Annotated in this window: 175 protein-coding genes, 4 pseudogenes and 1 riboswitch (1 of these 180 running past the window's edge); of the genes and pseudogenes, 78 read left to right on the forward strand and 101 right to left on the reverse strand. The window is 63.3% G+C overall.

Annotation, left to right across the window (positions count from 1 at the left end):
- Positions 1-502: 502 nt before the first annotated feature.
- Together ACU688_RS19755 and ACU688_RS19760 are read right to left on the reverse strand one after the other, a co-directional pair.
- The gene (locus ACU688_RS19755) at positions 503-14,056 is read right to left on the reverse strand and encodes a non-ribosomal peptide synthase/polyketide synthase (protein ID WP_448186051.1); all 13,554 of its coding nucleotides are present in this window, start codon (positions 14,054-14,056) and stop codon (positions 503-505) included.
- A 3-nt stretch (positions 14,057-14,059) separates the two neighbouring features.
- Complete coding sequence (locus ACU688_RS19760) at positions 14,060-24,985, reverse strand: non-ribosomal peptide synthase/polyketide synthase (protein ID WP_448186052.1); 10,926 nt, start codon at positions 24,983-24,985, stop codon at positions 14,060-14,062.
- Between the two features lie 272 nt (positions 24,986-25,257).
- Between ACU688_RS19760 and ACU688_RS19765 the strand changes: the two genes are divergently transcribed.
- Complete coding sequence (locus ACU688_RS19765) at positions 25,258-25,623, forward strand: type II toxin-antitoxin system HicB family antitoxin (RefSeq protein WP_448186053.1); 366 nt, start codon at positions 25,258-25,260, stop codon at positions 25,621-25,623.
- A gap of 4 nt (positions 25,624-25,627) precedes the next feature.
- On the opposite strand, the gene ispC is transcribed toward ACU688_RS19765, so the two are convergent.
- Entirely contained in the window at positions 25,628-26,803 is a 1,176-nt protein-coding gene (gene ispC, locus ACU688_RS19770) for a 1-deoxy-D-xylulose-5-phosphate reductoisomerase (protein ID WP_448186054.1), read from the reverse strand.
- Between the two features lie 446 nt (positions 26,804-27,249).
- Between ispC and dxs the strand changes: the two genes are divergently transcribed.
- Genes dxs through ispG form a run of 3 tightly spaced genes read left to right on the forward strand, consistent with a single transcriptional unit; the run spans position 27,250 to position 31,301 of the window.
- Positions 27,250-29,073, forward strand: a complete 1,824-nt coding sequence (dxs, locus tag ACU688_RS19775; protein ID WP_448186055.1) for a 1-deoxy-D-xylulose-5-phosphate synthase — start codon at positions 27,250-27,252, stop codon at positions 29,071-29,073.
- 2 nt (positions 29,074-29,075) lie between these two features.
- Positions 29,076-30,005, forward strand: coding sequence for a 4-hydroxy-3-methylbut-2-enyl diphosphate reductase (ispH, locus tag ACU688_RS19780; RefSeq protein ID WP_448186056.1), 930 nt, complete (start codon positions 29,076-29,078; stop codon positions 30,003-30,005).
- Positions 30,006-30,023: 18 nt separating this feature from the next.
- On the forward strand, positions 30,024-31,301 hold the full coding sequence (ispG, locus tag ACU688_RS19785; RefSeq protein ID WP_448186057.1) for a flavodoxin-dependent (E)-4-hydroxy-3-methylbut-2-enyl-diphosphate synthase: 1,278 nt from the start codon (positions 30,024-30,026) through the stop codon (positions 31,299-31,301).
- Here ispG and ACU688_RS19790 read toward each other — a convergent pair.
- Entirely contained in the window at positions 31,269-32,441 is a 1,173-nt protein-coding gene (locus ACU688_RS19790) for an MFS transporter (protein WP_448186058.1), read from the reverse strand. The genes ispG and ACU688_RS19790 overlap by 33 nt on opposite strands.
- Before the next feature lie 141 nt (positions 32,442-32,582).
- On the opposite strand from ACU688_RS19790, the gene ACU688_RS19795 reads away from it, so the two are divergent.
- Positions 32,583-33,170 (forward strand): TetR/AcrR family transcriptional regulator, encoded by a 588-nt coding sequence (locus ACU688_RS19795; protein WP_448186059.1) that lies wholly within the window; start codon positions 32,583-32,585, stop codon positions 33,168-33,170.
- On the opposite strand, the gene ACU688_RS19800 is transcribed toward ACU688_RS19795, so the two are convergent.
- The 5 genes from ACU688_RS19800 to ACU688_RS19820 all read right to left on the reverse strand — a co-directional run bounded on the left by ACU688_RS19800 (position 33,154) and on the right by ACU688_RS19820 (position 37,928).
- A complete protein-coding gene (locus ACU688_RS19800) occupies positions 33,154-34,509 on the reverse strand; it encodes an MATE family efflux transporter (protein WP_017735597.1) in 1,356 nt (451 codons plus the stop codon). The two genes, ACU688_RS19795 and ACU688_RS19800, sit on opposite strands and share 17 nt — an antisense overlap.
- A 19-nt stretch (positions 34,510-34,528) precedes the next feature.
- A complete protein-coding gene (locus tag ACU688_RS19805) occupies positions 34,529-35,107 on the reverse strand; it encodes a DUF2239 family protein (protein WP_448186060.1) in 579 nt (192 codons plus the stop codon).
- A gap of 124 nt (positions 35,108-35,231) precedes the next feature.
- On the reverse strand, positions 35,232-36,050 hold the full coding sequence (nadE, locus tag ACU688_RS19810; protein WP_448186061.1) for an NAD(+) synthase: 819 nt from the start codon (positions 36,048-36,050) through the stop codon (positions 35,232-35,234).
- A 1-nt stretch (position 36,051) separates the two neighbouring features.
- Positions 36,052-37,269, reverse strand: a complete 1,218-nt coding sequence (gene pncB, locus ACU688_RS19815; RefSeq protein ID WP_448186062.1) for a nicotinate phosphoribosyltransferase — start codon at positions 37,267-37,269, stop codon at positions 36,052-36,054.
- A gap of 11 nt (positions 37,270-37,280) precedes the next feature.
- Positions 37,281-37,928, reverse strand: coding sequence for a nicotinamidase (locus tag ACU688_RS19820; protein ID WP_017735602.1), 648 nt, complete (start codon positions 37,926-37,928; stop codon positions 37,281-37,283).
- A gap of 146 nt (positions 37,929-38,074) precedes the next feature.
- Here ACU688_RS19820 and ACU688_RS19825 point away from each other — a divergent pair, with 146 nt between their 5' ends.
- Positions 38,075-38,767 carry an NUDIX hydrolase gene (locus tag ACU688_RS19825; RefSeq protein ID WP_448186063.1) on the forward strand — a complete coding sequence of 231 codons (693 nt, stop codon included), beginning with the start codon at positions 38,075-38,077 and terminating at the stop codon, positions 38,765-38,767.
- A gap of 808 nt (positions 38,768-39,575) precedes the next feature.
- On the opposite strand, the gene ACU688_RS19830 is transcribed toward ACU688_RS19825, so the two are convergent.
- Complete coding sequence (locus ACU688_RS19830; protein ID WP_448186064.1) at positions 39,576-40,349, reverse strand: L-iditol 2-dehydrogenase; 774 nt, start codon at positions 40,347-40,349, stop codon at positions 39,576-39,578.
- A gap of 19 nt (positions 40,350-40,368) precedes the next feature.
- The gene (locus tag ACU688_RS19835) at positions 40,369-41,628 is read right to left on the reverse strand and encodes an ABC transporter substrate-binding protein (protein ID WP_448186295.1); all 1,260 of its coding nucleotides are present in this window, start codon (positions 41,626-41,628) and stop codon (positions 40,369-40,371) included.
- Positions 41,629-41,889: 261 nt separating this feature from the next.
- Between ACU688_RS19835 and ACU688_RS19840 the strand changes: the two genes are divergently transcribed.
- The 3 genes from ACU688_RS19840 (at position 41,890) to ACU688_RS19850 (ending at position 44,968) form a co-directional block, all read left to right on the forward strand.
- On the forward strand, positions 41,890-42,810 hold the full coding sequence (locus ACU688_RS19840) for an AraC family transcriptional regulator (protein ID WP_448186065.1): 921 nt from the start codon (positions 41,890-41,892) through the stop codon (positions 42,808-42,810).
- A 172-nt stretch (positions 42,811-42,982) separates the two neighbouring features.
- On the forward strand, positions 42,983-43,930 hold the full coding sequence (locus tag ACU688_RS19845) for a nucleoside-specific channel-forming protein Tsx (RefSeq protein ID WP_448186066.1): 948 nt from the start codon (positions 42,983-42,985) through the stop codon (positions 43,928-43,930).
- Positions 43,931-43,945: 15 nt separating this feature from the next.
- Positions 43,946-44,968, forward strand: a complete 1,023-nt coding sequence (locus ACU688_RS19850) for a purine-nucleoside phosphorylase (RefSeq protein WP_448186067.1) — start codon at positions 43,946-43,948, stop codon at positions 44,966-44,968.
- 161 nt (positions 44,969-45,129) lie between these two features.
- On the opposite strand, the gene ACU688_RS19855 is transcribed toward ACU688_RS19850, so the two are convergent.
- The 5 genes from ACU688_RS19855 to ACU688_RS19875 form a co-directional block, all read right to left on the reverse strand.
- Positions 45,130-46,089: a quinone oxidoreductase family protein gene (locus tag ACU688_RS19855; protein ID WP_448186068.1), complete on the reverse strand. Its 960-nt coding sequence runs from the start codon at positions 46,087-46,089 to the stop codon at positions 45,130-45,132.
- 30 nt (positions 46,090-46,119) lie between these two features.
- Positions 46,120-46,293: a DUF1427 family protein gene (locus ACU688_RS19860; protein ID WP_124528348.1), complete on the reverse strand. Its 174-nt coding sequence runs from the start codon at positions 46,291-46,293 to the stop codon at positions 46,120-46,122.
- An 88-nt stretch (positions 46,294-46,381) separates the two neighbouring features.
- Entirely contained in the window at positions 46,382-47,146 is a 765-nt protein-coding gene (locus ACU688_RS19865) for an AraC family transcriptional regulator (RefSeq protein WP_448186069.1), read from the reverse strand.
- Between the two features lie 122 nt (positions 47,147-47,268).
- Positions 47,269-47,724, reverse strand: a complete 456-nt coding sequence (locus ACU688_RS19870) for a DMT family transporter (protein WP_448186070.1) — start codon at positions 47,722-47,724, stop codon at positions 47,269-47,271.
- Positions 47,725-47,728: 4 nt separating this feature from the next.
- Positions 47,729-48,217: a DMT family transporter gene (locus ACU688_RS19875; protein WP_448186071.1), complete on the reverse strand. Its 489-nt coding sequence runs from the start codon at positions 48,215-48,217 to the stop codon at positions 47,729-47,731.
- A 116-nt stretch (positions 48,218-48,333) separates the two neighbouring features.
- Between ACU688_RS19875 and ACU688_RS19880 the strand changes: the two genes are divergently transcribed.
- The 3 genes from ACU688_RS19880 to ACU688_RS19890 all read left to right on the forward strand — a co-directional run bounded on the left by ACU688_RS19880 (position 48,334) and on the right by ACU688_RS19890 (position 50,124).
- Positions 48,334-49,266, forward strand: a complete 933-nt coding sequence (locus ACU688_RS19880; protein ID WP_448186072.1) for a LysR family transcriptional regulator — start codon at positions 48,334-48,336, stop codon at positions 49,264-49,266.
- Between the two features lie 124 nt (positions 49,267-49,390).
- Positions 49,391-49,750, forward strand: coding sequence for a type II toxin-antitoxin system Phd/YefM family antitoxin (locus ACU688_RS19885; protein ID WP_242551781.1), 360 nt, complete (start codon positions 49,391-49,393; stop codon positions 49,748-49,750).
- Positions 49,747-50,124 carry a type II toxin-antitoxin system VapC family toxin gene (locus ACU688_RS19890; protein ID WP_448186073.1) on the forward strand — a complete coding sequence of 126 codons (378 nt, stop codon included), beginning with the start codon at positions 49,747-49,749 and terminating at the stop codon, positions 50,122-50,124. Before ACU688_RS19885 ends, ACU688_RS19890 begins: the two co-directional genes overlap by 4 nt.
- Positions 50,125-50,141: 17 nt before the next feature.
- Here the strand turns inward: ACU688_RS19890 and ACU688_RS19895 are convergent, their stop codons facing one another.
- From ACU688_RS19895 to ACU688_RS19905, 3 genes are all read right to left on the reverse strand, one after another.
- A complete protein-coding gene (locus ACU688_RS19895) occupies positions 50,142-51,461 on the reverse strand; it encodes an Nramp family divalent metal transporter (protein WP_017738378.1) in 1,320 nt (439 codons plus the stop codon).
- Positions 51,462-51,495: 34 nt separating this feature from the next.
- Positions 51,496-53,052: a DUF726 domain-containing protein gene (locus ACU688_RS19900; protein WP_448186074.1), complete on the reverse strand. Its 1,557-nt coding sequence runs from the start codon at positions 53,050-53,052 to the stop codon at positions 51,496-51,498.
- Between the two features lie 82 nt (positions 53,053-53,134).
- Entirely contained in the window at positions 53,135-53,917 is a 783-nt protein-coding gene (locus tag ACU688_RS19905) for an AraC family transcriptional regulator (protein WP_448186075.1), read from the reverse strand.
- Positions 53,918-54,020: 103 nt separating this feature from the next.
- Here ACU688_RS19905 and ACU688_RS19910 point away from each other — a divergent pair, with 103 nt between their 5' ends.
- Positions 54,021-54,920 (forward strand): EamA family transporter, encoded by a 900-nt coding sequence (locus ACU688_RS19910; protein WP_448186076.1) that lies wholly within the window; start codon positions 54,021-54,023, stop codon positions 54,918-54,920.
- Here ACU688_RS19910 and ACU688_RS19915 read toward each other — a convergent pair.
- Complete coding sequence (locus ACU688_RS19915; RefSeq protein ID WP_448186077.1) at positions 54,914-55,219, reverse strand: XRE family transcriptional regulator; 306 nt, start codon at positions 55,217-55,219, stop codon at positions 54,914-54,916. The two genes, ACU688_RS19910 and ACU688_RS19915, sit on opposite strands and share 7 nt — an antisense overlap.
- Positions 55,212-55,577: a type II toxin-antitoxin system RelE/ParE family toxin gene (locus ACU688_RS19920; protein ID WP_448186078.1), complete on the reverse strand. Its 366-nt coding sequence runs from the start codon at positions 55,575-55,577 to the stop codon at positions 55,212-55,214. The genes ACU688_RS19915 and ACU688_RS19920 overlap by 8 nt, the downstream gene beginning before the upstream one ends.
- A gap of 231 nt (positions 55,578-55,808) precedes the next feature.
- Between ACU688_RS19920 and ACU688_RS19925 the strand changes: the two genes are divergently transcribed.
- On the forward strand, positions 55,809-57,617 hold the full coding sequence (locus ACU688_RS19925; RefSeq protein ID WP_207047007.1) for a monovalent cation:proton antiporter-2 (CPA2) family protein: 1,809 nt from the start codon (positions 55,809-55,811) through the stop codon (positions 57,615-57,617).
- A gap of 72 nt (positions 57,618-57,689) precedes the next feature.
- Positions 57,690-58,241, forward strand: coding sequence for a DcrB/PsbP domain-containing protein (locus ACU688_RS19930; RefSeq protein WP_448186079.1), 552 nt, complete (start codon positions 57,690-57,692; stop codon positions 58,239-58,241).
- 157 nt (positions 58,242-58,398) lie between these two features.
- Here ACU688_RS19930 and ACU688_RS19935 read toward each other — a convergent pair whose 3' ends face one another.
- The 22 genes and pseudogenes from ACU688_RS19935 to gspG form a co-directional block, all read right to left on the reverse strand.
- Entirely contained in the window at positions 58,399-59,118 is a 720-nt protein-coding gene (locus ACU688_RS19935; RefSeq protein ID WP_448186080.1) for an alpha/beta hydrolase, read from the reverse strand.
- Between the two features lie 11 nt (positions 59,119-59,129).
- Complete coding sequence (gene cobF / locus ACU688_RS19940) at positions 59,130-59,885, reverse strand: precorrin-6A synthase (deacetylating) (RefSeq protein ID WP_257784054.1); 756 nt, start codon at positions 59,883-59,885, stop codon at positions 59,130-59,132.
- A 45-nt stretch (positions 59,886-59,930) separates the two neighbouring features.
- On the reverse strand, positions 59,931-60,485 hold the full coding sequence (locus ACU688_RS19945) for a histidine phosphatase family protein (RefSeq protein WP_448186081.1): 555 nt from the start codon (positions 60,483-60,485) through the stop codon (positions 59,931-59,933).
- 1,316 nt (positions 60,486-61,801) lie between these two features.
- Entirely contained in the window at positions 61,802-62,779 is a 978-nt protein-coding gene (locus ACU688_RS19950) for a LysR family transcriptional regulator (protein ID WP_448186082.1), read from the reverse strand.
- Between the two features lie 51 nt (positions 62,780-62,830).
- Positions 62,831-63,772 (reverse strand): peptidylprolyl isomerase, encoded by a 942-nt coding sequence (locus ACU688_RS19955; protein ID WP_448186083.1) that lies wholly within the window; start codon positions 63,770-63,772, stop codon positions 62,831-62,833.
- Positions 63,769-64,236, reverse strand: coding sequence for a YbjN domain-containing protein (locus tag ACU688_RS19960; protein WP_017738389.1), 468 nt, complete (start codon positions 64,234-64,236; stop codon positions 63,769-63,771). Before ACU688_RS19960 ends, ACU688_RS19955 begins: the two co-directional genes overlap by 4 nt.
- Before the next feature lie 20 nt (positions 64,237-64,256).
- The gene (locus tag ACU688_RS19965) at positions 64,257-64,883 is read right to left on the reverse strand and encodes a hypothetical protein (RefSeq protein WP_017738390.1); all 627 of its coding nucleotides are present in this window, start codon (positions 64,881-64,883) and stop codon (positions 64,257-64,259) included.
- Between the two features lie 19 nt (positions 64,884-64,902).
- A complete protein-coding gene (locus ACU688_RS19970; protein WP_448186084.1) occupies positions 64,903-66,603 on the reverse strand; it encodes a putative porin in 1,701 nt (566 codons plus the stop codon).
- 41 nt (positions 66,604-66,644) lie between these two features.
- Positions 66,645-67,349, reverse strand: a complete 705-nt coding sequence (locus ACU688_RS19975) for an energy transducer TonB family protein (RefSeq protein ID WP_017738392.1) — start codon at positions 67,347-67,349, stop codon at positions 66,645-66,647.
- A 3-nt stretch (positions 67,350-67,352) separates the two neighbouring features.
- Positions 67,353-67,778, reverse strand: a complete 426-nt coding sequence (locus ACU688_RS19980; RefSeq protein WP_017738393.1) for an ExbD/TolR family protein — start codon at positions 67,776-67,778, stop codon at positions 67,353-67,355.
- An 11-nt stretch (positions 67,779-67,789) separates the two neighbouring features.
- Entirely contained in the window at positions 67,790-69,589 is a 1,800-nt protein-coding gene (locus ACU688_RS19985) for a DUF2341 domain-containing protein (protein ID WP_448186085.1), read from the reverse strand.
- A gap of 24 nt (positions 69,590-69,613) precedes the next feature.
- Positions 69,614-71,197, reverse strand: coding sequence for a ShlB/FhaC/HecB family hemolysin secretion/activation protein (locus tag ACU688_RS19990; protein WP_448186086.1), 1,584 nt, complete (start codon positions 71,195-71,197; stop codon positions 69,614-69,616).
- A gap of 265 nt (positions 71,198-71,462) precedes the next feature.
- A pseudogene (locus ACU688_RS28095) lies at positions 71,463-71,859 on the reverse strand (transposase); the annotation flags it as partial.
- Between the two features lie 361 nt (positions 71,860-72,220).
- A complete protein-coding gene (locus tag ACU688_RS20000) occupies positions 72,221-84,730 on the reverse strand; it encodes a filamentous hemagglutinin family protein (RefSeq protein ID WP_448186087.1) in 12,510 nt (4,169 codons plus the stop codon).
- Between the two features lie 185 nt (positions 84,731-84,915).
- On the reverse strand, positions 84,916-86,106 hold the full coding sequence (locus tag ACU688_RS20005) for a substrate-binding domain-containing protein (protein WP_448186088.1): 1,191 nt from the start codon (positions 86,104-86,106) through the stop codon (positions 84,916-84,918).
- A gap of 460 nt (positions 86,107-86,566) precedes the next feature.
- Positions 86,567-87,775, reverse strand: coding sequence for a type II secretion system inner membrane protein GspF (gene gspF, locus ACU688_RS20010; RefSeq protein WP_448186089.1), 1,209 nt, complete (start codon positions 87,773-87,775; stop codon positions 86,567-86,569).
- Positions 87,775-89,193 carry a type II secretion system ATPase GspE gene (gspE, locus tag ACU688_RS20015; protein WP_448186090.1) on the reverse strand — a complete coding sequence of 473 codons (1,419 nt, stop codon included), beginning with the start codon at positions 89,191-89,193 and terminating at the stop codon, positions 87,775-87,777. Before gspE ends, gspF begins: the two co-directional genes overlap by 1 nt.
- Positions 89,194-89,851: 658 nt before the next feature.
- A complete protein-coding gene (gspD, locus tag ACU688_RS20020) occupies positions 89,852-92,131 on the reverse strand; it encodes a type II secretion system secretin GspD (protein WP_448186091.1) in 2,280 nt (759 codons plus the stop codon).
- Positions 92,128-92,631 carry a type II secretion system protein M gene (locus ACU688_RS20025; protein ID WP_448186092.1) on the reverse strand — a complete coding sequence of 168 codons (504 nt, stop codon included), beginning with the start codon at positions 92,629-92,631 and terminating at the stop codon, positions 92,128-92,130. The genes gspD and ACU688_RS20025 overlap by 4 nt, the downstream gene beginning before the upstream one ends.
- Positions 92,624-93,670, reverse strand: a complete 1,047-nt coding sequence (gspL, locus tag ACU688_RS20030) for a type II secretion system protein GspL (protein ID WP_448186093.1) — start codon at positions 93,668-93,670, stop codon at positions 92,624-92,626. The genes ACU688_RS20025 and gspL overlap by 8 nt, the downstream gene beginning before the upstream one ends.
- Positions 93,667-94,536, reverse strand: coding sequence for a type II secretion system minor pseudopilin GspK (gene gspK, locus ACU688_RS20035; protein WP_448186094.1), 870 nt, complete (start codon positions 94,534-94,536; stop codon positions 93,667-93,669). The genes gspL and gspK overlap by 4 nt, the downstream gene beginning before the upstream one ends.
- An 8-nt stretch (positions 94,537-94,544) precedes the next feature.
- Complete coding sequence (gene gspG, locus ACU688_RS20040) at positions 94,545-94,994, reverse strand: type II secretion system major pseudopilin GspG (protein ID WP_448186095.1); 450 nt, start codon at positions 94,992-94,994, stop codon at positions 94,545-94,547.
- A gap of 148 nt (positions 94,995-95,142) precedes the next feature.
- Here gspG and gspI point away from each other — a divergent pair, with 148 nt between their 5' ends.
- On the forward strand, positions 95,143-95,508 hold the full coding sequence (gene gspI / locus ACU688_RS20045) for a type II secretion system minor pseudopilin GspI (RefSeq protein WP_305433631.1): 366 nt from the start codon (positions 95,143-95,145) through the stop codon (positions 95,506-95,508).
- Here gspI and ACU688_RS20050 read toward each other — a convergent pair.
- The gene (locus ACU688_RS20050) at positions 95,495-95,926 is read right to left on the reverse strand and encodes a type II secretion system protein N (RefSeq protein ID WP_448186096.1); all 432 of its coding nucleotides are present in this window, start codon (positions 95,924-95,926) and stop codon (positions 95,495-95,497) included. The genes gspI and ACU688_RS20050 overlap by 14 nt on opposite strands.
- Before the next feature lie 93 nt (positions 95,927-96,019).
- On the opposite strand from ACU688_RS20050, the gene gspH reads away from it, so the two are divergent.
- Together gspH and gspJ are read left to right on the forward strand one after the other, a co-directional pair.
- Entirely contained in the window at positions 96,020-96,472 is a 453-nt protein-coding gene (gspH, locus tag ACU688_RS20055) for a type II secretion system minor pseudopilin GspH (RefSeq protein WP_448186097.1), read from the forward strand.
- Complete coding sequence (gene gspJ, locus ACU688_RS20060; protein WP_448186098.1) at positions 96,469-97,065, forward strand: type II secretion system minor pseudopilin GspJ; 597 nt, start codon at positions 96,469-96,471, stop codon at positions 97,063-97,065. The genes gspH and gspJ overlap by 4 nt, the downstream gene beginning before the upstream one ends.
- On the opposite strand, the gene ACU688_RS20065 is transcribed toward gspJ, so the two are convergent.
- Genes ACU688_RS20065 through ACU688_RS20080 form a run of 4 tightly spaced genes read right to left on the reverse strand, consistent with a single transcriptional unit; the run spans position 97,062 to position 99,665 of the window.
- Positions 97,062-97,454 carry a hypothetical protein gene (locus tag ACU688_RS20065; protein ID WP_448186099.1) on the reverse strand — a complete coding sequence of 131 codons (393 nt, stop codon included), beginning with the start codon at positions 97,452-97,454 and terminating at the stop codon, positions 97,062-97,064. The two genes, gspJ and ACU688_RS20065, sit on opposite strands and share 4 nt — an antisense overlap.
- A gap of 60 nt (positions 97,455-97,514) precedes the next feature.
- The gene (locus ACU688_RS20070; protein ID WP_448186100.1) at positions 97,515-98,441 is read right to left on the reverse strand and encodes a FecR family protein; all 927 of its coding nucleotides are present in this window, start codon (positions 98,439-98,441) and stop codon (positions 97,515-97,517) included.
- Between the two features lie 37 nt (positions 98,442-98,478).
- Complete coding sequence (locus ACU688_RS20075; protein WP_017734599.1) at positions 98,479-99,024, reverse strand: RNA polymerase sigma factor; 546 nt, start codon at positions 99,022-99,024, stop codon at positions 98,479-98,481.
- Positions 99,021-99,665 (reverse strand): secretin and TonB N-terminal domain-containing protein, encoded by a 645-nt coding sequence (locus tag ACU688_RS20080; RefSeq protein ID WP_448186296.1) that lies wholly within the window; start codon positions 99,663-99,665, stop codon positions 99,021-99,023. Before ACU688_RS20080 ends, ACU688_RS20075 begins: the two co-directional genes overlap by 4 nt.
- 216 nt (positions 99,666-99,881) lie before the next feature.
- On the opposite strand from ACU688_RS20080, the gene ACU688_RS20085 reads away from it, so the two are divergent.
- Entirely contained in the window at positions 99,882-100,193 is a 312-nt protein-coding gene (locus ACU688_RS20085) for a hypothetical protein (RefSeq protein ID WP_448186101.1), read from the forward strand.
- 39 nt (positions 100,194-100,232) lie between these two features.
- Positions 100,233-100,401: riboswitch (yybP-ykoY riboswitch) on the forward strand.
- A gap of 13 nt (positions 100,402-100,414) precedes the next feature.
- Positions 100,415-100,978 (forward strand): manganese efflux pump MntP, encoded by a 564-nt coding sequence (gene mntP / locus ACU688_RS20090; RefSeq protein WP_017734596.1) that lies wholly within the window; start codon positions 100,415-100,417, stop codon positions 100,976-100,978.
- 100 nt (positions 100,979-101,078) lie between these two features.
- On the opposite strand, the gene ACU688_RS20095 is transcribed toward mntP, so the two are convergent.
- Positions 101,079-102,146 carry an NAD(P)-dependent alcohol dehydrogenase gene (locus tag ACU688_RS20095; protein ID WP_448186102.1) on the reverse strand — a complete coding sequence of 356 codons (1,068 nt, stop codon included), beginning with the start codon at positions 102,144-102,146 and terminating at the stop codon, positions 101,079-101,081.
- A 147-nt stretch (positions 102,147-102,293) separates the two neighbouring features.
- On the opposite strand from ACU688_RS20095, the gene ACU688_RS20100 reads away from it, so the two are divergent.
- The gene (locus tag ACU688_RS20100; protein ID WP_448186103.1) at positions 102,294-103,112 is read left to right on the forward strand and encodes an alpha/beta fold hydrolase; all 819 of its coding nucleotides are present in this window, start codon (positions 102,294-102,296) and stop codon (positions 103,110-103,112) included.
- A 117-nt stretch (positions 103,113-103,229) separates the two neighbouring features.
- Here ACU688_RS20100 and ACU688_RS20105 read toward each other — a convergent pair whose 3' ends face one another.
- A complete protein-coding gene (locus ACU688_RS20105) occupies positions 103,230-103,613 on the reverse strand; it encodes a DoxX family protein (RefSeq protein ID WP_448186104.1) in 384 nt (127 codons plus the stop codon).
- Positions 103,614-103,751: 138 nt separating this feature from the next.
- Between ACU688_RS20105 and ACU688_RS20110 the strand changes: the two genes are divergently transcribed.
- On the forward strand, positions 103,752-104,738 hold the full coding sequence (locus tag ACU688_RS20110; protein WP_448186105.1) for an NAD(P)H-quinone oxidoreductase: 987 nt from the start codon (positions 103,752-103,754) through the stop codon (positions 104,736-104,738).
- Positions 104,739-104,742: 4 nt separating this feature from the next.
- Here ACU688_RS20110 and ACU688_RS20115 read toward each other — a convergent pair whose 3' ends face one another.
- The 4 genes from ACU688_RS20115 to ACU688_RS20130 all read right to left on the reverse strand — a co-directional run bounded on the left by ACU688_RS20115 (position 104,743) and on the right by ACU688_RS20130 (position 107,316).
- A complete protein-coding gene (locus ACU688_RS20115) occupies positions 104,743-105,036 on the reverse strand; it encodes a type II toxin-antitoxin system RelE/ParE family toxin (RefSeq protein ID WP_448186106.1) in 294 nt (97 codons plus the stop codon).
- A complete protein-coding gene (locus ACU688_RS20120) occupies positions 105,024-105,296 on the reverse strand; it encodes a CopG family ribbon-helix-helix protein (RefSeq protein ID WP_448186107.1) in 273 nt (90 codons plus the stop codon). Before ACU688_RS20120 ends, ACU688_RS20115 begins: the two co-directional genes overlap by 13 nt.
- A gap of 138 nt (positions 105,297-105,434) precedes the next feature.
- Positions 105,435-106,559: an alkene reductase gene (locus tag ACU688_RS20125; protein WP_448186108.1), complete on the reverse strand. Its 1,125-nt coding sequence runs from the start codon at positions 106,557-106,559 to the stop codon at positions 105,435-105,437.
- 79 nt (positions 106,560-106,638) lie between these two features.
- Positions 106,639-107,316, reverse strand: a complete 678-nt coding sequence (locus ACU688_RS20130) for a type 1 glutamine amidotransferase domain-containing protein (RefSeq protein WP_448186109.1) — start codon at positions 107,314-107,316, stop codon at positions 106,639-106,641.
- A 158-nt stretch (positions 107,317-107,474) separates the two neighbouring features.
- On the opposite strand from ACU688_RS20130, the gene ACU688_RS20135 reads away from it, so the two are divergent.
- Positions 107,475-108,419, forward strand: coding sequence for a GlxA family transcriptional regulator (locus ACU688_RS20135; RefSeq protein WP_448186110.1), 945 nt, complete (start codon positions 107,475-107,477; stop codon positions 108,417-108,419).
- On the opposite strand, the gene ACU688_RS20140 is transcribed toward ACU688_RS20135, so the two are convergent.
- On the reverse strand, positions 108,397-108,903 hold the full coding sequence (locus ACU688_RS20140; protein WP_207044479.1) for a GNAT family N-acetyltransferase: 507 nt from the start codon (positions 108,901-108,903) through the stop codon (positions 108,397-108,399). The genes ACU688_RS20135 and ACU688_RS20140 overlap by 23 nt on opposite strands.
- Positions 108,904-109,083: 180 nt before the next feature.
- On the opposite strand from ACU688_RS20140, the gene ACU688_RS20145 reads away from it, so the two are divergent.
- The gene (locus tag ACU688_RS20145) at positions 109,084-109,956 is read left to right on the forward strand and encodes an undecaprenyl-diphosphate phosphatase (protein WP_448186111.1); all 873 of its coding nucleotides are present in this window, start codon (positions 109,084-109,086) and stop codon (positions 109,954-109,956) included.
- A gap of 125 nt (positions 109,957-110,081) precedes the next feature.
- Here ACU688_RS20145 and ACU688_RS20150 read toward each other — a convergent pair whose 3' ends face one another.
- The 4 genes from ACU688_RS20150 to ACU688_RS20165 all read right to left on the reverse strand — a co-directional run bounded on the left by ACU688_RS20150 (position 110,082) and on the right by ACU688_RS20165 (position 113,641).
- Complete coding sequence (locus ACU688_RS20150) at positions 110,082-110,900, reverse strand: sugar phosphate isomerase/epimerase family protein (protein WP_448186112.1); 819 nt, start codon at positions 110,898-110,900, stop codon at positions 110,082-110,084.
- A gap of 1 nt (position 110,901) precedes the next feature.
- Positions 110,902-112,101, reverse strand: coding sequence for an NAD(P)/FAD-dependent oxidoreductase (locus ACU688_RS20155; RefSeq protein WP_448186113.1), 1,200 nt, complete (start codon positions 112,099-112,101; stop codon positions 110,902-110,904).
- Positions 112,102-112,103: 2 nt separating this feature from the next.
- Entirely contained in the window at positions 112,104-112,424 is a 321-nt protein-coding gene (locus tag ACU688_RS20160) for a MocE family 2Fe-2S type ferredoxin (RefSeq protein WP_017735293.1), read from the reverse strand.
- A gap of 77 nt (positions 112,425-112,501) precedes the next feature.
- Positions 112,502-113,641: a fatty acid desaturase family protein gene (locus ACU688_RS20165; RefSeq protein ID WP_448186114.1), complete on the reverse strand. Its 1,140-nt coding sequence runs from the start codon at positions 113,639-113,641 to the stop codon at positions 112,502-112,504.
- Between the two features lie 161 nt (positions 113,642-113,802).
- Here ACU688_RS20165 and ACU688_RS20170 point away from each other — a divergent pair, with 161 nt between their 5' ends.
- Positions 113,803-114,852 carry a LacI family DNA-binding transcriptional regulator gene (locus ACU688_RS20170; protein ID WP_448186115.1) on the forward strand — a complete coding sequence of 350 codons (1,050 nt, stop codon included), beginning with the start codon at positions 113,803-113,805 and terminating at the stop codon, positions 114,850-114,852.
- A 155-nt stretch (positions 114,853-115,007) separates the two neighbouring features.
- Here ACU688_RS20170 and ACU688_RS20175 read toward each other — a convergent pair whose 3' ends face one another.
- Positions 115,008-116,969, reverse strand: a complete 1,962-nt coding sequence (locus tag ACU688_RS20175; protein ID WP_448186116.1) for a sigma-54 interaction domain-containing protein — start codon at positions 116,967-116,969, stop codon at positions 115,008-115,010.
- Between the two features lie 186 nt (positions 116,970-117,155).
- Between ACU688_RS20175 and ACU688_RS20180 the strand changes: the two genes are divergently transcribed.
- From ACU688_RS20180 to ACU688_RS20190, 3 genes are read left to right on the forward strand one after another with little or no spacing between them, the layout of a single operon-like run.
- Complete coding sequence (locus ACU688_RS20180) at positions 117,156-118,160, forward strand: Gfo/Idh/MocA family oxidoreductase (protein WP_257782884.1); 1,005 nt, start codon at positions 117,156-117,158, stop codon at positions 118,158-118,160.
- The gene (locus ACU688_RS20185) at positions 118,157-118,936 is read left to right on the forward strand and encodes a TIM barrel protein (protein ID WP_448186117.1); all 780 of its coding nucleotides are present in this window, start codon (positions 118,157-118,159) and stop codon (positions 118,934-118,936) included. Before ACU688_RS20180 ends, ACU688_RS20185 begins: the two co-directional genes overlap by 4 nt.
- Positions 118,937-118,955: 19 nt before the next feature.
- Positions 118,956-119,882, forward strand: a complete 927-nt coding sequence (locus ACU688_RS20190) for a sugar ABC transporter substrate-binding protein (protein WP_448186118.1) — start codon at positions 118,956-118,958, stop codon at positions 119,880-119,882.
- A 136-nt stretch (positions 119,883-120,018) separates the two neighbouring features.
- On the opposite strand, the gene yghU is transcribed toward ACU688_RS20190, so the two are convergent.
- The 5 genes from yghU to ACU688_RS20215 form a co-directional block, all read right to left on the reverse strand.
- Entirely contained in the window at positions 120,019-120,852 is an 834-nt protein-coding gene (gene yghU, locus ACU688_RS20195; RefSeq protein WP_448186119.1) for a glutathione-dependent disulfide-bond oxidoreductase, read from the reverse strand.
- 44 nt (positions 120,853-120,896) lie between these two features.
- Positions 120,897-121,997 carry an agmatine deiminase family protein gene (locus tag ACU688_RS20200; RefSeq protein ID WP_448186120.1) on the reverse strand — a complete coding sequence of 367 codons (1,101 nt, stop codon included), beginning with the start codon at positions 121,995-121,997 and terminating at the stop codon, positions 120,897-120,899.
- A gap of 164 nt (positions 121,998-122,161) precedes the next feature.
- Complete coding sequence (locus tag ACU688_RS20205; RefSeq protein ID WP_448186121.1) at positions 122,162-123,241, reverse strand: extracellular solute-binding protein; 1,080 nt, start codon at positions 123,239-123,241, stop codon at positions 122,162-122,164.
- Positions 123,238-124,119 carry an N-carbamoylputrescine amidase gene (gene aguB, locus ACU688_RS20210; protein ID WP_448186122.1) on the reverse strand — a complete coding sequence of 294 codons (882 nt, stop codon included), beginning with the start codon at positions 124,117-124,119 and terminating at the stop codon, positions 123,238-123,240. Before aguB ends, ACU688_RS20205 begins: the two co-directional genes overlap by 4 nt.
- A complete protein-coding gene (locus tag ACU688_RS20215) occupies positions 124,116-125,162 on the reverse strand; it encodes an agmatine deiminase family protein (protein ID WP_448186123.1) in 1,047 nt (348 codons plus the stop codon). Before ACU688_RS20215 ends, aguB begins: the two co-directional genes overlap by 4 nt.
- A 134-nt stretch (positions 125,163-125,296) precedes the next feature.
- Here ACU688_RS20215 and ACU688_RS20220 point away from each other — a divergent pair, with 134 nt between their 5' ends.
- Positions 125,297-126,163 (forward strand): LysR substrate-binding domain-containing protein, encoded by an 867-nt coding sequence (locus ACU688_RS20220; protein ID WP_448186124.1) that lies wholly within the window; start codon positions 125,297-125,299, stop codon positions 126,161-126,163.
- 57 nt (positions 126,164-126,220) lie between these two features.
- Entirely contained in the window at positions 126,221-126,817 is a 597-nt protein-coding gene (locus ACU688_RS20225; RefSeq protein WP_448186125.1) for a glutathione S-transferase family protein, read from the forward strand.
- A 164-nt stretch (positions 126,818-126,981) separates the two neighbouring features.
- Here the strand turns inward: ACU688_RS20225 and ACU688_RS20230 are convergent, their stop codons facing one another.
- Positions 126,982-127,749 carry an SDR family NAD(P)-dependent oxidoreductase gene (locus ACU688_RS20230; protein WP_448186126.1) on the reverse strand — a complete coding sequence of 256 codons (768 nt, stop codon included), beginning with the start codon at positions 127,747-127,749 and terminating at the stop codon, positions 126,982-126,984.
- A 137-nt stretch (positions 127,750-127,886) separates the two neighbouring features.
- Here ACU688_RS20230 and ACU688_RS20235 point away from each other — a divergent pair, with 137 nt between their 5' ends.
- A complete protein-coding gene (locus ACU688_RS20235) occupies positions 127,887-129,035 on the forward strand; it encodes an aldose epimerase family protein (RefSeq protein WP_448186127.1) in 1,149 nt (382 codons plus the stop codon).
- A gap of 123 nt (positions 129,036-129,158) precedes the next feature.
- Here ACU688_RS20235 and araH read toward each other — a convergent pair whose 3' ends face one another.
- The 7 genes from araH to ACU688_RS20270 form a co-directional block, all read right to left on the reverse strand.
- On the reverse strand, positions 129,159-130,127 hold the full coding sequence (gene araH, locus ACU688_RS20240) for an L-arabinose ABC transporter permease AraH (protein WP_124528674.1): 969 nt from the start codon (positions 130,125-130,127) through the stop codon (positions 129,159-129,161).
- 9 nt (positions 130,128-130,136) lie between these two features.
- Positions 130,137-131,639, reverse strand: a complete 1,503-nt coding sequence (araG, locus tag ACU688_RS20245) for an L-arabinose ABC transporter ATP-binding protein AraG (protein ID WP_448186128.1) — start codon at positions 131,637-131,639, stop codon at positions 130,137-130,139.
- Complete coding sequence (locus ACU688_RS20250) at positions 131,636-132,640, reverse strand: substrate-binding domain-containing protein (RefSeq protein WP_448186129.1); 1,005 nt, start codon at positions 132,638-132,640, stop codon at positions 131,636-131,638. Before ACU688_RS20250 ends, araG begins: the two co-directional genes overlap by 4 nt.
- Positions 132,641-132,787: 147 nt before the next feature.
- Positions 132,788-133,651, reverse strand: coding sequence for an SMP-30/gluconolactonase/LRE family protein (locus ACU688_RS20255; protein WP_448186130.1), 864 nt, complete (start codon positions 133,649-133,651; stop codon positions 132,788-132,790).
- A gap of 39 nt (positions 133,652-133,690) precedes the next feature.
- On the reverse strand, positions 133,691-135,271 hold the full coding sequence (locus tag ACU688_RS20260; RefSeq protein ID WP_448186131.1) for an aldehyde dehydrogenase (NADP(+)): 1,581 nt from the start codon (positions 135,269-135,271) through the stop codon (positions 133,691-133,693).
- Positions 135,272-135,282: 11 nt separating this feature from the next.
- A complete protein-coding gene (gene araD1 / locus ACU688_RS20265) occupies positions 135,283-136,272 on the reverse strand; it encodes an AraD1 family protein (RefSeq protein ID WP_448186132.1) in 990 nt (329 codons plus the stop codon).
- Positions 136,273-136,288: 16 nt separating this feature from the next.
- On the reverse strand, positions 136,289-137,611 hold the full coding sequence (locus tag ACU688_RS20270; RefSeq protein WP_448186133.1) for an MFS transporter: 1,323 nt from the start codon (positions 137,609-137,611) through the stop codon (positions 136,289-136,291).
- Positions 137,612-137,806: 195 nt separating this feature from the next.
- Here ACU688_RS20270 and ACU688_RS20275 point away from each other — a divergent pair, with 195 nt between their 5' ends.
- A complete protein-coding gene (locus ACU688_RS20275; RefSeq protein WP_448186134.1) occupies positions 137,807-139,543 on the forward strand; it encodes an IlvD/Edd family dehydratase in 1,737 nt (578 codons plus the stop codon).
- Positions 139,544-139,591: 48 nt separating this feature from the next.
- Positions 139,592-140,314 (forward strand): FadR/GntR family transcriptional regulator, encoded by a 723-nt coding sequence (locus tag ACU688_RS20280; RefSeq protein WP_017739605.1) that lies wholly within the window; start codon positions 139,592-139,594, stop codon positions 140,312-140,314.
- A gap of 161 nt (positions 140,315-140,475) precedes the next feature.
- Here the strand turns inward: ACU688_RS20280 and ACU688_RS20285 are convergent, their stop codons facing one another.
- Both ACU688_RS20285 and ACU688_RS20290 read right to left on the reverse strand, forming a co-directional pair.
- Positions 140,476-142,593 carry a TonB-dependent siderophore receptor gene (locus ACU688_RS20285; RefSeq protein WP_448186135.1) on the reverse strand — a complete coding sequence of 706 codons (2,118 nt, stop codon included), beginning with the start codon at positions 142,591-142,593 and terminating at the stop codon, positions 140,476-140,478.
- A gap of 287 nt (positions 142,594-142,880) precedes the next feature.
- Entirely contained in the window at positions 142,881-143,972 is a 1,092-nt protein-coding gene (locus ACU688_RS20290) for an NADH:flavin oxidoreductase/NADH oxidase (RefSeq protein ID WP_207044535.1), read from the reverse strand.
- Between the two features lie 92 nt (positions 143,973-144,064).
- Here ACU688_RS20290 and ACU688_RS20295 point away from each other — a divergent pair, with 92 nt between their 5' ends.
- From ACU688_RS20295 to ACU688_RS20310, 4 genes and pseudogenes are all read left to right on the forward strand, one after another.
- On the forward strand, positions 144,065-144,364 hold the full coding sequence (locus tag ACU688_RS20295) for an ArsR/SmtB family transcription factor (protein WP_050558310.1): 300 nt from the start codon (positions 144,065-144,067) through the stop codon (positions 144,362-144,364).
- A gap of 85 nt (positions 144,365-144,449) precedes the next feature.
- Positions 144,450-145,340 (forward strand): bestrophin family protein, encoded by an 891-nt coding sequence (locus ACU688_RS20300; RefSeq protein WP_448186136.1) that lies wholly within the window; start codon positions 144,450-144,452, stop codon positions 145,338-145,340.
- Positions 145,341-145,487: 147 nt separating this feature from the next.
- Positions 145,488-146,570: pseudogene (locus tag ACU688_RS20305) on the forward strand (HAMP domain-containing protein); the annotation flags it as partial.
- Between the two features lie 345 nt (positions 146,571-146,915).
- Positions 146,916-147,431: pseudogene (locus tag ACU688_RS20310) on the forward strand (methyl-accepting chemotaxis protein); the annotation flags it as partial.
- 22 nt (positions 147,432-147,453) lie between these two features.
- Here the strand turns inward: ACU688_RS20310 and ACU688_RS20315 are convergent.
- Together ACU688_RS20315 and ACU688_RS20320 are read right to left on the reverse strand one after the other, a co-directional pair.
- On the reverse strand, positions 147,454-148,671 hold the full coding sequence (locus ACU688_RS20315; RefSeq protein WP_448186137.1) for an MFS transporter: 1,218 nt from the start codon (positions 148,669-148,671) through the stop codon (positions 147,454-147,456).
- Positions 148,668-149,342, reverse strand: a complete 675-nt coding sequence (locus tag ACU688_RS20320) for an RraA family protein (RefSeq protein WP_448186138.1) — start codon at positions 149,340-149,342, stop codon at positions 148,668-148,670. Before ACU688_RS20320 ends, ACU688_RS20315 begins: the two co-directional genes overlap by 4 nt.
- 301 nt (positions 149,343-149,643) lie before the next feature.
- On the opposite strand from ACU688_RS20320, the gene ACU688_RS20325 reads away from it, so the two are divergent.
- From ACU688_RS20325 to ACU688_RS20345, 5 genes are all read left to right on the forward strand, one after another.
- A complete protein-coding gene (locus ACU688_RS20325; RefSeq protein WP_448186139.1) occupies positions 149,644-150,612 on the forward strand; it encodes a hydroxyacid dehydrogenase in 969 nt (322 codons plus the stop codon).
- Positions 150,613-150,677: 65 nt separating this feature from the next.
- Entirely contained in the window at positions 150,678-152,012 is a 1,335-nt protein-coding gene (locus ACU688_RS20330) for an MFS transporter (RefSeq protein WP_448186140.1), read from the forward strand.
- Positions 152,013-152,632: 620 nt separating this feature from the next.
- Positions 152,633-153,361, forward strand: a complete 729-nt coding sequence (locus ACU688_RS20335; protein WP_124528717.1) for an IclR family transcriptional regulator — start codon at positions 152,633-152,635, stop codon at positions 153,359-153,361.
- Between the two features lie 180 nt (positions 153,362-153,541).
- Positions 153,542-155,950, forward strand: coding sequence for a glucose/quinate/shikimate family membrane-bound PQQ-dependent dehydrogenase (locus tag ACU688_RS20340; protein ID WP_448186141.1), 2,409 nt, complete (start codon positions 153,542-153,544; stop codon positions 155,948-155,950).
- Between the two features lie 56 nt (positions 155,951-156,006).
- Entirely contained in the window at positions 156,007-157,272 is a 1,266-nt protein-coding gene (locus ACU688_RS20345) for a carbohydrate porin (protein ID WP_448186142.1), read from the forward strand.
- On the opposite strand, the gene ACU688_RS20350 is transcribed toward ACU688_RS20345, so the two are convergent.
- Together ACU688_RS20350 and ACU688_RS20355 are read right to left on the reverse strand one after the other, a co-directional pair.
- Entirely contained in the window at positions 157,269-157,967 is a 699-nt protein-coding gene (locus tag ACU688_RS20350; protein ID WP_448186143.1) for a lysophospholipid acyltransferase family protein, read from the reverse strand. The two genes, ACU688_RS20345 and ACU688_RS20350, sit on opposite strands and share 4 nt — an antisense overlap.
- Before the next feature lie 12 nt (positions 157,968-157,979).
- Positions 157,980-158,564: an acyl-homoserine-lactone synthase gene (locus ACU688_RS20355; RefSeq protein ID WP_124528725.1), complete on the reverse strand. Its 585-nt coding sequence runs from the start codon at positions 158,562-158,564 to the stop codon at positions 157,980-157,982.
- A gap of 175 nt (positions 158,565-158,739) precedes the next feature.
- Between ACU688_RS20355 and ACU688_RS20360 the strand changes: the two genes are divergently transcribed.
- The gene (locus ACU688_RS20360) at positions 158,740-159,453 is read left to right on the forward strand and encodes an autoinducer binding domain-containing protein (RefSeq protein ID WP_448186144.1); all 714 of its coding nucleotides are present in this window, start codon (positions 158,740-158,742) and stop codon (positions 159,451-159,453) included.
- On the opposite strand, the gene ACU688_RS20365 is transcribed toward ACU688_RS20360, so the two are convergent.
- Positions 159,450-160,619, reverse strand: a complete 1,170-nt coding sequence (locus ACU688_RS20365) for a XylR family transcriptional regulator (RefSeq protein WP_448186145.1) — start codon at positions 160,617-160,619, stop codon at positions 159,450-159,452. The two genes, ACU688_RS20360 and ACU688_RS20365, sit on opposite strands and share 4 nt — an antisense overlap.
- A 139-nt stretch (positions 160,620-160,758) precedes the next feature.
- Between ACU688_RS20365 and xylA the strand changes: the two genes are divergently transcribed.
- From xylA to ACU688_RS20385, 4 genes are read left to right on the forward strand one after another with little or no spacing between them, the layout of a single operon-like run.
- Complete coding sequence (gene xylA, locus ACU688_RS20370; protein ID WP_207044563.1) at positions 160,759-162,075, forward strand: xylose isomerase; 1,317 nt, start codon at positions 160,759-160,761, stop codon at positions 162,073-162,075.
- A gap of 50 nt (positions 162,076-162,125) precedes the next feature.
- On the forward strand, positions 162,126-163,118 hold the full coding sequence (gene xylF / locus ACU688_RS20375; protein WP_017739483.1) for a D-xylose ABC transporter substrate-binding protein: 993 nt from the start codon (positions 162,126-162,128) through the stop codon (positions 163,116-163,118).
- Entirely contained in the window at positions 163,115-164,671 is a 1,557-nt protein-coding gene (xylG, locus tag ACU688_RS20380) for a D-xylose ABC transporter ATP-binding protein (RefSeq protein WP_448186146.1), read from the forward strand. The genes xylF and xylG overlap by 4 nt, the downstream gene beginning before the upstream one ends.
- Entirely contained in the window at positions 164,672-165,808 is a 1,137-nt protein-coding gene (locus ACU688_RS20385) for a sugar ABC transporter permease (protein WP_124528737.1), read from the forward strand.
- Positions 165,809-165,974: 166 nt separating this feature from the next.
- On the opposite strand, the gene ACU688_RS20390 is transcribed toward ACU688_RS20385, so the two are convergent.
- The 3 genes from ACU688_RS20390 to ACU688_RS20400 form a co-directional block, all read right to left on the reverse strand.
- Positions 165,975-166,226: a hypothetical protein gene (locus ACU688_RS20390; RefSeq protein ID WP_448186147.1), complete on the reverse strand. Its 252-nt coding sequence runs from the start codon at positions 166,224-166,226 to the stop codon at positions 165,975-165,977.
- Positions 166,227-166,336: 110 nt separating this feature from the next.
- The gene (locus ACU688_RS20395) at positions 166,337-167,074 is read right to left on the reverse strand and encodes a hypothetical protein (protein ID WP_448186148.1); all 738 of its coding nucleotides are present in this window, start codon (positions 167,072-167,074) and stop codon (positions 166,337-166,339) included.
- Positions 167,075-167,312: 238 nt separating this feature from the next.
- The gene (locus tag ACU688_RS20400) at positions 167,313-168,812 is read right to left on the reverse strand and encodes a CoA-acylating methylmalonate-semialdehyde dehydrogenase (protein ID WP_448186149.1); all 1,500 of its coding nucleotides are present in this window, start codon (positions 168,810-168,812) and stop codon (positions 167,313-167,315) included.
- 109 nt (positions 168,813-168,921) lie between these two features.
- Here ACU688_RS20400 and ACU688_RS20405 point away from each other — a divergent pair, with 109 nt between their 5' ends.
- The 4 genes from ACU688_RS20405 (at position 168,922) to ACU688_RS20420 (ending at position 172,632) form a co-directional block, all read left to right on the forward strand.
- Positions 168,922-169,860, forward strand: a complete 939-nt coding sequence (locus ACU688_RS20405) for a LysR family transcriptional regulator (protein WP_448186150.1) — start codon at positions 168,922-168,924, stop codon at positions 169,858-169,860.
- A gap of 68 nt (positions 169,861-169,928) precedes the next feature.
- A complete protein-coding gene (locus ACU688_RS20410; RefSeq protein ID WP_448186151.1) occupies positions 169,929-170,873 on the forward strand; it encodes an ornithine cyclodeaminase family protein in 945 nt (314 codons plus the stop codon).
- On the forward strand, positions 170,870-172,003 hold the full coding sequence (locus ACU688_RS20415; RefSeq protein ID WP_448186152.1) for an NAD(P)/FAD-dependent oxidoreductase: 1,134 nt from the start codon (positions 170,870-170,872) through the stop codon (positions 172,001-172,003). Before ACU688_RS20410 ends, ACU688_RS20415 begins: the two co-directional genes overlap by 4 nt.
- A complete protein-coding gene (locus tag ACU688_RS20420) occupies positions 172,003-172,632 on the forward strand; it encodes a helix-turn-helix transcriptional regulator (protein ID WP_448186153.1) in 630 nt (209 codons plus the stop codon). Before ACU688_RS20415 ends, ACU688_RS20420 begins: the two co-directional genes overlap by 1 nt.
- Before the next feature lie 884 nt (positions 172,633-173,516).
- On the opposite strand, the gene ACU688_RS20425 is transcribed toward ACU688_RS20420, so the two are convergent.
- The gene (locus ACU688_RS20425; protein ID WP_448186154.1) at positions 173,517-174,293 is read right to left on the reverse strand and encodes an ABC transporter substrate-binding protein; all 777 of its coding nucleotides are present in this window, start codon (positions 174,291-174,293) and stop codon (positions 173,517-173,519) included.
- Positions 174,294-174,397: 104 nt separating this feature from the next.
- The gene (locus ACU688_RS20430) at positions 174,398-175,420 is read right to left on the reverse strand and encodes a LacI family DNA-binding transcriptional regulator (protein ID WP_448186155.1); all 1,023 of its coding nucleotides are present in this window, start codon (positions 175,418-175,420) and stop codon (positions 174,398-174,400) included.
- A gap of 188 nt (positions 175,421-175,608) precedes the next feature.
- On the opposite strand from ACU688_RS20430, the gene ACU688_RS20435 reads away from it, so the two are divergent.
- Positions 175,609-176,568, forward strand: coding sequence for a sugar phosphate isomerase/epimerase family protein (locus ACU688_RS20435; protein WP_448186156.1), 960 nt, complete (start codon positions 175,609-175,611; stop codon positions 176,566-176,568).
- Between the two features lie 2 nt (positions 176,569-176,570).
- Here the strand turns inward: ACU688_RS20435 and gbdR are convergent, their stop codons facing one another.
- The 3 genes from gbdR to ACU688_RS20450 all read right to left on the reverse strand — a co-directional run bounded on the left by gbdR (position 176,571) and on the right by ACU688_RS20450 (position 181,371).
- Positions 176,571-177,647 carry a choline metabolism transcriptional regulator GbdR gene (gene gbdR / locus ACU688_RS20440; RefSeq protein WP_448186157.1) on the reverse strand — a complete coding sequence of 359 codons (1,077 nt, stop codon included), beginning with the start codon at positions 177,645-177,647 and terminating at the stop codon, positions 176,571-176,573.
- On the reverse strand, positions 177,644-179,053 hold the full coding sequence (gene gabP / locus ACU688_RS20445) for a GABA permease (RefSeq protein ID WP_448186158.1): 1,410 nt from the start codon (positions 179,051-179,053) through the stop codon (positions 177,644-177,646). The genes gbdR and gabP overlap by 4 nt, the downstream gene beginning before the upstream one ends.
- A gap of 152 nt (positions 179,054-179,205) precedes the next feature.
- Positions 179,206-181,371, reverse strand: coding sequence for a TonB-dependent receptor (locus ACU688_RS20450; protein WP_448186159.1), 2,166 nt, complete (start codon positions 181,369-181,371; stop codon positions 179,206-179,208).
- 103 nt (positions 181,372-181,474) lie between these two features.
- On the opposite strand from ACU688_RS20450, the gene ACU688_RS20455 reads away from it, so the two are divergent.
- The 12 genes from ACU688_RS20455 (at position 181,475) to ACU688_RS20510 (ending at position 195,456) form a co-directional block, all read left to right on the forward strand.
- Positions 181,475-182,647 (forward strand): MFS transporter, encoded by a 1,173-nt coding sequence (locus ACU688_RS20455; RefSeq protein WP_448186160.1) that lies wholly within the window; start codon positions 181,475-181,477, stop codon positions 182,645-182,647.
- A 36-nt stretch (positions 182,648-182,683) separates the two neighbouring features.
- Positions 182,684-183,199 carry a sigma-70 family RNA polymerase sigma factor gene (locus ACU688_RS20460; RefSeq protein WP_448186161.1) on the forward strand — a complete coding sequence of 172 codons (516 nt, stop codon included), beginning with the start codon at positions 182,684-182,686 and terminating at the stop codon, positions 183,197-183,199.
- Positions 183,200-184,168: a FecR domain-containing protein gene (locus ACU688_RS20465; protein WP_448186162.1), complete on the forward strand. Its 969-nt coding sequence runs from the start codon at positions 183,200-183,202 to the stop codon at positions 184,166-184,168.
- Between the two features lie 771 nt (positions 184,169-184,939).
- A complete protein-coding gene (locus ACU688_RS20470; protein ID WP_448186163.1) occupies positions 184,940-187,294 on the forward strand; it encodes a TonB-dependent siderophore receptor in 2,355 nt (784 codons plus the stop codon).
- Positions 187,295-187,314: 20 nt separating this feature from the next.
- Entirely contained in the window at positions 187,315-188,448 is a 1,134-nt protein-coding gene (locus tag ACU688_RS20475; protein ID WP_448186297.1) for an ABC transporter substrate-binding protein, read from the forward strand.
- Positions 188,445-189,476, forward strand: coding sequence for a FecCD family ABC transporter permease (locus tag ACU688_RS20480; protein ID WP_448186164.1), 1,032 nt, complete (start codon positions 188,445-188,447; stop codon positions 189,474-189,476). The genes ACU688_RS20475 and ACU688_RS20480 overlap by 4 nt, the downstream gene beginning before the upstream one ends.
- Entirely contained in the window at positions 189,470-190,225 is a 756-nt protein-coding gene (locus ACU688_RS20485) for an ABC transporter ATP-binding protein (protein WP_448186165.1), read from the forward strand. Before ACU688_RS20480 ends, ACU688_RS20485 begins: the two co-directional genes overlap by 7 nt.
- Positions 190,226-190,379: 154 nt before the next feature.
- Complete coding sequence (locus tag ACU688_RS20490) at positions 190,380-190,835, forward strand: (2Fe-2S)-binding protein (protein WP_448186166.1); 456 nt, start codon at positions 190,380-190,382, stop codon at positions 190,833-190,835.
- Positions 190,835-193,051: a xanthine dehydrogenase family protein molybdopterin-binding subunit gene (locus ACU688_RS20495; protein WP_448186167.1), complete on the forward strand. Its 2,217-nt coding sequence runs from the start codon at positions 190,835-190,837 to the stop codon at positions 193,049-193,051. The genes ACU688_RS20490 and ACU688_RS20495 overlap by 1 nt, the downstream gene beginning before the upstream one ends.
- 16 nt (positions 193,052-193,067) lie before the next feature.
- Positions 193,068-194,399, forward strand: a complete 1,332-nt coding sequence (locus ACU688_RS20500; RefSeq protein WP_448186168.1) for a c-type cytochrome — start codon at positions 193,068-193,070, stop codon at positions 194,397-194,399.
- A gap of 427 nt (positions 194,400-194,826) precedes the next feature.
- The gene (locus ACU688_RS20505; protein ID WP_448186169.1) at positions 194,827-195,108 is read left to right on the forward strand and encodes a BrnT family toxin; all 282 of its coding nucleotides are present in this window, start codon (positions 194,827-194,829) and stop codon (positions 195,106-195,108) included.
- A 3-nt stretch (positions 195,109-195,111) separates the two neighbouring features.
- Positions 195,112-195,456: a BrnA antitoxin family protein gene (locus ACU688_RS20510; RefSeq protein ID WP_448186170.1), complete on the forward strand. Its 345-nt coding sequence runs from the start codon at positions 195,112-195,114 to the stop codon at positions 195,454-195,456.
- A gap of 31 nt (positions 195,457-195,487) precedes the next feature.
- Here the strand turns inward: ACU688_RS20510 and ACU688_RS20515 are convergent.
- The 5 genes and pseudogenes from ACU688_RS20515 to ACU688_RS20535 all read right to left on the reverse strand — a co-directional run.
- Positions 195,488-195,691 (reverse strand): annotated as a pseudogene (locus ACU688_RS20515) (two-component sensor histidine kinase); the annotation flags it as partial.
- Positions 195,692-195,717: 26 nt separating this feature from the next.
- Positions 195,718-198,795 carry an efflux RND transporter permease subunit gene (locus ACU688_RS20520; protein ID WP_448186171.1) on the reverse strand — a complete coding sequence of 1,026 codons (3,078 nt, stop codon included), beginning with the start codon at positions 198,793-198,795 and terminating at the stop codon, positions 195,718-195,720.
- A complete protein-coding gene (locus ACU688_RS20525) occupies positions 198,792-199,946 on the reverse strand; it encodes an efflux RND transporter periplasmic adaptor subunit (protein ID WP_448186172.1) in 1,155 nt (384 codons plus the stop codon). The genes ACU688_RS20520 and ACU688_RS20525 overlap by 4 nt, the downstream gene beginning before the upstream one ends.
- On the reverse strand, positions 199,943-201,319 hold the full coding sequence (locus tag ACU688_RS20530; RefSeq protein ID WP_448186173.1) for an efflux transporter outer membrane subunit: 1,377 nt from the start codon (positions 201,317-201,319) through the stop codon (positions 199,943-199,945). The genes ACU688_RS20525 and ACU688_RS20530 overlap by 4 nt, the downstream gene beginning before the upstream one ends.
- Before the next feature lie 84 nt (positions 201,320-201,403).
- A complete protein-coding gene (locus ACU688_RS20535; RefSeq protein WP_448186174.1) occupies positions 201,404-202,072 on the reverse strand; it encodes a response regulator transcription factor in 669 nt (222 codons plus the stop codon).
- Positions 202,073-202,187: 115 nt separating this feature from the next.
- Here ACU688_RS20535 and ACU688_RS20540 point away from each other — a divergent pair, with 115 nt between their 5' ends.
- The 9 genes from ACU688_RS20540 (at position 202,188) to ACU688_RS20580 (ending at position 211,973) form a co-directional block, all read left to right on the forward strand.
- Positions 202,188-202,880 (forward strand): response regulator transcription factor, encoded by a 693-nt coding sequence (locus ACU688_RS20540; protein ID WP_448186175.1) that lies wholly within the window; start codon positions 202,188-202,190, stop codon positions 202,878-202,880.
- Positions 202,858-204,216, forward strand: coding sequence for a sensor histidine kinase (locus tag ACU688_RS20545; RefSeq protein WP_448186176.1), 1,359 nt, complete (start codon positions 202,858-202,860; stop codon positions 204,214-204,216). The genes ACU688_RS20540 and ACU688_RS20545 overlap by 23 nt, the downstream gene beginning before the upstream one ends.
- A 632-nt stretch (positions 204,217-204,848) precedes the next feature.
- On the forward strand, positions 204,849-205,862 hold the full coding sequence (locus ACU688_RS20550; protein ID WP_448186177.1) for an iron ABC transporter substrate-binding protein: 1,014 nt from the start codon (positions 204,849-204,851) through the stop codon (positions 205,860-205,862).
- On the forward strand, positions 205,863-207,455 hold the full coding sequence (locus ACU688_RS20555) for an ABC transporter permease (RefSeq protein ID WP_448186178.1): 1,593 nt from the start codon (positions 205,863-205,865) through the stop codon (positions 207,453-207,455).
- Positions 207,452-208,495, forward strand: a complete 1,044-nt coding sequence (locus tag ACU688_RS20560; protein ID WP_448186179.1) for an ABC transporter ATP-binding protein — start codon at positions 207,452-207,454, stop codon at positions 208,493-208,495. The genes ACU688_RS20555 and ACU688_RS20560 overlap by 4 nt, the downstream gene beginning before the upstream one ends.
- A gap of 204 nt (positions 208,496-208,699) precedes the next feature.
- Positions 208,700-209,464 carry a COG4705 family protein gene (locus ACU688_RS20565; protein WP_448186180.1) on the forward strand — a complete coding sequence of 255 codons (765 nt, stop codon included), beginning with the start codon at positions 208,700-208,702 and terminating at the stop codon, positions 209,462-209,464.
- 23 nt (positions 209,465-209,487) lie between these two features.
- Complete coding sequence (locus ACU688_RS20570; RefSeq protein ID WP_448186181.1) at positions 209,488-209,910, forward strand: hypothetical protein; 423 nt, start codon at positions 209,488-209,490, stop codon at positions 209,908-209,910.
- Between the two features lie 75 nt (positions 209,911-209,985).
- Complete coding sequence (locus tag ACU688_RS20575) at positions 209,986-210,651, forward strand: response regulator transcription factor (protein WP_448186182.1); 666 nt, start codon at positions 209,986-209,988, stop codon at positions 210,649-210,651.
- A complete protein-coding gene (locus ACU688_RS20580; RefSeq protein ID WP_448186183.1) occupies positions 210,627-211,973 on the forward strand; it encodes an ATP-binding protein in 1,347 nt (448 codons plus the stop codon). Before ACU688_RS20575 ends, ACU688_RS20580 begins: the two co-directional genes overlap by 25 nt.
- A 300-nt stretch (positions 211,974-212,273) precedes the next feature.
- Here ACU688_RS20580 and ACU688_RS20585 read toward each other — a convergent pair whose 3' ends face one another.
- Positions 212,274-214,331: a TonB-dependent receptor gene (locus ACU688_RS20585; protein ID WP_448186184.1), complete on the reverse strand. Its 2,058-nt coding sequence runs from the start codon at positions 214,329-214,331 to the stop codon at positions 212,274-212,276.
- A 482-nt stretch (positions 214,332-214,813) separates the two neighbouring features.
- Between ACU688_RS20585 and ACU688_RS20590 the strand changes: the two genes are divergently transcribed.
- From ACU688_RS20590 to ACU688_RS20610, 5 genes are all read left to right on the forward strand, one after another.
- Positions 214,814-217,234, forward strand: coding sequence for a TonB-dependent receptor plug domain-containing protein (locus ACU688_RS20590; protein ID WP_448186185.1), 2,421 nt, complete (start codon positions 214,814-214,816; stop codon positions 217,232-217,234).
- Between the two features lie 62 nt (positions 217,235-217,296).
- On the forward strand, positions 217,297-218,910 hold the full coding sequence (locus ACU688_RS20595; RefSeq protein ID WP_448186298.1) for an ABC transporter substrate-binding protein: 1,614 nt from the start codon (positions 217,297-217,299) through the stop codon (positions 218,908-218,910).
- A complete protein-coding gene (locus tag ACU688_RS20600; protein ID WP_448186186.1) occupies positions 218,907-219,857 on the forward strand; it encodes an ABC transporter permease in 951 nt (316 codons plus the stop codon). Before ACU688_RS20595 ends, ACU688_RS20600 begins: the two co-directional genes overlap by 4 nt.
- Positions 219,858-219,860: 3 nt before the next feature.
- Positions 219,861-220,760 carry an ABC transporter permease gene (locus tag ACU688_RS20605; RefSeq protein ID WP_448186187.1) on the forward strand — a complete coding sequence of 300 codons (900 nt, stop codon included), beginning with the start codon at positions 219,861-219,863 and terminating at the stop codon, positions 220,758-220,760.
- Complete coding sequence (locus tag ACU688_RS20610; protein ID WP_448186188.1) at positions 220,757-222,370, forward strand: dipeptide ABC transporter ATP-binding protein; 1,614 nt, start codon at positions 220,757-220,759, stop codon at positions 222,368-222,370. The genes ACU688_RS20605 and ACU688_RS20610 overlap by 4 nt, the downstream gene beginning before the upstream one ends.
- A gap of 148 nt (positions 222,371-222,518) precedes the next feature.
- Here the strand turns inward: ACU688_RS20610 and ACU688_RS20615 are convergent, their stop codons facing one another.
- The 7 genes from ACU688_RS20615 to ACU688_RS20645 all read right to left on the reverse strand — a co-directional run.
- Positions 222,519-223,394 (reverse strand): DMT family transporter, encoded by an 876-nt coding sequence (locus ACU688_RS20615; protein ID WP_448186189.1) that lies wholly within the window; start codon positions 223,392-223,394, stop codon positions 222,519-222,521.
- Positions 223,395-223,510: 116 nt separating this feature from the next.
- Complete coding sequence (locus tag ACU688_RS20620; RefSeq protein ID WP_448186190.1) at positions 223,511-225,007, reverse strand: aldehyde dehydrogenase; 1,497 nt, start codon at positions 225,005-225,007, stop codon at positions 223,511-223,513.
- A complete protein-coding gene (locus tag ACU688_RS20625) occupies positions 225,007-225,909 on the reverse strand; it encodes a dihydrodipicolinate synthase family protein (protein ID WP_448186191.1) in 903 nt (300 codons plus the stop codon). The genes ACU688_RS20620 and ACU688_RS20625 overlap by 1 nt, the downstream gene beginning before the upstream one ends.
- A gap of 38 nt (positions 225,910-225,947) precedes the next feature.
- Entirely contained in the window at positions 225,948-227,279 is a 1,332-nt protein-coding gene (locus tag ACU688_RS20630) for an MFS transporter (RefSeq protein WP_448186192.1), read from the reverse strand.
- Positions 227,280-227,440: 161 nt separating this feature from the next.
- Complete coding sequence (locus ACU688_RS20635) at positions 227,441-228,760, reverse strand: NAD(P)/FAD-dependent oxidoreductase (RefSeq protein WP_448186193.1); 1,320 nt, start codon at positions 228,758-228,760, stop codon at positions 227,441-227,443.
- A gap of 83 nt (positions 228,761-228,843) precedes the next feature.
- The gene (locus tag ACU688_RS20640; protein WP_124525136.1) at positions 228,844-229,566 is read right to left on the reverse strand and encodes a GntR family transcriptional regulator; all 723 of its coding nucleotides are present in this window, start codon (positions 229,564-229,566) and stop codon (positions 228,844-228,846) included.
- A gap of 139 nt (positions 229,567-229,705) precedes the next feature.
- Positions 229,706-230,686: the 3' portion of a GlxA family transcriptional regulator gene (locus ACU688_RS20645; RefSeq protein ID WP_448186194.1), read on the reverse strand. The gene runs 33 nt beyond the window's last position; the window shows 981 of its 1,014 coding nt (coding positions 34-1,014); the start codon falls outside the window, past its right edge; it ends in the stop codon at positions 229,706-229,708.

The raw sequence follows: 230,686 nt of genomic DNA on the forward strand, positions 1-230,686 counted from the left end.
CTTCGCAGGCAAGCCAGCTCCCACATTTGACGGTGTTCATAGATCAAAAATGTGGGAGTTGTCGAGCTTTAGCGAGGCTACGAAGGCGGTGGGTCAGGCAAAAAGGATATCGCCTGTGCCGCCGCCTTCGCAGGCAAGCCAGCTCCCACATTTGACGGTGTTCACAGATCAAAAATGTGGGAGTTGTCGAGCTTTAGCGAGGCTACGAAGGCGGTGGGTCAGGCAAAAAGGATATCGCCTGTACCGCCGCCTTCGCAGGCAAGCCAGCTCCCACATTTGACGGTGTTCATAGATCAAAAATGTGGGAGTTGTCGAGCTTTAGCGAGGCTACGAAGGCGGTGGGTCAGGCAAAAAGGATATCGCCTGTGCCGCCGCCTTCGTAGGCAAGCCAGCTCCCACATTTGACGGTGTTCACAGATCAAAATGTGGGAGTTGTCGAGCTTTAGCGAGGCTACGAAGGCGGCGGGTCAGGCGACAAAGGATGTCACCTGTGCCGCCATATTCAAGCCAGCGCCGCCACCAGGCTCTTGATGAACTCGGCATTATCGACAATCCGGTGGTGAGTCGTGTCAATCACCACCGAACGCTCAATCCCCGCCTGCCCAATCACCTCACGCAAACCACTTTCGATCAATGCCTGGTGCATCCCCGCCTCACTGCGCGCCGCCCACCAGCAACTGACCGGAGCCTTGATCGCCCGGAAGTCGGTAGCCTGCAAACGCTCATCAAGGATCTGTTTGATCGCCCACGACCGCTCGGTTTCCCCGCCGCGTTGCAGCTCGGCCTTGAGCGCCTGGAAGCTTGCGCCCAATGCCCCCTCCGCCCAGTCGCACAGGTGCTGCCATTGCTGCTCTTCATCGTGATCAACCTGCTGAGCTTGCTGCCACTGCGCCTGGATCTGCTCGGCATACGCCGGGAACATCACTTCCAGCATCTGCGCCCGGCGTTCAACCGCACTCAGCTCCGCCTGCGACTGCCCAGCGCCCTGCTCCCAGAACGCGGTAAACCGTGCCGGCGGTGGCGCGTCGATCCAGCCGACAAACTCCACCGTACGCCCGGCCTGCTCCAGCAGGTAAGCCACTTCCATCGCCAGGTTGCCACCCAGCGACCAGCCCGCCAGGCGGAATGCACCCTGCGGCTGCGCGTCCAGCAGTTGCTGCGCATAGTCCGCGACCATCTGCGCCCAGCCCGGCACCGCGCCGTCCTCTTCCACCAAGGCCCGGCAAATAATGCCAAACACCGGCCGTTGTTCACGCAACGCCAAGGCAATCGGCTTGTAGCAATGCACCGAGCCGAAACTTGGGTGGAACAGGTACAGCGGCGTGCCTTGGGTTTGGCTGTTGAGCGGTACGATCAATGAACTGGGCGCATCCCCCTCGATGCAACGGGCTTGCCCGGCCACCGTGGGGTTGAGCATCAACTGGTTGACCGCCAGCGCGGCGCCGCAGAGACGGTTGATCCGCTCCTTGAGCAGCAACACCAACAACGAATGGCCACCCAACTCAAAGAAGTTGTCGTGCACACCGACGCGCTCAACCTCCAGCACCTCAGCCCAAATCCGCGCAATCTGCTGCTGCAACGCCGTTTGCGGCGCCGCGAATTCACGGCCTTGGCCAGCGGCATCCGGCTTGGGCAGCGCCTTGCGGTCCAGCTTGCCGTTGGGACCCAACGGCATCTGCTCCAGCACCACCCATTGCGCCGGCACCATGTAATCCGGCAAGTACTTGGCCAGATGAGCGCTGACGTGCGTGCGCCACTCGGTATCGGCCGCGTGCAGCACCACATAGCCCACCAACTGTTTGTTATCGACCACCAGCACCGTGGCTTCGCGCACCGTCGGATGCTCCAGCAGACGCGCTTCGATTTCACCCAGTTCAATCCGCAAACCACGCAACTTGACCTGATGATCGAGGCGCCCGAGGTATTCGATCACCCCGTCGGCACGCTGGCGCACACGGTCGCCGGTACGGTACAAACGCGCGCCGCTGTGGAACGGGCACGGCACAAAACGCTCTGCCGTCAACGCCGGACGCCGATGATAACTGCGCGCCAGGCCTTCGCCGCCCAGGTACAACTCGCCGGCAACCCCGACGGGCACCGGCAGCAGCTGCGCATCCAGCACATGGGTGCGCAGGTTGGCGATGGGCTCGCCGATCGGCACGGTGTCGCTGCCCTCCTCGACGCAGGTCCAATGGGTCACGTCGATCGCCGCTTCAGTCGGGCCGTACAGGTTGTACAGGCCGGCAGCGGGCAGTTTCGCGAAGACCTGCTGCTGGGCATCCACCGGCAACGCTTCGCCACTGCACACAATGCGTTGCAGGCTGTGGCAGGTGGACACGGCCGGGTCTTGCAGGAAGGCCTGCAACATCGACGGCACAAAGTGCAACGTGGTGACGTGCTCGGCATTGATCAGGCTGACCAGTTTGGCCGGATCGCGATGATCGCCCGGCGCTGCCACCACCAGGCGGGCGCCGGTCATCAGCGGCCAGAAGAACTCCCACACCGACACGTCAAAGCTGAACGGGGTCTTTTGCAGCACCGTGTCCCGCGCGTCCAATTCATAGGCTTGCTGCATCCAGCACAGGCGGTTGGTCAATGCCGAGTGGCGGTTGCCCGCGCCCTTGGGTTGGCCGGTGGAGCCGGAGGTGTAGATCACATAGGCGAGGTTTTCCGGGTCGATCACGATGCCCGGATTGTGCTCGCCATAACCGTCAAACCACGACTCACCCAGCACTAAACTGTGCAGCCCTGCCGGAATCGGCAGTTGCTCCAGCAGATGCGCCTGGGTCAGCAGCAGCTTTACGCCGCTGTCTTCGAGCATGTAGGCCAGGCGTTCACGCGGGTATTCCGGGTCCAGCGGCACATAGGCACCGCCCGCCTTGAGGATCGCCAACAGGCCGACGACCATTTCGATGGACCGCTCCACCGCCACGCCGACCAACACATCCGGCCCCACGCCCGCTTCGATCAAGCGATGGGCCAGGCGGTTGGCGCGGCGGTTCAGTTCGGCGTAGCTCAGGCGGGTTTCGCCAAACGCCAGCGCCGGCGCATCCGGGGTGCGGGCGACTTGTTCTTCCATCAACTGGTGCACACCGCGTTGCAGCGGATAAGCCTGCGCGGTAGCGTTCCAGTCGTGGACCAACACCTGCTGCTCGGTCGCGTCCAGCAACGGCAACTGGCCGATGTGCTGCTGTGCATCGCCGGTCATGCCTTCCAGTAGGTTCAGCCAGTGACGCGCCATCCGCGCCGGGGTCGCCGCGTCAAACAGGTCAGTGGCGTAGATCAGCGAAGCAAACAGCGCGTCGCTGGATTCCTGGGTGCTGAGGCTCAGGTCGAACTGCGCGGTGCGGGTCTCCCATTCCAAGCCGCTGATGTGCAGGCCCGGCAGTTGTTGCAGCTGGTCAGCGCTGTCGGTCTGGTGATTGAACATCACCTGGAACAACGGGTTGAAACTCAGGTTGCGCTCGGGGTGCAACGCTTCCACCAACTGTTCGAACGGCAAATCCTGGTGCGCCTGGGCTTCCAGCGCCCGTTGCTTGACCTGTTGCAGCAGTTGGCTGACGGTCAATTGTCCGTCGATGTCGGCCTTGAGCACCTGGGTGTTGACGAAGAAGCCGATCAACCGCTCGGTTTCCTCACGATTGCGGTTGGCAACCGGCACGCCGACGCGGATGTCCTGCTGGCCGCTGTAGCGGTGCAGCAGGGTCTGGAACGACGCCAGCAGCAGCATGAACAGCGTGACTTCCTCACGCTGCGCCACGTGCCGCAGCTTCGCCAGCAAGGCCGGCGGCACGCTGATGTCGAGGCTCGCGCCGCGATGGCTTTGCAGGGTCGGGCGCGCATGGTCCAACGGCAATTCCAGCACCGGTTGTTCACCGCCCAGGTGCTCGCGCCAGTAGTCGAGCTGGCGGTGTTTTTCGCCGGCCTCCATCCAGCCGCGCTGCCAGCTTGCGTAGTCGGCGTATTGCAGCGCCATGTCCGGCAGTTGCAGGACCTGGCCCTGGCTGAAGGCCGCATACAGTTGCACCAGCTCATCGACCATCACCTGCATCGACGCACCATCGGAGACGATATGGTGCTGCACCAGCACCAGCACATGCTCATCCTCGGCCAGACGCAACAGGCTCACGCGCATCAACGGGCCGTGTTGCAGGTCAAACGGCTGGGCGATCTGTGCTTCCACCAGCGCCTGCAAGCCCGCCTCATCGGCATCAAGTCGCAGGATCTCGACGTCGGCGTGCGCCGCAATCACCTGCACCGCGCGCTCGCCGTCCTGTTGCACGTGGGTGCGCAGGCTTTCATGGCGGGCCACCAGGGTGTCGAAACTGCGCTGCAACGCAGCCGTGTCGAGGTCCCCCTTCAGGCGCAAGGTGCCAGGGATATGGTAAGCAGCGCTGTGCGGGTCCAGCTGCCAAAGGAACCACTGGCGCTCCTGGGCATAAGACAGCGGCAACGGCTGCCCGCGCCCCACCGCCAGCATCGGCGGCGCCAGCGGCTGCGCGTTCAGCGCATCAGCCAGCACACTGGCGACAAACCCGTGCAGGCGCGGCTGTTCGAACAGGCTGCGCAGCGGCACTTCGCGACCGAGCAGGTTGCGCAGGCGCGAGATCACTTGCATGGCCAGCAACGAGTGCCCGCCCATTTCAAAGAAGTGATCGCTCAGGCCGACGCGTTCAGCGCCGAGGATGTCGGCCCAGATCGCGGCGACTTGTTGTTCCAGCTCCGTAACCGGCGCGACCCAATCCTGTTGCGCGTGGCTGGCGTCCGGTTTCGGCAGCGCCTGGCGGTCCAGCTTGCCGTTCGGGTTGAGCGGCATGCGGTCGAGGAAGATCAGGTGCGCGGGCACCATATAGTCCGGCAGTTGTTCGCGCAGCACGGTTTTCAGGGCTTCGGCATCTGTTGAGTCGGCGACAAGATAGGCGACCAATTGATTGTCAGCCGCCAACACCAAGGTTTCACGCACGCCGTCCTGGGCCAGCAACAGCGCCTCGATTTCCCCCAGTTCGATACGGAAACCACGGATTTTCACCTGATGGTCCACACGGCCGACGTATTCGATCACACCATCGGCGCGGTAGCGGGCCAAGTCACCGGTGCGATACAGACGGTCGCCGCCGAAGGGATCGGGGACGAAGCGTTCTGCGGTCAGCAACGGACGATTCAGGTAAGCGCGAGCGAGGCCGCACTCGCTGCCGATGTACAGCTCGCCCACGGCGCCCAACGGCGCCAGATTCAAATCGCGATCCAACACGTACAACGCCCGCCCCGGCAACGACCGACCAATCGGGCTGGCGGTGGCGCCGATGGTTTCTGCGCTGTTGGTGCAATCCAGCACGCTCGACACCACCGTAGCTTCGGTCGGACCGTAGGTGTTCAGCAAACGCACGTGACCCAGACCCGCCTTGAGCCATTGCGCCGGGCCGTCCAGTGGCATCGCTTCGCCGCCGATATGGATCTGGCGCAACGCCCCGTAGGAACGCGGCCCCGCTGCCAGGCAATCGAGCAGGAACAGGTTCCAATAGGCGGTCGGCAAGTCGGCCAGGGTGATGCCTTGGCGGATGATTTCCGCGTACAACCGGCCGCTGTCCCACAATTCCGCACCGCGCAATACCACGGTCGCGCCATGGGTCAGCGCCGGGTACAGCTGCTCAACGAATCCATCGAAGTTCAGCGTGGCGAATTGCAGGACACGATCATCCTCGGTCAATCGCGAATAACCCGCCGCAATGCTGGAAAACTCCGTCAACGCCGCGTGGTTGATCGCCACGCCTTTCGGTTTGCCAGTGGAGCCCGAGGTGTAGATCACATAAGCCAGGTTCTGCGGCTCAACCACCACCTGCGGATTGCCCTCCGCAAACAACGCCACCCGATCAATCGCCACGCTGCGCAGCCCGGCGGGCAACGGCATCGGCACGTGGGATTGGGTCAGCACCAGGCTGACGCCGCTGTCTTCGAGCATGTGCAACAGGCGTTCGCGCGGGTATTGCGGGTCCAGCGGCACATAGGCGCCGCCAGCCTTGAGGATCGCCAACAGGCTGATCACCATGGCAAACGAACGCTCCACCGCGACACCCACCAACACCTCGGGGCCGACGCCTTGGGCAATCAAATAATGCGCCAACCGGTTAGCCTGGCGATTCAGCTCGGCGTAAGTCAGCGTCTGTTCGTCGAGGCACAGCGCAATCGCGTCGGGACGCCGTTGTGCTTGCTGCTCAAACAGACCGTGCACACCCATCGGGCTTTGGAACGCGGCGGCGCCGTTGTTCCACTGCACTTGCTCGGCACCGGCCAGCAGCGGCAGCTCGGCGACCCGTTGGCGGGCATCAGCGGCCACGGCGTGCAGCAGGTGCTGCCAATGCTGCGCCATGCGCGCGATGGTTGCGTCGGTGAACAGGTCGGTGGCGTAAGTCAGCGTCGCAAACAGGCCATCGGCCGAGGCCTGGGTGTCCAGGCTCAAGTCGAAATGCGCCGGATGGTTGTTGGACTCCAGCCCTTCCAGGCGCAGGCCCGGCAGTTGTTCGCCACGCTGCACACGCAGCTCGGACTGGTGATTGAACATCACCTGGAACAGCGGGTTGTGGCTCAGGCTGCGTTCCGGTTGCAGCGCTTCCACCAGTTGTTCGAACGGCAAGTCCTGGTGCGCCTGGGCTTCCAGCGCGCGGCGCTTGGCCTGTTGCAGCACCTGGGCAAAGCTCATCTGCCCGTCGATATCGGCCTTGAGCACCTGGGTGTTGACGAAGAAGCCAATCAGGCGCTCGGTTTCCACGCGGTTGCGGTTGGCAATCGGCACGCCGACGCGGATGTCCGACTGGCCGCTGTAGCGGTGCAGCAGGGTCTGGAACGAGGCCAGCAGCAGCATGAACAGCGTCACGCCTTCGCGCTGCGCCAAGGCCTTGAGGCCGGCGACCACATTCGCCTCCAGCGCCACGTCCAGGCGCGCACCGCGATAGCTCTGCACGGCAGGGCGCGGATGGTCGAGTGGCAGCTCCAACACCGGTTGCTCGGCACCCAACAGCTCGCGCCAATAGTGCAGTTGGCGTTGCTTCTCACCGCCGTCCATCCAAGCGCGCTGCCACAGCGCGTAGTCGGCGTATTGCAGGGGCATGGCCGGCAACTGCGCGTCATGGCCCTGGCTGTAGGCGGCGTAAAGCTGCACCAGCTCATCGACCATCACCTGCATCGACCAGCCGTCCGAGACGATATGGTGCTGCACCAGCACCAGCACATGTTCCTGCGCGCTCAATTGCAGCAACTTGACCCGCAGCAACGGGCCCTGGCGCAGATCGAACGGGCGGGCGATTTCCGCTTCAACTAGCGCTTGCACCTGCGCCGCACTCGGGTTGTCGAGGGCCACGCTATCGATGTGCAGCGTGGCCACCGGCAGCACCTGTTGCAGGGTGTGCTCGCCGGCGCTGACAAATACGGTGCGCAGGGTTTCATGGCGCGCCAGCAGGCTGTCGAAGCTGCGTTGCAGCGCCGCGCGGTCCAGTTCACCGCTCAGGCGCAAAGCGTTGGGCACGTGATAGGCGGCGCTTTCCGGCTCCAGCTGCCAGAGGAACCACTGGCGTTCCTGGGCGTAGGACAGGCTCGACGGTTGATCGCGCTCCACCGCCAACATCGGCGGCGCCAGCGGCGCTTCATCGGTTTGCAGGGCCTGCAAGGCCAGGACGAAACCTTCCAGTTGCGGCTGTTCGAACAGCGTGCGCAAAGCGATTTCCCGCGCCAGCAATTGGCGCACCCGCGAGATCACCTGCATGGCCAGCAGGGAATGCCCGCCCAGCTCGAAGAAGTGATCGGTCAGGCCAATGCGTTCGGCGCCGAGCACATCGGCCCAGATCGCGGCGACTTGCTGCTGCAATGCGGTGACCGGCGCGACCCACGTGCCTTGGGACTGTGCCGCGTCAGGTTGCGGCAAGCCCTTGCGGTCGAGCTTGCCGTTGGGCGTCAGCGGCATTTTGGCGAGGAACATGAAGTGCGCCGGGACCATGTAGTCCGGCAAATGGGTCTTCAGGGCGCGCCGCAGGGTTTCGCGGAACTCGGTTTCGTTGGCCAGCGGCGCATCGGCGGGCACGACGTACGCCACCAGTTGTTTGCCGGTCGGGCTGTCTTGAGCGACGACGACGGTTTCGCCCACGCTGTCCTGTTCCCGCAGGCGCGCTTCGATTTCCCCCAGTTCGATGCGGAAGCCACGGATTTTCACTTGGTGATCGACGCGACCTAGGTAATCCACCACGCCGTCCGGGCGACCACGGGTCAGGTCGCCGCTGCGGTACACACGGCTGCCGGGTTTGCCGAACGGATCGGGGACGAAGCGCTCGGCGGTGAGCGCCGGACGTTCCAGGTAACCCCGCGCAACGCCCTCGCCGCCCAGGTACAACTCACCGGCCACGCCGATGGGTTGCAGGTTGAGTTGGGCATCCAATACGTAGCCGCTGCGATTGCCCAGTAGTGTGCCAATCGGTGCATAGACGGCGCCGCATGGATCGCCGCGACGGGCTTTCCACAGCAGCGGCGTGACCACGGTTTCCGTCGGGCCGTAGCCGTTGAACAGATAGGTCGGTTTCAGCGCACGCCAGGCCAAATCGTAACTGGCCTGCGCCACCGCATCCCCGCCGAAGCAGTAAACCCGCACGGCCGGTGGATTGCCGTCGCGTTCGGCATGTTCGGCCAGCTGTTGCAGATACACCGGCGGGAACACGGCCATGGTCACGTTGTGGCGATGCATTTGTGCGTAGGTGTATTCCGGCAGCCACAGGCTGTCATCGCGGATCAGCACGCTGGCGCCGTTGATCAATGGATGCATCCAGCCTTCGTGGGAGCCGTCGAAGGCGAAGGACATGAAGTGCAGTTCGCAGTCGCTTGGGCTGGTTTCATAGCGTTCGCCGGTGGCGATGATGTGCGCCACCAAAGGCCCGTGGGAAACCGCCACGCCTTTGGGCATGCCGGTGGAACCGGAGGTGTAGATCACGTAGGCAAGGTTATCGCCGTCCAACGCCACTTCCGGCGCGGTCTCGGCGTAGTCCTCGGTGTGATCAATCGCCAGCACCTCAAGGCCCTCGGGAATCGGCAGTTGCTGCAAGGCACTGGAATGCGTCAACAGGAGTTGAGCGCGGCTGTCTTCCATCATGTACAGCAGGCGATCACGCGGGTATTCGATGTCCAGCGGCACATACACGCCGCCGGATTTCATCACGCCGAGGAACGCCACCAGGCTCTCGGCACAACGCGGCATGGCAATCGCCACACGCACTTCGGGGCCGACGCCACGGGCGATCAGCGCATGGGCCAGGCGATTGGCCTGACGGTCCAGCTCGCCGTAGCTGAGGGTTTGCGTGTCGAACTTGACCGCTACGGCCAGGGGATTTTCATGGGCGCGGTCGGCGAACAGTTCGTGTACCAAGCGCGCATTAGAGAAGCCGGACTCGTTGCGATCCCACAGTTGCAGGATGTGCTGCTGCTCATCGCTATCGAGCAGGTGCAACTGCGCCACGTTCTGCTGCTGATCGGCAACCATCGCCTGCAACAGGTTCTGCCAATGCCGCGCCATGCGCGCGATGGTCGGCGCGTCGAACAGATCGGTGCTGTAACCCAGGGACGCCCACAGGCCGTCGCGGCTGTCGTGGGTGTCCAGGTCGAGGTCGAAGTGCGCGGTGCGCCGCTCCCAGGCCAGGTTTTCGATGTTCAGGTGTGCCAGTGCCAGCGGTTCACGCGGCCCGTCGGTCTGGTAGTTGAACATCACCTGGAACAGCGGGTTGAGGCTCAAGCTGCGTTCCGGTTGCAGCGCTTCCACCAGTTGTTCGAACGGCAAGTCCTGGTGGGCCTGGGCGTCCAGTGCCCGTTGCTTGACCTGTTGCAGCAGCTGGGCGACGGTGGTTTGGCCGTCGATATCGGCCTTGAGCACCTGGGTGTTGACGAAGAAGCCGATCAGGCGCTCGGTCTCGACCCGGTTGCGGTTGGCGATGGGCACGCCGACGCGGATGTCCTGCTGGCCGCTGTAGCGGTGCAGCAAGGTCTGGAACGAGGCCAGCAGCAGCATGAACATCGTCACGCCTTCGCGCTGGGCCAACGCTTTGAGACTGGCCGCCAGCGCCGCCGGCAACGGCACGTCGAGGCGCGCGCCGCGATGGCTTTGCTGGGCCGGGCGCTGGTGATCGAACGGCAATTCCAGCACCGGCTGTTCACCGCCCAACAGGTCGCGCCAGTAGCGCAACTGGCGTTGCTTTTCGCCAGCCTCCATCCAGTCGCGTTGCCACAGCGCATAGTCGGCGTACTGGATCGGCATCGCCGGCAACTGCGCCACCTCGCCCTGGCTGTAGGCGCTGTAGAGCTGCACCAGCTCGTCCACCATCACCGCCATCGAGCCGCCATCGGAGATGATGTGGTGCTGTACCAGCACCAGCACATGCTCATCCGCCGCCAGGCGCAGCAAGGTCACGCGCAGCAGCGGGCCCTGTTGCAGGTTGAACGGCCGGGCGATTTCGGCGGCGACCCGCGCGTGCAAGTCGGCCTCGTCGATGTCGGCGAGTTCGATGGGCAGCGTGACCTGCGCACCAATCACCTGCACCGCGCCCTCGCCTTCCTGCTGCACATAGGTGCGCAGGCTTTCGTGGCGCGCGATCAGGGTGTTGAAGCTGCGCTGCAAGGCCTCGCTGTCCAACTGGCCGCTAAGGCGCAAGGCGCTGGGGATATGGTAAGCGGCGCTGTCAGGGTCCAGTTGCCAGAGGAACCACTGGCGCTCCTGGGCGTAAGACAGCAGCAGCGGTTGCAGGCGATTGCGTGCCACCAGCGGTGGTGCTTGTTCGACGCTTTCCAGCGCCTGCACCGCCGCCACAAAACCGGCCAGCCGGGGTTGTTCGAACACCAGTTTCAACGGCACTTCCTGCGCCAGGGCGTGGCGCAGGCGCGAGACCACTTGCATGGCCAGCAACGAGTGCCCGCCCATTTCAAAGAAGTGGTCGCTCAGGCCGACGCGTTCAGCGCCGAGGATATCGGCCCAGATCGCGGCGACTTGGTGTTCCAGCTCCGTAACCGGCGCGACCCAATCCTGTTGCGCTTGGCTGGCGTCCGGTTTTGGCAGCGCCTGGCGGTCCAGCTTGCCGTTCGGGTTGAGCGGCATGCGGTCGAGGAAGATCAGGTGCGCGGGCACCATATAGTCCGGCAGTTGCTCGCGCAGCACGCTTTTCAGGGCTTCGGCATCTGTTGAGTCGGCGACAAGATAGGCGACCAATTGATTGTCAGCCGCCAACACCAAGGTTTCACGCACGCCGTCCTGAGCCAGCAACAGCGCCTCGATTTCCCCCAGCTCGATGCGGAAACCACGGATTTTCACCTGATGGTCCACACGGCCGACGTATTCGATCACGCCATCGGCGCGGTAGCGGGCCAAGTCACCGGTGCGATACAGACGGTCGCCGCCGAAGGGATCGGGGACGAAGCGTTCTGCGGTCAGCAACGGACGATTCAGGTAAGCGCGAGCGAGGCCGCACTCGCTGCCGATGTACAGCTCGCCCACGGCGCCCAACGGCGCCAGATTCAAGTCGCGATCCAACACGTACAGCGCACGCCCCGGCAGCGACCGACCAATCGGGCTGGCAGTGGCGCCGATGGTTTCCGCGCCGCTGGTGCAATCCAATACGCTCGACACCACGGTGGCTTCGGTCGGGCCGTAGGTGTTCAGCAAACGTACATGGCCAAGCCCCGCCTTGAGCCACTGCGCCGGGCCGTCCAGCGGCATCGCTTCGCCGCCGATATGGATCTGGCGCAAGGCCCCATAAGAACGCGGCCCCGCTGCCAGGCAATCGAGCAGGAACAGGTTCCAGTAAGCCGTTGGCAAGTCGGCCAGGGTGATGCCTTGGCGGATGATTTCCGCGTAAAGACGGCCGCTGTCCCACAGCTCCGCACCGCGCAACACCACGGTGGCGCCATGGGTCAGCGCCGGGTACAGCTGCTCAACGAAACCATCGAAGTTCAGGGTGGCAAATTGCAGGACGCGATCATCTTCAGTCAACCGCGAATAGCCCGCCGCAATGCTGGAAAATTCGGTGAGCGCCGCGTGGTTGATCGCCACGCCTTTCGGTTTGCCGGTGGAGCCCGAGGTGTAGATCACATAGGCCAGGTTCTGCGGGTCAACCGACCGTTGCGGATTGCCCTCGGCACAACGCTGCAAGGCGTGTTCGGCGTTGTCGATATCCAGCCGCGCCACGTCGGCGGGCAACGGCAATTGCTGGGCGGACTGGCACAACACCAGGCGCACCTGGCTGTCTTCGAGCATATGCAGCAGGCGTTCGCGCGGGTATTGCGGGTCCAGCGGCACATAGGCGCCACCGGCCTTGAGGATCGCCAACAGGCTGACCACCATGGCCAACGAACGCTCCACCGCGACGCCCACCATGACTTCCGCGCCAACGCCCTGGCCGATCAGGTAATGGGCCAGTCTGTTGGCCTGGCGATTCAGTTCGGCGTAGGTCAGCGTCTGTTCATCGAGGCACAGGGCAATGGCGTCGGGACGTCGTTGCGCTTGCAACTCAAACAGCCCATGCACACCGAGCGGGCTTTCGAAGGCCGCGCCGCCGCTGTTCCAGCCGTTCAGCATGTCGCGCTGTTCAGCGTCGGCCAACAACGTCAGTTGTGCGAGACGGTTGCCAGCGCTGGCGACCATCCCGTGCAGCACGGTTTGCCAATGCGCTGCCATGCGCGCCACGGTGGCGGCTTCGAACAGGTCGGTGGCAAAGGTCCAGGAAGCCCACAGGCCGCGGTCGGTTTCTTCGGTGTCCAGGCTCAAGTCGAACTGCGCGCTCTCGCTGGCCCACTCCAGTGACGTCACGCCCAGCCCTGGCAATTGCTGCGCGCCAGCATTTTTGCGGGTTTGCGCCTGGTGGTTGAACATCACCTGAAACAGCGGGTTATGGCTCAGGCTGCGTTCCGGTTGCAGCGCTTCCACCAGTTGCTCGAACGGCAGGTCCTGGTGACTTTGGGCCTGCAACGTGCGCTCCTTGACCTGGGCCAGCAACTGGCGAAAGGTCATCTGGCCGTCAAGGTCGGCCTTGAGCACCTGGGTATTGACGAAAAAGCCGATCAGGCGCTCGGTCTCGGCGCGGTTGCGGTTGGCGGTCGGCACGCCGACACGGATGTCCGACTGCCCGCTGTAGCGGTACAGCAAGGTCTGGAACGACGCCAGCAACAACATGAACAGGGTCACGCCTTCGCGCTGCGCGAGGGCCTTGAGGCCGGCGACCAGCGCCGGTTCCAGCGCCACATCCTGACGCGCGCCGCGATAGCTCTGGCGCGCCGGCCGTGGGTGATCGAACGGCAATTCCAGCACCGGCTGGCTGCCGCCGAGTTGCTCGCGCCAGTAACCAAGTTGGCGCTCCTTCTCCCCCGCTTCCATCCAGCGCCGCTGCCACAGGGCGTAGTCGGCGTATTGGATCGGCAGTGTGGCGAGCTGGCAGTCCTGGCCCTGGCTGTAGGCGGCGTAGAGCTGCATCAATTCCTGCACCATCACGCCCATGGACCAGCCGTCGGAGACGATGTGGTGCTGCACCAGCACCAACACCTGCTCGTCTTCGCCCAGGTTGAGCAAGTTCACCCGCAGCAACGCACCCTGCTGCAAATCGAAGGGTTCGCCGATAAGGGCCTGCACCCGCGCTTGCAGCTCGTCTTCGCTGACCGCGCTTTCAACGATCTCGACGACGGCGTGGGCCAGCACCACCTGGGATCGGTTGTCGCCGTCCAGATGCAGGCGCGTGCGCAGGCTCTCATGGCGTTCCAGCAGGCTGTCGAAGCTGCGCTGCAAGGCGCTTTTATCCAGGCGCCCGCTCAGGCGCAGCACACCGGGGATATGGTAGGCGGCGCTGTGCGGGTCCAGTTGCCAGAGGAACCATTGGCGTTCCTGGGCGTAGGACAGCGGCAGCGCTTCACCGGCCTCGCGAGCCGGGGCAATCGGCAGTTGCCCGAAGCTCATGCCACGGGTTTGCAAACGTTGGTAGAACTGCTGGCGTTGTTCCAGAGGCAGGCGAAGAAAGCGCGACACCAGGTCGATATTAGGGTTGGAAAGCATGGTTCAAATCGCCTCTAGTTCGCTCAAAAAGTCACGAAGATCATCAAAGTCTTCCGCGCTGCCGGCACGGAAAGTCGCGGCGGCCTGCACATAGGCGCGCAGCGTTTCGGTCTGGAACACTTCCACCAGCGGCACTTCCAGACCCAGTTCGGCCTGCACCCGCGAGGTGATCTGGATCGCCAGCAGCGAATGGCCGCCGACTTCGAAGAAGTTGTCGTTCAGGCCCACTTGCTCAAGGCGCAGCACGTCGGTCCAGATCGCGGCGATCTGCTGCTCCAGCTCGGTCTCCGGGGCCACGTAGTGTTGCTGCAACTGGCTGGCGTCCGGCTCGGGCAGGCCCTTGCGGTCCAGCTTGCCGTTGGGGGTCAGGGGCATTTGCGCGAGGAACATGAAGTGCGCGGGCACCATGTAGTCCGGCAGGCGGGTTTTCAGGGCGCGGCGCAGGGTGTCGCGGAAGGCGGCGGTGTCGGCCAGGTTGGCGTCGGCCGGGACCACGTAGGCCACCAGTTGCTTGCCGGTCGGGCCGTCCTGGGCCACCACCACGGTTTCGCCGACGCTGTCTTGTTCGCGCAGGCGTGCTTCGATTTCCCCCAGCTCGATGCGGAAGCCACGGATTTTCACTTGGTGATCGACGCGACCGAGGTAGTCGACCACGCCGTCGGGACGGCCACGGGTCAGGTCGCCGCTGCGGTACACACGGCTGCCAGGTTTGCCGAACGGGTCCGGCACGAAGCGTTCGGCGGTGAGCGCTGGACGTTCCAGGTAGCCCCGCGCAACGCCCTCGCCGCCCAGGTACAACTCACCAGCCACGCCGATGGGTTGCAGGTTGAGTTGGGAGTCCAATACGTAGCCGCTGCGATTGCCCAACAGTGTGCCGATGGGTGCGTAAACGGCGCCGCAGGGATCGTCTTTACGGGCTTTCCACAGCAGCGGCGTGACAACGGTTTCCGTCGGGCCGTAGCCGTTGAACAGATAAGTCGGTTTCAGCGCACGCCAGGCCAAATCGTAACTGGCCTGCGCCACCGCATCCCCGCCGAAGCAGTAAACCCGCACGGCCGGTGGATTGCCGTCGCGTTCAGCGTGTTCGGCCAACTGTTGCAAGTACACCGGTGGGAACACCGCCATGGTCACGTTGTGACGATGCATTTGTGCGTAGGTGTATTCCGGCAGCCACAGGCTGTCATCGCGGATCAGCACGCTGGCGCCGTTGATCAATGGATGCATCCAGCCTTCGTGGGAACCGTCGAAGGCGAAGGACATGAAGTGCAGTTCGCAGTCGGCGGGGCTGGTTTCGTAGCGTTCGCCGGTGGCGATGATGTGCGCCACCAACGGGCCGTGGGAAACCGCGACGCCTTTGGGCATGCCGGTGGAGCCGGAGGTGTAGATCACGTAGGCGAGGTTGTCGCCGTGCAACGCCACTTGCGGCGCGGTCTCGGCGTAGTCCTCGGTGCGATCAATTGCCAGCACTTCAAGGCCTTCAGGAATCGGCAATTGCGGCAACGCACTGCTGTGGCTCAGCAGCAATTTCGCGCGGCTGTCTTCCATCATGTACAGCAGGCGATCTCGCGGGTATTCGATGTCCAGCGGTACATACACGCCGCCGGATTTCATCACGCCGAGGAACGCCACCAGGCTCTCGGCACAACGCGGCATGGCAATCGCCACACGCACTTCGGGGCCGACGCCACGGGCGATCAGCGCATGGGCCAGGCGGTTGGCCTGACGGTCCAGCTCGCCGTAGCTGAGGGTTTGCGAGTCGAACTTGACCGCCACCGCCTGCGGGTTCTCGCTGGCGCGGTCGGCGAACAGTTCATGCACCAAACGGGCATTGGAGAAGCCGGACTCGCTGCGATCCCACAGTTGCAGGATGTGCTGCTGCTCATCCGCATCCAGCAGGTTCAGTTGGCCAATGTTCTGCTGCTGATCGGCAACCATCGCCTGCAACAGGTTCTGCCAATGCCGCGCCATGCGTTCGATGGTCGTGGCGTCAAACAGGTCGGTGGCGTAGCTCAACGAGGCGCGCAGTTGCGCCGCCGACTCTTCGATATCCAGCGTCAGGTCGAACTGGGCGACTGCTTCATCCCAAGCGACCGGGCTGATATTCAACTCGCCCAGGCGCTGCAAATGCCCGCTCGCCAGGCTGATGTGGTGGTTGAACGCCACCTGGAACAGCGGGCTCAGGCTGAGGCTACGCTCCGGTTGCAGCGCTTCCACCAGTTGCTCGAACGGCAGGTCCTGATGGGCCTGGGCTTCAAGGGCGCGCTGTTTGACCTGGGCCAACAGTTCACGCACGGTGGTGTGCCCGTCGATATCCGCCTTGAGCACCTGGGTGTTGACGAAGAAGCCGATCAACCGCTCGGTCTCGACCCGGTTGCGGTTGGCGATGGGCACGCCGACGCGGATGTCCTGCTGACCGCTGTAACGGTGCAACAGCACCTGGTAGGACGCCAGCAACAGCATGAACAGCGTCACGCCTTCGCGCTGGGCCAGGGCTTTAAGGCCGTCCAGCAAGTGCGCAGGCAGCGGCACATTAAGGCGCGCGCCACGATGGGTTGGCACCGCCGGGCGTTGGTGATCGAACGGCAGTTCCAGCACCGGCTGTTCGCCGCCGAGCAGTTCGCGCCAGTAATCGAGCTGACGGGCCTTCTCCCCCGCTTCCATCCACTGGCGTTGCCACACGGCGTAGTCGGCGTACTGAATCGCCAGCGCCGGCAGTTGCAGGGTTTGCCCCTGGCTGTAGGCGGCGTAGAGCTGCACCAGCTCATCCACCATCACTTGCATCGACCAGCCATCGGAGATGATGTGGTGCTGCACCAACACCAGCACATGCTCGTCCGCCGCCAGACGCAACAGGCTGACGCGCATCAGCGGGCCTTGGCGCAGGTCGAACGGCGCGGTGATGCGCGCTTCGACCAGGGCCTTCAAGCGCGCCTCATCGGCCTCCACCACCGTGAGTTCGATCGCCACGTGCGGGCGGATCACTTGTACGGTGCGGTCGGCGTCCTGCTGCAAATGGGTGCGCAGGCTGTCGTGGCGCGCGGCCAGGGTGTCGAAGGCGCGCTGCAAGGCGGCCTGATCCAGCGGGCCCTTGAGGCGCAAGGCGCTGGGCACGTGATAGGCGGCACTGTGTGGGTCCAGTTGCCAGAGGAACCACTGGCGTTCCTGGGCGTAGGACAGGGCCAGGGGTTGGTCGCGTTCGATGGGTTGGATCTGACTGATCTGCACCTGTGTTTCACCCAGTGCGCGGACAAAATCGCCAAGCACGGGTTGATCGAACAGGGCTTTCAAGCCCACATCGAGGCCGAGAGCGTGGCGGATACGCGACACGGCCTGGGTCGCCAGCAGGGAATGCCCGCCCAGTTCGAAGAACTGATCGTTGAGGCCAACCTGCGCCACGCCGAGCACCTCGGCCCAGATCGCGGCGACCTGTTGTTCCCGCTCGGTGTGAGGCGCGAGGTATTCACGTGCCTGCACCTCAACTTTCGGCAGGGCCTTGCGGTCGAGCTTGCCGTTGGGGCTTAGCGGCATGCGCTCAAGCGCCAGCCATTGCGCCGGGACCATATAGTCCGGCAGGTGCGCGGCCAGATGGGTGCCCAGCACTTCGCGCCAATCCTCGGCAGTGTCATGCAGCACCACGTACGCCACCAGGTACTGACCATCGACCGCCAGCACGGCGCTCTCGCGCACCGCGTCGTGCTCCAGCAGGCGCGCTTCGATTTCCCCCAGTTCGATGCGTTGGCCACGCAGTTTGACTTGATGGTCGATGCGTCCGGCGTATTCGATTACGCCGTCTTCGCGGTAACGCGCCAGGTCACCCGTGCGGTACAGGCGCTCACCGGCAACAAACGGATGGGCGATAAAACGCTCGGCCGTCAGCGCCGGGCGACGGTGATACCCGCGCGCCAGGCCGACGCCACCGAGGTACAACTCGCCCAGCACGCCGACGGGCGCGGGCTCGAAGTTGCTGTCGAGGATGTAGCAACCGAGGTTGGCAATCGGCCGGCCAATCGGCACGGCATCGCGACCTTCATCGACGCAGGTCCAGTGGGTCACGTCGATAGCCGCTTCGGTCGGGCCGTAGAGGTTGTAGAGCCCGGCCTGGGGCAGCTTGGCGAAGACGTGCTGCTGGGCGTCCACCGGCAGGGCTTCACCGCTGCACACAATGCGGTGCAAGGTGTGGCAGGTGGCGACGGTCGGCTCTTGCAGGAACGCCTGCAACATCGATGGCACAAAGTGCAGCGTGGTGATTTGTTCGGCGCTGATCAGGCTGACCAGCTTGGCCGGATCACGGTGATCGCCAGGCGCTGCAACCACCAGGCGTGCGCCGGTCAGCAGCGGCCAGAAGAACTCCCACACGGAGACGTCGAAGCTGAACGGGGTCTTTTGCAGCACGCTGTCGCTGACGCCCAGCGCGTAGGCTTCCTGCATCCAGTGCAGGCGGTTGGCCAGGGCGGCATGGCGGTTGCCGGCGCCTTTGGGCTGGCCGGTGGAGCCGGAGGTGTAGATCACGTAGGCGAGGTTTTCGCCGTGCAGTTCAATATTCGGATTGATGTCGCTGTAGCCTTCGAAGGTTGATTCACCCAGCACCAGGGTTTCGAGGGCAGAGGGAATCGGTAGCTGTGCCTGCAGATGCGCCTGGGTCAGCAGCAGTTTTACCCCGCTGTCCTCCAGCATGTAGGCCAGGCGTTCACGCGGGTATTCCGGGTCCAGCGGCACGTAAGCGCCACCGGCCTTGAGCACGGCGAGCAGGCCCACGACCATTTCGATGGAACGCTCCACTGCCAAACCGACCAGCACATCCGGGCCCACGCCGGCTTCGATCAAGCGGTGGGCCAGGCGGTTGGCGCGGCGGTTCAGTTCGGCGTAGGTCAAGCGCTGTTGCGCGAACACCAGCGCCGGCGCATCCGGCGCGAGGGCGGCTTGCTCTTCGATCAGTTGGTGCACGCAGCGCTGCAACGTGTAGTCGCGGGCGGTGGCGTTCCAGGCGTAGAGCACCTGTTGGCGTACGGCGTCGGTCAGCGTGGGCACATCCCCCAGGCGCTGGGGTGCTGGCTGGCTCAAGCCGTGCAGCAGGTGCTGGAAGGACTCGGTCAGTTGGCGGATCTCAGCTTCGCCAAACAGCTGCGTATCGAAGCTGAACTCAAACTCCAACGTCGTACCCGCGCCGAGCAGGACGGTGAGCGGATAGTGCGTCTGCTCCAGGTTCTGCACATTGCTGAACGCAAGCCCAGCGGGCGCGCCATGGGCCAACGCCTCGGAGACCGGATAGTTTTCCACCACCAGCAGCGTGTCGAACAACGCCACACCGCCTGCCCCCGCCCAGCGCTGGATGTCGAACAGTGGCGTGTGCTCGTGCTCACGCAGGCTGAGGTTGAGGGCCTGCACCTGTTGCAACCACTCGCCGACCCACAGTTGCGGGCTCGGCGTGGCAATGACCGGCAAGGTGTTGATGAACAGGCCGACCTGTTGCTCCACCCCCGGCAAACCGGCCGGGCGCCCGGAAACGGTCGCGCCAAAGGCCACGGTGGCCTGGCCGGTGTAGCGTTGCAGCAACAGCAGCCAGGCCGCTTGCACCAGGGTGTTGAGGGTGACTTTGTGCGACTGCGCGAAGGCTTTGAGTTCCGCGCTGTGCGCCGGGCTCAGGTGCAGATGCTGGCTGCCCTTGGGCGCTGCGGGCGCCGTCGAAACGCCGCGCGCCAGTTGCGTCGGGGTGTGCAGGGTTGCCAACTGGCCTTTCCAGAACGCTTCGCTGAGGGACGCATCCTGCGCCTGCAACCAGCCGATGTAGTCGCGGTAGTGCCCGTGGATCGCCGGCAACGGCTGGCCGGCATAGTGCTGCAAGACTTCGCCGAACAACTGCGCCCGGCTCCAGCCATCCAGCAGGATGTGGTGGTTGGTGTAGATCAGATGGAAGCGGTCGTGGCCGGTGCGCACCAGTTGCAGGCTGAGCAGCGGCGCCTGTTCCAGCACAAAACCCTGGGCGCGGGTGGATTCGCTCAGTTCGTCCAGCGCTGCTTGCTGATCGGGGCGCGCCTGCCAGTCGTATTCGGCGAACGGCAACGCGACATCCCGATGGACCGCTTGCAACGCTTGTGCTTGCGCGTCCTGCCAGATGAACCCGGTACGCAACATGTCGTGCCGCGCCAGCACCTGCTCCCAGGCGCGCTGGAAGCGCGGCACGTCGAGGCCGTGGATGTCGGCGCGCAACTGGCTGACGTAGATGTCGTCCTGGCCGTGCTGGTACAGGCTGTGGAACAGCATGCCCTGCTGCATCGGCGACAGCGGGTACAGGTCCTGCACGCCACGGGGGGCCAATGCCAACTCATCCAGTTGCGCCTGGCTCAGGCGGGCCAGGGGCACGTCGGCCGGGGTCAGGCCGCCGTGTTGCGGGTTGAGGCAGTGGGCGATCAGCGCCAGCAATTCCTGCTGGTAATCGTCGGCCAGGCGTTGAATGGTCGAGGCCTGGAACATCTCGCGGCTGAAGCCCCAGCTCAGGCTCAGTTCACCGCCGTACACCTGCCCTTCCAGCGTCAGCCAGTTGGCCAGCGGCGCCTCGGCATCCTGGGCCTGGCCGCTGCTTTGCGCGGCGGGGACGAACAGCGCGGACGCGTCGAACTGCCGGTCGAACTGCCCCAGGTAATTGAAGGTGATACGCGGCGGCGCCAAGCCGGCCAGGGCGTCGCGGGATTCGGCCGTGCCCAGGTAGCGCAGCAGGCCGTAGCCCAGGCCCTTGTCGGGCACGGCGCGCAGTTGCTCCTTGACCGATTTGATCGCGCTCGACAGTTCGCCGTCGGCCTGCAAACGCACGGGGAACAGGCTGGTGAACCAGCCGACGGTGCGGCTCAGGTCGACGCCTTCGAACAGGTCTTCGCGACCATGCCCTTCCAGCTGGATCAGCGCCGCGTGCTGGCCGCTCCAACGGCTGAGCACCCGCGCCAGGGCGGTCAGCAACAAGTCGTTGACCTGGGTGCGGTAGGCCGCCGGGGCGTCTTGCAGCAGTTGGCGGGTGTGCTCGGCGTCGAGGCGAATTTCGATTTTGCTGCCCAGACGGTTTTGCAGGCCGCCCTGGGGGTTGTCGCACGGCAGGTCGGCATCGACCGACTGCGCCTGCCAGTACGGCAGTTGCGCGTCCAGGCTGTGCGCGTGGTTCTGCAACTGCTGCGCCCAGGCTTGATAGGCGCTGGTTTTTGCCGGCAAGCCGGCTTGGCCGTAAGCCTGTTGCAGGTCTTCCAGCAGGATGCGCCACGACACACCATCGACCACCAGGTGATGGACCACCAGCAGCAGGCGCTGGGCGCCATCGGCCAACGTGATCAAGGCGGCACGCAGCAGCGGACCGTGTTCCAGGTCAAGGCTGCGCTGGGCTTCATCGCACAGGGCGGCCAGTTCGGCATCGCTACCGGCTTGGGATTGCCACAGCGCCGAGTCCGTGACAGTTACTGCATGGGTTTGCTGCCAGCCATCGGTCTGCTGGGCGAAGCGCAGGCGCAAGGCGTCGTGATGGTTGATCACCTGGGTCAACGCCGCCGCAAGACGCGCAGGTTCCAGGGCCTCGCGCGGGGTCAACAGCAGCGATTGGTTCCAGTGCTGGCGCGCCGGGATGGCCTGGGCGAAGAAGGCGTGCTGCACCGGGGTCAGGATCACGTCGCCGCTGACCGGGCCTTGGTCGATCAGCGCGGCCTGCTCGAAGCGCGCCACCAGCGCCAGGCTGCGCACGCTCTGGTACTGGAACAGGTCGCGCGGGCTGAGGCGAATCCCCGCCTGGCGGGCACGGCTGACCACCTGGATGGAGATGATGGAGTCGCCGCCGAGTTCGAAGAAGTTGTCGTCCAGGCCGACTTGCGCGAGGCCCAGCACATCGCTCCAGATCGCCGCCAAAGCGGATTGCAAAGGGTTTTCCGGCGCGCTGTAGGCTTGTTGCGGCGCGGCGTCCGGCAGGGGCAGCGCCTTGCGGTCGAGCTTGCCGTTGGCGGTCACCGGCAGCTTGGCCAGGGCGATGAAGTGGGTTGGGACCATGTATTCGGGAAGGCTGCCAAGGAGCCAGGCCTTGAGGTCGCCGGGCTCGTCCTGTTCGTGGACGAGGTACGCGACCAACTGTTTGCCGCCGTGCACCAGCACCACGGCTTCACGCACCAAGGGGTGTTGCATCAGGCGCGTCTCGATTTCACCCAGTTCGATGCGCAGACCGCGCAGCTTGACCTGATGGTCGAGACGGCCGAGGTACTCGATGACGCCGTCGGCGCGTTGGCGCACGCGGTCGCCGGTGCGGTACAGGCGCTCGCCCGCCACGAACGGGCTCGGTACAAAGCGCTCGGCGGTCAACGCCGGGCGTCGGTGATAACTGCGGGCCAGGCCCGTGCCGCCCAGGTAGAGCTCGCCGGATACGCCGGCCGGTACCGGGTTGAGCTGGGCGTCGAGCACGTAGGTGGCGAGGTTGGCGATGGGCCGGCCAATGGGCACGCTGTCGGCGCCTTCATCGATACAGGTCCAGTGGGTCACGTCGATGGCGGCTTCGGTGGGGCCGTAGAGGTTGAACAAGCCGGCCTGGGGCAGCTTGGCGAAGACCTGGGTTTGCGCATCCAGCGGCAAGGCCTCACCGCTGCACACGATGCGCTTGAGGCTGGCGCAGGTGTGCACGCCCGGCTCATGGATAAACGCCTGCAGCATCGACGGCACAAAGTGCAAGGTGGTGATGCCGTGGTGGCCGATGGTCTCGATCAGCCGCGCCGGCTCGCGGTGTTCGCCAGGAGCGGCGACCACCAGGCGAGCGCCGGTCATCAGCGGCCAGAAGAACTCCCACACCGACACGTCAAAGCTGAACGGGGTTTTCTGCAGAACCGCGTCGCTGTCGTCCAGCCCATAGGCCTGCTGCATCCAGCACAGGCGGTTGACCAGCGCGCGATGGCTGTTGCCGGCGCCCTTGGGTTTGCCGGTGGAGCCGGAGGTGTAGATCACATAGGCGAGGTTCAGCGCCTGGATGGCCACGGCGGGCGATTCGGTGCTGTAACCGTCAAGCCACGGCGCGGGCTGGTCCAGGGCGATCACCTGGATGCCTGCGGTCGGCAGCTGCGCCAACAGGCTGTGCTGGCTGAGCAGCAGCGTGATGCCGCTGTCTTCGATCATGTAGGCCAGGCGTTCCTCGGGATACTCCGGGTCCAGCGGCACATAGGCGCCGCCCGCCTTGAGAATCGCGAGCAGGCCCACCACCATGTCGATGGAACGCTCGATGCAGATGCCCACCAACACGTCCGGGCCGACGCCGCTTTCGCGCAGCAGGTTGGCCAGTTGATTGGCGCGGGCGTCGAGTTGGGCGTAGGTCAGCGTGGTGCTGGCGAACGTCAGCGCCGGGGCATCCGGCGTGCGCTGCACCTGGTCTTCGATCAGGTGATGGATGCCGCGCTCGGTCGGATAGGCCTCGGCGGTGTGGTTCCAGGCGACGACCTGCGCATGGCGGTCCTCGGCGCTGACCATCGGCAACTCGCCAATGCGTTGCTCGCCATCGGCAACCATGGCCTGTAACAGGCTGATCCAGTGCGCGGCCATGCGCGCGATGGACGGCGCGTCGAACAGGTCGTTGGCGTAGGTCAGCGCGGCATGCAGGGTGCCGGACTTTTCGTAGGTGTCGAGGGTCAGGTCGAACTGGGTGGTGCGGCCTTGCCACTCCACCAAGGCCAGCTCCAGGCCGGACGCGGTGCGGATGCTGGCGATGTCCGCCACCAGCGGCTGGTGGTTGTACATGACCTGGAACAGCGGTGTATGACTGAGGCTACGCTCGACTTTCAGCGCTTCCACCAGGCGTTCGAACGGCAACTCCTGATGATCCTGGGCGCCCAGCGCGTGTTCCTTGATGCCTTGCAGCAACTCGCCAACGCGGGTTTGCCCGGTGAGTTCGGTGCGCAGCACCTGGGTGTTGACGAAGAAACCGATCAGGCCTTCGACTTCACTGCGGTTGCGGTTGGCGATGGGCACGCCGATACGGATATCGTCCTGGCCGGTGTAGCGATGCAACAGCACGTTGAAGGCGCCGAGCAGCAACATGAACAGGGTGATGTTGTGCTGTTGCGCACAGCTGCGCAGTTGCGCGGCCAGCGCCGGGTCGATGGCGAAATTGTGCCGCGTGCCCTGGTAGCTGGGCATGGCCGGGCGCGAGCGGTCGGTGGGCAATTCCAGCACCGGGTGTTCGTCGCCCAGGCGCGCCTGCCAATAGTCGAGCTGGCGCGCCTGCTCTCCCGCTTCCAGCCAGCGGCGCTGCCACAGGGCGTAGTCGCTGTACTGGATCGGCAACGGCGGCAGTTGCGGTGCTTCGTTGCGCTCATGGGCGTCGTAGAGGCGGATGAATTCGTCGATCAGCACGTTCATCGACCAGCCATCGGAGACGATGTGGTGCAGGGTCAGCAGCAGTACGTGCTCTTGCGTGTCGAGCTTGAGCAGTTGCACGCGCAGCAGCGGGCCGTGTTCCAGGTCGAACGGTTGCAGCGATTGTGCGGTCGCAGCGGCGTTGACGGCGGGCTCGCGCTCGGCGGCAGGCAAGGTACTGAAATCCAGGTGTTCGATGACCAGCGAGGTCGGCATGGCGACTTGCAGCAGGCGTTCATCGGCCTGGCGCTGGAACACAGTGCGCAAGGTTTCGTGCCGTGCCACCAGGTTGGCGAACGCCTGCTCCATGGCCTCCAGGTTCAGCGCGCCCCTGAGGCGCACCGCGCCCGGCAAGTTATAGGCGCCGCTGGCCGGGTCCAATTGCCACAGGAACCACATGCGCTGCTGCGCGTAGGACAGCGCCTGGCGATCCTCCGTCTCCACCCCTGCCGGAATCGGAAACCGGGAAAAATCCACGCCTTCTTTCTGCAAGGCTTGCAGGAACAGTTGGCGTTTTTCCAGGGGCAACCCGATAAACCGGCGAGCAAGTTTCAAGGAGTCTTCAGCATTCATTTCTTGGAGTCCGGGGCAATAGGCGGGAAGCACAAAGGCACGTCGTCCCTATAAAACGAACCGGAGGGGGAAAAATTAGCGCGAGGTAGAAGGCGTGCAGCCGGGTGTCATCAAGGGTTACATCAATCCAGGGAAGGCCCAGCAAGCTGAGCTAGCATTGACGAACACCATTTTTTGCAACTACGCCTAGTCGCACGCAGGGAACGCCGTGTCCAAAAATGAAAAGCTGCTCGCCAGATCATCGAACAATTGAAATCAGGAGACCTGATTCAGTGAACAACCAACTGAAACACAAAGGCTACATCGGCTCTATCGAAGCCAGCCTCGAAGACAACTGCCTGTTCGGCAAGATGCTGTTTATCAAGGCACTGGTCAGCTACGAAGGGAAAACCGTCGCCGAGTTGGACGCGGCCTTTCGAGAGGCGGTGGACGACTATCTCGCTACGTGCCAGACCCTTGGGCAAACACCCGAAAAACCGTGCAAGGGTTCGTTCAATGTTCGGGTCGGCCATGACCTGCATTTGGCCGCAGCCCTGGCCGCGACCCGCAAAAAAATCACCCTCAATGACCTGACGCGCCAGGCGCTGCATGAATTCCTGCAACACCACGGCGCAGACGCCTGCCCTGCGCTCGGCTAAGCCCTCAGAAATCGCACAGCCGCACCTGCTCCCGGGCCAGTCGCCGGGACTGGTGATCCACATCCAATACAGCATCAAGACAAACGTCGGTTGGCAGGACGATCCGTTGCAGCGTGCCTTCGATTACCCGTGCAATCTGGGTAAACCGAATGCGCCGCCCCAGGAACGCGTCGACGGCCACCTCATTGGCTGCATTCAGCGCTGCGCTGGCCTGGGTGCCCTCCGCCAGCGCCTGTAACGCCAGGCCCAGGCACGGAAAGCGTGCGACATCGGGATGTTCGAAGGTCAGCCCTGCGATGCGGGTCAGGTCCAGCGGCTCTACGCCCGATTCGATACGCTCTGGATACGCCAATGCATGGGCCACAGGCAAACGCATATCGGGGTTGCCCAGGTGGGCGAGCACCGATTGATCGCGCAAGACCACCATGGAGTGCACCACGCTTTGCGGGTGGATCAACGCCTCGATGCGCGCGGCGGGCAAGTTGAACAGCCAATGCGCCTCGATGAGTTCCAGGCCTTTGTTCATCATGGTCGCGCAATCCACGGAGATCTTGCGGCCCATGGACCAGTTAGGGTGAGCGCAGGCTTGTTCGGGTGTGACGTCGGCCAGGCTGTCGACGGGGCGCGTCCTGAACGGCCCGCCGGACGCGGTGAGGATCAGGCGATCAACATCGTCCATCGCCCCCTGGCAACCTTGGAGACACTGGAAGATCGCGTTGTGCTCGCTGTCGAGCGGTATGACCGTGGCCCCTGCCCTGGCGGCCGCGTCCATGAACAACGCGCCAGACATCACCAGCGCCTCCTTGTTAGCCAGCAGGATTTTCTTGCCCGCCCGAGCGGCGCTCAAGGTGGGCAGCAATCCTGCCGCGCCGACAATGCCCGCCACCACGGTGTCGCAGTCAGTCGAAGCCGCCGCCGCACACAGGGACTCGGCGCCGCAAAGCACCTCGGTGGGCAGACCGGCTGCCAGCAGATGAGCCTGTAATTCAATGGCGTGCTGCGCCTCACTGACCACCGCTATTGCAGGTCGAAACTGCCTGCATTGATCAAAAAGTTTTTCCATACGTCGGTGGGCGGTGAGGCCATGCACCACAAATGTATCAGGGTAACGCGCGACTACATCCAGAACACTGTCGCCGACCGACCCGGTTGAACCGAGAACGAGCAGGCGTTGCAACATGGCAGCGTTGTCCTTTTCCAAGTTAATGAACTTATCCAACAAGCCTAGCGACAGGCCGCTGTTTAACAAGCCAGCGCAAAGACCAACTGGCAATAAAATACAGACCCCTCAATTATAAAAACCGAACATATGATTTTTTCACAACTCTGTCATTCCAAATTAAACTAGCGGCGCACTTGTCTTTCCAACTCAATCCTTCTAAATAATTAACTCCCTCGCCCCTATTCCAACCCGCCCACGTGTTTGGTCCGCAGTATCGTCCAATGGCGAAAACCTTATGGGACCTTACTGTGAACACCTGCGCCTCCATCTTCCGCACAACTAACGTTTGCCTGAAGCGTGCAGCGCCTGAATTCAAACGCCACTCAACACAATGAATTCACTGACCTCAAGGTGACGCCGCTGGCTATGTAACGGCACTGGTTGACCACCCGTGGGAGCCCGCCATGTTTGAACTTCTGAATACCGTCGATAACCCCGCACAGTTGCGTAAGTTGCACCCTGCGGCACTGCCGGCACTGGCCGACGAGTTGCGCGCGTTCATCCTGCACAGCGTAAGCGCCACGGGTGGCCATCTCTCTGCCAATCTGGGCACCGTCGAACTGACGATTGCGTTGCACTACGTGTTCAACACCCCGCAGGACCGGATTGTGTGGGACGTCGGGCACCAAGCCTACGCCCACAAGATTCTCACCGGGCGCCGTGAAGAAATGGCGGGTATTCGGCAGTTTGGTGGGATCTCGGGCTTTCCCAGGCGTTGTGAGTCGCGCTATGACCACTTCGGCACCGCGCATTCGAGCACCTCGATATCGGCGGCACTGGGCATGGCGTTGGCCGCCCGGCATCAAGGGTGTTCGCGCCATTGCGTCGCGGTGATCGGCGATGGCGCACTCAGCGGCGGCATGGCCTTTGAGGCATTGAACAACCTCGGTTTGTTCCGCGACCTACCGTTCCTGGTGGTTCTCAACGACAACGACATGTCGATTTCTCCGTCGGTGGGTTGCCTGCGCGAGCACTTGAGCGCATTGGTCGCCGACCGCCAGGATGCCAGCCTGTTCAGCCTGATGGGGTTGAACTACAGCGGCCCCATCGACGGGCATGACCTGGATGCGCTGCTGCACGCCCTGCGCCAGGTGCAAGCCTGCGAAGGCCCACAACTGCTGCATGTGGTCACCGAAAAAGGCCACGGCTACTCGCCTGCAGCAGCAGACCCGGTGCTTTACCACGGCCCGGGGAAATTCGACCCCGTCGAAGGCATCCGCTGTGCGCCCCCAGGTGCGCCCACCTACACCCAAGTGTTCGCCCAGTGGCTGGCAGACGAGGCCGAGCGTGACCCAAGAGTGATGGTCATCACCCCCGCCATGCGTGAAGGCTCCGGCCTCGTGGCCTTCGAACGCAGGTTTGCCGATCGTTACTTCGACGTCGGCATTGCCGAACAACACGCCCTGACCTTCGCCGCCGGCCTCGCCGCCGAAGGCATGAAACCCGTAATCGCCATCTATTCGACCTTCTTGCAGCGCGGCTACGACCAGTTGATCCATGACATCGCGATCCAGCAACTGCCCGTCGTGTTAGCCATTGACCGCGCAGGCGTTGTCGGTGCCGATGGGGCTACCCATATGGGCGCCTTCGATATTGCGTATCTGCGCTGCATACCGAATCTCACCGTGATGGCGCCCGCGGACGAACAGGAATGCCGGCAGATGCTGCACACCGCCCTCCAGCAACAAGGGCCCTGTGCGGTGCGCTACCCCCGGGGTGCGGGGAGCGGCGTAACGCCCTCGCCCCGACTCGAACCGTTGCCCATTGGCAAAGGCGAGATTCGCCGGACCAGCGCCCAGGCCAAGGGGCAACGCATTGCCATCCTGGCGTTTGGCTCAATGACCCAACAGGCCCTGAAGGCCGCGCAAACCCTGGACGTCACCGTCGCCAATATGCGCTTTGTCAAACCGCTGGACTGCGACCTGGTTCGCACACTGGCGAGCACCCATGATTGGTTGGTGACCGTTGAAGAAGGCTGTGTCATGGGCGGTGCCGGCTCGGCCTGCCTGGAGTGTCTGGCGCGCCAGAACGAGCGGCCACCGGCGCTGCAAATAGGTTTCCCCGACCACTTCATCGAGCATGGTGCGCCGGATCAACTGTTGCACCATTACGGCCTGGACGCCTCGGGCATGGTCCACGCCATGCAGCAGTTCGCCCACGAACACCAACTGGGCCTGCCTGAACTGGCGGTGCCCAACCCTTCGGCGTTTTTTCAAGCGAGCGCCTGACCATGAACGTGATCCTCGCCCAACCACGGGGCTTTTGCGCAGGTGTCGTGCGCGCAATCGATACCGTCGAGCGCGCCCTGGAGCAGTTCGGTGCCCCCGTTTATGTGCGTCATGAAATCGTGCACAACCGGCAGGTGGTGCAGTCGCTGCAGGAGCAAGGCGCCCTGTTTGTCGACGAACTCAACGCCGTGCCGCTCGGCGCCGTGACCATCTTCAGCGCCCACGGCGTCGCACGCGAGGTGGAGAACCAGGCCCATGACCGACACTTGCAGGTATTCGACGCCACCTGCCCGCTGGTGAGCAAAGTGCATAACCACGGGCGCCAGTATGCCGCCAAGGGTTACCAGTTGATCCTGATTGGCGAGCCCGGGCACCCCGAAGTCATCGGTATCCAGGGGCAGATCGACGCGCCCATCACCCTCGTCCAGACCGTCGAGCAGGTCGAGGCCCTGACCTTCCCCGCCGAGACCCAACTGGCCTACCTCACCCAGACCACGCTCAGCGTCGACGACACACGCGCCGTGGTCCAGGCACTTACGCGGCGCTATCCGTCCATCGTCGGGCCGGCCAGTCGCGATATCTGCTACGCAGTACAAAACCGCCAACAAGCCGTGCGCGAACTGTGTACCCAGGTGGATGTGCTGCTGGTGGTAGGCAGCGCCAACAGTGCCAACTCCGTGACGCTGTGCAAGCTGGCCAATGACAATGGCACGCCCAGCTTTCTGGTGGCCGATGGTCACGCCATACAGGCTCAATGGTTTGACCCAGAGATGACAGTGGGCATCACGGCGGGCGCCTCGACACCGGAAACCTCCGTGCAAGATGTCCTCGCGGCGCTGGCGCGTATCGCACCGTTACATGTTCAAAACCTGCCGGGGCGTGAAGAACATGTGCAGTTCCGTCCGCCCGCTGGGTTGATTGCCCGGCAGTAAGCCAGAGGAGGCGCAACCATGAACAACCCCGTGCTTCGGCGCAGCACCCGTACGGTACAGATCGGCTCGGTCACCGTGGGCGGCAGCGCACCGATCCGGGTACAGGCGATGACCAACACCGACACCGCCGATGCCAAGGCCACGGCGGCGCAGGTCGAACAGTTGGCCCGCGCCGGTGCGGAGCTGGTGCGCATCACCGTCAACAGCCACGAGGCAGCCGCGCAGGTGGCGACCATCCGCGACCTGCTCAATGGCCGTGACATCAGTGTCCCGCTGGTCGGCGACTTTCACTTCAATGGCCATCGCCTGTTGGCAACCTACCCGAAATGCGCCCAGGCCCTGGACAAATACCGGATCAACCCCGGCAACGTCGGCAAGGGCGAACGGCGCGATGAACAATTCTGTCAGATGATCGAAATCGCCTGCCGCTACGACAAGCCGGTGCGTATCGGCGTTAACTGGGGCAGCCTGGACCCCGACCTGCTCGCCCGGATGATGGATGCCAATGCCGCCCGCGCCGAACCGCAGGCGGCTGGCGCAGTGATGCGTGAAGCATTAGTGGTGTCGGCGCTGGAAAATGCCCAACGGGCTATAGAGGTCGGCCTGCCGGCGGATCGCATTGTGTTGTCGGCAAAGGTCAGTGATGTGCAGGAGCTGATCGCGGTGTATCGCACCCTCGCGGCGCGCTGTGATTTCCCCCTGCACCTTGGCTTGACTGAAGCCGGCATGGGCTCCAAGGGCATCGTCGCCTCGACGGCCGCGCTGGCGGTGCTGTTGCAGGAGGGCATTGGCGACACCTTGCGTATTTCCCTCACGCCACAACCCGGCGGCGAGCGCAGCCATGAGGTACAGGTTGCCCAACAAATCCTGCAAACCATGGGCCTGCGGGCCTTTACCCCGCAAGTGGTGGCGTGCCCAGGCTGCGGCCGTACCACCAGCGAATTCTTCCAGGTCCTGGCCCAACGGATTGAGGCGCACCTGCGTGAGCAAACGCCGCTGTGGCGCACGCGCTATCCGGGGGTGGAACGGATGCAGGTCGCGGTCATGGGATGTGTGGTCAACGGCCCCGGCGAAAGCCGACTGGCGGATATCGGCATCTCATTGCCCGGCGCCGGTGAGCATCCATCGGCGCCGGTCTATATGGACGGCGAACGGGTGATGACGCTCAAGGGTACGACCATCGCCGAGGATTTCATCCGGCTGCTCGACGCTTACGTCAGCGCGCGTTACGGCCATCAGGCGCAGGCCCTGCATGCGTTGCTTTCATCCCAAGCGCCGATAGCCCAGCAACGCTGACCCCAACACCACCGCCCCCGCCACCAACGCCACCCAGAACCCGCTGGTGGCGCCAAAGTGGTCGATCATCCAGCCAGAGCTGGCGGCGCCGATGGCCACGCCGATGCTCAGGCCGGTGATCAGCCAGGTCATGCCTTCGGTCAGGCGGCTGGGCGGGACGATGCGCTCCACCAGGGCCATGGACACGATCAGGGTCGGCGCGAAGAACAGGCCGGAAATGAAGATCGCCACTGCCAGCCCCGGGATATTGGTCACCAGCAACAACGGCAAGGTGGTCAACGCCGTGGCCACGCCGCAGCACAGAAACTGCTTGGGCAGCGGCGCCTTGAGCTTGAGCGTGCCAAAGGCCAACCCCGCCAGGCACGAGCCGATGGCGTACACCGACAGGACGATGCTCGCCGCCGCCGGCTGGCCCTGGTGCTGGGCGAAGGCCACGCTGACCACATCTACCACACCGACGATCACGCCCATGGCCAGCAACAGGATCATCAGGATCAGCACCGACGGCGAAGCGATCAACCAGCCGCTGTGATGGTCGTGGTGGGCATGCACGGGCGGCTCCGTTTCGCGTTGCAGCACAAAGGTGGTGACGCCCACCGCCAGCAACAACGCGGCGACCAGCGGCCCGGCTTCCGGGAACAGCACCACGCTCAGGCCCACCGAGATCGGCGGGCCGATGATGAAGCACACTTCATCCAGCACCGATTCCAGGGCAAACGCGGTTTGCAGCTGGGGTTGCCCACGGTACAACTCGGTCCAGCGCGCCCGCACCATGGCGGACATATTCGGCATGCAACCGGCCAGCGCGGCGAACAGGAACAACGTCCAGCTCGGCGCCTGCAAACGGGTACACAGCAGCACCATCAACAAACCGCCGCCGCCGAACAGCGCGGCGATGGGCAGCACCCTGCCCTGGCCGTAACGGTCCACCAAGCGGGAAACCTGCGGCGCACAAAACGCCGTGGCCAACGCAAACACCGCCGCCACCGAGCCCGCCAGACCATAACCGCCATGCACTTGGGCGAGCATGGTGATCAGGCCGATGCCGGTCATCGACACCGGCATGCGCGCAAGCATGCCGGCCAGCACAAAAGCCCGCGCGCCTGGGACCTGGAATAACGCGGCGTAGGGGTTTGCCATCTCTCTTGACCTCTTCCTGTGCGCCTTGGGACTTGCTATCTAAAGTCATCAAGGCAAAATACATACGGTGCGTATGTGACGAATCATGCGTAACATACGCGACGTATGTCAATCACTCACTTGCCCATAACGAGCCACCCCATGAGCCGAGCCCGCGCTGAAATGATCGAAGACACCCGTGCCCGGCTGATCGCCAGCGCGCGCCAGGCGTTCGCCACACAAGGGTACGCCAACACCTCGATGGACGACTTTACCGCCCGCGCCGGGCTGACCCGGGGTGCTTTGTACCATCACTTCGGTGACAAGAAAGGCCTGCTGGCCGCCGTGGTCGCGCAACTCGACAGCGAGATGGATGCGCGCTTGCAGCACATCACCGACCAGGCCTTGGATCCATGGACAGGCTTTTGCGAGCGCTGCCGGACGTATCTGGGCATGGCCCAGGACAGCGAGATCCAGCGCATCGTGTTGCAGGATGCCCCGGCCGTACTGGGCGACACCGGTTCCCAACAACACTGCGTGGCCTCGCTGTGCCAACTGCTGGAAGGCTTGATGCAGGCCGGGGTGATCCACCCGGTGCCGAGCCAGGCGCTGGCCCAGTTGATCAATGGCAGCCTGGTCAACACCGCGCTGTGGATCGCCCGGGATGAAGACCCGGACGCGCGCCTGCAAGAAGGTTTGCACGGTTTGGAGCTACTGCTGCGCGGCCTGAAACTCACACCAACCGCGTAATCTGCTTGTGCCGCCACACCAGCCGGTAATACGCGACCTGCAACCCGAGCATCGCCAGGTACGTCACCGGGAACGCCATCCACACGCCTTCCAGGCCGAAGTGCGCGTTGAACAGGTACGCCATCGGCAGTTCCACGCACAGCACGCAGAAGATCGAAATCGCCACCGGCATCAACACCACGCCGCTGGCGCGCATGATGCCGCCGACCACCGCCTGGAAACCAAACACCAGGATGCTCCACAGCATGATGTGCAGCAGGTGCTCGGCGTTGACCCGCGCGGCGTCGTCGGTGATGAACAAGCCGAGCAGCCAGTGGGACAGCACATAGCCCAGCACGATCAGGCCGCCGGTGAGGCAGGTGTTGATCAGCAGCCCGGTGCGCAGGATCGGCCCGATGCGCTCCAGGCGCCCCGCACCAATGGCCTGGGCGCCGAGGATCGACGCGGTGATGGCAATCGACAACGCCGGGAACTGCACGTAATTGACGATTTGCGTCACCGCACCGTAGGCCGCCGTGGCCTGGGAGCCATGGCCGTTGACCAGGGCGAGGATGACCAACTCCGACAGCGACAGCACCACCATCTGTAGGCCGGTAGGCAGGCCGATACGCAGGACTTTGCCGAGAATCACGCGGTCCAGGCGCAAGGCGGCGAGCAATTCGCGGTCGGGCGCCATGACGTGTTTTTTATGGCGCAGGCGCAGGACCAGAAACAGCATGGCCAAGGCGTTGCCCACCAGCCCGGCGAACACCGCGCTCTGGATGCCCATGGGCGGCAAGCCGATCCAGCCGCGAATCAGCGCCGGGGTCAGCAATAGGCCCACTAGGGTGGAAACCACCAGCGCCAGCAACGGCGAAACCGTATCGCTGACACCACGCAGCAATTGGGTATAGAGGATAAAAACCAGCAGCAGCGGCATGATCAACATCATCATCTGCGCGTAACCCACCGCATCGTCCAACACGTCAATTGGCGTGCCCAACGCTTGCAACGCCGGGCGCGCAAACAGGCTGCCGAGCACCGCTGCGATCACCCCCACCAACGCGCCCAGGGTCAGGGTCGCGCCGGTGATCACCTTGACCAACCCGGTCTCCTGCGCGCCCCAGGCCTGGCCGATGAGCACCGAAGCACCGGCCCCCAGGCCAATCACCAGGGCGATAAAGAAAAACACGATGGGAAACATCCCCGACACCGCCGCCAGCGCCTGGGTGCCGAGCATTTGCCCGACGTAGATGCCGTTGAGGGTGCCGGAAAAGCTTTGCAGGAAGTTGGACAGCACCATCGGTGCCAGAAAGATCAGGTAGATCTGCCACAACGGCCGTTGCTGGGTGACTTCCATGGGGGTTCGAATCCGTGAATTATTGTTGGGCGGCAAAGGCATTACGTGACAACCAGGCCAGGTACGTCTGCACGTCCAGCGGCCAGTGCGCGATCGTGTGGGCAAAGTCTGCGCCGTCCTGGGCAAACAGTGCGCGCGAAGCGTCTTCAAACCCGGGCAGATTGCCAGCGATGGCACTCATGAAACGATAGCTGGCCTCCTTGGCCTGGCGTATCTGATCACGGGAGGCGTGCAGGTTGCGAGCGTCATCCACCAACCGGCGCAAAGCAGCCGAGGCGCCACCCCGTTGCTGGCCCAGCCATTCCCAGTGGCGTGGCAACAACGTGACTTCACGCGCGACCACGCCCAGCTTTGGCCGCCCCACCGAAGGCGCGGTGGGCGGCTCGTCAGCAGCCTCGACCTGCGCTGGCTGATCCGGCGCATAACCCGCCGGCCAGGGGTAATCGACCTGGGTGCCGGTGGTGTCATCGAATACCAGGAAACTGCCGGTGGCCAGGTCAAGGCCTGACAGCGTGTGGGCGACATCGGCGTAGGAACCTGCTGCCACGCGCTGGTGGCTGACGAAGGCGGTGCACAGGGGAATGTTTGGCGTAGACATGGATTATCACCCGGGTGTTATTTGTTTTACCCGGGTCATATTAGTCGGAATTTTGCAGCTTGCAAGCGCATTTACACAGACGCGGAGCGTCTGGGCTGCATTCCCACGCGGAGCATGGGAACGATCATTGGTCTGGGGTCATCGGTAGTGCGCGTTTGTGGGTGGTATTGGCGTACGCGGTTTCCACGATTCCCCTCACCCGCTCGCTCACCGGCTCCCCCATCAGGTACGCGTCGATCTCTGCGTAAGAGCAGCCATAGGCGTGTTCATCCAACTTGCCCGGCAGCAACTCTTCCAGGTCGGCGGTCGGGTGTTTGTGCACCAGATTGTCCGGCGCGCCCAGGGCCGTGGCCAGCAGGCGCACTTGGGTCTTGGTCAGGCCGGACAGCGGCGCGAGGTCGCAGGCGCCGTCGCCGAACTTGGTGAAAAACCCCATCAACGCTTCGGCGCCGTGGTCGGTGCCGACGACCAGGCCGTTGTGCAGGTTGGCCACGGCGTATTGCGCGATCATCCGCGCGCGCGCCTTGACGTTGCCCTTGATGAAATCGACGTGGGCGGCGCTGGCTTCGCTGGCGGTCAGGCTGGCCATCAAGCCGTCGACGCTGGCGGCGATGTTCAGGGTGTCGATCTGGTCCGGGGTGATAAAGCCCAGGGCAGCCTGGGCGTCGTCCTCATCGGCCTGGGTGTTGTAGGGCAAGCGCATGGCGATAAACCGCGCGGCGTAGCCGGCACTGCGCAATTGCTCACACGCCAGCTGGCACAGGCGGCCCGCCGTGAGGGAGTCAACACCGCCACTGATGCCCAGCACCAGGGCCTTGCAGCCCGACTGGCGCAACGTGGTCTTGATGAAGTCGATGCGCCGTTGAATCTCCAAGGGCTCGCCGCCCCTGACCAACGCGCGGTCGATATTCAGTTCCCGGGCGATACGTGCTTGGGTTTGCATGTCACACCTCCACGTTGGCGACATTGAACACCTTGGCCGCGTACTGCAAAAACGAGGCGTCTTCGCAGACGTTCTTGATCGGGTCATCGGAGAACTTCACCACCGGCTCGCCGTGCACCCGCACCAGTTTCATCACGATGCTCAACGGTTCCACACCGTCGACGTCGCACGCCAGGCTGGTGCCCATGCCAAAGCCGAACCGGGCCTTGCCGCGCACGTGGCGCAGGATCGGCAGGCATTTTTCGAAGTTCAGGCCGTCGGAGAACATCAGGTCCTTGGTCATGGGGTCGATGCCCAGTTGCTTGTAGCGGGCCAGCACCTTGTCGGCCCAGGCAATGGGATCGCCGGAGTCCTGGCGCAGGCCGTCGTAGAGCTTGGCGAAGTACAGGTCGAAGTCCTTGAGGAAAAACTCGGTGCTGATGCAGTCGGTCAGCGCGATGCCGAGGCGCCCACGGTATTCGCGCACCCAGTTTTCCAGGGCGGCGTTCTGGCTCTCGCGCAGGCGGCCCAATTGCTGGTGCACCATCAGCCATTGGTGCGCCATGGTGCCGATCAGCGGCAGGTCGAACTCATAGGCCAGGTGCGCGTTGCTGGTGCCGACGAACTGGCCGGGAAAGTCGCGGCGCATGATATCGATCACTTCGCGCTGGGCCTTGAACGACAGGCGCCGGCGCGTGGAAAAGTCGGACACGCGCAGGTCGGCCAACTCTTCGCGGCTGAGGTGTTTCTCCAGCCAGTCGAACTTCTGATAGAGCTTGCGGGTGACGTCTTCCAGGGTCACATCGGGGTATTTGTCACGGTTGCGCAGCTCGCTGACCAAGGCCAGCACCGGTTGTTCAAACATGATGCAGTGCAGCATCGGGCCGATGACGCGGATGTTCAGTTGGCCGTCAATTTCACTGACGTGGATATAGCGCAGGTTGAACCGGAACAGGCCGAGAAAGCGCTCGTAATCCGGGGTGAGGTATTCGCGAAAGCGCGGGTTGAACAGAAAGCGCAACTCGCCTTCACGCATGTGCAGGCCGGCGAGTTTTTCCAATTCGTCGCGCAGTGCCGGGATCAAGTGCCCGAGCTTTTCCCGCGAACGCACGATGAAGTTGTATTCCACATCGACGTTGGGGTGCTGGTGCAGCACGGCCTGCATCATGGTGAAGGTGTAGTAGTCGGTGTCGAGCAAGCCCTGGATCACCGGGGCGTTGTAGTCGTAGGCACTTTCCATGGTGGGTCTCCTTAACGCGTGGCCATCGCGGCCAGTTCTTCGCGGGTGCTGCTGATTGCAGCACCGGCCTTACGCAGCTCATTGAGCGCTTGAATACCACCCTCCTCGCTGATCCCCCGGCACGCCGGCACGTGCAGGACCACCTCCAGGCCGGCCTTGAGCAGCTGCAACGCGGTGGTCTTGACGCAGTAGTCCAGGGCCAGGCCGCCGACGATCACGCGCACCACGCCGTGGGCTTTGAGGTACTCGATGACGCCGGTAGAGAGTTTGTCGTGCAGGTCGTGGTAACAGGCGCCGTAGGGGTGCAGGTCGGGTTCGACGCCTTTCCAGATGAAGTAGTCGTAGTCGTACGGGGTGGGCAACTCGTCCAGCAACGTGAAGCCCTCGGTACCCGGGACGCAGTGGCTGACCCAGGTCACGTCGGCGTGGGCCAGGCCGGTGGGTTGCAGCATCTCGCTGTGCTGCGCGACGACCCAGGGCGCGTGCGGGGTGTGGGCGTCCTTGCTGCCGACGCGGTGGCCGGCGAGGCTGGCCATGTAGTTGAGCTCGGCGCCGATGCGGTCACCGCCGACCACCGGCAGTTCGTTGGGGCACAGGGGCGTGAAGCTCTTCTGGGCATCGACGTCGAATGAAGCAATGGCGGTTTTTGCGAGGGTCATGGCGGTTCTCCTGTGGCCTGAAAACAAAAGTACACGTCATGTACTTTCATAGCAAGAAACATTTGTTTATCTGGGTCGGTGTCAGTCCATGACATATCTGTTCGATCCGTTAGACTGTGCCCTGCCACTGTTTATAAGGATGTCCCATGCCACTTAGCGCCTACCTGCATACCGTCGACCTTTGCGTCCTGTTCTACTGCCGCGCGTCCGGCGAATTGAAATTGCTGCTGAACCAGCGCGACGCCGAGCCCTTCGCCGGGCATTGGGCGCTGCCGGGGGTGGTGGTGAATGGTGGCGTGCAGGACCTGAGCCTCAAGGATGCCGTGGAGCGGTTGCGCGCCAGTGACAAGGTGGGGTTTGAACTGGCCTGGAGCGAACAGGTGGGCACCGTGGGGGATGCGTTTCGTGATCCGCGGTGTTGGTCCTCGTCCACTTATTACTTGGCGATTGTGGCGGATGACGTGGCGCTGGCTGAGCATCAGGCCTGGTTTGCGCTGGATGCGGTGGCGGATGGCAGTATCAAGCTGCCGTTCGATCACAACCTGATCGTGGCGGCGGTGCAGGAGCGGTTGTTGTCCAAGTCGCTGTACAGCAGCTTGCCGTTGATGTTTTTGGGGGGGGAGTTTAGTGCGCCGCAGGCTACTACGATTTTTTCGGTGGTGCTGGCGCGGCCGGTGTTGAAGACCAGTGTTCGGCAGCGGTTGTTGAAGTTGGCTGAGGCGGGGTATTTGCGGGAGACGGGGCGCAAGAAGCCCGGGGACGGTGGGCGGCCGCAGGCGACGGTGGAGGTTTTGAAGGCTGGGGAGGTTTATTTTTTTGATCGGAGTTTTGCGGAGTAGCGTTTGGTGGGGGGCATATCCGTTGTTTAGGTAACGGCGACTATTGGTTCCGCCCTTACGGCGGGTCACTTTTGGAAAAGAGCCCCAAAAGTAACCAAAAGGGCTCTTGCCCCAACACTCGGTGCCTCGCCTAGGCTCGGCATGCCCGTAATCCGACATGGATTTGGGGGGCCGCCGCCACGCGCCATCCATGGCGCGGGGCGGCTAAACCGGCATCCCTGCCGGTTTACCCCCCAAATCCATGTCGAATTCCGGCCAGCGTGTTTAACGGGGCGCCTAAGATCAAAATCAAAAACAAAGCGAGGCGGCCTGACAGCCGGCCTGATCGAGGAAGCGTGCGCGGTACCCTGTGGGAGCTGGCTTGCCTGCGATGGCATCAACTGGGTTTGCCTGATGTACCGAGGTGTCTGCATCGCAGGCAAACCAGCTCCCACATTTTGAACCGAGCTCGACAGGACAAATACCGGTCGGCTACTAGGCCGCCGCGCTCTGGCTTTTGATCTGGGGTCGCCCCGTCAAACACGCTGGCCGAACGCAGGCTTGAATCCGTGGGCAACCCGGCAGGACGCCGGGTTAGCCGTCCTGGGCCAAGGATGGCCCATGACGGCGGCCCACGGATTCAAGCCGGAGTGAGGGCACACCGAGCCTAGGCGAGGTGCCGAGTGTTGGGGCGAGGACCTTTTGGTTACTTTTGGGTCCCTCCAAAAGTGACCCGCTGTAAGAGCGGAACCAATAGTGGCCGTTACCTAAATAACGGATATACACACCAACACACCAACACACCAACACACCAACACACCGCCACCCCCTAGCTCATCCAATTCCCCCCATCAACGTTATACGTCTGCGCCACCACATAATCCGCCTCCGCCGAAGCCAAAAACACCGCCATCCCCGTCAAGTCCTCAGCCGTCCCCATCCGCCCAAACGGCACCTCCTCCCCCACCCGCCGCTTCTTCTCCCCCGGCGCCAACCCTTCATGCCGGGCAAACAACGCATCCACCCCGTCCCAATGCTCCCCATCCACCACACCGGGCGCGATGGCATTGACGTTGATCCCCTGCTTGATCAAATTCAACCCCGCCGACTGCGTCAGGCTGATCACCGCCGCCTTGGTCGCGCAATACACCGCCACCAACGGCTCCCCACGGCGACCAGCCTGGCTGGCCATGTTGATGATCTTGCCGCCATGCCCCTGGTGGATCATCTGCCGCGCCGCCGCTTGCAAGGTGAACAACGTCCCCGCGACGTTGATCGCAAACAGCCGCTCATAACTGTCACGGGTGATATCGACAATCGGCGCCAAGTCAAACAGCGCCGCATTGTTGATCAAGATATCCAGCTTGCCGACCTCGGCCACCACGGCGGCAATCGCGGCGTCGATGGAAGCCTGGTCGGTGACATCCATTTCCACCGCATACGCCTGTGGCCCCAGTTCGGCGGCCGTGGCCTGGGCCCGCTGCAGGTTGATATCGGCAATGGCGACGCTCGCACCCTCAGCAATATAGGCCTGGGCGAACGCGCGGCCGATCCCGCGCGCCGATCCGGTGATCAGCGCGCTTTTACCTTCAAGTCGTTTCATGGGGCATGTCTCTAGAGAATTATTTTGGATAACCCGCGCGTTTCATTTCGCGCTCGGTGGTGGACTGGGCCTGGAGCAACGCCTGGTCAACCGACATGCCTCCGGTCAGCGCCGCCGAGAACATCTTGCCCACCGAGGTGCCGATGGCCTGGAACTCGGGAATGGTCACGTACTGGATGCCCACGTACGGCACCGGCTTGGCCGACGGGTGCGCCGGGTCGGCGTGTTTCATCATCTCCAGGGTCACCTGGGCAAACGGCGCCGCCTTCAAGTAGGCGTCGTTGTAGGTGGACTGGCGAGTGCCGGGCGGTACGTTGGTGATGCCTTCTTTATCGGCGACCAGTTGGATGTAGTCCTTGGACGTGGCCCAGGTGATAAAGGCCTTGGCCGCGTCCTTGTGCTTGGACGTGGCCGGAATCGCCAGGGACCAGGCGTACAGCCACGAGGAACCTTTGTCGGTGACTTCGGTGGGCGCGGCGGCAAAGCCGACGCTGTCGGCCACCTTGCTTTGGCTCTTGTCGGTGGTGAAGGAGCCGGCGACGCTGGCGTCTACCCAGATCGCGCATTTGCCGCTGTTGAACAGCGCCAGGGTTTCGTTGAAGCCGTTGCTGGACACGCCTGGAGGGCCGTATTGCTTGAGGCTGTTGACGTAGAAATTAGCGGCGGCGGTCCATTCCGCGCTGGTCAGCTCAGGCTTCCACTGCTCATCGAACCAGCGCGCGCCAAAGGCGTTGGCCATGGTGCTCAGCAAGGCGATGTTCTCGCCCCAGCCGGCCTTGCCGCGCAGGCACAGGCCGTATTGGTCCTTGTCCTTGGCGGTGAGCTTGGCGGCGAAGGCGCCGAGTTGGGTCCAGGTCGGATGCGCGGGCATGCTCAGGCCGGCCTGCTGGAACAGGTCGGTGCGGTAGTAGGTGACGGTGCTTTCGCCGTAGAACGGCAACGCGTAGAGGGTGTTGTTGACCGACAGGCCCTGGCGGACCGAGGGGAAGATATCGTCGACGTCGTAGTCGGCCGGCAGTTGGGTCAGCGGCTCCAACCAGTGCTTGGCGCCCCACAGCGGGGTTTCGTAGGTGCCGATGGTCAGCACGTCGAATTGCCCGCCCTGGGTGGCGATATCCGTGGTGAGGCGTTGGCGCAGTACGTTTTCTTCGAGCACCACCCAGTTGAGCCTGATGTCCGGGTGCTGCGCTTCGAACACCTTGGACAGGCGCTGCATACGGATCATGTCGCTGTTGTTGACCGTGGCGATGGTCACGGTGTCGGCGGCGTGGCTGGGCATGGCCAAGGCCAGGCCGGACAGCAGGAACAACGCTTGCGGGAGCTTGAGCATGGCGGTATCCACCTGTTGTTTTTGTTGTTGAGGGCCGATTACAGCAGGTTGCCCCAGCCCTCACAAACCCGTGGCGGATGCGCGACTGGTACTTTTTTAACCTTGGGCGTTGGGTTAAAAAAGTATCAGTGCCGGGGGAAACAGGGGGTAGCGCGGCCACGGCCGAGGCGCGTATTTTGGAGCGATTCCAAGAATCATAAGAAGCCCGCCATGCCTGTCAGCCGCGCCCAACTGTTCGAGCACCGCCCTGCTGAACTGGAAGTGATCCTGCCCGAGCCGGACCACTGCTTTCGCTGGTTCGAACACGACTACCCCTATGACCTGGCGCGCTGGAACCACCACCCCGAGTTTGAGATCCACCTGATCCGCCAAGGCAGCGGCAAGCTGGTCGCGGGCGACTATATCGGCGCCTTCAGTGCCGGCCACGTCGCCCTGATCGGCCCCGACCTGCCCCACGATTGGATCGGCGAGCTGGCCCCCGGCGAGTACCTCAAGGGCCGCGACGTGGTGCTGCAATTCGACGGCGCCGCCCTGCTAGGCCTGCGCAAGACGCTGCCGGAACTGGGCGACTTGCAGCCGCTGTTCGAGCAAGCCCGACGCGGCCTGCAATTTCACGGCGACACGGCGTTGCGTGCCGCTGTGTTGATGGAAGACATCGGCAAAGCCCAGGGCCTACAGCGGCTGGTGCTGTTCCTGCAACTGCTCGATACCCTCAAGAGCGCCCCGCCACAGCAAGTACTCGCGCTGGCCAGCCCGTGCTACGCGCCCACCCTGGATGCGCGTAGCGCCGAGCGCATCAACAAGGCCTTTGACTACCTCATGCGCGAACTCACCGGGGACGTGCGCCTGTCGGTGATCGCGCAGCAACTGGAGATGAGCGAGCCGGGCTTTTCACGCTTTTTCAAGCGCAACACCGGCCACGGTTTTATCGACCTGATGCGCAAGTTCCGCGTGCAACGCGCCTGCCGCCTGTTGTTGCAAAGCGAGATGTCCGTGGCGGCAATCTGCTTTGAGGTGGGCTACGCCAACCTGTCCAATTTCAACCGGCACTTTCGCATCGAAATGAATCAGACGCCGAGCGACTATCGCCGGGAAACCGCGCTGCACCGGTTCAATCCCTCGACAAAATGACACCGGGTCAATTCTGACCAAAAGGTCGACTAATCGCGCTTTTTTCCAGTCTATTCAAGCCAATAGTCAAAGTTGGTACAGCCTATGCAAACGTTTGCGGAACGAACTTGCCAGCCAAGTTCACCACGACCCGAAGATTCGGGTCCAAACCGCGTACGAATAGGGATTTTCAATGCATTCCACCGCAAGGCACCCTGCCGCTCTTGGTGTTTCCCTGCTACTGGCCGCCGTTACGGGACTACTCAGCGCGCCCATTTTCGCGCAGGAAAAACCCGTCGATGACTCAGCACAGGGCGAAACCCTCAGCCCGGAAGCCAGCCCGACGAAAAAAGGCGTGTACCTGTCGGAATGGTTCAACCAAGACCTGACATTGATCGGCAGCAAAGACATCAGCTTCGGCCCCAAGCCGTCAGACGACATCTACCTGGAATACGAGTACTTCGGCCGCAAGGGCCCCTTCGAACTCTATGGCTATATCGACGTGCCAAAGATCCTCGGCATCGGTAACAGTAATGACAAAGGCGTGTGGGACCATGGCTCGCCGGTGTTCATGGAGCACGAGCCGCGCATCTCCATCGACTACCTGGCGGGCCGCAGCCTGGCCATCGGGCCGTTCAAGGAATGGTATGTGGCGTTCGACTGGATCTACGACCACGGCAGCAACAAGGCCAACCGTGCCAACACCCTGTACAGCGGTTTGGGCACCGACATCGACACCCACTCGCGGGTCAATCTGTCGGCCAACTTCTACGGGCGCTACCAGTGGGAAAACTACGGCGCCAGCAATGAGTATTCGTGGGATGGCTACCGCGCACAAATGAAGTACATCGTGCCCATCGGCAAGTTCGACAACGGTGCCTCGCTGACCTATATCGGCTTCACCAACTACGACTTTGGCTCCGACCTGCACAAGGACAACCCAGCACGCACCGCCAACTCGTTGGTAGCGACCAATGTGCTGCTGTATTCGTTTACCCACCTGCGGTTCACCCTGGTCGGTCGTTACTTTCATAACGGCGGCAACTGGGAGGATGGCAGTGAGTTGAATTTTGGCGAAGGCAACTTCCGCGCGCGATCGGACGGCTGGGGCTACTACGCCGGCGTCGGGTATCAATTCTGATAGAGGAGCTTTTGGATGAACGTACTTTCCCGCCTGTCACTGGCTGTCGGCCTGACCCTGTTGCCCCATGTGGTGTTGGCGGATGCGCCGATCAAACCCAAGGTGATGCTGATCACCATGTTCGCCCCCGAGGCACAAACCTGGATTGACCGCCTGCAACTCAAGCAGGAGGTCCGCGTGCCGGGCCTGTCCGCCGAATATCCAGTGATCCGCTGCAACACCCAGGACGTCTGCCTGCTCGTCACCGGCATGGGCCAGACCAACGCCGCCGCGTCCACCCTGGCCCTGGCCTTGTCGCCCAAGTTCGACCTGCGCCAGAGCTACTTCCTGATCGCCGGGATCGCCGGCATCAGCCCCAAGCACGGCACCATCGGTACTGCGGCCTGGGCCCATTACCTGGTGGAATTCGGCACGCAGTGGGAACTGGACTCGCGGGATGCACCCAAGGATTGGCCGACCGGTTACATCGGCATCAACACCAAAGGTCCTAACGAAAAACCGCCGCTGGACTACAAGACCGAAGTGTTTGAGCTGAACCCCAAGTTGCAGGCCAAGGCGTTTGCCCTGTCGCACCAGGTTGAACTGACGGAAAGCAAGGAATCGGCGGCATGGCGCAAACACTACCCCGCCGCCCCGGCCAACCAGCCGCCACAGGTCACCCGCTGCGACACCCTGGCGGGCAACACCTGGTTTTCCGGCACGCGCTTGAGCGAGCGGGCCGAGGTCTGGACCAAGTTGTTGACGGATAACAAGGGCGAGTACTGCACCACCCAGCAAGAGGACAACTCCACCTATGAAGCGCTGCTGCGGGCCAGCCGTGAGGGGTTGGTAGATATCCAGCGCTTGGCCGTGGTGCGCGCGGGTTCGGACTTCGACCGGCCGTATCCGGGTTACAGCGAAGTGGACAACCTGCTGAAGTACGCGGATCAGGGTGGGTTTGTACCGGCACTGGAGAACCTGTACCGCACGGGTAACCCGCTGGTGCAGGCGATCCTCAAGAACTGGTCGGCGTGGGAAAACGGTGTGCCCGAGGCCTAGTAACAACCACCTGCTGGCAAAAAACTCATGTGGGAGCGGGCTTGCCCGCGATAGCGGTAGATCAGCCACTGATGTGCTGGCTGGACCATCGCCATCGCGGGCAAGTCGAATCGTCGCACCGCCGCTCCCACATTGCTTTTTCCTACATTGTTTAGAGCGGGTCAGGGCAGGAAGATGATCTTGTCCGCACTACCATTATTCACTTCCTCATAGCTCTGCAACACCTGCGCCAACGCCACTTCCCGCAACCCCGTCGGCAACGGCAACGAACCCTCATCAAAAAACCGCCCGAACTGCTCCAGCATCACCGCGCACTGCTCGCAGTTGTAGAGCAACGAGTTGATCCCAACCACCGACCCGCCCTTGCGGTACAACGCCAGGGCCGGCAATTGCACCTGCCCGTCCACCGGCGCGGCGATGATCGCGATACGACCAAAGGGCGCCAACCCGGCGACCGCTGCGGGCAACCAGAAACCGGTGGTGTCGAAGATCACATCGGCGCCGCCCTTGAACACGCTGTTGACCTGCACGCCCAAGTCCTCCGGCGCACCCAAGGCAATCGCTTCAACCCCCTGCCCCTGCAACACCTCGACCTGCTCCGCCCGCCGCACCGCGGCCAGTACCTGGGCGCCTCGAATTTTCGCCAGGGCCAGGGCCGCACTGCCTACCGCACCATTGGCGCCAATCACCAGCAACCGCGTGCCTTTGCCAACGCCGCTGCGCTCCAGGGCATCCCAGGCGGTGGTGTACGGCACGCCAAGGCTGGCGGCCTGGGCGAAACTCAGGTGGCTGGGTTTGTGCGCCACACCTTTGGCTGAAACCTTCACAAATTCAGCGTGGGAACCGTCGGCAAAAAAGCCGAGATCGCGCCCCGTCCCCCAGACCTCCTGGCCAAGCAACGCCTGCGGACCTTCAACGACAACGCCGGCAAAGTCACGCCCGGGAATGCGTGGCAAGGTGGTGTAGGGGAAACGGCCAAGCACGTTTTTCACGTCGCTGGGGTTCAATCCCGCCGCCTTGATCTGCACCAGCACTTCACCGGCGGCGGGCACCGGGGTGGCGACGTCGACGAAACGCAGGGAGGCGAGATCGCCCGTAGCGGAAAATTGCAGTGCTTTCATGGCCAATATCCATCGAAGGGAAAAAGGGAATCAGGACAACCAACCGCTGACCAGCTGCCGCCCCATGGGCCAGAGCTTTTCGCCCAGCAGCATGCCCATCAGGCCTACCAAAGCGATAGCCGGTGGCGCGGGTGAGCGGAAGTCCAGGGCGCCGTAGAGCACGCCGACAAACAGGCCAATGGCGAGGGAAATCAGGTAGCTCATGGAACGGCGCCTTGTGGGTGGATGAGCTCAGTGTAGAGAGCCCAATCCTGAAGCGTCGGCCAAGTACTTCAGATTATCGGCCAACCCCTCAACCGACGTATTGCGACGGCGCCACACCCAGTTCGCGTCGGAACATATCGCTGAAACTGCTCGGCGAGTAACCCAATGAACGCGCGATGCTGCTGACCGGCTGGCCCTGGATCAACTCCGCCACCGCCGTGGCCAGTTGCACCTGGCGCCGCCATTCGGCGAACCCCATGCCCAGATGGTGCAGGAACAACCGCGACAAGGTCCGCACGCTGGCCCCGGCCGTCTCGGCGTGTTGTTCGAAGGGGACTTCCAACGAGGGCGCGGCCATCACAGCCTGGCAAGCGTTGATCAAGCGACGGTCGGCCTCCACCGGCATGGCGATGCGGATCGGCGAGCGGCGTGCCCGTTGCAACTCCAGCAGCGCCAGGCGCACCACCGCGTCGTAATAGCCCGCATCGCCGCCGTCGCCCTCTTCCACCAGCGTGACAATCAGTTCGCGCAGTAGGCCGCCGACCTCGATCACCTGCACCTGGCTGTCCAGCGTCGCCGCCAACGCCGGGCGCAGGTAGATATTGCGCATCTGCAAATCCGACACCACGCGAATGCCATGCTCCACCCCCGGTGGCAACCACACGGCACGCTGGGGCGGGACCACCAGGGCTTCGCGCGGCGTTTCGACCCACATCACGCCGCTCATGGCGTAGAGCAATTGGCCCCAGTCGTGGCTATGGGGTTCCACGTACAAGCCACGCGGGTAGGTGCGCGCCAGGGGTTGCACGGGGACGGCGTGATCACTGAGGTCGGGGGGCGCGGCCAGGGCCATGGGGAGTGCGTCGATTCACGGGAAAGTGGCCATGATAATGACGCATGGTCCACATTCCAAATGTCGGTAGAGGCTTGCCCGGTTGCCAGTCAGCCACAGGTACAGCGTTCCTGCCGTTAGGGTCAGTCGGCCTGGCGGGTGTTACTGCGATACATAAACACCAGCGCCAACGCCAGGCAGAGCATCGCCACAATCCGGCTCCCTGACAGCTCGATCGCCGGGTTGCCCAGCCAGCCAAAGTTGTCGATCAGCATGCCCATGCCCAATTGCCCGACGATCACCGCCACCGTGGCCACGGCCGTGCCCACAATCGGCACCGCGCCGACCATCACCATCATGTACACCACGCCAAACAAGGCACCGGTCAGTTGCCATTTCGGCACTTCCAGCAAGCTCACGGCCTGGGCGGGTTCAAAGAAGAAAATCAACAACGCCGTGGTCAGCGCGCCCACGGCAAAGGTCAGCAAGCTGCTGCGCAACACGCCCACCGTCTGGCCCAGGCGCCCGTTGATCGCGGCCTGCACACTCAACACTGCACCGGCGGCAATCACCAGTACCAACAACAGAATCAAATTCATCGCCTTACCCTCGTGCAATCAAGACCAGTGCCGCCACAATCAACGCCAACGCAATCCAGCGTTCACCATTGACCCGCTTGCGCGCGGTGCCGAACCAGCCGAAATGGTCGATCAACACGCTCTTGCCCACCTGCCCGGACAGAATCGCGATCATGGTCATGGCGATGCCGATATGCGGCGTGGCCAGGGTCAGCACCACCACGTACATCGGCCCCAGGAAGCCGCCGATCAATTGCCAACGCGGCAGGTCGGTCAACGCCGGGCCCTTTTGCGGGCCGCTGAACAGCAGCAACACATACAGAATCGCCGAGCCCACGCCGAAGATGCTCAACGTCGCCCACAAATGCCCGACCTGCACACCCAAAGGCCCCAGCAGCCCGGCCTCCACTGACAAGCCCATGCCCGCCAGGATCACCAGCGGCAGCAACAACAGCCGCAAAAGGTTTTTCTTCGGGCGGGCTAACGCCGCGCCCTCGATAGAACTTGCCTGCATACATCACCTGCGCTTCAAGAAAGAGACATGGCGCGCATTATCCGGTGGTGGTGCTGTGCGATAAATGGCAGCATGCCGACAACACCTTTGCGCAATACGCACAGCCTGGAGCCACGATGCAGGGTTTGAATGAATTGAGTTTCAAGGCGCTGCGCCTGTTTGTGGCCGTGCTCGACCATGGCAGCTTTTCCGAAGTGGCCCGCCGCGAAAGCCTGGCGCCCTCCTCTATCTCCCGGCAGATCCAGCTGATGGAACAGGCCCTAGGCCAGCAATTGCTCTACCGCCACACCCGTGCGGTCAGCCCCACCGAGGCCGGGCGCCTGCTCGGACATCACGCTCGTTTGCTGCTGGAACAACTGGAAACCGCCGGCCAGGCCTTGCAGGAACAGGAACGCGAACCCAGCGGCCTGGTGCGCATCAACGCGCCGATGGTGTTCGGCCAGCGCCACCTGTCACCGTGGCTGGGCGAGCTGTGCCGGCGCTATCCCAAGCTGCAACTGGACATCCAGCAGACCGACACCTACGTCGATCCCCTGCAAGACGGCACCGACCTGCTGTTTCGCATCGGCGTGCTCAACGACTCGGGCATGCAGGCGCGCATCTTCGCGCCGCAGCGCTTTCGCATCGCCGCCAGCCCCGCCTACCTGGCCAAGCACGGCACGCCCAAGCACCCCGACGAACTGGTCAACCACCAGTGCCTGGCCTACAAAGGCATCACCGGCCAGCAACGCTGGTTCTTCCGCCGCGACGGCGGCGACTGGACGCCCTACAGTGTCAAGGGCCCGATCACCGGTAACCACGCCGACACCCTGACCCACGCCGCCGAGCAAGGCCTGGGGCTGGTGGTGTTTCCGTCCTGGCTGATTGGCGAGGGCCTGCGCGCAGGCACCTTGCAGGCGGTACTCACGGAGTACGAAGTGGCGACCACGCTGGAGCCGCAACAGATCGCCGCGCTCTGGCCGGGCAGCCGGCGGTTGTCGCTGAAGGTGCGCACGGTGATTGATTATTTTGTAGAGTGTTTTGGGGTGGTGCCGTATTGGGATCGGTGAGGTGTGCGGCGCTTGAGGAAATTTCCGAGTGGGCCGCGTAGGTGCGGTCTGATTTAGCGGGCCACTATTTTGTGGCATTTCTCCTTGGGGCAGACTTTGACGAATTCATTTTCGGAGAGATGCCATGGACTTCCAATACGACAAAAAACCCCATGCCAAGCGAGCGGCTACAGCCAGTTGTCAGGCCGTCTTTGATAGCTCACGGAGCTTTGACTATATTTGGCCCAAACAGGGGGAAGTCCGCATGATTACCGTGCCCTTGGGTGAAGCTAAAAACAATCTGTCAAAACTGGTTGATGAAGCTGCCGCCGGAAAAACCATCACCATCTCCAAACATGGCCGCGCGATGGCGCAACTTGTCCCCATAACGAAGCCCAAGGGGCCGCGAATTGGTGCGATGAAAGGCATGTTTGTTGTTCCTGACGACTTTGATGCGCCTTTACCGGACGATCTACTGGACGCCTTCGAGGGCAACCCTCTATGAGGGTCTTGTTGGATACCCACATTTTGCTTTGGTCGCTGACTGATGACCCCAAGCTCTCCAGCAAAGCTCAAAAACACATTGAAAATGCGGCAGAAATTTACGTCAGCGCTGCAACATTCTGGGAAATGGCAATCAAGGTCGGCTTGGGGAAACTCAATGTAGACATGAACAAGCTCCGTGAACTTTGCCTGGACAGCGGCTTCGTCGAGCTACCCATCACGACTGAACACGCCACTGCCGTAAAGGATCTTGAGCATCATCACAAAGATCCCTTCGATCGGCTCATCGTCGCAGTCGCCATGAACGAGCCGATGAGGTTGATTACGACCGATCCGCACGTCGCCCAGTACACATCCCTAGCGATTCTGGTGTGACGCCCAACCGTTACGACTCAAAACACCCACTGCCCAATCAACCACCCATTCGCCCCACTGATCACCGCAAACAACAACCACGCCAACACCCGAGTCGGCAGCCGGTTCACAAACGGCCCCATCAGTTGTTTATCGCCAGTCATGCGGATCAACGGGTACAACGCAAACGGCAACTGCAGGCTCAGCACCACCTGGCTGAGAATCAGCAACTTGCCAATGGCACCATCGCCCAGCAGCCACACCCCGAGAAACGCCGGGATCAGCGCCAGCCCTCGGGTAATCAGGCGGCGTTGCCAGCACGGAATACGCAGGTTGAGATAACCCTCCATGATCACTTGCCCGGCGATGGTGCCGGTGAACGTCGAGCTTTGCCCGGACGCCAGCAATGCAACGCCAAACAGGATGCTGGCAAACGCGCCGCCCACCAGCGGGTCGAGCAAGTGGTAGGCGTCCTGGATCTCGACCACATCGGTGTGGCCCGTCTTGTAGAACGCCGCAGCGGCCAGCACCAGGATGGCGGCGTTGACCAGCAACGCCAGGGCCAGGGAGCCGATGGTGTCGATGCGCGCCAGCTTGACCGCGTCCTGTTTGCTGGCCAGGTCCTTGCCGATCAGGCGGGTCTGCACAATCGAGGTGTGCAGGTAGAGGTTATGTGGCATGACCGTGGCACCCAGGATACCGATGGCCAGGTACAGCGGTGCAGCATCGCTGATGGCCGAGAGTGACGGCGTGAAGCCGCTCAACACATCCGGCCAGTACGGCTTGATCAGCAGCAGCTCGATGAAGAAACACACGCCGATAGTCGCCACCAGCGCCAGCATGATTGCTTCCAGGCGGCGGAAACCACGGTTTTGCAGGGCCAGGATCAGCAGCGTATCGAACGCGGTGATGACAATGCCGGTGGTCAGCGACACGCCCAGCAGCAGGTGAAACGCCAGGGCGCAACCGAGCACTTCGGCCAGGTCGGTGGCGATGATGGAGATTTCCGCCAGCAGCCACTGGGTACGTGCCGAACGCTGGCTATAGCGCTCGCGGCACAGCTGCGCGAGGTCCTTGCCGGTGGCAATGCCCAGCCGCGAACACAGGCACTGCACCGCCATCCCCGCCAGGCTGGCCAGCAGCACCACAAACAGCAGGCTGTAACCGTAGCGCGAGCCCGCCTCGATGGCCGTGGCCCAGTTACCGGGGTCCATGTAGCCGATGGAAATCAACAGGCCAGGGCCGGCGAACATCAACATCCGCTTGAAGAACGACGCCTTGGGGTCAACGGCAACGGAGCCGGCCACCTCGGGCGGGCAGAACGGAGCGGTAGCGATTTTCGGCAGGCTGAATTTCACGCGGTATTCCAGGCAAATGCATAGTGCCGGCAGCTTAGCAGTCGGACGCAACCGTGCGCATCACCGTATCCCGGGGCAGGTCGAATGCTTCCACCACTTGCACCACCAGGTCCATTTCCTGGTTCAGCGCCTCGCGTTCCATGCGCTGGCGGATCACGCCCACCACCAACACCGCCAGGGTGGTGATCGAATAGGCCGGGCCGGAAAACGCGCGCACCCCGCTGACCAACAGCATCGCCGCGGCCAACGCCTGGCCCACCACCGGAATCGCCGTGGCCGCCCCGCGCCGCAGGATAAACCCGGTGAGCCCCGCCAATGCCGTGCCACTCAACGCGGTAGTGGCCGAGCGCCCTACGCTGAAGCGCGCGAACACCCCCTGCTCCTTTTGCGCCGCCGCTTGCAGTTCGGCGTCGAAGGCCTGGCGGTCGGCGCTATTGAGCTTGTCCTTGTATTGCTCGATCAGGTGTTCCGCGACCTGCGCTTCGATGTCCGCCAACTCGACGGTATCAACCGACTGTTCAAACTTGATCCCCAGCCGCTGCGCAACATCTTCGGTGATCTGGCGGTAACTCACGCCATGCCCCCGGGCGAGGTTCATAAAGCTGTCGCCGCCCATGCGCTGCAATTCGATGGCCAGTTTCAACGGCTCGCGCACACTGGCATCAATTGATGCACTGCGCTTTTGTGCCATCAGTTCGGCGAGGAACTTCAACTCGTCCGGCCGTGCCTGCACCAACGCCGGGAACAGTTCCCCGTCCTCTTCGGCAAACCGTACTTCGCTGCTGCGCTGGTCAGCGCGGATCATGCCGCGCCGTTCCTGCAACAGGTCGGTGTACTGCACCACGGTCTTTAGCTGCGGCCAATACGCGGCATGATCGAAGGTGGCCAGGTGCACATTGCTCACCTTGGCCTTGAGGGCAGGCGTCAGCGGGATGGCGTAACGACCGATGCACCGCTCGTTATCCGGCTTGATCGCCAGCGCCCAGTCCTTGCTGGAATGACAGTTGATCAGCCGCCCCTGGAGCGGCGCCGACACTTCATCCCACGGGCTCGACTTACAAATCGCCCCGCCCATCAGCAACACGTTGTGCAACGGCAGCTCGCGGGCCACCTCTGGGCTGGCCAACAGGCTCTTGACCAGGATGCGCGCGCCCAGGGAATGGCCGACCAGATTGATACGCCGCGCCGGCAGCGCTTCGGCGTGCAGGTAGTTGGCCAGTTCGGGCAGCAAGGTCTGGGCGACCTCATCGACACGCGCTTCGACACTTTTGTAATGGTCAAGAAAGTAGGCAATCGCCTTGCCCACGCCCACGGTCGCCGCGCCCAGGCCACCACCGCCAAGCATCGCGCCGAGCACTTCCTTAAACGGCGCGAAGAGGTTTTCCAGGAAGTGCCCGGCCGGCCAGAACAGCATCACATTGGTCGAACCTTCGATGCTCGCCAGTTGCGCCGTGAAATTGCCCAGTTGCTGGCGGTTGAAGAAGGCCGAGTAACCATGAACGTAGAGATTGAGCACATCGCCCTGGGGCTCGCCGCACAACACAAAAGTGGGCTTGCGGGTGCGGTGCATTTCATCCCACTGGTGCTGCATGGGGCGGTGACTCCTGGTGACGATGGACGGCGATAGTAACAAAGCGTGGCCGGCACAGAGGTGAATCCTGACCGACGCCGCCTCAGAACAACGACGCGGCCTTGGATTTGGCCAGGTAACGCGCCGGAGAATCCCCCAGGTTGCGCCGGAACACCGAGGTGAACGCGCTGGAGCTGCTAAAGCCCAGCCCTAGCGCCACATCGGTGATGGACGCACCGTGGCTGAGCCGCGCCGTGGCTTCCAGCAGGCACACCTGCTGGCGCCAGGCCACAAAGGTCATGCCGGTGTGCTCCAGGAACTGGCGGGTAAAGGTGCGCCGACTCATGCTCGACCACGCGGCCATGGTGTCGAGGGCGATGGTCTGCGTGGGCGCGTCCAGAAAACGCTGGCAGGCGCGGGCCAGGCGCGGCTCTGCGGGCAACGGCGCGCTGAGGGGCAGCTCGGGCATGGCGCCGATTTCATCCACCAGCAACGTCAGCACACAGCGCTGCCGTACACTGAGCCGCGCCGCCGGGTCGATCGTCAGCGCCGCTTCGAGCAGATGCCGCAGCAACGGTGAGACTTCGAACACCTGGCAATGGCCCTGCAAACCCGCACGCCCGGCGGCTTCGTCGTCGAGGTAGGTGTTGAGCATGAGCACATCCCCGCGCATATGCATTTCGTGGGGCACTCCGCCAGGCACCCAGATCGCGCGCTGCGGCGGCACCACCCAGTTACCGAGGTCGGTGAACATTTTCAAGGCGCCCGTGGACGCATAGGCGAACTGCCCACGGGCATGGGTATGCCGCGCAAACACGGTGCCGGACGCGTATTCGTGCAGCGTCACCAGCGCTTCGGGGTCATTGTCAGTAAAGGTCGGGATCATGGCCCGATATTGTCAAAGGATGACCTGACATAGCAAGCGGGCCACTCACCTGCGGCTTAACATCAACGCCTTTGAACATGCCTGCCCGCTTAAGGAAAAGCCCATGCAGAAAAAACACCTAGCCCTCGCCGTACTCGTCACCCTGGTCTGGGGCCTGAACTTTCCGATCACCAAGCTCGGCCTGCGCGGCATCGATCCCTTTGTGCTCACCGGCATCCGCTTTGCCCTCGCCGCGTTGCCGCTGGTGTTTTTCATCCGCCGCCCGGCCGTGCACTTCGGCTACGTGGCGGCGTATGGGGTGATTTTCGGCTTGGGCATGTGGGGCGTGATCAACTACGGCATCCAGGTCGGCGTAAGCCCCGGGATCGCCTCGCTGATCATCCAGCTCAGCGTGTTTTTCACCCTCGGCTGGGGCGTGGTGCTGTTCAACGAAAACCTGCGCGACGCACAGCTGGTCGGCGCCGGCCTGACCCTGCTCGGCCTCGCGGGTATCGTCGTCACCCAGGACGGCAGCCACGCGGTGCTGGGCGTCATGCTGATCGTCCTCAGTGCGTTTGCCTGGAGCGTGGGCAACGTCATCATCAAGCAGTCAGGCGTGAAGGAAATCTTTGCGTTCATGGTGTGGGCCAGCCTGTTTCCGCCGATCCCGCTGTTCCTGATGGCCTGGTGGATGCACGGCAGCGCCGCGTTCGAAAGCCTGCCCGCCAGCCTCGACGTGATGGCCATCGGTTCGATCCTGTTCCAGGTCTACCTGGCCACGCACTTTGCCTACTGGGGCTGGAACTCACTGCTAAAAGCGTACCCCGTCTCGACGGTGGCGCCCCTGTCATTGCTCATCCCCGTGTTTGGGATCGCCAGTTCGATGCTGATCATTGGTGAACGCATCTCCACGCTGGAGCTGATCTCGATAGCGATCATTCTGGTGGGGTTGGCGGTGGGGTTGTATCGCCGGCCGGTGACATTGACCGCGAAAGACCAAGCACAGCCGGGCAACGCTCAGTAGGCAAAGTTGTCGATCTTGACCTGACCATCTGGGAACGTCGCAATAATCTCCAGTTCGCCGCCCATCGCACGGATGTAGTCGCGCAATGTGCTGATGTACATATCCGTGCGCCGCTCCATCTTGGAGACAGCAGCCTGGTTGATATTCAATGCCTTGGCCAGGTTTTCCTGGCTCAACTGCTGAGCTTTGCGCAGCTCGTGCAGAGGCATTTCCTTTAGATGTTGCTGGAACAACTGCTTGGCTTCGGCCTGAGATTGCGGCGTCATGCGGGCTTGAAGTTCAGCGATTTTTTTAGCCATGGTTGTGGCCCTCTTTAGCCAATGCATCCAAATGTACGTCGTATAGCCTTTCGGCTAGCGGGACGTGTTTTTCATACCATCGGTTGTTACCGGTCTTATCCCCACCGACCAGCAATAATGCGCATCGCCGTGGATCAAATGCGTACAACACTCGATAGGGCCGCCCTGTGTGCTGTATCCGCAGTTCACGCAGGTTCCCGTGCCGGGAGCCCTTGATATCGCTGCTGTGGGGATAGCCTAAACCGGGCCCCAAAAAACCCAGCAGATCCACGCTGGCGGATACCGAAACCTGTTCCTTTTCACCCAGGCCATCCCACCAGCCTGCGAATTCATCCGTGTATTCAATGTCCCAGCCCATGCGAATATGCCACCCAAGGAATATAAACTCAAGGGCATAAAACTAGGTGATGAATGGGCCCGCCTCCACCCGCTGCGCCTGGACAATTGTTTGTACATCCTTCAGAAACACCCGCAGGACGGTAAAAAGAGCGCGACAGGCGCGGCACTCACCGCAAAAACACAATTTTCGACACGTAAAAAGCGCTCTAATACGCTCCTGTTGATTCGTTTCAAGATCCTGGAGTCCCCAATGCCCCATGAAGGCAACCTGTTACAAGCAGCCGTGGTGTTCCTGCTCGCCGCCGTGTTGACCGTGCCGCTGGCCAAGCGCCTGCAACTGGGCGCGGTGCTCGGGTATCTGTTCGCCGGTGTGATCATCGGCCCGTCCGTCCTGGGTTTGGTGGGCAATCCGCAAAGCGTGGCGCAATTCTCCGAGTTGGGCGTGGTGTTGCTGCTGTTTATCATCGGCCTGGAATTGTCGCCCAAGCGCCTGTGGGTGATGCGCAAGGCTGTGTTTGGCGTCGGCCTGGCCCAGGTGTTGCTCACCGGCTTGGTGATGGGCGTGGTGGCGTTGTGGCTGTTTGGCCAGTCGTGGAACAGCGCGATTGTGCTGGGCCTGGGCCTGGCGTTGTCGTCCACCGCGTTTGGCCTGCAAAGCCTGGCCGAGCGCAAGGAGCTGAACCAGCCCCACGGCCGCCTGGCCTTTGCCATCTTGCTGTTCCAGGACATCGCGGCGATCCCGCTGATTGCCATGGTGCCGTTGCTGGCCGGCAGCGATCACCCGACCACCGAAGCCCAGGGCCTGCAACATGTGTTGCAGATTCTCGGCAGCATCGCCGTGGTAATCATCGGCGGGCGCTACCTGTTGCGGCCGGTGTTTCGCATCGTCGCCAAGACCGGCCTGCGCGAGGTGTCCACCGCCACGGCGCTGCTGGTGGTGATTGGCACTGCGTGGTTGATGGAACTGGTGGGCGTGTCCATGGCTCTCGGCGCCTTCCTCGCCGGCCTGCTGCTGGCGGATTCGGAATATCGCCACGAACTCGAATCCCAGATCGAACCCTTCAAGGGCTTGTTGCTGGGCCTGTTCTTTATCAGCGTGGGCATGGGCGCCAACCTCAGCCTGCTGCTCAGCTCGCCGCTGCTGGTGCTCGGCCTGACCCTGCTGTTGATCGGCCTGAAGTTGCCGCTGCTGTATGCCGTTGGGCGCCTGGTGGGCGACCTCAACCGCGAAAGCGCCCTGCGCCTGGGCGTGGTGCTGGCGGCCGGCGGTGAATTTGCCTTTGTGGTGTTCAAGATCGGCCGCGACCAGGGCCTGTTCGAACCCCACCTCTATGACGTGCTGGTGCTGACCATCACCCTGTCCATGGCCGTGACGCCGCTGCTGCTGTTGATCTGCCCGAAGCTGTTCAAGCCCAAGGTCAAGCCGGTGGAAGTGCCCGAGGAGTACCGCACCATCGAAAGCGATGCGCCCCGCGTGGTCATTGCCGGCATGGGCCGCATGGGCCAGATCGTCGCGCGGATCCTGCGTGCGCAAAACATCTCGTTCATCGCCCTCGACACTTCGGTGGAAACCATCGAGCTGACCCGCAGCTTCGGCGGCATGCCGGTGTTCTACGGTGACCCGCAACGGCCGGAGATCCTGCACGCGGCCAAGGTCGATCAGGCGGAGTTCTTCGTGATCGCCATGGACGACCCGGAGATCAACATCAAGACCGCCGAACTGGTGCGCAACCTCTACCCGCACATGAAGATCATCGCCCGAGCCCGTAACCGCCAGCACGTTCACCGCCTGGTGGACCTGGATGCGTCGCCGGTGCGTGAAACCTTCTACTCCAGCCTGGAAATGAGCCGCCGCACCCTGGTCGGCCTCGGTTTGACGCAGGCCCAGGCCGATGCGCGCATCACCCGCTTCAAGAACCACGACCTGCAAGTGCTGGCCGCGCAACACGCGGTGTATGACGACGCGGCCAAGGTGATGCAGACCGCCCAGGAGGCCCGGGCAGAATTGGCGCGGCTGTTTGAGATGGACCGCCTCGAAGAGGAGTCCGACAAGGTGTAAGGCCCAGGATGAACGACATTGCGAATTTTCTGACAGAATACGCCGCAATTTCGTTCATCCTTGGAGCGCTTCATGGCCACTTTCACCCAGACCGCCCTGCTGGCACTCGTGTTTGCCGCTGGCAGCGCGTTCGCCGCCACCCCGCCGGCCACACAGAGCATCTCCACCCTGGGCGGCAAATTCACCTTCAGCCTGCCCAAGGCCTACGTCGCTGACACCCTGCCCGTCAGCAAGGCCGAAGACAGCAGCGCAGCCACCCAGGGCACGTTGTACGCCAACCAGACCACAAAAAGTGTGGTGATCGTCGCCGAAACCGTGCGTACCGATGGGGTCAACATCGGGGATAACGACGCGCCGTTCCTCGACGGTGCCGTGGCCGGTTTCGTCAAGGACCAGAGCGCCGCGCTGCCGGATTTCAAGAAGCAGAATGAGAAGAAACTGACCTTCAAGGGCCTGGGTTTGCGCCAAGTGGACAGCACTGCGACGCAGGGTGGTGGCAAGACGTTGAACAGCACGTTCCTGGGTGGTTCGGGCAACCACATGCTGGTGATCCAGGCGATTTCCCGGGGGGATGATGCCAAGGGGCATGCCGAGCTGGTGAAGCAGATTACCGGCGGCAAATAAGCCAATCCGCCAAGCAACACAAAACCAATTGTGGGAGCGGGCTTGTGTGGGAGCTGGCTTGCCTGCGATGCAGGCACCTCGGTCTTTCAGTGACACCTCGGTGATGCTATCGCAGGCAAGCCAGCTCCCACACAAGCCAGCCCCACATTTCCCGTGTTTACTTGAGACTTTTCTCTAGCCAGACCCTTAGATCCTGCACCTCAGCCTCATTGATGGTATGCGGCATCCCCACATACCCATGAAACTCCGGCTTCAACCCCACCGCCCGCAACACCTCATTCGCCCGGGTCGCCGAGGCATACGGCAGCGCCTGGTCCAACGTCCCATGGCCAATAAAGATCGCCAGCTTGTCCAGTGCCGCATCCGCTTTCAGCTCAGCCTTCAACACCGGCAACACACTGCCACTCAACGCCGCAATCCCACGCACCAGCGCAGGCTTACGCAACCCCACCTCGTAGGACATGATCGCGCCCTGGCTGAATCCCACCAGGAATACCCGGTCCGGTTGGGTGTGGTACTTGGCGGTGGCCTGCTGCACAAAGTCTTCGATCAGTTGAGCGCTGCGCTGCAAGTCGGCGGTCTCGCCGTCGTAATCGCCGTCGCCGGGTTTCTTCGCAAACCAGCGATAACCACTCGCGTCCACTGGCATCGGCGCCCGCGCGGAGAGGTAGGTCCAGGTGGACGGCAAGGCGTCCTTGAGGCCAAACAAATCCTCCTCGTTGCTGCCAAACCCGTGCAGGAAAATCACCAGCGGCTCGTTGCGCGCATCGCCCTGGGTCTGTTCCAGGTACGCCAGCGGCAAATCACCGTGCAGGGTGTCGTCGGCTTGGGCGGCACCGGCCAACAGCGCCAGCGTCAGGGCAAACAGCTTGAGCATGGGGCGTTACCTCAGGGTTTGCGCAGCAGATAGGTGTCCATGATCCAGCCATTGGCCAGGCGCGCGGCCTTGCGCACCCGTTCGATGTCGTCGGCCACTTCAGCGACTTTGCCGCTGATGAGGATTTCGTCCGGCGTGCCCAGGTAGGCACCCCAGTAAATATCCAGGTCCTGGTCGGCCACGGTACGGTAGGAATCTTCCGCGTCGAGCATCACCACCAGCGTATCCGCATCACTCGCCTGCCCCGCCGCCAACCGGCGCCCGGTGGTGATCTCGATGGAACGGCCAATGCGGTTCAGCGGCACTTTGTGCTGGGCGGCCAGGGCCTGCACGCTGGTGATGCCGGGAATCACCTCGAATTCAAACGCACAGCGCCCACTGGCCAGGATCGCCTGCAGGATGCGGATGGTGCTGTCGTACAGCGCCGGGTCACCCCAGGCCAGGAATGCGCCCACTTCGCCGTCGGCCATTTCCTCGTTGATCATGCGTTCAAAGGTGTGCTGCTTGTCGCGGTTGAGGTCCTGCACGGCCGTGGTGTAGTCAATTTCACCACGCACGCGCTCGGGGCAGTCGGCCTCGACGAAGCGGTAGCCGGGCTCGGTGATGTAGGTCTCGCAGATCTCGCGGCGCAGGTCGATCAACTTGTCTTTGCTCTGGCCCTTGTCCATCAGGAAAAACACGTCGGTGCGATTGAGCGCCTTCACGGCCTGCATCGTGATGTAGTCAGGGTTGCCGGCGCCAATGCCGATGATCAGGATGCGTTTCATGGGTTGCTCTCATTGCGGGGCGTGGATTTTGCCATGTTCGGCGGCTCAGGCGTGAGTTTCCAGGCGCAGGCGCCAAACGCCATTGAAGCGCAGCTCGATGGCCGCCAGTGGCTCGACGTCGATCAGGTAGAACATCGACTGCGGAAACTGCATGACGTACAGCATGGCGGCGCGGATCACGAAGGGATGGGTGATGGCGACGATATGCCCGGGCTGGGTTTCGAGGGACTGCATCCACTGCGCTACCCGCGCGCAGACCTGATCCACCGATTCGCCACCGTGGGGGGCGGTGGCGCTGTCGGTCAGCCACGCCTGCAACTCATCACTAGGCAAGCGGCCGACGTCCAGGCCTTTCCACCGCCCGAAATCAGCATCGCGCAATGCGTCTTCAACCACCGCGTCGTGGCCAAACAAGCCCGCCGTCTGCCGGGTGCGAGCCTGCGGCCCACACAACAGGCGACGTGGTTTCTTGTAGCGACCGGCCAGGGACAGCGCCGCGCGTTGCCAATCCATCGCCACCGACTCGTCATCGGGGAAATAGCCGCGCTTTTGCAGGGGCGTGACGGCATGGCAGATGAGGGTCAAACGGGTGGACTGCATAAAATTCGCTCCGCCGAATGAAGGCCTGCAAGACTGGCGCAGTTATGCCTGGCGTGCAACGCCCTGTGCCGGGTGGATCAGCTGCATCTGTGTTGGCTGACAGGCCGCCTTCGCGGGCAAGCCCGCTCCCACAGGGGATTGGGTTTGCAGGCCAGATCAGGTTTATACCGATCAAAAATGTGGGAGCTGGCTTGCCTGCGATGGCGGTGGGTCAGTTGCATCTGTGCTGGCTGACAGGCCGCCATCGCGGGCAAGCCCGCTCCCACAGGGGATTGGGTTTACACGCCAGACCAGGTTGGCACCGCTCAAAAATGTGGGAGCTGGCTTGCCTGCGATAGCGGTGGGTCAGTTGCATCTGTGCTGGCTGACAGGCCGCCTTCGCGGGCAAGCCCGCTCCCACAGGGGATTGGGTTTGCAGGCCAGATCAGGTTTACACCGATCAAAAATGTGGGAGCTGGGCTGCCTGCGATGGCGGTGGGTCAGCTGCATCTGTGTTGGCTGACAGGCCGCCTTCGCGGGCAAGCCCGCTCCCACAGGGGATTGGGTTTACACGCCAGACCAGGTTGGCACCGCTCAAAAATGTGGGAGCTGGCTTGCCTGCGATGGCGGTGGGTCAGTTGCATCTGTGTTGGCTGACAGGCCGCCATCGCGGGCAAGCCCGCTCCCACAGGGGATTGGGTTTGCACGCCAGATCAGGTTTACACCGATCAAAAATGTGGGAGCTGGCTTGCCTGCGATGGCGGTGGGTCAGTTGCATCTGTGCTGGCTGACAGGCCGCCATCGCGGGCAAGCCCGCTCCCACAGGGGATTGGGTTTGCACGCCAGATCAGGTTCACACCGGTCAAAACTGTGGGAGCTGGCTTGCCTGCGATAGCGGTGGGTCAGTTGCATCTGTGCTGGCTGACAGGCCGCCATCGCGGGCAAGCCCGCTCCCACAGGGGATTGGGTTTGCACGCCAGATCAGGTTTACACCGATCAAAAATGTGGGAGCTGGCTTGCCTGCGATAGCGGTGGATCAGCTGCATCTGTGTTGGCTGACAGGCCGCCATCGCGGGCAAGCCAGCTCCCACAGGGGATTGGGTTTGCAGGCCAGATCAGGTTTACACCGATCAAAATTGTGGGAGCTGGGTTGCCTGCGATGGCGGTGGGTCAGTTGCATCTGTGCTGGCTGACAGGCCGCCATCGCGGGCAAGCCCGCTCCCACAGGGGATTGGGTTTGCAGGCCAGATCAGGTTTGCACCGGGCAAAAATGTGGGAGCTGGCTTGTCGGGTCGCCGCATCGCTGCGATAGCGCCGGGTCAGCCGCCACCATCACCTCAGTCAAACCACTCCTTACGCCCCTCAAACGTGCCAACGATCAACTCGACAATCACCTGCACCGCCTGCGCGTCCTGCACTTGGGCATTCACCGCCAGCCACACCTGGCGCTGCATGCTGTCGGCCAGCAACCCCGGCAGCGCCACCAGGCCACGGTCGAAGCTGCTCATGTAGTGCGGCAGTAAGCCGATGCAGGCGCCGCAGCGGATCATTTCCAGCATCAGCGAGTAGGCCTGCACTTGCACCACGGCGGCGCGGCGTTGCTCCACGACGTGGTTCCACGGTTGCAAGGCATCGACCTGCACATCGGGTTGCCATTGCACCAGCATGTAGTCGTCGAGGTCGTCCACGCTGTCCGGGCGGGTGGTCAGCCGTGAGTAGCGCTTGGCAATGTGCGGCAGGTAATGCAGGCGCGCCAGCGGGCGTGGCGGTTGGATGGGAAAGCTCGGGCCGGGCGCGGGGCCGTCTGTGTCGGACAGCCACAGCACCACGTCCACGTCCACCGCTTGCAGGGACAAGTGGCTGTCGATGGAGATGATCTCCAGGCGCACGCTGGCGTTGCGGCGCAGCAAGGCGATCAGGTCGCGGCCGAGGATGTCATGCAGGATCGGCTCGGCCACCGCCAGGCGGATCAGCGGCTGTTCCACCACCGGCAGGCGCCGTTCATGGGCCAGCGCGATCAGTTGCGCCTGCAATTGCAGGCCGTCACGACTGAGGACCAGGCCATTGCCCTGATAGGTGAACAGCGCATGGCGCACCTGTTCTTCCAGTTGCGCCAGGCGCTTGCGCAGCAGCGTCGACTTGATATTCAGGCTGCGCGCCGCCTGCATGAAGCAGCCACAACGCGCACTCACCAGGAAGTAGCGCGCCACCTCCGGTTCGATCTCGCTGGCCAGGGCCGGCCAACTGCTGCGCGACTCACTCGCCGGACGATAAGCGGCGGGCGCCTGGGGGCCGGACGGTTCTAGATATGCCATGGGAGACTCCCTGTCTTGTTGGTCTGTGCATCCAATGCGGGTTGTCGCGTATTACTCCAGCACCTTGTTCAGCTCGGCACCGTCGATACTCAAGGTGGCGGTGTTGAGCATGCCTTCCAGGTAGGCCTTGGCGATCTGCTCCTGGCGTTGACTGCGCAAGGCCTCGGTCAGGCGTTCGCGCAGCTCATCCAAGGTCGCCGTGCGTGCCGGTTGCTGGGCAGTGAGCTTGAGCACATGGAAGCCCGCCGCACTCTGCACCACGTCCGACACACCACCGACCTTGAGCCGCGCCACCGCCTCGCGAACCTGCGGCACCAACTGCTGCAACGGCTGCATCCCCGAATCACCGCCACGCGGGGCGGTGTTCGGGTCTTGCGAATATTGCGTAGCCAGGGCGGCAAAATCCCCCGGCGTGGCCTGGGCCTTGCGGCTCAATTCCTGGGCCTGGCGGCGCACCGCTTCGGCAGATTGCGGGTCGTTCACGGCAAGGAAAATCTGGCTCACCCGAACCATCGGCGGCGTCACCCACTGCGCCTTGCCGGCGTCGTAGGCCTGTTGCAGCTCAGCCGCGCTGGGATAGCCCGCCGGCACTTGGCTGACCGACAACATGTAGTCACGAAACACGATCTGCTCGGTGGCGGCGCGGGTCTGCTGCTCCACCTCCGGGCGCTGGCGCCAGCCTTGGGCGTCGGCCTGTTCCAGCACGGCCTTTTGCGCCAGGCGTGAACGCAGCCAGGTTTCCAGCGCGCCACGGTTGCCGCGCAGCTGCTCGCGGGTCTCGGCCGGCAGGCTCGCCAGCACGCTTTGCATTTCCGTCAGGTCGATCTGCTGGTTGCCCAGGCGCGCCACCGCCGGGCCGCCCGCCGGCGTCGTGAGCACCGGCGCCGGCTGCTGCGCCGCCACCGGATCGCTGCCCGGCCGCAGGCTCAAGCCCACGGCCACCACCAGCAAGGCCAGCGCACCCGCGCCGACCATCAAGGTTGGCTTTTTCACAATACCGGCGCCTCTTCGCCCACCGATTGCGCGGCGGCCTGCAACTGCGCAGCCTGCTGGCTGTATTCACGCAGGTAGACAATGAATTCCTGCAACAGGCGGTCCCACAGTTCCAGCTGGCTGCGCAGGTAAGTGACGCTCACGCCCGCCACCACCACGTCCATTTCCATCAACAGGAATTCACCCTGCACCGACAACCGCGCAAAGCGGCGCGATGCGTTCCACACCTGGGCCAGGCCTTCCGGCAGTTCACCCTGGATGCGCAACGCGCAGCTGTAGGTGAAATCCACATAACCGCCCTGCTCGCCCGCCGGGTTGCCGAAACGCACGGCAAAGCCGATGCCCTGGCTGGCGCTGAGCAATTGCACGATGCCGTTCTGCTCGCTCGGGTTGACCCGGTAGCCGGCTTCTTGCAGCAGCTCGGTGAGGCTCTGGACGGTGACGCTGGTGATCAATTCGCTCATGGTGAAGTCTTCCTTGTCGATCAGTGATTGGCAGTTGCCTGGGGCGCATCAAAACGGCTCTTGTACAAATCGTCGCCAAAGCCCTGGGCCAGTTCCTCGAACTTGACCCGCGCACCGCTGGCGAAGGGCTGGCGGATACTCATCACCTCAGCCACATCGATTTTTTCGTAGGCCGCCAGCAGTTGCTGGGCCACGCCGTACATCTGTTGATTCTTGACTGCACATTGCTGCACTTGTGTGTCACGTTCGCTCAGCTTGGCTTGCAGGCTGGCGCGCTCGGCCTCCTTGCCCTTGGCCAACACCAGCAGTTCCTCGTAGGCCTTCTTGAACTTGCCGATCTGCTCGTTGCTCGCCGCCACCTGGGCTTGCGCCTGGCTGTGCAGGCTTTGTTGCTGGCCGGCCATTTGCTCGGCCACGCCACGGGTCTTTTCCAGCTCGGCAGTCAATTGCTTGATCTGCGCCTGGGCCTGCTTGGCCTGGTTTTCCGCAGCGATGCGCGCGGCACTGGCCTGGGCCTGTTCGCTTTGCAACGCCTGCAACTGCTGGGTGGTGCTGCGCAGTTGGGTACGCAGGCGCTCTTCCATGCCTTCGGCGCTGGCGCCGGTGGCGACGAACAACAACAGCAGCCCGCAGATTCGCGTGTTCATGTGGCATCTCCTGTGCGCGTCAGAAGCGCGTGTTGAGTTCCAGTTGCATCACATCCACTTCAAACGGCTGGCCGTAGACTTCCGAGGCGCTCAACCAACGCGCGCTGGCGTAGATGTTCTTTTCGATGCCGTAGTTGGCACCAATGAAGTAGCCCTTGGCGTTGGTACCGCCGAGGTGGAACGACGAGTCGTTGAAGCCATCAGGCAAGGCGTCAGGCTGGATGTACTTGTAGCCGGCCAACACGTTCCAGTCGCCGCGCTTGCGCATCTCCAGCGCACTGCCGAGGGTGAACGAGACCATCAACGCATTGCCGCCACTTTCAAACTCGCCGTTGCTGTTGAGGTTGTTGACGATGTGGCCTTCGCTGCGCTTGAGCATCTCGCCCTTGTCGTAGCCCAGGTTGTGGATGAAGTTGGCTTGGCTGCGCAGCTTGAAGTCGCTCGGCAACTCGCTGTCCCACACCGCATTGAGGTCGAGAATGTTGAACTTGGACGCAAGGCCGACGAACTGCGGCTCCGGCGTCTTGCCAGGGGTGGCCGGGTTCGGCGCGATGTCGCGCAGGTTGAATACGCTGTTGCCCTTTTGCATAAAGGCCACGCGCGAGCCGTCGGTGTCGCAACCCGGCTTGCCTTCCCACGGTTTGCACAGGCTGGAGCGTTCGCCTTCGATGTTCTGGAACTGGTAGTAGGCGCCCGCGAGCTTGAGGTTGTTGCTGCGGTTGATCTTCCAGTCGGCGCCGATCTGCCCGCCAAACAGCCATTTGGTGTCGCTTTCTTCCTTGTCGAAGCCGTTGCTGCTGGCGGTGTCCGAGGTGTATTCCACCGGGAACGCGCCAAGGGTGCCGAACAGGTTCCAGTCGCTGGCGAGGCGGTGGTTGAAGATCGCCGCCACGCCGTCGAAGTTGAGGTCGTTGGAATACATCATGTCGGTGGAATAGAACGGGTTGGCGATCCGCCCACCGGTCAAGGTCACCATGTCCGAGGCTTTCCAGCTCAGGTAACCCTGGTCGAGCCAGATGTCCTTCTTGCCAAAACCACCGCCGAGGGTCTGGGTGGTGGACACTGGGTTGTTGTCGGAGCCGGTGCCGAGGCGGATGCCGGCGGTCCATTCCGGCGAGATCACCGCTTTCATGCCCAGGCGAGCACGGATGCGGAACAAGTTCTCGCGGTCTTCACGGGTATTGAGCAACGGCGGCAGCTGCGTGCTGGAATTCGGGTTGACGTCATACGGCCCGTTGTTGTTGAGCTTGGCGTAGTCGGTGATGGTGTCGTCGTTCTTGCCCGAGAAGTAGCGCGACTCGTCACGCAGGCGGATATCCCCATCAAAGCTCACGCGGGACACCCAGTCCGGGAAGGTATTGGGCTGGGCCCAGTTTTCCTGCTTGGCGGTGGCCATGACTTCGGCTTTTACCTGGTCGCGGATCTGATCGCGCACCGCTTGCGGCACGTACTGCACGCGCACGTCCCCCGGCGCTGCTGCGGGACCTGCGGCGACCACCGGCGCGGCATTCGCCTGGCGCGCTTGCAGCGCTTCTTTTTCCGCCTGGGCAATCAGCCCGTTGGCGGTGTCCTGGGTCAACACGCCCTGCTGCACCAGCAGGCGGATCAGGTTGATGGTGACGTTTTCCGAAGGCGCAACCGGGGCGGCCGTCGCCTGGCCAACCAGGGTCGCGATGACCATGCCGACCGCCAGGGTCAGTCGATTCACGGGGGAAATCATGTGTACGCAACTCCTGTAAAAAACCGTAGAAAAGGGTTCGATCATTCCGGGCGCCGGCCCTTGAGGGACAGGCGTACCGGCATCGTTACGGCGGCTGGCACCCGTTGCGTGGCATGGGGCGCGCGCAAGGCGGCCAACACCTGGGCATCGGTCTCGGCATCACCGCTGGACTTGGCCAACTCGGCACGGGTGACCTGGCCATCGGCGTTCAGCCACAAATCGGCCTGCACCGCGTACGCCTTCTTGCGCAACTCCGGGTCCTCGCGCAGCAGGCGCTGAAACACCCCTGCCAGGTACTGCTTGTACGTGCCGGTGCCCAGACCGCCGCCACCGGAACCGGCCATGCCGCCGCCTTTACCGGCGCCGATGTTGAAACCGTCATTACCCGACTGGGCATCGCCGTCGATCTGCATCGGGTTGGCCAAATCGTCCGCCGGTGACGGCGGTGCTTCGTCTGCGGGCTTGACCTCTTCCGGCTCGGGCGTCGGCACCGGCTCGGGGATTTTTTCTTCGACCTGGGGCTCAGGCTCCTTGGGCTTTTCCGGTGGCGGCGGTGGCGGTGGCGGCAACGGGATAATCGTCGGGATCTTCGGCGCTTCGCGGCGCACGCCACTCATGTCATTGGCCCACTGCCACAAGAACCAGGCCGCCACAGCGCCCAGCAAAAGGCCTGCGCCCCACTTCAACGGGCGCAGCGGCGGCTTGTTCTTTACCGGCAATGGCGGCATCGGGATCTGTGCGGTCATGGCTCAGCCCTGGCTCGGTTTGCCGGTGACCAGCCCGACCTGGGACAGCTCCAGCCGTCGCAGCAAATCGAGCACTTCGATCACCTTCTGGTACTGCACCAACGCGTCGCCGCGCACGATCACCGGGAAGTCCGGGTTCTGCGCTTTCTCGATGCGCAGGCGCTCTTCCAGCTCGCCAAGGGTCACCGGGTACGCGTCGAGGAACACCTGGCCGCCGTCGTTGACGGAGATCGCCTTGGTCTTGGCCTCCGACAACGACACCGAGGCGCTGGCCTTCGGCAAATGAATCTGAATGCCCGAAACCTGGGCGGTGGCGGTGAGGATAAACATCACCAACACCACCATCAGCACGTCCACCAGGGGCGTGATGTTGATGCTATCGACGGCGGCATCATCGTCATCGTCGTGGGAGGCGTTTACGGAAGCCATGCTGATTCTCCTCAGGCCGGTACGGCGGCGTGATGCTCGCGGCGGTGCGCGGCTTCACTGGACTGGCTCTCGCCGTGCATCTCCGCCAGGCGGGTGATGAACTCATCGACGAACACACGCATGTCCGCGCTGACTTCCTTGTTGCGCGTAATCAGGCGGTTGTAGCCAAACAGCGCGGGGATCGCGACGAACAGGCCCATGGCCGTGGCCAGCAAGGCCGCCGCCATACCCGGGGCGATGGCGTTGATGTTCACGTCACCGGCCATGGCCGTGCCAAGGAACACCACCATGATCCCCAGCACGGTGCCGAGCAGGCCGATGTACGGGCCGCCGGCGATGGCGTTGGACAGGGTCGACAGCTTGGAACTGAGGGCCTGGTTTTCGCGGGTGCGCACACCGTCCATGGAGCAGCGGATGGCTTCGATGGTCGCCGCCGAGACGGACGAGGTGTCGGCGCCCTGGGCGCGGCGGGTGCGGATTTCCTTGACCGCCACCAGGTACAGGCGCCACAGCGAGGAATGCTGCAAGCGCTGGCCCAGCGGGGCGTCATCGGCATACATCTCCAGGCGCGTACCGATCTGCGCGAAGTGCTCGCGGAAAATCTCGTTGGCGCCGCTGACGCGGCTGACCTGGCGGTTCTTGCGCAGCATGATGACCCACGACTGAAACATCATCGCCACCAGCACCAGGATGATCACCCAGGCGTCCACCGGCACGGCGTTGAGCAAGAAGCCTAGGCTGCCGAAACCAAAGCCCGACTGTTCTTCATCCACGCCGTAGGCCACCAGTTTCGACTCGGCACCTTGGGCGCTGGCATCGGCCAACAGCAAGGTGGCCGGGCGTGCAACCTTGGACAGGCGCAGCTCATCGATGGCGCCAGCGAACGGCAGATGCGCGCTGCCGGCGTCCGGCAGATCGCCGCCGATTGCCAGTTGGGAATTGAACGCTGGCAGTGCGACCGCAAGGCCAGCCGTCTCGCGGCCATTCACAAACAGGGCAATTTTTTCACCCTCGGCGGTGAACGCCAGGTGCTGCCATTGGCCCGGGTTCAGCGGTTGGGTGGAGACCACGCGTTGGCCATCGACTTCCACAAACGGCGTGCCCTGGTTCAGCCCCAGCAGCAGGCTGTGGGGACCGTCACGGCGGGCGAGGACGATCTGTTCGCCACTGGCCTGATCCAGGCGCAACCAGGCGCTGAAGGTGAACGCGCCCCCCGCCGCATGTTGCAGCGATGGGCTGGCCGGCAACAGCAGCGACTGGCCGCCGAACTGCAAGGCGCGACCGATCACGCCGTCGATGCTCGCGCCGGTGGCATTGAGCGAGGTGTTGGCGTAGGCCGTGGTGTCGCGGGCCGGGGTGCCGTTGGCACCGTCAAAGTGGTACAGCGCGGTGTAGTTCGGGTCGAACGCCAACTGGCCGTTGCTGGTGGCCGGGGCTTTCTGGTTGCCGTAGTACATCCACAGGTCCTGGCGCTGGCCGCCTTCGACCTTGGGCACATCGACCCAGATCAGCGCCATGCCCATCAGCGGGTCGAAGCTTTCGATCTGGTGGTTGAACACGGTCTTGTCATCGGCGCTGACAAAGCGCAGGTCGGCGCCGTCGTCCTTCACCCCATCAAAGGTGAAGTTGCCGGTGTGCAGGCGCACCAGCAGCGCGGTGCGGCCCAGGGCCTGGTTGATCGCGGCGCCTTGGGCGGTGGTGTCCACGGTGATCTGTTTGCGGTAGTGCCAGTCGTCTTGCCACCAGGCATGGGCGGTGGCCGGGAGCGTGAAGCCCAGGCAGATCAACAGGCTCAGGATTAGGCGTTGCATGGGTGAAGTCTCCGAAAGAAAAAGTCAGAAAGTCGCCTGCACACTGAAGTGCAGTCGCGAGTCCTGTTTCTGGGTGTTCGGTCCATTGAGCAGCGGGTAGCCCCAATCCAGGCTGCCGGACAACCATTTGCTCAAACTGGCGCGGGTGCCCAGGCCGACACTGGCCAGGCTGTATTCGTCTTCTTGCTCGGGCAGCGGGTCGTGCAGGCGCAGGCGCGCGCCCTCGGCGAACGCATAGAAGCGCCACTCCTGCACATAACTGCCGAGGTACTTGGCCACCGACGGCGTACGCAGCTCCTGGGACAGCAAGTAACCCTCATCCCCGGTGCGCTCTGCCGCCAGGTAACCGCGCACCGAGGTGGCGCCGCCGGCGGAATACTGCTCGTTGGACACCAGCGGCCCCGAGGCCAGCTGGAACGCCGCCTTCGACGCCGACTGCCAGTTGTTGGCGAAGGTGTAGGTGTAATTCAGGTCGCCCTTGAGCACCGCAAAACTGGCGTTGGCCTTGTAGCGTTTGTAGTCGAACTCTTCAGCATCGCTGCCGTAGCCAAAGAACGCGCGAGTGCCCACCACCAGGTTCAGGCCCAGGCCCAGCTGGGATTGCTCGGTGTAGCGATAGCCGTTGTAGCCGAGGGTGAACGGCGCGTACTTGAGCGGCACCTGGTCGCGGCTGGCACCGAATTGCATCTCTTCGTCGAAGTCTTTGAAGTCGATGCCAAACGAGAAGGAGTTGGCCCAGACATTGGTGGCCGGCAGGTTGTAGATCGCCGACACGCCGTAGGAGTGGCCCTTGCCGAGCACGTTGCTGCCGCCGATGGTGGCGATGTTGCTGTCGGACTGGTAACCGCTGAACTGCAAGGTCCAGCGCTCATCCAGCGGCGCGCTGTAGGAGCCCGACCAGACCTTGGCGTTGCTGCTGTCCTGAGGCGCGGTGAAGTAGGTGAGGGACACGCTATGGCCCAGTTGCCAGAGGTTGTCGTAGCCCAGGGTGGCCACCGAGCGCAGCTTTTCGGTGTCGGCGCTGTAGTCGTTGTTCAGGCCGAGGCTGGCGTGCCAGGGGTTCTGGTCTTCCACCTGCAAGTCCACGTCCATGGTGCCGGGGCGCTGGCCTTCGTGCACCAGCGGCGTGACCTGGCGCCCGACGCCGCGATTGAGGCCGGCGAGCTGGGTTTGCACGGTGGCAAAGTCCGGCACCTCGCCCTCCTTGAGCGCCGGCACTTCGTCGCGGATTTCCACAGGCGAGTAGTGCTTGGCACCGACCACCCGCACGCGGCCGATCTTGGTTTCGCTGACTTGCAGGTAGACGATACCGTCATCGACCTTCTGCTCCGGCAGCTCGACAAACACCGACTGGTAGCCGCGCGCCTGGTAGATTTTTTGCAGCGCATCGCGGGCGCCTTCGATATCGCCCAAGGTCTTTTGCGGGCCGAGAAACGGGTACACCGCCTCCTCGATCGCCGCCGCATCGAGCACGGTATTGCCGCGCACGAAGTACTCATTGACGTCCACCCGGCGTGCCGCGCCCTCCTCCTCGGCCTGCGCGGGCAAGGCCAAAGCCCCCAGCGTCAGGCAGCACAGCGCCAGCGTTGACTTGAACAGATGCTCCACACCGCCCCCTAACTTTCCAAGATTCTGCGCCGTCGCCGTTTGCACGGCGTCTGGCCTGCTCAATTGCTGGTTGTCGAAAGGTGGCTGTGCCGGGCCAGCCAGGTGTGCAGCAAGGCGAAGTTCAGCGAGAACTCCGGCATGTGCAGCAAGGCGCCACAAAACACTTCACCGATGATGGTCTGGATCAACTGCACCGCACGCGGGTTGCCCAGCACGCTGGCGATGTCCCGTTGCAGGACATGGATGCCCCACACTTTCTGGTTCAGGTCGAGGCCGACAAACCAGCGGAACAGCAGGTTGTAATTGAGTTGCTCGTGCAGTTGTTGCTCGCTGGGCACCGAATACAGCAGTTGCAGCAGGAGGATGTGCACCACGGTGTGCGGCGCAATCAGCATGCCCGGCTCGGGCTGGAGCCAGTCGCGATGGCTGTCGAGCACCTCGTCGATCTGCGGGCGCAGCAACACCAGCGAATGCCCCGCCGGGATAAAGCTGGAGACTTCTTTCAACGCGCCCTGCCAATCGTCCTGGGAGACGATCCACACCCACGGCGCGCCGTAGCGGTACACCGAAACCGGCTTCTTGCGCGCGGCTTCGACGATCTTCGACAGGCGCTGATCGAGCTCCTGCATACCGACTTTCGAGTAACGTTCCATAGTTCCCATTTGCCCCACTCCTGGCGTCCTGCTGACGGCTTTGGCGACGACTTTTGATCGTATCCAGCGCGTTACATAGGAGAGACGGGGGTGGGCGGGAGCTACCGAACTTTTGTCATGAAAGCTTCATTTAGGATTGGCTGGGGGGCAATTTCGCACGGCCGGGCACAACCAAAAATATGGGAATGGGCTTGTGTGGGAGCGGGCTTGCCCGCGATGGCGGTGCGTCAGTCAGCATATTCTTCCACTGATCCACCGCTATCGCGGGCAAGCCCGCTCCCACATTTGGATCTGCATACATTCTCAAGCATCAAAAAAACGGGGCGATCAGTGATCGCCCCAAAGCTACATCGAGAGGTCCTTCAAAAATCTACAAACTGATCTGCTTACGCTCCTCATCCGTCAACCGCGCCCGCGCCTGTTCGCTCAGCGGCCCGGCGCCCAGCACCTGCACCGGGCTGTTGGGGTTGTAGCTGGAGCTCTTCTGCTCCGGCTCACGCGGCACCGGCTCCGTGCCAAAGCTCAGCACTTCCACGGTGACAATCGACGGCCGCCCCTGCTTCGCTGCCGCCTGCTGGTTGCGCGCCGCATCCTCTGCGGCCTGGGACGCCGCCGCCCCCGCCGCGCTGGCCGAGCTCATGGCGCCGGTGTTGACCGTGGCCGAGACCGGCACCCCGGACGACTTGCCTTGGGTCTGGATGTTCGCCGCGTTCACCACCCGCAGGGCGGCAATGTTGATGTTGCCCGACACGCGAATACCCGCCTCGCCCGCATCGATGGTGCCCAACGGCGCAATCAGGTCGATGTCCCCCGCCGGCACTTCCGGGATCGGGTTGAGCGTGGCGATCCCCGCGCCGGTACTCGGCACCGACGGCGACAGGCTCACGTTGCCCCAGTTGTCATAGACCCGCTTGGGCGGCGTGTACACCACAGTGGTCTTGGAACCGCGCCCGGCGTTGATGTCGCCCTCGGCGGTCCAGCCCATGATCGAGCCGCCAAAGGTAGTCATGATCCGGCTTTGCCCGAGCAGGATGCTGCCCATGGAGTACAGCTGGATATCCCCGGCGCCCTGGGTAATCACCCCGGCGGTGGACGGTGGTGCCGCGCCTTCGATGCCGAAGGTCTGGCCGCCGCCCGGGGTGAACATCTGGATCGAGCCGCCGGCATTGGTGTGTACGCCCGAGCCGTTGAACAAGGTGATATCGCCTTGATAGGTGATCGGGTTGCCGGCCACATCCTTGTCCGGGAACAGCGCGGCAATCGCGGTGCGGCCACGCAGGTAGCTGCCCTGGCGCACGCCGCCGTCCTCGTTGTACTCGCGGCCAGCGGCCTTGAGTTCGGCGAAGTACACGTCGCGGGCAAACACCCGTTGCTGCTCGGCAGGCAGCGCGGCGTAGTAGGCCCTGGCCTGCTCGCTGTCGCCAACAAAGCCGAAGCGCTCGGCCAGCCAGGTGACCAGTTCGTTTTCGTAGGTCTTGGCAACCTTGACGCCCTGCAACGACTCACCGGGTTGCGCCTGGTTGAGCGGGTTCAGGTAGGTCGCGACGAAGCGCTGGTAATCCGGCCCGTTGGCGCCGACACCGGCCTGCATGACGATGCTCGCACCAGGGCGGGTATCGCCCGGCAGGATCGCGCCGAGGCTGGTCACGCTGTGCTCGCCGCCGGCGCCAGTCAGCAGGATGTTGCGCCCGGCGGAAACTTCCAGCAGGCCGGGGCCGGCGACTTGGAAGTTGCTGAAGAGGATGTCGCGGCCGGCGGAGACGATGGAGATGTCGTTGGGGTTTTTGTGGATGAAGAGGTTGTCGGTTGGGACTAGGAGGTTACTTATGTCAGCGTTGCCAAACATACGACCACTGCTCACAACATCCCGTCCGGCCATCATCCGTACGGCGCCATTTCCCTCATACCAGGTCTCACCTCGATGGAGTGCAACTTGCGCTGTGCCAAACGTGATTGCCCTACCACTGCTTACCCCAACCAAATCACCATCTATTGCATAAAACCGCGCCGGTTCAACACTGGAAGTGGATGTCGCCGCTGTGGAGCCCGCCCCGAACACAAACAATGGCTGATTGCCCGAGTTACCACTGGCCGACAGGTTGCTGACCACCACGGCATTGCCGATTTTTCCCTGGTACGCAGGGTTCCAAGGGGTCGCCATCGCACTCTGCGCCGTCCCGGACTGGCTGACCGCCATACCACCAGCGTAGATCGAGTCCTGGGCGAGGAATTGCAACTGGCCATTCTGTCCTGGCGCCAACAGCAAAGGATAAGTGAAGTTGTTGTCACTGTTTTGCTGCGGCAAGGCCGCTTTACCGTAATACAGGCTCCCGCCAGCCGCCGTTGCCCGCAAAATTGACGGATAGACCACCGCCAGGTCGGCCGGCGTATCGGATCGAGTAAACGGCGTCAGGTTCCCACCCAAGGAGAACAGATCGATAGCCGTGTCCTTGGTCCACAACGTGAACCAACTGGAGCCGGTACCCAGGGTGGTGCCTTGTGCAAACGGCGAGGCATGGTTGATTGGCACTCGGCCCGGGTCTTCAACGTTCTGCACCACCAGATCGCCCAGGGTCTGCACATTGAACGTCGCGTCACCCGGCACCAGGGTCAGCCCACCACGCGCTACGCCACGGGTCGAGACCAGCGGGTCGAATGCACGCGTCTCGCCGGGGCTCTGTTCGGTGGACGTATTGCCGTACAGCAGATCGACGCGGCCCAGGGTGGCGCTGCGCAACTGCACGTCCCCGCGAAGGTTGACCAGCACGCCATCACGGTGGTCATCGGAGAGTGCAAGACTGGCAGGGTTCAAACTGCCGCCGATGCGCACCCGCAGATCGCCGCCGCCAGTCAATTGCAAGCTGCCGTCGCTGGCAACCTTGCCCGTACTGCCGACTGCCAGCACCAGGCCTTGGCTATGGGGGTTCATCGCCGTGTTGCTGAGGCCATAACCTAGCGTATTCAAGACCCCGGCGTTGCCATCAACATTAACCGTCAGATCGCCGCCGCCGAGGGTGCCAAATCCGGTGAAGCCAAGCATGGTATCGGCCCCCGAAGCTGTCACAGCGTAACTGCCGAAGTTGATCCACCAGGCGCTCGGCTGCGCCTGCCCTCCGGTCTCCACCGTATTGCTGCCCTGGCGCCACAGCCAGTTGCCGACGTTGGCCGAGTCGGTCCCGATATCCTTGGGATCGGGGCGCCCGACAGTGTTCAGAGTGGTGCTGGTGATATCACCGGTCAAATCGCCCCCGGCAGTGATCGTCAGATTACCCCCTGCCTCTGGATACCACGCCCGGTACAGGCTGGTGGGCGAGCCGTTGACGAATTGCTCGAACAGGCTGCCCGCGCTCAGCACAGTTTTCGCCACCCCCTGCTTCGCCTTGGGCTGGTTATACGGGTCGCCCTCGAACGTGCCCGACGAAGACGTGCCGGCGGTGTACACCCCATACAACGAGTCCATGCTCAGGTTGCCTGCACTCAACAAGTCCAGGTCGCCGGTGCCGGTGCGGATCACGCTGAAACGTGTGCTCGCCGGCGCGGCCGCATATTCCAGCGGGTTTTTGAGCTGGCAAAACATCATGCTGGCGGCGCACAACTGGTCCACGGTAAACCGGTTGAAGCGATACACCAGTTCGTCGGTCATCTCTGCACCCAGCGTTACCACGACCCCCGCCCTCGCGAAGCGATCGACGGAGTACTGGGTGAAGACATAAGCCCCCGTGGTCTTGCAGAACTGCGGGGACGCACCACAAAAATCATTGATCGAACCCTGGTTGAGGCCATCAAGTACCTGCTGATCGACAGGATCACCCACCTTGACGGTCACCCCTTTGCCCCCCAGATACGCGACCGCAGCCGCCGTCCAGACTTCCACGCCGCGCGGCGGCAATTGCTTGGCGAACATGCCGTAATGCGTATCCGCCAGATGCAGATCACCGCTGCGCGGATGCGCTTGCAGGATGCGACTGTCGGCAGCCTCGGTATCGGCGCCTGCAACCAGGCGCAACGACCACGACTGCGTGCCCTCGGCCAGCATCGGCGCGATCGCCCACAGCTGCCCGGACCCGCCAGCACGCAGTTGCACCGACCTCACGCCATCGGGCAATTTCACGTTGGTGCCGGCAGGAATCAGCGCGCCTTTGGGCAAGTCCTTGGTGCCATCGAGCAACACAAGGTTGTTGCTCAGGTTGGCCTGATGCACGCCTGGCAACGGCACGCCTTTCGGCCAGAGCATGCCCTGCAACACGGTGCCCTCGGTCAACAGCGTACCGGCGCCCAATTGCGTGCCCTCGGCCAATGTCTGCGCCTCGCTGAGCAAGGTGCCCGCGGCGAACAACAGATTGCCGCCCGCATCGCGCACGTCCGCCGCGACGACGCTGCCGGCCGGCAATACCAGCTCCTGGCCCAGCGTCGCCGTCACCGGCAGCCGGGTGTTGGCCGCGACCGTCAGGCCCTTGATCGGCAGGTCATAGTTCAGCGTAGTGCCCGCCGGGAACGCCGTGCCATCGGCCAGGGTCACGCCGTTGCCCGGTACCACCACTGTGCCGCCCCGGTAGTCGATACCCGGCAGCAACACCCAGCCTTTATCGTCCGCCGACGACGGTGGCGGCGCGAAGCCGTCGTTGATGCTGCCGTAGATATTCAGATCGCCACCGGCACGCAGGGTCAGGCTGCCGGATTCACCGGAACCGTAGACCGTGTCATCCTGCTGGCTATGGGGGTTGAGGCTGGCGTAGCGATAACGGGACAGGTCCAGGTCGCCCTGCACCACCAGGTCACCGTCCGCCGTCTTGCTGACGATTTCCACGCCGGGGCGCACATGGAAAGCCTCGGCGTAGGTGGCGTTGTTCAGCCCGGCGAGTTTGTTTTGCAGCAAATTGGTGTTCTGCAATGCGGCCTTGATGAAGTCGTTGCTCAGCACGTGCTTGCCATCCAGGTAGCCCTGGGTGATCTCCTGATACGGCTTGCCGCTGGCGGTGGCGTCGGTTTTTTCCGGGGCATCGTCGTAGGTGGCCATGCCATTGAGGCTGATGGAACGCGCGCCCTGGATCGTCACGCGGCCGCTGGCGTCGATGGCGATGTCATTGCTGCCGAGGCGTGGCGCGTTGAGTTCCAGGGTGCCGCGATTGCGCCCGTCGTTGCCGGCCGCGCCGTCGGTGCCGTGGCGCAGGTCGATACGGGCGCCGCTAGCGAGGGTCAGTTGGCCGTCGCCAGAGCCCAGCGCCACCATGGCGCGGTTGGGCGAGTCGATGATCTTGCCGTAGCTGTCCACCCGCAGCTTGCTGCCGTGGGCGTCGAGTACCGCCGTGCCGTCAAGGGTCAGGCCGTGCTTGCCGGCCAGGGTAATGCTACCGACGCGTTCACCGCTGGCGTCCACCAGGCCGTTGACGCGCAGGCGGCCGTTGTCGAGGGACACGCTGATGTTGCCGGCCTTGAGGCCGTTGCCGATGGTCAAGTCGCCCTGCTTGAGCTGGAAGCTGCGGCCACCATAGACCGCGCCCTGATTGAGGCGCCCGTTGAGGTCGGCAAACTGCTGGTCGAGGGAACCGCTGCCGCCCAGGTGCTGGGCCTGGAGTTCCACGGTCGCGGCCTCGTAGGGCATCGACGTGCCACCGGCGGCGTAATAACCGCTGCTGCTACCCAGGATCTTGCCTTGCAGATCGACGATCCCGGCCGCCGCGTCGGTTGCCACCGCGCGCAATTTACCGGCCTGGTTGTGCTGGGCCGACAGGTCGATGGTCGAACCGGCGGCCTGGCGGATATTGCCGTTGCGGCTGTCGAGCAACACGTCGCCGCCCCAGCCGTATTGGGTCACATCGTTGAAGGCGATGGGGCGCCCGGCCACGTCGATCAGGGCGTCATCGGTCAACACCACATCGCCACGGGCACTGAGGCTGACCTTGCCGCTGGGCAACACCACCGCCCCGGCCACGCGAATGCTGTCGCCTTGCAAGGCCAGCTCGGCACCCTGGCCGCTGGCCGTGCCACGGGAACCTGCGGAGGCGCCGATATCAATCGCGCCACCGGCGGTAATGCGGTTCACCGAGCCGGAAACACCGGTCATCAGCGGTGTGCGAATGGTCAGGTTGCCGCCGCTGTACTGGAAGCCGGTGACCGGGTCATAGGCGCCCTGGCTCTGGTACACCTTCAGGCTGCCCTTGTGGTTGGCGGTGACGCGCTCGCTGGCGTTGAGATTGACGTTGGCAAACCCGAGGGCCAGGCGGTCGAAACTTTTCACATTGCTTGGCTGGCCGAAGTCGCCATAGCCAAACTCGATGCGCTCGGCGTTGATGTCCAGGCGCCCGCTGCCGGTGCCCGCGCCGCCTGTCACCACGGTGCCAGGGGCGTTGGTGGCGCCCAGCCAGATCAGGTTGGCGGTGTGGATCGTCGCCACATCGTTGGCGCCGCCGGCGCCATACATCGCCGGGGTGGACAGCATCAGGTTGCTCAGCAGCGACTTGCCGGTAAGCGGGTCGTAGGTGTCGAGGCTGGTGCTGCCGTAGAAGTTGAAGCTGTCGCGGGCGGACAGTTGCAGGGTTTCCAGAGCGGGTGCGCCGAATTGCGTGTCGCCGCGCAGCAGGCGGTCGAGCAGCGCTTGGGTCAGGGTCAGGCCGGCCGGCACGCGGTTACCCGCTGCGGCCAGGGCTTCGGCGCTGCCCAGGTTGATCGCGCTGACACCGAGGTTGAGGTGACGGGTGCCGTAGCGCACCGAGTCGCCCAGTTGGAACGTGCCGTTGGTCAAGGCGACAATGCTGCCATCGGAATACAGACCGGTCCCGCCACTGCAGGCGCCGCTGTCGCAGGCACCGACGTTGATCCCCTGGCTGATCCCGTTTTGCGAAGATCCACTGACCACATTGAGCAGCCCGTTGGACACGGCCAGCATGTTCAGCACCTGGTAGATAAACCCGTCACGCGCGTCGTAACTGGCCTTGCCACGCCCGAGGGTGTTGATCGAGGCGCCCTGCTCGACCACGATGGCGCCAGTATCACTGACCAGGAACACTTCCGGCGCGGCAAGGGTGGCGCCCTCGCGCAAAATGACTGTGCTGTTGGCGCCATTGGCGCCGGATGCCAGGCTGATAAAGTTGCCGGACTGGCCGTACTCCACCACGGTCATCCCGCCCACCACCAGGCGTGAGGCGCCCAAGGCATTGAGGGTGTCGGCCTTGAGGGTGATGCCGGCGTAGTCTGCCGTGGCGGCCTTGCCGGCGCCGATCACTTCAATGCCCTGCCAAGTTGGGTCCGTCACGGCCACCGTACCGCCGTACCCGCCTGAAGCAGGATCAAACCGCCCTACGCCCTCGAACGAAAAGCCATCGGCCCCCGCACCGGGGCGCAGCGCAAGCTTCAAGGTCTTGGCGTCGGCTTCCAGCATCGGTCGCGGCACACCTAGCCGCGCGGCGTCGGCCCTGGCGAACTGGGCATAACTGGTTTCGTTGTATTGGGAATAACGGCGCAGGGTATCGGCGGATGTCAGGATCAACTGGCTGGCGATGCTGTTGCTGATCCCGGTATTGGCAATCGACAGGTGCCCGGAAGTGGCCCACGAGCCATTGCGCATCAAGGTGGTCGCCGCGTCGCTGCCAAGCCCGGCGAGGCCATTGACCTCCACGCGAAAGGCCCCCGGCAGCAGCGCGTAGGTGGAGGGCATCAGGGTGTAGGTGCCCGCCGGCAACCCCGGCACGCCGGCGCCGATCGTGACCTGCTGGCCGACCATTGGCGCTGAAGCGCCGCCTTCCGGCGCCACGGGCGCGGCACCCGGCTGGATCCCCGGCACAATCGCGTAGATCGGGTTGGTGGCCAGGCCCGGCAGCACAAACCCGCCGTTGGCGCCGAACTGCACCAGCGGGTTGAAGCGCGCATCGGTAGAGCCGCCACGGCCAGAAATAAAACCAGCCCCGAGCAATTCACCACCGCCGGAAAGATCCAGCGTGGCCTGCGGCTGCACGGCCACTGTAGTACCGCCGAGAATCACCCCGACGCTCAGATCGCTCATCGCCGTGGCCACGCCACCCTGGCCGATAAACGTGACCTTTTGCCCGTTATAGCGGTACTCCTGGCCGTCCAGCGTGCCGCCATACGGCAGCACCAGGCCCTTGCCACTCACCGAGGTGAGACTGCCCGGCAACAGTTGCACCAGGCTGCTGCCCATGCTGCCGATGTCGATCAGGCCCAATGGCGCACGCACCACACCGCCCTGGTTAACCGTCGCCGAGCCCAGTTGCAGGCGGCCGAAGGCCGAATACGGCATGGCGGCGTCGGCGGTGCCGGTACGGCCGATGGTCAGCCTACGCAACGGGTCGAACTGGATCGAGTTGAGCCCCTCTTCCCCCAGGTAGCCGGCAATCACCCGCGCACTGGCCTGGGTGCCCGGATACAACTGGGCCGCACGCAGGGTCATGTCGCCCTGGGTCAGCAATTGGGTACTGATACCCGGCCCGATTTCGTTCTCATTCGGCCCGGCGAGGAAGCGCAGGTCGCCCTGGCTGGTCAGGTTCACCTGATCAAAACCGCGACGCTCGATGTCCAACAAGCTCCAGTCCGCCTGGTTCAGGCTGCCCTTGAGGCCAAACAACACACTGCCGCGCACATCGATCAGGTTGCCACTGGCATTGAACTGCGCGGCTGTCTCCTGAAACGACGGCTTGGGCAGCTCGATAATCGGGCGAATGTACTGGTCCTTGCCGGGCGTGTTGATGCCGCTAAGCAATAGATACGGCGCCGACAGGTTGACCCGCGAATCGCCGGCAGCATTTTCACTGAGGGCAAACGCCGAACCGAACAGTCGCAAGCTCTGCCCCATCGCCAGTGCAACGTCGCCGTCAAAGCCCATGATGCCGTTGCTCATCAGCGCCAGGTTATCAAAGCCACCCGCGCTGACTTGATCCACCCCCAGGCGCCCATGGCCGTATTCCAGGCCTGCGGCAGCATCCTCTGGCGTGCCCGCCAGGTCGTGACGCTGATGGGTCTGGCTGATCAGCAATTCACGGCCCTTGAGCACCTGATCGACGGCGGTGAACCGCTCGTAGTTCGGGCTTTCCAGCGCCACGGCCAGGCTGCCGCCCGCCGCACCAGCGCCGCCCGCCCGGGCGACAAAACTGCCGTCCAGGTACAGGCCGTTATTCGACGCCAGGCTGATGCTGCCGCCATTACTGGCCTGCTGCACCAGGCCCTGCCCGGCAATGTTCAATGGCGCTTGGGTGCCGGAAGCGTCGAGGCGCGCGCCTTCGCGCACCACCACAAACAAATCACTGGCGGTGGCAATGCCCGTCGCCAGGTCGAGGGTGCCGCCGATATTGATGGTGCCGCCGTCGCGGACCACGCCATAGGCGCGGCCACGGTTGTCCAGCGCGGTCGCGGCCCGCGCTGCGGCATCGATCAGCGCGTGTTCGCCGACCCAGATCGAGCGGCCATGGCCGAGGGAGTTCACCGCATCGGACGCGGCGGCGCGCAGCCCTCCCAGGGTGATGCTGCCGCCCCAGGCATTCAGCGTGCCGTCCATGTTCAGTTGGCCGACGCTGCGCAGGTTGATGGCCTGGCCCGGGTCAACATTGATCACCGCGCCTTGGCCCACCGTCAGCACGGTGCTTGCCATTTGCTCGGCGGTGGAGTTGTTCTCGCCGGCGTTCAAGCTCAGGGTTGCACCGCGACGCTGGGTCAGTACGCCCTTGATCGCGTCTTCCTGGTAGAGCGCCGGGGTCCAGCGTTCCAATACGATGGATGGATCGCTGCCGGTGGCGGCAGACAACGCCTGCTCACCCGCGCGCAGTACCGGGGCGCTGACATCGACCTGCGTGCCGTCGGTGACCAGCAAACCTTCGTTGCCCGTGATGTCGTAGGCCGAAAAGCCCTTGTTGAAGAAGTCACCCGCCAGTTTCAGGGTGTCGGCATCCGCCGCCACGGCGCTGTCGCCGATCTGCACCTTGCGCGTCTGCAACGCCAGGGTGCCCCCGCCGTTGACGCCGTAGCCACGCAGCTCGCCGTCCAGGCCCAGGGCGCCGAGTGCGCTCAAGGTCACGTTGCCGCCCTTGCCGCCCGCCAGCTTGCCGTCCACACCCAGCGTGGCGCCGGAAGACGCATCCACCACGCTACCGGCCGCCAGGCTCATGTCTCCGGTGCCGCGCAGCGAGACCTTGCCGCCGTTCACATAGGCCACGCCGGTGTTGTCGGAAGCGTCCAGCAGCAGGTTGTTCCAGCGCCCGCTGACGTCCAGCTTGACCCCTTCCGCCACCGTCAGGCTGCCGTCGCCCGGCAGGATCGTATCCGCCACCGCGCCGTCCTTGAGCGGATCGACCTGGCTGAGAATGTTCCCGGCATGAATGCTGCCGCCGTGGGCCGTGAGGTTGGCGTTGACCGCCACCCCCGGCGCGAACAGGGTGATGGTGCCGCCGTCGGCGACGTTGAGCGCACCGTTGACGCTGACTTGCTGGTTGGCTGCAACCTTGACCGCGCCCAACTGGAAGCCGTTGAGCTGTTCGCTGTCGAGCACAACCTGGCCCTGACGCTCGGTTGGCAGTTCCGTGGTGAGATCGAGGCCGTCGGCGATTTTCTGCGTGTTGCTGTCGATCAACACCTGCTCGGCTGTCGCGCCCAACGCATAACGCAAGGTGCCCGTGGTCTTGTTATAGATCGGCACGTACTGGCCAATGATCAACTGCGCGCGCTGGGCCATCGCGTTCTGCGACTGCTGGTAGCCGTCGAGGTTGATCGCCGGCGCCTGCATCTGCCGCTCGCCCTGGAACACATCACTGACCACCTGCCCTTCGAGCACCGCGCTGGTGGTGCCGACCACCAGCTTGCCGGCATCGCGGCCCACGGTATAACCGGCCTCGTTGCGTCCCTGCGGCGCGATCAGCGGGTTGTAGTAATACTCGGTCTGGCCCCAGCGCACGCTGGTGTCTTCATAACCCTTGTAGATCCCGGAATAGAGAATGTCCCCCGGCGCCCGCGACAGTTCATACAGGCGGCGATCCGGGCCTTTGAGCCAGGTTTGCCGGATGTAGCCGTCCTGCACATCCACGGTACCGCCCGACAGGTTGATCTGCGCGCCCTGCTGGGTCACCACATCCTTGCCGGTAAAGGTCACGGTGCCGCCCTGGGCCATCCACTCACCCACCGAGTGGCCCTGGGTGCCGAGGTAGCCGCCAACTTCCAGCAAGCCGCCCGCCGTGTACCAGCGGTCCGTGGCATAGCCGTTGGTGCCCGCCGCGACAAACACCAGCTCGCGCAGGTCCACCCACACGTCGTTGTTGATCAGTTGCCCGTTGTCGCGGTTGACCGCCGCATCGCGCTGTTCGTTGCCCTGCACGTTGATCTTGATGTTGTTGGCTTCCATCGCCACCTTGACGCCGACCGCCCCCGACACGTCGATGATCGCGCCATCGCGCACCAGGCTGCGTTGGCCGGCGCTGACCGCGACCTGGCCGCCGGTGGCCAGGGTGATCGAGCCTTTCTGGAAGTCCACGGTGCCGCCGCTGACGATCTCGATGCGCGACTGGTCGGTGCGGTCGGCCACGGCGCTGAGGTGGTCGAACTGGCCGTCGATCAGGTTGGCCGGCTTGCCGTCGAGCAGGGTCAGGCCGTTGTTTTTCTGGGTATTCAGCGCGGTGCTGCCGCTGGCATCCAAGAGGATTGCGGTGGTGCTACCGGCGCCGAGGGTCACGCTGCCAGCGCTGTCGCTGGCCGAGTTGAGCAAGTGAATCGTGCCGCGTGTGTCCACCGAGGTGCTGGCCAGCGCCACGCCGTTTTGCTGGACCTGGTGACCGGTCAGGGTGATGTCGCCGGTGGAGGCCATGATCAGGCCGCTGTTGCTGACCTTGCCCGCCACGCTCTCGAAATTGAGGGCTGTGGCGACTTCATTGCCACGGGTGGTGGAGCGTTCGTTGCCCGCCGTGCCGACGCCTTTGCGGATGTAGAAGCTGTCACCGGCCGCCAGGGTGGTCTGGCCCTTGGCGGTGATGATCGTGCCGGCGTTTTCCACCTCGGTGCCGAGCAGCAAGGCATAGCCGCCTGCGTCGGTGGAGGTGGCGGCGTTGTGGGTCTGGATCAGCGCACCGCGCTGCACCTCGACCTTGCCGGCCGCGTCGGTGAAGGTCGGCTGGGTGCCGGTGGTATCGACGTAGAGGCCGCGCTGGGTGAACTGCTCATCGGTGATGCTCGCCGCCGCCGCCACCAGGTTGCGCACATTGACCTGGCTGGTGCCGCCGAAGACCACGCCGTTGGCGTTGATGATCATCACCGTGCCCGCGCCCTTGATCTGGCCCTGGATCTCGCTCGGCCGCGCATTCGGGTCATTGACGCGGTTCAGCGCGGCCCAGTTGGACTGCTGCTGGAAGTCCACGGTGGTGTTGCGCCCGACGTTGAAGGTCTCCCAGTTGAGGATCGCCTTGTCGGCGGTCTGCTCGATGCTCACCGTGGTCTTGCCGCCCGCCTGGGACTGGGTCGGCGCCTTGGCGTTGATCCAGCCCTGGGTCAGGCTGTTGTCCACCTGCAAACCGCCCTTGCCCAGGCCATCGGGAATAGTCGACACCTGCCCCAACGCCGCCTGCCGCCCCGCCGCCTGCGCCGCCTGCTGGGCCGCAATCGCCGCGACGCTGGTGTTCAGCGTGCTGATGGACCGCGCCAAGCGCTGGTTGACCTGCGCCTGCTGGCTCAGCGTCGGCATGCCCGGCACCTGCCCCGCGCTCAAACGCGCAGCGGTGGTGGCGCGCGTCGCGCCTTTTTCGGCAAACCACGCAGCACTGAACGCCTGGGCGGCATGGGCATTGCCCGCCACCATCAACAAGGCAATGGCCTGGGCCAGCGGCTTGAGGCGCAACACGGTCTGGGCACGCGGGCCCTGGGCATTCAGCTTGAGCGTGGGTTTGCAGCGGACCATCGGGAATCTTCCTTCTTTGTTAGCGCCCCGGGGCAAGACAGGCGCACGTATGAGGGTTAGGCGGTTGGCGAGGGGCGCGACTGAACTTCTGTCATGCAAAGTTCATATACGGCTGCTAACGCAAAAAAAATCAGCAACGGCACAGGCCGTTGCTGATCAGTGTTGCGGGTCGTTGAAAGCAGGGGTTACAGCGGACGACCGATGCCGTTGCAGACGCTGGTGTTGCCGATGCCTTGGGCGTTGGAAACGGTCGCGAAGGTGTCGGTTACCGCTTGTTTCCAGTTAGCTGGCAGCGGTACGAAGCGGTTGTCGTTGATGGCGGTGTCGTTGTTGATGGCTGCATCGTAGTGACGCAGGAAGAAGTCTTGCACTTGGGTAGTCTGGGCAGCGTTGGCGTAGCACTGGCTGAAGATCAGGTTAGTGAAGCCCAGGATCGGGTAGCCGGTGGATGGGTAAGCGAAGGTGGCCGAACCGCTCGCAGTGGCTGCGAATACTGGAACCCAGTTGTCCTGGTTGGTGGCGTCGATGAACGTACCGTTAGGACGGGCTTGAGTTGGAGCAAGGATCTGACCGATAGCGGCCGATACGTTGCCAGGAGCAGGCGAAACACCGGCAACCTTAGCGACTTTTTTCGCATCGTCCAGACCGGCCAGCGTGGTCGCGGCGTAATCCGGGCTCATGTAGGTGATACCACCGTCGGTGTTGCTCAACGCAGTCATTGTGGCTTGGCTGCCGGAAGCGGCAACAGCACCCGTCGGAACGCTGTTGGCCACATTGCCGTAGCTCGACGAGAAGGTGGTGGTGATAGCGAAAGCCTTGGCTTCGGTGCACTTGGCGTTAAGGAAGCGGGTGAAGAGTTCAGTGGTACCGCTGGCATCGCTGCGGTAAACCACTTTGATTGCGCCGGTACGACCGGAGCCTGTGATCTGGTTCCAGTTGGTCAGGCGACCCGAGAACACGCCGCACAGTTGGTTAACGCTCAGGTTAACGTCGTTGGCGCCGGCCTTGTTGAACGGAATGGCAACCGAAGTGGCCACCGACGGCACCTGGATCAATTTGCCCCAGCCCGCTTGCTTGTTGTTTTTGTAAGCCAGCAGTTCGGCATCCGTCAGCTTGGAATCGCTACCCGCCCAGTGCACGTTCTTGTTGGTCGTACCGGCCACAAACTTGGTGTAGTCGTTGTTCAGGAAAGCAGCCTTGCCGTTGCCGCTGCCAACGCCGATGTAAGGGGCGAAGCCGGCAGTCAGTACGCCGGCAGTCTGGTACAGCGGCTGTGGCAGAGTGGCGCCGCCGCCGTTTACGTCTGCGAATGCAGCCTGTGCCGAGCACAGGGCAGCGAGGGTCATGGATACCGCGAGAACGTTGCGCTTAAACATGAAGAAGCTCCTTTCGTCGTGTTTGTACGTTTGGGGTAGATGGCTCTTGCATGACGCCATGGCTTCGGTCCCAAGCCGTCTTGCGGGGGTGGCCAGGGGTGAAAACCATGGGAGAGAAAGTCGCAGTTTCCGATGACGGTTATGGGAAAAAACCTCGGGAGGAAACGCTTGATTTTTAAAAAGATTCTCGGGTGTTTTGGTCATGCTTTTGAGCGGTTTGGGGGTAGGTGACAGCGAGGTTTCAGTGGGTGGGGCTGGAGGCCGTATAGAGCTTGGGATGTGACGGAATGAGGAACCCGAGGTTGAACGGGAGCGCAGGAAATTTACTGAAAACACACAGTACCCATGTGGGAGCTGGCTTGCCTGCGATAGCGGTGGGTCAGTCAATGAATTTGTATCTGGTCCACCGCTATCGCAGGCAAGCCAGCTCCCACAGTTGATTTGTGTTCACACAGCAGGATCAGGTGACGAGTTGGTTGATTTCGATGATGGGCAGCAATACGGCCATGACGATGACGAGCACGACCGCGCCCATCACCACGATCATCAGCGGCTCCAGCAACGCGGTCATGCCCATGGCCCTTCGCTCAATATCGCGGGACAACGTCTGCGCCGCGCGCTCCAGCATCGGCGGCAGCGCGCCGGTTTTTTCGCCGCTGGCGATCAGGTGGATCAGCACCGGTGGGAATACCTTCTCCACCGCCAGCGCCGGGGCCAGGTTGACGCCTTCGCGGACTTTGGCCGTGGCGTCACTGACGCACTGATCAAGGCGGTCGTTGGATAGGGTTTGCCGCGCCGCTTCCAGCGCACGCAACAGCGGCACACCGGCGCCGCCGAGGATCGCCAGGGTCGAGGCGAAGCGTGCGGTGTTGAGGCCCAGCACAAAGCGCCCGATCAGCGGCAGGCGCAACACGCGGCTATGCCAATTCAGGCGCGCCACGGGGTTGCGCAGATACAGGCGCCAACTCCAGAACCCGCCAACGATTCCGGCAAAACACAGCCAGCCCCAGGCGCGGATGAAGTCGCTGGCGTTGAGCATCGCCAGGGTCAGCCCCGGCAAGTCCTGGCGCGCCTGGGAGAACGCGCTGACCACCTGCGGCACGACGTAGCTCAACAGGAAAATCACAATACCGATGGACACCAGCCCCACCACCCCGGGGTAGATAAACGCGGTGAGGATCTTGCCGCGCAGGTTGTTGCGTTCCTCGATGTAGTCGGCGAGGCGTTCCATCACCTGGGCCAGGTCGCCGGACTCCTCCCCCGCCGCGATCAGCGCGCGGTAGATCGACGGAAAGTCCCGTGGCCGCGCCGCCAACGCCTCCGCCAGGCGCATGCCACCACGCACATCGGCGCGCACGGCGGCCAGGGTCTGGGCGATGTGTTTTTTCTCGGCCTGCTCCACCGTCGCGCTCAGCGCCGCTTCCAACGGCAGGCTGGCGCCCAGCAGGCTGGCCAATTGGCGCGTGGCCCAGGCCAAATCGTTGTCCGAGAGCTTGGGGGTGAACAAGCTACTGCTGGCGACCGATGGGTTGCCTTCGAGCTGCACCAGCAACGCGGTCAAACCGCGTCCGCGCAGGTTGGCAAATGCCGCGCTCTGGCTGTCGGCCTCCACATGCCCGGACTCGACCTTGCCGCTGGCATCGGCGGCTTCAAAACGATAGCGATTCATCAGGCGTCCCGTGTCACACGCAGGATTTCTTCGGGTGCGGTGGCGCCGCTGCGCACCCAGCGTTCGCCGTCTTCACGCATGCTGAACATGCCGGCGCGGCGGGCGGCCAGGCGCAGGTCCTGCTCGCCGGCGCCCTGGTGGATCAGGCTGCGCACGTCGTCATCGACGCTGAACAATTCGTGAATCCCCGTACGGCCGCTGTAGCCGATCTGGTTGCAGTGCGCACAGCCGACCGGGCGCCAGGTGCCGGGCGCGGCCGGGTCTTCCTGCTTGCAATGCGGGCACAGCCGGCGCACCAGGCGCTGGGCTAACACGCCCAACAACGACGACGCCAGCAGGAAGGGTTCGACGCCCATGTCGATCAAGCGGTTGACCGCCGACACCGCATCGTTGGTGTGCAGGGTCGCCAATACCAAGTGACCGGTGAGCGAGGCCTGCACGGCGATTTGCGCGGTCTCCAGGTCGCGGATCTCGCCGATCATGATGATGTCCGGGTCCTGGCGCAGGATCGCGCGCAGGGCGAGGCCGAAGGTCATGTCGATCTTGGCGTTGACCTGGATCTGGCTGATGCCCGGCAAGTCGTATTCCACCGGGTCTTCGACGGTGAGGATATTGCTGGTGCTCGCGTCCAGTCGTGCCAGGGCGGCGTAGAGGCTGGTGGTCTTGCCGCTGCCGGTGGGCCCGGTGACCAGCACGATGCCGTGGGGCTGGCGGATCAGGGTGTCGAGGCGGGCCAACAGCTGCGGCTCCATGCCCAGGGTTTCCAGTTGCAAGCGCCCGGCTTGTTTGTCCAGCAGGCGCATGACGACGCGTTCGCCGTGGCCGGTGGGCACCGTGGACACCCGAATGTCGATGGGCCGCCCGGCCACGCGCAGGGCGATGCGACCGTCCTGGGGCAGGCGTTTTTCGGCGATATCGAGTTGGGCCATGATCTTGATCCGCGAGACCAGCGCGCCGTGCAGGGCCTTGCGTGGGGACACGACGTCGCGCAGGGTGCCGTCGACGCGGTAGCGCACCACGGAGTGGGTTTCGTAGGGTTCGATGTGGATGTCGCTGGCTTCGTCGCGGGCGGCTTGGGTGAGCAACGCGTTGATCATGCGGATCACGGGGGCGCCGTCCTGGGTGTCGAGCAGGTCGGTGACTTCGGGCATGTCTTGCATGAGGCGGTCGAGGTCGACCTCGTTTTCGGCGGCGCCCACGACGGCGGCGGCGCTGCCGGTGTCGGCGTAGGCGCTGGTGAGGAGGCCGTCGAGTTCGTCGTCGCGGACTTGTTCGATGGGGGATTGGCCGAATTGGCGGTGGACTTCGCTGATGGACCAGCCGGGGGTTGAGGGGCACACCGTTAGCAGCATGCCTTCGGCGTTGTTGTGCAGGAGGATGCGTTGGGATTTGGCCCAGGCGTAGGGGAGTAGGCTCATTGGAGTACATATCCGTTTTTTTGGTCACGGCGACTATTGGTTCCGCCCTTACGGCGGCTCACTTTTGAAGAGCGCAAAAGTAAGCAAAACGCTCTTGCCCCAACACTCGGTGCCTCGCCTAGGCTCGGCATGCCCGTAATCCATGTCGAATTCCGGCCAGCGTGTTTAACGGGGCGCCTAAGATCAAAAGCAAAGCGAGGCGGCCTAGTAGCCGACCTGATCGGTGAAGCCGACGCGTTCCCCTGTGGGAGCTGGCTTGCCTGCGATGGCATCAACTGGGTGTGCCTGATGTACCGAGTCGCCTGCATCGCAGGCAAGCCAGCTCCCACAGGGTGGTGTACACCAGACCGGCATTTGATCTGCTTTTGATCTGCTTTTGATCTTGATCTCCGTCGCCCCGTAAAACCACGCTGGCCGAACTCAGGCTTGAATCCGTGGGTAACCCGGCAGGACGCCGGGTTAGCAGTCCTGGGCCAGGGATGGCCCATGACGGCGGCCCACGGATTCAAGCCTTCGTTCGGGCACACCGAGCCTAAGCGAGGTGCCGAGTGGTGGGGCGAAGGCCTTTTGCTTACTTTTGGGCCTTTCCAAAAGTGAGCCGCTGTAAGAGCGGAACCATAAGCGGCCGTTACCGAAGAAACGGATATGTACCCGACAATCACTGCGGCACCGCCCGAATCACAGCCCGCGGCGCCCCAGGAATCGCCTTATCCACCGAGGGCAACTGCGGCGCCTGCACATCCGGCATCGCCCAACTATGCTCCGGCTGCACCCCCCCTTGCGCCCGCCGCATAAACTCATACCGATTCAACGTAATACTGCGCCCCGCCCCACTGTCCCGAATGATGTAGGGCCGCAAAAACACCATCAAATTCGTCTTCGTCACACTGCGCTTCTCATTACGAAACAACGCCCCCAACCCCGGAATATCCGACAACCACGGCACAGCATCATTGCTCTGGCTATACCCATCCTGCAGCAACCCACCCAGCACCATGATCTGCCCGTCATCCAACAGAATGCTGGTATCAATCGCCCGCTTATTGGTCACCGTCCCCGCATCCACCGAAGCCCGCGTGTCCACGCTGCTGACCTCCTGATAGATATCCAGCTTCACCGTGCCGCCCTCGGAAATCTGCGGCCGCACATTCAGCTTCAGCCCCACTTCCTCACGCTGCACCGTCTGGAACGGGTTGTTGCTGGTCCCCCCGCCCCCGGTCACATAGCTGCCCGTGACAAACGGAATCGTCTGCCCGACAAAAATGCTCGCCGCTTCGTTGTCCAGGGTCAGCAGGTTCGGCGTCGACAGCACGTTGGTGCCGCCCTTGCTCTTCAACGCGCGGGCCAACACCTTGAGATCCAGCACCTTGCCAATCCCCGGAATATCCACGGTGCCATTGACCAACCCGATGTTCAGCCCCTTGGGCAACACATCGATGCTGGTCTTGCTGGTAGGCGTCGCATTCACGCCACTGCCGCCTAGGTTGACGCCGCCAAAACCACCCTTGCCCCCGAGGTTGCCCGCCTGCCATTGCACACCAAACTCAGTGGCATCGTCCTCGCCGACTTCGACGATCAGGCTTTCAATCACCACCTGCGCGCGGCGTTGGTCGAGCATGTCGATCACTTCGCGCAGGTTGCGGTACAACGGGTCCGGCGCGGAGATCAGCAAGGTGTTGGTGGTCGCGTCGGCCTGGATGGTCACGCCGCCGGCACTGAAGGCGGTGTCCTGGTCCTTGCTGGTAGTGGCGCCGGTGCTTTGTTTGTCCTGGCCGTAACTCGATTGCACACCGCTGCCGGTGGGCGTGCCGCTGCTGTTTTGCGCGGAGGTGCCTTGGGTGTTCTGGCCTGTGCCGCCCATGGCACTGAGCTTGCCCCGCGCCTCGTCGCTGACCCCGGACTCACTCTCGCCGGTCAACAAGCCACGCAGCGACTGCGCCAGCTTGCCCGCCTGTGCGTTGCGCAGGTACACCACGTGCATATTGCTCGGGTTGCTCTGGGCGTTGTCGAGTTTGTAGATCAGGTTGCGCGCCAGCTCCGTACGCTCGGGGCTGCCGGAGCGGATGATGATCGAGTTGGAACGGGGGTCGCCGACCACGTTGATCTTCTGGGTCTGGTCGGCGCCTTGGGTGTCGAGCAGCTCGGCGACCATCGCCGCGATGTCGACGGCGATGCCGTTCTGCACCTTGACCACATCAGTGTCGATGGCGCTGGGGGTGTCGATGCCGCTGATGATCTGCGCCACGCGGGCGAGGTTTTCCGCGTAGTCGGTGATGACGATGCTGTTGTTGCCGGGGTAGGCGTTGATCGGGTTATTCGGCGACACGATGGGGCGCAGCACCGGGATCAGGTTCACCGCGTTTTCGTATTGCAGGCGGAAGGTGCGGGTCTGCATGCCGCTGCTGCCAGCGCTGTAGATCGGCCCGCCGAGCAGCTTGGCGTCGGCTTCGGGCACTACTTGGGCGACGCCGCCCACGTCCACCACGCTAAAGCCCTGCATGCGCAGCGCCGCCAGCAGCATGTCGTAGGCCTGGTGCGCCGGCACCTGGCCTTCGCTGACCAGGGTCAGGTTGCCTTTTACCCGTGGGTCCACGAGGAACTGTTGGCCCGTGGCGCGGGACAAGGCGCGCACCACCGCCTGGATATCCGCATCGACAAAGTTCAGCTGCACCGGCTGGTCACCCAGTGGGTTGCGCGCCTTGATCGCGGCCGGGGCGTGGCCACGGGCGCTATTGGTGATCGGGTGTTGCACGGCCGGCTTGGGCGCGAGTTCGCGTTGGCGGTCCAGCGGGCTGTCGCTGCTGCGGCGGGTGTCGGCCAGGGGTTGGCCGAGTTCGCTGTCCACCAGCAACGGCTTGGCCGCCTGGTTGCTGCACGCACTGAGGGCCAGCAATAGCAACGGCGCGGCCATACGAAACGGGGGAACTGACCACTTCATGAAGCTTCCTTAGCGCCAAGCGCCTGATCCATGCGAACGGTCCCGGACACAGTGCCGGCCGAGTTATCGACGGCATCCCCGGCACGTTGCAAACGCGCCTCGGACACCTCCAGGGAAAACGAACGGGGATTGCCCAGCAGCCAGTCCACCACCGCGTCGGCCGGGGCGTTGTCGAAGGTCAGGTGCCAGCCGCCCGGGGCCTGCGCCTGCAATTGGTAATGGCCTTGCAGGCCGGCGCTGTCGAGGGCCTGGCGCAATGAAGCCTCATCGGCCTGACGCGGCGCGGCGACGCCTTGCAACAGCACCTGCAAGGCTTCAGCCTGGGCGCGCAACTTGGGGGTTTCGGCTTGCCAGTAATCAATTTTTTTCAACGCGGGCTGGATCAGGATCAGCCAGGTCAGCAGGCCCGCCAGCAGCACGCCGACGCCGGACAGCATGCGTTTTTCACGCAGGGCCAGGCCGTTCCAGAACACGCGCAATTGTCGCGTCCACTTATTCATCACTGGCTCCCGTCGCTGCCGGGCCAATGCTCCAGCCGTGCTCGTCGCGTGTCGCGGCAAAACCGGCCTGGGCCAGCGCAGCCTGCCAGTCGGCCTGGGCCGTCGGGTTGCGGCTGTCGCTGAGCAATTGCAGGTGCAGGCGCCCTTGTTCAAAGGTCAGGCGCTCGACGCTGGCGACCATAAACGGCAGGTTGCTGCCCGCCAGTTGCAACAGGCTGCTGAAGCGCTGGCCGGGGTCGGCGGCGGCACCGGTCTGGCGCGCGGCCAATTGTTGGCGGGCCTGCTGCAAGGGGTTGAGCACCACCGGCAATTCGGGGAATGCCTGGCGCACCTGCTGGCTCATCAGGGCCTTGAGGCGCTGACCTTCATCTACTTGGCGTGCGGCGTAGAGGTTGAGGCCCAGGGTCCACACGGCCGTGGCCAGCGCGACACAGGCCAGCGCCCTGCCCCAGCCGCCGCTGGCTGCTTGGCTGAAGCGCGCATGCAACCCCCAGGCGGGTGCTGCGCCCGTCCAACGCTGCGCGGCGTCCACCAGCGGCATATCCAGCCCTTGCTGGCCCAGCGGATGCACGGCGCCTTGGTGCAGGCTGTCGCGGGTCAACAGATAGCCGTCATCCAGGGCGGCAGCACCCACTGGCAAGGCGTAAGGCGCCGGATACAGGCCACGCAACTTGAGCGGCACCAGGGCCAGCCGTTCCAGCCCGGCCTTGGGCACCCAGGCCACTTGCACGCGGCCTTCGCTGTCGCGCGGGCCGTGGCCCACGTGCATCTGTTCCAGCGGGCCGAGGATCAACGCTTGCGCGGCGCAGGCCACGGCGGCGGCGGTTTTTGCAGCGGGCAGTGGCGGCAGTTCAAGGCTGGTGAGCAGGCTGTCGCGTGGGTGCAGGAAACACTCCGCTGCCTGCCGGTGTTTGCTCAATTGGAGCAGGCTTTCATGGCCTTCGGCGACGATCACGCCACGCTCCAGCCAAGCGAATTTGACCTGGCTTTCGGCAGTCAATTGATCCAGCGGCGGCAAGCCAATGCGCAAGCGTTTCATACGCCCACCCGCGACCAGATCACCTGCGGCTGGCGCTCTTGCGGGCGGTGCAGCAAGGCGTCGATGGTCACCCGCCGCTGCTCACGCCGGGCCTGGCCCTGCACGCGAAACCACTCGCTGGTAATGCCCACCTGCACCGACTCCACCGCCACCTGGGGCAAATGCAGACGGTTGACGAAATCCCCACGGTTGATAAACCACTGGCCGCTGTCACGCTCCGCCACCAAGCCTTGGGCCTGGGACAGACTGAGTTGCGGTACTACCGCGCTGAGCACTTCGGCGCTGGCGGTGTTGCCGTTGACCCAGCTCGGCCCGGGCAGCACGCTGATATAGGTTTGCAGGCGGCGCAGCAGCACGGGGTCAAGGCCTTCGATGGCGCTCAACTCGTCCACGCTGCGCAGCATCGGGTACTTGGCCGGCACTTCATAAGAGCCGATCACCCGTTGGCTGATGCGCCGGCTCACCGCCGGATCGACCCCCAACGTACGGCACAGGCGCTCGAAGCTTTGCAGTTGCTCGGCATCCGGCAACTGGCGGTTGACCAGGTTGCGCAGGTTGAACTTGCCCTGTTCGTCCTCGATGCGCCCTTCAAACGCACCCCGTTGGGCATAGGCCCAGGGCTGGTCGAGGCGCGTCAGCACGTCCTTCTGGCGTGCCTCCCACAACATCTGCCGGCTGCGCTCAAGGCTGCCCTGCAACAGCCACTGGCCCTGCACGCGTAATTGCTCGGCTTCGAGGCTGCGGGTGAACACGGTCTGGCGCGTGAGCATGCCACCGGCGATCACCGCGACCACGGCCGCGATCAGCAACGCGCTGATGATCGCCATGCCGCGCTGCTTCGCCGCTGGGGGCGAATGCCGTTTCATGGCGCGCCTTACAACTGCCAGGAGCCGATATCGGCATTCACGCCGTCGCCATCCGGCTGGCCATCGGCGCCGAGGGAGAACACATCGACCTCACCGTTGGCGCCCGGGTTGAGGTAGTGATAAGGGTGGCCCCACGGGTCATTGGGCAGGCGATCGAGGTAGGCGCGCCAGCTGCTGTTTTTTGCATCAGCCGGGCGTTCCACCAGCACTTTCAAACCCTGGGTCATGTTCGGATAGGAGCCGTGGTCGAGGCGATAGAGTTTCAGCGCCTGCATCAACCCGCCGATGTCCTGCTTGGCGGCCGTGGCGCGTGCCTGGTCCGGGCGGTCCAGCACCTTGGGCACGACCATTGCCGCGAGAATCCCGAGGATGACCACCACCACCATGATCTCGATCAAGGTGAAGCCACGCTGGCCGCGAGGGCTGAGCAAGGGGGTTGTTAGGCGCGCGATATCCATCTCGACATTCCTTGGCTGGGGTGCATTTCGTGGCGCAGTGTTGCAAGAACACATGTCAGTCGTATTGAAAATCCTCGGGAGTTTCGGTCGCCAATCGGTCAACTCGCGGCGCTAGTCTGCGGGCCTGTTTCCCGCCTTTGAGAGCGCCATGGTCGGCCGTCGCAACGCGCAAGGTTTTACCCTGATTGAAGTGCTGGTGGCGCTGGCGATCATCGCCGTGGCCATGGCCGCCGCCGTGCGCGTGGCCGGGCTGATGACCCAGAGCAATGGCTTGCTGCGGGATAAATCCATGGCGTTGCTGGCGGCGCAGAGTCGCCTGGCGGAACTGCGCCTGGAAGGCCACCTGCGTGGCGGCATAAAGACGTTCGACTGCGACCAGGGCCGTTTGAAACTGCGCTGCGAGCAGACCATCAACGCCGATGGCCGCCTGTTTCAAGTGACGTTGCGGGTACTCGACGCCAGCCGCGAAGCGCCGCCCCTGGCGCGGCTGGACACCCAGGTCATGGCCGAGTGAGGCGTGGCAACGCGGGGCCATCCGGCAGCTTGTCGAGGTTGACGCGGACCTTTTCGCCGCCGCGCTCAAGCTCCACGGCGCTGCCTTCAATCGCCGTCAGGCGCACGCCGGGGCTGAGGCGTTCACCCACAAGGAAACTGCGCGGCGGGCCATCGTTGAGGCTGAGGATCGCCACCGCACCACGCGCGCCGGCCAGCACGCCGGTGACCTTGACTTGCAGAGCGCTCGGCGCATTCGCAAACCACTGCAACGCCGGGTTTTCACTGCGGGCCGCCAACGCCTGGGGCGAGGCCTGGGGCGTGTGGGATTCGGCGGATGTGAGCAGCAGCGGCGTCCAGATCACCCCGCCAGCCAAGGCCGCGAGCAAGGCCAGCGCCTGCACGCCGTGGGCGGGTGAAACACGAAGGGCGAATGCCATGGGGTGGACCTCCTGTTTGTCCGTGGCCTCAGCCTACAGAGCAATTCGCACTTTTTTATTTCACAACCTCGCCAGTTCTCCAGGAGCCGACCGATGAAACAGCAAGGCTTCACCCTGATCGAGCTGATGGTGGTGCTGGTGATCATCGGCATCGCCAGCGCCGCCATCAGCCTGACGATCAAACCCGACCCGCTGAAACTGCTGCGCAAGGACGCCGAACGCCTGAGCCAGTTACTGCAAATCGCCCAGGCCGAAGCCCGCGCCGACGGCCGCCCGATCAGCTTGCGCGCCGATGCCAAGGGCTTTCGCTTCAACCGCCGCAGTGACGATGGCCTGGGCGTGGAAGCGTTCCAGGGCGACGCCCAACTGCGCCCGCGCTTATGGGAGAGCACGCCGATGCAACTGACTGTCGAGCCCCGGCAAACCCTGGTGCTCAATGCCGAATGGATCAACCCGCCGCTGCGCGTGGTGCTGTCGGACGGGCAACACAGCCTCGGCCTGCAACGCGACGCCGCCGGTTTGCTGCGGGTGGTGAGCCAGCCATGAACAAGTCCCAGCAAGGCTTTACCCTGATCGAAGTGATGGTCGCGATCATGCTCATGGCGCTGGTCAGCGTCATCGCCTGGCGCGGGCTCGACAGCGTGACCCGTGCCGACCAGCATCTACAGGCCAGCACCGAACAAACCGAGGGGTTGTTGCGGGCGTTGAACCAGATGCAGCGCGATATCAGCCTGCGCGCCAGCGTTGAACTGGCCGAACCCGGTACCACAAAGGACGCCGGGCTGGCCGCCGTGACGGTGCGCAGCTCCGACAGCAAGGGCTTTCGCCTGGAGGTGATCCGCAGCGCACCGGCCACAGGCGATGGCTTGCAACGGGTGCGCTGGTGGCTCAAGGGCGACGCGCTGTACCGGGCCGCCGCGCCGGCGCGGGACCGCTTCCCGTTGCCGGCGGCCAAGGACGGCGTGGTGGTGCTGGCGGGCGTCAGTGATGTGCAGGTGCGCGTGTGGGACAAGGACAAGGGCTGGCGCCAGTTGAGCGGCAATCGGCGGGAGGAACCGTTGGGGCTGGAGATCAGCCTGGTGCGCCAGACGCCGCAGGGGGTGGAGCGTTATCGGCAGGTGGTGGGGCCGTTGAATTAGCGAAAGTCAGACAGCACAAACGCGGTATGAGCCCTGAGGTACTGGTCCACCTCATCCAGTGAGCTTAGCGATGCCCGGCAGCGCTCGGCCCCGTCGCGGCTGACAGTGACCACGTAGCCGTTGACGTCCTGGCGCAGCGTCGCGAGGTGCTTGACCGCCTGACCGTTGGCGTCGGTCACGGAGGTCGCGACCAGCGTCTTGGCTTCCAGGGTTTGCGCGGTGCGTTGTTTGAAGGCTTTGCGCTTGGCTCGGTACAGCGCGGCACCGATCATGCTCGCAAGCATGAAAATGACGATGGCGACGATTTCGAAACGGTACATCGGCCGGCCCAGGCGTCCGGGATGGGTCTCGCTGAGCCAGTGCACGACCTTATAGATCAGTTCTTCCATGGGGTACTTTTTCGGCATCAAGCAGGCGAATGTCGCTTGAGCCTACAGGACCGCCCTGCGTCAGCTCAACAGCACGACGCCACCCGGCAGTTCCGTGCACTTGGCGCCGTACGCGTCGCGAATCAGCAACGCCACGCCGGCCAGCTGCTGCAAGCTGAACCGCGCCTGCACCCGGCGCTGGCCCAGTTCCTTGTTGAGCAACACCAGCATCCCCGGGCGATAGCGATTGATCTCGTCCACCACCGTGGCCAGCGTGGCGTTATTGAACACCAGCACCTGTTCGCGCCAGGCCACCACGGCCTGGGTGTCTACCACCACGGGCGCGCCGATGCCCGCCGCGCTGTAGGTCAACTGACGGCCGCTGCCCAGGCTCACGCTGTGCCCGCCCGCATCCACCGAGAGAGAGCCCTCGATACAGGTCACGCACACGCTGTGGTCGGTGTTGCGCACATTGAAGCGGGCCTGCGCGGCGCTCACCCAGCCGTCCCCGGCCTGGACCCGCAGCGGTTGTGCAAGACGGGCGACCACCTCAACTTCACCCTCTAGCAATTCAATGCCCTCCCCGATCCGACTGATCCGGGTCTGCGTATTGAGTTCCAGACTGACGCCGTCACTCAACAGCACTTGGCGCTGCTCGCCGACTTCGGTGCGATAGTCGGCCGTGAGCCCGGCGAAACCGCCCGGCGTGCCGACGCGCACCATGACCAACGCCGCCGAGGCGGCTATCGCGCCACCCAGGAACGCACGGCGGCCAAAGCTGCGCGATGGCGCGGCGTGCTCCAAGGCGGGCCCCAGTTGCTGCCACAACGCCTTGGTTTGCTCGAACGCCTGGGCATGTTCCGGGCTCTGGGCGCGCCAGGCCTGCAAGGCCTTGGCGTCGGCCACGGTGGCGCGGCCCGACGTCAGCAGGAGCAGCCAGTCGCGGGCTTCATCGTGCAAAGGGCTGGCGGAGGCTGCCCGGGCGGTGGAGAGGTTAAAAATGTTCAAGCGCGCACATACTCACGGTTTTATCAGGGACTCGACACTAAGACGGTTTTCCGGCCCCGGGACCGAACCGCTGAATCACTTTTCTTTCGAGGCGCTTGGCGCAGTGGCCGAGGGCGGCCTTGATTTCCTTCTCGACCATGCGCGTGGAAATGCCAAAACGCTGGGAGATTTCCAGGTGTGGCGCTTCTTCCAGGCGCGCGGCGATGAGGATTTTGCGCCGGCGGGCGGGCAGCTCATACAGGGCTTTGACCAACGATTGCACCTCGCGCTGGCCGCCCACCACCCGCGACGGGTCCTGGGCTTCGTCGGCGGTTTGCAGCAATTCTTCGACTTCGCTGCCGGTGAGCAGGCGCGCGTCGGCCTGGCGGCGGTCGGCGGCGATGTTCAAGGCCATGCGGTAGAGGTAGGCGTTGGGTTGTGCGAGGTTTGGCGGCACGTCCATGCGGTCCACCCGCAAGTAGGTTTCGTGCAGGACGTCGTTGGCCAGGTCCTCCGAGCCCAGGCGCTTGCGCAAACGTACCTTGAAGTCTTCGTAGGACGCCAGGAACAAACTGACCATCGTGCTGTGCCCGGTATTTTTCATCCGTGCGTGGCTCCCTTCCCTGCTGTGCATTCCATGCGTGTTCCTGTGGTGTCGGGCATCAAAAGCAAAGTCACCGGCTGGCGCAGCGAGCTCGGCGCGGGGCGTTCGACCCGTGCCGCACTGAGGTTGCGCACCAGTGCTTCATCGCGTTGTTCATCGCCGGTGGAGCTGACCAGCCGGCTGTACTCGATCAGCCCATCCGGGTTGACCCACACCTGCACCAAGGCGCGAAAACTGCCGGGACGGGTCAGGGGCGAACCGCACAGGCTGGTTTCGATGGCCTGCTGCAAGGCCGTGGCGTAGCTGTTGTTGATCCGCGCGGCGTTGCGGGCCGACGCGCCCTTGGTGGTGGCAGGCCGGCTAGCCTGCGCCAGTTGCAGGGTGAATGCATCACTGCGGGCATAACGCGCCATCAGGCCACTCCCGGTCAGCAACATTGCCAGAGCCTCCTGCGCCGTGAAGCGCCCATGCACGCTGATGGAGCGCCGGCCCCGGGTCAGTTCGCGGTCCACCAGCACCGCCATGCCGGTGGCGCGGCTGTACGCTTGCAGGGCGTGCTCCAGGTTTTGCGCCGGCAGGTCCAACGTCAGCAATGCGGGTTCCGCCTGCGCCGCGCGGCCTCCTGCCAGCAGCCACAGCAAGACCAGGGCGCATACGGCGCGCCGCCAGGCTCCCTGTTCACCCCCCGCTCTGCATCGCTGCACGGCCGACGTGTCCTTGAAAACCGTCATCCTGAGGCCAGTTTATGAACCTGATGTTACGGTGATGGCAAAAAAAACGTCACGGTGACGGGATGCCCGCTGCACTACACTTTCAAGCCTTACCGGCCCACTTCCCAGGGCCTGCCAGGAGGCCCGATGAAACTGTTCCCCACCCTTGCCAGCCTGTTGCTGTGCGCCGCCCTGCCCGTGCTTGCCCACGCCGACAACAGCAAGAGCACCTGCACCGAAGTCTCGGTAGACGGCTACAAGGCGCCCGATTACGGCTGCCTGAGCCAACAGATGGGCAGTGACAGCAATGCGACCAAGGCGGCGAAGAAAAACCGCGAGGCGCAAAACATTCCCATCGATAAACGCGCGCCGAATGCCGTGGGTCTATCCACTCCGGCAGCCACCAGTGTGCGCATGGGCAATAGCTTCGGCACCTCGGTGAAACCGCAACGGCCTTGAGCCTTTTGACGAAATTTTCATCTGTGCCTGCCTATGATCGCCCCCCTCGTTGGGGAGTAACCGGCTTCTGACCCTGTTGGAAGCGTTCGTATCAACATATTCGGCAACCTGCCGTGGTACGAACATCGCTTTGCGGTTGGTGAGACCAGCGACACTTCCATGCCTAAAGTCGGGCGCGTGGATGTGTCGTTGTGTCATATAGCCCGACTGGAAGCCTTACCGTGAACCCCATTTCTCTGATCCTCCTGGCCCTGGCCATGTCTACCGACGCCTTTGCGGCGGCCATCGGCAAAGGCTCCAGCCTGCACAAACCGCGCCTCACCGAAGCCCTGCGCGCCGGCCTGATCTTTGGCGTGATCGAAGCCATCACCCCGATGATCGGCTGGGCCATCGGCCACGCCGCCACCCGCTGGGTGGAAGACTGGGACCACTGGATCGCCTTTACCCTGCTCGTCGCCCTGGGCTTGCATATGATCTACAACGGGTTGAAGGCCGAGGATGAAGAGGTTGAAAAGCCGACCCAGCACTCCTTCATGATTCTTGCCGTAACTGCCTTCGCCACCAGCATCGATGCACTGGCGGTGGGCGTGGGCCTGGCGTTTGTCGATGTGAATATCCTGGTGGCGTCGGCGGCGATTGGCCTGGCGACCATGACCATGGTGACCATCGGCATGATGCTCGGGCGCGTGCTGGGCACGGTGGTGGGCAAGCGTGCAGAGATGGTGGGCGGGGTGGTGTTGATGGTGGTGGGTGCGACGATTTTGTATGAGCACTTGTCGGTCTAAGCAACAGCACTGAGCAAACAGGTGGGTGCAGGCTTTTCTGTGGGAGCTGGCTTGCCTGCTCCCACAGAAAGCAAGGCCCACATTCAGGTGGGCCGTGTTTTCAGGCCGCGTTGCGTTCTTTTTTCAGGCTGTCCATATCAATCACAAACCGATACTTCACATCGCCCTTGAGCATCCGCTCATACGCATCATTGATCCCCTGGATATCGATCATCTCGATGTCCGAGACAATCTTGTGCTTGGCACAGAAATCCAGCATGTCCTGGGTCTCCTGAATCCCGCCGATCAACGAACCCGCCAGGCTGCGGCGCTTGAAGATCAGGTTGAATACCGACGGCGACGGGTGCGGGCTGTCGGGGGCGCCGACCAACGTCATGGTGCCGTCACGCTTGAGCAGGTTGAGGAACGCGTCGAGGTCGTGGGGCGCGGCGACGGTGTTGAGGATGAAATCCAGGCTGTTGGTGACCTTGGCCATCTCGTCCGCATTTTTCGACACCACCACCTGGTCGGCGCCCAGGCGCAGGCCGTCTTCGCGTTTGTTCGGTGAGGTGGTGAACAAGGTCACATGGGCGCCCATGGCGTGGGCGATCTTGACTGCCATATGGCCAAGACCACCAAGGCCGACCACGCCGACTTTCTTGCCGGGGCCGACCTGCCAGTGGTGCAGCGGCGAATAGGTGGTGATGCCCGCGCACAGCAATGGCGCCACGGCTGCCAGGTTGCTGTCGTCGTGGGAAATGCGCAGTACGAACTTCTCCTTGACCACGATGCTGTCGGAGTAGCCGCCAAAGGTGTTTTCACCGCCAAACACCGGGCCGTTGTAGGTGCCGGTAAAACCGTTCTCGCAGTACTGTTCCTCGCCCTCGGCGCACGACGCGCAGTGCTGGCAGCTGTCCACCATGCAACCAACGCCGGCGAGGTCGCCGACCTTGAAGTTTTTCACGCTGGCGCCCACCGCCGTGACGCGGCCAACGATTTCATGGCCGGGCACCGACGGGTACAGGGTGTTGTGCCACTCGTTGCGCGCGGTGTGCAGGTCGGAGTGGCAGACGCCGCAATACAGAATGTCGATCTGCACATCCTCCGCCCCCGGTGCGCGGCGCTCGAAGGTGTAGGGCTTGAGGGCATCCTTGGCGTTCTGCGCGGCGTAGCTGTATGTCTTGGCCATTTCGTTCACCTGTGTGATCGGACAGTGGAAGTCAGTGGACCAGCATAGACGCTGAACCGTTCAACCGAGCACACCGGTACAAGCCCTTCGTCCGGTTTCACGCAATAGTAAGCTAGAGTTTTCAGCCCACCCACCCAGGAGTTTTCCATGAGCACATTCGTTGCCAAAGACGGCACCCAGATCTACTTCAAGGATTGGGGCAGCGGCAAGCCCGTCCTGTTCAGCCACGGCTGGCCGCTGGATGCGGACATGTGGGAATACCAGATGGAATACCTGAGCAGCCGCGGCTACCGCACCATCGCCTTCGACCGCCGTGGCTTTGGCCGCTCGGACCAGCCGTGGACCGGCAACAACTACGACACCTTCGCCGACGACATCGCCCAGCTGATCGAGCACTTGGACCTCAAGGACGTGACCCTGGTGGGCTTCTCCATGGGCGGCGGCGATGTGTCCCGCTACATTGCACGCCATGGCAGCGCCCGTGTCGCCGGCCTGGTGTTGCTGGGCGCCGTGACGCCGATCTTCGGCCAGCAGGCGGACTACCCGCAGGGTGTGCCACTGGATGTGTTCGCTGGGTTCAAGGCCGAACTGTTGAAGGACCGCGCGCAATTTATCAGCGACTTCAACGCACCGTTCTACGGCATCAACAAAGGCCAGGTGGTTTCCCAAGGCGTGCAGACCCAGACCTTGCAGGTCGCCCTGCTGGCATCGCTGAAGTCGACGGTGGATTGCGTCACCGCCTTCTCCGAGACCGACTTCCGCCCGGACATGGCCAAGATCGACGTACCGACCCTGGTGATCCACGGCGATGGCGATCAGATCGTGCCGTTCGAAACCACCGGCAAAGTCGCCGCCGAGCTGATCAAGGGTGCCGAGCTGAAAGTCTACAAGGACGCGCCCCACGGGTTTGCCGTGACGCACGCCCAGCAGTTGAATGAAGACCTGTTGGCATTCCTCAGCCGCTAAACCAACACCGCACCTGTGGCGAGGGAGCTTGCTCCCGCTGGGCCGCGAAGCGGCCCCAAAAGCTTGGGACTGCTGCGCAGTCCAGCGGGAGCAAGCTCCCTCGCCACAGGTGATGCTCTACTTCTGTTGAGCGAGCACCAGACCGCCCGGCCCGCTGATCAGCAATGTGGTGAAGATGATCAGCAGCAACCAGCCGAACTGCGCCTCGAACAGGCTCCACTCCGGGTGGACCACCAGCAACGCAATCAACAGCACGGCGAGGATCGGCAAACACGCCCAGCGCACCAACACCCCGGCGACGATCAGCAACGGGCACAGCACCTCGGCGAAAATCGCCAATGACAGCGTGACCGTCGCGCCCAGGTGAAACGGGTCCTCGATCAGCCGAAATTGCTCGCTGTAGTTGAGCAACTTGGGCAAGCCATGCACCCACAGCAGCAACAGCGCCCCGCTCGTCCTTAGAAACAACAGCCCCAGATCCTGAAGTTTTGCTTGGTTCATATGCGCTCCGTGTGCGTTGATGTTCAATCGGGATCGATTGTGTCGCCAGCCACGCGCGCAAGCTTGCAAGCCTGTGCTGAACTGTCGCTCACTCGCCACGGTCCCACCCCATACGCTCACCGTTACAGGACACCCACAATGCCCCTGCCTACCGACATGACCCTGATCGAAATCACCACCCCCGGCGGCCCCGAGGTGCTCAAGCCACGCCAGGCGCCCGTGCCCGCCCCGGCTGCCGGTGAGATCCTGATCCGTGTGCACGCCGCCGGGGTCAACCGCCCCGACGCCCTGCAACGCGCGGGCAAGTACCCGATGAAACCCGGCATGAGCCCGATCCCCGGCCTGGAAGTGGCGGGTGAAGTGGTGGCGCTGGGTGAAGGCGTCAGTGAATACGCCCTTGGCGACAAAGTCTGTGCGCTGACCAACGGCGGCGGTTACGCGCAATATTGCGCGGTGCCCGCCGGCCAGGCGCTGCCGATCCCCGACGGCCTGTCGTGGATTCAAGCCGCCGCGATCCCGGAAACCTTCTTTACCGTGTGGGCCAACCTGTTCGGCATCGGCGGCGCCCACAAGGGCCAGCGTGTGCTGATCCACGGCGGCACCAGTGGCATCGGCACCACCGCGCTGATGCTGTGCCGCGAGTTCGGCATCCACACGTTCGCCACCGCAGGCAGCGCCGACAAATGCGCCGCCATCCGTGACCTGGGTGCCGAGGCGATCAACTATCGCGAGCAGGACTTCGCCGAGGTCATCGGCGCCCAGGGCGTGAATGTGATCCTCGACATCATGGGTGCCTCGTACCTCAACAATAATCTGAAGGCGTTGAGCATGGACGGCCGCCTGGTGATGCTGGGCTTTCTCGGCGGCGCCAAGGCCAATGACGTGGACCTGCTGAGCATCCTCGGCAAACGCGCGATTGTGACCGGCTCGTTGCTGCGCGCGCGGACCAAAGATGAGAAAGCCGCCATCGCCGACCAATTGCGCGAGCATGTATGGCCGGTGCTGTCAGCCGGGCGCTGCCTGCCGATGATTGATCAGGTGTTTGACTACACCGAAGCCGACAAGGCCCATGCGCGGATGGAAGGTGGGGAGCATATTGGCAAGATTGTGTTGCGGGTGAGTTGACGCCTCAGTAACCCGCCTCTCTCTGATGCCGGAAAGCCAATACGTAGACTGCCGACTCTGAGGGAAGAAAACGATACAACGCAACATAACCCGCATCACCAAAGGCAATGACGAGCTCCCGCAACTCGGGTAGCTCGTCGAAAGGCCTGCCGATGTTGGGTTCCGCTTCCAAGCGCATCAATTGGTTTTTAATGGTTTGAGCCGCCCTGCGTGCTACCTGGGGATCTTTCTCGGCCAGGAAGCGGCGGCACCGTTCCAACCCGGCTACAGCGGCGGCGGTAATGATCAGTCGTGGCACTTGGGCTGCTCCGACTCCTGTTCGGTGCCCCATGTATCAAGCCAACTTTGGGTCTCGGACCCGGTCAAGTGCAAGCCGGTCTCCTGGTAGGCTTTCCAGGATGCCAGCGCTTCCTGCTTGAAGCTTTCACGCGCCTCTTCGCGCTCGACATATTGGGAGAGCGCTTCACGCATGATCCAGTGCGCGGTACGCTGTCGTGCACCGGCCAACTGCTGAATGCGATGCTTCAAGTCTTCATCGATTTTGATGGACGTGGCCATAGTGCACGCGCTCCGTTATTCAAAGGTATTACCTTTCGATACGGTAGCGCGCACACGTTTAGCTGTCTATTTTGGCGATGGATTTCTGACGAGATGCATTGAGTGCTTGTGTGGGAGCCAGCTACCACATTGACCGCACTACGACTGGTAAGTCGGGTAATCGGTGTAACCCTGCTCCGAACCACCATACATACCTTCAACCCGCAGCGGATTCAGCGGCCATCCATTGAACAACCGTTGCGGCAGATCCGGGTTGGCAATGAACGGCCGGCCAAACGCAATCAAGTCCGCCAGCCCCGCTTGCACCAGTTTCTCACCGCGTTCAGCGGTATATCGCCCGGCATAGATGATGCGCCCGCTGAAGCGCTCGCGCACCGCACGGCGGAAGGTTTCCGGCAGTTCCGGCGCGTTGTCCCAGTCGGCTTCGGCGATGGACAGGTAGGCGATGCCCGCCGCTTCCAGCACTTTGACGGCTTCGATGTAGGTGTGGTGCGGGTCTTCTTCCACCAGGCCGATGTATACCCGGTCCTGGTCCGTACCACTGAACAGCGGCGAAAACCGCACACCCAGGCGTTGCGGGCCGATGGCCGCGCTGACGGCCTCGACAATTTCCCGCAGGAAACCCAGGCGGTTGTGCAGTGAGCCACCGTATTCATCATCGCGCTGGTTGGCGTGGGCCGAGATGAACTGGTTGACCAGGTAACCGTTGGCCGAATGAATCTCCACGCCATCAAACCCGGCCGCTATCGCGTTGCGTGCCGCCTGGGCATACAGCCCGACCAGGTCCTTGACCTCTTGCGTGCTCAGCGCGCGCGGCACCGGCGGTTGCACCAGTTCACCGGCGCCCGGCGTGGTTTCGATAAAGGCCTTGACCTGCTGCGGCTGGATCGCCGACGGCGCCACCGGCGCTGCGCCGTCGGGTTGCAAATCGTGGTGGGACACGCGCCCCACATGCCACAACTGGGCAAAGATCACCCCGCCCTCGGCATGCACCGCGTCGGTGACCTGGCGCCAGCCGTCGATCTGCGCCGGCGTGTAGATGCCCGGCGTCCACGCATACCCCTGGCCACGCGGTTCGATCTGCGTGCCTTCGCTGACCATGAACCCCGCCGAAGCGCGCTGGCGGTAATACTCGGCCATCAAGTCGGTGGCGATATCACCCGGTTGGGCACTGCGCTGGCGGGTCAACGGTGGCAGCACAATGCGGTTGTTCAGGGTGTGTCGGCCCAGTTGCAGCGGGGTGTTCAAAACGTTGTGGGTCATGTGGGGTTTTCCAAATTCGGGACGAGCAAAAACCTTGGCGACCCCAACGGGCCGCCAATCAATACAGGGATGAATTAACTTACGCGGTGAGTTTCAGCAGCGCCTTGGCCACATCGCTGGAGCTGCCCGGGTTCTGCCCGGTGACCAGCAAGCCATCGACAATCACAAAGGATTGCCAATCGGCGCCTTTTTCGTACTTGCCGCCGAGTTTCTTGAACTCGTCTTCCACCAGGAACGGCACCACATCGGTCAATTCCACCGCCGCTTCTTCCGAGTTGGAGAAGCCGGTGACGCGACGGCCCTTGACCAACGGCTCACCGTTGACCGCCTTGACGTGACGCAGCACGCCCGGTGCATGGCAGACAAAACCGATCGGCTTGCCGGCGCGCTCGAACGACTCGATCAGCGCGATCGACACCGGCGACTCCGCCAGGTCCCACAGCGGGCCGTGGCCGCCTGGGTAGAACACGGTGTCGAAGTCGGCGGCATTCACCGCGTCCAGCTTCAGCGTAGTGGCCAGGGCCTGCTGCGCGGCCGGGTCGGCGGCGAAGCGGTGGGTCTGTTCGGTCTGGAAGTCCGGCAGGTCGCTGACCGGGTCCAGCGGCGGCTGCCCACCGGCCGGGGATGCCAGCACCACGTCGGCGCCTGCGTCCTTGAATGCGTAATACGGTGCCGCAAACTCTTCGAGCCAGAAGCCGGTCTTGCGGCCGGTGTTGCCCAACTGATCGTGAGAGGTCAAAACCATCAATACTTTCATTGTCGAGTGCCTCGGGATGACTGAGGGTTGAAGCTTAGGAGTCGGGGCGCAACGGCACAACGTCATATCCGCAAGGTTTTCGGACATGCACGCTGGCGGTTGCCGTTTGCCCGCCAGCCGCCGACAATCCCACCTCCCCCGCCCCTTGGAGAGATGCGATGCACAGCGTTGCGCTGCTGGTTTACCCGAATTTTGAATGCCTGAGCCTCAGTGTCGGCTCGGTGTTCGAGTGCGCGAACCTGCTGCGGGGCGAGCCGGCGTACGCGTTTCACCTGGTGTCGGAGAGTGGCGGCGCGGTGATGACGTCCCAGGGGTTCTCGGTGAACACCACGCCGATCCGGCCCGAGGGCTATGACACGCTGATCGTCGGCGGTTACATGGAATTCCGCCTGCCGGAAGCCAACCTGCTGGCGTTGGTCACGGCCGCTGCCACCCAATCGCGGCGGGTCGCGTCGCTGTGCATGGGCATCTTTGTGTTGGCCGACGCCGGCCTGCTGGAAGGCAAGCGCACCACCACCCACTGGATTCACGCGCCGGCCTTTCGCAAGCGCTACCCGCACATCCAGTTGGACGAAGACCGCTTGTTCGTGGTGGACGGCCAGATCTGGACCGGTGCCGGCATGAGCGCCGGCGTGGACATGGCGCTGGCCATGGTCGAGAACGACCTGGGCAGCGACTTGGCGCGGCGCATCGCGCGCAAACTGGTGATCGCCCAGCGCCGGGGCAGCGAGCAGTCGCAGCTGTCGGCGTTGCTGGAGCTGGACCCGAAATCAGACCGCGTGCAGCTGGCCCTGGCCTATGCCCGCGAAAACCTCACCCACGACCTGTCCGTGGACGCCTTGGCCGACGTCGCACGGCTCAGCCCACGCCAGTTCAGCCGGGTGTTCCGCGAAGAAACCGGGCAAACCCCGGCCAAGGCCATCGAAGCCCTGCGAGTGGAAGCCGCGCGCACGCTAATGGAAACCAGCCGCCACCCGGTGGAAGTGGTGGCCCGCGAAACCGGTTTTGGTGACCGCGAGCGCATGCGCCAGGCGTTCCTGCGCGCCTTCGGCCAGCCGCCACAAGTGATGCAACAAGCGTTTAATGCAGCGCCACCCGCGTGATCAAGTAGCTCACCAGGTTCGGTTCATCCTCCAGCTCCAGCGTCTGCACCGGGCGCGGCAGGTTATCCAGCACGGTGCGCCAGAACGCCTGGGACACTTCATCCTGGTCATAGAAACGCACCAGCCAATTGGCCTCGCCGCTGCACAGCACCTGGGTGGCGATGGCGCGGCCAATGCCTTTGCGGCGGTAGCGCTTGAGAATGAACAGGTCGGCCAGTTCCAGGGCGTCCATCCCCGGGATTTCGCTGCCTTCGATCAGCAGGAAGCCGGCGATATAGCCGTCCACCAGCAACAGGTTGGCGCTCCACTGCGGGTCTTGCCAGTAGCGCGCCAGGTGTTCGTCATGAATGTAGAAACGGCCGTCGCCTTCGACATCTTCCTGCTCCCAGTCCGACGACTCGTAGGCGTAGTACTGGTAAAGATTGCGGATCAGCTCGGCTTCTTCGGGGCCGGTCTGGATCAGTTCTACGGTGGTTTCAGGCATGGGACTCTCGGTGAAAAAATGCAGGGCGCCATTGTTCACAAAACCTTCATGCAGGCCAATACATTGTCCAACCTTTCTGTTTGCTGAACCGAAGGCGGATTTGTGCGGGCTCACGGCAACATCCCGAAACATTTAGCCTAGACTGCGCGGGATTCCGTTTTTTTCTCAAGGACACGCACTGTGAGCAACGTCTGTACCGCGGGCCTGGATGTGGGCTTTGCCTCCCTGGATTACTTGCAAATCTTCATCCTGGGCGTGATCCAGGGCATCACCGAACTGTTACCAGTGTCGTCCACCGCCCATATGCGCGTGGTGCCCGCCCTGCTCGGCTGGCAAGACCCGGGCTCGGCGTTTTCGGCGGCGATGCAGTTGGCAGCGTTGGCGGCGGTGGTCAGTTACTTCTGGCGCGACGTGCGCCAAGTGACCACCGGCAGTATCAGCGCAGTACGCCGGGGCGACTACAACGACCGCTGGTTCAAGCTGGCGGTGGCGATTGTGCTGGCGACGATTCCCATCGGGATTGCCGGATTGGCGCTGTCTTCAACCTTGAACGCGTGCAACTCGCCGTTGCGTGGCTTGATGGTGATTGGCATTTCCTGCGTGGTCATGGCCGTGCTGCTGGCCGTGGCGGAAGTACGCGCACGCCACACCCGGGAAATGGGTGAGATGCGCCTGCGCGATGCGCTGATCGTCGGCATTGCGCAGATTGGTGCGTTGATTCCAGGGGTATCGCGCTCCGGCTCCACGTTGACCGCCGCACTGTTCCTCAACTTCAAGCGTGAAGAAGCGGCGCGTTTCTCCTTTCTGCTGGGCCTACCGGCCATTGCCCTCGCCGGGCTGAAGGAGCTGTGGGTGTTGCTGCACGCCGACTTGCCGGCGCATGCCTGGCCGCATCTGTTGTTTGGCCTGGTGGTGGCGAGCATCTCGGCGTTTTTTGCGATCTGGGGGTTGATGAAGTTTCTGGAGCGGTTCTCGACCTGGCCGTTTGTGATCTACCGGGCGTTGTTGGGGGTGTTTCTGATTGTGGCGGTGAGTACTGGCCTGCTGAACTGACACAATCCTCAAAGCACATCAAAACCCTTGTGGGAGCTGGCTTGCCTGCGATGGCATCGACTAGGTGTGCCTGATGTACCGAGTTGCCTGCATCGCAGGCAAGCCAGCTCCCACATATTGGCAGATCATTTCTGACAGTTTCTCCACACCTCGCGAATCAACGCCTGCAGCTTCAAGGCCTCGCGCCAGCGATCACTGATCTCGCGGCCATCGGCGCCGGTGATGGCATACGGCGGCGGACCCAGCTCGCAGGTGAAGGACAGGCTGTGCGGCGTGTCGGGCCGCGCCAGCCAGTCTTCGATCCCGTAGCGCCACCACTCGGTGAAGCGCTGCACCCAGGGTTGGTGCTGGGGAAATTCCAGGGAAACCTGCACCTGTTCACTGCTCGCCACACGCCCGTGAAAACCCCAGCTGTGGCGCAGGATCGTGCGGATCTGTTCATCATCTTCAACGGCCCCCGGCTCGGGCAGTTCGCGCCCGACCACGTAATGGGACAGGTCGGCCAGCAGTTGCAAATCCGGCATCTGCGCGAGCAAGTCCAGGGTGAACAGCAGGTCGTTGGTCAGCCGATAGCGATGGGTTTCCAGCAACACCGGAAAGTCCACCTGCTCGGCCAGGCGCTGCCAGCCTTCCACCAGCCGCGCCGCTTCGGCCTGGGTGCGCGGACGCACGTCGGCCTGCAAGGTGAGGTGGTGGCAGCCGTAGCGGCTGATCACATCCAGCGCGGCCGCCAGGTCGTCCACCGATTGCGGGAACAGTTGGCCCTCGATCTGCAAGCCCCTGGCCGAGGCGGCGGCGTGCAGGCGGGCGACGTCGGCGGGCTTCCAGTAGTGGTCGGTGATGCCGTCGAAGCCGGCGGCTTTGATGCGGTCGAGTTGGGCTTCCAGCGGACCGGGTTCGGTCTGCATCGCCCACAGGGATTGGAATACCAGGAATTGGCGCATCTTAGCCTCGCAACAGCTGTTTGAGGGACAGTCCGGGGTCGGCCAGGTTGGCCGCGTTCAGCGCCATGCGCGCCGTGATCAGGCGTTCACACAGCTTGATGTCCTTGGCCGCGCCATTGCCCGGCGCCCAGCCGCAAGCGCCTTGCAAACGCTGCTCGGCATCGAGGTAGAACAGCAACAAACCGCCATCGGGCAAGGTGCGGCTGACCACGGCGGGCGTCATCACCCCCACGGTCAGCAAGCCCCAGTCGTACTGGTCGGACCAGAAACCGGGCAGCGCGTCAAAGGGCAACTCGCGCCCCAGCAGGTTCAGTGCCGCATGCCGGCCCTGGGCTTCGGCGTTGCGCCAGGTTTCCTGGCGTTGGTACAGGCCATCCTGGCGAAACTCGCAGACATCACCCGCCGCATAGATGTTTGGCGCACTGGTGCGCAGAAACCCATCCACACGAATGCCCTGCCCCACGTCCAGACCGGCGGCCGTCGCCAGTTCGATATTGGGCTGCATGCCGATGCCGACCACCACGCGGTCGCAGGGCACGCGCTGGCCGTCCACCAGCAGCACGCCATCCGCCTGGATGGATTCCAGTGCCACGTTCAAGCGCACATCCACCCCGTGTTCGCGATGCAATTGCAGCAACGCCTCGGAAATGACCGGCGGCAACACGCGCCCCGCCAATCGCGGCCCAGCTTCCAGCACCGTCACTTCACAGCCCAAGCCACGGGCCGTCGCCGCCACTTCCAGGCCGATAAATCCACCGCCGACCACCACTAATCGCGTGCCGGGCTTCAGCGCATCGCGCAGGGCCAACGCTTCATCGTGGGTGCGCAGGTACAGCACGTTGGCGGGCGCCTGGGGCAAGCGCCGGGCGCGGCCACCGGTGGCCAGCAACAAACCGGCGTAGGGCAACCATTGGCCGTCGGCAAGTTGCAGGCGGTGTTGCTCGGGCTGCAACTGCGTCACCGGGTTGGCGGCGATATGTTCGATGTTCAACGCAGCCAAGCGCTCGCGGTCGCACAGGCTGTAGCCGGCCAGATCCGCAGTGCCTTGCAGCAACCCCTTGGACAGCGGCGGCCGTTCGTAGGGCAGATGGGGCTCATCGCCGATCAGGATCAGCCGCCCGCTGTAACCTTCTTCACGCAGGGTCAGCGCGGCACGGCCACCGGCATGGCCGGCGCCGACGATAATCAAGGGAGCGTTCATCGTCACACCGTGACGGCGAGCAACACCCGCCCCGCTTCGACCCGCACCGGGTAGGTCTTGAGGTTGACGCACACCGGCGCGCCCATGGCCTTGCCGGTGCGGTAGTCAAAGCGTCCGTTGTGCTTGGGGCATTCGATCACGTGGTCCATCACCAGGCCGTCGGCGAGGTGGATTTTCTCGTGGGTGCACAGGCCGGCGGTGGCAAAAAACTCATTCTCGGCCGAGCGGTACACCGCGTAGGTGTGTGCGCCGTGGTCGAAGCGCAGCACGTCTTCTTCGTCTATTTCGCCCACGGCGCAGACGTCGATCCATTGATCGTTCATGGCATTTGTCTCCAGGTGATTGGCTAATCCTGTGGCGAGGGAGCTTGCTCCCGCTGGGCTGCGAAGCGGCCCCCAGATCAACTATCGGGATTTGTCTGAAAAAACGCGGTGCCGTCATTGGGGCTGCTGCGCAGCCCAGCGGGAGCAAGCTCCCTCGCCACAACGGGCTCGCCCACACTGGGAATAGGGCGCTGGATGAAGTAGTTCGGATCGCTGCGCTGCTTCCACACCGTCGGCAGGATTTCCTTGTACGCCTCGAAGAGATTCGCGTACGGCGGCGGGCAGTCACCCCGGATCTCTTCGTGCAGTTGCTCAAGGGCGTGGTACGGCACCATCGGGTACATGTGGTGTTCGAGGTGGTAGTTCATGTCCATGTAGATAAAGCGCAGCACGCGGTTCATGTAGATGGTGCGGCAGTTGCTGCGGTGGTCGAGCACGTCTTCGGCGAGGCCGACGTGCTGGGTCAGGCCAAACAGGTAGCCGAGCCAGGCGCCGTAAATGCTGGGCAGGCCGACCAACATCAGCGGCAACCAGCTGTGCAGGTAGAGGGCGGCGCCGATGACTACGGCATAAATCCCCACCCAGATCCGTGCGGCACGGAACACCTTGGGCCATTCGGATTCAGGGATGAAGTCGGCCTCTTGCGCGCTCATCTTGCCGGCGGCATGACGGGCCACGCCGCTGAAGGTCTTCCAGGCCAGGGGCAGGTTGAACAGGCTCAAGAACATCATCAGGAAGCTCGGCGGACGCGGCTCGACGATCTCCGGGTCGCGGCCGACGACGATGGTGTCGGTGTGGTGCCGCGCATGGCTCCAGCGCCACACATGGGGTTCGAAGATGCACATGAAGCTTGCGACCTGGTAGAGCGCATCGTTCATCCAGCGGGTCTTGAACGCCGTGCCGTGGCCGGTTTCGTGCCAGCGCGGGTTGGACGCGGTGCCGTACAGCACGCCATACACGATAAAGAACGGCACGCAGGCCCAGGAGCCCCAGAACCAGTAGCCGCCAAACCCGCTGGCGGCCAGCGCGATTACCCACAGGGCGGTGTCGCGCAGGGCCGGGCCGTCGCGGCGCTGCATCAGTTCTTTCATACGTTTGCGGGAAATCGGTGATTGATACCAGCTGGCCGAGACCAGGCCTCTTTCGGCGGCGCGGGCGGCTTCGGGGCCGGTGAGGCTGTAGTCGCGCCGGGCGGTGTGAGCGGTGTGTTCAGGCATTGTTATTGTTCTCCGCAAGCATGGATTTCAGGTGCGTTGTGCAACCCACGATAGAGAACCGCTAAATCGCTCTCAAGGCCTTGAATCCATTCCCTATCAAGCTATCATCCAGCCCCAGCGGGGCTTGATAGTTTTCTATCAAGACGCATCAAGGGCTTGCCATGAACAACAATAAACGCCCAACCATCGCCACCGTTGCCGCCCAGGCGGGCCTCAGCGTGGCCACTGTCGACCGGGTGTTGAACGCCCGCGCGCCGGTTAATCCAGACACCGCCGAACAGGTGTTCCAGGCCGCCGAAGCCGTGGGCTATTTTGCCGCGCGGCTGATCGGCCAGCGCATCCGCGAACGCCGGCCGACTTACCGGTTTGGCATCCTGCTGCTGGCCACCGCCCAGGCGTTCTACGCCAGCCTGGCACAGGCGATTGCCCAGGCAGCCGAGCACCACGCCGGCGCCAACCTGACCTGCCAATTCGACTACATCGTCGATCGCAGCCCCAGCGCCATCGTCGCGCAGATCGAACAATTGGCCGTGCAATGCGACGCCCTCGCCGTGGTGAGTTTTGCCCACCCGCTGATCAATGCCACGTTGGCGCAGATCCGCGAAGCCGGTGTGCCGGTGGTCGCCCTGCTCTCGGATATCCACGAGCAAGCGGCAGAACCCTATGTCGGCCAGGACAACCACGTGGTCGGCCGCACCATGGGCTGGCTGCTCGCCCGCACCTGCGGCGCGCGCAAAGGCAGCGTGGGCATTCTGCTCGGCGGCCATCGCTTCCTCGGCCACCAGGCCCGCGTCACCGGCCTGCACAGCTACCTCGCCGAACACGCGCCGGGGCTCAAGCCGTTGGAGCCGCTGATCAACCTGGACAACTGCGACATCACCGAAGAAGCCACCCTCGACCTGATCACCCGCCACGCCGACCTGCGTGGCCTGTGCGTGGTGGGCGGCGGCGGCGATGGCATCATCAGCGCCCTGGCGCAACTGCCCACGCGGCCGGCGTTGTGTTGCATCTTGCAGGAGTCCACCGAGCTGTCGCGCCAGGCGCTGAGCCAGGGGTTGGTGGATGTGGTGATGGATTCGCAGCCAGGGCAGACGGCGGTGGCGTTGGTGGAGTTGTTGGTGGAGTTGCAGAGTGGCGAAGCGTTCGATCCCATCAAGCATCGGGTGTATGTACCGCCGCAGATAGTCACCTCAGAAAACATCTGCATCTGATACATGGAGATCAAAAACTGTGGGAGCTGGCTTGTCGGGCCGCCGCATCGCTGCGATAGCGGTGGACCAGGCAGCCCAGTGGTGACTGATGTACCGCTATCGCAGGCAAGCCAGCTCCCACAGGTTGAGTTCCCACAGGTTGATCGGCGTGGGGCTCAGTTATTGCGATAGTCGCTGGCACTCAAGCCAAACCGGCTCATCTTGTTGTACAGCCCGCCCCGCGACACGTTCAGTTGCCGCGCGGCCAAGCGGATATTGCCGCCCGTACTTTCCAGCGCCGCAACAATCGCATTCATTTCATGGCTACTGAGGTCCTGTGCCGGCTGCGGCTCATGCACCCGCAGCGGCATACGCGGCTTGGTGTCCAACGGCAAATCAAGCGGCTGGATCAACGCCCCCATCGCCAGGTTGGTCGCGCGCTCAATGCTGTTTTCCAGCTCGCGCACATTGCCCGGCCACCCGTAGGCACACAGCAACGCCAGCGCTTCCGGCGCAAAGCCCTCCACCGGCTTGCGCAACGAACGGGCGTAACGCGCGAGGAAGTGCCGCGCCAGCAGCGGAATGTCTTCACGGCGCATGCGCAGCGGTGGCACGGTCAGGTTCAACACATTGAGCCGGTAGTAAAGGTCCTCACGAAACGCCCCCTCGGCCACCGCCTGGCTCAAGTTGCGGTGTGTCGCGGCGATGATGCGCACATCCACCCGCCGCGAGTTCTTCGCGCCGACGCGGGTCACTTCGCCCTCCTGCAACACCCGCAACAGGCTGACCTGGGCGTCGAAGGCCATGTCGCCAATCTCATCGAGAAAAATCGTGCCGCCATCCGCCAGTTCGAACTTGCCCGCCGAGCCGCCCCGGGTGGCGCCGGTGAACGCGCCTTCGACATGCCCGAACAGTTCGCTTTGCACCAGATCGCGCGGGATCGCGCCGCAGTTGACCGCCACAAACGGACCTTTGTGGCGCTCGCTGCCGTTATGGATGGCCTGGGCAAACAGCTCTTTGCCGGTGCCGCTTTCGCCGAGGATCAAGGTGGTGGAATCGCTGCGACTGGCGATGCGCCCCAGGTGCAGGGCGTCCTGGATCGCCCGTGACTGGCCCTGGATGGTGTCGAAGGTGTAGCTGGCCTGGGTGCCGATGATGCGCCGGGTGATTTCGCGGATGCGCCGGTTCTCGCGCAGCGAGACGATCACCCCGCCCTGCTCCAGCGGGCACACCGAGACCAGGCACGCCAGTTGGCTGCGGTCGTGCAGGTGGAAGGTGCAGTCGCGGTCGCGCACGGGTTCGCCGAGGGAATCGCTCAGTTCGCTGCGGCCCAGTTGCTGGAACGGGCGGCCGATCAGCTCCAGGCCCACGCCGAACAATTGCCGGGCATAACGGTTAAGCGCCTTGATGCAGCCGCGCTCATCCAGCACCACCAGGCCTTCGTTGAGCACTTCGAGCACAGTTTGCTGCTCTTCCAGCAGCGCTTGCAGGGCCATCTGCCGCGACACGGCGTCAGCCGCCGCTTGCACAGTGCCGAGGGTGTGGAAGTGAAACCAGCCGGGCTCGGCGGTGAGGGTGAGCATAGCCAGGGTCTGGCCCTGGGCGTTCTTGATCGGCGCGGCGGCGCAGTGCATGCGGCGCTGGCGCAGGCCCGTGGCGAAGTTTTCCTCGGCCAGCACGTACACCAGATGATCCTCGGCCAACGCCAGGCCGGTGCAGTTGGTGCCTTGCACCGACTCCGACAGGCGGCTGCCCACCGGGGTGATATCCAGCCCGCAGTAGTACAGGGTGGTGCCGTCGGCATCGGTGAGGTTGATATGCCCGCGCGGGTTGTAGGCCAGCAGGCCATGCATGACCTGCGCCGCAGCGGCAATTAGCACGCGGTGCGTCGCCAGGGTCGCGGCCAGGCTATCCGGCGCTACAAAGCGATAGGCGTTGTCCGCCGGATCAATCCCCGCCTGCACGCTGCGCCGCCACGAATCCCAGATCACTTGCCGCACGCGTTTCGGTCGCTCGACCTGGCCCGCCAAGCAAACACTCCACGCCAACTCCAACGCCGCAACGGGGCCGTCATTCAACGCCGCAGGCCCCAGGGCGGTGAGGTAGTCGAGGTCTTGTACGCTGAACGTCATGCTCATTGCGGGGTGTCCATGCTCATGTTTTTGACATGTCAGTATAGACATGTCATCAAAATGAACACTTTTTGTTTATAGATTTTTAATAACCCTTAACTATCAACACGTTACAAGTTGGCACAGCCTTTGCTCCTACCCCTTTACCCATCAGGACTGTCCTGAGGCCAACAATAAAAAAGGGGTCACTTCATGAGTACACAGAACATCCGCCTGGGCTTGATCGGTGCCGGCCGCATGGGCAGCTTCCACGGCTTGACGGCGGCGCGGCACATCCCCGGCGCCAGCCTCGTCGCCATCGCCGACCCGACCCCAGGCCAAGCCGCACGCCTGGCGGCGGAACTGGGGGTGGACAAGGTCTACACCGACCCCCAGCAGCTGCTCGACGACCCGGACATCGACGGCGTGATCATCGCCGCCCCCGCCCGTAGCCACGCGGAACTGGTGATCAGCGCCGCCCGCGCCGGCAAGGGGATCTTCTGCGAAAAACCCATGGCCATCACCCTCGATGAAGCCGACCGCGCCATCGCTGCCGCCGCCGATGCCCGCGTGCCGCTGCAAGTGGGTTTCAACCGGCGCTTCGCCAAGAGCTTCCGCACCGCCCACCTCGACGTCGCCGCCGGGCGCATCGGTACCCCGCAGTTGCTGCGCTCGGTGACCCGCGACCCGGCCCTGAACAACCCCGCCGCGTCGCCGCAATGGGTGATCTTCCTCGAAACCCTGATCCACGACTTCGACACCCTGCGCTACCTCAACCCCGGCGCCGAAGCCGTGCAGGTGTATGTGATGGCCGACGCGCTGATCGCCCCGGCGTACAAGAGCAAAGGTTTTCTCGACACCGCCGTGGTCGCGATCCGCTTCGACAACGGCGCCATCGCCACCGCCGAGGCCAACTTCCAGGCCGTGTACGGCTACGACGTGCGTGGCGAAGTGTTCGGCAGCGAAGGCATGCTGAGCATGGGCAGCCTGAATGATTCGGACCTGGTGCGCTACCTGGCCCAGGGCATCCAGGCCGATACCCAGCGCCTGGACACTGATCTTTTGCGCGACGCCTACATCGCCGAACTCAACCACTTCGCCGACTGCCTGCGCACCGGCGCCAAGCCGATGGCCAGCGGCGAAGACGCCCGCGCTGCCCTGGCGATTGCCCGCGCGTGCATCGAGTCGTTCCAGCAAGGCAAGGCGGTGGCCGTATGAGCCCGTTCAAACTGGCGATCAGTGCCGAGATGGTGTTTCTCGACCTGCCGTTCATCGAGCGCGTAAAACGCATCCATGAGCTGGGCTTCAGCGCCGAGATCTGGAACTGGACCGACAAGGACATCGGCGCCCTCGCTGCCACCGGCGCTGACTTCACCTCGATGACCGGCTACATCAGCGGCACCCTCACCGACCCGGATGGCATCCGCCAGCTGCTCGACAGCGCCCGCGAATCCCTCGGCGTTGCCGAACGCTTGAATTGCCCCAGCCTCAACCTGCACGGCACCGGCCTCGGTGAAGGCGGCTTGCCGGTGCAACCGGTCAGCCACACCACCGGGCGCATGTGGCTGAGCGCCTGCAAGACTCTGGAAAAAATCGCCCGCCTGGGGGAAGACGCCGGCCGCGTATTCCTGCTGGAAAACCTCAACACCGAAGTGGACCACCCCGGCACCCCGTTCGCCCGCGCCGACGACACCCTGGCGCTGATCGAAGCCGTGGGCAGCCCGCACCTGAAAATGAACCTGGACCTGTACCACGCGCAGATCGGCGAAGGTAACTTGATCGAACTGATCCAGCGCGCCGGCAGCGCCATCGGTGAAATCCAGGTGGCCGACGTGCCCGGGCGCAAGGAACCCGGCACCGGCGAAATCCACTACCCTGCGATTGCCAGGGCCTTGCATGCCATGGGCTACACCGGCGTGGTCGGCCTCGAAGGCTGGGCCAGCGGCGACAGCGAACTGGCCCTGGAGCGATTCCGTCAAGCGTTCACCCTATAACAATAAAAGGAACACCCTTATGAACCGCTATTCGTTGATTGTTGCCTCGCTGTTACTGCTGTTCAGCCCGTGGACGCTCGCCGATTACCGCATCGGCGTGAGCATTGCGCGGGTCGACGATAACTTCATGACCTACGTACGCAACGGCCTGGAAAGCGCCGCCAAGCAGCAAGGCGTGAAGATCCAGTTCGAAGACGCCCAAGGTGATGTGGTGCGCCAGCTCAACCAGGTCGAAGGCTTTCTCAACCAGAAAGTCGACGCGGTGATCGTGCTGCCGGTGGACACCTCCGCCACCGCCAACATGACCCGCGCCGCCGTGGCCGCCAAGACCCCGCTGGTGTACGTCAACCGCCACCCGGATGAGCGCACCCTGCCCAAGGGCGTGGTCACCGTGGCGTCCAACGACATCGAGGCCGGGCAGTTGCAGATGCGCTTCCTCGCGGAAAAACTCGGCGGCAAAGGCAACGTGGCGATCATCATGGGCGACCTCGCACAGAACGCCACCCATGACCGTACCGAAGGCGCCAAGCAGGTGCTCAAGGACTTTCCCGGGATCAAGGTGGTCGAGCAGCAAAGCGCCGAATGGCAACGCAGCAAAGGCATGGACCTGACCAGCAACTGGCTGCTGGCGGGCACCCAGTTCGATGCGATTGTCGCCAACAACGACGAAATGGCCATCGGCGCCGGGATGGCGCTGCAACAGGCGGGCAAGGCCAAGGGCGATGTGGCGATTGTCGGCATCGACGGCTTGCCGGATGGGCTCGCGGCGGTGAAGCGTGGGTTGTTGGCGGCGTCGGTGTTCCAGGACCCGAAGGCGCAGGCGGCCAAGGCGGTGGAGTCGGCGATTCGGATGATCAAGGGTGAAGCGATTGAGTCGGAGGTGTGGGTGCCGTTTGAGCTGATCAAGCCGGAGCAGGTGGCAATCTTCGAGCAACGCTACAAATAGATCCAACTGTGGAGATCCAACTGTGGGAGCGGGCTTGCCCGCGATGAGGGAGTGTCAGTCGACTGATTTTTGACTGACACACCGCAATCGCGGGCAAGCCCGCTCCCACAGGGTTCTCCTACATTTTTCTACCGCGTCAGTCCAGGTCGCTTGCGTCGTGCCGTTCGGCCAATTGCTCATGAGGCTCACCAGAAACCCGGTTCACCCGCCGCCCCCGCTGCACCGCCGGCCGCGCTTCAATCGCCTCCGCCCAACGCAGCACGTGCTTGTACTCATGCACCGACAAAAACTCCGCCGCACCATACAAGCGGCCTTTGACCAACCCACCGTACCAAGGCCAGATGGCAATATCGGCGATGGTGTACTCATCCCCGGCAATGTACTCACTCACCGCCAAACGCTGGTCCAGTACGTCCAGCTGACGCTTGGTCTCCATGGCAAAGCGGTTGATCGCGTATTCCATCTTGCTCGGCGCATAGGCATAAAAATGCCCGAAGCCACCGCCCAGGTACGGCGCGCTGCCCATCTGCCAGAACAGCCACGACAGGCATTCCGCACGGGCCGCAGGCTCTGTGGGGAAAAACTCACCGAACTTCTCTGCCAGGTACTGCAGGATCGCGCCGGACTCGAACACCCGAATCGGGTTTGCGCCGCTGCGGTCGAGCAACGCCGGGATCTTGGAGTTCGGGTTGACCCCGACAAAGCCGCTGCCGAACTGGTCGCCGTCGCCGATCTTGATCAGCCAGGCATCGTATTCGGCGCCGCTGTGCCCCAGGGCCAGCAGCTCTTCGAGGAGGATCGTGACCTTCTGCCCATTGGGCGTGGCCAGGGAATACAGCTGCAACGGGTGCTTGCCGACCGGCAACTCTTTTTCATGGGTGGCGCCGGCAATGGGCCGGTTGATGCTGGCAAAGGTGCCGCCGTTTTCGGTGTCCCAGGTCCACACTTTCGGGGGTACGTAGTCGGTCATGCTTACTGCTCCAGAGGCGCTTGCGATCAACGAAGCGCTCCAGACTAAACCAAAGGTTGATGGCTCGTCACACAGTGAATGCCGCCACCACCCGCTGCTATCGCGTCGATATTGAGCTGGAGCACCTTGCGGTCCGGGTAGAGCCGGGACAGCAAGTCCAGCGCCTTGCGGTCTGCCAGCGGGTCGCCGAACTCCGGGGCGATAACCGCACCGTTTATCACGAAGTAATTGATGTAGCCCGCAGCGAAGTCCGGGTTGCCCTGGCTGAAGCGGTTTTTGCGTGGCTTGAGCGGCGGCGATACGGTGTGCACCTGCAATGGGCGGCCGTCGGCGTCGCTGGCATGCTTGAGGATCTCCAGGTGCGCCAGGGTGACCTTGTGATCGTAGGACTCGGGGTCGGTGTCGAGGTTGGCCAGCACCACCCCCGGCGCGACGAAGCGCGCGTAGAAATCCACATGGGCATCGGTGATGTCCTTGCCCTTGATGCCCGGCAGCCAGATGATCTTGCGCAGGCCCAGGCGCTCCTTGAGTTCGGCCTCAACCTCGGCCTTGCTCCAGTCGGGGTTGCGGTTGCGGTTGATCCAGCTGCTTTCGGTCATGATGCCGGTGCCCAGGCCATCCACCTCGATGGCACCGCCCTCGCCCACCAGTTCGCTGCGCACAGGCTTGGCCCCGGTTTCTTCGGCGACCCGCGCCGCCAGCAACGCATCATCGGCGTGCTGCTGCTTGTTGCCCCAGCCGTTGAAATTGAAGTCCACCGCCCGCTGGCCGCCGGCGCCGTCGATGACAAAGTTGGCGCCGGTGTCGCGCATCCAGATGTCGTCTAGCTCGGTTTCGACAAAGGTGATATTGCGCGTGCCGCAGTGTTTTTCGGCCAGTGAACGTTCGTCTTCGCGGCAGAACACGGTGACCGGTTCATACGCGGCAATCGCCCGGGCGATGCGGCCCAGGGCGGCTTGCACATCGGCGGTGAAGTCCTCCCAGATCGCGTCCTGGGCGCCAAAGGCGATAAAGGCCTGGCGGTGTGTTTCGCCTTCGTCGGGCATGTAGAAACCGCTGCGAGTAGCGGCGCGGATGTGCGGGGCGATCAAACTCATGGCGCTGACCACAGCGGCGTGTTTGATGAAGGTGCGACGGGTTGGCATAAGGTTCTCTGCTTACAATTCCAAATTGAAAAACACCCCCCTTGTGGCGAGGGAGCTTGCTCCCGCTGGAGTGCGCAGCGCTCCCAAGCTTTTGGGGCCGCTACGCAGCCCAGCGGGAGCAAGCTCCCTCGCCACAAAAGCATGCTCAGGGCACAGGTGCGGGCTCAGGGCGTTGCTGTCTTGAATTTAGTCCACACCCGCATGCGTGCACGCATATCGGCCTGGGGGATGTCCTTGCCGGCGATCAACCGCGTGAAGGTGGCTGCATCGGGGTAGATGTCGGGGTTGTCGCGCAGGCTCGCTTCCACATCCGGGCGGGCCTTGGCGTTCGACGTGGGGTAGCCGGTGAGGTTGGTGATGGCGGCCATGTTCTGCGGGCGCATCACGAAGTTGATAAACGCGTAGGCGTATTCCGGGTGCCGGGCATCGGCGGGGATGGCCATGGTGTCCATCCACACCGTGGTGCCTTCGCGGGGGATGTGATAGCCGAACGTCACCGGCTTGCCGGCCGCGTCGGCGGCGCGCTGGGCCTGGGTCATGTCGCCGCTGTAGCCGAGGGACAGGCACAGGTTGCCGTTGACCAGATCGGTCACCGGTTGCGACTGGAACTTGCGGATAAACGGGCGCACCTTGAGCAGCAACTCACTGGCCGCCGCCAGATCCTCGGGCTTGGCGCTGCGCGGGTCGCGGCCCAGGTAGTTGAGCACCACGGCGAGGACTTCGTCCGGTGAGTCGATCAGCGAGATCCCGCAGTCGGCGAACTTCGCCGCAAGTTCCGGCTTGAACAGCAAGTCGAGGCTGTTAACCGGCGCGTTCGGCAGGCGCTGTTCAATCTGCCGCGTGTTGTAGGTCAGGCCGATGGTGCCCCAGGTGTACGGCACGGTGGCCTGGTTGGAGTGCACGTAGTGGGTGCGCAGCTGTTGCAGGCCCGGCTCGATATCCGCCAGCGCGGTGAGCTTGGCGGGGTCCAGGGTTTGCAGGCTGCCCGCGCGCATCAGGCGCTCGGCCACGGTGTCGCCGGGGAAGATCAGGTCGTAGCCGCTGCCGCCGGCCATCAACTTGGCTTCCAGGGTTTCGCTGCCGTCCATCACGTCGTAGATCACCTGGATGCCGGTTTCGGCGGTGAAGTTGGCCAGGGTATCGGCGGCGAAATAGTCGGCCCAGTTGTAGAGCTTGAGGGTTTTGTCATCGGCCGACGCGCAGGCACTGGTGAGCAGCAGCGCACAACTCAAGAGTATTTTCATGATGGGCGACCGTCGAGGGTGAGCAGGCTGGCGTACATCTCCGGGCGGCGGTCGCGGAAGATGCCCCAGGTCAGGCGCTCTTCGCGCATTGCCGCCAGGTCCAGGCGCTGCACGAGCACGCCGGTGCTGTCGCGGTCGGCTTCGGCGAGCAACGTGCCCTTGTGGTCGCAGATAAACGACGAGCCGTAGAAGGCCATTTGCAGCGCCGGGTCGGTGGTCGCCACTTCGCGGCCGACGCGGTTGGCGGCCACCACGGGCAGTAGATTCGCCGCCGCATGGCCGCGCATGGTCACCTGCCAATGGTCCCGCGAATCCAGCGTCGCACAGCCCGGCTCCGAGCCGATGGCGGTGGGAAACAGCAGCACCTCGGCGCCTTGCAACGCCAGGCAGCGCGCGGTTTCGGGAAACCACTGGTCCCAGCAAATGCCAATACCCAGGCGCCCGAAGGCCGTGTCCCACACGCGAAAACCCGTGTCGCCGGGGCTGAAGTATTCCTTCTCCTGATAGCCGATGGCGTTGGGGATATGGGTCTTGCGGTATACCCCCAGCAAACGCCCGTCGGCGTCCGCCACGCTGAGGGAATTGAAGAAGGCGTTGCCGGCCTTTTCGAACCAGCTCAACGGCAGCACCACCCCCAGTTCCCGGGCTAAGTCGGCGAAACGCTGCAGCACGCGGCTGTGGGCGTACTCCTCGGCCAGCGCCAAATGCTTGTGGTGCTGCTCGATGCAGAAGTACGGCGTGGCAAACAGTTCCTGCAACAGGATCACTTGCGCGCCTTGCGCCGCCGCGTCCCGCACCAACTGTTCGGCGCGGTCGAGGTTGGCGGGCAGGTCCCAGGTGCAGGGCATTTGGGTGGTGGCAATCGTCAGCAGGCTCATGGTTTCACCCACACTGGCTGTTGTTGGGTGATGCAATGCACACCGCCGCCGCCATGGGCCAGGTGGTTGATCTGCACCGGCACGATTTCGCGATCGGGGAACGCCTGGGCCAACACCTGCGCCGCCTCCCGGTCGGCCGCAATGCCATAGGCCGGCATGATGATCGCACCGTTGGCGATGTAGAAGTTGGTGTAGGAGGCGCAGAACACCTCGGCCGTGCTGTCCACGGCGTCGCTGGCTTCGTAAAGGTCGATCATCTCGAAGCGCCGACCGTGGGCGTCGGTGGCCAGTTCGAGGGCGCGGCGGTTTTCGCGCACCACGTCAGCGTAGACCGAGCCCTGATCGCGGGTGGCATCCACCAGCAGCACGCCAGGACGGGCGAAGGCGCAAACGCCATCGACATGGCCGTCGGTCATGTCGCCGGTGACGTGATCCGGATCGCCGGGCAGCCAGATGGTTTTTTTGATGCCCAACAGACGCGCGAAGATCGCCTCGATCTCGGCCTTGGTCATGCCCGGGTTGCGATTGGGGTTGAGCAGCACCGATTCGGTGGTGATCAGCGTGCCCTCGCCGTCGACATGGATGGCGCCGCCTTCGTTGCTCAGCGCGGTGCCGAAGCAGTCCAGCCCGAGGTGGTTGAGCACCCGGCGCGCCAGGCTTTCATCCAGGTCATGGGCCGACTTGCCGCCCCAGGCGTTGAAGCGCCAGCTGACCCCGGCCACGCCCTGTGGCTGGCAGATAAAGGTCGGGCCGGAATCGCGGCACCAGCTGTCGTTGACTGCCTGCGGGATCAGCTCGATACCGGCGCCACACAACGCCGTGGCACTGGCCAGTGCGGACGGGTCCACCAGCATCTTCACCGGCTCGAAGCGCGCGATGGCGTTGGCGACCCGGGCAAAGTCCTGCTGCACCTGGGCCAGAGTGACGCCCCAGGTGGTCTCCCACAAGGCTTGGTTATGGGGCCAGACCATCCAGGTCGCCGCGTGTGGCGACCACTCTGCAGGCATCCACCCAGCGCTGTTAGGAATTGTAGTGTGCTGCATGACAAGCCCCCTATAGTTAAGTCATTGTGTTCAGCGAAAACTGCCCACGGCGTCGTGTCACACATGCTACGTAGGCGCATAAAGCCGGACAAACGATGAATTTTGTAGAAAACTGATTAGAGGAACTTATCAGCATGCTTAACCACTGGCCGCCACTCGGCACCTTGCGCGGCTTTGAAGCGGCCGCCCGGCTGGGCAGTTTCCACAAGGCCGCCGAAGAACTGCACCTGACCCAATCGGCGATCAGCCAACAGATCCGCAGCCTCGAGGCCTACCTGGAACAGCCGCTGTTTTTGCGCAGCGGGCGCAGCGTCAGCCTGACCGACGCCGGCCACGACTTTCTCAGCACCACCCAGGCGCTCCTGCAACAACTGGCGGTGGGCGTGCGGCGCCTGGGGCAGTACCGCAAACCCAATCAACTGGTGCTCAACACCACGCCGACCTTTGCGCGGCACTGGCTATTGCCGCGCCTGGCTGACTTTCGCCTGCAGCACCCGGAGGTGGACCTGTGGATTTTCAGCACCGACGAAGTGCCCGACATGGCCAGCCAGACCATCGACCTGGCGGTGCGTGACGACATCAGCTCCCAGGCCGAATGCAGCTTCAAGGTGCTGCACGCCGACCGGCTGTTTCCGGCGTGCCACCCGCGCCTGCTGCACACGCCACCGGCGCAGCGCACCACCCTGCACGGCGAACGGGAAATGGACTGGAGCCACTGGGCGGTGGACGCCGGGATCGATGTGGGCCAGCAGGATCAGGGCCTGAACTTTTCCGATCCAGGCCTGTTGCTGGATGCGGTGTGCACGGGCTTGGGGATCGGCCTGGTCAGCCAGTTGCTCAGCCACCAGGCCCGCGCCGATGGCGTGCTCACGCCGTTGGTGGACGCGACGATTCGCGGGCCGAGTTGGGCGCTGCTGACCCACCGCGACAGCGAAAACGACCCACTGGCGCGCAGCTTTACCGCGTGGTTGCTGAGCCATTTGCAAATAGACGTGGCATAAGCCGCGCCAGTGCAATTACTCTCTTGGGCCAATCGCGTTGAGAGCAATGGAGGCTTCATGAAACTGGTCGGCATGTTGGACTCGCCTTACGTACGCCGCGTGGCTATTTCCCTGGATCTGTACGGGGTGCAATTCGAGCATCAATCGCTGTCGGTGTTCAGCACCTTCGACGAATTTTCGCAGATCAACCCGGTGGTCAAGGCCCCCACCCTGGTGCTGGACGACGGCACGGTGTTGATGGATTCCAGCCTGATCCTGGACTACCTGGAAACCCTCGCCCCGGCGGATAAAAAGCTGCTGCCCCAAGCCCCCGCCGCACGCGCCCGCGACCTGCAAGTGCTGGGCCTGGCGCTGGCGGCCTGTGAGAAGAGTGTGCAGATCGTCTATGAGCACAACCTGCGGCCGGCCGAGAAGCTGCATGCGCCGTGGCTTGATCGCATCAGCGGGCAATTGCTGGCGGCCTATGGGTTGCTGGACAAGCTTGTGGCGGGCGATGACACGCTGAACCAGGCAAGCATTACTGCCGCTGTGGCGTGGTCGTTCAGCCAGTACACGGTGGCGTCGGTGGTGAAGGCTGAGGCGTTTCCCAACCTGCAACGCCTGGCGGAGCGGCTGGAGCAGCATCCGGCGTTCAAGAAATACCCCATCGAATAAACACCACTCACCTGATGTGAAAGCAGCTTTCTGTGGGAGCGGGCTTGCCCGCGATTGCGGTGTGTCAGTCATACATCAGTCGACTGGCACGCCCTCATCGCGGGCAAGCCCGCTCCCACATGGGTTCTTCCTCTTTAGGTCTTTGTTGTCTGCAAAATTGAGGCTCAGACCCACCCACCATCCACAATAAAGTTCTGTGCCGAACACATCGCCGACGCATCCGAAGCCAGAAACAACGCCATATCGGCGATATGTTCCGGCAGTACACTGCCCGGCAGGCATTGGCTGCGGGCGATCAGGGCCTTGGCGTCATCATCGACCCACATCGCCAGTTGTTTCTCGGTCATCACCCAACCCGGCACCAGCGTATTCACGCGGATCTGGCTCGGCCCCAGTTCCCGGGCCAGGGCGCGGGTCATGCCGTGGGCGGCGGCCTTGCTGGCGGCGTACACCGGGTAGCCGGCCGAGGCCATCATCCAGCCGACCGAGCCGAGGTTGATGATCGAACCGCCGCCCGCGCTTTTCATCATCGGCAGCACGGCCTTGGCGGCAAAGAAGGCGTGCTTGAGGTTGACGCTGATGAGCTTGTCGAAGGTGTCCGAGTCGACTTCTTCGAGGGTGTGGCGCACGTCATTGGCGGCGTTGTTCACCAGTACGGTGATCGGCCCCAGGGAGTGTTCGAAACGCGCGATGGCGGCCTTGTAGGCGATCTCGTCGGTGATGTCGCAATGCACGAACTCCACCGTGCGCCCCTGGGAACTCAACAGCGCCGCCAGGCGTTCGCCCTGGCTTTGCGCACGGTCCACAAAACCGACCTTGGCGCCCTGTGCGGCGAAGGCGCGCACCATGAACTCGCCAATCCCCGATGCCCCTCCAGAGATCAGTACGGTCTTGCCTTCGAGGTCGGGGTAAACGGCGTGCTGGGTAGTCATAACGGCTTGCCTCACTTAATTAGTCTTATTTTATTTTGCTTAAAAGGCGTTTAAGGCTATAAATCTGCTGTCGTATCGACAAAATATCGCACATTAGTAGAACTATTCCACTCAAAACAACAAAAGGAAGTTCGATCATGAAGCACCCTCGTTACCTGCTCTCGGGCCTGGCGATGTCCATGCTGATCGCCAGCGGCGGCGCCCAGGCGGCAGGCCTCAGCAGCGAGCACAAGCCTTTCGGCAAAACCAATGACGGCACCGCCGTCGAGCAATACGTGCTGCGCAACAGCCACGGCATGCAAGCCACGGTGATTACCTACGGCGGCGTGTTGCAGTCGCTGAAGGTGCCGGACAAACACGGCAAGGTCGAAGACGTGGTGCTCGGCTTCGACGACGTGCAGGGCTATCAAGCCGGCACCGCGTTTTTCGGCGCGACCATCGGCCGCTTCGGCAATCGCCTGGCGGGCGGCGCGTTTGAACTCGATGGCAAACGCTACCAGGTGCCGCTCAACGACGGCCCCAACGCCCTGCATGGCGGCGCCCAGGGTTTCGACAAGCACGTGTGGACCGCCACGCCCGTCAAAGCCAAGGACTCGGTGGGCGTGACCCTCACCTACCTGTCCAAGGACGGTGAGATGGGCTTCCCCGGCAACCTCAAGACCGAAGTCACCTACCGCCTCAACGACAACAACGAATTGCACATCGACTACAAGGCAACCACCGACAAACCCACGGTGCTCAACCTGACCAACCACAGCTACTTCAACCTTGCCGGCGCCGGCAACGGCGACATCCTCAAACACGTCGCCACCCTGCACGCCAGCCATTACACGCCGGTGAATGCCACGTTGATTCCCACCGGTGAACTGGCGCCGGTGAAGGGCACGCCGATGGACTTCCTTAAACCGACGCCAATTGGGCAGCACATCAAGGACGATCATCCGCAGCTCAAGTTCGCCGAGCCCAAGCAAGGTGGGTTTGACTTCAACTGGGCGCTGGACAGCAAAGGTGACGTGAAAAAACTCGCCGCCGAGGTGCGTGATCCCGAGTCGGGGCGGCGCTTGCAGCTGTTTACCACCGAGCCTGGGGTGCAGTTTTATACCAGCAACTTCCTCGATGGGACGGTGAAGGGCAAGGCTGGGAAGACGTATCAGCATTGGAGTGGGTTTACGTTGGAGACCCAGCACTTCCCGGATGCGCCTAACCAGCCGACGTTTGCGTCCACCCGCCTGAATCCGGGACAGACCTACACCCAGAACACCATCTTCAAGTTCACCACAGACTAGAACTATGAGCTGGCTTCTGTGGGAGCTGGCTTGCCTGCGATGCAGGCACCTCGGGGAGTCAGGTGTACCGAGGTGATGCTATCGCAGCGGTGCGGCGATCCGACAAGCCAGCTCCCACAGGGATCAGCGTTGTTTCATCCGGTCGATTACAACCGCCAGGAGGAGGATCGAGCCACGGATCACGTACTGGTAGAAGGTATCGATATTCTTCAGGTTCATCGCATTCTCGATAATCGCCAAAATCAACACCCCCGCAATCACATGCCGGATCATGCCAATCCCACCACTCAACGACACCCCACCCAACACGCACGCCGAGATCACCGTCAGTTCAAAACCCTGGCCAATCATCGGCTGGCCCGAGGTCATGCGGGACGCCAGGATCACCCCGGCCAGCGCGCCGATCAGGCCGTGCACGGCGAAGATCAGGATCTTCGTGCGGTCCACATTTACCCCGGCGAGCAACGCCGCTTCCGGGTTGCCGCCGATGGCCATGGTGTTGCGCCCGTAGGTGGTGTAGTTGAGCAGCCAGCCAAAAAACAGGAAGCACAGGATGGTGATCAGGATCGGCACCGGCACGCCCAGCAACTGGCCGTTGCCAAACACGAAGAACTGCTCCTGGGACACGCCCACCGCTTTGCCATTCGCAAAGATATAGGCCAGGCCGCGCACGATCTGCATGGTCGCCAGCGTGGTGATCAACGCGTTGACCCGCAGCTTGGCGATGACGATGCCGTTGATCAATCCGACGGTCAGGCCCATCAGCAACGCCGCGCCAATGCCCAGCATGACGCTGTCGGTATCACGCATGACGATGGCCGCAACCACCCCGGCGCAGGCAATCACCGAGCCCACCGACAAGTCGAAGTGCCCCGAGGCCAGGCAGAACAGCATGGTGCACGCGGCAATGCCAACGGTGGAAATCGCCAGGCCCAGGCCGCGCATGTTCAGCGGTGAGAGGAAGTTGTCGATAAGCAAGGCGCACAGCAAAAAGATACTCACCGCCGCCAGCAGCATTGCCCAGTTGTCGAGCAGTGCGCGCAGGTCCAGGGGTTTGCGTGCCGTGGGCAACGCGTTTTGTTGAATGGTCATAACGTTCTCTCAGTTCGCCAGGCTGCGCGGCAGGGCCAGTTGCAGCAGGTTGGATTCAGTCGCGTGGGCGCGGGTTTGTTCGCCGCGCAGCGCGCCTTCGCACAGCACCAGGATGCGGTCGCTGATGCCCATCACTTCCATCAGGTCGCTGGACACCACGATCACCGCGATGCCCTGGGCCGCGAGGTTATGGATGATCTGGTAGATCTCGGCCTTGGCGCCGATATCGATGCCACGGGTCGGCTCGTCCAACAGCAGGACTTTCATCGGCATCGACAACCAGCGCCCGAGGATCGCCTTCTGCTGGTTGCCGCCGGACAGGTACATGATTTTCTGTTGCGCGTTGGGCGTCTTGACCTTCATCGCCTTGATCTGCTGGTCGGCATTGCCTTTTTCCCAGCCGTCGCGCAACAGCCAGCCGAACGCGGAATGGGCGCCCCGGGCACTGATATTGATGTTCTCGGCGACGCTGGACAGCGGGATGATGCCCTCCTTCTTGCGGTCTTCCGGGCACAGCAGCACGCCGGCGGCGATGGCGTCGCGCGGTGAATGCAGTTGCAGTTTTTCCCCACAGAGCTCCAGGCTCCCGGCGGTGCTGCGGGTCAAACCGCTCAATAAGCGGAACAGCTCGGTGCGCCCTGCCCCCACCAGTCCGAACAGGCCGAGAATCTCACCCTTGCGCACGTTGAAGCTGATCGGTTCACGCAGGCCGGGGCCTTGTAAACCGTCGACCTTCAACGCCACTTCGCCGTGTTCGCGCGGGCGGTAATCGTAGATGTCCTGGATATCGCGGCCGACCATGCACGTCACCAACTGGTCATGGCTCAGCGCGCTCATGTCGTCAAAGGTGCGCACAAAACGGCCGTCCTTGAACACCGTCACCGCGTTGCAGATGCGGAACACCTCTTCCATGCGGTGGGACACGTAGAGCACCACTTTGCCCTCGTCGCGCAGGCGCGTGATGATCGCCATCAAGCGGTCGATCTCCCGCGCCGACAGGCTGCTGGTGGGCTCGTCAAAAGCGATCACATGGGCGCCACGGGACAGCGCCTTGGCGATTTCCACCAGTTGGCGCTGGCCCAGGGACAAACGCCCCAACTTCTCGGCCGGGTCGATTTCATCCGCCAGGCCCTTGAGGCAAGCGAGGGCCTGCTTGCGCAGCAGCCCCCGATTGACCACGCCAAACCGCGATGGCAAGTGCCCGAGGAACAGGTTCTCGGCCACGGTCATTTCCGGCACCAGGTGCAGTTCCTGGTGAATCACCGCCACGCCGCTGGCGATGCTGTCGGCGGCGCATTTGAAGGCCATGGTCTGCTCGCCAATCTGCACCGTGCCGCTGCTCGGGATATAGGCGCCACCGAGGATTTTCAGCAGCGTCGACTTGCCCGCGCCGTTCTCGCCCATCAAGGCGTGCACCTGCCCGGGCTGGGCGCTGAAGCTGATGCCGTCCAGCGCCTTGACCCCGGGAAAGGTCTTGCCGATGCCGTCAAAGCGCAGGGCCGCAGCGGTCATTGCCACAACCCGATTTTGGTCAGTTCTTCCTTGAAGTTGTCGCGGGTGATCAGCGTCACCTCATCCATGGCGGTGTACTTCGCCGGTTCCGTGCCTTTGGTGACCCACTCGTACATCATCAGCGCGGTGTTGTAGCCCTCGATGTGCGGGCTTGGCAGCATCGAGCCGAAGAAACCGCTGTTGGGCTTTTTCAGCTCGCCGATCGCGTCGGTGCCATTGATGCCGATACCGATCACATTCGCCGCCTTGAAGCCGGCGCTTTCCGTGGCGCGCACGCCGCCGAGCACGGTGTTGTCGTTCATGCCGCCGATGATCAGGTTTTTCGCGCCGCTGGGCAGCTTGACCAGGGCCGAGTTGGTGGCGTCCATGCTGCCCGGCACGTCGAGGGTCTTGGCGGCGGTGAAGAGAATGTGGTCCTTGGGAATGCCCGCTTCTTCCAGGGATTTGACCGAGCCGTCGGTGCGTTTCTTACCGGTGTCGAGTTCATTGAAGGTGTTGATCACCGCGTAGGTATCCTTCCAGTCCCAGCCGCGTTTTTTCGCTTCGACAGCCATCGCGGCGCCTTGTTTCTGGCCGACCTCAAACGCCGCCATGCCCAGGTACGGCACGTCTTCCATGAAGTTGCCCTTGGCATCGACGAAACGGTCATCCACCGCGATCACTTTGAGGCCGTTGGCCTTGGCCTTGGCGACAATGGCCGGGCCGAGGGACACGTCCGGCGGGCAGATCACAAAGCCCTTGGCGCCATTGGCGGCCAGGCTGTCGATGGCCGACAGGGTTTTCTCGCCATCGGGCACGGCGATCTTGATCACCGTGAACCCGTGCTCCTTGCCGGCTTTTTCGGCAAAGGCCCATTCGGTCTGGAACCACGGCTCTTCGGCCTGCTTGACCAGGAAGCCGATCTTCACTTCTTCAGCGGCCAGCAACAGCCCGCTCAAGCTCATGGCCGAGACCGCCACAGCGGCGGCGCACAGGGAACGGATACCACGACGACGATTCATACGGTGACTCCTTGTTGTTGTTTTTAGGTAGAACGGTTGGTGCAAGCTTGTCGTGGCGAGGGAGCTTGCTCCCGCTGGGGTGCGAAGCGCCCCCAAAAGCTTGGGACTGCTGCGCAGTCCAGCGGGAGCAAGCTCCCTCGCCACGGGTTATCCGGCGAAACGGGTGCAGGGTTTTCCAGGGATATCCACTTCAATGGCCAGCACGGCGCCGTCCAAGGGATGTTCCAAAGGGCTGGCGGCGCTGGTGATATACAGGGTGGTGAGGTTTGGCCCGCCAAATACGCAACTGGTGGGCCGGCTGACGGGCAGCTCGATGACGCGATCCACCCCGCCATCCGGCGCGATGCGCAGCAGGCAGCTGCCGTCCCAGCGCGCATTCCAGATATAGCCCTCGACGTCCATCGCCGAGCCGTCCGGCCCGCCGCGTTCGTGGGGGCCGAACCCGACCTGCGCGGCGCCGAGTTGGCCGTCCGCCTGGATCGCAAACTGGTACAGCGTGCGGTCCATACTGTCGCCAAAATGCACAAGGCTGCCGTCGTCGCTCCACAGCAAGGTGTTGGGAATGCCCAGGCCGCTGAGCAACGGCGTGACCCGCGCGTCGGCATCGATCCGAAACAGGCCGCCGGAACGCCGTGTCACCGGCAGGTCTTCGCCCTGCTCGCCGATATTGTTCTGCATGGTGCCCAGCCACAGGCGGCCCTGGGCATCGCAGCGCGCTTCATTGCCCCGGTTGCCCGGTTGCGGGTCGGCGACGCACAGAAGGCTCAACGCCTCGTTGTCGAGGTCAAGGCGATACACGCCACTGCTCAAGGTCACCAACGCATCGCCGCGCTCACACGGGATAAACGCCGAGACATGCTCGGGCAACTGCCACACCCGCAACTGCCCGTCCATAAAACGCAGCGCCTGTTTGCCGGCGATGTTCACCCAGTACAGCGCCTGGGTGGGCACGTCCCAGAACGGGCCCTCCCCCAGTTGCGCACGGTGTTCGGTAACGGCGTGAAACGACATGGTGCCTCCTGGATTTTTTGTTGTTCTCAGGCCTGCGTTTTACAACGGATCGCGCGACGGCGTGCCATCCACCAGCCGTTGGATACGCAACGGGTTGGCGTTTTTCAACGCATCGGGCAGCAGGCTATCAGGGTAGTTCTGGAAGCACACCGGGCGCAGGAAGCGGTCGATGGCCAGGGTGCCGACCGAGGTGCCACGGGCGTCGGAGGTCGCAGGATAAGGGCCGCCGTGCACCATCGCGTCGCAAACTTCCACGCCGGTGGGGTAGCCGTTGAGCAGGATGCGCCCGACTTTCTGCTCCAGCAGCGGCGTCAGTTCGGCGAACTGTTGCAGGTCATTCGGCTCGCCAATGATCGTCGCCGTGAGTTGCCCGTGCAGGCCATGCAGGGCGGCGCTGAGCTGGGCCCTGTCAGCCACTTCGACAAACACCGTGGTGGGGCCGAAGACTTCCTCTTGCAGCACTTCATCGCCATCGATCAACAGGCGCACATCGGCCTTGAACAACTGCGGCTGGGCTTGATTGCCCGTCTGTGGGTTGCCTGCCAGATGCGCGATACCCGGATGCGCGAGAAGTTTTTCCAGGCCCTTGCCGTAGCTGCCCAGGGTGCCGGCGTTGAGCATGGTTTGCGCCGGTTGATCGCCGATCAGTTGCGCCACCTGTTGGGTGAACGCGGTAAATGCCGGTGATGCAAGACCGATTACCAAGCCTGGGTTGGTACAAAACTGGCCGCAGCCTTGCACCACCGAGGCGGTGAGGTCGCGGGCGATGGTTTCGGCGCGGGCTTCCAAAGCCTGGGGCAAGACGATCACCGGGTTGATGCTGGACATCTCGGCAAACACCGGGATCGGTTGCGGGCGCGCGGCTGCCATGTCGCACAAGGCGCGACCGCCCTTGAGCGAGCCGGTAAAGCCCACCGCCTGGATTGCCGGGTGCTTGACCAGTGCCTCGCCGACGCCGCCGCCAAAGATCATGTTGAACACACCGGCCGGCATCCCGCTGGACTCGGCGGCACGCAGGATTGCATCGGCCACGTATTCGGCCGTTGCCATGTGCCCGCTGTGGGCCTTGAACACCACCGGGCAACCGGCGGCCAACGCAGCAGCGGTATCACCGCCCGCCGTGGAAAACGCCAGAGGGAAATTGCTCGCACCAAACACCGCCACCGGACCGAGGCCGATGCGGTATTGACGCAAATCCGGGCGCGGCAGTGGCTGGCGCTCCGGCAAGGCCTTGTCGATGCGCGCGCCGTAGAAATCGCCGCGCCGCAGCACGCTCGCGAACAGGCGCATCTGGCCGCTGGTGCGCCCACGCTCGCCGTTGATACGGGCGGCGGGCAGCGCGGTTTCGCGGCAGACCAGTGCGACGAAATCATCGCCCAGGGCGTCCAGCTCATCGGCGATCGCATCGAGGAACTGCGCCCGCCGCGCCGCACTCAGGGCGCGGTAGGCTGGATACGCCTGCGCGGCGGCCTTGGCGGCGGCGTCGACTTCCTGCGGCGTGGCCTGGTAGAAATCCTGAGGCAAGGCTTCGCCGGTGCTCGCATCGACACTCTTGAGGGTTACGCTGCCGTTGGCGCTGCGCTGGCCGCCGATGTAGTTGTGGCCGAGAAACTGGGACATGAAGGGGCTCCTTAAAGGGTGATGACGTGGCCGGGCTCGAACGCTGCGTCGCTGCTGCCGACACGGTTGACCAGCGGCGCGCCGAACTCGGCCTGGCTGATCTCGAACACATCCCCAGGCTGGGTACGTATACCGTCGGCGAATGACAGCGTGGCGGTGCCGAAGAAGTGGATGTGCACATCGCCCGGCCTGAGGAACTGGCGGTATTTGAAGTGGTGGTATTCGAGGTTGTCCAGGCTGTGGCACATGTTGGCTTCGCCGCTGAGGAACTCGTTCTGCCAGATCACTTCACCGTCGCGCAGGATGCGGCTGCTGCCTGCCAGATGCTGCGGCAATTCGCCGACGCGCAACTCGGGGCCGTAGCTGCAACTGCGCAGCTTGGAATGCGCCAGGTACAGGTAGTTCTTGCGCTCCATGACGTGGTCGGAGAACTCGTTGCCCACCGCAAAGCCGACGCGATAGGGCTGGCTGTCCGGGCCGATCACGTACAAACCGCCGATCTCCGGCTCTTCACCGGCGTCTTCGGCAAACGGTGGCACCGGGAACGCGGCGCCGGGGCGCACGACGATGCTGCCGTCGCCCTTGTAGAACCACTCGGGTTGCACACCGGCAACACCTGCCGCTGGCTTGCCGCCCTCCACGCCCCATTTGAAGATACGCATGGTGTCGGTCAGCGCGGTTTCGTCGCCGGCCTGGTGCATCTTGTCACGGGCCGACGCGCTGCCCAGGTGGGTCAGGCCGGTGCCGCTGATGAGCATGTGGGCGGGGTCGGGATGGTCCAGCGGCGGTAGGACCTGCAAGTCGGCGAGCAGTGCCGCGTAGTCATGGCTGGCACCCAGGCCCAGGCTGTCGACCTGTTGTGCCAGGCCGACACCGGCTTCGATGGCCGCCAGGGCCAATTCACGCACGCTGCGCGCAGCCTGTACCTCGCGCACAGTATTGCCGTCCACCACGCCCACCCGGCGCTCGCCATTGGGCAATTCAAACTGAACTAAACGCATGCATCTTCTCCTTGAATCAAGTACGTGAAGCGCCACGGGCGCTGGCGGCGAATTGGTCGGCGGGCAGCACGTGCTTGCGTTCCAGCACGCGGTACACGACGAAGGTCAGGATCAGCCCGCACACCATCACCGCCGACAGGAAGTACAGGCCCGAGGCGAGGTTGCCGGTGTATTCCTTGAGCGCACCAATCACGAACGGGCCGATGTAGCCGCCGAGGTTGCCCACCGAGTTGATCAGCGCAATGCCTGCCGCCGCACTGGCGCCGGCGAAGAAACGCCCCGGCAAGGTCCAGAACACCGCGGTGCAGGAAAACAGCGCGAATGCGGCCAGGCACAGCGCGGCCATTTGCAGCACCGGCACACTCAGCCAGGCGCTGAAGAACAGGCCGATGGCGCCGAGTACATAGAGCACGGCGAGGTGGCCATAGCGATCATTCAAGCGGTCGGAACTGCGCGGGATGATCAGCAGGCCGATGATGCCGAAGATGTAGGGCACGGCGGAGATGAAGCCGGTGGTCAGGTCGCTGCCGCCGAACTGCTTGATCAGGGTCGGCAGCCACAGGCCCAGGCCGTAGATGCTCAGGGTCACAGGCAAATAGAACAGCGCCAGCAGCAACACGCGTTTGTCCTTGAGGGCATGCAGCGGGTTGCCGTGGCGGGTCTGGCCGTAGGCTTGCAGGTCTTTGGCGAGTTCGCCGGTGAGCCAGGCTTTTTCCTCATCGCTCATCCAACTGACCTGCTTGGGGCCGTCCGGCAGGTAGCGCAGCACCGGCCAGGTGAGCAGGATCGCCGGGGTGCCAATCACGATGAACAGCCACTGCCAGCCGTGCAGGCCGAGGATGCCGTCCATGCCCAGCAAGCCACCGGACACCGGGCCGGTAATCATCATCGCAATCGGCTGGGACAGGATGAACAGCCCGAGGATCTTGCCGCGATGGCGTACCGGGAACCATTGGGTGATGTAGTACAGCACGCCCGGAAAAAACCCCGCCTCCGCCGCGCCAAGCAGAAAGCGCATCACATAGAAGCTATGGGGCCCCTGCACGAATGCCATGCCGATGGTGATGGCGCCCCAGGTGATCATGATCCGCGCAAACCAGCGCCGCGCACCGAAGCGGTCGAGCATCAGGTTGCTGGGGATCTCGAACAGGAAGTAGCCGATAAAGAACAGGCCGGCGCCCAAGCCATAGGCGGCATCACCGATGCCGATGTCGGCGCCCATGTGCAACTTGGCAAAGCCCACGGCGGAACGGTCTACGTAGGCGATCAGGTACAGCAGGATCAGGAAGGGAATCAGTTTCAGCGTAATGCGCCGAATAAGCCGCAGTTCCTGGCTCATGGGGGTCGATCTCCAGATTGTTGTTTTTATTAGACGCTCGGGGGACGCCTCTCGCGGAAATCCGCCAGGGTCATACCTCAGTTGAGACCGACTATATAGTATGACTATTTGCAAAACAACTCTTCCAAATAGGCGTTTTTGCGCTTATGTTTAAGCACGCACAGAACATATAGTCATACAATAAGAGAATCGATCATGTCTGATAAAAAGCCCGGCCTACGCTCCGCCCAGTGGTTTGGTACCGCCGACAAGAACGGCTTCATGTACCGCAGCTGGATGAAGAACCAGGGCATTGCCGACCATCAGTTCCATGGCAAGCCGATCATCGGCATCTGCAATACCTGGTCGGAGCTGACGCCGTGCAACGCGCATTTCCGCCAGATCGCCGAGCACGTCAAACGCGGCGTGATCGAGGCCGGTGGCTTCCCGGTAGAATTCCCGGTGTTCTCCAATGGCGAATCCAACCTGCGCCCCACCGCCATGCTCACCCGCAACCTGGCGAGCATGGACGTGGAAGAAGCGATTCGCGGCAACCCGATTGACGGCGTGGTGCTGCTGACCGGCTGCGACAAAACCACCCCGGCCCTGCTGATGGGCGCCGCCAGTTGCGACGTGCCGGCGATCGTGGTCACCGGCGGGCCGATGCTCAACGGCAAGCACAAGGGCCAGGACATTGGCTCGGGCACCGTGGTGTGGCAACTCAGCGAGCAGGTGAAAGCCGGCACGATTACGCTGGATGATTTCCTCGCGGCCGAGGGCGGTATGTCGCGCTCGGCGGGCACCTGCAACACCATGGGCACGGCCTCGACCATGGCCTGCATGGCCGAAGCGCTGGGCACGTCGCTGCCGCACAACGCGGCGATTCCGGCGGTGGATGCACGGCGTTATGTGCTGGCGCATATGTCCGGCATGCGCGCGGTGGAGATGGTGCGCGAGGACTTGAAGCTGTCGAAGATCCTCACCAAAGAGGCGTTTGAAAATGCGATCCGCGTGAATGCGGCCATCGGCGGTTCGACCAACGCGGTGATCCACTTGAAGGCCATCGCCGGGCGTATCGGCGTTGAACTGGATTTGGACGACTGGACCCGCATGGGCCGTGGCATGCCGACCATCGTAGACTTGCAGCCGTCGGGGCGCTTCCTGATGGAAGAGTTCTACTACGCCGGCGGCCTGCCGGCGGTGTTGCGCCGCCTCGGTGAAGCCAACCTGATCCCCAATCCGAATGCCCTGACGGTGAACGGCAAGTCCCTCGGCGAAAACACCAAGGATTCGCCGATCTACGGCCAGGACGAAGTGATCCGCACCCTCGACAACCCGATCCGCGCCGACGGCGGCATTTGCGTATTGCGCGGCAACCTGGCGCCGCTGGGGGCGGTGCTCAAGCCGTCCGCCGCCAGCCCGGAGCTGATGCAGCATCGCGGCCGTGCGGTGGTGTTCGAGAACTTCGACATGTACAAGGCGCGCATCAACGACCCGGAGCTGGACGTGGACGCCAACTCGATCCTGGTCATGAAAAACTGCGGGCCCAAGGGTTACCCGGGCATGGCCGAGGTGGGCAACATGGGCCTGCCGGCCAAGCTGCTGGCCCAGGGTGTGACGGACATGGTGCGCATTTCCGACGCGCGCATGAGCGGCACGGCGTACGGCACGGTGGTCTTGCATGTGGCGCCGGAAGCCGCTGCAGGCGGGCCGTTGGCCACGGTGAAGGAAGGTGACTGGATCGAACTGGACTGCGCCAGCGGTCGCCTGCACCTGGACATCCCCGACGCCGAGCTGGCGGCACGCATGGCGGATCTGGCGCCACCGCAAAAACTGATCGTCGGCGGTTATCGCCAGCTGTACATCGACCATGTATTGCAGGCGGACCAGGGTTGCGACTTTGACTTCCTGGTGGGTTGCCGAGGGGCGGAAGTCCCCCGGCATTCCCACTAATTGGGATGCTATGATGCCGGGTCTTTAAGTCAGAGCCTCCCCGTCGTTATGGATCACCAGCCGCCCAAGCCGCGCAAGAGCATGCATGCCCAGATCGTTCAGGACTTGGGCATGCACATCGTTTCCGGGCGCTTCAAGCCCGAAGAAAAGCTGCCCCTGGAGGCCACGCTCTGCGAGGAGTACAAGGTCAGCCGCTCGGTGTTGCGTGAAGCCACGCGGGTGCTCAGCGCCAAGGGCCTGGTGTATTCCAAGCCACGGGTGGGCGCGGTGGTGCGGCCACGCTTGAAATGGCACCTTCTCGACCCGGACGTGCTGTCCTGGCTGATGCAGTCCACGCCCCACAGCGAATTCTTCAACACCCTGGCCGGTGTGCGGCGCATCCTCGAACCAGAGATCGCCGCCATGGCCGCGACCACCGCCACCGATGAAGACATCGCCACCATCGAAAAAGCCTACCTGGGCATGGAAACGGCGAAGACCCACGAAGAGCTGCTACAGGCCGACCTGGACTTCCACCGCGCGATTGCCGATGCCACGCGCAACGACTTGCTGGCCTACATGTGCAACATGCTGTCGCTGCCGCTGCGCGAGTCGATCAACATCACCAACCGCCGCCCGGATATCCAGGGCCTGAGCCTGCCTCGGCACAAGGCGATTCTCACCGCGATCCAGAACCGCGATGCACTGGGTGCGCGGCATGCGTCGCTGGTGCAGTTGGATGACACGCGGGTGGCGTTGGATACGGTGATGAATGTGTTGACGCCGCTCTGACAGCCGAGCTTTATCAGGCATAAGACATTTCAAATGTGGGAGCGGGCTTGCCCGCGAAAGCGGTGTATCAGTCAAAAATTTTCCAACTGACCCACCGTCTTCGCGAGCAAGCCCGCTCCCACATTTCGATCTGTGTTGCTACAGACTCCATCGCCCCGAGGTTAAAGGGTGTAGGCGATGCCGACCTGGACGGTACGCGGTGCGCCTGGGTAGGCGTAGAAGTTGCCGAAGGCACCCTCTTCAAAGTCGCGATTGAACAGGTTCTTCACATCCAAATTGAGCCGGACTTTTTCGTTGACCTTGTAGTAGCTCAGCAGATCGACGACGGTGTAGGCATCCATGGTGAAGGCGGTGTTTGACGTCTGCCCTACACGCTCATCCACATACTTGGTGCCAGCGCCCAGGCCTAGGCCTTTGAGCGTACCGTCCTGGAACTCGTATACGTTCAACAGGCTGAAGCTGTTGCGCGGAATGTTGGCCAGGTGTGTACCGACACGCAGCGTGTTGTCCTTGGTCACTTCGGCGTCCACGTAGGCATAACCGCCGATTACGCGCCACTCAGGCGTGATATTACCGGCCACGTTCAGGTCAAAACCACGGCTGCGCACCTGGCCGGCGGCGACTTTGTAGTTCGAATCCGCAGGGTCGGTGGTCAGCACGTTTTTCTTGTCGATCTGGTAAATCGCGGCGTCCACGCTCAACTGGCGATCAAAGCCTTCCCACTTGATGCCCATCTCATAGGATTTGCCCTTCTCCGGCTCAAACCCGCTGCCTTGAAGGGAGGCTCCGGTATTCGGCTTGAACGAACGCGCGGCGTCGGCGTACACCGCGAGAGTGTCCGTCAGGTCGTAGGTCACACCCACACGCGGGGTAACGGCGTTATGGCTGGCGTCCCACGGGGCCACCTTGGCCACATAGCTGCGGTACTCATGCTCAAAGCGTTCGAAGCGTGCACCCGCCAGCACTTTCAGGCGATCGGTGAGGGCCACTTGATCCTGGATGAACGCACCGTAGGTCTTCAGGTTTTCCGTGTCGTGGGTGGGTGTGCTGGTCAGCGCCGGGCGCGGTTTGCCATAGACCGGGTTGAAGATATCGCTGGTATAAGGCGCGCTGGAGCGCTGGATGATCGACTTGTAGTCGTAGTCCTCAAGCTCTACGCCGGTGAGCAAGGTGTGTTCGAACCCACCGGTGGAGAAACGCCCGGTGAGGTTGAGTTGGGTGTCCTTGTCGGTCCACTCCAGCTTGCGGTAGTTGAAGTTGCGGTTGAGGGTATGCCCATCGCTGGCCAGGCTGTTGGCTTCAATGCCGTTGCCCTGCAAAGTACCGTCCAGGTACTGGAAGCCGCCGCCCAGGGTCCAGTTGTCATTGAGCAGGTGCTCGAAACGCAACTGGGCCACGGTGTTGTCGTTGTGCAGCTTGCCCACATCCTTGTCGCCCCAGAACGTGTCGCGCGACGCGTTGCCTTTCTGCGTGGCAAAGCGCGTGAGGCCACGGTCCAACGGGTGATTGTTGCGCATGAAGTCGCCTTCGAAGATCACCTTGGTGGCGTCGGTGGCTTGCCAGGTGATCACCGGCGTGATGCCGTAGCGTTCGGTTTCGACGTGGTCGCGGAAGGTCTCGCCGCCCTCGCCCACCACGTTCAGGCGATAGGCGAGGCGGCCCTCTTCATCCAGCGGGCCGGACGCGTCCAGGGTGCCGCGCTTCATGCCTTGGTCATTCAACTGGCTGCCCAACGTCACGGTGCGCTCGGGCAGCGGTTGCTTGGACACCACGTTAAAGGTGCCGCCTGGGTCGCCACGGCCGTAGAGCATGGTGGCCGGGCCGCGCAGCACTTCAAGGCGTTCGATGGTGTTGGCGTCCGGCATGTTCGGGTAGCCACGGTTGATCGGGAAACCGTTGCGGTAGAACTCGCCGGTGGTGAAGCCGCGCACGGTGAAGGTGGTGAGGCCCTGGCCGCCGAAGTTGTTGGCGCGGCCGACGCCGCCGGCATAGTCCAGCGCGTCTTGCAGGCGGGTGGCGCCGATGTCTTCGACGGCGTCCTTGGTCACCACGCTGATGGACTGCGGGGTTTCATGGATCGAGGTGTCGGTGCGCGTCGCACTGGCGGAACGTGTGGCCAGGTAGCCCTTGACCGGGCCCTGGGCGGTCTCGTAGTCCGCGGTGCCGGTGATGGAGGTGGCTTGCAACTCCACGCTGGCCTTGTCGGCGGGGGCTTCTTCGGCCCAGGTCAAAGGGGAAAACGCCTGAAGCACACAGATGGAAACCAGGGTACGACGCATGAATGATGAACCTAGTGAATGGGCCAAATGGGGCGGCATAGCTGCCAGATTTTCGCGGCGCGATGGTATATCACGCGCCCCATTATTGATATGCGTTCTCATTCACTATTTTTTGGGTAACAGCTTTGTATCCGTTTGACGCTGAGCAAATGTGGCGAGGGAGCTTGCTCCCGCTGGGCTGCGCAGCGGCCCCAAAAATCTTGGGAGCGCTTCGCACTCCAGCGGGAGCAAGCTCCCTCGCCACAGGTACAGCGTTGGCCCTGCGTTAGGGCAACGCCGATCCTACTTCAGCGATAACGCTCCAACCAATGCGCGTAAGGCGCCGGCAAGGTCCACGACGACTTCTCGACACCCAACTCCTTGGCCGCGAAGTACGCCCAATGCGGATCAGCCAAATGGGCACGGCCAACCGATACCAGGTCCAGATGGCCAGCCTGCAAGGCGCCTTCTGCCAATTGCGGCGTGCCAAAACCCCAAGCCGACGTCACCGGAATGCCCGCTTCACGGCGCACACGCTCGGCAATCGGCCCCATGAATGCCGGGCCCCACGGGATATTGGTATCGGGAATGGTGAAGCCGACGCTGACACTCAGCAGGTCCAGGCCACCGGCCTTGAAGCGGCGGGCCAGTTCGATGGATTCGGCGAGGGTCTGCTCGTCGCGGCCGTCGTATTCCAACACGCCGAAACGGGCGGTCAGCGGCAGGTTTTCTGGCCAGACTTCACGTACGGCGGCCAGGGTTTCCAGGAGGAAACGGCTGCGGTTGTCAAAACTGCCACCGTAGGCGTCGGTGCGCTGGTTGGAGTGTTCGGAGAAGAAGCTCTGGCCCAGGTAACCGTGGGCGAAGTGCAGCTCGATCCATTCAAAACCGGCGTCACGGGCACGGCGCGCGCCATCGACGAAGTCCTGGCGCACGCGGGCGATGTCGTCCAGGGTCATCGCGCGTGGCACCTGCGGCAGGTTCGCACCAAAGGCAATCGCCGACGGCGCGATGGTTTCCCACGAGCGCGGGTCGGAAGCGGCCATATGGTCATCGCCTTCCCACGGGCGATTGGCGCTGGCTTTGCGCCCGGCGTGACCGATCTGGATGCCCGGCACCGAACCCGCGGCCTTGATGGCCTTGACGATGGGCACGAACGCCGCGGCGTGGGCATCGCTCCAGATACCGGTGCAGCCCGGGGTGATACGGCCTTCCGGCGCGACGGCAGTAGCCTCGACCACGACCAGCCCTGCCCCACCACGGGCCATGCCCGCGAGGTGGACGTGATGCCAGTCGTTGACGATGCCGTCATCGGCCATGTACTGGCACATCGGCGGGATGGCGATGCGATTACGTAGGGTGACATCTTTAAGTGTGTACGGTTCGAACAAAGCGGCCATGGGACAACTCCGGCAAAGTGATGGTTGATTCGATAGTTCGATGGTAATCGAACTATAGTATTCAGCGATACCCCCCTGTTATCATTCGTTTCATGCGAGCCTTCAAACACCCCCTTGTCCAAGACCTTACCCTAGAACGTGTGCTCTATGCGCTGAGCGACCCGGTGCGCCTGGAAATCGTGCGCTGCCTGGCCGGCGTAGCCGAAGCCACCTGCGGCGAATTGGATGGCGGGCGGCCCAAGTCGAGCATGTCCCACCACTTTCGCGTGTTGCGTGATGCGGGGTTGGTGCAGACGCGGAGTGTGGGGACCACGCATATGAACTCATTGCGCAGTGATGTGCTTGAAAGTCGCTTCCCCGGTCTGCTCCACAGTATCCTCGCCCAGCATTAAGAAACGTTTCAGCAGCGAACCTTTCCCCCCAAACCCGCGTCCGACCTAAGGCACTCTTGCCCACCGCTCGCCGCGAGGTCGTCGTTTGAAAGCCGCCATCATCAAAAAATACCGCCTGATCATCAAGACCATGGGCTATGTAGGCTGGGCCCTGTTCTGGCTGTTGCTGTGGGATGTCGCCGTCACGGTGGATTTCATGCTGTTCCTCACCTACAAGATCAACCTGCCGCTGATGCCCCTGACGTTGCTCGGTTCGGCGCTGGTGGTGCTGATCAGTTTTCGCAACAGCAGTGCCTATAACCGTTGGTGGGAGGCGCGCACGCTGTGGGGGGCGATGGTCAACAATTCGCGCAGTTTTGCGCGCCAGGCGCTGACGCTGCTGGATGACCCCGACAGCGAGGTCAACCCGGTCAAGGCCACCCTGCTGCGTCGGCATGTGGCCTATGTGAACTGCCTGGCGGCCCACCTCAAGGGCCAGCCGTGCCCCGATGAGGTGCGCGCATTCATCCCCAGCGAGGAGTTCGCGCGCAACGGCACTACCAATAATTTTGCCAACGACATCCTCACCGGCTCGGCCGCATTGCTGGCCAAGGAATACAAGGCCGGCCACCTGGACAGCATCCGTCTGGCACGGTTGGAATCGACCCTGGTGGATTTGTCCAACGCCCAGGGCGGCATGGAGCGCATCGCCAACACGCCGCTGCCCTACCCCTACGTGTATTTTCCTCGCCTGTTTATCTCGCTGTTCTGCCTGATCGTGCCGGTGGGCCTGGTGGAATCCCTCGGCTGGTTCACTCCGCTGGCCTCGACGGTGGTGGGTTTTATGCTGCTGGCCATCGAGCGCATCGGCACCGACCTGCAAAGCCCGTTCAACTCCAGCGAGCACCAGATCCAGATGGACACCATCTGCGAAACCATCGAGAAAAACCTGCAATCGATGCAGCGTGATGCCCTGGGTGGCGAGCGCATCGGTTAAACCCTGCCAACGGCCTAAAGTGCGTGACCCACCGGTCGATATACCGGGGGTACGCATGGGCTATCCCCTCTAAAAACAACACATGCGACGCTCTTCGCTGCTTTTCTCCGCCTTGCCAACTCTAATAAGTACCCTGCGGGAGATGTCATGAATATCAAACACAAGCTGACCTGGGCGTTTGCGGCTATCGCGTGCGTGCCGGTGATCCTGGTGGCCGTGCTGGTGGTACTGAACCTGCGGGATGCGGCCGAGGCCAATTTCGTCGACAGCAGCAGCCGTGAAATCCGCCAGATCGACAATGGCATGAAGCAATTCTTCGACGGCATCAGCCAGAACGTCGAATTCGTCGCCAAAGACCCACGCATCGCCGCCGCCAAAGACCTCAAAAGCTACGCCGGTGCCGACGCCGCGCAAATCCCCCTGACCCCGACCAACAAAGCCCTGCTGGACATCTTCCACCAGTTCGCCAAAAGCCACCCAAGCACCGCTTACCTGTCCCTGGGCCTGAGTGACGGCGGCTACGCCAGTTGGCCCGACGACACCAAACTGAACAACTACGACCCGCGCCAACGCCCCTGGTACAAGGCCGCCGTGGCCGCGCCGGGCAACACCGTGCGCACCGGCGCGTATTACTGGGCACCGGATGACGTGGTACTGATCGGCACCGTGCGCACCGTCACCGACGCCACCGGCAACATCCTCGGCGTGGTCGGCCTGGACGTGTCGCTCAAGCAACTCACCGAACTGGTGCGCAACATCAAGCTCGGCGACAGCGGTTACCTGATGCTGGTGGAAGCCAACGGCAACGTGTTGGTAGACCCCAGCGATGCCAAGCACAACTTCAAGCCCCTGGCCGACCTCGGCCCGCAATACGCCGACCTGGCCAAGCGCACCGACGGCGCCACCCAGATCGAGATCAACGGCGTGCCCTACATGGCCAACGTGGTCAGCTCCAAAGACCTCGGTTGGCGCTTTATCGGCCTGATCAAGCGCGACGAAGTGATGGCCGGCGCGTCGAGCCTGACCTGGTTGATCGCCGCCATCGCCGCCGCACTCGCCGTGGTGTTTGCCCTTGTCGGTGCAAGCTTTGCCAGCATGATCGTGCGCCCTATCCGCAGCGTTGCCGATGGCCTGCAAGAAATCGCCGAAGGTGAAGGCGACCTGACCCGCAAACTCACCGTGCAGGGCAAGGACGAAACCGCGACCCTGGCCGGCTGGTTCAACCAGTTCCTCGGTGCGATTGCGCAACTGGTGCAACGCATCGGCAGCGCGTCCACCGACCTGCAAAGCGCCGCCGCCGATACCAGCACCGTGGCCAATAACATGAACCAGGCCGCTGGCCGCCAGCGTGAAGCCGTGGAGCTGGTAAGCACCGCGTTCAACGAAATGGTCGCCACCGCCAACGAAGTCGCACGCTCGTGCAGCGCCGCCGCCACCAGCGCCGACGAAGGCTACCGCGACGTACACGACGGCCAGCAGCACATCGGCGAAGCCACCGGCAGCGTGCTCAAGTTGAGCGAGGACCTGCAAAAGTCCACCCAGACCATGCAGTTGCTGGAGCAGGACAGCCAGAACATCAACACCATCCTCGACACCATCCGCTCGATTGCCGAGCAGACCAACCTGCTGGCGCTCAACGCGGCGATCGAAGCCGCGCGCGCCGGCGATCAGGGCCGTGGTTTTGCGGTGGTGGCCGACGAAGTACGCGCCCTCGCCCGCCGCACCGCCGACTCCACCGGCGAGATCGACAGCCTGCTGGGCAACCTCGCCCGGCGCACCCAGGAAGTCACCCAGCAGATGCAGGGCAGCCTGTTGGTCTCACACACCAGCGTGGAACGCATCCAACAGGCCCGCGACAGTTTCGACAAGATCCGTGGCTCGGTGGACTCGATCCGCGACCAGAACACCCAGATCGCCACCGCCGCCGAAGAACAGCACCAGGTGGCCGAAGAGATCAACCGGCACATTGCGCAGATCCATGCCGATGCGCAACTGGTCGAAGGGTTTGCCCACTCGGCGCAGACCGGCTCAGGCCGGTTGACGGATATTTCCGGTCAGCTCAAGGGGTTGGTGGGTCGGTTCAAATACTGACGTGACCGTGGAGCCCTCGACCTCAGCGTCGAGGGCTCATGCGCCAACTGATCAACTGATAGATCCCCAGCAAAGCCCCGGCCACCAGCAGCGTCCACTGCACACTCAGCGCTGCCGCCAACAGCCCGGCCAACAAGCCGCCAATCGCTTCAAAGCCGAAACGCATGGCGATATAAAAGGCAATCACCCGCCCGCGCAGCGCTTCCGGCGCGGCACTTTGCAGGGTCATGTTGCTGCTCACATTGCTCACGGTAATGCCGAACCCCAACCCGGCCAGCGCCGCCAGGGTCAACCCCAACGGCGGGTTCGCCGCCACCGCGCACAACGACACCGCGCACACCACCGTACCCATCACGATGATGCGGTTCAGGCTCGATGAGCTGCCGGCGAACGCCAGGAAAATCGTCGCCACAAACGCCCCTGCTCCCGCCGCGCCCCACAGCCAGCCGAGGGTTTGTGCATCGCCGCTAAAGGCGTGCTTGGCGAGGATCGGCAGCAGCACCGTGTAGCAGGACGCCAACAGGTTGACCATCACCACGCTGATCAGCAGGCGGCGAATGGACAGGGTGTTCCACAAATAGCGCAAGCCTTCACGGAAGATCTCCCCGGTAGAACCTTGTGCCCGAACCTGCGCACGGCTTTGCACCTTGCCCAAGCCGATCAACAGCATGCCAAAGGCGATGGACGTGAGCAGGAAACAACCGGCCTCGCCGCTCCAGGTGATCAGCAAACCAGCCAGCGGCGGGCCGATAAAGCGCGCGGCGTTGATCAGCATCGCATTGAGCACAAGGGCGTTGGGCAGGTCCTTGGGCTCATCGACAAAGCTGGCGATCAAGGCTTGGCGCAACGGCGTTTCCAGGGCATTGAGCAAGCCCAGCAGCAGCGCCATGGCGATGATCACCTCGCGGCCCATCCACTGTTGCCAGGTGAGTACCGCGAGGACCAAGGATTGCACGGCCAGGGTGGCCTGCACCGCCATCAGCAGGCGGCGCTTGTCATGCCGGTCGGACCAGGCGCCCGCCAGCGGCCCGACCAGCAACTGCGGCAACAGCGTCAGAAACGCAATCGCCCCCAGCAGCACGGCCGAGCCCGTCAGGTGATAGGCCAGCCACGACAGCGCGACCTGTTGCACCCATTTGCCCAGGGTGGAGAGGCCCTGGCCGACAAAGTAGATCTGGAAATTACGATGGCGCAGCGCGCGGATCGGCGCGGGCCAGCGGGTGGTAGACGCAGGATTCAAATAAACTCGCAGCCCTTTTGTAGAAGGGATTTAAGGACCCAGGTACGGTCGTTTTCGCCCAGCGCAATCTGTTCCAGCTGCTTTTGCTCGGCGGCATGTTTGGCGTAGGCGCGATCATACACCTCGGCGACCTGGTCGAACGGCACGCAGAGCAAGCCGTCTTCATCGCCGATCACCAGGTCACCTGGCTCGATCACCATGCCGGCCAGGGCAATCGGCACATTGACTTCGCCCGGGCCGTCCTTGTAAGGGCCGCGATGGGTGATACCCGCCGCAAACACCGGGAACTCCCCGGCACCGATGCTCGCTGCATCGCGAATCGCGCCGTTGATGACAATGCCTGCCACGCCTTTCTTGATCGCATACGCCACCATCATTTCACCGATCAGCGCGTTGCTCAGGTCACCCCCGGCATCCACCACGATAACGTCGCCCGGCTGGGCGATATCCAACGCGTGATGCAGCATCAGGTTGTCCCCGGGGCGCGCCTTGACGGTCAGCGCCGGGCCCACCAGCACGCCGGTGCGATGCATCGGTTTCAAGCTCGCGCCGCCGGCGGTCATGCGGTTCATCGAATCACTGATATTGGCGACGGGCACGCTGCGGTAGCGCTCCACCCACTCGGCGGCAACCTTGCGTTGTTGCTTGAGCACTCTGAATCCGATGGACATGGGGTATTCCTCTGCTGGTTTTTATGTTGTTTTGAAACGCCATTTCAAAATTAACATCATGATTTGCAAGCAGCAAGGCTAAAACCGGATTCTAAATTCAACACCCTGCGCTGAAAAAATCATAAACCCGAATAAAAGCTAGATTTTATTGAGGTTTCCCACTAATCCAACGCAGCTCAAAACAGCGCGGTTGAATTCATTTATTGCAACGCCGTTTCATTATGCTAGTTTTCAACCACTGTTGAGCGCTGCAACGAATCGCCAACTGCACACAGACAAGAAAACCAAGGTGCGCAAAAAAATGACCCGAACCCTCCTGCTGACCGGCCCGGAACTGACCGCCGACGCCATGGCCCACGCCGCCTCCCACGGCGTACGCGTCATCCCTACCACGCCCTACGCACCCGCCGATGAACTCACGGCGATCATTGCCCGCGAACAACCGGACGCGATCATCGTGCGCCAGGGCAAGCTGACCCGAGAGATGATCAATGCCTCGGCCGCGCTGAAAATCATCGCCAAGCACGGCGTGGGCTACGACACCATCGACATCGCCGCCGCCGCCGAGCGCCAGATCCCGGTGACCATCGCCTTGGGCGCCAACGCACAATCGGTGGCCGAGCACGCCCTGGCGTTGATGTTCAGCGTGGCGCGCCAGACCGCCTTGCTCGATGCGCGCATGCGTGACGGGCATTGGGACAAAGCCACTTCCGTGGGCATCGAACTGTCCGGCAAGACCCTCGGCCTGGTCGGCCTGGGCGCCATCGGCCAGATCCTGATGGACCTGGTGGCCCCGCTGCGCATGACCATCAAGGTGTTTGACCCGTACCTGGCGGACATGCCGAATGTAGAACGGGTCAACAGCGTCGATGAGCTGCTGGCCAGCTGCGATATCATCAGCCTGCATTGCCCGCTGACCGAGCAGAACCGCAACCTGTTTGGCGCGGCGCAATTCAAGCGCATGCGCCCGGGCGCGATCCTGATCAACACCGCGCGCGGAGAACTGATCGACACCGAAGCGCTGGTCCATGCCCTGAGCACCGGGCAGATCGCCGGCGCCGGCCTCGACACCTTCAACCCCGAACCACCGCCGGCGGACTCGGCGCTGTGGGGTTTGCCGACACTGGTCGCGACGCCCCACGTCGGCGCCAACACCGCTGAAGCCCGAGACCGCGTGGGCCTGCTGGCGCTGCAACAGATCATTGATTTCTGGGACGGCACCGCGCCGCCGCCGCGTGCGGTGGTCAACCGCCATCTCTACGCACACTGACATCGCCCGCGCTGTAGTCGCGGGCCCATCACGCTTCTCCAAAAAAAACAAAACGGGAGAGAGTCATGTCCATCAGTTCTACCGACATCAGCGCCATCGAGCGCTCAACCATGCGCAAGGTGGCGTGGCGGCTATTGCCGTTCCTGATCCTCTGCTACCTGCTGGCGATCATTGATCGCGGCAATATCGGCATGGCTTCGTTGCAGATGAACCAAGACCTGGGCCTGACCCCGGCGATCTTCGGCTTTGCCAGCAGCCTGTTTTTTGTCTCCTACTTCCTCGTGGAAGTGCCCAGCAACCTGGCCCTGCAACGCTTCGGCGCGCGGGTGTGGATTGCGCGGATCATGATCACCTGGGGCCTGATCTCCGCCGGTACCGCGTTCGTCACCGGCGCCAACTCGCTGTACGTGATGCGCTTTCTGCTGGGCGCGGCCGAGGCCGGCTTCTTCCCTGGCGTGCTGCTTTACCTCACTTACTGGCTGCCGGCGGCGTACCGTGGGCGCATGGTCGCGATCTTCATGGTGGCGATTCCCGGCGCCAACTTCATCGGCTCGCCACTGTCCGGCCTGCTGCTGAGCATGGACGGCTGGTTCGGCATGCGCGGCTGGCACTGGCTGTTCATCATCGAAGGCATTCCCGCCGTACTGCTGGGCATCGCCTGCCTGTTCGTGCTGACTGACCGCCCCGAGCAAGCCAAATGGCTGAGCCACGAGCAACGCCACTGGCTCACCAGCCGCCTCGACGAAGAGCGCAGCCGCAAGACGGCCATCGGGCATATCTCGCTGTGGAAACTGCTGCGCCACAAACACATCTGGGTACTGGCACTGATCTACTCCGGCGCCTCGGCGGCGGGCAGCACCATGAGCGTGTGGGCCCCGCAACTGCTCAAGACGTTTGGCCTGAGCAACCTGGAAATCGGCATGGTCAACGCCATCCCTTACGGGCTGGCCTCGATCCTGATGATCCTGTGGGGCCGCAGCTCAGACAAAACCGGCGAACGCCGCTGGCACACCGCGACCACCTTGCTGCTGATCACCGCAGGCTTGTTGCTGGCGCTGGTGACGTCTTCGCTGGTGGCGACAGTGTTCATGTTGTCGATGGTGCTGATCGGCGCGTACTCCATGAAAGGCCCGTTCTGGGCGCTGGTGTCCACCTGGCTCTCCTCCTCCACTGCTGCCGCTGGCTTGGCCGCCGTGGGCGCGATGGCCAACCTGATTGGTGGCGGGATCATGGTCAACGTGTACGGCACCATTCATCACGCCACCGGCAGTTATGCGCTGGCACTGCTGCCACTGGCGGCGCTGTGTGCGGCGGGTGCGGTGATGGTGTTGTTGATGGGGCGAAAGCAGATGAAAGAAGCGGGTGAGGTGGAACTCAGCAAGCCTGTGAGCGCAAGCTGACCACAGCATGGAATATGTACTCCGACCTGAAAGCTCCAGCGCCAGACACATAGTCATCGCAGGCAAGCCAGCTCCCACAGGAGTTCGCTCTTGATCTACACCACTCAGGTCGGCTCTAAGGCCGCCGTGCTTTGCTTTTGATCTTGATCTTGATCTTAGGCGCCCCGTTAAACACGCTGGCCGGAATTCGGCATGGATTTGGGGGGTAAACCGGCAGGGATGCCGGTTTAGCCGCCCCGCGCCATGGATGGCGCGTGGCGGCGGCCCCCCAAATCCATGTCGGATTACGGGCACACCGAGCCTAGGCGAGGTGCCGAGTGTTGGGGCAAGAGCCCTTTGCTTACTTTGGGGCTTTTCCAAAGTGAGCCGCCGTAAGGGCGGAACCCTAAGTCGCCGTTACCCAAATAACGGATATGTACATCCACAGACCGCTATCGCAGGCAAGCCAGCTCCCACCCTGGAGCGGTGTGCAGCCAACAAAAAACTCAGTTGCCTGACAGGCCGCCTTCGCGAGCAAGCCCGCTCCCACAATGGGATCGCGCAATAACCGAGAACACCCAAGATTGCCCCCACCCGCCAATACCAGTATTTTGCAGCCTACCCCCAACAAGGAGCACCCCATGGTAAAAACCCGCCCACGCCCCGCAGTCACCGGGGTGGCTTCGGCCGATCGGGTGCTCACCGTGCTCACTGCCTTCAAGATGGGCGACACCGCCCTGGAACTGGCCGAGTTGGCCGCACGCACCGGACTGGTCAAAAGCACCATCATGCGCCTGATGGTATCCCTGGAAGACCACGGCCTGATCACCCGCCTGGCGGACGGTCGTTATCAACTGGCCACCGAAATCATGCGCCTGAACACCGTCTACCAGGATGGCCTCGACCTTGAACGCCACATCACCCCGCTGCTGCACCGCCTGACCCAGGAAACCGGTGAAACCGCCTCCTTCTATGTACGCCACGGCGCCTACCGCATGTGCCTGTACCGCGTGAACTCGCCCCACCACCTGCGCCTGCACCTGCAACCGGGCGACACCCGCCCCATGGACGGAGCCGCCGGGGCCGAAGCGTTGCGCACGCCCTATTCGCTGGCCGCAAAGATGATCAAGCCGATCTTCTCCCACGGCGCCACCGACCCCCATGCCGCGTCCATGGCCCTGCCGATCTTCGGCCCCGGCGAAAACCTCATCGGCGCCCTGGTGCTGTCCGGCCCCGCCAGCCGCCTGACCGCCGAACAAGCGCAGACCCTGCACCCGCTGTTCCAGCAGGCCGCCGTCGAGCTGACCCGCAGCCTGGGTGGCGATGCCCTCGCCGATGACGCCGCCCCACACGGCAAAAAATCCGTCTAAAGTCTTTGGCAGACGCGTGCAGCAGCAGGGTGCGATGCCCATCGCACCCTGGGCGACATTTGGCCACACCGCATCATCGCAGCAACTGTAATAGTCTATTGCAGGACTCTAATGTACTAACCAGTTACTTATCTTGCTAAAATCGCGTCTTTGCCCTCTCACCTTCGAGCATTTATCGATATGAAACGAGCATCGCGCGCCGCTGGCGTCCCTAGATTTATCCTGCTGGGCCTGGGCGTGATCATCGCCCTGCTCGGCGTGGCGCTGGCCGTTGGCGGCGTCAAACTGGCCAGCCTCGGTGGCTCGCTGTACTTCCTGATCGGCGGCCTGGCCATGGCCCTTTCCGGCCTGCTGATCGCCTGCCGCAAGCCGGCCGGTGCATGGTTGTTCGCGGCCTTCCTGGTCGGCACGGCCATCTGGGCGGTAGCGGATGTCGGCCTGGTGTTCTGGCCGCTGTTCTCGCGGGTGTTCATGTTCGCGGCGATCGGCATGGTGGTGGCCCTGGTCTACCCTTGGCTGGTCGGCCGCCCGGCACGCGCCGCCTATGGCGTGGCCGGCGTGCTGGCCGTCGGCGTGGTGGTCGCGGCGGGCAATATGTTTGTCGCCCACCCAAGCGTGGCGCCCACCGGTGCCGGCCCTGGCATCACCCCGGTGAACCCGGCCGATGCGCAGAAAGACTGGGCGCACTACGGCAACACCGAAGGTGGCAGCCGCTTCGCCGCGCTGGACCAGATCAACCGCGACACCGTGAACAAGCTGAAAGTGGCGTGGACCTACCACACCGGTGACGTCGCCATCAGCGACGGCAACGGCGCCGAAGACCAGCTGACGCCCCTGCAGATCGGCAACAAGGTGTTCATCTGCACCCCGCACAACAACCTGATCGCCCTCGACGCCGACACCGGCAAAGAGCTGTGGAAGAACGAAGTCAACGCCAAGTCGGCGGTGTGGCAGCGTTGCCGCGGCATGGCCTACTTCGACGCCACCGCGCCGATTGCCCAGCCGACCCAGCCAAACAGCTCGCCGATCATTGCCGCCAGCGTGCCCGCCGGTGCGCAGTGCCAGCGTCGCTTGCTGACCAACACCATTGATGCGCGCCTGATCGCCGTGGACGCCGACACCGGCAAGTTCTGCGAAGACTTCGGCACCCACGGCCAAGTGGACTTGAAAGCCGGCCTGGGTAACGTCCCGGACAGCTACTACCAGTTGTCCTCCGCCCCGCTGATCGCAGGCACCACCGTTGTCGTTGGCGGCCGTGTTGCCGACAACGTCCAGACCGACATGCCCGGCGGCGTGATCCGTGGCTTCGACGTAGTCACCGGGCACATGCGCTGGGCCTTCGACCCGGGCAACCCGGAAGACAAAAACGCCCCGGCCGACGGCAGCACCTACGTGCGCAGCACGCCGAACAGCTGGGCGCCGATGTCCTACGACCCGCTGATGAACACCCTGTTCCTGCCGATGGGCAGCTCGTCCACCGACATCTACGGCGTTGAACGCACGCAGCTGAACCACAAATACGGCGCTTCCGTGCTGGCGCTGGACGCCTCCACCGGCGCGGAAAAGTGGGTGTACCAGACCGTCCACAATGACCTCTGGGACTTCGACCTGCCGATGCAGCCAAGCCTGATCGACTTCACCGCGCCAGGCACCGACAAAGCCGTGCCTGCGGTGGTGATCGGCACCAAGGCCGGGCAGATATACGTGCTCGACCGCGCCACCGGCAAGCCGCTGACCGACGTGCAGGAAGTACCGGTCAAGGCCGCCAACATCCCTAACGAGCCGTACTCGCCGACCCAGCCGAAATCCCTCGGCATGCCGCAGATCGGCGCGCAAACCCTGACCGAATCGGACATGTGGGGCGCCACGCCGTACGACCAGTTGCTGTGCCGCATCGACTTCAAGGGCATGCGCTACGACGGCCTGTACACCGCGCCGGGCACCGATAAATCCCTGAGCTTCCCGGGTTCCCTGGGCGGCATGAACTGGGGCAGCATTTCCACCGACCCGGTGCATGGCTTTATCTTCGTCAACGACATGCGCCTGGGCCTGTGGATCCAGATGGTGCCGTCGCAGAACAAGGCGCAATCCTCGTCCGGTGGCGAAGCGCTGAACACCGGCATGGGCGCCGTACCGCTCAAGGGCACGCCGTATGCGGTGAACAAAAACCGCTTCCTCTCGGTGGCCGGCATTCCGTGCCAGGCGCCGCCGTTCGGCACCCTGACCGCCATCGACATGAAGACGCAGAAAGTCGCCTGGCAAGTGCCGGTGGGCACCGTTGAAGACACCGGGCCACTGGGTATCCGCATGCACCTGCCGATCAAGATCGGCCTGCCGACCCTCGGCGGCACGCTGTCCACCCAGGGCGGCCTGATCTTTATCGCCGGCACCCAGGACTTCTACCTGCGCGCCTTCAACAGCGCCAACGGTGATGAAATCTGGAAAGCCCGCCTGCCCGTCGGCAGCCAGGGTGGCCCGATGACCTACGTGTCGCCGAAAACCGGCAAGCAGTACGTAGTCATCACCGCTGGCGGCGCACGCCAGTCCACTGACCGTGGCGACTACGTGATCGCCTACGCCCTGCCTTAACCCCTCGATCAAGCGCGGTGCCCCCCGCACCGCGCTGTTTGTTTTGGAAGATCCGCATGACCCCCACTTCTCACATCCCCTTCGGGCGCCTGTTGCTGGGCGTTGCCCTGAGCGCCGCCCTGCCCGTGCAAGCCGATGACAGCACCCTGACCGGTGACTGGGGCGGCCTGCGCCGCGAACTGGAAGACACCGGTATCCGCTTCACCGGCGATTACAGCGGCGAGACCGCCTACAACGCCCACGGCGGCCAACACCGCTCGGCGCGCTACTCGCAAAACCTCAAGCTTGGCGTGCAGTTCGACCTGGGCAAGTTGTACGGTTTCAACAATGGCGACCGCATCCAGCTCACCATCAACGACCGTCGCGGCAACAGCGCCTCCGAAGACCTTGTGGGCAACCGCCTGCCGACCCAGGAAAACTACGGCGGCCTCTACACCCGCCTCACCGAGCTGAGCTACGAGCGCACCCTGTTCACCCCGGCGCTGAACGTCAAGCTGGGCTACATGGCCATGGGCAACGACCTTGGCGGCCTCGACAGCGGCATTCTGTGCAACTTCATGAACGCCGGTTTCTGCGGACACCCGCTGAACATGTCCGGTGGCAGCGGCTGGACCAACTACCCGAATGCGCGCCTCGGTGCGCGGGTCAAATACGACTTCTCGCCGAGCTGGCAGCTGCGCGTGGCGGCGTTCAACGTCGACCCGGAAAGCAACGGCAATTCCAGCCGCGCCTGGCATTTGAGCCCCAAGCACACCACCGGCACCGTGGTGCCCATCGAGTTGGTGTACAAACAGGCAGGCCGCCTGCCGGGTGAATACAAGCTGGGCTATTACTACGACAGCTCCGACGTCAAACGCATCGGCAGCAGCAAGGAAGTCAGCGGTCGCAGCGGCCATTACCTGCTGATCGACCAAGCCGTGTGGGCGTCGGAATCATCCGCCGGCCGCGTGCTGCACGCCTTCGGCCAATACTCGGCAGCCAGCACCGCCGCTTCGCCCTTCACCAAGTGGTATGGCGCGGGCGTGGTGCTGTACAAACCGTTCGACGGCCGCCCGCGCGACACCGTCGCCCTCGGTTACGGCCGTGCGGTGCCCAACCCGCGCAGCCGCGATGTGCAGGAACTGGCGGCGTTCAATGCCGGCAACGACTACCCCAACCTGAACAACGCCGAGCAGTTGATCGAACTGAGCTACGGCTACCAGGCCACACCCTGGCTGACCTTGCGCCCGGATGTGCAATACATCATCGAGCCGGGGGCGTTCTCCGGTGACAACATCGACAACGCACTGATGCTGGGCTTGCAGGTCAAGGCGACGTTCTAAACCACCGGCAGCGCGTTGTTGATAATCTCGCGTGCGTAGTTCGCCAGTTGCTTGGCGTTCATCGCCGCGACCTCATCCGCCTCGATGGGCGGATGGGCGATGATGCTGACGTCAGTCCTGCGCCACGCGTTGTAAGCGATATGGTTTACCGCCGGGCTGATCGTCACCGGGACGATCCCCACTCCCATCTCCTTGGCCAGCCGAAAGGCGCCGCTCTTGAACGCGAGCATCTTCTCACCGTGGGTGCGCGTGCCTTCCGGGAAGATCCACAGCGATGTGTTGTCGGCCACCACTCGCCTGACGAGCTTGCGCAAACCTTCGATGGACGCCCTTGGGCTGCTGCGATCGATGAACAGGCTGCCGGTCAGCCAATACAACTGCCCTACCAGCGGCAACCATTTGAGTGAATGTTTGGCGACAATCACCGTACCGGGGTTGAGCGCTTGCGCCACGATCAGCACGTCATGGTTGCACTGGTGGTTGGCCACATAGATGTAAGGCTGAGTCGTGGGCACGCGGTCAAAGCCGTGCACATCGACACGCACCGCGCAGATGCGATTGATCAGCGCGTAGACCCGGCAGGCCACGTACAGGTTTCGATTCTTCGAGGGGTTGATCAACATGTAGAGGCATAAAAACGGAAAGCTCAACACGATCAACAGCAGCACCAACAAACCTCTGGCCAACGCAATCATAGATAACCCGCTTCAGGCCGCCAGGCACAAGGCGCGGGTGGTGGTGTCGTCGATGTCGATCCAGAAAGGCACGATGCGTTGGTTGTCGATGAGGTGCGGCGCCGAGATCCGCCGCGTGGTGACGCCCATCCGCTTGAGCAGCCGCTCGTTGCCCACCGCGCTGAACGCAATCAGGCGAAAGGCGCCCTTGGAGCGCGCCACATCAATCACTTCGCGAACCAGCTTCACCGTGTTCTGCCACGATTGCTCGGCGCTCAACACCTGCCCCTTGGGCTGGCTGATGGCGAACCGTGACAACTCCCAGATATCCGCAGAGAACGGCGGCGGGCTTTCCCCCATCAGGTGCGGAAACACTTCGCCCAGCAGGTACGGACCATTGGTGGGCAGCAGCCGGGCGCAGCCGAAGATCTCGCGATCACGATCACAGGCCAGTACATAGACGGTATCCGGGCGATCAAACGCATCCAGCTCAAGCCCCTCTTCGCACGGCAAAGGCCAGCCCAGGGTTTTGACAAAGACCTCATACCGATACTTTGCCAAGGCACTTGCCATGCCCGGCAATAGTTCACCGCCTGTCCCCGTTACTGCCGTAAGCATGCCAACCACCCAGCCAATATAATTGGCCGAGTACAGCAAACCGTCGATTGTGTGAGTAGCTGCCCGAATGGGCAGGTGGACTAAATCCAGAAGCTATGCATCCGCCGCCCGGAACAGCCTGTATAATTCGGCTCCGCCCTGCTATGACGGGCGTTGAGCACGGAAGGTATCCCTGATGAATGACTGGCGCGAAACGTTAGTCGAGGCAGTGTCGGGCTGCACGACCGAACATGAACTGTTCAATAAGATAACGACAATAACGTCCCACTTGGGCTTCGAGTTCTGCTCTTACGGATTAAGAATTCCGTTGCCGTTAAATGCACCCCACTTTGTGTTGCTGTCGAACTATCCGACCTCCTGGGAAACCAAATACGTCAGCGAGAACTATTTTTCCCAAGACCCTACCGTCGAGCATGGCCTGACACGCTCCATTCCCCTGCATTGGTCTGCCGTGCAACAGCACAAACAACTGGCCTTCTGGGAGGAAGCCCGGCACTACCAACTGAACCATGGCTGGTGCCTGTCTTCACAACGAGGGCCCAACGCGATTGGTCTACTCTCGGTGTCCCGCTCCCATGAATATATTTCTGCACTGGAGCTGGAAAGCGTCGAAAACAAGTTGATCTGGCTGACGCAGTTGGCGCACGAGTCCATGACAGGCTTTTTCTCTGACAAGTACCTGCCTGAAATCGATCAGCCCCTGACCGTGCGCGAGAAAGAAACCTTGCGCTGGACGGCACTGGGCAAGACCTATTTCGAGATCGGCATGATCCTGACCATCGACATCCGCACAGTGAAGTTTCATCTGGTCAACGCCATGCGCAAACTCCAGGCCAGCAACAAGGCCGAAGCGGCCGTCAAAGCCGCCCTGCTGGGGCTGCTTTTTTAACCCTGCCGATACTCCCGGGGGGTGCAACCAAACTCGCGACGAAACACCGTGTGCAGATATTGCGCTGACTTGAAGCCACAGTTCGAAGCGATGTCGGCAATCGCCAGTGTACGGTTCTCCAGGCCCTTGGCCGCAGCGGCGAGTTTGAAACGCAGGATCTCGTCATGCACGCTGCAACCGCGCACCTGGCGAAAGTGCGACTCCAGGGACGAGCGTGAGATGCCCACATACGCCGCCACCTGGGCGGTCTTGATGCCCTGGCACGCATACTGGCGGATAAACAGCAGCGCCTGCATCACATACGGATCGCCCAAGGGTTGATGCAGGCTAGAGGCTTGCACGTTGATCGCATCCGGCGGCACCAGGATCTGCTCCCCCGCGCACGCCTTGCCGTGCAGCATCTGGTGCAGCAGTGCGGCGGCGGTGCGGCCCATGGTCTCGGTGCCCTGGATCACCGAACTCAGCGGCACCCGCGTGAGGGTGCGGGTCAGCGGGTCGTTATCGATGCCGATCAACGCCACCTCTTCCGGCACCGCAATGCCGGCAGTGAGGCAGGCTTGCAAGAGCTGCCGGGCGCGGGCGTCGGTGACGGCGATGATGCCGATGGGTTTGGGCAAGCTTTGCAGCCAGGCGATCTGTTGCTCGACGGCGCTGTCCCACAATGGCGCGCTGGTGCCCAGGCCGCGATAGACCTCCACGTGCAAACCATCGCGTTGCAGCAAACGGCGAAAGGCTTTTTCCCGTTCCTGGGCCCAGCGGTTGGCCTGGGCTTCGGGCAGGCTGAAACAGGCAAAACGCGTGAGCCCGGCTTCGATCAAGTGCTCGTAAGCCAGCTTCATCAAGGCATGGTTATCGGTGGCCACATAGGGAATGCCCTTCGGATAGGCGCGAACATCGGCGTAGGAACCGCCCACCGCCACCACCGGCACCTTGATCCCGGCCAGCGCCTCACCGATCAGCGGGTCATCGAAGTCGGCAATGATGCCGTCGCCCTGCCAGCGCTCGATGCCTTTGAGGCGGCACAGGAAGTCCTCTTCGAGGAACAAGTCCCACGACACGCGGGTGCTGCTCAGGTAATTGCCGATGCCGGCGATGATGCCGCGGTCGTAGATCTTGCTGCCGTTGAACAACAACGCAATGCGGTGCACGGGCGGTAGGGTTTTCATTGTTTTTATCCTGGGGCCGGTCGCCACAGACTAGCCCCCGCCACGCAAAATCGCACCACCCGTTGGTGATTTTCATAATCGCCAGGCCCAACGCCGTTGCTAGTATCGAGACACCGCCAAGAACAATAAGGAAAACGCCATGCCGTACTTCCCCGGTGTCGAGAAGGTCCGCTTCGAAGGCCCCAACAGCGACGCGCCCCTCGCCTTTCGTCACTACGACGCGAACAAGCTGATCCTCGGCAAACCCATGCGCGAACACCTGCGCATGGCGGCCTGTTATTGGCACACGTTTGTCTGGCCGGGGGCGGACATGTTTGGCGTCGGCACCTTCAAGCGCCCGTGGCAGCGCAGCGGCGACCCGATGGAAGTGGCCATCGGCAAGGCCGAGGCGGCGTTTGAGTTTTTCTCCAAACTGGGCATCGACTACTACAGCTTCCACGACACCGACGTGGCCCCTGAAGGCAGCTCGCTGAAGGAATACCGCAACCACTTTGCGCAGATGGTCGATCATCTGGAACGTCACCAGGAACAGACTGGCATCCAGTTGCTGTGGGGCACCGCCAATTGCTTCAGCAACCCGCGTTTTGCCGCCGGCGCCGCCAGCAACCCGGACCCGGAAGTGTTCGCCGTGGCCGCCGCCCAGGTGTACAGCGCGATGAACGCGACGCTGCGGCTCAAGGGCGCCAACTATGTGCTGTGGGGCGGTCGCGAAGGCTACGAAACCCTGCTCAACACCGACCTCAAGCGCGAGCGCGAACAGCTCGGGCGCTTTATGCGCATGGTGGTGGAGCACAAGCACAAGATCGGCTTCAAGGGCGACCTGCTGATCGAGCCCAAGCCCCAGGAGCCGACCAAGCACCAATACGATTACGACAGCGCCACGGTGTTCGGCTTCCTGCACGAGTACGGGCTGGAGCAGGAGATCAAGGTGAATATCGAGGCCAACCATGCGACGTTGGCCGGGCATAGTTTTCACCATGAGATCGCCACGGCGGTGTCCCTGGGGATCTTCGGCAGTATCGACGCCAACCGTGGCGACCCGCAGAACGGCTGGGACACCGACCAGTTCCCCAACAGTGTCGAAGAGATGACCCTGGCCACTTATGAAATCCTCAAGGCTGGCGGGTTCAAGAATGGCGGCTATAACTTTGATTCCAAGGTGCGGCGCCAGAGCCTGGACGAAGTGGACCTGTTCCATGGGCATGTCGCGGCCATGGATGTCCTGGCGCTGGCCCTGGAGCGTGCGGCGGCGATGGTGCAGAACGATCGTTTGCAGCAGTTCAAGGACCAGCGGTATGCCGGTTGGCAGCAGCCGTTGGGCCAGGCCGTGCTGGCCGGTGAGTTCAGCCTGGAGTCGCTGGCCCTGCATGCGTTTGCCCATGAGCTGAATCCCCAAGCCGTCAGCGGCAGACAGGAGATGCTAGAAGGGATCGTCAATCGGTTTATCTATCGGTAACAGAGTGTTTGTTTTGAGTCTTCCAACAACAATAAAAGGACGCACAAACCATGAAACGCACGCTTATCGCCACTGCCCTGGCCCTGCTCGCCCTGCCAGTGATGGCCGACCCGGCGCACCCGAAGATCGGCTTCTCCATCGATGACCTGCGCCTGGAACGCTGGTCCCGCGACCGCGATTACTTCGTCGCCGCTGCCGAAAAACTCGACGCCAAGGTCTTCGTGCAATCGGCCGATGCCAACGAGCAAAAACAGATCTCGCAGATCGAAAACCTCATCTCCCGTGGCGTCGATGTGATCGTCATCGTGCCGTTCAACGCCACCGTATTGACCAACGCCGTGGCCGAAGCGAAGAAGGCCGGGATCAAGGTGGTGTCCTATGACCGCCTGATTCTCAACGCCGACATCGACGCCTATATCTCCTTCGATAACGAAAAAGTCGGCGAGATGCAGGCCAGCGGCGTGTTGCAAGCGGCGCCCAAGGGCAACTACTTCCTGCTCGGCGGCGCGCCCACCGACAACAACGCCAAGGTGCTGCGCGAAGGCCAGATGAAAGTGCTGCAACCGGCCATCGACAAGGGCGATATCAAGGTGGTGGGCCAGCAATGGGTCAAGGAATGGAACCCCACCGAAGCCCTGAGCATTGTCGAGAACGCCCTGACCCGTAACGACAACAAGATCGACGCCATCGTCGCCTCCAACGACGCCACCGCCGGCGGTGCGATCCAGGCCCTGGCCGCGCAGAAACTGGCGGGCAAGGTGCCGATCTCTGGCCAGGACGCCGACCTCGCCGCGATCAAGCGCGTGATCGACGGCACCCAGACCATGACTGTCTACAAGCCGCTCAAGCTGATCGCCACCGAGGCGGCCAAGCTCTCGGTGCAACTGGCGCGCAGTGAGAAACCGGCCTACAGCTCGCAATACGATAACGGCAGCAAGAAAGTCGACACCATCCTGCTCACCCCCACCCCACTGACCAAGGCCAATATCGACCTGCTGGAAAAGGACGGGTTCTACACCAAAGAGCAGATCGCCGGGCAATGAGCGCCATGGCCGACTACCTGCTGCAAATGAACGGCATCGTCAAAACCTTTGGCGGTGTCAACGCCCTCAACGGCATCGACCTCAAGGTGCGGCCGGGGGAATGCATCGGCCTGTGCGGCGAGAACGGCGCCGGCAAATCCACCTTGATGAAGGTGCTGTCGGCGGTCTATCCCCACGGCACCTGGGACGGCGAAATCCTCTGGGACGGGCAACCGCTCAGAGCCCAGTCCATCAGCGACACCGAGGCGGCGGGCATTGTGATCATCCACCAGGAACTGACCCTGGTGCCCGACCTGTCGGTGGCGGAAAACATCTTCATGGGCCACGAGCTGACCTTGCCGGGTGGGCGCATGAACTACCCGGCAATGTTCCACCGCGCCGAAGCCTTGATGCGCGAGCTCAAGGTGCCGGACATCAACGTCGCGCTGCCAGTGTCGCAGTACGGCGGCGGTTACCAGCAACTGGTGGAAATCGCCAAGGCCCTCAACAAACACGCGCGCCTGTTGATCCTCGACGAACCCTCCTCGGCCCTGACCCGCTCGGAAATCGAAGTGCTGCTGGACATCATCCGCAGCCTCAAGGCCAAGGGCGTGGCCTGCGTGTACATCTCCCACAAACTCGATGAAGTAGCGGCGGTGTGCGACACCATCGCGGTGATCCGCGACGGCAAGCACATCGCAACCACGGCCATGGCCGACATGGACATTGCGCAGATCATCACGCAAATGGTCGGCCGCGAGATGAGCAACCTCTACCCCACCGAGCCGCACGCCATCGGCGAGGTGATTTTCGAGGCGCGCAACGTCACCTGTTATGACGTGGACAACCCCAAGCGCAAACGTGTCGACGATATTTCCTTTGCGCTCAAGCGCGGTGAAATCCTCGGCATCGCCGGGCTGGTGGGCGCCGGGCGCACGGAACTGGTGTCGGCGTTGTTCGGCGCCTACCCCGGGCGCTACAGCGCTGAGGTCTGGCTGGACGGCGCGGTGATCGACACGCGCACGCCGCTCAAGGCGATCCGCGCCGGGCTGTGCATGGTGCCCGAAGACCGCAAGCGCCAAGGCATCATTCCCGACCTCGGTGTGGGCCAGAACATCACCCTGGCGGTGCTCGACACCTACGCCCACCTGACGCGCATCGACGCCGAAGCCGAACTGGGCAGCATCGACCAGCAGATCGCGCGCATGCACCTGAAGACCTCCAGCCCGTTCTTGCCGATCACCAGCCTGTCCGGTGGCAACCAGCAAAAGGCCGTGCTGGCGAAAATGCTGATGGCCAAGCCGCGGGTGCTTATCCTCGACGAACCTACGCGCGGCGTGGACGTGGGCGCCAAGTATGAGATCTACAAACTGATGGGCGCGCTGGCGGCCGCTGGGGTGGCGATCATCATGGTCTCGTCGGAACTGGCCGAGGTGCTGGGGGTGTCGGACCGTGTGCTGGTGATCGGCGAAGGCCAGCTGCGCGGCGACTTCATCAACGCCGGGCTCACCCAGGAACAGGTGCTCGCCGCTGCGCTCAGCCACAACAATAATAAAGATCGGAAGACCGCGTAGATGAATCAGGTCAAACAACTGTTCAGCCGCTACAAAATGCTCGCCCTGGTGATTGCCGTGGCGGTGATCTGGGTGTTTTTCAGTTGGCAGACCGAGGGTGGGTTCCTCACGCCGCGCAACCTGTCCAACCTGCTGCGGCAGATGTCGATCACCGGGATTCTGGCGTGCGGCATGGTGTTGGTGATTATCAGCGGCGAGATCGACTTGTCGGTGGGCTCGCTGCTGGGTTTGCTGGGTGGGTTGGCGGCGATCCTGGATGTGGTGTATCACGTGCCGTTGTTGGCCAACCTGAGCCTGGTGGCGCTGTGCGGGCTGATGATTGGCTTGGCCAATGGGTACATGACGGCCTATCTGCGCATTCCATCGTTTATCGTCGGTTTGGGCGGGATGCTGGCGTTTCGCGGGATTTTGCTGGGGATTACCGGGGGCACGACCATTGCGCCGGTGTCGCCGTCGCTGGTGTATGTGGGCCAGGGTTATTTGCCACATTCGGTGGGCATTGGGCTGGGCGTCTTGTTGTTTGCGCTGACGCTCTTTTTGACCTGGAAACAACGACGCAATCGCGCATTGCACGGTCTGGCAGCGCATTCGCTGGCGCGCGATCTGCTGCGCGTCGCGGTGATTGGCGCCGTGCTCGCCGGGTTCGTCACCACCCTCAACAGCTACGACGGCATTCCCGTGCCGGTGCTGTTGTTGCTGGTGCTGCTCGGCGTATTCAGCTACGTCACCAGCCAGACCGTGTTTGGCCGCCGCGTGTACGCGGTGGGCAGCAATATGGAAGCCACGCGGCTGTCGGGCATCAACGTGCAGGCGGTGAAGTTGTGGATCTTCGGCATCATGGGGGTGATGTGTGCACTGGCTGGGCTGGTCAACACCGCACGCCTGGCGGCGGGTTCGCCGTCTGCGGGGAACATGGGCGAACTGGATGCCATCGCCGCGTGCTTCATCGGCGGCACCTCGATGCGCGGCGGCTCGGGTACGGTGTATGGCGCGCTGCTCGGGGCGTTGGTGATTACCAGCCTGGATAACGGCATGTCGATGCTGGATGTGGACAGCTACTGGCAGATGATCGTCAAGGGCAGCATTCTGGTGTTGGCGGTGTGGGTGGATGTGAGTACGCGCACCGGGCGGCGCTGAATCGGTGCACACCCTTCGCCTGAACACCATAGAACCCATGTGGGAGCGGGCTTGCTCGCGAATGCGGTGGGTCAGCCAATAAATCTGCTCACTGACACACCGCATTCGCGAGCAAGCCCGCTCCCACATTCTGACCGCGTACAGGCTTTGGTTATTTGGGGAGCGATCAAAAAACGTAACAGCTGCTACGGTCTTCATTCTCATAGCGCCACGACTGGATAACACCCTCACCCGAGACGAGCACGGAGTATCGACAGTCGCGGATCCAGGTCACGAAGTAGCGCTGGCTGTCGCCCTCTTTCACAACCTGGTCATAGACCTTGTTCTTGTTGACCGGTGACCAATAGGAATCGCCACAGCCGCGGCTGCAGTCGTCATAGAGGTGGGCGTCGAAGCGCGTGCCGACGAACGCGTTCATGCCGCTCGTCCATACCGAGTAAGACGGCGCACAGCCCGCTAGCAACGTGCCCAACAAGGCGATACCCATGATTGCTTTCAACGCATTCTCCAGTGGACGGGGACAGTCATTTATCGTGCCGCAGGGCTGGTTTCATCTTCTTTATAAGTCGAAATCAGCATGTAGAGGGCGACCAGCAACGCGTAAACCAGCGTCAGGATAGACAACCAGAAAACGCCGTATCGGGCCATATACGCGTCGAGGCCAATGACCTCCTCAGACACCCGAACCTGTGCCACGCCATCGCTGTAGCCGATGTGCACGTCTTTCTCCATGAGCGTTTCCAGATCACCCTGAAAATAAACCCAGACCCTATAGACGCCGTTTTGCACAATCGACGGAATCTCCACGCTGCTCAGCAAATCCGGTTTGAGGGTATCGATACGTGATTCGTCGCGGATCTGAACCACGCCTTTCTCAGGCAGTTTGATGTGCACTTCCTTGATCACCTTGCTGCCGGTGTTCCTGAGGGTAATCAGCAGCCTGACGGGGTAGTGGTCAGGTCCTCTTTCGAACGGAGCGGCGAACAAGGCCTGATAGGGAGCCTGGCTCAGGTCAACGATCTTGTTGATCTGTTCGTGGCTGAGGGCACCGTTGCCGGCTTGCTTGATGTCGTCATACAGGCTCGTGTAATCGAGGTGTTCCTTGACCGTATCCAAGCGCTCGGTGAATAGACGTGGCGCACTGTCGTATTGATAGGAAAGATCGGCTTCGAGTTTGTTGTCGTCCTTTAGCACCATATAAATGCTCAGGACTGACAGCAGTGCCCCCGGCAAGGCCAGCAATACTCCGAATTTTACCCAGCTCAACGTGGCATTTCCCTATTGATTGATTTGACTGTGTTCGCTCGCTGGGTGAGCGTGCCAAGTTCCTTCAGGTAGGGCAAGCGCCCCGCTCCTGGCGATGGGGCATCTGCTGCAGACGGATTGAAAAATGTGGGAGCGGGCTTGCCCGCGATAGCGGTGTATCAGAACCAAAAAGGTTGACTGACACTCCGCTATCGCGGGCAAGCCCGCTCCCACATGTTGAACCGCGTACAGGCTGGGGTTATTTGGAGACCGGCATGGCAAATTCAGCGCCTTGCTCGATGCTCTCCGACCAGCGCTGCATGATCGACTTCTGCTTGGTGTAGAACCGCACACCCTCAGTGCCGTAGGCATGCATGTCGCCAAACAGGCTTTTCTTCCAGCCACCAAAACCGTGCCACGCCATCGGCACCGGAATCGGCACGTTGATACCGACCATGCCCACCTGGATACGCCGCGCAAACTCGCGGGCGATGTTGCCGTCGCGGGTGAAGCAGCTGACGCCGTTGCCGAACTCGTGGTCGTTGACCAGTTTCACCGCTTCGCCGAAGTCGCTGACGCGCACGCAGGCCAGCACCGGGCCGAAGATTTCTTCGCGGTAGATGCTCATTTCCTGGGTCACGTGGTCGAACAACGTCGCGCCCAGCCAGAAGCCATTTTCCAGGCCGGCTTCGGTCGGCACGTAGTCACGGCCATCCAGCAGCAGTTGGGCGCCGGCCTGCACGCCTTGTTCGATATAGCCGCTGATGCGCTCGAGGGCCGCGCGGGACACAATCGGGCCCATCTCGGCTTTCAAATCGCGGCCATCGGTGATGCGCAATTGCTTGGCACGCTCGGTCAGGGCGGCGATGACTTTGTCACCCACATCCCCCACCAGCACCGCTACCGAAATGGCCATGCAGCGCTCGCCGGCACTGCCGTAAGCCGCGCCCATCAGCGCATCGACGGTTTTGTCGATATCGGCGTCGGGCATCACCACCATGTGGTTTTTTGCGCCGCCCAGGCCTTGCACGCGCTTGCCGTGGCGGGCGCCGGTTTCGTAGATGTATTGGGCAATCGGCGTGGAGCCGACAAAGCTCACGGCCTTGACGTCCGGGTGTTCTATCAGCGCATCCACCGACTCCTTGTCACCCTGCACCACGTTGAACACGCCTTTGGGCAGGCCGGCCTCGCGCAGCAGTTCGGCCATGAACAACGAGGCACTTGGATCGGTCGGGCTTGGCTTGAGAATGAAGGTGTTGCCCGCCGCGATGGCGATCGGGTACATCCACATCGGCACCATCACCGGGAAGTTGAACGGCGTCACGCCCGCGACAACGCCCAGCGGCTGGCGCATGGTCCAGTTGTCCATGCCACGGGAAACCTGGTCGGAGTACTCACCTTTAAGCAGGTTGGGAATGCCGCAGGCGAATTCGAGGATGTCGATGCCACGGTCCACTTCGCCCTGGGCATCGGTGAACACCTTGCCATGCTCGGCAACGATGATGCGCGCGAGGTCGTCTTTGCGTTCACGCAGCAGGTGCAGGTATTCGAACAACACCCGCGCGCGGCGGATCGGCGGGGTGTCGGCCCAACCCTCGAAGGCAGCCTGGGCAGCGGCGACGGCTTCGGCCACGGTCTGGCGGCTGGCCAGGGCGACGCGGCCGGTCTTTTCACCGGTGGCCGGGTTGAAGACGTCCTGATAACGGTCATCGCGGGACACGCGCTGGTCGTTGATGTAGTGCTCGATTGTAGTTGTCATGGCAGTCGATCCCAGGTGGATAAGCGTTGGACACACGATAGGCTTTCGCTTTGTTCCAAACCAGAGCAGAATCCTGAACTTATTGTCCACCTATGCGAACAATCCAATCATGGAAAAGGCTGAGATCGAAGGGCTCTGGACCCATATCCACTGGCTGTCGGTGCTGGAAGAGCAAGGCACCTACACCGCCGCCGCCGCGCGTTTGGGGGTGAGCAAGTCGGCCGTGAGCCAGCGTATTTCCGACCTGGAAAAGGCCACCGGCACAAGCCTCGTCACCCGCACGACACGCAGCGTACGCTTGACCGACGCAGGGCTGTCGCTGACCCGCGAAGTGCGCAGCGCCTATGCGCAAATCGCCCGCAGCTTTTCATCGGTACGCGACTCGGTCGGCGAGATTCGCGGGCTGGTACGGCTGACAGCGCCGGTGGCGTTCGCCCGCCAGCAACTGGTGCCGCATCTGTCGGAATTTTTGCAGTTGTACCCACAGGTGCGCATCCAGCTGGATGTGTCGGATGCCTTGAGTTCGCTGGCGGCCGAAGGCTACGACCTCGCCGTGCGTCACGGCTTCCAGGTGCCGGAAACCCACGTGGCCTGGAAGTTATGCGATACCGGCTCAGTGCTGGTCGCGACCCAGGATTACCTGCAACGCCACGGTGAACCCCGTGAGCCCGGCGATTTGTCCGCGCACAACTGCCTGTTCTACCCACGCGGCACCGACCAGCCCGCCTGGACCTTCGAACGCGGCAGCAAAAACGTCGAGCGCCTCACCGTGCCCATCTCCGGCAGTTTCGCCACTAATAACAGCGAAGCCCTGCGCGACTCCGCCCTCAACCACCTGGGCATCGCCCTGCTCCCGGACTTCAGCGCCCATGCCGCGCTGGCCAGCGGCAAGTTGGTGCAGGTGCTCAAGGACTGGACGCTCAAGGGCGCGTTTGCTGATGAGATCTACCTGATCCGCCCTTATTCGCCCCATGTGCCGAAGTCGGTGAGTGTGTTGGTGGGTTATCTGAAGGAAAAACTGGCGGGTGGATTTCGCTTCGTGGGATGAGGTTTGCCTCTTGCCCATCAGGACTAAAAGTCCATAATGGACAAATAAGTTCAATCACGGAGATTCCCATGCCCAGCACGCCTCAAGTGATCAACCAAACCCAGGCCCGCGAACTACTCGCCCAAGTCGATGTGCCCGACATCCTGCGCAAGCTGTTCCGCGACCTCGCCGCCGGGCAGGCGGTGCAGCCGGCACAGCAACTGGTGGAATTCCCACAGGGTGCCGGCGACTTTATCAACTACCTGGGCGTGCTGGCCGAAGACGGTGTTTATGGGGTGAAGACCTCGCCGTATATCGTGCGTGAGCAAGGACCACTGGTGACGGCCTGGACGCTGTTGATGTCGATGCACACCGGCCAGCCGCTGCTGTTGTGCGATGCCGCCGAGTTGACCACCGCACGCACTGCCGCGACGACGGCGTTGGCGGTGGAGGCGTTGGCGCCTTTGTCCGCGCGGCGCCTGGCGATCATCGGCAGTGGCAAGGTTGCGCAGGCCCATCTGCATTACGTGAAAGACCTCAGGGACTGGCAGAGCATCAGCCTGTTTTCGCCCAGCCTGGGCGGCGCTTCGGCGGATGCCATCGCCCACCTCAAAAGCCTCGACCCACGGCTGACAGTTGCGCCTACGTGCGATGCGGCGGTGGATGACGCCGACGTGATCCTGCTGTGCACCTCATCGGCTGGCCCGGTGATCGATCCTGCCCGCTTGAGCAAGCCTGCACTGATCACCTCCATCAGCACCAACGCCCCGCGCGCCCATGAAGTGCCGCCGCAGTCACTCAACGCCATGCAGGTCTTCTGCGACTATCGCCAGACCACCCCAGGCTCGGCGGGCGAGATGTTGATCGCCACGGAACAACACGGCTGGGACAAACGCCACATTGTCGGCGACCTGCCCGAACTGCTCAGCGAACACGTACAACGCCCGTCCTACGAGCGTCATGTCTTCTTCCGCTCCATCGGCCTGGGCCTGGAAGATATCGCCCTGGCCAATGCCCTCTGGAGACACCTATGAGCCACGCAGACTTCATCATCATCGGCGGCGGCATTGCTGGCGCGTCCACCGGCTTCTGGTTGTCGCAGCACGGCAAGGTGTTGGTGCTGGAGCGCGAAAGCCACCCGGGCTATCACTCCACCGGGCGTTCGGCAGCGCTCTACACCGCAGCCTATGGCACCCCGCAAGTTCGCGCGCTGACCCTGGCCAGCCGCGAGTTTTTCGACCACCCGCCCGCCGGTTTCTGCGAGCATCCATTGCTCACGCCACGGGGCGAAATGACCGTGGACTTTACCGGCGATGCCGCCGAGTTGAACGCGCAATACCTGAGCGCCAAGGCCACCGTGTCGCAGGTTGAACTGCTCAGCGCCGACCAAGCCTGCGCGAAACTGCCGATCCTGCGCCGCGAAAAAGTCCACGGCGCGCTGTACGACCCGACCGCCAGCGATATCGACACCGACGCGCTGCACCAAGGCTACCTGCGTGGCATCCGCCGCAACGGTGGCGAGGTGCTGACCGATCACGCCGTGCAGGGTTTAAGCCGTGATGCCGCTGGCGTTTGGCAGGTCCAGGCGGGCGAAAAAACCTACACCGCCCCCACCCTCATCAACGCCGCTGGCGCCTGGGCCGACCACATCGGCGCAATGGCTGGCGCTGCGCCCATCGGCCTGCAACCCAAGCGCCGCTCGGCGTTTATCTTTGCCGGCCCCGAAGGCGTCGACACTCACCATTGGCCGATGCTGGTGGCGCTGGACGAATCCTTCTACATGAAGCCCGACGCCGGCATGTTCCTCGGCTCGCCGGCCAACGCCGACCCGGTGGAGCCCCAGGATATCCAGCCCGAAGAACTGGACATCGCCATGGGCATCTACCAGATCGAAGAAGCCACCACCCTGACCATCCGCCGCCCGACCCGCACCTGGGCCGGCCTGCGCAGTTTTGTCCCGGATGGTGATTTGCTGTCCGGCTTCGACTCCCTGGTGCCCGGGCTGTTCTGGGTTGCCGCGCAAGGCGGCTACGGCATCCAGACGTCGCCGGCCATGGGCCAGGCCAGTGCGGCACTGGTACGCGGCGCGCCTTTGCCGGAGCCACTGGCGCGGTTCGGCCTCGACGCTGGTATGCTCTCCCCCGCCCGCCTGGAGCCCCATTGATGAACAGCGCCGAACAAGAACAGATCATGCAGAACTTCCGCGCGATGGCCGACGCCATCGCCACGCTGTTCTTTCCCCACGCCGAAGCCGTGCTGCACGATTTGCGCTCGCAAAAAGTCGACTACATCGCCAACAACCTGTCGAAACGGGCGATTGGCGACGACTCGGCGTTGGAGGACATGCTCACCGAAGACGTGAGCGAGGTGAATATCGGCCCGTATGAAAAGCTCAACTGGGATGGTCAGAAGATTCGCAGCCTGAGCACTGTGCTGCACGACCACAAGGGTCGGCGCTTGGCGGTGCTGTGCATCAACCTGAATATTTCGCTGTTTGAAAACGCCAAGGCGGCGTTGGACCTGTTCCTCTCGCCGAGCAAATTGATCCCGCAGCCGGACTCGTTGTTTCGCGATGATTGGCAGGAGCGGATCAACACGTTCTTGCATGCGTGGATGCGGGAGCGGCAGTTGAGCTTGAACTTGCTGACTCGGGATCACAAACGCGAGCTGGTGTTGGCGTTGCATGCCGAGGGTGCGTTCAAGGGCAAGAGTGCTTCGAACTATGTGGCCAATGTGCTGGGGATGGGGCGGGCGACGGTCTACAAGCATCTCAAGGAGCTGAAGGGCCTTTGAGCACACAGCTACTCCTTGTGGGAGCTGTCTGCGATGGCGGCTTGTCGGTGTACATATCCGTTATTTGGGTAACAGCGACTATTGGTTCCGCCCTTACGGCGGCTCACTTTGGAAAAGCCCCAAAGTAAGCAAAAGGCCTTCGCCCCAACACTCGGTGCCTCGCCTAGGCTCGGCATGCCCGTAATCCGACATGGATTTGGGGGGCCGCCGCCACGCGCCATCCATGGCGCGGGGCGGCTAAACCGGCATCCCTGCCGGTTTACCCCCCAAATCCATGCCGAATTCCGGCCAGCGTGTTTAACGGGGCGCCTAAGATCAAAATCAAAAGCAAAGCGCGGCGGCCTAGTAGCCGACCGGGTCTCTGGAGCTGACGCGTTCCCCTGTGGGAGCTGGCTTGCCTGCGATGGCATCAACTGGGTGTGCCTGATGTACCGAGTTGTCTGCATCGCAGGCAAGCCAGCTCCCACAGTTGCCGGTTCCCACAGTTGAAGAGTGAACACCATGAAAAATACCGGTCGGCTCTAAGGCCGCCGCGCTCTGGCTTTTGATCTGGGGTCGCCCCGTCAAACACGCTGGCCGAACGCAGGCTTGAATCCGTGGGCAACCCGGCAGGACGCCGGGTTAGCCGCACTGGGCCATGGATGGCCCATTGCGGCGGCCCACGGATTCAAGCCTGCGTTCGGGCACACCGAGCCTAGGCGAGGTGCCGAGTGTTGGGGCGAAGGCCTTTTGCTTACTTTGGGGCTTTTCCAAAGTGAGTCGCTGTAAGAGCGAAACCATAAGTGGCCGTTACCTAAATAACGGATATGTACACCGACAGACCGCCATCGCAGGCAAGCCAGCTCCCACAAGGACCTAGGCTGCCTTGATACCGATGAGCCCCCTCAATCCCCGTAAATATCAGACTTAAAATACTGCTCCGAAATCTTCTGGTACTCACCACTCGCCCGAATCCCATCAATCGCCTTGTTCAACTCACTGACCAACTCACCATTGCCCTTACGCACCGCGATCCCGGCACCCTCACCCACGTATTTCGGGTCCTTCAGCTCCGGTCCGACAAACGCGTAGCCCTTGCCCCGTGGCATCTGCAGGAAGTCATTCAGCGGAATGGTGTCGGCAAAGATCGCATCCAGGCGCCCGGCCGCCAGGTCCATGTAGATTTCTTCGTTGTTGCTGTAGCGCTTGACGCTGATGCCCTTGGGTTCAAACACCTCGGTGGCATAACGGTCGGTGGTGGTGGCGCGCTGCACGCCGACTGTCTTGCCCTTGAGGCTGGCGTATTGGTCATCCACCACGGCGCCGTCCTTCATCACCAGGCGCGAGGACGTGAAGTAGTACTTGTGGGTGAAATCCACCGACTTCTTGCGGTCTTCGTTGATGGTCATGGACGACAGGGCCAGGTCGATTTTCTTCACCTTGAGGGAAGGAATCAGGCCATCGAACTCACCTTCGACCCACACGCACTTGACCTTCATCTGCGCGCACAGGGCATTGCCGATGTCGTAGTCGAAGCCAACGATCTCGCCTTTTTCAGTCTTGGACGCAAAGGGCGGGTAAGCCGCTTCGATGCCGATACGCAGGGTTTTCTCGGCTGCCAGCAGGTGGCTGGACGCGAGCAGGCCCAAGGCCAGGGCGGTGATGAGGGGGAGTTTCTTCATGATGAGGTTCTCGCGGGTTGTTGTTGGTTTGGCAAGAGAGAAGAAAACGCTGCAACCTTTATTTTGTACTTATAATTCCATACTGGACTTTTACGTCTTTATCGTCAATCACAGTTGTAGCGCGTATGCACCAACACCCGGGTAAACGCCGGTGCGGCCCGCGCGCCCTCTCGGGCCCCGCGAATCCAGCGCACCGCCGCCGCCACCTCGCCGACAAAGTCGTGGGACAGCACATAGTCCATCACCCCGGTTTCGAGCATCGCTCGGGTATGCCCGGTCAACTCGTGCCCGACAAACACCGGCCGCTGTTCGCCGGGGATGGTGCCGATGGCCTGCACCACGCCACGGTTGGCCCCGGCGACGTTGTAGATCGCCGCCGGGTAGTCGTGTTTGGAGAAGTAGCGCATCAGCTGTTCGGCAGTGGTCTGCGGGCGGTCGTCAGACACCATCCGCTCATCGATTTTCAGGTGCGGGAACTCCGCGCGCAGTACCCGCCGAAAGCCCATCTCACGCTCCTGCTGGCAACGGAACGCCATGCTGGTGACCAGCAGGATCTTCGCCTTCTGCCGCGCCAGCGCGTTGCCGATCAGCAACCCGGCGACGCTGCCAGCGGCGTACTGGTCGTTGCCCACGTAGGCGCTGCGCCCGGAGTTGGGCAAGTCGGTGGTGAGGCAGACCACGGGGATTGCCCGGCGACACAAGGCGCGCACGGCACGGTTGATCGCCGGGTGTTCACGGCACACCACAATCACCCCGTCGGCGGTGGCGCCATCGGCCTGCACACGATCGGCGAATGCCGCTGGGTCGACGCTGTCGCTGGTCACGTAGTGACCGTCAACGACCACGCCGGGGGTTGAGCTGTTCACCGTCTCCTGTGCCTCGGCCAGCGTCGTGTTGAAGGTTTCCCCCGAGTCACAGAACAGCTTGATATGCAGGGTGGCCGTGCCGTTGGCCAGGTCTTGCCTGAGCTTGTCCAGCGCCGCCAGCACTTTGAGCCGCGTCTGTTCGCGCACCCCGGCACGGTGGTTGAGCACGCGGTCCACGGTGGCGACGCCGACCCGGGCGACCTTGGCGATCTGCTCCACCGTGGGGCCCTTCCAGAATTGCACAGGGGTTTGCTGAGACATGGCGGACCCGTCCTGAATGATGTGAATACCCTCATTTATAAGCCGTAAATCCCTATATGAAGAATTTTTTGTGCGGCTCCACTTGATGGAGTTCCCATCAGTTTTAGCCCTTGCTCGCGCTTGAACGCAGGCGAACCGCTGCGAATAATCGCTCCATAACAACCACAACACCTGTCAGGAGCTTCGCGATGAAACTGGGATTTGTCACCGATACCCTCGGCAACCTGCCGTTGGGCGATGTGCTCAAGCACGCTGAACGCATGGGCCTGTCGGGCCTGGAAGTGAACACCGGGGGTTGGTCCACCGCACCGCATTTCAACCTCAAGCAGATGTTGGAAAGCAACGCCGCACGCCGCGATTTCACCCGCAGTTTCGAGCAGCACAACCTGGAAATCATCGCCCTCAACGCCAACGGCAACCCGCTGCACCCGACCCAGCCGGAACAGGCCCAGTGCCTCAAGGACACGATCCGCCTGGCCGGTGAACTGGGGATCAAGACCGTGTGCACCATGTCCGGACTGCCCGAAGGCCAGGCCGGCGACCGCATGCCCAACTGGGTCGTCGCCTCGTGGCCGCCAGAGACGCAAACCATGCTGCGCTACCAATGGGAAGAACGCCTGCTGCCGTTCTGGAGCGAGATCGCAGGCCTAGCCAAGGCCCATGGCGTGGAGCGCATCGCCCTCGAATTGCACGGTAACCAGTGCGTGTACAACGTGCGTTCGCTGCTCAAGCTGCGTGACGCCATCGGCCCGGTGATCGGCGCCAACCTCGACCCGTCGCACCTGTTCTGGATGGGCGCCGATCCACTGGCCGCCGCCGACGCCTTGGGCGATGCGCTGTACCACGTGCACGCCAAGGACACGCTGCTCAACGCACCCGTACAGGCGGTGGATTCACTGCTGGAAAACGGCTCGCTGATGGACGTGTCGGCGCGCAGTTGGTCCTATATCACCCTGGGTTTCGGCCATGGCGAACAGTGGTGGCGCCAGTTCTGCTACCGCCTGAAAATGGCCGGCTACGACGGCTGGTTATCCATCGAACACGAAGATGTGCTGCTCAATAGCCTGGAAGGCCTGGAAAAATCCGTCGCGCTGATGCAAGGCGTGATGCCGGTCGCCACCAGCGACTTCAAACCGCAAGCGATCTGAAGTCAGGGCTTCAGGTTCTTGATACTGGCAAACGTCGACTCGCCCCGCGCCTGCTCCAGCACGTTGATCGGCATGGGCGCAGGCGCGGTGTGAAGGATCGGCTTGACCACGATGGAGCGCTCACTGTCGGTGGCCGAGCGCTCGTCGCTGGGCGGCACGCCGAAGTACTCGCGGTAGCATTTGGAGAAGTGCGGCGTGGACACAAACCCACAGAGCACGGCCAGTTCGACGATGGAAATCGGCGTCTGTTTGAGCAACTGCCGCGCACGAATCAGCCTGAGCCTGAGGTAGTAGCGCGAGGGCGAACAGTGCAGGTACTTCTGGAACATGCGCTCCAGCTGGCGCCGTGACAACGCCACGTAAGCGGCCAGTTCATCGAGGTTGATCGGCTCTTCCAGGTTGGCCTCCATCAACGCGACGATGTCCTGTAGCTTGGGTTGCTGCGTTCCCAACATATGCTTGAGAGGCTCGCGCTGGTGATCCTGCTCGTTGCGGATGCGCTCGTAGACAAACATGTCCGAGATCGCGGCAGACAGTTCATGCCCGTGATCACGGCCGATCAGGTGCAACATCATGTCCAGCGGCGCGGTGCCGCCGGAGCTGGTGAGGCGGTCGCGGTCGAGGGTGAACAGGCTGGTGCTGAGTGTCACCCGTGGAAATGCTTCCTGCATGGCGGCCAGCCATTCCCAATGCACGCTGCATTCATAACCATCGAGCAAGCCGGCCCGCGCCAACACCCAACTGCCGGTACAGATACCGCCGAGGCGTTTCGAATAACGCGCCTGGCTGCGCAGCCACTTGACCAGTTCGCCGGTCACGGTGCCTTGGATACCGATACCGCCGCACACGATCACGCTGTCGGCCACCGGCACGCTACTGATCGAACCGTCCGGGGTGATGGGCACGCCGTCGCTGGCCCACACCGGGTTGCCATCCAGGCTTGCCGTGTGCCAGCGGTACAGCTCCTGGCCGGCCAGCTGGTTGGCCATGCGCAGCGGCTCCAGGGCGGACGCCAAGGAGATCAGCGTGAACTGGTCCAACAGCAGGAACACCAGGCTGTTGATCGGCCGCGCGCTCATGGCTGGGTGGCTGCGGACACGGCCTGTGGTTGGGGTTCGGGATGTCGCGCGGTGATCAAGCCGACCAGGGCAATCAGCAAGGCCAGCACGAGGGTGGATGACACTTCAAAGCGGTGTGCAGGCGTGACCAGCATCACCGTCAACGCGCTACAGATGAACGCGATGACCAGCCAGGTCAGCCAGGGAAACAGCCACATCTTGAACGTCAGCGTGACATTGCGGCGCAGCAGCACCTTGCGCATGCGCAGTTGCGACACGGCAATCACCAGGTACACCAGCAAGGCAATCGCGCCGGAACTGGCGAGCAAAAACTGGAACAGCCCGGCCGGCATAAAGTAGCTGAGCAAGGTCACGCCCGCCCCCAGCACCGTACTGGCGATCACCGCGCCCCGTGGCACGCTGGCGGCCGAGGTCTTTTTCATCAGGGCGGGCGCATCACCGCGCTTGCCCAGGGAAAACAGCATGCGCGAGGCGATGTAGATCGAGGAGTTCATGCAACTGGCCACGGCGATCAACACCACGATATCCACCAGCAGCTTGGCATGGGGAATATTCATCAGTTCCAGGGCGCGCTGATAAGAGCCCACCGAGGCCAGCAACGGGTCGTCCCAGGGCACCACGGAGATCACCACGAAGATCGACAACACGTAGAACACGCCGATGCGCCACATCACCGAACGGGTCGCCCGCGCGATATTTTGCGCCGGGTTGCTCGACTCGGCGGCGGCGATGGTGACGGCTTCGGTGCCGATAAAACTGAACATGATGGTAATGAACGCGCCAACCACCGCCGACAGCCCATTCGGCGCAAAACCGCCGTGTTCCGCCATCAAGGTGCTGAGCCCGCTGGCCTCGCGCTCGGGAATCCAGCCCATCAACACGGCAAAGCCCAAGCCAATGAACCCGATGATCGCCACCACCTTGGCCATGGCGAACCAGAACTCGAATTCGCCGTATTTGGACACGCTGAACAGATTGGTCACCACCAACAAAAAGATCGACAACAAGGCAAAGAGCCAAGCGTCGATCTGTGGGAACCACTGGTTGAGGATATGCCCGGCGGCCAGGGCTTCGATGGGGATCACCAACACCCAGAACCACCAGTACAACCAGCCGATGGTAAAGCCGGCCCAACGGCCGATGGCCTGGTCGGCATAGGTCGAGAACGAGCCGGTGTCCGGGTTGGCCACCGCCATCTCACCAAGCATGCGCATGACCAGCACCACCAGCAGCCCGGAAAACAGATAAGCCAGCATCACCGCCGGCCCCGCCGCCGCAATCGCGTGCCCGGAACCGACAAACAACCCCGCGCCGATAATCCCGGCGATGGAGAGCATGGTGACGTGGCGCGGCTTGAAGCCCTGCGCCAACTGGCCGTTGGAATCCTTGGTGTTCAGGCTATTCATCGTTGTTTTTATTCTCGGTGATCGACGTAAGGCGTACTGACTGAAGAGTCAGGCGATCATCATTTCTTAATGATGAGTCACCTTACGCGGGCCGGCTGGACCGAAAATAGCCTGGGTGCGGCATGAATGCGTCTGATATCGACATCCTTGCCCTAGAAATCCACGCTCGCCGACAACTGCAACGTGCGCGGATAGCCCGGCGAAAACGCGCCGTACGAGGCCACGCCCGACCAGTATTCGCGATCAAACACGTTCTGCACCGTGGCACGGAAGGTGGTGGGTCGCCCGTCGATCTTCGTCGCATAACGCGCACCGGCATCGATGCGCGTCCACGAATTCAACTGCTGGGTGTTGGCCTGGTCGACATATTGGCGGTCGGTGTAGATCGCGCCGCCCGTGAGGGTAAAACCTTCCAGCCCCGGGGTGTCCCACTCGGCCCAGAGGTTGGCCTGGATATCCGGCACGCCCACCGGTTTGTTGCCACGGTTGGCGGCGGTGGCGGATTTAGTCAGCTCGCCATCGAGGAAGGTCACGCCGCCCATCAAGCGGGTGCCGGGGGCCACTTCGCCAAACATACTCAGCTCCAGGCCACGGTTGCGCTGTTCGGCCTGTACCGAATACACGCCGTTGGCACCGGTTTCGCCGCTGGGTTTTTCGATCTGGAACAACGCCACCGTGGTCATGAAGGTGCCGTGTTCGTACTTCACGCCGAGTTCGTGTTGCTTGGACTCATAGGGCGCGAAGGTCTCCCCGGCATTGCTCGCCGTGCCCGGTGCCGCGTCGCCTTTGCTCAAGCCCTCGACATAGTTGTAGTACAGCGACACGTCCTCCCACGGCTTGACCACCACACCGAGCAACGGCGTGTTGGCGCTGGCGTCATACCGCGCGCTGACGCCGCCGGTGGCGTTGTAGTTGCGCGACTCAATCGCTTGGTGGCGCATGCCGAGGGTCAGTTGGATACGGTCGTCGAGCATGCCCAGGGTGTCGGTCAACGCAATGCCGGACAGTTCCGTCTCGGAAATGCGCAGCACCTTCGGCGTGTTGATGTATTGCTTGGGCGTGTCCACCGGGTGGTAGATGTTGGAACGGATCAGCGTGCCGTTGTTGATGCCCCGCGACAATTCATCTGTGTAACGGGTCGCCATCAGCGTGGTGGTGTGCGTCACCGGGCCAGTAGCAAACAGTCCGCGAGCGCCCACGTCGGCGGTGGAGCGGTCGACGTTGAATTTGTAGTAGCCCGGTGTGTTGCTGGTGTCTCCCGCGTCATTGAGAATGCGCGGCACCTGGTCGGACATACGCTTCACATCCGAACGCCCGCCACCGGCATGGGCGAACACCGTGAGGTTGTCGTTCAGGTCATATTCGCCGCCGAGCAGCAGCGACTGTTCCTTGGTGTCCGACCAGCCCCACTGCTGCGGCAGGCTGGTGCGGCCATTCGGCGCCGACGGTACCTGCACGCCCGGTTGGATGGTGAAGGGCCGCGAGGCGCCCTCCCAGCTTTCCTTCTGGCTGATGTAATCGAGGTTCAGGCGCAGGCGCTCGCCGCGATAATCCAGGGCGATGGCGCCGATGCCGACGTCGCGGCTCTGGTTGTCCACGGCCGTGTCGCCGCCCTGCAGGCTGCCGTTGAAGCGCACGCCAAACTGGTTTTCATCACCGAAACGACGGCTGATATCGAGGTGGCCGCCGACCTGGCTGTCGGACGCATAGCTGCCGGTAAAGCGCGTCAAATCCTCATCCAGCGGGCGCTTTGGCACGATATTGATGACCCCGCCCACGCCGCTGTTGGGCGAGATGCCGTACACCAGCGCACCCGGGCCCTTGAGCACTTCGATGCGCTCGGCGTACTCGGTGAACGCGCGGTAGTTGGGCGCCACGCCGTAAACGCCGTCGAACGCCAACTCACCGAGGTTGCCCTCGCCAATCGCAAAACCGCGCACGAAAAACGAGTCGACAATACCGCCCGACTGCCCGGTGGAACGCACCGAAGGGTCGCGCTCCAACGCATCGGCGACGGTCACGGTTTGCAGGTCGGCGAGGGTCTTGGCGGTGTAGCTGGTGACACTGAACGGGGTGTCCATCACGTCCTTGTTGCCCAGCATGCCCAGGCGCGCGCCACGGGCGACCTGGCCACCGGCGAACACCTCGGGCAAGGTCGTGGGGCCGCTGTAGACAGCGTTGACGTTCGTCGCGTCAAGGGTCAGGCTCTGCGCGCTGTCGTCGTGCGACTCGGCGGTGGCGGCCCAGGCGTTGCCGCTGGCGGCGGCCAACAACAGGGCAGTACGGATGGCAAATGTTAACCGGCTGGCAACGGGCATGACGTCGGGGTCCTTGCATCAGATGAGAATTACTCCTGATGCCAGCCGACCGGCGAAAAAGTATCAGCCCCCCGTAGATTTTTTTGAAAACCGAGACTGAGCCATGCCACCGACCCGCGTCCTGATTTCCCTGCTGTTCGCGATCCAGCTCGTGTCGATGGGCGCGATGGAAATGAGCGGGCCGTTCTGGCCGGTGCACCTACGTGGGCTGACCGACTCCGATGCACTGTTCAGCGTAGCGAGCATTGCCGTGTACGTCGGGCCGATGCTCGGCATCCTGCTGACCAGCGCGTTCTGGGGGCGCATCGGTGATCGTCATGGGCACAAGCTGATGATGATCCGCGCCCTGGTCGGTCTGACCCTGACTCAGTTGGCGCTGGCGTTGGTCACGGATATCTGGGCGATCCTGCTGCTGCGTTTTTTGCAGGGCGCGTGCGCCGGCTATATCGCCCCGGCCCAGGCGTATGGGGTGAGCATCGAAGTGCCGGCGCGGCGCGCACGCCTGTTTGCGCTGTTGCAGATTTCCACCAACGTCGGCTCGCTGCTGGGCGCGGTGCTCGGCGGCTTGATCCTCGACCATGCGACGTTCTTCTGGATCAACCTCAGCGCTGCCGCACTCTGCGCGGTGTGCACGCTGATCGCCGCGCTGACCTTGCCCGATGTGCCGCCGCAGAAGAGAACCGTGACCGCCTCCGGCGCCGTGGTGTGGCGCGGTTCGGCGCTGCTGCCGCTGTTGGTGGTGATGGGCATTCTATTGCTGGCGCGGCTGCTGCCGCAGACCTCATTCGCGCTGTATGTGAGCAGCACGTTCAACGTCAGCAACGCCTGGGTCGGCCTGTGCTACGGCTTGCTCGCGCTGGGTTTCATCCTGTCCGCGACCACCTGGGCGCGGCACTTCGAAGGCCGCACCCAAGCCGACTCGCTGCAACGCATCGCCTGGGTAGTGCTCGGGTGCATCGCCCTCACCGCCCTGGCCGGCATCACCCGCAACCCGCTGGTATTTGCCCTTGGCTACCTGGTGTGGGGCGTGTTGCTCGGCGCCACGACACCGGTGCTGATGGCGCTGATTTCCAAGACCGCCGACAGCGCCAGCCAGGGCCACGTGCTGGGGATCGCCCAGGGCACGGCGCAATTCGCCTCGATTGCCGGCATCTCGCTCGGCGGGTTGCTCAGCCAGGTGTATGGGCTGGCGTACACCTACCTGTTCGTCTGCGTGGCCTACGTACTGGCGCTGCTTGCGATTCTCGCGTTGCGCTCACGCCGGGTTGTCCCTTAGCATTGGGAATACTTCTCAATTGCACGGTTGCGCGTCATGAGCGAAATCCTCGAAGCCGATAACACCCAGCACCTGCGCGCAATCGCGGCGCTGTACAGCGGCCATCACGGCTGGCTGTACGCCACGCTCAAACGCAAACTCGGCAATGCCATGGATGCGGCGGACCTGGCCCAGGACACCTTCACCCGCATCCTCGCCTCCCAGGTCACGGTGATCGACCAGCCACGGGCCTACCTGACCTGCGTGGCCAAGGGCATCCTGGTCAATTGGTACCAGCGCAAGGCGCTGGAACGCGCCTACCTGGAAGCCCTGGCCAGCGCGCCGCTGCAAGAGGCGCCGTCGGCCGAAACCCACTTCATGGTGCTGGAGACCCTGCACGAAATCGACGCGATGCTCGACGCGCTGCCGCCGCTGGTCAAACGTGCGTTCCTGCTGTCGCAGCTCAACGGCCTCAAATACGACGACATCGCCACGCAACTGGGCGTGTCGTTGATCACCGTCAAACGCTACATGAAACAGGCGTTTGTGCAGTGCCTGATGCTGGTGGAATGAATGCTCAGCCTGCGCAAAGAACCGCCGCTGCCCGCTGACGTCCTCGAAGAAGCCGCCGAATGGTTGATGCGCCTGAGCGAAAGCGACCTGAGCGCCAACGAACGCGCCGAATGGGAGCGCTGGAAGGTCAGCAGCCCCGAGCGTGACCGCGCCTGGGCCCGGGCGCAGTTGCTGCAAAGCAAGCTCGGCGGTTTGCCGCCGGCGCTGGCGATGTCGGCGCTGGATCGGCCAAGTCATCCTGAACGCCGCGCGGCGCTGGGCAAGCTGGCGTTGTTGCTGGCGGTGATGCCGGTTGGTTGGGGCGGTTGGAAGCTGGCGCAGTCGCAGCAGTGGACGGCGGATTTCCGCACCCAGGTCGGCGAGCGCCGTGAGCTGGTGCTGGCCGATGGTTCGCGTATCACGCTTAACACTGACACGGCGATCGATGTGCGTTTTGATAGCCAGCAGCGTCTGGTGCACCTGCGTGAGGGGGAGATCCTGGTGCAGACGGCGGCGGATGCTGCGCGGCCGTTTTTGGTGAGTACGCGGCAGGGGCATATGCAGGCGTTGGGGACGCGCTTTACCGTGCGCGAACTGGGTTCGCGGACTTATCTGGCGGTGCTTGAGGGGGCGGTGAAAGTGGTGTTGGCTGAGAATCGGCAGGGTGCGCCGTTGGTGGTTAATGCGGGGCAGCGTACGGATTTTTCGGCGCAGACGTTTGGTGGGGTGGTGGCTGCTGATCGGAACGTTGGGGCATGGGCTCAGGGGATGTTGATGGCGGACAAGATGCGCCTCGCGGATTTTGTTGAGGAGTTGGCGCGGTATCGGCGCGGCGTTGTGCGGTGTGATCCGGCGATTGCGGGTTTGCTTATTTCCGGGGCGTTTCCGGTGGGTGATACGCAGCGTGCGTTGAATATGTTGGTGGGGACTTATCCGGTGGTTGTTAGGGGGCATTTGAGTGGGTATTGGGTGACGCTTTCGGCGGCTTGAGCTTGGTTTTTTTGGAGTGAGTACATATCCGTTATTTAGGTAACGGCCACCTATGGTTCCGCCCTTACGGCGGGTCACTTTGGAAAAGCCCCAAAGTAACCAAAGGGCTCTTGCCCCAACACTCGGTGCCTCGCCTAGGCTCGGCATGCCCGTAATCCGACATGGATTTGGGGGGCCGCCTAAGATCAAAATCAAAAACAAAGCGAGGCGGCCTGACAGCCGGCCTGATCAATGAAGCGTACGCATTCCCCTGTGGGAGCTGGCTTGCCTGCGATGGCATCAACTGGGTGTGCCTGATTTACCGAGTTGTCTGCATCGCAGGCAAGCCAGCTCCCACAGGTGCCGGTTCCCACAGTTGAAGAGTGAACACCATGAGAAATACCGGTCGGCTCTAAGGCCGCCGCGCTCTGGCTTTTGATCTGGGGTCGCCCCGTCAAACACGCTGGCCGAACGCAGGCTTGAATCCGTGGGCAACCCGGCAGGACGCCGGGTTAGCCGCACTGGGCCATGGATGGCCCATTGCGGCGGCCCACGGATTCAAGCCTGCGTTCGGGCACACCGAGCCTAGGCGAGGTGCCGAGTGTTGGGGCGAGGACCTTTTGGTTACTTTTGGGTCCCTCCAAAAGTGACCCGCTGTAAGAGCGGAACCATAAGCCGCCGTTATCGCAGCAACGGATATGTACCCCACCCCAAAAAAAACCACCCCCCAGCTGATACTTTTCCCAATCTCAACTGGCAAACACATCAACCCCCCTCCACAGGCCCCCATCCATGCTAGTGATCCGCAGCGCACTGCTCAGCCTGGCCCTCACCAGCGCCGCCATGGCCGCGCAGTTGGACGCTGTCACCCTGCACGCCTACCACATCACCCCCGGCCCCCTGGGCGCCACACTGTCGAGCTTCGCCGTGGACGCCGGCATCGCCCTGTCGTTCCTCCCCGCCCTCACCGAAGGCCTCACCAGCCCCGGCCTGTCCGGCACCTACTCGACCGAAGAAGCCGTCACCCGCCTGCTCGCCGGCAGCGGCCTGGAAATGGTCTTGCGCGAAGACGGCAGCTACACCCTGATACAACGCCGCGTCACCCTGTCACAAACCACCGTCAGCGCCACCGAGCAGCGCGCCGACAGCCTGCCACCCGCCTATTCAGGTGGCCAGGTCGCGGTCGGCGGGCGCCTGGGCATGCTCGGCAACAGCGACCTGATGGACGCCCCGTTCAGCGTCAGCACCTACACCGCCGCGTTGATCAAGGACCAACAGGCAACCACCGTCGGCGACTTGCTGGAGCGTGATTCCTCAGTGCGCTCCACCGGGCAGACCGGCGGCATTGTCGATTCGTTTTTCATTCGTGGCTTCCCGGTCGGTGAAGGCAACCTCGGCGAGTTGGCCTTCGATGGCGTGTACGGCGTGGCGTCCAACTACCGTGTGTTCACCGAGTACGCCGAGCGCATCGAAGTGGTCAAGGGCCCGGGCGCGCTGCTCTACGGCATGTCGCCCAACAGCGCCGTGGGCGGCGTGATCAACGTGGTGCCCAAGCGCTCCCTCGACGAAGACCTCACCCGCTACACCGCCAGTTATGCCCAGGATTCGCACCTCGGCAACCGCATCGACATCAGCCGCCGCTTTGGCGACGAGCGCCGTTTCGGCCTGCGCCTCAATGGTGGCGTGCAGCAGGGCAACACGGTGATCGACGACCAATCCCGCGAAGTCGGGATTGGCGCGCTGTCCCTGGATTATCAGGGCGAACACCTGCGCAGCAGCCTGGACCTGATCTCCCAGGAAGAGGAATTCGACGCCGCATCCCGCCCATTCCTGATCGCCCCCGGCGTCAGCATTCCCGACGCCGCGAACGGCCGCACCAACGTCAGCCAGGACTGGGGCTGGTCGCGCACCCGCGACAAATCCGCGTTGCTCAGCGGCGAATATGACCTCAACGACAGCCTGACCCTGTTCGCCCACGCCGGCGGCGGCAAATCGGCGGTGGCGCGTATGTCCGACCAGACGCCGAAGATTATCAACGCCGCCGGCGACACCGATTCGACGCCGGGCTATTACCGCTTCGAAGTGCAGCGCTACACCGTCGACGCCGGCGCTCGTGTGCGTTTCGACACCGGGCCGGTCAGCCACAGCACTGTGGTGCAAGCCAGCCGCTATCGCGATGAGCTGTCGCGGGGGATTATTTCCGGCGCCTCGGTATTGTCGAATATCTACCACCCCATCGACCGCCCCAAACCGTCGATTGCCAAGCCGAATGCGCCGAAAGTCTCCGCCACCGAGCTGTCCGGCGTGGCCATCGCCGACACCCTGTCCGTGCTCGACCAGCGCGTGCAGGTCACCGTCGGCCTGCGTCAACAGCGCATCCAGTCCAACAACTACAACAGCGCCGGCGCGGTGACCACGGCCTACGACGACGGCAAGACCACGCCGCTGTTCGGCGTGGTGCTCAAGCCGTGGCAGCACGTGGCGTTCTACTACAACTACCTCGAAGGCCTGAGCAAGGGCGACGTAGCGCCGTCCAACGCGGCGAATGCCGGGGAGATCTTTGCGCCGTACGTGTCCAAACAGCATGAAGTGGGGGTCAAGCTCGACTACGGCACCTTCATGTCGACACTGGCCCTGTTCCAGATCGAAAAGCCCAGCGGTGAACTGGCCGCTGGGCGCTTCTCGGTGCAAGGCGAACAGCGCAACCGTGGCCTGGAATTGAACCTGTTTGGCGAAGTCGCCCAAGGCACGCGCCTGCTCGCGGGCGTGACCCTGCTGGATGCGCAACTGACCCAGACCGGCATTGCCGCCAATCGCGGCAATAGACCGGTGGGCGTACCCGAGGTGCAAGCCAACCTGTGGGGCGAATGGGACACGCCGTGGGTCGAAGGCCTGACGTTGACCAGCGGCGCGATCTACACCGGCAGCCAGTACGTCGACCAGGCCAACACCCAACGGCTCGATCCCTGGACCCGCATCGATGTCGGCGCGCGCTACAGCACGCGCATCGCCGAGCGGCCGACCACGTTCCGCGCCACGGTGCAGAACCTGTTCGACCGCCAATACTGGTCCGGCGTGGCCTCCTACGGCGCGTTCTCCCAGGCGTCGCCACGCACCCTCCTCCTCTCGGCCACGGTCGATTTCTGATACCTGCAAGGGCTCCCATGATGCTTTCGATTATTCGACGCGGCCACGTCCTGGCGGCGCTGTTGTTCACCGGGTGGCTGGCACTGCCGGCGGTTGCTGCACCCACCACGGTCACCGACCTGCTCGGACGCCAGGTCAAGGTCAACCTGCCGGTGCAACGGGTGATTCTCGGCGAGGGCCGCCAGCTGTACCTGGTGGCCGCGCTGGACACACAAAACCCCATCGAACGCATCGTCGGCTGGCGCAAGGACCTGATCCAGTCCGACCCCGACACCTACAACGCCTACCTGCGTAAATTTCCCGCCATTGCCAAGATCCCCACCTTCGGCGGCTTTGAAGACGGCACCTTCGACATCGAACAAGCCATCTCCCAGCGCCCCGACGTGATCATCCTGAATATCGAGGCGCAGCACGCCACCGAAGATGCGCGCTATATCGAGAAACTCGACGCCCTGGGTATCCCGGTGGTGTACGTGGACTTTCGCAACCAGCCCATGACCAACACCGAGCCAACCATGCGCCTGTTCGGCCAACTGTTCGGCAAGGAGCAGCAAGCCGAAGCGTTTATCGCGTTTCGCAACCGGCAGATCCTCCGCGTCACCGACGTGATCGCCGCGCAACAGCCCGCGCGCCCGGCGGTGTTTATCGAGCGCATCGGTGGCTACACCGACGATTGCTGCCTGAGTTTCGGCAATGAAAACTTCGGCCTGTTCGTCGAGCTGGCCGGTGGCAACAACATCGCCAAAGGCATCATCCCCACTACGTTCGGCCAGTTGAACCCCGAGCAAGTGATCGTCGCTAACCCGGCGCATGTAGTGGTCACCAGCGCCAACTGGGAGGCGTTCGCGCCGGGTGGGCATTGGGTGGGTGTCGGCCCCGGTGCGGACATGAACGAAGCACGGCGCAAACTGGCGTGGTACACCCAACGCCCGGCCTATGCCGGAATCCAGGCCCAGCAAAACCAGGCCTTCCACGCCATCTGGCACCAGTTCTACAACAGCCCGTACCAGTTCGTGGCGATCCAGCAATTGGCCAAGTGGTTTCACCCGACGCTGTTTGCCGACCTCGACCCCGAGGCGTCCTTTCACGAACTGCACGAGCGCTTCCTGCCGGTGCCGTATGAGCCGGGCTACTTTGTGAGCCTCAAGCCATGACCGTCACCTACCGCCGCCTGGTACTGCGCAAACGCCTGATCCTCTGCGCCCTGGCCGCGCTGTTGCTGGGCAGCGTGCTGCTCGACCTGGCCCTGGGCCCGGCGCGCTACAGCCTCAGCGAAGTCCTAGGCGCCCTGCTCTCGCCCGAGACGGCCACGCCACAAGTGCGCGTGGTGATGTGGGATATCCGCCTGCCCGTGGCCTTGATGGCCGTAGCGGTGGGCGCCGCGCTGTCGCTGGCCGGGGCGCAGATGCAGACCATCCTCAATAACCCGCTGGCCAGCCCGTTCACCTTGGGCCTGTCCGCCGCCGCCAGCTTCGGCGCAGCCATGGGCCTGGCATTTGGCGTGGCGCTGTTTCCACTAGCGGCGCAGTACATGGTGCCGCTCAACGCGTTCATCATGGCCATGCTCTGCGCGCTGCTGATCCACTTCCTCAGCCTGCGCCGTGGCGTGACTGCGGAAACCATCGTGCTGCTAGGCATCGCCCTGGTGTTCACCTTTAACGCGCTGCTGGCGCTGGTGCAGTTTTTTGCCACCGAGCAAGCCGTGGCCGCCGTGGTGTTCTGGACCATGGGCAGCCTGACCAAAGCCACCTGGCCCAAACTCGGAGTGATCTGCCTGGTCATCCTGATCACCCTGCCGATCTTCGCCAAACGCGCCTGGGCCCTGACTGCGCTGCGATTGGGCGATGACAAGGCCGCCAGCTTCGGTATCAATGTGCGCAGCCTGCGCTTCCAGACGCTGATCATGGTCAGCCTGCTCGCCTCGTTCCCGGTGGCGTTTGTCGGCACCATCGGCTTTATCGGCCTGGTGGGCCCGCACATCGCGCGCATGCTGATCGGCGAAGACCAACGCTTCTTCCTGCCCGCCTCGCTGCTGACCGGCGCGCTGATCCTGTCGGCCAGTTCGGTGGTGAGCAAAACCCTGATCCCCGGCGCGATCTTCCCGATTGGCGTGGTCACCTCGCTGATCGGCGTGCCGTTCTTTATCTCCCTGATCCTCAGCGGGAAGAAAAACTCATGGTAAGTATCCAGCTGCACGACCTGGGCGCCTGCTACGGGCCGCGCACTATCATCAGTGGCGTCAGCACCGCGCGGTTTGTCGGCGGCCAGGTGGTCGCCGTGGTCGGCCCCAATGCGGCGGGCAAATCCACCCTGTTCAAGCGCATCGCCGGGCTGATCGATGGGCCCGGTGAGGTGAGCCTGCAAGGCTCGGCAAAGGGTGTGCAAGGCATCAGCTACATGCCCCAGGGCCTCAACGCCAGCGCCCGGCTGACGGTGTACGAATCGGTGCTGCTGGCGCGCAAGCAGCTCGCACCGGGTTGGACGGTGCACGATGACGAACTAAAGTTGGTGGATGAGATGCTCGACGCCCTCGGCATCCGCGACTTGGCCTTTCGCAACCTCGGCGAACTCAGCGGCGGCCAGCAACAATTGGTGTCCATCGCCCAGACCCTGGTGCGCGAGCCCGAGGTGCTGCTGATGGACGAACCCACCAGCGCCCTCGACATGCACCGCCAGGTCCAGGTGCTGAACTTTATGCGCGCCCTCGCCCGCCAGCGCCAGGTCATCGTGTTTATCGCCCTGCACGACCTCAACCAGGCGCTGCGCTTTGCCGACCAGGTGCTGGTGATTGCCGACGGCACGGCCAAGGGCAGCGGGCCGAGCCATGAGGTGATCAACGAGGCGATGTTGCGCGCGGTGTACAAGGTCGAGGCGCGCATCGAACGGTGCAGCCGGGGCCAGCACCATATCCTCATCGACGACATTGTCTGACTGACCCATTCCTCGCGAATCCTTGCCTGATCCTGCGGACTTGACGACGACCGGGCACATGGCCCTTGCGCGGTGGTCTAGAGTTCGACACTAAGCGGCCAACGCATTTCCTATTAAATAAAGGCCGCACCTACCGTCGATCAGCAGGTGAGCCATGGAATTACGAATCAACCAGACGACCTATCAGGTCGATGCTGATGCCGATACCCCGTTGCTGTGGGTGATCCGCGATGACCTCGGCCTGACCGGCACCAAGTACGGCTGCGGCCTGGCCCAGTGCGGCGCCTGTTCGGTGCTGGTGGACGGCAACGTGGTACGCAGCTGCGTGACCCCGGTGGCCGGCGTGGTCGGGCGTGAAATCACCACCATCGAGGCGATTGAAGCCGATGAGGTGGGCAAGCACGTGGTGGCGGCCTGGGTCGAACATCAGGTGGCGCAATGCGGGTATTGCCAGTCCGGGCAAGTGATGGCGGCCACGGCGCTGCTCAAGCACACCCCCAAGCCCAGCACCGAGCAGATCGACGCGGCGATGGTCAACCTGTGCCGTTGCGGCACGTACAACGCGATTCATGCGGCGGTCAACGACCTGGCCAAGCAGGAGAACGCCTGATGAAGACGCGCGATGACTTATTCGACGGCCCGGTGAACCTGTCACGCCGGCACTTTCTGGCGAGTACGGCGGTGGGTGCGCTGGTGATCGGCTTCGGTTTGCCACTGGGCTCGCCCAGGGTGCAGGCTGCCACCGCTGAGCGCGGTACCCAGGTGCCGGCGTTCCTGGAGATTCGCCCGGACGGTAGCGTGCGGCTGCTCAGCCCCTTTATGGAAGGTGGGCAAGGCACGCACACGGCGATGGCGCAGATTGTCGGCGAAGAACTGGACGCCGACCCCGCCACCTTCATTGTCGAAGCCGCGCCGCCTGGCGAAGCTTATGTGGTGATGGAAAACGGCATGCGCATCACCGGCGGCAGCATGTCGGTGCGTATGAGCTACCCAACCATGCGCCGCCTCGGTGCATTGGCGCGGGCCATGTTGTTGCAAGCCGGCGCCGAGCAATTGAACGTGCCGCTGGCCGAACTGAGCACCCAACCCGGTCGCGTGGTACACGCCGCGTCCGGGCGTTCCCTGGGCTACGGCGAATTGGCCGGGCGCGCCCTGGACATGCCGGTGCCGGACCCGGCCACCATCACCCTGCGCGACCCGAGCCAGTTCCGCTGGATAGGCAAGCCCGTGCGCCGCGTGGATGCCTATGACAAATCCACCGGCAAGGCGCAGTACAGCATCGACTTGAAGGTCGACGGCATGCTCCACGCCGCCGTGCAACACGCGCCGCGCCTGGGCATGACCGTGGGCAGCCTGCGCAACCAGGCGCAGGTCGAAGGCATGAAAGGCGTGCATTCGGTGCACCAACTGCCCGGCGCCGTGGCGGTGGTGGCCGAGCGTTGGTGGCACGCCAAGCGCGCGGTGGAGGCGATCCAGGTCGATTGGCAGGAAGCCGGTGCCGACGCCAAAGTGCGGGTGATGCCCGCTGACTTTTCCAGCGATGGCTGGCGCGACGTGCTCGCGGCCCAGCAAGGCCCGGCCCGTGACGACGAAAACGAAGGGGATGTCGCCGCCGCGCTAAAGGGCGCCAAGACCAGCGTCGAGGCCACCTACCACAACCAGTACGTCAACCACGCCCAGTTGGAACCGCCGTCCGCCCTCGCCCGCTTCAATCCCGACGGTACGCTGGACATCTGGCTGCCCAACCAGGCGCCGGATATGTTCCGCGCCGACATCGCCAAGCGCGCCGGCCTCGACCCGGCACAGGTCAACTTGCACTCGCCTTTGCTCGGCGGCTTTTTTGGCCGGCATTTCCTGTATGACTCGGCCAGTCCGTATCCCCAAGCCATTGCGCTGGCCAAAACCGTCGGCCGCCCGATCAAGCTGATCTGGAGCCGCGAAGAAGAATTCCTGCGGGATGTGCTGCGCCCGGTGGCGGTGGTCAAGTTCCGCGCCGCGCTGGATGACAAAGGCTTTCCCGTAGCCATCGAGGCGGTGAGCGCCACCGAAGGTCCCACCGAAGCGATCGCCGGCAAACAGGGCGACAAACTCGACCCCACGGCGTTGGAGGGGTTGTCGGGCAAGTCGTATGCGATCCCCAACAAACGCATCGCGCAGATCTACGTCAAAGGCCCGGCGATGCTCGGTTACTGGCGTTCGGTGGGCAATTCGCTGAATGACTTCTTCTACGAAGCGTTTCTCGATGAGCTGGCCGACAAAGGCGGCCACGACCCGTATGAACTGCGCCTGCACCTGCTGCGCGACAACCCACGCTTGACCACCCTGCTGCAAGCGGTGGGCGAGTTGTCCGGCGGTTGGAAACGCGGGCCGTTCACCGCCGCAGACGGCAGCCGCCGTGCGCGCGGCGTGGCCATGGCTTCGCCGTTCGGCTCCCACGCTGCGGTGATCGCCGAAGTGTCGATTGAACACGGCCAGGTCAAGGTGCATGACATCTGGGAAGCGATTGACCCGGGCAGCATCGTCAACCCGGCGATTGTCGAAGCCCAGGTGAATGGCGCGGTGGCACTGGGCTTGTCCCAGACGTTGCTGGAGGAAGCGGTGTTTATCGACGGCAAGCCACGGGCGCGCAACTACGACCTGTACCCGATCCTGCCGCCGTCGCGGATGGCGCGGGTGCATGTGCGGATTGTCGAGAGTGGCGAAAAGATGGGCGGCATCGGCGAACCGCCGCTGCCCGCCGTCGCGCCGGCCGTGGCCAATGCGGTGGCGCAGTTGACCGGCCAGCGCATCCGCAGCCTGCCCATGAGCCGTCACACCTTCAGCTAACCGCCAGGAAATGCCGATGAACAACCGTCGATTCGCAAGAACCGCAGGCTGGCTGGTGCTGCCCTGCCTGGTCGCCGCAGGCGTGCTGGCCTGGTATGTCACCCGCCAGCCCGCTTCGCCTTTTGAACAAACACAAAGTGTAGAGGCCGCACTGGTCAGTCGCGGCGAGTACGTCGCCCGGCTCAGTGACTGCGTGGCCTGCCACAGCCTGCCGGGCAAGACGCCGTTCGCCGGCGGCCTGGAGATGGCCACGCCGCTGGGGGCGATCCACGCCACCAATATCACCCCGGACCGGGAGCATGGCATCGGTGCCTATACCCTGGCCGATTTCGACCGCGCGGTGCGCCATGGCGTGACACCGGACGGGCGCCGGCTGTATCCGGCGATGCCCTATCCGTCGTACGTGAAGCTCAGCGACGATGACATTCGTGCGCTGTATGCGTTTTTCATGAAAGGCGTGCAACCGGCCAGCGAGCCGAACATCCCCAGCGACATCCCCTGGCCGCTCAACCTGCGCTGGCCCATCGCGCTGTGGAACGGCGTGTTTGCCCCGAGCGCGCCCTACGCGGCCAACCCCGCGCAGGATGCGCTGTGGAACCGTGGCGCCTACATCGTGCAAGGCCCCGGCCACTGCGGCAGTTGCCACACCCCGCGCGGGCTGGCGTTCAACGAGAAGGCGCTGGACGAGTCCGGCGCGCCTTTCCTCGCCGGCGCCCTCCTCGACGGCTGGTACGCACCGAGCCTGCGCCAAGACCCCAACACCGGGTTGGGGCGCTGGAGCGAGCCGCAGATCGTGCAGTTCCTCAAGACCGGACGCAACGCCCACGCGGTGGTCTACGGCTCGATGACCGAAGCGTTCAACAACTCCACCCAGTTCATGCAGGACGACGACCTGGGCGCCATCGCCCGCTACCTCAAGTCCCTGCCCGGCGACCCACAGCGTGACGGCACGCCGTGGCAATACCAGACGGCCGCCGCCAACACCGGCCCGGGCGCCCACACCTACGCCACCCGCTGCGCCTCTTGCCATGGCCTGGACGGCAAGGGCCAACCCGAATGGATGCCACCGCTAGCCGGCGCCACCTCGGCCCTCGCCAAGGAAAGCGCCTCGGCGATCAACATCACCCTCAACGGCTCGCAACGGGTAGTGGCGGCGGGTGTGCCGGACGCCTATCGCATGCCGGCGTTTCGGGAGCAACTGACGGACCAGGAAATTGCCGACGTCCTCAGCTATATGCGCAGCACCTGGGGCAACCACGGCGGCGCAGTGGATGCCCAAGCGGTGGGCAAGTTGCGTGGGCATACCGATCCGGCGAGTAGCAGCCCGATCATTTTGCATATGCGCTGAGGTCGGGCCTGATCGTTCCCACGCTCTGCGTGGGAACGATCGATTGGCTGCATCTGTGAGATCTACGCCCGAACACTGCCAGTCCTATCGACACAGCTCAAATGTGGGAGCTGGCTTGCCTGCGAAAGCGGTGGGTCAGGCAACACCTCAGCCAGCAATGCCGCCGCCTTCGCAGCCTCGCTAAAGCTCGACAGCTCCCACAGGGGACCGGCTGCGTCTGGAAGACAGCCCGATTTGGCTTATCTGACAATCAAAACAGAATCTCACTACGCAATGAACTGGCCGTTGCGGACGGAAGTGCCTGGTGGCCCTCAGCAGAATTGAGCCCCCACTGATCGACGGGATACGGCATTGACCAATCAAAGCCAACCAACTCCCTGACTGACGGTCCCTCCAACCGCTTTTTTATACATACAAAATATGCATAATGACGAGATTCAGAATTCAATTCGATGCGGCAAAAAACATCGCCAATCAGCAAAAGCACAAGGGCATAAGTCTGGCTGACGCAGAACCGGTGTTTAACGATGAAGCAGCCCTGACGCTGCAGGACCATGACCACAACGAAGAACGCTGGGTGACCATGGGCACGGACGCCAAGGGACGCATATTGGTGGTGGCCTACACCTACCGCGACCCCAATTTCGTACGCATTATCAGTGCTCGACTCGCCTCTAAAAATGAACGACGCCAGTACCTGGAAACTTGAACCATGAAAGACGAATACGACTTCAGCAACGCCAAGCGTGGCGCTATTGCCAGCAACAAGGGCAAGACCCGTATCACCATCATGCTGGACGATGCGGTCATCAAAGCCGCCCGTGAGCGCGCGGAGCGAGCGGGCACGGGGTATCAAACCGTGATCAATAACCTGCTGCGTCAGGCGCTGCTGTCCGAGGACGCGCATGAGCTGGCGCCTGCCCCAAAGAAACGCGCGAAAACCCTGCAGGTGATCAACAGCGGCATCAGCCCCTCGGAAGTCGAAGCGCTGGAGCAGCAACTGATTGCCGTTGCAGGCGAACTGAATCGCGTGCTGGGCAACCGTTCCCCTGGCTGACAGGCGCTAAAAAGAGCACTCACTCCACAACTTTCTCCGGACGATGGCTCCAGGCCCCCGCGTCGTCCTGGCGCAACAGGCGGTTCAAGCCGCCGCCCAGGTCGGCGCTGGTGAGTTTGTACTCCACCACATGCACCGTCGCGACAATCCCCGCCGCGAACACCCCGGCAACAAAGGCACTCATCAGCGCAAAGACAATCACGATCCGCTTGGTCAGGCTCTGCCGAAAATCCACGTTCATGCGAGGTTCCACAGCCGCGTTCAAACGGCAACACCGGGAGTGTCGACTAGCGCCTTGCGCCGCCGACGTTCAAACCAAAGATAGACCACGGGCGTGGTGTACAGCGTCAGTATCTGCGACACCGCCAGCCCGCCCACAATCGCAATCCCCAGCGGTTGGCGCAATTCCGACCCGGCGCCATGCCCGAACGCCAGGGGCACCGCGCCCAGCAGCGCCGCCAGTGAAGTCATGAGAATCGGCCGCAAGCGCAGCAAACAGCCTTCGCGCACCGCGTCACGGGGCGACAGGCCTTGCGCTTGGGCCTGCAAGGTGAAGTCGACGATCATGATCGCGTTTTTCTTGACGATACCAATCAGCAAGATGATGCCGATCATGCCCAGCACCGACAGGTCCTGGCCGCACAGCATCAGCGCCAGCAGCGCGCCGAAACCGGCGGACGGCAAGGTCGAGATGATTGTCAGCGGGTGGATCGCATTTTCGTAGAGCACGCCGAGCACGATGTACACGGTGAGGATCGCCGCCAGAATCAGCCACGGCTGCGACTTCAGCGAATCCTGGAACGCCTGGGCGGTGCCCTGGAAGCTGCCGGTGACCGTGTCCGGCAACGCCACGGCCAGGGCGGCCTGGTTGATCGCATCCACCGCCGCGCTGAGGGCTTGGCCGGGGGCCAGGTCGAACGACAAGGTGATCGCCGGGAACACGCCTTGGTGGTTGATGATGATCGGCACTTGCTCGGTCTGCACCCTCGCCAGCAGGTTCAGCGGCACCAGCGCGCCGCTGCTGGCGCGCACAAACAGGTGTTCCAGGGTGGCGGTGGAGGTCTGCCAGCTCGGGTCGAGTTCGAGGATGACGTGGTTCTGGTCCAGTTGGGTGAACATCGTCGCGACCTGGCGCTGGCCGAAGGCGTCATACAACACGTCGTCAATCGCCTGCACCGTGACGCCCAGGCGTGCGGCGGTCGGTCGGTCGATCACCAGGGTCGATTGGGCGATGGCCTGCTGCTGGTCGGAGGTCACGTGTTGCAGTTGCGGCAAGGTCTTGAGCTTGGCCAGCAGTACGCCGCTCCAGTGATCCAGCTCGGCGCTGTCCGGGTCTTGCAGGGTGTACTGGTACTGGGTCTTGCTCGCGCGGCTGCCGATCTGGATGTCCTGGTTGGCCTGCATGAACAGCTTGATCCCGTCCAGGCGATCCAGCGCCGGCTGCAAGCGGCGGATGACTTCAGCCGCACTGGCCGTGCGCTCGCCGAAGGGCTTGAGGTTGATCATCACCTTGCCCTGGCTGACCGTCGGGTTGGGGCCGATCCAGAAATACACGCGCGCCACCGCCGGGTCCTGGCCGATCACTTCGGCGGCACGATTGACCTGGGCGCGCATGGCCAGCGGCGAGATATCCGGCGCCGCTTCCGCCACGCCCTGGATCAGGCCGTTGTCCTGCTGCGGGAAGAAACCTTTGGGAATCGCCACATACAGCATCGCCGTGGCGGCCAACGTCGCGACCGCCACCGCCAGGGTGATGCGCTGATGATCGAGCACCCAATCCAGGCTGCGGCGGTAGCCGTTGTGCAAACGTGTGAACGCCCGCTCGCAAGCCTGGGCAAAACGCCCCTCTTCGTGCTCGGCATGGGGCTTGAGCAGCCACGCGCAGAGCATCGGCGTGATCGTCAGCGAGACAATGCACGACATGATGATCGCCACGCTGACGGTCACCGCAAACTCGCGCATCAAGCGCCCGACGATCCCCGACATCAGCAGGATCGGCAGGAATACCGCAATCAACGACACGGTCATCGAGACAATGGTGAACGCCACTTCGCGCAAGCCATCCACCGCCGACTGCAAGCGCGACTTGCCCATCTCCAGGTGGCGCACGATGTTTTCCATGACCACGATGGCGTCGTCCACCACAAACCCGACGGCAATCGCCAGGCCCATGATCGACAGGTTGTCGAGACTGTAGCCCAGCAGGTACATCACGCCAAAAGTCGCCACCAGCGACAGCGGGATGGTCAGGCTGGGAATCAGCGTGGCCGTGGCCTTACGCAGGAACACAAAGATCACCACGATCACCAGGGCGATGGACAACAGCAAGGTGAATTGCATGTCGTTGACCGACGCCTCGATGGTCTGCGTGCGGTCGCCGACCACTTGCACCTGCACGTCGCGCGGCAGAGAGGCGGTGAGTTCCGGCAGCTTGGCCTTGAGGGTGGCGATGGTCGAGAGCAGGTTGAAACCAGGTTGTTTATGGATGTCGACGATCACCGTCGGCTCGCTGCCCAGTTGCGCGGCTTGCTGCGTGTCTTCGGCCCCGGCAATCACCCGGCCAAGGTCGCCGAGCTTGATCGGCATGCCGTTTTTATAGGCGATGACCTGGTCGCGGTAGTGCTGAGGATCGAGCAACTGGTCCGTCGCGCCGAGGGTGATGGAGCGGCTCGGGCCGTCAAGGCTGCCCTTGGGTTGGTCGAGGGTGCTGACGCCGATCACACTGCGCACGTCTTCCAGGGTCAGGCCACGGGCGGCGAGTGCATCCGGGTCGATCTGCACACGCACGGCGGGCTTCTGCTCGCCGTGGAAATCCACCAGGCCCACGCCGGGCATTTGCGACAGGCGCTGGGCAATGTAGTTGTCGGCGTAGCGGTCCAGCTCCGGCAAGGTGCGAATGGGCGACGTCACTGCCAGCGACAGCACGGTGCCTTCGGCCGGGTTGACCTTGTTGAAGGTTGGCGCGCTGGACATGGTTTTCGGCAGGTTCGGCGTGGCCGTGTTGATCGCGGTTTGCACGTCCTGGGCGGCGCCGTCGATGTCGCGGTTGAGGTCGAACTGCAAGACGATCTGGGTCTTGCCGGCAGCGCTGGATGAGGTCATCGAGGTGACTTGCGGCACGGCGGCGAACGCCCGTTCCAACGGCGTGGCGACCGAAGACGCCATGGTTTCGGCGCTAGCGCCGGAGAGTTTGGCGGTGACCTGGATCGTGGGGAAATCCACCGTCGGCAACGGCGCCACCGGCAGTTGGAAGTAGGCAAACGCGCCCAGCAGCATCACGCCCACGGCCAACAGGCTGAGGCCGACGCGGCGTTGGATCAAACCGGCAAGCCCCTTCATGGTTGCACCTGCGCCACGGCGGCAGTGGCCGCCATCACCTTGACCCCGGGCGCGACACGGGACTGGCCCTGCACCACCACGGTTTCACCAGCGTTCAAGCCTTGGCGAATCCACTGTTTGCCATCGACCACGGTGCCGGCATCGACCAGGCGTGGCTGTACGCGCTGATCCTCCCCCACCACATACACAAAGTTGCCCTGGCGCCCGAACTGCACCGCCTCGGCAGGCACCACGGTCACCGCTTGGTGGGTTTGCACCAGCAGACGCGCGCTGACCAGTTCACCCGGCCAGAGTTGGCTGTTGGCGTTGTCGAACTGCGCCTTGAGCTGGATCTGCCCGCTGGCTGCGGCGACCTGGCTGTCGATAAAACTCAAGTGGCCCGTGGCAATCGCTTGGCGACCATCGCGGGTCATCGCCGTGACCTGCAAGGCGCCCTTGGCGTTTTCGGCAAGGATTTGCGGCAGGTCGTCCTGGGACACGGCAAACGCCACCTGGATCGGGTTCATCTGGGTAATGGTCACCAGCCCCGTGGCTTCGGCGCCGTGGGCGATGGCACCGACATCCAGCAAGCGCTGGCCGGTGCGCCCGGTCAACGGCGCCTTGACCTGGGTGAACTCCAGTTGCAGGCGCGCACTGTCCAGCGCCGCCTGGTCGGCCTGCACCGTGGCCACCTGGGCCGCCAGTTGGGCGCGGAAGGTGTCCACGTCCTGGGTCGGGCCGGCCTTGGCGGCGGCCAGTTTGCTCGCGCGGTCCAGGCTGACCCGCAGGTTGGCCAGTTGCGCCTGGTCCTTGGCCACCAGCGCCTGGGCCTGCGCCACTTGCGCCTGGTACACCCGTGGGTCGATCACCGCCAGCAAGCTGCCCGCGCTGACCATCTGGCCTTCATTGAACAGGATCTTTTGCAGCTCGCCATCGACCCGCACCCGCACGTTGACGCTGTTGAGCGCCTGCACGTTGCCGATGGCGCTGAGCCAGATCGGCACGTCCTCGCGGCTGACCGCTGAGAGATGCACCGGCACGGCACCGGCGTCGGCATTCACGGGGGCCGCCTCGGTGCGACGAATCATTTGCACGCCACCGGCGACGGCGGCCAGCGCCGCGATAATCATGGCGCCCAGGACCAGGCGACGACGGGAATTCAACACACTCATGGCTGAGCCACCTGTACGGGAGATTGGGAAGCTGGGCGGGCGGCGGAAAAATCCCCGCCCAACGCGCGAAACACACCAACGGCGGCCTGCACGTGTTGCAGGCGCACCTGGAGCAGGCTGTCTTCGGCCTGGTATTGGGTGCGCTCGACGATCAACAGCGTCTGGAAATCGGTGGCGCCCAAGCGATAGCGCACTTGCGCCAGGCGTGCGGCCTCGCGGGCGGAATCCACGGCGGCGCGGTTGAGCGTGTAGCTCTTGTCCAGTTCGCGGGCAGCGCTGAGTTGGGTCTCGACGTCTTGCAGCGCCTCGATGATCGACTCGCGGTAACTGGCGGTCAGTTCCTGCACGTGGGCCTGGTCGAAGTGCAACTGGCCCTTGAGCTGGCCACCGTGGAACAACGGCTGGCTGAGGGTGCCGATGGCGCTCCAGATCTGCCCGCCGGCGAGGGTATCGATGCCGCCCAGCAGGTCCAGCGACAGGTTGGGCAGGAACGCCGCACGGGCCACGCCCACGTCGAAGTTGGCCGACACCAGCCGGGCTTCGGCGGCCTGGATATCCGGGCGCTGGCGCAACAGGCCGATGGGCAGGCCGCTGGCCGGTTGCGGCACTTGTACATCCTTAAGCCCTTCGCCTTGCAGGTGGAAACCTTCGGCGGGCGCGCCCACCAGCACCGCCAGTTGGTACAGCGCCTGGTCGTGTTGCTGGCGCAGCGGCGGCATGGCGGCTTCGAAGGTCTGCAACGCGTTGCGCTGCTGGGCCACTTCCAGGTCGGACACGGCGCCCTGGCTGGCTTGCACTTCCACCAGGTCGAGGACTTGGCGGGCGTCGTCGGCGATGGCTTGGGCCAGGCGCAGGCGCTCTTGCAGGGAGAGCACCTGGAAGTAACTGTCGGCGATGCTTGCGCTGAGGGTCATGCGCAAGGTGGCGGCATCGAAGACCGTGGCGTTGGCCAGGGCGTCGGCCGAATCCGCCGCGGCGCGCTGCTTGCCCCAGAAATCCACTTCGTACGTGGCTTCGGCGAACACGCTGCGTTTGGCCGTGGTGCCGTAGTTGTTCTGGCGCTGGAAGTTGCCGCCGAGGTTGAGCGCCGGGTACTGCGCGGCGCCCGTCACCTGGGCCGAGGCGAGGGCCTGGTCGATGCGGCTGACGGCGGCCTTGAGCGTGTAGTTGGCGGTCAGGCCACGGGCGATCAACTGGTCGAGTTCGGCGCTGTGGAACTCGCGCCACCAGTTGCCTCCCGCCGCTGCTGCGGTGGGCTGGCCCGCGTCCCACTGGGCGGCCAGGGGCAATGCCGGTGTTTGGTAATCGGGCACCATCGAGCAGCCGCTGAGCAGCAGGCCGACGCTCCATAAAAGGTTTCTTGCAACTGACATGGGCACGCGTCCCCCCGCTTAAAGAATGCGGCGAAGATAGCGAGGGGTGCCTGCCGGGGCGTTCGTCGGTGGATAAACTTTTGTTTAGGAAGCCTGGAAGCTGTAGCCGGCGCCGGGGATGGTCTTGATCAGCGAGTGTTCGAAACCCTCGTCCAGCTTGCGGCGCAGGCGGTGGATGTGTTTGTCGATCACGTTGTCATTGGGGTCGAAGGCGTAGTCCCAGGCGCTGTCGAGCAGCATGTCGCGGGTGACCACCTGGCCGCTGTGGCGCATGAGTTTTTCCAGCAGCAGCGCTTCGCGGTGTTGCAGGGCAATGCTGCGGCCCTGGCGCACGGCGGTGCGGGTGGCGCAATCGAGTTGCAGCTCGCCGACTTGCAACGTCCGCCCCGCTTGCTCGCGGCCGCGCAGCAGGGCGTCGAGCCGCGCCAGCACTTCGGCAAAGGCGTAGGGCTTGGCCAGGTAGTCATCGCAACCGGCTTGCAGGCCTTCGACCTTGTCGCGGGTGGACGCCTGGGCGCTGAGCATCAGCACCGGCACCCGCGACTGGCGCGCGCGTAACGCCTTGACCAGCGCGATGCCATCCAGGCCCGGCAGGCGCCGGTCGACAATCAAGGCATCGTGAATGCCTTCCAGGGCCAGGCCCAGCCCGTGGGTGCCGTCGTGGGCCACATCGACCACATGCCCGCTTTCGCTCAGGCCGCGCAACAGGTAGTGGGCGGTCTGCTCGTCATCTTCAACCACAAGAATGCGCACGGTGTCGCCTCCGGCTCGAATCTAAACTTTAATTTATCTGGCGGCGACGTAGCGCCCCCCAAGGCTTTGCCACACTATGCCACCTCTGCCCCGAAGACGTGACCGGTTCTCTGCCATGACTCATGTTCTGGTCGTTGAAGACGACTTAACCACCGCCCGCGAAATCGAACTGGCCCTCAGTGACTACGGTTTCAGCGTGACCACCGTGCTCAACGGCCGCGACGGCCTGCTCAAGGCGCTGAGCGAGCCCTTCGACCTGATCGTGCTCGACCGCATGCTGCCCGGCGGCGTCGACGGCCTCGGCGTGCTCACCGCCCTGCGCGCCGCTGGCATTACCACGCCGGTGTTGATCCTCAGCGCGCTGAGCGCCCTCGACGAGCGCGTGCGCGGGCTGCGGGCCGGGGGCGACGACTACCTGACCAAACCCTTCGAATTCATCGAGCTGACCGCCCGCCTGGATGCCCTCAACCGCCGCCGCGCCGAACCTGCGGCGCCGGCACAGGAAACCCACCTGCGGGTGGCCAACCTGGAGGTCGACTTGTTGCGCCGCACCGTGCGCCGTGGTGATCGCATCATCGAGTTGGTGCCCCGTGAATACGCGTTGCTCGAATACCTGATGCGCAACGCCGGCCAGGTGATCACCCGCACCATGCTGTTTGAAGCCGTGTGGAACTACAGCTATGACGAGCGCACCAACGTGATCGAAGTCCACATCGGCCGCCTGCGCCGCAAGATCGACGGCGAAGGCGATGGGCAGATGATCCAGACCGTACGGGGAGCTGGCTATGTCCTCCGTTCGCCTGAGTGAAATCCCGCGCACCATCAGCTTTCGCACCGGCCTGCTGTTCCTCGGCTTGTTTGGCTGCTCGTTCCTCGCGCTGTTCGGCTACATCTATTGGCAAACCGCGTTCTACTTGAAGACCGAAGCGGATACCGCGCTGTATCGCCAAGTGGACAACCGCAGCGCCCAGGACCCTGACCTGCGCCTGCATGAAATACGCAAGCACGTGCTGCAAGACACCGAAGCGCGCCTGCCCCACAGCCTGTTCGACGCCAACGGCCAGTTCATCGCCGGCGCGATCCGCCAGTTGCCGCCGTACACCGCGCTGGACAAGCCCCAGGAGTTTCGCTGGCTCAAGGCCAACGGGCATCACCGGCCCGTGCGGTTTATCGTGCATCGCCTGGAGGACGGCAAGCTGCTGCTGGTCGCCCAGGACGTGCATGACATCCGCGAATTCGACGAGTTGCTGATCAACGCGCTGATCTCCGGCGGCCTGCTGTTACTGCTGGTCGGTCTGGCGGGCGCGGTGGTGCTGGGTTACTCGGCGCACCGGCGGCTGGACAAGGTCAGCCGGTCGATCAAGGGCATCATCGAAGGCGACCTCACCGGCCGCCTGCCGGTGCGCGGCAACAACGACGACATCGACCGCCTGGCGTTGGTGGTCAACGGCATGCTCGATGAACTGGAGCGGTTGATGAGCGAAGTCAAAGGCGTGTGCGACGACATCGCCCACGACCTGCGCACCCCGCTGACCCGCCTGATCGCCGGCCTGGAACGCGCACAGCGGCGCGACATGGCGCCGCCAGACTACGCCGCCAGCGTCGATGCCGCGCTGACTGAAGCCAAGGGTCTGTTGCTGACCTTCAAGGCCCTGCTGCGCATCTCCGAAATCGAAAACAGCGCACGCCGCAGCCACTTCGCCCCGGTGGACCTCAACCTGATCGCCGCCGATGCGGCCGAACTGTATGAACCGCTGGCGGAAGAACGCGGCACCACCCTCAGCCTCGACAACAGCCAGGCCCCGGCGGTGATGGCCGGGGATGCGCAGTTGTTGTTCGATGCGCTGTGCAATCTGCTGGACAACGCCATCAAGTTTTCACCCGACCACAGCCACGTGCGCTTGAGCGTCATCGCCGATGGGGCTGGGGTCGGCATTCATGTGACAGACAACGGCCCGGGCATTCCCGAAGGCGAACGCCAGGCGGTGCTGCGCCGGTTGTATCGCGCGGAAGCGAGCCGGCATACGCCGGGGAATGGGCTGGGGTTGAGCATGGTCGCGGCGGTGGCCAGGTTGCATGATTTGAAACTGACGGTCAGTGATGCGGGGCCGGGGTGTCGGGTGGAGTTGGTGGGGCGGGTGTGAGCACACCCACAGACACTGGAAATCCCTTGTGGGTGCAGGCTTGTGTGGGAGCGGGCTTCCTCGCGAAGGCGGTATGCCAGTCGCCAAAAATGCTAGCTGACCCACCGCCTTCGCAGGCAAGCCAGCTCCCACATTTGAATTGCGCCTGGCTCAAAAAATAGGCACACCCGCAATCCCCTGTGGGAGCGGGCTTGCCCGCGATGGCGGCGTGCCAGTCGCCAAAAATGCTAGCTGACCCACCGCCTTCGCAGGCAAGCCAGCTCCCACATTTGAATTTGCGCCGGGCTCAAAAAATAGGCACACCCGCCATCCCCTGTGGGAGCGGGCTTGCCCGCGAAGGCGGTGTGCCAGTCGCCAAAAATGCTAGCTGACCCACCGCCTTCGCAGGCAAGCCAGCTCCCACATTTGAATTTGCGCCGGGCTCAAAAAATAGGCACACCCGCCATCCCCTTTGGGATCGGCACTGTCTGATAGACCCCATCACATTTGTTAACCGTTTCTTTGACGTTTTTTTCTCATTCCCCGCTCTACATTCGCCGCGCCCAAACATGCAAATGATTCCTATTGGTCTAGTCTCAATCGACCACCAGCGGACTTCCCGTGCAGCCATAAAAACCCGGAGCGCTCACCGCATGACCACTCGTCTTCCGTCCTTCCTCAAAACAGCCCTGCTCGCCACTGCCTTGCTCAGCGCCGGGCATGTCTATGCCGCCGATTCGGTGGGCATCGTGGTGTACAACGCCCAGCACGAAAGCCTCACCAAGGCGTGGGTCGAGGGGTTCACCCAGGAGACCGGGATTCCGGTGACGATCCGCAACGGCGATGACACCGAGATGGGCAACCAGATCGTGCAGGAAGGCGACGCCTCCCCCGCCGATGTGTTCCTCACCGAGAACTCTCCGGCCATGGTGCTGGTGGACAATGCCGGGCTGTTCGCGCCGGTGGCGCCCGCCACCCTGGAACAAGTGGACGCCGCCTACCGTCCGGCCCATGGCAAGTGGATCGGCATTGCCGCGCGTTCCACGGTGTTTGTGTACAACCCGAGCAAACTCAAGGAAGCCGACTTGCCCAAGTCGCTGCTGGACCTCGCGTCCCCCGACTGGAAAGGCCGCTGGGCCGCCTCGCCGGCCGGTGCCGACTTCCAGGCCATCGTCGCCGCCGTGCTGGAGCTGAAAGGCGAAGCCGCCACCCTGGACTGGCTCAAGGCTATGAAGGCCAACGCAAGCATCTACCGTGGCAACAGCGCCGTGCTCATGGCGGTCAATGCCGGCCAGGTGGACAGCGGTGTGATCTATCACTACTACAGCTTTGTCGATCAATCCAAGACCGGTGAAAACAGCAAGAACACCAAACTGCATTACTTCAAACACCAGGACCCGGGCGCGTTTGTGAGCATTTCCGGCGCTGGCGTGCTGGCTTCCAGCAAACATCAGGAACAGGCCCAGGCCTTCGTGAAGTGGATCACCGGCAAAGACGGCCAGGCGATCCTCAAGGACGGCAATTCGTTCGAATACGCTGTCGGCCAGAACGCCCAGTCCAACCCCAAGCTGGTGCCGCTGGCGCAGCTGGACGCGCCCAAGGTGGATGCCTCCAAGCTCAACAGCAAAAAAGCCGTGGAGTTGATGACCCAGGCCGGACTGCTCTGATTGTTGCCTGAAACGTCACTCCAAAGCGTCGCCCACGCGGCGCCACGTAGACGCAGCCACAGCCTGTTCAGGGGCCGTGGCGGCACGTGGGTCACCAGCCTGTCGGTGCTGGTTTCGCTGTTGGCGCTGCTGCCGATTGCTTTTGTGGTCGGCGTGTCGTGGCAGATCGGCTGGGCGCAGATCGAGGCGTTGGTGTGGCGCCCACGGGTCGGCGAGCTGCTGGTTAACACCGTGCTGCTGGTGTTGCTCACCCTGCCCTTGTGCATCGCGCTGGGCGTGGCCCTGGCCTGGCTGACTGAGCGCAGCAACCTGCCGGGCCGCCGCGTGTGGTCGTTGTTGGCGGTGGCGCCACTGGCGGTGCCGGCGTTTGTGCACAGCTATGCGTGGGTCAGTTTGGTGCCGGCGATCCATGGTTTACCGGCAGGCGTTTTGGTGTCGGTGATTGCCTATTTCCCGTTTCTGTACCTGCCGGTGGCGGCCACCTTGCGTCGGCTGGACCCGGCGATTGAAGACGTCGCCGAGTCCCTGGGCCTCAGGCCCTGGGCGGTGTTTTACCGGGTGGTGTTACCGCAGCTGCGCCTGGCGATCTGCGGCGGCGCCCTGCTGGTGGGCCTGCACCTGCTGGCCGAATACGGCCTGTACGCGATGATCCGTTTTGATACGTTCACCACGGCGATCTTCGACCAGTTCAAGTCCACGTTTAACGGCCCGGCGGCGAATATGCTCGCGGCGGTATTGGCCCTGTGCTGCCTGGCGATGCTCACCGTCGAATCCGCCGCACGCGGCCATGCGCGTTATGCGCGAGTCGGTTCCGGCAGCGCCCGTGAGCAGCGCATTGTCGAACTGGACACCCGCACCACCCTGCTCGCCCTCGGCCTGCAAGCCGCGACCTGCGCGCTGGCCCTCGGCGTGCCACTGGTCACGCTGGGCAAATGGCTGATCGCCGGTGGCAGCGAGGTCTGGCAGTTCGGCGAGCTGTTGCCGGCGCTGCAACAAACTGTGCAACTGGGGATTGCCGGGGCGCTGTTGACCACCTGCGCGGCGGTGCCGATTGCCTGGTTGTCGATCCGCGCGCCGGGGCGTTTGCAGCGCATCCTCGAAGGCTGCAACTACATCACCAGCTCGTTGCCCGGCATCGTCGTGGCCCTGGCCCTGGTCACGGTGACCATCCACTTCGCCCGGCCGATCTACCAGACCACCCTTACCGTGCTGCTCGCCTACCTGCTGATGTTCCTGCCCCGGGCGCTGGTGAGCCTGCGCGCCGGCATCGCCCAGGCGCCGGTGGAGCTGGAAAACATGGCGCGCAGCCTCGGCCGTTCGCCGGGCCGTGCGTTGTGGCTGATCACCATGCGCCTGGCTGCACCGTCTGCCGCAGCGGGTGCGGCGCTGGTGTTCCTGGCGATCACCAACGAATTGACCGCAACCTTGTTGCTGGCACCCAACGGCACGCGCACCCTGGCCACCGGTTTCTGGGCGATGACCAGCGAGATCGACTACGCAGCCGCCGCGCCCTACGCGCTGATCATGATCCTGCTGTCACTGCCGTTGACCGGCCTTCTCTATCACCAATCCAAACGCACGGCAGGCCGATGAACGCCCTCGAACTGAACGCACTCTGCAAATCCTTCGGCGCCCAGCGCGCCCTGGCGGACGTCAGCTTGTCGGTGCCGACCGGCAGCCGCACGGTGATCGTCGGGCCGTCCGGCTCGGGCAAGACCACCTTGTTGCGGATGATCGCCGGCTTTGAGTTTCCCGATACCGGCAGCCTCACGCTGAACGGCCAGACCCTGGTGGACAACACCCACGCCGTGCCCGCCCACCAGCGCCAGATCGGCTACGTGCCGCAAGATGGCGCGCTGTTCCCGCACATGACCGTGGCCGACAATATCGGCTTTGGCCTGGCGAGCCAGGGCGAGGCGCGCCGCGAACGCATCGCCGAGTTGATGGACAGCGTGGCCCTCGACGCCAACATGGCGTGGCGCTGGCCCCACGAGCTGTCCGGCGGCCAGCAGCAACGCGTGGCACTGGCCCGCGCCCTGGCGCAACAGCCACTGCTGATGTTGCTGGATGAGCCTTTTTCCGCCCTGGACACCGGGCTGCGTTCGGCGATGCGCAAGATGGTCGCGCGGCTGCTCAGCGATGCGGGCATCACCACGATCCTGGTGACCCACGATCAGAGCGAAGCGCTGTCGTTCGCCGATCAACTGGCGGTGATGCGCCAGGGCCGGCTGGTGCAGTCGGGCCATCCGATGGACCTGTACCAATACCCGATTGATGAACAGACTGCGTTGTTTCTCGGCGAGGCGGTGGTCATGCCCGCCCGGGTCGAAGCCGGTTGGGCGCACTGCGACCTGGGGCGCGTGGCGGTGGACAGCAAGCTCGACCACGACGCCACCCGCATCATGCTGCGCCCTGAGCAACTGCAACTGAGCACCAGCGACCTTACCGGCTGCCCAGGCGTAGTCATCGAGCGCGAGTTTGGCGGCAATACCTGCACGCTGACCGTGAAGCTGCACGCCAACGGCCACGCGATCCTGGTGCGCAGCTCCGGCCTGCAAGCGCCGCCGATGGGCAGCGTGGTGCACCTGACCACCCTGGGCCTGGCGCATATCCTGAAAAAACACCGCAACTAAGCGTGTTTGATCGTTCCCACGCTCTGCGTGGGAATGCTCCCTGTGACGCTCTGCGTCACCCTTACGTAGGCGGGACGCGGAGCGTCCCAGGAGGCGTTACCACGCGGAGCGTGGGAACGATCAGCACCCTCAGTCCCAGCTAAGTTTTGTGCTTTACCTTTTCTCCTGCGCCAACCACAGCGCGGTCAAGGAGGGGTAAGCCCGATGAATGCCACAGCAGCCCGTTGGCTGAACAAAGTACCCGAGGTCTCGCTGGCCTTCTGGGTGATCAAGATCCTGTCCACCACCGTGGGCGAAACCGGCGCGGACTACCTCGCCGTGGAGGCCGGCTTCGGCGCCGGCTGGACCAGCCTGGGCATGGCCGCGCTGCTGGCCGTGGCGTTGTTCGGCCAACTGCGCACCAAGGCCTATACGCCGTGGATCTACTGGTTGACCGTGGTGTTGGTGAGCATCGTCGGGACGCAAATCACCGACATCCTCACCGACAAACTCGACGTCAGCCTCTACACCAGCACGGCGATTTTCTCGGTGCTGCTGGCGCTCAATTTCATAGTCTGGTACCGCACTGAACGCAGCCTGTCGATCCGCGACATCGTGACCCCGCGCCGCGAATGGTTCTACTGGACCACGGTGCTGTGCACCTTTGCCCTCGGCACCGCCGCCGGCGACCTGGCCACCGAAGCGCTGGGCCTGGGCTTCACCGTGGGCGCGATGATTTTCGCCGGTTTGATCGGCGTCGCCCTGCTGGCCTGGCGCCTGGGAGCCAACCCGGTGTTGACGTTCTGGATCGCCTACATCCTCACCCGCCCCTTCGGCGCGTCCCTTGGCGACCTGCTGACCCAAGCCAAGACCTACGGCGGCCTGGGCATGGGCGCCAACTGGACCAGCGCGATCTTCCTCTGCGTGATCGTGCTGCTGGTGGCCGTCGCGCAACTCAGTGTCGTCAATCGCAAAACCATTACCCAATGACTACTCACCTCAAGGAAACCCTTATGCGCCCTATGCAAAACCTGATTCGCCGCGCGGCCATCGCCGGCGCCATTGCCCTGCTGAGCATCGCCACCGGCTGCTCGAAACCGGCCGACAAACCGGCGAGCGGCGCCAGCCCGTCCACCAACCAACGCCAGGCATCGAAGCTGGGCGACCTGTCGGAGTTCCGCAACATTGCCGTGGACGTCTCCGCCCTGGTCGCCAAAAACGACCTGGCGGGCGCCAAAGCCCGCATCAAGGACCTGGAAAGCAGCTGGGACTCCGCCGAAGCCGGGATCAAGCCGCGTGCCGCCAACGACTGGCACGTGCTGGACAAGGCCATCGACCACGCGCTCTCGGCGCTGCGTGACGGCAACCCCAACAGGGCCGACTGCAAGGCCTCGATGGATGACCTGCTCAAGGCCTTCGACGCGATGAAAGGCTGACGCTTGGCGCCACAGGTGCTTCACTACACACGCGGCGATCACCTCGCCGCGTTGGCTATTTCAGCGGAGAGCGCGATGCGCATATTGCTGGTCGAAGACGACCCCATGATTGGCGACGCGATCCAGCGCGCCCTCAGCGATGCGAGCTATGCCGCCGACTGGGTCAAGAACGGCCTCACCGGCCTGGCCGCCCTCGACACCCATCCCTACGACCTGGTGCTGCTGGACCTGGGCCTGCCCGGCAAGGACGGCCTCGATGTGCTGGACACGATCCGCGCGCGCAACAACCCGGTGCCGCTGCTGATCATCACCGCCCGCGACAGCCTTGACGACCGCTTGCGCGGCCTGGATGGCGGCGCCGATGACTACCTGCTCAAGCCCTTCGACATTCCCGAGTTGCTCGCACGCATCCGCGCCGTGCTGCGCCGCAAAGGCGGCAGCGCGCAGTCGGTGCTGGGCAATGGCGTGGTATCGCTGGACCTGCTGTCGAAGCAGGCCACTATCGACGGGCAACCCGGCGTGGCGCTGTCCAGCCGCGAGTTTGCGTTGTTGCAGGCTTTGCTGGTTCGCCCGGGGGCGATTCTGTCGCGCAGCGAATTGGAAGACCGCCTGTATGGCTGGGGCAACGAAGTGGAAAGCAACGCCATCGAGTTCCTGATTCACGCGTTGCGGCGCAAGTTGGGCACTCATGTGATCAAGAACGTCAGGGGCATGGGATGGATGGTTTCAAAAGGCGTTTGAGTGAATCGGTGCAACTGCGCCTGTCAGTGACGCTGTCCCTGGCGATTCTGTTGGTGGCGCTGCTGGCCAGCGTGTTCGCGTTTGTCTCGGCGTTCGAGGAGGCACACGAACAGCAGGACGAGACCTTGCGCCAGGTGGCCATGCTGTACGACCGCCAGCAGATGACCTTGCAGTACCCGCAGGGCACAACCATCGACGGTGATGACGAAGAAACCCGCTTGATCATCCAGCACCTCGGTGACGGCGCGCACGCCACGGGCAGCAACGATGAAGCGCTGCCGCTGCCCTTCCCCGCCAGCCTGGCCGACGGCCTTTCCACAGTCGAGGTGGCAGGCGAAGCCTTCCGCGTGCTGGTGCGCACCACCGCCCACGGCGAGCGCATTGCCGTGGCCCAGGAGTCGGCGGCCCGGGACAAGGACGCCCGCGAAAGCGCGTGGCGCAGCCTGTTGCCATTCCTGATCCTGTTTCCGGTGCTGTTGCTGGTGGTCGGCGATCTGGTGCGCAAGTTGTTCCGCCCGATTGGCGTGCTGGCGGCGCAGATCGACCGGCGCGCCGAGCACCAACTGCACCCGATTGACGAGCAACACCTGCCCACCGAAGTGCGCCCGTTTGTGGTGGCAATCAACCGCCTGCTGGCCCGGGTCGGCCAGTCGATGGACACCCAGCGGCGCTTTGTCGCCGACGCCGCCCATGAGCTGCGCTCGCCGATGACCGCACTGGCCTTGCAGGCCGACCGGCTGGCCGGCGCGGACCTGTCGCCCGAGGCCCGCGAGCGTTTTGTGCCGTTGTCCCGAGGCATCGAACGCGGGCGCAAACTGATCGACCAGCTGTTGAGCCTGGCGACGGCGCAAGCCACCTCGGAACGTGCGGAAACCGAGCTTTCGGTGCATGAGGTGTATCGCCAGGTGCTGGAGGATTTACTGCCGCTGGCCGAGCGCAAAGGCATCGATATCGGCGTCGACAGCCCGCAGGACGTGCAGGTGCGCTTCAACGAAATGGACCTGTTCGCCCTGGTGAAGAATCTGGTGGATAACGCCATCCGCTACACCCCGGAGGGCGGGCGCATCGACCTGTCGGTTACGGTGATGGCGGACGCGGTGCAGTTGCAAATCAAGGATTCGGGGCCTGGGATTGCCGTGGCGGAACAGGCGCGGGTGTTCGACCCGTTCTATCGCAGCCTGGGCACCGATGAAGCCGGTTCCGGGCTGGGGCTGTCGATCGTCAAGGCCATCGCCGAGCGCACTGGGGCGCGGGTGGAGCTGGGGTTCAGCGACCCGGTGGCACAGCGTGGGTTGTGTGTTTCGGTGTGGATTGCTACCTAGATCCCAGACACAAATCAGATCAAATGTGGGAGCTGGCTTGCCTGCGATGGCGGTGGATCAGACAACACACCTGTAACTGACCGACCGCTATCGCAGGCAAGCCAGCTCCCACAGGGATTGGCTGTGTTTGTGAGATCTACAGCCGAACACCGTCGGCCCTATCAACACAGTTCAAAATGTGGGAGCTGGCTTGCCTGCGATGGCGGTGGATCAGGCAGCACACCTAAAACTGACCGACCGCTATCGCGGGCAAGCCCGCTCCCACACTGGCTCGGTGCAACCTTGTGAATGGGGCTCTAGCTACATGTCGTACCGCACCGCCATGCCAAAGGTGCGCGGCGCACCAGCGTCGATGATTTCGTCGTCGCGGTTGTTGGTGACGTACTGCTTGTCGAAGGCATTTTTCACAAAGCCCGACACCGCGACGTTTTTAGTGACCTTGTACTCGCTGCTGAAGTTGGCCAGCACGTAGTTGTCGCTGCGACGCTCGCCCGTGACCTTGCCCGCAGCGTTGAACTCGTACGCCGACGGCGCACTGCTCTGGTAGGTGACGTCGGTGTTCAGCGTCAGGCGTTCGTTGACGCGGTAGAGGGCCCCCACCGATGCCTTGTACTTCGGCGCATACAGGAAGGCTTCGCCGCTGCGGTCCTGGCCCCGGTCGGTGACGAAGTCCTTGTACTGGCTGTCGGTGATCGCGCCGCCGAAGGTCAGGGTCAGTTGTTCGCTGAGGTCTTTCTCGACGAACACTTCCAGGCCCTTGATGTCGCTGCGACCGGCGTTGTAGACGTTGATGATATTGGTGTTGGCCTGGCGCACGCTGACCTGCTGGTCTTTCCAGTCGGTGTAGTAGAGGTTGGCGCGGGTGCGCAAGGTGTCGTCGAAGAATGAACCGCGATACGACAGCTCGTAGTTGGTGGTGTATTCCGGGTCGTAGGCCTCGTGGCCACTGCCGGAACGCACGTTGACGCCGCCGCCGCGATAGCCCTTCTGCACCATGAAACCGAGGTATTGGCCGGCGGCGAGTTCGTAGTTGAGGCCTACTTTGGGCAACAAGGCCGCGAAGGATTTGTTGACCTTGCCCGCATCGGACAGGTCGTCCTGCTTGATGTTCGTGTCGTTGGACTCGCGGTCGTAGCGCAGGCCGGTGATCAGGGTCCAGCGCGGGGCGAAGGTCCAGTCGACTTCGCCAAACAGCGCCTTGTTTTCAATGGTGGTAGCGCCTTTGACCGTGGCCGCCAAGTCGCCATCGAACAACAGCTGGTCGTGGAAGTTGTTGGTGTTGTGGCCGTAGTAAGCGCCGACAAAACTCTTCACCGTGTCCGAGCTGTAGTTGAGGCGCAGTTCCTGGCTGAACAGGTTGCCGTCCTGGCGACGACGGATCACTTCGTTGTCGACGGCGTTCTGGTCGAAGTCCAGGCGGTTGTTGTAGTCGGAGGCGGTGTTGGCGGTGAGGCTGGTCAGCGACCAGTGCTCGTCGAGGCGGTAGTCGAGCTTGGCGCTGACGGTGTCCTGGATCAGGTTGTCGTAGGCCTCGGTGTCGGAGGAAATCTTGTAGTAACGCACCTTGTCCTTGTTGCGCATCACCGAGTTGTCGCCCTGGCGGTGCTCGTTGTGGGCGTAGGTCAGCAGCACATCGAGGTCGTCGGTGGGCACAATCAACAATTTGCCGCGCGCATTGCTGGTGCGATGGGGGTTGGCGTCTTTGCCCAACGCAATGTTGTCGATGTAGCCGTCGCCGTCCTGATAATCCAGGGCGATACGCCCGGCGATCTTGTCGTCGACGATGGAACCGCCACCGGCCACAGCCGCGCCTTTTTCACCGTAGTTGCCCACGTTGGTTTGCGCCGAGAAGGTTGGTTGGAAGGTCGGGTTGCGGGTCTGGATCACCACGGCGCCGGCCAGGGAGTTGCGGCCTTGGGTGGTGGACTGCGGGCCGAGGAACACTTCGACCTGTTCCACATCCCACAAGCCGGTCGGCGTCAGCGTGAGGGTACGGTTGGGCTGTACGGCGCCATCGACATACACCGACACCGCGCCATTGAGGGTGGCCGGGCCCTGGTCGTCGAAACCGGACACCGGCACACCGCGAATCCCCCAGTTTTCATTGCCGGCCTGGCTGTACACGCCGGGCGTACGGGCGAACACATCGACCAGGCTGTGGTCGGCCTTGTCGCGCAGTTGCTGTTCGGTCACCACTACCACGCTGGACTGGGTTTGCTCCAGGGTGCGGTTGATTTTTTCGCCGCTGACCGTGATCGGCGCGATTTCCAGGCTGTTGCTCTCAGCCGCCCAGGCCCCGCTCGCCAGGCACGCCATGGACCCTACGGCCATCGCGATTGTAGTTTTTTTGACATTCACGCCCTGCACCCCTACGCCAGATAGTTATTGTTTTTGCTGCAGGCGAAAGGTGGCCAGACGCCAGCGGGGCGGAGTTTATGCGATAAAAATGCCGAAATAAACAGAATTGATAATCCATCTCATTCGCGACGCAACCCGTCAAATGTATCCAACTCAACACACCCCACCCGATCGTTCCCACGCTCTGCGTGGGAATGCCGCTTCGGACGCTCTGCGTCCGCTTATGTGACGCAGAGCGTCACGGGATGCATTCCCACGCGGAGCGTGGGAACGATCATCAATGCAGGTCATGAAAATTAATAATTTTATAAATTATCTAAATAACAATATTTAATAATTAGCTTATTCGAAAAAAGAATTTCACTCAGGTTTTTTATAGTAATAAATTCAGTTCAACCCCACCTTAATCGTTTCCCCTACAACGCTTTCGAAGCTGTACCCACGCCACGGGCCAGTACCAGAATTAATGGACTATTGCTGACATGCCCGATATCGCCTGCGCCCTACCGCTGAAGAAGTTCCACCTGTCCTTGCTGACCAGCTCCCTGCTATTGGCGGCCGCGCCGTCGTTTGCCGATGACGCCAAGCTCGACACCGTGACCGTGATCTCCACCGGCCTGCGCGGCCAGGAGCGCACCGTGGCCGACAGCCCGGCGCCGATTGACGTGATCAACAGCGACCAGTTGCTCAAGACCGGCCGTGCAGAGTTGTCCGAGGCGATTGCCAAGCTGCTGCCGTCGTTCAACTTCGGCACCAATATCGCCGGCTACAACTCGGTGACGCGGCCCTTGAGCAACCGCAGCCTCGGCCCGGCGTACACCCTGGTGCTGGTCAACGGCAAACGCCGGCACAACGGCGCCACTGGCCAGCGCGGTTCCATCGACAACAGCGGCGCGAATGCGGTGGACATCGACCTGATCCCGGTCAGCGCCGTGGACCATATCGAAGTGCTCAAGGACAGCGCGGCCGCGCAGTACGGCTCGGATGCGGTGGCGGGCGTGATCAACATCATCCTGAAAAACACCAAGAGCGGCGGCCACCTGGAAACCAGCTACGGCCAGCTGTTTTCAGGCGAAGGCGAGACGATCAAGGTGGCGGGCGACCAAGGCTTCGAGCTGGGCCAGGGCGGCTTTTTCCACCTCTCCGCCGACGCGCGCAAACGCGGCAATGCGTCGTGGAACGACAAGGCCGACAGCAGCGTCAAGGCCTTCAACGACCCGGCCAAGGAAGCCGCCTGGGACCGGGTGGCGATCAAGAACGGCGACCCCGACCTCAAGGCCTTCAACCTCGCCTACAACGCCGAACTCCCCCTGGAAAACCTCACGCTGTACTCGTTCTCCACCTACGGCGAACGCGATGCAGAAGCCGCCAACTATTTCCGCCTGCCCACCGGCACCGCCGCCGTGCCCGAGGTGTTCCCCGACGGTTACTTCCCGCTGAACAACATCAAGGACCGCGACTACCAGTTGCTGTTTGGCGGCAAAGGTGAACTGGCCGAGTGGAACTGGGACCTGAGCACCACCTACGGGCGCAACAATGTGCACCACTCCAGCGACCTGAATATCAACCCGTCCCTGGGCACCGCGTCACCGACCAAATTCGACAACCTGGCGACCTTCCGCTTTGAACAATGGGTGAACAACCTCGACTTCACCCGCCGCTACGACAGCCTGTTCAACCTGACCTCGCCGGTGCAGGTATCCGCCGGCCTGGAACATCGCTGGGAGCATTTCAGCACCTTCGCCGGTGACCGCGAGGCCTATATCACCGGCACCTACCCCGCCGCGTCCGGCGCGCAGGCGGCGGTGACGATCCGCCCGGAAGATGAAGTCAGCCTGATCCGCAACAACGTCGCCGGCTACCTGGATTTGGGTTTTGACCTGACCGATAAATGGTTCCTGGATGTGGCCGGTCGCGTCGAACATTACGACGATGATTCGGGCAACACCTTCGGCCTCAAGGTCAATTCACGCTATGAGCTGACCGACAGCGTGGCCGTGCGCGGCACCGTCGGCACCGGCTTCCGCGCGCCGTCGCTCACGCAGATCGGCTACACCGTCGCCGACAACCGCGTGGCCCTGGATGCCGACGGCAACGTGGTGCCCGCCGTGACCCGCCTGACGCCGTCGGGCAGCAACCTGGCCAAGGCCCTCGGTGGCGATGACCTCAAGCCGGAAAAATCGCGCAACCTCGGCCTCGGCCTGACCTGGCAACCGGCGCCGCGCACCAGCATCACCGCCGACGCCTACCTGATCGACATCGACGACCGCATCGCCCTCACCAGCAACATCTACGACCGTGGCAACGGCGCGATCAACGCGATCCTCACCGCCCAAGGCGTGCCGTCCGGCACCTGGGTCAACTACTACACCAACGCCTTCGACACCCGCACCAAGGGCCTGGACGTGGTCGCCGACCACACCACGCCGCTGGATGCCTATGGCGATGTGCGCTGGAGCCTGGGCTTCAACTGGAACAAGACCACCATCCAGGACAGCCGCGACACCCCGGCCGCGCTGGCCAACACCGGCGTGACCCTGGTGGGCCGCGACCGCGCCGGCGACCTCACCGACGCCTCGCCCAAGACCAAATGGATCCTCGGCGCCAACTGGAAGATCGACGACCTCGCGGTGAACCTGCAAACCGCGCGCTACGGCGCGGTCAAGACCCTGGCGGTCAACCCCAGCGGCGATCGCAGCTTCGGCGCCAAATGGATCACCGACCTCGACGTGAGCTACACCTTCGTCGACCACCTCACCGTGAGCATCGGCGGTACCAACATCTTTGATGTGCGCCCCGACAAGCACGCGGTGTACAGCAACCTGGGCCTTGCGGCCTACGGCAACCCGCCGTTCTACCCGGGCGGCGGCTACTGGTACACCAAGCTGGCCTACGACTTCTGATCCACACCGTGCATGCACCCGAACCGCCACATGAGGGCTAACCATTGACTACCTCCAACTTGATGAGCCGCTTGCTGGCCCCGTGCGCCCTGGCGCTGGCCCTGGCCGGTTGCTCGCCTTCGGGTGAGCAGGCCCAGGCCAACAAAACCCTGAACATCGCGTTCTTTGGCGACAACACCATTCTGGTCAGCGTCGACCCGTTCCAGGTCTATTGGCTGGAACACCGGGTGCTGCTGCGCAATGTCGCCGAGTCCCTCACCGACCAAGACCCGGAAACCGGCAAGATCATCCCGTGGCTGGCCAAAAGCTGGGAGGTCAGTGACGACGCGCTGACCTACACCTTTCACCTGCGCGACAACGTGACCTTCAGCAACGGCGAACGCTTCGATGCCAAGGCGGTGAAGACCGCGTTCGACAGCGACAAGGCCCTGGCCACCGAGCTGCCCGCCACGTTTGGCGCGACCTACCTGGCGGGTTACGACCACGCCGAAGTGGTCGATGACTTCACCGTCAAGCTGGTGCTGTCGCGGCCCAACGCGGGGTTCTTGCAGGCCACTTCCACCACCAACCTGGCGATCCTCGCGCCCGCCTCCTATGCGCTGACCGTCAAGGAGCGCTCCCTGGGCAAGATCATCGGCACCGGGCCGTTCGTACTGGCGAGCTACACCCCGGAAGTCGGCGCGCACCTGACCAAACGCAAAGGCTACGCGTGGGCCTCGGCCAATATGAAAAACCAGGGCGAAGCCCATCTGGACGCCATCGACGTCACCTACATCCCCGAAGAAAGCGTGCGCAACGGCCTGTTCCTGCAAGGCAAGGCCGACATCCTGTGGCCGCGCAACCCGTTCTCCGAAGTGGACCTGAAGCTGTTCCAGTCCAAGGGCGCAACCATCCAGAGCCGCTCGCTGCCAGGCCCGGCGCTGAACCTGTACCCCAACACCCGTGGCGAACGCATCCTCGCCGACCGGCAAGTGCGCCTGGCCGTGCAGAAGTCCATCGACCGCACGAGCTACGCCAGCACCGTGTACAACGCCGAGTTCCCGGTGGTGCAAGGCATCTTCGATGTGACCACGCCCTTCGCCAAGAGCCAGGCGGCCAAGCTCGGCTATGACCCGGCGGGCGCCGAGCAGCTGCTGGATCAAGCCGGCTGGGCCAAGGGCACCGACGGTTACCGGCAGAAAAACGGCAAGCGCCTGAGCCTGAGCTACAACATCAGCCCAGCGGAAACGGCCGGCGACGTGTTGATCCAGGACCAACTGCGCAAGGTCGGCATCGAGTTGAAACTCAGCGTGGTCACCCGCGCCGAGTGGGTGGCCAACAACTCCGCCGGCAACTACGACCTGACGATCAACTACATGACCCGCGCCGACCCGATCATCCTGCAAACCATCCTCGACCCACGCACCGCCAACAGCTCCACCGTGGCCACCAACACCTATGAGCCGGCCACACTGGAAAAAGCCAAGGGCTTGTTCGATGCCGGCATCACCGCCACCCAGGGCCCACAACGCGCAGCGGCCTATGGCGCCCTGCAAGACCTGCTGATCGATGAAAGCTCGGCGTTCCCGGTGTATGAGCGGGTGTGGCAGGCCGCGACGTCGGCCAAGGTGAAAAACTTCCGCTGGACCGCCGAAGGTTTCGCGCTGCTGGGTGATATCGAGATCGGCACGCCATGAGCCGCTACCTGATCGGCCGGGTCGGCCAGGCGCTGCTGGTGTTGTGGGGCGCCTACAGCATCACCTACTTCATCCTGTATCTGCTGCCGGGCGACACCCTGTCGCTGATGCTCAGCGCCTCGGGCATGGAGGCCGATGCGCTGTCGGTGGAAGACCTGGCCAAGGCACGGGCTTATTACGGCTTGGACAAGGGCGTGTTCGAGCAGTACTTCGACCTGCTGTGGGGCGCATTGCGCGGTGACTTCGGCCAGTCGCTGTCGATGAACCGCCCGGTGGCTGAATTGCTGGTGGAGCGCCTGCCGCAAACCCTGTCCCTGGCCGGTCTGGCCATTGTGTTGTCGTTGCTCGGCGGCATCGGCCTGGCCTACCTGACCGCCTACGTCCGCTGGCAACCGTTGAAAAAGGCCCTGACGCGCCTGCCGTCGCTGGGCTTTTCGGTGCCGGTGTTCTGGATGGGCCTGTTGCTGATCCAAGTGTTTGCGTTTGGCCTGGGCTGGTTTCCGGCCACCGGCAGCAAGGGCTTTGAAAGCCTGATATTGCCGGCGGTGACCCTGGCGATTCCCAGCGCGGCGGTCTACGCCCAGGTGCTGCAACGCAGCTTCCAGGGCGTGTGGCAAGAGTCGTACATCGTCACCGCCTACGCCAAGGGCCTCAGCCGCGGCCAGGTACAGGCGCGCCACGGCTTCAAGAATGCGGCGTTGCCGATCCTCACGCTGATCGGCTTGCAGGTCGGCAACACGGTGTCTGGTGCGGTGCTGGTGGAAACCATTTTCGCCCGCTCCGGCATCGGCCGCCTGGCCCAGGAAGCCGTGTTGCGCCAGGACATCCCGGTGGTGCTGGCCATCGTCGCGGTGTCGGCGGCGGCGTTTGTGCTGGTCAACCTGCTGGTGGACCTGCTGTACCCGTGGCTCGACCCGCGTATCTCCCACACGCCAAAGGTGTCCTAGACCATGACCATCCTTGAGCAGAACCTGCGTGGCAAAGCCCTGCCGGCCAGCCACCCGCTGTGGCGCCGCCGCAGCCGCCTGCAACGCGCCACGGCGGTGTTGCTGCCGTTGCTGCGCAAACCCGGTTTCAGCCTGGCGCTGCTGCTGGTGCTGTTCGCGCTGGTCTCGGCCGTGGTGCCGCACCTGCTGACCAGCTTTGACCCCTACGCCACGTCCCCCGCCGACAAGCTGCGCGCGCCCAACTTCACCCACTGGTTCGGTACCGATGAACTGGGCCGCGACCTGTTTACCCGGGTGGTCTACGGCGCGCGCCTGTCGATGCTGGCGGCGTCGCTGGCGGTGGGCATTGCCCTGGTGGGCGGGCTTGGGCTGGGCATCCTCTCGGGCTTTGCCGGCGGGCGGATCGACTCGCTGATCATGCGCTTTGTCGACGTACTGCTGGCCCTGCCCGGCGTGCTGCTGGCCCTGGCGATTGTCACCGCGATTGGCTTTGGCACGGTGCCGGTGGCTATCGCCGTGGGCGTCGGCATTATTCCGGGGTTCGCCCGCACCACCCGCGCCGAAGTGCTGCGGGTCAAGACCCTGCCCTACGTCGAAGCCGCGCGCCTGGGCGGCGCCAGTTGGGGGCGCACCTTGCTGCGCCACATCCTGCCGAATGCCTGGGGCCCGGTGGCGGTGTTGGCCACCCTGGATTTCGGCGCCGCGATCCTTGCCACAGCCGGGTTGAGTTTCCTCGGTTTCGGCGCAGTGCCGCCGGCTGCCGAATGGGGCACGCTGATCGCCAACGGCCGGCACTTCTTGATCACCGCGCCGTGGGTGTCCCTGTTGCCCGGCCTGTTCCTGGTGGCCGTGGTGTTCAGCCTCAACCATATCGCCCGCACCTTCGAGGAGACCCAGCGATGAGCGCTTTAGTGGATGTGCGCCAACTCAGTGTCAGCTACCGTTCCGGCGGGCAACTGACTCCCGCAGTTAAACAACTGTCGCTGGCGATTGCCGAGGGTGAAACCGTGGCGATTGTCGGCGAGTCCGGCTCGGGCAAATCGACCCTGGCCAACGCGATCCTCGGCTTGCTGCCGGACAACGCGCAGATCAGCGGCGGTGCGCTGTGGATCGCAGGCAACGACCTGACCCACGCCAGCGAACGCCAGAAGCGTGGCGTGCGTGGCCGCACGGTCGGGCTGGTGCCCCAGGACCCGATGGTCAGCCTCAATCCGACCTTGCGCGTCGGCCAGCAGATCGCTGAAGCGCTGATCCTGGCCCACGGCAAACGCTACCCTGGCGTGGATGCCGATATTGTCGAGCTGCTGCAACAGGTGGGTATCGACAAACCGGTGTTGCGCGCCCGCCAGTACCCCCATGAACTCTCCGGTGGCATGCGCCAGCGGGTGCTGATCGCCATTGCCCTGGCCGGCAACCCGCGCCTGATTATTGCCGACGAGCCCACCAGCGCCCTCGACGTGACCGTGCAGCGCAAGATCCTCGACCACCTGCAACGCCTGGTCAGTGAGCGCGGGATTTCGCTGCTGATCATCACCCACGACCTCGGCGTGGCCACCGACCGCGCCGATCGCATCCTGGTGATGCAGCAAGGTGAACTGGTAGAACAAGGCCCGCCCCGGCAGATCCTCGACGCGCCCCGGCACGACTACACCCGCGCCCTGATCGCCGCCGCGCCGGCGTTCGCCAGGCGCCGTGAGCCGTTGCTGAACCTGGACCCGACGCAGGCGCCGATCCTCAGCCTGCACCACGTCGGCAAGACCTTCGCGCTGCCCAAGGTCAAGGGCGAAGCCAGCACCTTCCTGGCCCTGGAGGACCTGAGCCTGGAGGTGTACCCCGGGCAGACCCTGGCGATTGTTGGCGAGTCCGGCTCGGGCAAAAGCACGGCGCTGCGCATCGCCCTCGGCCTGGAAAAACCCAGCCACGGCCGCGTGCACTTCGAACAGCAGGACATCACCGACCTCAGCTGGCGCGAATTCCGCCCGCTGCGCCAGCGGATCCAACTGGTGCAGCAGAACCCATTCGCCGCCCTGGACCCGCGCTTGACGATTTTCGACAGCATCGTCGAGCCGCTGGAATCCTTTGGGTTGCTCAAAGGCGCCGCCCTGGAACAGGCCGCGCGCGAACTGATCAGCCGCGTGCACCTGCCCGTCAGCTACCTGGACCGCCTGCCCCGCGAACTCTCTGGCGGGCAATGCCAACGCGTCGCCATCGCCCGCGCCCTGGCCTTGAAACCCGATTTACTGCTGCTGGATGAACCGGTCAGCGCCCTGGATGTGTCGGTGCAGGCGCACATTCTCGACCTGCTGGAAGAGCTGCAACGGGAGATGGGCATTGCCTATGTGCTGGTGTCACATGACCTGTCGGTGGTGGCCAACTTTGCGCATCAGGTGTTGGTGTTGCGCCATGGCCGGGTGATCGAACATGGTTCGGTGGAACACATCTTCAACCGGCCCGCGACGGAGTACACCCGCGAGCTGATCGCGGCGATTCCGGGGCGGCAAGCGGCGGCGTGAGGACCGGTCCGACTCGGTCAAAAAATGTGGGAGCGGGCTTGCCCGCGATAGCAGTGTGTCAGTCACCGAATGCATCAGCTGACACTCCGCCATCGCGGGCAAGCCCGCTCCCACAGGTACAGTGTTTGTCCTTAACTGACAGACACCATCACTCGGTCACCGCAACGCGCTTACCCTCCCCCTGCGCCGACATCAAGATCGCCAGCACAATCAGCGCCGCACCCGCGAGCATTCGCCATGAGGGCGCTTCGTGGAACAGCCACCAGGCGCAGGCGATGGCGTACACCGGTTCCAGCGAGATGATCATGCCGGCGCTGCGGGCGTTGAGGCCCTTGAGGCTTTTGACGAACAGGGCCTGGGACACGGCGGTGCACAGCACGCCGAGGATGGCCAGGTGGGTCCAGTCAACGGCACCGAGATCCACCAGGTCAAACACCGCAAACGGGGCCATGATCGCAGCCACCGTCGCGTTCTGCCAGAACACCACTTGCACGCCATTGCGCCCGTCGGTGGCGCGGCGGTTGGTCATGGCCAGCAAGGCAAACGACAGCCCCGAGGCCAGGCCCCACAGCAAGCCGACGGTGCCCTGGTTGGCGAGTTCGAACGACGGCGTCACCAACACCAGGCCCAGGGTCACCAGCAGCAGCAACAGCGCCTCGGCCAGATGCGGTCGGTCTCGGAAGACGGCCATGTCGAGCAAGGTGATAAAGGCCGGGAAACTGGCAAAGCCAAGGGTGGCAACCGCCACGCCACCGACCTTGATCGCGATGAAAAAGGTCACCCAATGCGCGGCGAGCATCAGCCCCGAGAGTGCATAAATCGAGAGTTTCCTGAGGTTCAGGCCGCGCAGCAACGCACGGTCTTGCAGCTGTGCGAACACCGCCAGGGCCAACAGCGCGAACGCTGCGCGGCCAAAGGTGATCACACTGGCGCTGGCATGGATCAGTGCGCCAAAAATACCGGTCAAGCCAAACAGCAGTGCAGTGATATGGGCAGAAGTAAGGGCAGTACGATAGGCAGTCATGAAAAGAGCTTCGCGAAAACGAGCTGGGCCGTGGACTTCTTATTGTTGACCCGGTTGGAAGAGAGGCGCCTCAATCGCCGCTTGCGTGGAGCTTTGTAGAGAGGCGCCTGTTTTTTTTAGCCTTCGGACGTGTCGATCCAGATGGTCTTGATCTCGGTGTACTGGTCGTGGGCCCAGATGGACTTGTCACGCCCGCCGAAGCCGGACTGCTTGTAGCCGCCGAACGGGGTCGAAGCATCGCCCTCGCCGAAGCAGTTGACGGTGACGATACCGGCGCGGATCTCGCGGGACAGCTTGATCGCATGGCGCAGGTTGTCGGTGTACACCGACGCGGCCAGGCCGTAGATGGTGTCGTTGGCCAAGGCGATGGCTTCGTCCAGGGTGGTGAACGTGGTCACGGTCAGCACCGGGCCGAAGATTTCCTCCTTGAACAGCAGGCTATCAGCGCTGACGCCGTCGACCACGGTAGGCTGCACGTAGATACCGTCTTCGGTCTTGCCACCGAAGACCACGCGCAGGTTTTCGTGGCCGGCCTGTACCAGATAGGAACTGACTTTGTCGAAGTGCGCCTGGCTGACCATCGAGCCCAGGCGGTTGTCCGGGTCCAGCGGGCTGCCCATCTTCCAGGCCTGCAATTGCACGCCGATGCGCTTGAGCAGCTCATCCTTGACGTCGGCGTGAACGATCAGCCGCGACGAGGCCGAGCAGTTCTCGCCCATGTTCCAGAACGAACCGTTGACGATATGCCCCGCCACCAGGTCCAGGTCAGCGACATCGTTCATCACCACAGCCGGGTTCTTGCCGCCCAGTTCCAGGACGATGCGCTTGAGGTTGGACTCGGCCGCGTAGTGCAGGAACAGGCGGCCGGTGTCGGTGGAGCCGGTGAAGCTGACCATGGTCACGTCCATGTGCCGGCCCAACGGCTCGCCGACTTCGCGACCGCCGCCAGACACCACGTTGAACACGCCATCCGGCACGCCAGCCTGGGACGCCAGCTCGGCCACGCGCAGGGCGGTCAAGGTGGTTTCCTTGGCCGGCTTGACGATGATCGAGCAACCGGCCGCCAACGATGGCGCGATTTTCCAGGCGAGCATCAGCAGCGGGAAGTTCCACGGCAGCACCAGGCCGACCACGCCGATGGCTTCGCGCACCACCAGGGTCAGGGCGTCGTGGCCCACCGGCGCGGTGTTGTCGTAGATCTTGTCGATCAGCTCGGCGTGCCAGCGGATCATGTGGATGGTTTCCGGCACGTCGGTCAGCTGGCACTCGCGCACCGGCTTGCCGCTGTCCAGGCTTTCGAGCACGGACAGTTCGTGGGAGTGCTGCTCCAGCAGGTCGGCAAAACGCAGCAGGACTTTCTTGCGCGTGCCGGGGCTGAGCTTGTGCCAGCGGCCGTCGTCGAAGGCTTGCTTGGCCGAGGCCACGGCGACGTCCACGTCGGTGCTGTTGCACGCGGTGATTTCAGCCAGCACGTCACCGGTGGCCGGGTTGGTGGTGGTGAAGGTGTTGCCCGACACCGAGGTGTAGGGCGCGCCGTTGATAAAGGACGTGGTGGGGAACTGGATGTCCTTGGCAATGGCCGCGTATTCGGCGGCGCTGAGCAGGTGCGTCATCATGCACCTCCGACGATTTGCGCAACGTCGCGCTTGAGGTTGGTGATCACGGCTTCCAGTGCCTGCTTTTCGTCCTCGAACAGCGGTTGCAGCGGCGCACGCACGCTGCCGGTGCGCAGGCCGTTGAAGGCGCAGCCGGCCTTGATCGCCTGGACGAATTTACCGCCTTCGAGGAAGTCCATCAGGGGCATGAAGGCGCTCATGATCTTGCGGCCCTTGTCGAAATCTTTTTCGATCACGCAGGCTTCGTACAGGGCGATGTGTTCACGCGGCACGAAGTTGGAACCGGCACACACCCAGCTGCGTGCGCCCCAGGCGAAGAATTCCAGGGCCTGGTCATCCCAGCCGCAGGACAGCGCAATGTGCGGGTATTGGGTGGCCAGGCGGTGGACCTGGGCCATGTCGCCCGAGCTTTCCTTGATCGCCACCACGTTTTTCGAGGCGCTGACGGCCTTGAAGTACTCGTCGCCCATGCTCACGCTCATGCGGCCCGGGTAGTTGTAGAGCATGATCGGCAGGCCGGCGGCCTGGTCCACGGCCAGCGCGTGGATGGCGTTTTCCTGTTCGGTGGGCAGCGCGTACGGCGGCGAGCCAACGAGGATCGCGTCGGCCTTGATGGCGCGGGCGGCCTTGGCGTATTCCACCGAATCTTCGGTGCGGATGGCGCCGGTGCCGACGATCAGTGCGACGCGGTTGCCGATGACTTCCTTGGCGTGGGCCGCCAGATCGATGCGCTCCTGGGCGGTGTGCGCGTAGTACTCGCCGGTGGAGCCGCCGATGATGATGCCGTGCACTTTGGATTCGATCAGGTATTCGAGCACGTCAGCGAAGGCTGCGTTGTCGATCTGGCCGGTGGCGGTCAATGGGGTGATTGCCGGGGTGTAGATGCCTTCAAATTTCATGGGTGTTTCTCCAACAGTGAAAGGGCTGTATGTTTCGCTCAGCTGCTCAAGGCCGCTGCGTCCCGCAGGTTCAACGAGCGTGTTTCCGGGGCCATGGCCCAGGCGGCGGCCAGGCCGATAAAGGTCACGCCGGCGGCGACGTACATGGTGTTGCCGATGCCAATCGAGGTCAGCGACAGCGGCACTAGGTAGGTGCCCACGGCGGCGCCAACCCGCGACAACGAGGTGCCGATGCCGACGGCAAAGGCGCGGATTTCGGTGGGGAACAATTCATTCGGGTACACCAGTTGCAGCACCTGGGCACCGCCGATGAACACGGCGTAGGCGCCGAACAGGCACAACACCAGCAGTTCATGGCTGTTGGAAAACGCCGCCAGTAGCAACAGCGCCAGGCCTGACCAGAGGAAGCTGTGAATCAGCATGCTGCGCCGGCCGATGGTGTTGATCAGCCGGGTGGCGAGGATGCAGCCGACCACAAACAACAAGGTGATGAACATCGAGCCATAGGAGGCCCACTCGCCTTTCAGGTTGAGGGCTTGCAAGACTTTGGGGGCGAAGGCGTAGACGGCGAACACGGGGATGATCGAGCACGACCAGAACACCGAGACAAAGAACAGGCGCTGGCCGTAGCCCGAGCGCAACAGGTCGCGGAAGGTCATCTTGCGTTCGTCCGGTTGCTCCGGCAGGTCGCGCAGCGAATAGTGCGGGCCGTAGACACGCTGGATCACCTGTTCGGCCTCGGCGTCGCGGCCTTTGCTGAGCAGCCAGCGCGCCGATTCCGGGGTGCCCAGGCGCAGCACGAACAGCACCAGGCCGATCACCGCCGCACTGGCCAGCGCATAGCGCCAGGCGTCGTCGGCGCCGGTGTTGATGATGGCGTTGCCGACCACATAGGCAAACGCCGCACCGGCGAACCACAGGATGGTCAGCGCGGCGAGCCGTGGCCCGCGTTGTTTCTTTGGCAGGAACTCCACCAATAACGAAGTGGCCACCGGGTATTCAATGCCCACGGCCAGGCCAATAATGAAACGCAGGGCAAACAATAGCCACGCCGATTCAACCCAGAACTGCGCCAGGGAACACACAATAAATAACGAAGGGCCAATGAAATAAACTTTCTTGCGCCCCAACTTATCGGTCAACCAACCACCGATAAAACCGCCAAAGAACACGCCAATCAAGGCCGATGCGGCAATCAAACCCTGCCAGAACTCGGTCAGTTGCAGGGCATCGGTGATCTGCAACATGGCAATCCCGATAATGCTTAAAACATAACCATCGACAAATGAACCCCCGCCCGAACGGGCAGTGAGTACACGGTGAAAGTTATTAAGAGGTACATCCTCAACTGAGGCATTCGGACTTGTCATTATTATCTCCTACTTCGCTTCGTTCATTCGCCGGGGTACAACGCACACTTGAAATCCAGGCGAATGAAAGCCGTCTCAATCAGAAACCGCAGTCGCTGAAACGCCTGCTGTTGTCCAATCAATAGATTAAGTTCGGTACTACTTCTCTTGAATGTTGCGGATCAGCTTTCCTGGCCGGCGCGGCTTTGTCCCCATAACAAGTTCATGTTTACACCCGCTGATAACAGCGGCTCCGGTGGGTTTCTGCTGGGGCCCGGGGACGTCAACAGGAAGTCCACCAGGTGATTGCTTTTGCCCGCCAGCCACTCGGCCAGTAAGGTGCCGGTGACGGTGCCGCGGGTCACGCCCAGGCCATTGCAGCACAGGGCGCCGTAGACGTTTTTGGCCAACTCGCCGAAGTGCGCCATGTGGTTGCGCGACAGGCTGAGGGAGCCGCCCCAGGTGTAGTCGAAGGTGACGTCGCGGTGCAGCGGGAAGCGCCGGTCGAAGGACTCTTTGTGGCGCTTCACAAAGCGTTGCAGGTACTTGGGGTTGCTGCGCCCGTCGGCGTTGTAGCTGAAGCTGTTGCGCACCAGCAGACGGTTGTCCACGGTGCGGCGCAGGGTGGTGCCGAAAGGGTCGGCGGGAATCACGCCCCAGAACGGGTCGCCGCCCAGGCGCGCCTGCTCGTCTTCGCTCAGTGGCCGGGTCAGGCTGGCGTAGGTGAAGATCGGCAGCATGCGGCTTTTAAGGAAGCCGAAGCTCATAGCGAAGGCGTTGTTGGTGAGCACCAGTTTGTCGGCGATGATGCGGCCGTTTTGGTGGGTCAGCACGGTTTTGTCGCCGTACTCGACGGCGGTGATCGGGGTGTTTTCGTACAGCGTCACGTTGGCCGGCAAGGTGTCCGCCAGGCCTTTGACCAGCGCCGCCGGTTGTACCAGTGCGGTGCCCGGGGTGAACAGTGCCTTGCGATAGAAATCGGTGCCGATGCGGCTGGGCAAGTCAGCGGCTTCGATCACCTGGTAGGCCTGGCCGAGCTTGTCGAGACCACGGCGGTAGGCGTCCAGCACGGCAATGCCACGGTCTTCGATGGCGGCCTGGTACTTGCCGCAATCGCGCCACTGGCAGTTGATGCCGTGCTGCTCGACCAGCGCGCGCAGCATGGATTGCCCGGCGAGGTTGAGTTCCATGCTGATCCTGGCGGTGGCGATGTCGCCGATATAGTCTTCGGCGCCGATGTCGTGGGGCAAGTCGATGGCAAAGCCCGCGTTGCGCCCGGAAGCGCCGTAGCCGACTTCCTGGGCTTCGATCAACACGATCTCGTCATCCGGGAAGTTCAGCGCCAGTTGCCGCGCCGCCGCAAGGCCGGTGAACCCTGCGCCGACCACGGCCCAGCGCGTGGCGCTGACACCGCTATGGCGCGGGCGTGCCACGCGCGGCGGGCTCAGGTGGAACCAGCCACAGGTTGAATCGTCTGCCGGGGTGTTTCTGATGAGTGCCATTATTCGCGACCTGGGTTCTTTTATAGTTGTTAGAGCTAACAGCTACCCGTCTGCATCGCGTCACGCTGGCCTGCATCAAACGGTCAGAGTGTGAGCGCTACATCCAGGCCTTCGGGCGCCGCGTACTCGGACATCCGCCGACGGGACAGTTCGAGGTGGGCCTTCACGATTTCCCCGGCCAAGACCGGATCGTGGTGTTCGATTGCGCTGATCATGTCGTCATGCTGCTGGGCGGCCACTTCCAGGTCTTCCTGCATGTCCACCGTGGTCGGGTGGCGGTAGAAGATCTTGCCCAGACGGGCGTGGTCGATCAGCAAGCGCTGCAAGCTCGGCATCAGGTAGGCGTTGTGGGCCATCTTGCCGATTTGCAGGTGGAACTCGTCGTTGTACAACACCCGGTTCTCCACATCCTTTTCCTCGATGGCGGTGCGGAACAGCGCCTGGATACGCTTCAATTCCACCACTTCGGCCGGGGTTGCGTGGGAACAGGCCAGCTGCGTCGTCGCGATGTAAATCAGCGGCGCCGCGAGAAAAAAACTGCGCAGCGACTGGTAACTCATCGCCGAGACCCGCGCGGCCCGGTTGGCTTCCAGGTCGATGTACCCTTCCGCCGCCATTTGCCGCATCAGTTCACGCACCGGTGGGCGCGACAAACCAAACTCATCACACAGCGCCAACTCGTCCACCACGGCACCCGGTGCCAGTTCCATGCTGAGGATGCGGCGACGCAGCGCCTCACCCAATACCGCCTTGCGGTCAATGCTGGGCTCGACCGGAGCCGGCGTAGTGAGTTCTTTGGTAGCCATGGTGAAACCTTCCTAAGTAGTAAGTGCACACGGTCTACTACCTGTATTCGCACTATAAAACAACAATATTCTAATTGTCTACAATTAATATACACAACAAAAACATCGTCGACAGCCCTATGGCTGCGGGCTTTACCGGCTATTTGACCAGGCGAATTTCCTTGGACGGACGATGCCCGAAATAGGCGCTGTAGCACTTGCTGAAATGGCTGGGCGAGACAAACCCACAGGCCACCGAGACCTCGACGATGGTCAGCGAGGTGTGCTGCAACAAGCGCCGCGCCTCGGTGATGCGCAGGTCCATGTAGTAGCGCTGCGGCGAGGTGCCCAGTTGCTCCTTGAACAACCGCTCGATCTGCCGTCGTGAGCGGCCGGCATACAGGCACAGGTCTTCCATTTGCAGCGGCTCTTCGAGGTTCACGTCCATCAGGTTGATCACTTCGCGCAACGGCCCGCTGACCGACACGCTCAACAGCGGCTTGGCCCGCCGAAAGCGCGAGGCCTCGAACGCGAGGATGTCCTCGATGCCATCGGTGAGTGTCTTGCCGTGCAGGCTGCGGATCCACTCCAGCGCCATATAGAAGGCGCCAGTCGGACTCGACGCCGTAAGGCGATTGCGGTCCACCACATAGGCTTCACTGGTGACATGACTGAGCCGCGCAATCTCCGCCAGCGCCGGGCGGTGCTCGGGATGAATCGCGCAGCGATAGCCCTCCAACACCCCTGCGCGGCCGAGAAACCAGGCGCCATTCCAGATGCCCGCCAAGGCAACGCCCTGCTCCGCCGCTGCGCCCAACAACACGCTCAGCTCATCGTTGTAGCGCAGCGGCGTGCGGTAGCCGCCGCAGATCACCAGCACGTCGAGTTCTAGTACTGCGTCCAGGCTCAGGCGCGCGTCGGGCCGGATCACCAGGCCGAGGTCGCTGACCACTTCATCAAACGCCAGGCCAAAGGTTTGCGTTGCAAACGACTCGGGCCGGATCAGGTTGGCGGTGACGATGGTGTCCAGCGCCTGGGTAAAGGCCGGCAGCGAAAAATGCTCCAGCAGCACAAACCCCGCCCGCGCCTTGCGCACCTCCTGGCTGTGATGATCGTTGAGATAACGCAGGTTCTTGCACTG

The organism is Pseudomonas acericola (SeqCode) (assembly GCF_053456465.1).

Excerpts from the sequence above, each read along its gene's own strand:
- ACU688_RS20625 (WP_448186191.1), bottom strand. The coding sequence starts at position 225,909 with ATGAAATTTGAAGGCATCTACACCCCGGCAATCACCCCATTGACCGCC.
- ACU688_RS20185 (WP_448186117.1), top strand. The coding sequence starts at position 118,157 with ATGAGCCCGTTCAAACTGGCGATCAGTGCCGAGATGGTGTTTCTCGAC.
- ACU688_RS20485 (WP_448186165.1), top strand. The coding sequence starts at position 189,470 with ATGGTAAGTATCCAGCTGCACGACCTGGGCGCCTGCTACGGGCCGCGC.
- ACU688_RS20110 (WP_448186105.1), top strand. The coding sequence starts at position 103,752 with ATGCCCCTGCCTACCGACATGACCCTGATCGAAATCACCACCCCCGGC.
- ACU688_RS20340 (WP_448186141.1), top strand. The coding sequence starts at position 153,542 with ATGAAACGAGCATCGCGCGCCGCTGGCGTCCCTAGATTTATCCTGCTG.
- araD1 (WP_448186132.1), bottom strand. The coding sequence starts at position 136,272 with ATGCGTTTAGTTCAGTTTGAATTGCCCAATGGCGAGCGCCGGGTGGGC.
- ACU688_RS20175 (WP_448186116.1), bottom strand. The coding sequence starts at position 116,969 with ATGAGCATGACGTTCAGCGTACAAGACCTCGACTACCTCACCGCCCTG.
- ACU688_RS20190 (WP_448186118.1), top strand. The coding sequence starts at position 118,956 with ATGAACCGCTATTCGTTGATTGTTGCCTCGCTGTTACTGCTGTTCAGC.
- cobF (WP_257784054.1), bottom strand. The coding sequence starts at position 59,885 with ATGAAACGCATCCTGATCATCGGCATTGGCGCCGGCAACCCTGACTAC.
- ACU688_RS20180 (WP_257782884.1), top strand. The coding sequence starts at position 117,156 with ATGAGTACACAGAACATCCGCCTGGGCTTGATCGGTGCCGGCCGCATG.
- ACU688_RS19825 (WP_448186063.1), top strand. The coding sequence starts at position 38,075 with ATGCCACTTAGCGCCTACCTGCATACCGTCGACCTTTGCGTCCTGTTC.
- ACU688_RS19795 (WP_448186059.1), top strand. The coding sequence starts at position 32,583 with ATGAGCCGAGCCCGCGCTGAAATGATCGAAGACACCCGTGCCCGGCTG.
- ACU688_RS19865 (WP_448186069.1), bottom strand. The coding sequence starts at position 47,146 with ATGGCCCTGGCCGCGCCCCCCGACCTCAGTGATCACGCCGTCCCCGTG.
- ACU688_RS20270 (WP_448186133.1), bottom strand. The coding sequence starts at position 137,611 with ATGAGCCAGGAACTGCGGCTTATTCGGCGCATTACGCTGAAACTGATT.
- gspJ (WP_448186098.1), top strand. The coding sequence starts at position 96,469 with ATGAACAAGTCCCAGCAAGGCTTTACCCTGATCGAAGTGATGGTCGCG.
- xylG (WP_448186146.1), top strand. The coding sequence starts at position 163,115 with ATGAGCGCCATGGCCGACTACCTGCTGCAAATGAACGGCATCGTCAAA.
- ACU688_RS20435 (WP_448186156.1), top strand. The coding sequence starts at position 175,609 with ATGAAACTGGGATTTGTCACCGATACCCTCGGCAACCTGCCGTTGGGC.
- ACU688_RS20345 (WP_448186142.1), top strand. The coding sequence starts at position 156,007 with ATGACCCCCACTTCTCACATCCCCTTCGGGCGCCTGTTGCTGGGCGTT.
- ACU688_RS20085 (WP_448186101.1), top strand. The coding sequence starts at position 99,882 with ATGAAACTGTTCCCCACCCTTGCCAGCCTGTTGCTGTGCGCCGCCCTG.
- gbdR (WP_448186157.1), bottom strand. The coding sequence starts at position 177,647 with ATGAGCGCGCGGCCGATCAACAGCCTGGTGTTCCTGCTGTTGGACCAG.
- ACU688_RS20200 (WP_448186120.1), bottom strand. The coding sequence starts at position 121,997 with ATGCCAACCCGTCGCACCTTCATCAAACACGCCGCTGTGGTCAGCGCC.
- ACU688_RS20065 (WP_448186099.1), bottom strand. The coding sequence starts at position 97,454 with ATGGAAGAACTGATCTATAAGGTCGTGCACTGGCTCAGCGAGACCCAT.
- ACU688_RS19875 (WP_448186071.1), bottom strand. The coding sequence starts at position 48,217 with ATGCAGGCAAGTTCTATCGAGGGCGCGGCGTTAGCCCGCCCGAAGAAA.
- yghU (WP_448186119.1), bottom strand. The coding sequence starts at position 120,852 with ATGACCGACTACGTACCCCCGAAAGTGTGGACCTGGGACACCGAAAAC.
- ACU688_RS19800 (WP_017735597.1), bottom strand. The coding sequence starts at position 34,509 with ATGGAAGTCACCCAGCAACGGCCGTTGTGGCAGATCTACCTGATCTTT.
- ACU688_RS20565 (WP_448186180.1), top strand. The coding sequence starts at position 208,700 with ATGAATGCCACAGCAGCCCGTTGGCTGAACAAAGTACCCGAGGTCTCG.
- ACU688_RS20230 (WP_448186126.1), bottom strand. The coding sequence starts at position 127,749 with ATGACTACCCAGCACGCCGTTTACCCCGACCTCGAAGGCAAGACCGTA.
- ACU688_RS20615 (WP_448186189.1), bottom strand. The coding sequence starts at position 223,394 with ATGACTGCCTATCGTACTGCCCTTACTTCTGCCCATATCACTGCACTG.
- gspG (WP_448186095.1), bottom strand. The coding sequence starts at position 94,994 with ATGGATATCGCGCGCCTAACAACCCCCTTGCTCAGCCCTCGCGGCCAG.
- ACU688_RS20365 (WP_448186145.1), bottom strand. The coding sequence starts at position 160,619 with ATGAAAACCCTACCGCCCGTGCACCGCATTGCGTTGTTGTTCAACGGC.
- ACU688_RS20290 (WP_207044535.1), bottom strand. The coding sequence starts at position 143,972 with ATGGCCGCTTTGTTCGAACCGTACACACTTAAAGATGTCACCCTACGT.
- ACU688_RS20605 (WP_448186187.1), top strand. The coding sequence starts at position 219,861 with ATGACCATCCTTGAGCAGAACCTGCGTGGCAAAGCCCTGCCGGCCAGC.
- ACU688_RS19860 (WP_124528348.1), bottom strand. The coding sequence starts at position 46,293 with ATGAGCTACCTGATTTCCCTCGCCATTGGCCTGTTTGTCGGCGTGCTC.
- ACU688_RS19975 (WP_017738392.1), bottom strand. The coding sequence starts at position 67,349 with ATGACCGCACAGATCCCGATGCCGCCATTGCCGGTAAAGAACAAGCCG.
- ACU688_RS20095 (WP_448186102.1), bottom strand. The coding sequence starts at position 102,146 with ATGGCCAAGACATACAGCTACGCCGCGCAGAACGCCAAGGATGCCCTC.
- ACU688_RS20525 (WP_448186172.1), bottom strand. The coding sequence starts at position 199,946 with ATGAGTGTGTTGAATTCCCGTCGTCGCCTGGTCCTGGGCGCCATGATT.
- ACU688_RS20225 (WP_448186125.1), top strand. The coding sequence starts at position 126,221 with ATGAAACTGGTCGGCATGTTGGACTCGCCTTACGTACGCCGCGTGGCT.
- ACU688_RS19970 (WP_448186084.1), bottom strand. The coding sequence starts at position 66,603 with ATGATTTCCCCCGTGAATCGACTGACCCTGGCGGTCGGCATGGTCATC.
- ACU688_RS19920 (WP_448186078.1), bottom strand. The coding sequence starts at position 55,577 with ATGGGCTGGGACATTGAATACACGGATGAATTCGCAGGCTGGTGGGAT.
- ispC (WP_448186054.1), bottom strand. The coding sequence starts at position 26,803 with ATGTTGCAACGCCTGCTCGTTCTCGGTTCAACCGGGTCGGTCGGCGAC.
- gspL (WP_448186093.1), bottom strand. The coding sequence starts at position 93,670 with ATGAAACGCTTGCGCATTGGCTTGCCGCCGCTGGATCAATTGACTGCC.
- ACU688_RS20105 (WP_448186104.1), bottom strand. The coding sequence starts at position 103,613 with ATGAACCAAGCAAAACTTCAGGATCTGGGGCTGTTGTTTCTAAGGACG.
- ACU688_RS20005 (WP_448186088.1), bottom strand. The coding sequence starts at position 86,106 with ATGTTTAAGCGCAACGTTCTCGCGGTATCCATGACCCTCGCTGCCCTG.
- ACU688_RS20430 (WP_448186155.1), bottom strand. The coding sequence starts at position 175,420 with ATGTCTCAGCAAACCCCTGTGCAATTCTGGAAGGGCCCCACGGTGGAG.
- ACU688_RS20545 (WP_448186176.1), top strand. The coding sequence starts at position 202,858 with ATGTCCTCCGTTCGCCTGAGTGAAATCCCGCGCACCATCAGCTTTCGC.
- ACU688_RS20475 (WP_448186297.1), top strand. The coding sequence starts at position 187,315 with ATGCTTTCGATTATTCGACGCGGCCACGTCCTGGCGGCGCTGTTGTTC.
- ACU688_RS20575 (WP_448186182.1), top strand. The coding sequence starts at position 209,986 with ATGCGCATATTGCTGGTCGAAGACGACCCCATGATTGGCGACGCGATC.
- ACU688_RS19915 (WP_448186077.1), bottom strand. The coding sequence starts at position 55,219 with ATGGCTAAAAAAATCGCTGAACTTCAAGCCCGCATGACGCCGCAATCT.
- ACU688_RS20385 (WP_124528737.1), top strand. The coding sequence starts at position 164,672 with ATGAATCAGGTCAAACAACTGTTCAGCCGCTACAAAATGCTCGCCCTG.
- ACU688_RS20540 (WP_448186175.1), top strand. The coding sequence starts at position 202,188 with ATGACTCATGTTCTGGTCGTTGAAGACGACTTAACCACCGCCCGCGAA.
- ACU688_RS20220 (WP_448186124.1), top strand. The coding sequence starts at position 125,297 with ATGCTTAACCACTGGCCGCCACTCGGCACCTTGCGCGGCTTTGAAGCG.
- ACU688_RS19935 (WP_448186080.1), bottom strand. The coding sequence starts at position 59,118 with ATGCTCAAGCTGTTTGCCCTGACGCTGGCGCTGTTGGCCGGTGCCGCC.
- ACU688_RS19845 (WP_448186066.1), top strand. The coding sequence starts at position 42,983 with ATGCATTCCACCGCAAGGCACCCTGCCGCTCTTGGTGTTTCCCTGCTA.
- gspI (WP_305433631.1), top strand. The coding sequence starts at position 95,143 with ATGGTCGGCCGTCGCAACGCGCAAGGTTTTACCCTGATTGAAGTGCTG.
- ACU688_RS20205 (WP_448186121.1), bottom strand. The coding sequence starts at position 123,241 with ATGAAAATACTCTTGAGTTGTGCGCTGCTGCTCACCAGTGCCTGCGCG.
- ACU688_RS20150 (WP_448186112.1), bottom strand. The coding sequence starts at position 110,900 with ATGCGCCAATTCCTGGTATTCCAATCCCTGTGGGCGATGCAGACCGAA.
- ACU688_RS19930 (WP_448186079.1), top strand. The coding sequence starts at position 57,690 with ATGGCCACTTTCACCCAGACCGCCCTGCTGGCACTCGTGTTTGCCGCT.
- ACU688_RS20460 (WP_448186161.1), top strand. The coding sequence starts at position 182,684 with ATGAGCGAAATCCTCGAAGCCGATAACACCCAGCACCTGCGCGCAATC.
- ACU688_RS20255 (WP_448186130.1), bottom strand. The coding sequence starts at position 133,651 with ATGTCGTTTCACGCCGTTACCGAACACCGTGCGCAACTGGGGGAGGGC.
- ACU688_RS19885 (WP_242551781.1), top strand. The coding sequence starts at position 49,391 with ATGGACTTCCAATACGACAAAAAACCCCATGCCAAGCGAGCGGCTACA.
- ACU688_RS20600 (WP_448186186.1), top strand. The coding sequence starts at position 218,907 with ATGAGCCGCTACCTGATCGGCCGGGTCGGCCAGGCGCTGCTGGTGTTG.
- ACU688_RS20580 (WP_448186183.1), top strand. The coding sequence starts at position 210,627 with ATGGATGGTTTCAAAAGGCGTTTGAGTGAATCGGTGCAACTGCGCCTG.
- ACU688_RS19805 (WP_448186060.1), bottom strand. The coding sequence starts at position 35,107 with ATGTCTACGCCAAACATTCCCCTGTGCACCGCCTTCGTCAGCCACCAG.
- ACU688_RS20520 (WP_448186171.1), bottom strand. The coding sequence starts at position 198,795 with ATGAAGGGGCTTGCCGGTTTGATCCAACGCCGCGTCGGCCTCAGCCTG.
- ACU688_RS20285 (WP_448186135.1), bottom strand. The coding sequence starts at position 142,593 with ATGCGTCGTACCCTGGTTTCCATCTGTGTGCTTCAGGCGTTTTCCCCT.
- ACU688_RS20250 (WP_448186129.1), bottom strand. The coding sequence starts at position 132,640 with ATGAATCGTCGTCGTGGTATCCGTTCCCTGTGCGCCGCCGCTGTGGCG.
- ACU688_RS20390 (WP_448186147.1), bottom strand. The coding sequence starts at position 166,226 with ATGAACGCGTTCGTCGGCACGCGCTTCGACGCCCACCTCTATGACGAC.
- ACU688_RS20595 (WP_448186298.1), top strand. The coding sequence starts at position 217,297 with ATGAGCCGCTTGCTGGCCCCGTGCGCCCTGGCGCTGGCCCTGGCCGGT.
- ispH (WP_448186056.1), top strand. The coding sequence starts at position 29,076 with ATGAACGTGATCCTCGCCCAACCACGGGGCTTTTGCGCAGGTGTCGTG.
- ACU688_RS20425 (WP_448186154.1), bottom strand. The coding sequence starts at position 174,293 with ATGAAGAAACTCCCCCTCATCACCGCCCTGGCCTTGGGCCTGCTCGCG.
- ACU688_RS19980 (WP_017738393.1), bottom strand. The coding sequence starts at position 67,778 with ATGGCTTCCGTAAACGCCTCCCACGACGATGACGATGATGCCGCCGTC.
- ACU688_RS20160 (WP_017735293.1), bottom strand. The coding sequence starts at position 112,424 with ATGAACGATCAATGGATCGACGTCTGCGCCGTGGGCGAAATAGACGAA.
- ACU688_RS20505 (WP_448186169.1), top strand. The coding sequence starts at position 194,827 with ATGACGAGATTCAGAATTCAATTCGATGCGGCAAAAAACATCGCCAAT.
- gspE (WP_448186090.1), bottom strand. The coding sequence starts at position 89,193 with ATGAGCCTACTCCCCTACGCCTGGGCCAAATCCCAACGCATCCTCCTG.
- ACU688_RS19790 (WP_448186058.1), bottom strand. The coding sequence starts at position 32,441 with ATGGCAAACCCCTACGCCGCGTTATTCCAGGTCCCAGGCGCGCGGGCT.
- dxs (WP_448186055.1), top strand. The coding sequence starts at position 27,250 with ATGTTTGAACTTCTGAATACCGTCGATAACCCCGCACAGTTGCGTAAG.
- ACU688_RS20165 (WP_448186114.1), bottom strand. The coding sequence starts at position 113,641 with ATGCCTGAACACACCGCTCACACCGCCCGGCGCGACTACAGCCTCACC.
- ACU688_RS20465 (WP_448186162.1), top strand. The coding sequence starts at position 183,200 with ATGCTCAGCCTGCGCAAAGAACCGCCGCTGCCCGCTGACGTCCTCGAA.
- ACU688_RS20355 (WP_124528725.1), bottom strand. The coding sequence starts at position 158,564 with ATGCTTACGGCAGTAACGGGGACAGGCGGTGAACTATTGCCGGGCATG.
- ispG (WP_448186057.1), top strand. The coding sequence starts at position 30,024 with ATGAACAACCCCGTGCTTCGGCGCAGCACCCGTACGGTACAGATCGGC.
- ACU688_RS19855 (WP_448186068.1), bottom strand. The coding sequence starts at position 46,089 with ATGAAAGCACTGCAATTTTCCGCTACGGGCGATCTCGCCTCCCTGCGT.
- ACU688_RS20550 (WP_448186177.1), top strand. The coding sequence starts at position 204,849 with ATGACCACTCGTCTTCCGTCCTTCCTCAAAACAGCCCTGCTCGCCACT.
- ACU688_RS19755 (WP_448186051.1), bottom strand. The coding sequence starts at position 14,056 with ATGCTTTCCAACCCTAATATCGACCTGGTGTCGCGCTTTCTTCGCCTG.
- ACU688_RS19870 (WP_448186070.1), bottom strand. The coding sequence starts at position 47,724 with ATGAATTTGATTCTGTTGTTGGTACTGGTGATTGCCGCCGGTGCAGTG.
- gspF (WP_448186089.1), bottom strand. The coding sequence starts at position 87,775 with ATGAATCGCTATCGTTTTGAAGCCGCCGATGCCAGCGGCAAGGTCGAG.
- ACU688_RS20405 (WP_448186150.1), top strand. The coding sequence starts at position 168,922 with ATGGAAAAGGCTGAGATCGAAGGGCTCTGGACCCATATCCACTGGCTG.
- ACU688_RS20470 (WP_448186163.1), top strand. The coding sequence starts at position 184,940 with ATGCTAGTGATCCGCAGCGCACTGCTCAGCCTGGCCCTCACCAGCGCC.
- ACU688_RS20320 (WP_448186138.1), bottom strand. The coding sequence starts at position 149,342 with ATGTCCATCGGATTCAGAGTGCTCAAGCAACAACGCAAGGTTGCCGCC.
- ACU688_RS19880 (WP_448186072.1), top strand. The coding sequence starts at position 48,334 with ATGCAGGGTTTGAATGAATTGAGTTTCAAGGCGCTGCGCCTGTTTGTG.
- ACU688_RS20495 (WP_448186167.1), top strand. The coding sequence starts at position 190,835 with ATGAAGACGCGCGATGACTTATTCGACGGCCCGGTGAACCTGTCACGC.
- ACU688_RS20170 (WP_448186115.1), top strand. The coding sequence starts at position 113,803 with ATGAACAACAATAAACGCCCAACCATCGCCACCGTTGCCGCCCAGGCG.
- ACU688_RS20280 (WP_017739605.1), top strand. The coding sequence starts at position 139,592 with ATGGATCACCAGCCGCCCAAGCCGCGCAAGAGCATGCATGCCCAGATC.
- ACU688_RS20275 (WP_448186134.1), top strand. The coding sequence starts at position 137,807 with ATGTCTGATAAAAAGCCCGGCCTACGCTCCGCCCAGTGGTTTGGTACC.
- ACU688_RS19910 (WP_448186076.1), top strand. The coding sequence starts at position 54,021 with ATGCAGAAAAAACACCTAGCCCTCGCCGTACTCGTCACCCTGGTCTGG.
- ACU688_RS19985 (WP_448186085.1), bottom strand. The coding sequence starts at position 69,589 with ATGCAACGCCTAATCCTGAGCCTGTTGATCTGCCTGGGCTTCACGCTC.
- ACU688_RS20155 (WP_448186113.1), bottom strand. The coding sequence starts at position 112,101 with ATGAACGCTCCCTTGATTATCGTCGGCGCCGGCCATGCCGGTGGCCGT.
- ACU688_RS20635 (WP_448186193.1), bottom strand. The coding sequence starts at position 228,760 with ATGGCACTCATCAGAAACACCCCGGCAGACGATTCAACCTGTGGCTGG.
- ACU688_RS20500 (WP_448186168.1), top strand. The coding sequence starts at position 193,068 with ATGAACAACCGTCGATTCGCAAGAACCGCAGGCTGGCTGGTGCTGCCC.
- ACU688_RS20530 (WP_448186173.1), bottom strand. The coding sequence starts at position 201,319 with ATGTCAGTTGCAAGAAACCTTTTATGGAGCGTCGGCCTGCTGCTCAGC.
- ACU688_RS20235 (WP_448186127.1), top strand. The coding sequence starts at position 127,887 with ATGAAGCACCCTCGTTACCTGCTCTCGGGCCTGGCGATGTCCATGCTG.
- ACU688_RS20330 (WP_448186140.1), top strand. The coding sequence starts at position 150,678 with ATGTCCATCAGTTCTACCGACATCAGCGCCATCGAGCGCTCAACCATG.
- ACU688_RS20325 (WP_448186139.1), top strand. The coding sequence starts at position 149,644 with ATGACCCGAACCCTCCTGCTGACCGGCCCGGAACTGACCGCCGACGCC.
- ACU688_RS20050 (WP_448186096.1), bottom strand. The coding sequence starts at position 95,926 with ATGGCATTCGCCCTTCGTGTTTCACCCGCCCACGGCGTGCAGGCGCTG.
- ACU688_RS20120 (WP_448186107.1), bottom strand. The coding sequence starts at position 105,296 with ATGGCCACGTCCATCAAAATCGATGAAGACTTGAAGCATCGCATTCAG.
- xylF (WP_017739483.1), top strand. The coding sequence starts at position 162,126 with ATGAAACGCACGCTTATCGCCACTGCCCTGGCCCTGCTCGCCCTGCCA.
- ACU688_RS20510 (WP_448186170.1), top strand. The coding sequence starts at position 195,112 with ATGAAAGACGAATACGACTTCAGCAACGCCAAGCGTGGCGCTATTGCC.
- ACU688_RS20360 (WP_448186144.1), top strand. The coding sequence starts at position 158,740 with ATGAATGACTGGCGCGAAACGTTAGTCGAGGCAGTGTCGGGCTGCACG.
- ACU688_RS19850 (WP_448186067.1), top strand. The coding sequence starts at position 43,946 with ATGAACGTACTTTCCCGCCTGTCACTGGCTGTCGGCCTGACCCTGTTG.
- ACU688_RS19840 (WP_448186065.1), top strand. The coding sequence starts at position 41,890 with ATGCCTGTCAGCCGCGCCCAACTGTTCGAGCACCGCCCTGCTGAACTG.
- ACU688_RS20415 (WP_448186152.1), top strand. The coding sequence starts at position 170,870 with ATGAGCCACGCAGACTTCATCATCATCGGCGGCGGCATTGCTGGCGCG.
- ACU688_RS20100 (WP_448186103.1), top strand. The coding sequence starts at position 102,294 with ATGAGCACATTCGTTGCCAAAGACGGCACCCAGATCTACTTCAAGGAT.
- ACU688_RS19945 (WP_448186081.1), bottom strand. The coding sequence starts at position 60,485 with ATGCAGTCCACCCGTTTGACCCTCATCTGCCATGCCGTCACGCCCCTG.
- araH (WP_124528674.1), bottom strand. The coding sequence starts at position 130,127 with ATGACCATTCAACAAAACGCGTTGCCCACGGCACGCAAACCCCTGGAC.
- gspK (WP_448186094.1), bottom strand. The coding sequence starts at position 94,536 with ATGAAACGGCATTCGCCCCCAGCGGCGAAGCAGCGCGGCATGGCGATC.
- ACU688_RS19900 (WP_448186074.1), bottom strand. The coding sequence starts at position 53,052 with ATGCAGCACCAGTGGGATGAAATGCACCGCACCCGCAAGCCCACTTTT.
- ACU688_RS19960 (WP_017738389.1), bottom strand. The coding sequence starts at position 64,236 with ATGAGCGAATTGATCACCAGCGTCACCGTCCAGAGCCTCACCGAGCTG.
- ACU688_RS20295 (WP_050558310.1), top strand. The coding sequence starts at position 144,065 with ATGCGAGCCTTCAAACACCCCCTTGTCCAAGACCTTACCCTAGAACGT.
- ACU688_RS20075 (WP_017734599.1), bottom strand. The coding sequence starts at position 99,024 with ATGAAAAATACCGGGCACAGCACGATGGTCAGTTTGTTCCTGGCGTCC.
- gspD (WP_448186091.1), bottom strand. The coding sequence starts at position 92,131 with ATGAAGTGGTCAGTTCCCCCGTTTCGTATGGCCGCGCCGTTGCTATTG.
- xylA (WP_207044563.1), top strand. The coding sequence starts at position 160,759 with ATGCCGTACTTCCCCGGTGTCGAGAAGGTCCGCTTCGAAGGCCCCAAC.
- ACU688_RS20570 (WP_448186181.1), top strand. The coding sequence starts at position 209,488 with ATGCGCCCTATGCAAAACCTGATTCGCCGCGCGGCCATCGCCGGCGCC.
- gspH (WP_448186097.1), top strand. The coding sequence starts at position 96,020 with ATGAAACAGCAAGGCTTCACCCTGATCGAGCTGATGGTGGTGCTGGTG.
- ACU688_RS19965 (WP_017738390.1), bottom strand. The coding sequence starts at position 64,883 with ATGAACACGCGAATCTGCGGGCTGCTGTTGTTGTTCGTCGCCACCGGC.
- pncB (WP_448186062.1), bottom strand. The coding sequence starts at position 37,269 with ATGGAAAGTGCCTACGACTACAACGCCCCGGTGATCCAGGGCTTGCTC.
- ACU688_RS20420 (WP_448186153.1), top strand. The coding sequence starts at position 172,003 with ATGAACAGCGCCGAACAAGAACAGATCATGCAGAACTTCCGCGCGATG.
- ACU688_RS19820 (WP_017735602.1), bottom strand. The coding sequence starts at position 37,928 with ATGACCCTCGCAAAAACCGCCATTGCTTCATTCGACGTCGATGCCCAG.
- ACU688_RS20260 (WP_448186131.1), bottom strand. The coding sequence starts at position 135,271 with ATGTCCCAGTTTCTCGGCCACAACTACATCGGCGGCCAGCGCAGCGCC.
- aguB (WP_448186122.1), bottom strand. The coding sequence starts at position 124,119 with ATGAGCCTGCTGACGATTGCCACCACCCAAATGCCCTGCACCTGGGAC.
- ACU688_RS20350 (WP_448186143.1), bottom strand. The coding sequence starts at position 157,967 with ATGATTGCGTTGGCCAGAGGTTTGTTGGTGCTGCTGTTGATCGTGTTG.
- ACU688_RS20490 (WP_448186166.1), top strand. The coding sequence starts at position 190,380 with ATGGAATTACGAATCAACCAGACGACCTATCAGGTCGATGCTGATGCC.
- gabP (WP_448186158.1), bottom strand. The coding sequence starts at position 179,053 with ATGAATAGCCTGAACACCAAGGATTCCAACGGCCAGTTGGCGCAGGGC.
- ACU688_RS20610 (WP_448186188.1), top strand. The coding sequence starts at position 220,757 with ATGAGCGCTTTAGTGGATGTGCGCCAACTCAGTGTCAGCTACCGTTCC.
- ACU688_RS20410 (WP_448186151.1), top strand. The coding sequence starts at position 169,929 with ATGCCCAGCACGCCTCAAGTGATCAACCAAACCCAGGCCCGCGAACTA.
- ACU688_RS20130 (WP_448186109.1), bottom strand. The coding sequence starts at position 107,316 with ATGAAAGTATTGATGGTTTTGACCTCTCACGATCAGTTGGGCAACACC.
- ACU688_RS20025 (WP_448186092.1), bottom strand. The coding sequence starts at position 92,631 with ATGAATAAGTGGACGCGACAATTGCGCGTGTTCTGGAACGGCCTGGCC.
- ACU688_RS20590 (WP_448186185.1), top strand. The coding sequence starts at position 214,814 with ATGCCCGATATCGCCTGCGCCCTACCGCTGAAGAAGTTCCACCTGTCC.
- ACU688_RS19890 (WP_448186073.1), top strand. The coding sequence starts at position 49,747 with ATGAGGGTCTTGTTGGATACCCACATTTTGCTTTGGTCGCTGACTGAT.
- ACU688_RS20215 (WP_448186123.1), bottom strand. The coding sequence starts at position 125,162 with ATGCAGCACACTACAATTCCTAACAGCGCTGGGTGGATGCCTGCAGAG.
- ACU688_RS20135 (WP_448186110.1), top strand. The coding sequence starts at position 107,475 with ATGCACAGCGTTGCGCTGCTGGTTTACCCGAATTTTGAATGCCTGAGC.
- araG (WP_448186128.1), bottom strand. The coding sequence starts at position 131,639 with ATGACCGCTGCGGCCCTGCGCTTTGACGGCATCGGCAAGACCTTTCCC.
- ACU688_RS20560 (WP_448186179.1), top strand. The coding sequence starts at position 207,452 with ATGAACGCCCTCGAACTGAACGCACTCTGCAAATCCTTCGGCGCCCAG.
- ACU688_RS19905 (WP_448186075.1), bottom strand. The coding sequence starts at position 53,917 with ATGATCCCGACCTTTACTGACAATGACCCCGAAGCGCTGGTGACGCTG.
- ACU688_RS20450 (WP_448186159.1), bottom strand. The coding sequence starts at position 181,371 with ATGCCCGTTGCCAGCCGGTTAACATTTGCCATCCGTACTGCCCTGTTG.
- ACU688_RS20000 (WP_448186087.1), bottom strand. The coding sequence starts at position 84,730 with ATGGTCCGCTGCAAACCCACGCTCAAGCTGAATGCCCAGGGCCCGCGT.
- ACU688_RS20630 (WP_448186192.1), bottom strand. The coding sequence starts at position 227,279 with ATGACAAGTCCGAATGCCTCAGTTGAGGATGTACCTCTTAATAACTTT.
- ACU688_RS20455 (WP_448186160.1), top strand. The coding sequence starts at position 181,475 with ATGCCACCGACCCGCGTCCTGATTTCCCTGCTGTTCGCGATCCAGCTC.
- ACU688_RS19925 (WP_207047007.1), top strand. The coding sequence starts at position 55,809 with ATGCCCCATGAAGGCAACCTGTTACAAGCAGCCGTGGTGTTCCTGCTC.
- ACU688_RS20335 (WP_124528717.1), top strand. The coding sequence starts at position 152,633 with ATGGTAAAAACCCGCCCACGCCCCGCAGTCACCGGGGTGGCTTCGGCC.
- ACU688_RS19760 (WP_448186052.1), bottom strand. The coding sequence starts at position 24,985 with ATGAATGCTGAAGACTCCTTGAAACTTGCTCGCCGGTTTATCGGGTTG.
- ACU688_RS20125 (WP_448186108.1), bottom strand. The coding sequence starts at position 106,559 with ATGACCCACAACGTTTTGAACACCCCGCTGCAACTGGGCCGACACACC.
- ACU688_RS19835 (WP_448186295.1), bottom strand. The coding sequence starts at position 41,628 with ATGCCCAGCCACGCCGCCGACACCGTGACCATCGCCACGGTCAACAAC.
- ACU688_RS19830 (WP_448186064.1), bottom strand. The coding sequence starts at position 40,349 with ATGAAACGACTTGAAGGTAAAAGCGCGCTGATCACCGGATCGGCGCGC.
- ACU688_RS20620 (WP_448186190.1), bottom strand. The coding sequence starts at position 225,007 with ATGACGCACCTGCTCAGCGCCGCCGAATACGCGGCCATTGCCAAGGAC.
- ACU688_RS20480 (WP_448186164.1), top strand. The coding sequence starts at position 188,445 with ATGACCGTCACCTACCGCCGCCTGGTACTGCGCAAACGCCTGATCCTC.
- ACU688_RS19950 (WP_448186082.1), bottom strand. The coding sequence starts at position 62,779 with ATGGCATATCTAGAACCGTCCGGCCCCCAGGCGCCCGCCGCTTATCGT.
- ACU688_RS20640 (WP_124525136.1), bottom strand. The coding sequence starts at position 229,566 with ATGGCTACCAAAGAACTCACTACGCCGGCTCCGGTCGAGCCCAGCATT.
- ACU688_RS20400 (WP_448186149.1), bottom strand. The coding sequence starts at position 168,812 with ATGACAACTACAATCGAGCACTACATCAACGACCAGCGCGTGTCCCGC.
- nadE (WP_448186061.1), bottom strand. The coding sequence starts at position 36,050 with ATGCAAACCCAAGCACGTATCGCCCGGGAACTGAATATCGACCGCGCG.
- ACU688_RS20140 (WP_207044479.1), bottom strand. The coding sequence starts at position 108,903 with ATGCCTGAAACCACCGTAGAACTGATCCAGACCGGCCCCGAAGAAGCC.